Annotated in this window: 202 protein-coding genes, 1 tRNA gene and 2 pseudogenes (2 of these 205 running past the window's edge); 120 read left to right on the forward strand and 85 right to left on the reverse strand. The window is 55.8% G+C overall.

All coding sequences use genetic code 11. The annotated features are described in order from the left end of the window. A protein-coding gene (locus IPM21_14080; protein ID MBK9165007.1) for a trypsin-like peptidase domain-containing protein crosses the window boundary here: on the reverse strand, positions 1–1,018 show its 5' portion. It extends 635 nt beyond the left edge of the window; only the first 1,018 of its 1,653 coding nucleotides appear in the window; it begins with the start codon at positions 1,016–1,018; its stop codon lies off the left edge, out of view. Between the two features lie 94 nt (positions 1,019–1,112). On the opposite strand from IPM21_14080, the gene IPM21_14085 reads away from it, so the two are divergent. From IPM21_14085 to gcvPB, 7 genes are all read left to right on the forward strand, one after another. After that, a complete protein-coding gene (locus tag IPM21_14085) occupies positions 1,113–1,511 on the forward strand; it encodes a (2Fe-2S) ferredoxin domain-containing protein (protein MBK9165008.1) in 399 nt (132 codons plus the stop codon). Positions 1,512–1,576: 65 nt separating this feature from the next. Then, a complete protein-coding gene (gene gcvT / locus IPM21_14090; protein MBK9165009.1) occupies positions 1,577–2,686 on the forward strand; it encodes a glycine cleavage system aminomethyltransferase GcvT in 1,110 nt (369 codons plus the stop codon). 41 nt (positions 2,687–2,727) lie between these two features. Continuing rightward, positions 2,728–3,117: a glycine cleavage system protein GcvH gene (gcvH, locus tag IPM21_14095; protein MBK9165010.1), complete on the forward strand. Its 390-nt coding sequence runs from the start codon at positions 2,728–2,730 to the stop codon at positions 3,115–3,117. A gap of 225 nt (positions 3,118–3,342) precedes the next feature. Further along, positions 3,343–4,680 carry an aminomethyl-transferring glycine dehydrogenase subunit GcvPA gene (gene gcvPA / locus IPM21_14100; GenBank protein ID MBK9165011.1) on the forward strand — a complete coding sequence of 446 codons (1,338 nt, stop codon included), beginning with the start codon at positions 3,343–3,345 and terminating at the stop codon, positions 4,678–4,680. 52 nt (positions 4,681–4,732) lie between these two features. Beyond that, on the forward strand, positions 4,733–4,924 hold the full coding sequence (locus IPM21_14105) for a hypothetical protein (GenBank protein MBK9165012.1): 192 nt from the start codon (positions 4,733–4,735) through the stop codon (positions 4,922–4,924). A gap of 740 nt (positions 4,925–5,664) precedes the next feature. Next, the gene (locus IPM21_14110) at positions 5,665–6,975 is read left to right on the forward strand and encodes an aminotransferase class V-fold PLP-dependent enzyme (protein MBK9165013.1); all 1,311 of its coding nucleotides are present in this window, start codon (positions 5,665–5,667) and stop codon (positions 6,973–6,975) included. 67 nt (positions 6,976–7,042) lie between these two features. Next, the gene (gene gcvPB, locus IPM21_14115; GenBank protein ID MBK9165014.1) at positions 7,043–8,566 is read left to right on the forward strand and encodes an aminomethyl-transferring glycine dehydrogenase subunit GcvPB; all 1,524 of its coding nucleotides are present in this window, start codon (positions 7,043–7,045) and stop codon (positions 8,564–8,566) included. Positions 8,567–8,657: 91 nt separating this feature from the next. Here gcvPB and IPM21_14120 read toward each other — a convergent pair whose 3' ends face one another. Both IPM21_14120 and IPM21_14125 read right to left on the reverse strand, forming a co-directional pair. Beyond that, positions 8,658–9,557: an energy transducer TonB gene (locus tag IPM21_14120; GenBank protein MBK9165015.1), complete on the reverse strand. Its 900-nt coding sequence runs from the start codon at positions 9,555–9,557 to the stop codon at positions 8,658–8,660. A 55-nt stretch (positions 9,558–9,612) separates the two neighbouring features. Then, a complete protein-coding gene (locus IPM21_14125; protein MBK9165016.1) occupies positions 9,613–10,314 on the reverse strand; it encodes an energy transducer TonB in 702 nt (233 codons plus the stop codon). 151 nt (positions 10,315–10,465) lie between these two features. On the opposite strand from IPM21_14125, the gene IPM21_14130 reads away from it, so the two are divergent. The 11 genes and pseudogenes from IPM21_14130 to IPM21_14180 all read left to right on the forward strand — a co-directional run bounded on the left by IPM21_14130 (position 10,466) and on the right by IPM21_14180 (position 19,408). Then, the gene (locus tag IPM21_14130; GenBank protein MBK9165017.1) at positions 10,466–10,900 is read left to right on the forward strand and encodes a hypothetical protein; all 435 of its coding nucleotides are present in this window, start codon (positions 10,466–10,468) and stop codon (positions 10,898–10,900) included. Between the two features lie 10 nt (positions 10,901–10,910). Continuing rightward, positions 10,911–11,459 carry an SRPBCC family protein gene (locus tag IPM21_14135; GenBank protein ID MBK9165018.1) on the forward strand — a complete coding sequence of 183 codons (549 nt, stop codon included), beginning with the start codon at positions 10,911–10,913 and terminating at the stop codon, positions 11,457–11,459. A 142-nt stretch (positions 11,460–11,601) separates the two neighbouring features. Next, a complete protein-coding gene (locus IPM21_14140) occupies positions 11,602–12,072 on the forward strand; it encodes a hypothetical protein (protein ID MBK9165019.1) in 471 nt (156 codons plus the stop codon). Positions 12,073–12,169: 97 nt separating this feature from the next. Continuing rightward, positions 12,170–13,750 carry a Re/Si-specific NAD(P)(+) transhydrogenase subunit alpha gene (locus IPM21_14145; protein ID MBK9165020.1) on the forward strand — a complete coding sequence of 527 codons (1,581 nt, stop codon included), beginning with the start codon at positions 12,170–12,172 and terminating at the stop codon, positions 13,748–13,750. Positions 13,751–13,754: 4 nt separating this feature from the next. Next, the gene (locus IPM21_14150) at positions 13,755–14,444 is read left to right on the forward strand and encodes a hypothetical protein (protein ID MBK9165021.1); all 690 of its coding nucleotides are present in this window, start codon (positions 13,755–13,757) and stop codon (positions 14,442–14,444) included. Positions 14,445–14,524: 80 nt separating this feature from the next. Next, positions 14,525–14,755: pseudogene (locus IPM21_14155) on the forward strand (DUF433 domain-containing protein). A 12-nt stretch (positions 14,756–14,767) separates the two neighbouring features. Beyond that, on the forward strand, positions 14,768–14,998 hold the full coding sequence (locus IPM21_14160) for a DUF433 domain-containing protein (protein ID MBK9165022.1): 231 nt from the start codon (positions 14,768–14,770) through the stop codon (positions 14,996–14,998). An 86-nt stretch (positions 14,999–15,084) separates the two neighbouring features. Further along, positions 15,085–15,621: a transposase gene (locus IPM21_14165; protein ID MBK9165023.1), complete on the forward strand. Its 537-nt coding sequence runs from the start codon at positions 15,085–15,087 to the stop codon at positions 15,619–15,621. A gap of 48 nt (positions 15,622–15,669) precedes the next feature. Then, positions 15,670–17,073 carry an NAD(P)(+) transhydrogenase (Re/Si-specific) subunit beta gene (locus IPM21_14170; GenBank protein ID MBK9165024.1) on the forward strand — a complete coding sequence of 468 codons (1,404 nt, stop codon included), beginning with the start codon at positions 15,670–15,672 and terminating at the stop codon, positions 17,071–17,073. A gap of 155 nt (positions 17,074–17,228) precedes the next feature. Beyond that, on the forward strand, positions 17,229–17,720 hold the full coding sequence (locus IPM21_14175; GenBank protein ID MBK9165025.1) for a hypothetical protein: 492 nt from the start codon (positions 17,229–17,231) through the stop codon (positions 17,718–17,720). Between the two features lie 170 nt (positions 17,721–17,890). After that, positions 17,891–19,408 carry a beta-lactamase family protein gene (locus tag IPM21_14180; GenBank protein MBK9165026.1) on the forward strand — a complete coding sequence of 506 codons (1,518 nt, stop codon included), beginning with the start codon at positions 17,891–17,893 and terminating at the stop codon, positions 19,406–19,408. Between the two features lie 7 nt (positions 19,409–19,415). Here the strand turns inward: IPM21_14180 and IPM21_14185 are convergent, their stop codons facing one another. Genes IPM21_14185 through IPM21_14195 form a run of 3 tightly spaced genes read right to left on the reverse strand, consistent with a single transcriptional unit; the run spans position 19,416 to position 21,909 of the window. Further along, on the reverse strand, positions 19,416–19,958 hold the full coding sequence (locus IPM21_14185; protein ID MBK9165027.1) for a hypothetical protein: 543 nt from the start codon (positions 19,956–19,958) through the stop codon (positions 19,416–19,418). Positions 19,959–19,960: 2 nt separating this feature from the next. Continuing rightward, entirely contained in the window at positions 19,961–20,542 is a 582-nt protein-coding gene (locus tag IPM21_14190; protein ID MBK9165028.1) for a hypothetical protein, read from the reverse strand. Positions 20,543–20,550: 8 nt separating this feature from the next. Then, complete coding sequence (locus IPM21_14195) at positions 20,551–21,909, reverse strand: tetratricopeptide repeat protein (protein ID MBK9165029.1); 1,359 nt, start codon at positions 21,907–21,909, stop codon at positions 20,551–20,553. A gap of 253 nt (positions 21,910–22,162) precedes the next feature. Between IPM21_14195 and larE the strand changes: the two genes are divergently transcribed. From larE to argH, 12 genes are all read left to right on the forward strand, one after another. Then, entirely contained in the window at positions 22,163–23,002 is an 840-nt protein-coding gene (gene larE / locus IPM21_14200; GenBank protein ID MBK9165030.1) for an ATP-dependent sacrificial sulfur transferase LarE, read from the forward strand. Positions 23,003–23,056: 54 nt separating this feature from the next. Beyond that, entirely contained in the window at positions 23,057–24,346 is a 1,290-nt protein-coding gene (locus tag IPM21_14205) for a Glu/Leu/Phe/Val dehydrogenase (protein MBK9165031.1), read from the forward strand. A gap of 271 nt (positions 24,347–24,617) precedes the next feature. Beyond that, positions 24,618–27,089 (forward strand): hypothetical protein, encoded by a 2,472-nt coding sequence (locus IPM21_14210; protein ID MBK9165032.1) that lies wholly within the window; start codon positions 24,618–24,620, stop codon positions 27,087–27,089. Positions 27,090–27,413: 324 nt separating this feature from the next. Next, entirely contained in the window at positions 27,414–29,567 is a 2,154-nt protein-coding gene (locus tag IPM21_14215; protein ID MBK9165033.1) for a hypothetical protein, read from the forward strand. A 100-nt stretch (positions 29,568–29,667) separates the two neighbouring features. Beyond that, positions 29,668–31,350, forward strand: coding sequence for a bacillithiol biosynthesis cysteine-adding enzyme BshC (gene bshC / locus IPM21_14220; GenBank protein ID MBK9165034.1), 1,683 nt, complete (start codon positions 29,668–29,670; stop codon positions 31,348–31,350). Positions 31,351–31,355: 5 nt separating this feature from the next. Then, the gene (mutL, locus tag IPM21_14225; GenBank protein MBK9165035.1) at positions 31,356–33,323 is read left to right on the forward strand and encodes a DNA mismatch repair endonuclease MutL; all 1,968 of its coding nucleotides are present in this window, start codon (positions 31,356–31,358) and stop codon (positions 33,321–33,323) included. Positions 33,324–33,532: 209 nt separating this feature from the next. Next, on the forward strand, positions 33,533–34,732 hold the full coding sequence (locus IPM21_14230; protein ID MBK9165036.1) for an ROK family transcriptional regulator: 1,200 nt from the start codon (positions 33,533–33,535) through the stop codon (positions 34,730–34,732). Positions 34,733–34,900: 168 nt separating this feature from the next. Then, positions 34,901–37,849 carry a TonB-dependent receptor gene (locus IPM21_14235; GenBank protein MBK9165037.1) on the forward strand — a complete coding sequence of 983 codons (2,949 nt, stop codon included), beginning with the start codon at positions 34,901–34,903 and terminating at the stop codon, positions 37,847–37,849. Positions 37,850–37,916: 67 nt separating this feature from the next. Continuing rightward, entirely contained in the window at positions 37,917–38,066 is a 150-nt protein-coding gene (locus IPM21_14240; GenBank protein MBK9165038.1) for a hypothetical protein, read from the forward strand. Between the two features lie 17 nt (positions 38,067–38,083). Beyond that, positions 38,084–39,775, forward strand: coding sequence for a sodium/solute symporter (locus tag IPM21_14245; GenBank protein MBK9165039.1), 1,692 nt, complete (start codon positions 38,084–38,086; stop codon positions 39,773–39,775). A 16-nt stretch (positions 39,776–39,791) separates the two neighbouring features. Beyond that, positions 39,792–42,458: a PIG-L family deacetylase gene (locus tag IPM21_14250; protein MBK9165040.1), complete on the forward strand. Its 2,667-nt coding sequence runs from the start codon at positions 39,792–39,794 to the stop codon at positions 42,456–42,458. A gap of 10 nt (positions 42,459–42,468) precedes the next feature. After that, positions 42,469–43,938: an argininosuccinate lyase gene (gene argH / locus IPM21_14255; protein MBK9165041.1), complete on the forward strand. Its 1,470-nt coding sequence runs from the start codon at positions 42,469–42,471 to the stop codon at positions 43,936–43,938. Positions 43,939–43,973: 35 nt separating this feature from the next. Here the strand turns inward: argH and IPM21_14260 are convergent, their stop codons facing one another. The 4 genes from IPM21_14260 to zwf form a co-directional block, all read right to left on the reverse strand. Continuing rightward, positions 43,974–44,480 carry a biotin/lipoyl-binding protein gene (locus IPM21_14260; protein MBK9165042.1) on the reverse strand — a complete coding sequence of 169 codons (507 nt, stop codon included), beginning with the start codon at positions 44,478–44,480 and terminating at the stop codon, positions 43,974–43,976. Between the two features lie 53 nt (positions 44,481–44,533). After that, positions 44,534–45,193, reverse strand: coding sequence for a peroxiredoxin (locus IPM21_14265; protein ID MBK9165043.1), 660 nt, complete (start codon positions 45,191–45,193; stop codon positions 44,534–44,536). Positions 45,194–45,258: 65 nt separating this feature from the next. After that, complete coding sequence (locus IPM21_14270; GenBank protein MBK9165044.1) at positions 45,259–46,578, reverse strand: HlyC/CorC family transporter; 1,320 nt, start codon at positions 46,576–46,578, stop codon at positions 45,259–45,261. Between the two features lie 42 nt (positions 46,579–46,620). Beyond that, entirely contained in the window at positions 46,621–48,147 is a 1,527-nt protein-coding gene (gene zwf / locus IPM21_14275) for a glucose-6-phosphate dehydrogenase (GenBank protein ID MBK9165045.1), read from the reverse strand. Positions 48,148–48,270: 123 nt separating this feature from the next. Here zwf and IPM21_14280 point away from each other — a divergent pair, with 123 nt between their 5' ends. Together IPM21_14280 and IPM21_14285 are read left to right on the forward strand one after the other, a co-directional pair. Continuing rightward, positions 48,271–50,307: a cation:proton antiporter gene (locus IPM21_14280; protein ID MBK9165046.1), complete on the forward strand. Its 2,037-nt coding sequence runs from the start codon at positions 48,271–48,273 to the stop codon at positions 50,305–50,307. A 90-nt stretch (positions 50,308–50,397) separates the two neighbouring features. After that, positions 50,398–51,120, forward strand: coding sequence for a hypothetical protein (locus IPM21_14285; GenBank protein ID MBK9165047.1), 723 nt, complete (start codon positions 50,398–50,400; stop codon positions 51,118–51,120). On the opposite strand, the gene uvrC is transcribed toward IPM21_14285, so the two are convergent. The 5 genes from uvrC to IPM21_14310 are packed head-to-tail and all read right to left on the reverse strand — an operon-like array spanning position 51,117 to position 56,775. Next, positions 51,117–52,967 carry an excinuclease ABC subunit UvrC gene (gene uvrC / locus IPM21_14290; GenBank protein MBK9165048.1) on the reverse strand — a complete coding sequence of 617 codons (1,851 nt, stop codon included), beginning with the start codon at positions 52,965–52,967 and terminating at the stop codon, positions 51,117–51,119. The two genes, IPM21_14285 and uvrC, sit on opposite strands and share 4 nt — an antisense overlap. Before the next feature lie 43 nt (positions 52,968–53,010). Further along, positions 53,011–54,447 carry a glycosyltransferase family 2 protein gene (locus tag IPM21_14295; protein ID MBK9165049.1) on the reverse strand — a complete coding sequence of 479 codons (1,437 nt, stop codon included), beginning with the start codon at positions 54,445–54,447 and terminating at the stop codon, positions 53,011–53,013. After that, the gene (locus tag IPM21_14300; GenBank protein MBK9165050.1) at positions 54,411–55,568 is read right to left on the reverse strand and encodes a HEAT repeat domain-containing protein; all 1,158 of its coding nucleotides are present in this window, start codon (positions 55,566–55,568) and stop codon (positions 54,411–54,413) included. The genes IPM21_14295 and IPM21_14300 overlap by 37 nt, the downstream gene beginning before the upstream one ends. Then, positions 55,546–56,361 (reverse strand): YaiO family outer membrane beta-barrel protein, encoded by an 816-nt coding sequence (yaiO, locus tag IPM21_14305; protein ID MBK9165051.1) that lies wholly within the window; start codon positions 56,359–56,361, stop codon positions 55,546–55,548. The genes IPM21_14300 and yaiO overlap by 23 nt, the downstream gene beginning before the upstream one ends. Positions 56,362–56,376: 15 nt before the next feature. After that, entirely contained in the window at positions 56,377–56,775 is a 399-nt protein-coding gene (locus IPM21_14310) for a response regulator (GenBank protein MBK9165052.1), read from the reverse strand. Positions 56,776–56,925: 150 nt separating this feature from the next. Here IPM21_14310 and IPM21_14315 point away from each other — a divergent pair, with 150 nt between their 5' ends. Further along, positions 56,926–57,861: a threonylcarbamoyl-AMP synthase gene (locus IPM21_14315; protein ID MBK9165053.1), complete on the forward strand. Its 936-nt coding sequence runs from the start codon at positions 56,926–56,928 to the stop codon at positions 57,859–57,861. 4 nt (positions 57,862–57,865) lie between these two features. On the opposite strand, the gene IPM21_14320 is transcribed toward IPM21_14315, so the two are convergent. Further along, the gene (locus IPM21_14320; protein ID MBK9165054.1) at positions 57,866–59,404 is read right to left on the reverse strand and encodes a glycosyltransferase family 39 protein; all 1,539 of its coding nucleotides are present in this window, start codon (positions 59,402–59,404) and stop codon (positions 57,866–57,868) included. A 66-nt stretch (positions 59,405–59,470) separates the two neighbouring features. Between IPM21_14320 and IPM21_14325 the strand changes: the two genes are divergently transcribed. After that, complete coding sequence (locus IPM21_14325) at positions 59,471–60,457, forward strand: Gfo/Idh/MocA family oxidoreductase (protein MBK9165055.1); 987 nt, start codon at positions 59,471–59,473, stop codon at positions 60,455–60,457. A gap of 47 nt (positions 60,458–60,504) precedes the next feature. Here the strand turns inward: IPM21_14325 and IPM21_14330 are convergent, their stop codons facing one another. Beyond that, positions 60,505–60,939 carry a hypothetical protein gene (locus IPM21_14330; protein MBK9165056.1) on the reverse strand — a complete coding sequence of 145 codons (435 nt, stop codon included), beginning with the start codon at positions 60,937–60,939 and terminating at the stop codon, positions 60,505–60,507. A 96-nt stretch (positions 60,940–61,035) separates the two neighbouring features. On the opposite strand from IPM21_14330, the gene IPM21_14335 reads away from it, so the two are divergent. Then, complete coding sequence (locus IPM21_14335; GenBank protein ID MBK9165057.1) at positions 61,036–62,193, forward strand: serine hydrolase; 1,158 nt, start codon at positions 61,036–61,038, stop codon at positions 62,191–62,193. 73 nt (positions 62,194–62,266) lie between these two features. Next, positions 62,267–63,514, forward strand: coding sequence for a VWA domain-containing protein (locus IPM21_14340; protein ID MBK9165058.1), 1,248 nt, complete (start codon positions 62,267–62,269; stop codon positions 63,512–63,514). 69 nt (positions 63,515–63,583) lie between these two features. Here IPM21_14340 and IPM21_14345 read toward each other — a convergent pair whose 3' ends face one another. Continuing rightward, a complete protein-coding gene (locus IPM21_14345) occupies positions 63,584–64,879 on the reverse strand; it encodes a glucose-1-phosphate adenylyltransferase (protein ID MBK9165059.1) in 1,296 nt (431 codons plus the stop codon). Positions 64,880–65,029: 150 nt separating this feature from the next. On the opposite strand from IPM21_14345, the gene IPM21_14350 reads away from it, so the two are divergent. After that, positions 65,030–65,833, forward strand: coding sequence for a transglycosylase domain-containing protein (locus IPM21_14350; protein MBK9165060.1), 804 nt, complete (start codon positions 65,030–65,032; stop codon positions 65,831–65,833). 195 nt (positions 65,834–66,028) lie between these two features. Here IPM21_14350 and IPM21_14355 read toward each other — a convergent pair whose 3' ends face one another. From IPM21_14355 to IPM21_14380, 6 genes are all read right to left on the reverse strand, one after another. Further along, complete coding sequence (locus tag IPM21_14355; GenBank protein ID MBK9165061.1) at positions 66,029–68,182, reverse strand: S46 family peptidase; 2,154 nt, start codon at positions 68,180–68,182, stop codon at positions 66,029–66,031. Positions 68,183–68,306: 124 nt separating this feature from the next. Beyond that, the gene (locus IPM21_14360) at positions 68,307–68,984 is read right to left on the reverse strand and encodes a M23 family metallopeptidase (GenBank protein ID MBK9165062.1); all 678 of its coding nucleotides are present in this window, start codon (positions 68,982–68,984) and stop codon (positions 68,307–68,309) included. 394 nt (positions 68,985–69,378) lie between these two features. Continuing rightward, positions 69,379–69,579 (reverse strand): hypothetical protein, encoded by a 201-nt coding sequence (locus IPM21_14365; GenBank protein ID MBK9165063.1) that lies wholly within the window; start codon positions 69,577–69,579, stop codon positions 69,379–69,381. A 94-nt stretch (positions 69,580–69,673) separates the two neighbouring features. Continuing rightward, entirely contained in the window at positions 69,674–70,441 is a 768-nt protein-coding gene (locus IPM21_14370; protein ID MBK9165064.1) for a B-box zinc finger protein, read from the reverse strand. Then, a complete protein-coding gene (locus IPM21_14375) occupies positions 70,438–71,154 on the reverse strand; it encodes a hypothetical protein (protein MBK9165065.1) in 717 nt (238 codons plus the stop codon). Before IPM21_14375 ends, IPM21_14370 begins: the two co-directional genes overlap by 4 nt. 78 nt (positions 71,155–71,232) lie before the next feature. Beyond that, entirely contained in the window at positions 71,233–71,799 is a 567-nt protein-coding gene (locus IPM21_14380; protein MBK9165066.1) for a sigma-70 family RNA polymerase sigma factor, read from the reverse strand. 251 nt (positions 71,800–72,050) lie between these two features. On the opposite strand from IPM21_14380, the gene IPM21_14385 reads away from it, so the two are divergent. From IPM21_14385 to IPM21_14405, 5 genes are all read left to right on the forward strand, one after another. Then, complete coding sequence (locus IPM21_14385; protein MBK9165067.1) at positions 72,051–73,136, forward strand: flippase-like domain-containing protein; 1,086 nt, start codon at positions 72,051–72,053, stop codon at positions 73,134–73,136. Positions 73,137–73,142: 6 nt separating this feature from the next. Further along, complete coding sequence (gene nrdR, locus IPM21_14390; protein MBK9165068.1) at positions 73,143–73,643, forward strand: transcriptional repressor NrdR; 501 nt, start codon at positions 73,143–73,145, stop codon at positions 73,641–73,643. Positions 73,644–73,749: 106 nt separating this feature from the next. Next, positions 73,750–76,164: an endopeptidase La gene (gene lon / locus IPM21_14395; GenBank protein ID MBK9165069.1), complete on the forward strand. Its 2,415-nt coding sequence runs from the start codon at positions 73,750–73,752 to the stop codon at positions 76,162–76,164. Positions 76,165–76,344: 180 nt separating this feature from the next. Then, positions 76,345–78,108: a transglycosylase SLT domain-containing protein gene (locus tag IPM21_14400; GenBank protein MBK9165070.1), complete on the forward strand. Its 1,764-nt coding sequence runs from the start codon at positions 76,345–76,347 to the stop codon at positions 78,106–78,108. Positions 78,109–78,167: 59 nt separating this feature from the next. Then, positions 78,168–79,094 (forward strand): GntR family transcriptional regulator, encoded by a 927-nt coding sequence (locus IPM21_14405; protein ID MBK9165071.1) that lies wholly within the window; start codon positions 78,168–78,170, stop codon positions 79,092–79,094. Here the strand turns inward: IPM21_14405 and IPM21_14410 are convergent. Next, positions 79,056–79,778 carry a class I SAM-dependent methyltransferase gene (locus IPM21_14410; protein ID MBK9165072.1) on the reverse strand — a complete coding sequence of 241 codons (723 nt, stop codon included), beginning with the start codon at positions 79,776–79,778 and terminating at the stop codon, positions 79,056–79,058. The two genes, IPM21_14405 and IPM21_14410, sit on opposite strands and share 39 nt — an antisense overlap. 157 nt (positions 79,779–79,935) lie before the next feature. On the opposite strand from IPM21_14410, the gene IPM21_14415 reads away from it, so the two are divergent. The 7 genes from IPM21_14415 (at position 79,936) to trxA (ending at position 85,455) form a co-directional block, all read left to right on the forward strand. After that, complete coding sequence (locus IPM21_14415) at positions 79,936–80,340, forward strand: Rrf2 family transcriptional regulator (GenBank protein MBK9165073.1); 405 nt, start codon at positions 79,936–79,938, stop codon at positions 80,338–80,340. 248 nt (positions 80,341–80,588) lie between these two features. Beyond that, the gene (locus tag IPM21_14420; protein ID MBK9165074.1) at positions 80,589–81,236 is read left to right on the forward strand and encodes a thioredoxin family protein; all 648 of its coding nucleotides are present in this window, start codon (positions 80,589–80,591) and stop codon (positions 81,234–81,236) included. A gap of 46 nt (positions 81,237–81,282) precedes the next feature. Next, on the forward strand, positions 81,283–81,942 hold the full coding sequence (locus IPM21_14425) for a YceI family protein (protein ID MBK9165075.1): 660 nt from the start codon (positions 81,283–81,285) through the stop codon (positions 81,940–81,942). Positions 81,943–82,052: 110 nt separating this feature from the next. Further along, positions 82,053–83,072, forward strand: coding sequence for an NAD(P)-dependent alcohol dehydrogenase (locus IPM21_14430; protein ID MBK9165076.1), 1,020 nt, complete (start codon positions 82,053–82,055; stop codon positions 83,070–83,072). Between the two features lie 26 nt (positions 83,073–83,098). Continuing rightward, entirely contained in the window at positions 83,099–84,175 is a 1,077-nt protein-coding gene (locus IPM21_14435) for an alkene reductase (GenBank protein MBK9165077.1), read from the forward strand. 5 nt (positions 84,176–84,180) lie between these two features. Next, the gene (locus tag IPM21_14440; protein MBK9165078.1) at positions 84,181–85,020 is read left to right on the forward strand and encodes an SDR family NAD(P)-dependent oxidoreductase; all 840 of its coding nucleotides are present in this window, start codon (positions 84,181–84,183) and stop codon (positions 85,018–85,020) included. Between the two features lie 108 nt (positions 85,021–85,128). Further along, entirely contained in the window at positions 85,129–85,455 is a 327-nt protein-coding gene (trxA, locus tag IPM21_14445) for a thioredoxin (GenBank protein ID MBK9165079.1), read from the forward strand. Between the two features lie 111 nt (positions 85,456–85,566). On the opposite strand, the gene IPM21_14450 is transcribed toward trxA, so the two are convergent. Beyond that, positions 85,567–87,228 carry a VCBS repeat-containing protein gene (locus tag IPM21_14450; GenBank protein MBK9165080.1) on the reverse strand — a complete coding sequence of 554 codons (1,662 nt, stop codon included), beginning with the start codon at positions 87,226–87,228 and terminating at the stop codon, positions 85,567–85,569. Positions 87,229–87,488: 260 nt separating this feature from the next. Between IPM21_14450 and IPM21_14455 the strand changes: the two genes are divergently transcribed. The 9 genes from IPM21_14455 to IPM21_14495 all read left to right on the forward strand — a co-directional run bounded on the left by IPM21_14455 (position 87,489) and on the right by IPM21_14495 (position 97,065). Continuing rightward, complete coding sequence (locus IPM21_14455) at positions 87,489–88,598, forward strand: VWA domain-containing protein (protein MBK9165081.1); 1,110 nt, start codon at positions 87,489–87,491, stop codon at positions 88,596–88,598. A 3-nt stretch (positions 88,599–88,601) separates the two neighbouring features. Continuing rightward, positions 88,602–89,777, forward strand: a complete 1,176-nt coding sequence (locus tag IPM21_14460; GenBank protein MBK9165082.1) for a phosphopentomutase — start codon at positions 88,602–88,604, stop codon at positions 89,775–89,777. A 9-nt stretch (positions 89,778–89,786) separates the two neighbouring features. After that, the gene (locus tag IPM21_14465; GenBank protein MBK9165083.1) at positions 89,787–90,035 is read left to right on the forward strand and encodes a YgiT-type zinc finger protein; all 249 of its coding nucleotides are present in this window, start codon (positions 89,787–89,789) and stop codon (positions 90,033–90,035) included. Between the two features lie 18 nt (positions 90,036–90,053). Then, positions 90,054–90,791, forward strand: a complete 738-nt coding sequence (locus tag IPM21_14470) for a hypothetical protein (protein ID MBK9165084.1) — start codon at positions 90,054–90,056, stop codon at positions 90,789–90,791. Between the two features lie 263 nt (positions 90,792–91,054). Further along, a complete protein-coding gene (locus tag IPM21_14475) occupies positions 91,055–92,731 on the forward strand; it encodes a DUF885 family protein (protein ID MBK9165085.1) in 1,677 nt (558 codons plus the stop codon). Beyond that, positions 92,715–93,374: a DUF305 domain-containing protein gene (locus IPM21_14480; protein MBK9165086.1), complete on the forward strand. Its 660-nt coding sequence runs from the start codon at positions 92,715–92,717 to the stop codon at positions 93,372–93,374. The genes IPM21_14475 and IPM21_14480 overlap by 17 nt, the downstream gene beginning before the upstream one ends. Before the next feature lie 153 nt (positions 93,375–93,527). Beyond that, the gene (locus tag IPM21_14485) at positions 93,528–93,737 is read left to right on the forward strand and encodes a hypothetical protein (protein MBK9165087.1); all 210 of its coding nucleotides are present in this window, start codon (positions 93,528–93,530) and stop codon (positions 93,735–93,737) included. A 161-nt stretch (positions 93,738–93,898) separates the two neighbouring features. Then, positions 93,899–94,954: a tRNA (adenosine(37)-N6)-threonylcarbamoyltransferase complex transferase subunit TsaD gene (gene tsaD, locus IPM21_14490; protein ID MBK9165088.1), complete on the forward strand. Its 1,056-nt coding sequence runs from the start codon at positions 93,899–93,901 to the stop codon at positions 94,952–94,954. A gap of 122 nt (positions 94,955–95,076) precedes the next feature. Continuing rightward, entirely contained in the window at positions 95,077–97,065 is a 1,989-nt protein-coding gene (locus IPM21_14495; GenBank protein ID MBK9165089.1) for a PQQ-dependent sugar dehydrogenase, read from the forward strand. Positions 97,066–97,081: 16 nt separating this feature from the next. Here IPM21_14495 and IPM21_14500 read toward each other — a convergent pair whose 3' ends face one another. After that, positions 97,082–97,810: a ComF family protein gene (locus IPM21_14500; GenBank protein ID MBK9165090.1), complete on the reverse strand. Its 729-nt coding sequence runs from the start codon at positions 97,808–97,810 to the stop codon at positions 97,082–97,084. Between the two features lie 3 nt (positions 97,811–97,813). Then, a complete protein-coding gene (locus IPM21_14505) occupies positions 97,814–100,561 on the reverse strand; it encodes an alpha/beta fold hydrolase (protein ID MBK9165091.1) in 2,748 nt (915 codons plus the stop codon). On the opposite strand from IPM21_14505, the gene IPM21_14510 reads away from it, so the two are divergent. Further along, complete coding sequence (locus IPM21_14510) at positions 100,562–101,062, forward strand: hypothetical protein (GenBank protein MBK9165092.1); 501 nt, start codon at positions 100,562–100,564, stop codon at positions 101,060–101,062. A 41-nt stretch (positions 101,063–101,103) separates the two neighbouring features. Here the strand turns inward: IPM21_14510 and IPM21_14515 are convergent, their stop codons facing one another. After that, a complete protein-coding gene (locus IPM21_14515) occupies positions 101,104–101,940 on the reverse strand; it encodes a 5'-nucleotidase, lipoprotein e(P4) family (GenBank protein ID MBK9165093.1) in 837 nt (278 codons plus the stop codon). Between the two features lie 27 nt (positions 101,941–101,967). Here IPM21_14515 and IPM21_14520 point away from each other — a divergent pair, with 27 nt between their 5' ends. Then, entirely contained in the window at positions 101,968–102,126 is a 159-nt protein-coding gene (locus IPM21_14520; GenBank protein ID MBK9165094.1) for a hypothetical protein, read from the forward strand. On the opposite strand, the gene IPM21_14525 is transcribed toward IPM21_14520, so the two are convergent. The 7 genes from IPM21_14525 to IPM21_14555 form a co-directional block, all read right to left on the reverse strand. After that, complete coding sequence (locus tag IPM21_14525) at positions 102,127–103,569, reverse strand: MATE family efflux transporter (protein ID MBK9165095.1); 1,443 nt, start codon at positions 103,567–103,569, stop codon at positions 102,127–102,129. A gap of 62 nt (positions 103,570–103,631) precedes the next feature. Further along, positions 103,632–103,994, reverse strand: coding sequence for a DUF1428 domain-containing protein (locus IPM21_14530; protein ID MBK9165096.1), 363 nt, complete (start codon positions 103,992–103,994; stop codon positions 103,632–103,634). A gap of 4 nt (positions 103,995–103,998) precedes the next feature. Then, the gene (locus tag IPM21_14535) at positions 103,999–104,358 is read right to left on the reverse strand and encodes a DoxX family protein (GenBank protein MBK9165097.1); all 360 of its coding nucleotides are present in this window, start codon (positions 104,356–104,358) and stop codon (positions 103,999–104,001) included. A gap of 65 nt (positions 104,359–104,423) precedes the next feature. Further along, the gene (locus IPM21_14540; GenBank protein MBK9165098.1) at positions 104,424–104,699 is read right to left on the reverse strand and encodes an SRPBCC domain-containing protein; all 276 of its coding nucleotides are present in this window, start codon (positions 104,697–104,699) and stop codon (positions 104,424–104,426) included. A 25-nt stretch (positions 104,700–104,724) separates the two neighbouring features. Further along, the gene (gene typA, locus IPM21_14545; GenBank protein MBK9165099.1) at positions 104,725–106,539 is read right to left on the reverse strand and encodes a translational GTPase TypA; all 1,815 of its coding nucleotides are present in this window, start codon (positions 106,537–106,539) and stop codon (positions 104,725–104,727) included. Between the two features lie 119 nt (positions 106,540–106,658). Further along, entirely contained in the window at positions 106,659–107,210 is a 552-nt protein-coding gene (locus IPM21_14550; protein ID MBK9165100.1) for a BON domain-containing protein, read from the reverse strand. A gap of 123 nt (positions 107,211–107,333) precedes the next feature. Continuing rightward, positions 107,334–107,789, reverse strand: coding sequence for a tRNA (cytidine(34)-2'-O)-methyltransferase (locus IPM21_14555; protein ID MBK9165101.1), 456 nt, complete (start codon positions 107,787–107,789; stop codon positions 107,334–107,336). Positions 107,790–107,946: 157 nt separating this feature from the next. Here IPM21_14555 and IPM21_14560 point away from each other — a divergent pair, with 157 nt between their 5' ends. The 3 genes from IPM21_14560 to IPM21_14570 all read left to right on the forward strand — a co-directional run bounded on the left by IPM21_14560 (position 107,947) and on the right by IPM21_14570 (position 110,508). Next, positions 107,947–108,786, forward strand: a complete 840-nt coding sequence (locus IPM21_14560; GenBank protein MBK9165102.1) for a hypothetical protein — start codon at positions 107,947–107,949, stop codon at positions 108,784–108,786. Between the two features lie 280 nt (positions 108,787–109,066). Then, positions 109,067–109,705, forward strand: a complete 639-nt coding sequence (locus tag IPM21_14565) for a sigma-70 family RNA polymerase sigma factor (GenBank protein MBK9165103.1) — start codon at positions 109,067–109,069, stop codon at positions 109,703–109,705. Then, positions 109,702–110,508, forward strand: coding sequence for a hypothetical protein (locus IPM21_14570; protein MBK9165104.1), 807 nt, complete (start codon positions 109,702–109,704; stop codon positions 110,506–110,508). Before IPM21_14565 ends, IPM21_14570 begins: the two co-directional genes overlap by 4 nt. Here IPM21_14570 and IPM21_14575 read toward each other — a convergent pair. From IPM21_14575 to IPM21_14585, 3 genes are read right to left on the reverse strand one after another with little or no spacing between them, the layout of a single operon-like run. Continuing rightward, complete coding sequence (locus IPM21_14575; GenBank protein ID MBK9165105.1) at positions 110,505–111,977, reverse strand: hypothetical protein; 1,473 nt, start codon at positions 111,975–111,977, stop codon at positions 110,505–110,507. The genes IPM21_14570 and IPM21_14575 overlap by 4 nt on opposite strands. Beyond that, positions 111,974–112,726 carry a hypothetical protein gene (locus tag IPM21_14580; protein ID MBK9165106.1) on the reverse strand — a complete coding sequence of 251 codons (753 nt, stop codon included), beginning with the start codon at positions 112,724–112,726 and terminating at the stop codon, positions 111,974–111,976. The genes IPM21_14575 and IPM21_14580 overlap by 4 nt, the downstream gene beginning before the upstream one ends. Before the next feature lie 7 nt (positions 112,727–112,733). Continuing rightward, positions 112,734–113,261, reverse strand: a complete 528-nt coding sequence (locus tag IPM21_14585; protein MBK9165107.1) for a hypothetical protein — start codon at positions 113,259–113,261, stop codon at positions 112,734–112,736. A 42-nt stretch (positions 113,262–113,303) separates the two neighbouring features. On the opposite strand from IPM21_14585, the gene IPM21_14590 reads away from it, so the two are divergent. The 3 genes from IPM21_14590 to IPM21_14600 are packed head-to-tail and all read left to right on the forward strand — an operon-like array spanning position 113,304 to position 117,000. Continuing rightward, positions 113,304–115,004, forward strand: a complete 1,701-nt coding sequence (locus IPM21_14590; GenBank protein MBK9165108.1) for an amidohydrolase — start codon at positions 113,304–113,306, stop codon at positions 115,002–115,004. Further along, complete coding sequence (locus IPM21_14595) at positions 115,001–116,467, forward strand: amidohydrolase (GenBank protein ID MBK9165109.1); 1,467 nt, start codon at positions 115,001–115,003, stop codon at positions 116,465–116,467. The genes IPM21_14590 and IPM21_14595 overlap by 4 nt, the downstream gene beginning before the upstream one ends. Then, the gene (locus IPM21_14600) at positions 116,467–117,000 is read left to right on the forward strand and encodes a DUF4920 domain-containing protein (GenBank protein MBK9165110.1); all 534 of its coding nucleotides are present in this window, start codon (positions 116,467–116,469) and stop codon (positions 116,998–117,000) included. Before IPM21_14595 ends, IPM21_14600 begins: the two co-directional genes overlap by 1 nt. Before the next feature lie 73 nt (positions 117,001–117,073). Here the strand turns inward: IPM21_14600 and IPM21_14605 are convergent, their stop codons facing one another. Beyond that, positions 117,074–119,962, reverse strand: coding sequence for a TonB-dependent receptor (locus IPM21_14605; protein ID MBK9165111.1), 2,889 nt, complete (start codon positions 119,960–119,962; stop codon positions 117,074–117,076). A gap of 283 nt (positions 119,963–120,245) precedes the next feature. Between IPM21_14605 and IPM21_14610 the strand changes: the two genes are divergently transcribed. The 4 genes from IPM21_14610 to IPM21_14625 all read left to right on the forward strand — a co-directional run bounded on the left by IPM21_14610 (position 120,246) and on the right by IPM21_14625 (position 122,880). Beyond that, the gene (locus IPM21_14610; GenBank protein ID MBK9165112.1) at positions 120,246–120,470 is read left to right on the forward strand and encodes a hypothetical protein; all 225 of its coding nucleotides are present in this window, start codon (positions 120,246–120,248) and stop codon (positions 120,468–120,470) included. Positions 120,471–120,490: 20 nt separating this feature from the next. Next, entirely contained in the window at positions 120,491–121,138 is a 648-nt protein-coding gene (locus IPM21_14615; protein ID MBK9165113.1) for a hypothetical protein, read from the forward strand. Between the two features lie 133 nt (positions 121,139–121,271). After that, on the forward strand, positions 121,272–122,348 hold the full coding sequence (dusB, locus tag IPM21_14620) for a tRNA dihydrouridine synthase DusB (GenBank protein ID MBK9165114.1): 1,077 nt from the start codon (positions 121,272–121,274) through the stop codon (positions 122,346–122,348). 73 nt (positions 122,349–122,421) lie between these two features. After that, positions 122,422–122,880, forward strand: a complete 459-nt coding sequence (locus IPM21_14625) for a hypothetical protein (GenBank protein MBK9165115.1) — start codon at positions 122,422–122,424, stop codon at positions 122,878–122,880. Here the strand turns inward: IPM21_14625 and IPM21_14630 are convergent. From IPM21_14630 to IPM21_14645, 4 genes are all read right to left on the reverse strand, one after another. Then, a complete protein-coding gene (locus IPM21_14630) occupies positions 122,872–123,147 on the reverse strand; it encodes an RNA-binding S4 domain-containing protein (GenBank protein ID MBK9165116.1) in 276 nt (91 codons plus the stop codon). The two genes, IPM21_14625 and IPM21_14630, sit on opposite strands and share 9 nt — an antisense overlap. Positions 123,148–123,206: 59 nt before the next feature. Continuing rightward, complete coding sequence (locus IPM21_14635) at positions 123,207–124,262, reverse strand: peptidylprolyl isomerase (protein MBK9165117.1); 1,056 nt, start codon at positions 124,260–124,262, stop codon at positions 123,207–123,209. A gap of 166 nt (positions 124,263–124,428) precedes the next feature. Then, entirely contained in the window at positions 124,429–127,917 is a 3,489-nt protein-coding gene (mfd, locus tag IPM21_14640) for a transcription-repair coupling factor (protein ID MBK9165118.1), read from the reverse strand. 114 nt (positions 127,918–128,031) lie between these two features. Next, on the reverse strand, positions 128,032–128,931 hold the full coding sequence (locus IPM21_14645) for a mechanosensitive ion channel (GenBank protein MBK9165119.1): 900 nt from the start codon (positions 128,929–128,931) through the stop codon (positions 128,032–128,034). A gap of 127 nt (positions 128,932–129,058) precedes the next feature. On the opposite strand from IPM21_14645, the gene IPM21_14650 reads away from it, so the two are divergent. Further along, positions 129,059–130,744: a lysine--tRNA ligase gene (locus tag IPM21_14650; protein MBK9165120.1), complete on the forward strand. Its 1,686-nt coding sequence runs from the start codon at positions 129,059–129,061 to the stop codon at positions 130,742–130,744. A gap of 94 nt (positions 130,745–130,838) precedes the next feature. Here IPM21_14650 and IPM21_14655 read toward each other — a convergent pair whose 3' ends face one another. Further along, positions 130,839–131,906 (reverse strand): class I SAM-dependent methyltransferase, encoded by a 1,068-nt coding sequence (locus IPM21_14655; GenBank protein ID MBK9165121.1) that lies wholly within the window; start codon positions 131,904–131,906, stop codon positions 130,839–130,841. A gap of 57 nt (positions 131,907–131,963) precedes the next feature. Here IPM21_14655 and IPM21_14660 point away from each other — a divergent pair, with 57 nt between their 5' ends. The 5 genes from IPM21_14660 (at position 131,964) to IPM21_14680 (ending at position 138,899) form a co-directional block, all read left to right on the forward strand. After that, on the forward strand, positions 131,964–132,803 hold the full coding sequence (locus IPM21_14660; protein MBK9165122.1) for a DMT family transporter: 840 nt from the start codon (positions 131,964–131,966) through the stop codon (positions 132,801–132,803). Between the two features lie 112 nt (positions 132,804–132,915). Next, positions 132,916–133,563, forward strand: coding sequence for a hypothetical protein (locus IPM21_14665; protein MBK9165123.1), 648 nt, complete (start codon positions 132,916–132,918; stop codon positions 133,561–133,563). Next, the gene (locus IPM21_14670; protein ID MBK9165124.1) at positions 133,556–134,884 is read left to right on the forward strand and encodes a hypothetical protein; all 1,329 of its coding nucleotides are present in this window, start codon (positions 133,556–133,558) and stop codon (positions 134,882–134,884) included. The genes IPM21_14665 and IPM21_14670 overlap by 8 nt, the downstream gene beginning before the upstream one ends. Before the next feature lie 184 nt (positions 134,885–135,068). Further along, positions 135,069–138,293 (forward strand): error-prone DNA polymerase, encoded by a 3,225-nt coding sequence (locus IPM21_14675; GenBank protein ID MBK9165125.1) that lies wholly within the window; start codon positions 135,069–135,071, stop codon positions 138,291–138,293. A 42-nt stretch (positions 138,294–138,335) separates the two neighbouring features. Then, complete coding sequence (locus IPM21_14680; protein ID MBK9165126.1) at positions 138,336–138,899, forward strand: SOS response-associated peptidase; 564 nt, start codon at positions 138,336–138,338, stop codon at positions 138,897–138,899. 24 nt (positions 138,900–138,923) lie between these two features. Here IPM21_14680 and IPM21_14685 read toward each other — a convergent pair whose 3' ends face one another. The 7 genes from IPM21_14685 to IPM21_14715 all read right to left on the reverse strand — a co-directional run bounded on the left by IPM21_14685 (position 138,924) and on the right by IPM21_14715 (position 146,749). After that, positions 138,924–139,562, reverse strand: coding sequence for a class I SAM-dependent methyltransferase (locus tag IPM21_14685; protein ID MBK9165127.1), 639 nt, complete (start codon positions 139,560–139,562; stop codon positions 138,924–138,926). After that, a complete protein-coding gene (locus IPM21_14690) occupies positions 139,559–140,791 on the reverse strand; it encodes a BtaA family protein (GenBank protein ID MBK9165128.1) in 1,233 nt (410 codons plus the stop codon). Before IPM21_14690 ends, IPM21_14685 begins: the two co-directional genes overlap by 4 nt. Positions 140,792–140,861: 70 nt before the next feature. Next, the gene (locus IPM21_14695) at positions 140,862–141,959 is read right to left on the reverse strand and encodes an ABC transporter permease (protein ID MBK9165129.1); all 1,098 of its coding nucleotides are present in this window, start codon (positions 141,957–141,959) and stop codon (positions 140,862–140,864) included. Between the two features lie 36 nt (positions 141,960–141,995). Continuing rightward, positions 141,996–143,357 carry a glycosyltransferase gene (locus tag IPM21_14700; GenBank protein MBK9165130.1) on the reverse strand — a complete coding sequence of 454 codons (1,362 nt, stop codon included), beginning with the start codon at positions 143,355–143,357 and terminating at the stop codon, positions 141,996–141,998. Beyond that, complete coding sequence (locus IPM21_14705) at positions 143,354–144,172, reverse strand: hypothetical protein (GenBank protein ID MBK9165131.1); 819 nt, start codon at positions 144,170–144,172, stop codon at positions 143,354–143,356. The genes IPM21_14700 and IPM21_14705 overlap by 4 nt, the downstream gene beginning before the upstream one ends. Before the next feature lie 34 nt (positions 144,173–144,206). Then, on the reverse strand, positions 144,207–145,421 hold the full coding sequence (locus IPM21_14710) for a glycosyltransferase (GenBank protein ID MBK9165132.1): 1,215 nt from the start codon (positions 145,419–145,421) through the stop codon (positions 144,207–144,209). 101 nt (positions 145,422–145,522) lie between these two features. Next, positions 145,523–146,749 carry a hypothetical protein gene (locus IPM21_14715; protein ID MBK9165133.1) on the reverse strand — a complete coding sequence of 409 codons (1,227 nt, stop codon included), beginning with the start codon at positions 146,747–146,749 and terminating at the stop codon, positions 145,523–145,525. A gap of 329 nt (positions 146,750–147,078) precedes the next feature. On the opposite strand from IPM21_14715, the gene IPM21_14720 reads away from it, so the two are divergent. The 4 genes from IPM21_14720 (at position 147,079) to IPM21_14735 (ending at position 154,245) form a co-directional block, all read left to right on the forward strand. Then, positions 147,079–148,935 (forward strand): DUF4097 family beta strand repeat protein, encoded by a 1,857-nt coding sequence (locus IPM21_14720; GenBank protein ID MBK9165134.1) that lies wholly within the window; start codon positions 147,079–147,081, stop codon positions 148,933–148,935. A 147-nt stretch (positions 148,936–149,082) separates the two neighbouring features. Beyond that, positions 149,083–151,632, forward strand: a complete 2,550-nt coding sequence (locus IPM21_14725; GenBank protein MBK9165135.1) for a carbohydrate binding family 9 domain-containing protein — start codon at positions 149,083–149,085, stop codon at positions 151,630–151,632. 82 nt (positions 151,633–151,714) lie between these two features. Beyond that, complete coding sequence (locus IPM21_14730; protein MBK9165136.1) at positions 151,715–152,827, forward strand: hypothetical protein; 1,113 nt, start codon at positions 151,715–151,717, stop codon at positions 152,825–152,827. A 278-nt stretch (positions 152,828–153,105) separates the two neighbouring features. Continuing rightward, positions 153,106–154,245: a citrate synthase gene (locus IPM21_14735; GenBank protein ID MBK9165137.1), complete on the forward strand. Its 1,140-nt coding sequence runs from the start codon at positions 153,106–153,108 to the stop codon at positions 154,243–154,245. A 144-nt stretch (positions 154,246–154,389) separates the two neighbouring features. On the opposite strand, the gene IPM21_14740 is transcribed toward IPM21_14735, so the two are convergent. The 7 genes from IPM21_14740 to rplU all read right to left on the reverse strand — a co-directional run bounded on the left by IPM21_14740 (position 154,390) and on the right by rplU (position 158,805). After that, a complete protein-coding gene (locus tag IPM21_14740; protein ID MBK9165138.1) occupies positions 154,390–154,746 on the reverse strand; it encodes a TraR/DksA family transcriptional regulator in 357 nt (118 codons plus the stop codon). After that, positions 154,743–155,198, reverse strand: a complete 456-nt coding sequence (locus tag IPM21_14745) for a 23S rRNA (pseudouridine(1915)-N(3))-methyltransferase RlmH (GenBank protein ID MBK9165139.1) — start codon at positions 155,196–155,198, stop codon at positions 154,743–154,745. Before IPM21_14745 ends, IPM21_14740 begins: the two co-directional genes overlap by 4 nt. A 41-nt stretch (positions 155,199–155,239) precedes the next feature. Next, positions 155,240–155,668 (reverse strand): ribosome silencing factor, encoded by a 429-nt coding sequence (gene rsfS, locus IPM21_14750; protein ID MBK9165140.1) that lies wholly within the window; start codon positions 155,666–155,668, stop codon positions 155,240–155,242. Next, positions 155,668–156,321 carry a nicotinate (nicotinamide) nucleotide adenylyltransferase gene (gene nadD, locus IPM21_14755; protein ID MBK9165141.1) on the reverse strand — a complete coding sequence of 218 codons (654 nt, stop codon included), beginning with the start codon at positions 156,319–156,321 and terminating at the stop codon, positions 155,668–155,670. Before nadD ends, rsfS begins: the two co-directional genes overlap by 1 nt. Next, positions 156,318–157,355 (reverse strand): GTPase ObgE, encoded by a 1,038-nt coding sequence (obgE, locus tag IPM21_14760; protein ID MBK9165142.1) that lies wholly within the window; start codon positions 157,353–157,355, stop codon positions 156,318–156,320. Before obgE ends, nadD begins: the two co-directional genes overlap by 4 nt. 838 nt (positions 157,356–158,193) lie before the next feature. Beyond that, on the reverse strand, positions 158,194–158,481 hold the full coding sequence (gene rpmA / locus IPM21_14765; GenBank protein ID MBK9165143.1) for a 50S ribosomal protein L27: 288 nt from the start codon (positions 158,479–158,481) through the stop codon (positions 158,194–158,196). Between the two features lie 33 nt (positions 158,482–158,514). Beyond that, positions 158,515–158,805 (reverse strand): 50S ribosomal protein L21, encoded by a 291-nt coding sequence (rplU, locus tag IPM21_14770; GenBank protein MBK9165144.1) that lies wholly within the window; start codon positions 158,803–158,805, stop codon positions 158,515–158,517. Positions 158,806–158,985: 180 nt separating this feature from the next. On the opposite strand from rplU, the gene IPM21_14775 reads away from it, so the two are divergent. Continuing rightward, the gene (locus IPM21_14775) at positions 158,986–159,441 is read left to right on the forward strand and encodes a hypothetical protein (protein MBK9165145.1); all 456 of its coding nucleotides are present in this window, start codon (positions 158,986–158,988) and stop codon (positions 159,439–159,441) included. Between the two features lie 6 nt (positions 159,442–159,447). Here IPM21_14775 and hpt read toward each other — a convergent pair whose 3' ends face one another. Then, positions 159,448–160,023: a hypoxanthine phosphoribosyltransferase gene (gene hpt, locus IPM21_14780; GenBank protein ID MBK9165146.1), complete on the reverse strand. Its 576-nt coding sequence runs from the start codon at positions 160,021–160,023 to the stop codon at positions 159,448–159,450. Between the two features lie 123 nt (positions 160,024–160,146). Here hpt and rpiB point away from each other — a divergent pair, with 123 nt between their 5' ends. Then, positions 160,147–160,893, forward strand: a complete 747-nt coding sequence (gene rpiB, locus IPM21_14785) for a ribose 5-phosphate isomerase B (GenBank protein ID MBK9165147.1) — start codon at positions 160,147–160,149, stop codon at positions 160,891–160,893. A 12-nt stretch (positions 160,894–160,905) separates the two neighbouring features. Beyond that, entirely contained in the window at positions 160,906–161,766 is an 861-nt protein-coding gene (deoC, locus tag IPM21_14790) for a deoxyribose-phosphate aldolase (GenBank protein MBK9165148.1), read from the forward strand. A 149-nt stretch (positions 161,767–161,915) separates the two neighbouring features. On the opposite strand, the gene IPM21_14795 is transcribed toward deoC, so the two are convergent. After that, a complete protein-coding gene (locus tag IPM21_14795) occupies positions 161,916–162,980 on the reverse strand; it encodes a TonB family protein (protein MBK9165149.1) in 1,065 nt (354 codons plus the stop codon). Between the two features lie 120 nt (positions 162,981–163,100). Continuing rightward, positions 163,101–165,008 carry a protein kinase gene (locus IPM21_14800; GenBank protein MBK9165150.1) on the reverse strand — a complete coding sequence of 636 codons (1,908 nt, stop codon included), beginning with the start codon at positions 165,006–165,008 and terminating at the stop codon, positions 163,101–163,103. Positions 165,009–165,230: 222 nt separating this feature from the next. Here IPM21_14800 and msrP point away from each other — a divergent pair, with 222 nt between their 5' ends. Both msrP and IPM21_14810 read left to right on the forward strand, forming a co-directional pair. Continuing rightward, positions 165,231–166,187: a protein-methionine-sulfoxide reductase catalytic subunit MsrP gene (gene msrP / locus IPM21_14805; GenBank protein ID MBK9165151.1), complete on the forward strand. Its 957-nt coding sequence runs from the start codon at positions 165,231–165,233 to the stop codon at positions 166,185–166,187. After that, positions 166,187–166,810 (forward strand): sulfoxide reductase heme-binding subunit YedZ, encoded by a 624-nt coding sequence (locus IPM21_14810; GenBank protein MBK9165152.1) that lies wholly within the window; start codon positions 166,187–166,189, stop codon positions 166,808–166,810. The genes msrP and IPM21_14810 overlap by 1 nt, the downstream gene beginning before the upstream one ends. Here the strand turns inward: IPM21_14810 and IPM21_14815 are convergent. Beyond that, positions 166,777–167,451 (reverse strand): ATP-binding protein, encoded by a 675-nt coding sequence (locus tag IPM21_14815; protein MBK9165153.1) that lies wholly within the window; start codon positions 167,449–167,451, stop codon positions 166,777–166,779. The genes IPM21_14810 and IPM21_14815 overlap by 34 nt on opposite strands. A 98-nt stretch (positions 167,452–167,549) precedes the next feature. Here IPM21_14815 and IPM21_14820 point away from each other — a divergent pair, with 98 nt between their 5' ends. Further along, positions 167,550–168,083: a hypothetical protein gene (locus IPM21_14820; GenBank protein ID MBK9165154.1), complete on the forward strand. Its 534-nt coding sequence runs from the start codon at positions 167,550–167,552 to the stop codon at positions 168,081–168,083. Between the two features lie 51 nt (positions 168,084–168,134). Here the strand turns inward: IPM21_14820 and IPM21_14825 are convergent, their stop codons facing one another. From IPM21_14825 to IPM21_14835, 3 genes are all read right to left on the reverse strand, one after another. Then, positions 168,135–169,223 (reverse strand): S41 family peptidase, encoded by a 1,089-nt coding sequence (locus IPM21_14825; protein MBK9165155.1) that lies wholly within the window; start codon positions 169,221–169,223, stop codon positions 168,135–168,137. A gap of 18 nt (positions 169,224–169,241) precedes the next feature. Beyond that, a complete protein-coding gene (locus IPM21_14830) occupies positions 169,242–169,850 on the reverse strand; it encodes a TetR/AcrR family transcriptional regulator (GenBank protein ID MBK9165156.1) in 609 nt (202 codons plus the stop codon). Positions 169,851–169,946: 96 nt separating this feature from the next. Continuing rightward, on the reverse strand, positions 169,947–171,077 hold the full coding sequence (locus IPM21_14835) for a replication-associated recombination protein A (protein ID MBK9165157.1): 1,131 nt from the start codon (positions 171,075–171,077) through the stop codon (positions 169,947–169,949). A gap of 103 nt (positions 171,078–171,180) precedes the next feature. On the opposite strand from IPM21_14835, the gene IPM21_14840 reads away from it, so the two are divergent. Further along, positions 171,181–172,311, forward strand: a complete 1,131-nt coding sequence (locus IPM21_14840) for a site-2 protease family protein (GenBank protein MBK9165158.1) — start codon at positions 171,181–171,183, stop codon at positions 172,309–172,311. A gap of 11 nt (positions 172,312–172,322) precedes the next feature. On the opposite strand, the gene IPM21_14845 is transcribed toward IPM21_14840, so the two are convergent. Then, positions 172,323–172,553 carry a hypothetical protein gene (locus IPM21_14845; protein MBK9165159.1) on the reverse strand — a complete coding sequence of 77 codons (231 nt, stop codon included), beginning with the start codon at positions 172,551–172,553 and terminating at the stop codon, positions 172,323–172,325. A 356-nt stretch (positions 172,554–172,909) separates the two neighbouring features. Between IPM21_14845 and IPM21_14850 the strand changes: the two genes are divergently transcribed. Next, a complete protein-coding gene (locus tag IPM21_14850; protein MBK9165160.1) occupies positions 172,910–173,440 on the forward strand; it encodes a hypothetical protein in 531 nt (176 codons plus the stop codon). A gap of 136 nt (positions 173,441–173,576) precedes the next feature. On the opposite strand, the gene IPM21_14855 is transcribed toward IPM21_14850, so the two are convergent. Together IPM21_14855 and IPM21_14860 are read right to left on the reverse strand one after the other, a co-directional pair. Continuing rightward, on the reverse strand, positions 173,577–173,765 hold the full coding sequence (locus IPM21_14855; GenBank protein ID MBK9165161.1) for a hypothetical protein: 189 nt from the start codon (positions 173,763–173,765) through the stop codon (positions 173,577–173,579). A 155-nt stretch (positions 173,766–173,920) separates the two neighbouring features. Then, positions 173,921–173,996 (reverse strand) — tRNA-Phe (locus tag IPM21_14860). A 71-nt stretch (positions 173,997–174,067) separates the two neighbouring features. On the opposite strand from IPM21_14860, the gene IPM21_14865 reads away from it, so the two are divergent. Next, entirely contained in the window at positions 174,068–174,547 is a 480-nt protein-coding gene (locus IPM21_14865; protein ID MBK9165162.1) for a hypothetical protein, read from the forward strand. A gap of 25 nt (positions 174,548–174,572) precedes the next feature. On the opposite strand, the gene recA is transcribed toward IPM21_14865, so the two are convergent. Then, a complete protein-coding gene (gene recA, locus IPM21_14870; protein MBK9165163.1) occupies positions 174,573–175,592 on the reverse strand; it encodes a recombinase RecA in 1,020 nt (339 codons plus the stop codon). 255 nt (positions 175,593–175,847) lie between these two features. On the opposite strand from recA, the gene IPM21_14875 reads away from it, so the two are divergent. The 4 genes from IPM21_14875 (at position 175,848) to IPM21_14890 (ending at position 181,291) form a co-directional block, all read left to right on the forward strand. Then, complete coding sequence (locus IPM21_14875; GenBank protein ID MBK9165164.1) at positions 175,848–178,022, forward strand: serine/threonine protein kinase; 2,175 nt, start codon at positions 175,848–175,850, stop codon at positions 178,020–178,022. A gap of 2 nt (positions 178,023–178,024) precedes the next feature. After that, the gene (locus IPM21_14880; GenBank protein MBK9165165.1) at positions 178,025–179,689 is read left to right on the forward strand and encodes a VWA domain-containing protein; all 1,665 of its coding nucleotides are present in this window, start codon (positions 178,025–178,027) and stop codon (positions 179,687–179,689) included. Positions 179,690–180,270: 581 nt separating this feature from the next. Continuing rightward, positions 180,271–180,735 carry a hypothetical protein gene (locus IPM21_14885; protein MBK9165166.1) on the forward strand — a complete coding sequence of 155 codons (465 nt, stop codon included), beginning with the start codon at positions 180,271–180,273 and terminating at the stop codon, positions 180,733–180,735. A gap of 43 nt (positions 180,736–180,778) precedes the next feature. After that, the gene (locus tag IPM21_14890) at positions 180,779–181,291 is read left to right on the forward strand and encodes a hypothetical protein (protein MBK9165167.1); all 513 of its coding nucleotides are present in this window, start codon (positions 180,779–180,781) and stop codon (positions 181,289–181,291) included. Positions 181,292–181,743: 452 nt separating this feature from the next. Here IPM21_14890 and IPM21_14895 read toward each other — a convergent pair whose 3' ends face one another. Continuing rightward, positions 181,744–181,914, reverse strand: a complete 171-nt coding sequence (locus tag IPM21_14895) for a hypothetical protein (protein MBK9165168.1) — start codon at positions 181,912–181,914, stop codon at positions 181,744–181,746. 141 nt (positions 181,915–182,055) lie between these two features. On the opposite strand from IPM21_14895, the gene IPM21_14900 reads away from it, so the two are divergent. Then, the gene (locus IPM21_14900; GenBank protein MBK9165169.1) at positions 182,056–183,087 is read left to right on the forward strand and encodes a (2Fe-2S)-binding protein; all 1,032 of its coding nucleotides are present in this window, start codon (positions 182,056–182,058) and stop codon (positions 183,085–183,087) included. Positions 183,088–183,091: 4 nt separating this feature from the next. Here the strand turns inward: IPM21_14900 and IPM21_14905 are convergent, their stop codons facing one another. Together IPM21_14905 and IPM21_14910 are read right to left on the reverse strand one after the other, a co-directional pair. After that, a complete protein-coding gene (locus tag IPM21_14905; protein ID MBK9165170.1) occupies positions 183,092–183,322 on the reverse strand; it encodes a UBP-type zinc finger domain-containing protein in 231 nt (76 codons plus the stop codon). Positions 183,323–183,475: 153 nt separating this feature from the next. Continuing rightward, positions 183,476–185,494: pseudogene (locus tag IPM21_14910) on the reverse strand (cation:proton antiporter). 118 nt (positions 185,495–185,612) lie between these two features. Here IPM21_14910 and IPM21_14915 point away from each other — a divergent pair. Together IPM21_14915 and IPM21_14920 are read left to right on the forward strand one after the other, a co-directional pair. Further along, a complete protein-coding gene (locus IPM21_14915; protein ID MBK9165171.1) occupies positions 185,613–186,500 on the forward strand; it encodes an EamA family transporter in 888 nt (295 codons plus the stop codon). Between the two features lie 173 nt (positions 186,501–186,673). Further along, on the forward strand, positions 186,674–188,566 hold the full coding sequence (locus tag IPM21_14920; GenBank protein MBK9165172.1) for a phosphoenolpyruvate carboxykinase (GTP): 1,893 nt from the start codon (positions 186,674–186,676) through the stop codon (positions 188,564–188,566). Positions 188,567–188,718: 152 nt separating this feature from the next. Here the strand turns inward: IPM21_14920 and IPM21_14925 are convergent, their stop codons facing one another. Both IPM21_14925 and IPM21_14930 read right to left on the reverse strand, forming a co-directional pair. Continuing rightward, positions 188,719–189,438 carry a hypothetical protein gene (locus IPM21_14925; protein MBK9165173.1) on the reverse strand — a complete coding sequence of 240 codons (720 nt, stop codon included), beginning with the start codon at positions 189,436–189,438 and terminating at the stop codon, positions 188,719–188,721. Between the two features lie 1,267 nt (positions 189,439–190,705). Next, complete coding sequence (locus IPM21_14930; protein ID MBK9165174.1) at positions 190,706–192,400, reverse strand: hypothetical protein; 1,695 nt, start codon at positions 192,398–192,400, stop codon at positions 190,706–190,708. A gap of 415 nt (positions 192,401–192,815) precedes the next feature. Between IPM21_14930 and IPM21_14935 the strand changes: the two genes are divergently transcribed. From IPM21_14935 to IPM21_14945, 3 genes are all read left to right on the forward strand, one after another. Continuing rightward, positions 192,816–193,523: a Bax inhibitor-1/YccA family protein gene (locus IPM21_14935; GenBank protein MBK9165175.1), complete on the forward strand. Its 708-nt coding sequence runs from the start codon at positions 192,816–192,818 to the stop codon at positions 193,521–193,523. Positions 193,524–193,619: 96 nt separating this feature from the next. Then, positions 193,620–193,823: a redoxin domain-containing protein gene (locus IPM21_14940; GenBank protein MBK9165176.1), complete on the forward strand. Its 204-nt coding sequence runs from the start codon at positions 193,620–193,622 to the stop codon at positions 193,821–193,823. 9 nt (positions 193,824–193,832) lie between these two features. Further along, positions 193,833–194,168 (forward strand): peroxiredoxin family protein, encoded by a 336-nt coding sequence (locus IPM21_14945; protein ID MBK9165177.1) that lies wholly within the window; start codon positions 193,833–193,835, stop codon positions 194,166–194,168. 41 nt (positions 194,169–194,209) lie between these two features. On the opposite strand, the gene xseB is transcribed toward IPM21_14945, so the two are convergent. The 6 genes from xseB to IPM21_14975 all read right to left on the reverse strand — a co-directional run bounded on the left by xseB (position 194,210) and on the right by IPM21_14975 (position 199,022). Then, on the reverse strand, positions 194,210–194,434 hold the full coding sequence (xseB, locus tag IPM21_14950) for an exodeoxyribonuclease VII small subunit (GenBank protein MBK9165178.1): 225 nt from the start codon (positions 194,432–194,434) through the stop codon (positions 194,210–194,212). Between the two features lie 6 nt (positions 194,435–194,440). Next, a complete protein-coding gene (gene xseA, locus IPM21_14955) occupies positions 194,441–195,829 on the reverse strand; it encodes an exodeoxyribonuclease VII large subunit (protein MBK9165179.1) in 1,389 nt (462 codons plus the stop codon). A 99-nt stretch (positions 195,830–195,928) separates the two neighbouring features. Beyond that, positions 195,929–196,135 carry a hypothetical protein gene (locus IPM21_14960; GenBank protein MBK9165180.1) on the reverse strand — a complete coding sequence of 69 codons (207 nt, stop codon included), beginning with the start codon at positions 196,133–196,135 and terminating at the stop codon, positions 195,929–195,931. A 269-nt stretch (positions 196,136–196,404) separates the two neighbouring features. Next, entirely contained in the window at positions 196,405–196,806 is a 402-nt protein-coding gene (gene atpC, locus IPM21_14965) for an ATP synthase F1 subunit epsilon (protein MBK9165181.1), read from the reverse strand. Between the two features lie 102 nt (positions 196,807–196,908). Further along, positions 196,909–198,420 (reverse strand): F0F1 ATP synthase subunit beta, encoded by a 1,512-nt coding sequence (atpD, locus tag IPM21_14970; protein ID MBK9165182.1) that lies wholly within the window; start codon positions 198,418–198,420, stop codon positions 196,909–196,911. 140 nt (positions 198,421–198,560) lie between these two features. Then, positions 198,561–199,022: a hypothetical protein gene (locus tag IPM21_14975; protein ID MBK9165183.1), complete on the reverse strand. Its 462-nt coding sequence runs from the start codon at positions 199,020–199,022 to the stop codon at positions 198,561–198,563. Positions 199,023–199,214: 192 nt separating this feature from the next. Between IPM21_14975 and IPM21_14980 the strand changes: the two genes are divergently transcribed. From IPM21_14980 to IPM21_15020, 9 genes are all read left to right on the forward strand, one after another. Further along, entirely contained in the window at positions 199,215–200,174 is a 960-nt protein-coding gene (locus IPM21_14980) for a PhoH family protein (GenBank protein MBK9165184.1), read from the forward strand. Positions 200,175–200,203: 29 nt separating this feature from the next. Continuing rightward, positions 200,204–200,653, forward strand: a complete 450-nt coding sequence (locus IPM21_14985) for a hypothetical protein (GenBank protein MBK9165185.1) — start codon at positions 200,204–200,206, stop codon at positions 200,651–200,653. Positions 200,654–200,757: 104 nt separating this feature from the next. Continuing rightward, positions 200,758–201,012 (forward strand): AbrB/MazE/SpoVT family DNA-binding domain-containing protein, encoded by a 255-nt coding sequence (locus IPM21_14990; GenBank protein MBK9165186.1) that lies wholly within the window; start codon positions 200,758–200,760, stop codon positions 201,010–201,012. A 40-nt stretch (positions 201,013–201,052) separates the two neighbouring features. Then, the gene (locus tag IPM21_14995) at positions 201,053–201,436 is read left to right on the forward strand and encodes a type II toxin-antitoxin system VapC family toxin (protein ID MBK9165187.1); all 384 of its coding nucleotides are present in this window, start codon (positions 201,053–201,055) and stop codon (positions 201,434–201,436) included. Between the two features lie 62 nt (positions 201,437–201,498). Further along, positions 201,499–201,738, forward strand: coding sequence for a hypothetical protein (locus IPM21_15000; GenBank protein ID MBK9165188.1), 240 nt, complete (start codon positions 201,499–201,501; stop codon positions 201,736–201,738). A gap of 1 nt (position 201,739) precedes the next feature. Beyond that, positions 201,740–202,315, forward strand: a complete 576-nt coding sequence (locus tag IPM21_15005) for a YcxB family protein (GenBank protein ID MBK9165189.1) — start codon at positions 201,740–201,742, stop codon at positions 202,313–202,315. Continuing rightward, positions 202,312–202,788 (forward strand): rRNA maturation RNase YbeY, encoded by a 477-nt coding sequence (ybeY, locus tag IPM21_15010; protein ID MBK9165190.1) that lies wholly within the window; start codon positions 202,312–202,314, stop codon positions 202,786–202,788. The genes IPM21_15005 and ybeY overlap by 4 nt, the downstream gene beginning before the upstream one ends. Positions 202,789–202,941: 153 nt before the next feature. Beyond that, the gene (locus tag IPM21_15015) at positions 202,942–203,937 is read left to right on the forward strand and encodes a carboxypeptidase regulatory-like domain-containing protein (GenBank protein ID MBK9165191.1); all 996 of its coding nucleotides are present in this window, start codon (positions 202,942–202,944) and stop codon (positions 203,935–203,937) included. Positions 203,938–204,154: 217 nt separating this feature from the next. Next, positions 204,155–204,766 (forward strand): hypothetical protein, encoded by a 612-nt coding sequence (locus tag IPM21_15020; protein ID MBK9165192.1) that lies wholly within the window; start codon positions 204,155–204,157, stop codon positions 204,764–204,766. A 132-nt stretch (positions 204,767–204,898) separates the two neighbouring features. Here IPM21_15020 and IPM21_15025 read toward each other — a convergent pair whose 3' ends face one another. Together IPM21_15025 and IPM21_15030 are read right to left on the reverse strand one after the other, a co-directional pair. Continuing rightward, complete coding sequence (locus IPM21_15025; protein ID MBK9165193.1) at positions 204,899–205,324, reverse strand: YtxH domain-containing protein; 426 nt, start codon at positions 205,322–205,324, stop codon at positions 204,899–204,901. A gap of 98 nt (positions 205,325–205,422) precedes the next feature. Next, the gene (locus IPM21_15030) at positions 205,423–205,566 is read right to left on the reverse strand and encodes a lmo0937 family membrane protein (protein ID MBK9165194.1); all 144 of its coding nucleotides are present in this window, start codon (positions 205,564–205,566) and stop codon (positions 205,423–205,425) included. Between the two features lie 241 nt (positions 205,567–205,807). On the opposite strand from IPM21_15030, the gene ndk reads away from it, so the two are divergent. From ndk to IPM21_15055, 5 genes are all read left to right on the forward strand, one after another. Continuing rightward, a complete protein-coding gene (gene ndk / locus IPM21_15035) occupies positions 205,808–206,224 on the forward strand; it encodes a nucleoside-diphosphate kinase (GenBank protein MBK9165195.1) in 417 nt (138 codons plus the stop codon). 117 nt (positions 206,225–206,341) lie between these two features. Continuing rightward, on the forward strand, positions 206,342–207,334 hold the full coding sequence (locus IPM21_15040; GenBank protein ID MBK9165196.1) for a DUF4190 domain-containing protein: 993 nt from the start codon (positions 206,342–206,344) through the stop codon (positions 207,332–207,334). A 31-nt stretch (positions 207,335–207,365) separates the two neighbouring features. Continuing rightward, positions 207,366–207,887 carry an NADH-quinone oxidoreductase subunit I gene (locus tag IPM21_15045; protein MBK9165197.1) on the forward strand — a complete coding sequence of 174 codons (522 nt, stop codon included), beginning with the start codon at positions 207,366–207,368 and terminating at the stop codon, positions 207,885–207,887. Between the two features lie 81 nt (positions 207,888–207,968). Next, positions 207,969–208,592 carry an ImmA/IrrE family metallo-endopeptidase gene (locus tag IPM21_15050; GenBank protein MBK9165198.1) on the forward strand — a complete coding sequence of 208 codons (624 nt, stop codon included), beginning with the start codon at positions 207,969–207,971 and terminating at the stop codon, positions 208,590–208,592. Beyond that, positions 208,593–209,882 (forward strand): SpoIIE family protein phosphatase, encoded by a 1,290-nt coding sequence (locus tag IPM21_15055; GenBank protein ID MBK9165199.1) that lies wholly within the window; start codon positions 208,593–208,595, stop codon positions 209,880–209,882. 76 nt (positions 209,883–209,958) lie between these two features. Here the strand turns inward: IPM21_15055 and IPM21_15060 are convergent, their stop codons facing one another. Then, positions 209,959–210,216, reverse strand: a complete 258-nt coding sequence (locus IPM21_15060) for a hypothetical protein (protein MBK9165200.1) — start codon at positions 210,214–210,216, stop codon at positions 209,959–209,961. Between the two features lie 241 nt (positions 210,217–210,457). Here IPM21_15060 and IPM21_15065 point away from each other — a divergent pair, with 241 nt between their 5' ends. After that, positions 210,458–211,597 carry a FecR domain-containing protein gene (locus IPM21_15065; protein ID MBK9165201.1) on the forward strand — a complete coding sequence of 380 codons (1,140 nt, stop codon included), beginning with the start codon at positions 210,458–210,460 and terminating at the stop codon, positions 211,595–211,597. 53 nt (positions 211,598–211,650) lie between these two features. Here the strand turns inward: IPM21_15065 and IPM21_15070 are convergent, their stop codons facing one another. After that, positions 211,651–212,475, reverse strand: a complete 825-nt coding sequence (locus IPM21_15070) for a CPBP family intramembrane metalloprotease (protein MBK9165202.1) — start codon at positions 212,473–212,475, stop codon at positions 211,651–211,653. An 88-nt stretch (positions 212,476–212,563) separates the two neighbouring features. Here IPM21_15070 and kdsB point away from each other — a divergent pair, with 88 nt between their 5' ends. The 6 genes from kdsB to IPM21_15100 form a co-directional block, all read left to right on the forward strand. Further along, positions 212,564–213,382 (forward strand): 3-deoxy-manno-octulosonate cytidylyltransferase, encoded by an 819-nt coding sequence (gene kdsB, locus IPM21_15075; protein MBK9165203.1) that lies wholly within the window; start codon positions 212,564–212,566, stop codon positions 213,380–213,382. Then, positions 213,382–213,648, forward strand: a complete 267-nt coding sequence (locus tag IPM21_15080) for a hypothetical protein (protein MBK9165204.1) — start codon at positions 213,382–213,384, stop codon at positions 213,646–213,648. Before kdsB ends, IPM21_15080 begins: the two co-directional genes overlap by 1 nt. A gap of 60 nt (positions 213,649–213,708) precedes the next feature. Continuing rightward, positions 213,709–215,409 carry a CTP synthase gene (locus tag IPM21_15085; protein ID MBK9165205.1) on the forward strand — a complete coding sequence of 567 codons (1,701 nt, stop codon included), beginning with the start codon at positions 213,709–213,711 and terminating at the stop codon, positions 215,407–215,409. 75 nt (positions 215,410–215,484) lie between these two features. Further along, a complete protein-coding gene (gene kdsA / locus IPM21_15090; protein ID MBK9165206.1) occupies positions 215,485–216,306 on the forward strand; it encodes a 3-deoxy-8-phosphooctulonate synthase in 822 nt (273 codons plus the stop codon). Then, entirely contained in the window at positions 216,299–218,557 is a 2,259-nt protein-coding gene (locus tag IPM21_15095; protein ID MBK9165207.1) for a hypothetical protein, read from the forward strand. Before kdsA ends, IPM21_15095 begins: the two co-directional genes overlap by 8 nt. Before the next feature lie 9 nt (positions 218,558–218,566). Then, positions 218,567–218,628 carry the start of an HAD hydrolase family protein gene (locus IPM21_15100; GenBank protein MBK9165208.1) on the forward strand. It continues 442 nt past the right edge of the window, so the window shows 62 of its 504 coding nt (coding positions 1–62); the start codon lies at positions 218,567–218,569; the stop codon falls past the right edge of the window.

A 218,628-nucleotide genomic window follows, 5' to 3' on the forward strand; every position in this document is an offset into this window, starting at 1 on the left:
CGCGCCCGTTGGAACTCGCCATCATCGATTTAACTACATCGTCCTCGGTCCAGGGCTGGAGTACGTGGCGGTTGGTGACGATGAAGCCGCCGCCGACGTGGAAACCGGTCCCGATAAAATCGTATTCGACCGGGCTGCCGTTGCCGACCGTCGTAAGCCCGGTGGCCGGAGCGGCCGCCATCGGCGTGTCATCCTCTGACGGAGCCTCGTAGGGCATCGGCTGGAAAGACTGCTGGTCCGGGTATCGGAGGACGCGGCCGGTCGCTCGATCGACGAGCTGATAAACCCCGACGATCAAACAGACCGAGTTGCCGTATTCGACCTTGACGTTCTGGGCCAGCGACTGCGTCCGGATCATTTCCTTATTGGTCTGTTCCAGCGTGCCGATCTGGTCGCTCGTCTGCCCGAGCTGCTTTTCGAGTTTAACGATGAGTTCCTGCTGTTTCTCGGATTGCTCGCGATTTGCCCTTAGCTCCGCACTGACCGAATAAACCAAATAAAGTATGCCCGTCAGAAATCCGGCCGAGATAATGAGCACGACCGCCTTGGTCGTCCAGCTAATCTCGCGCATCAGCTCGCGGCTGAACTCGCGGAGGAAGGCTTTCGCATCGTCGCGTTCCGGCGAGGCCGCCGCGTCGAGCGCCGCTTCGGCGATGAACGGCGCGACCTGAGCGTCGATCCGCTTGGTTGTGATCAGCGAGGGCTTTTCGACCAGCGAGTAGAAGCCGAATGTGATGTCGGTCTCGCCGACCTTTAGGACGTCGCCGTCGGTCAATGCAATGAACCGGCGGACGGGCTTTGCGTTTACTGTGAGCCCGAGGGCAGAGTCGAAATCAATAACGCGGTACACACCTTCGGCGTTCTCCAGCCGCAGCCAAACGCCCGATGTCTCGAGCTGCTTGGTGTGGATCTGAAGGTCACAGGTTTCATCGGAGCCGATGCTCAGCCGTTCTTCGGAAAAGAACTCGGTGCGCTTCTCCGCTCCGACCGAGATGTGAATGATAATGCCTGATGCCATTTCCGGGTGAGGGCGCGTTTCCCCAAGCAAAGTTTAGCACAAATGCCAGACGTTTCGATGCATTCCGGGGGGCAAACGTGGCACAATATCGGTAATGGCCAAGCCGAAGAAGATCAAAGACCGGGAAAGGCTCGTAAAGCTTGCCCCGGTGACCGAAGCACCGGTGCGAAGGCACGTTTTCGTTTGCAACGGTAAGAGCTGTATGGCGGTCGGTGCGGCGGAGGTCAAGACGGAATTTGAGCGGATCTTGGCCGAAAAAGAGATACGATTTGGCAAAACATCAAAGGGACGGAACCCCGAAGGACCGGTGGTTTTGACGGATTGCGGCTCGGTCGGCTTTTGTTCGGTCGGGCCGGCGGTGCTTGTTTACCCGGAGGGCGTTTGGTACGCACAGGTGCAGGCCGAGGACGTCCGCGAGATAGTCGAACACCATTTGGAAAAGGGCGAGGTGGTCGATAGGCTGGCTTTGATAAAGGAATTCGGTACGAATTAACGCTCGGCGAACGCAACCGGTTTGCGGAGTTCACTATTGTCGATTACGATTAGTTTTTCGCATATATGTCAACAGAATTAAAGAAGACGCCGCTTAATGGCGTGCACCGCGAACTCGGCGGCAAGATGGTCGATTTCGGCGGCTGGGACATGCCGGTCCAGTACAAGGCCGGTGTGATCGAGGAGCACATGGCGACGCGGACGCGGGCAGGGCTTTTCGACGTCTCGCACATGGGCGAGATCTGGGTCGAAGGGCCGGATGCGATCGCCTTTGTCGACCGGCTGACGACCAACGACGTCACCAAACTTGCCGACGGCCAGGCCCATTACTCGGCCCTTACGAATCACGACGGCGGCGTTGTTGACGACCTTCTTGTTTACCGCTTCGGGCCGAAACGGCTCTTGCTGGTCGTGAACGCGGCGACGACCGACAAAGATTGGCACTGGATCCGCTCACACCACTCGGAACACGACGATCTGGCGCTGCGGAACGCTTCGGACGATTACTGCCAGATCGCGATCCAAGGGCCGCGGGCGGTTGCCATCCTGCAGAGGTTGACCGAGACCGAGCTTGAGCCGATCAAGTATTACTGGTTCACGGAAGGCAAGGTTGACGGCGTGGATGCGATCATTTCGCGGACCGGTTATACGGGCGAGGACGGGTTTGAGGTCTATGCGGCACCGGATAAAGCTGTTCAGCTTTGGCAGGCGATGATGCATGCCGGAGCCGACGAAGGAATTCTTCCATGCGGGCTCGCAGCCCGAAACACTCTCCGGCTTGAATCAGCAATGTCGCTTTATGGGCACGAACTCGGCGATGACATCGCGCCGCTCGAAGTGGGACTCGGTTGGATAACCAAGCTCGGGAAGGACTCGGACTTCATTGGAAAGGACAAACTCGCGGCGATGAAGGAGGCCGGCCTCAAGCGGAAGCTCGCCGGATTTGAAATGACCGAGCCGGGAATCGCCCGCGACGGCTTCGATGTTTACATCAATGGTGAAAAGGCCGGGGTCGTTACATCGGGCTCGCCGGCACCGTTCCTAAAGAAGAACATCGGGTTGGCGTTTTTGCCGCCGGAATTCGCGGAAATCGGGCAGGAGATCAAGATAGATATTCGCGGTAAGCAGGTCGCGGCAAAGGTTGTCCCAACTCCTTTCTACAAACGCGCAAAGTAGCTCTTGTTTTACAGATTAGCAGGTTTACACATACGAAACTTATGTCAAACATTCCAGAAAATCTAAAATACAGCAAAGACCACGAGTGGGTCTCGATCGACGGCGATGTTGCCACTATTGGCATCACAGATTATGCACAGTCATCGCTTGGCGACGTTGTTTATGTCGACTTTCCGCGTGCGGGTGATAAATTCGCGACGCACGAGGCGTTCGGCTCTGTCGAATCGGTCAAGGCCGTATCGGAGATCTTTACGCCGGTGGCGGGCGAGGTGACCGAGGTCAACGAGGGCCTGAATGACTCTCCGGAATCGGTCAACAATGACCCCTACGGCGAAGGCTGGATGGTCAAGGTGAAGATGGACAATTCGGGCGAAGCCGATGCGCTGATGACCTCGGCGGAGTATGAAGATTATTTGTCGAGTCAGGGTTAGAGGAAGAGTCTAGGAAGTCTAGGAAGTCTAGGAAGTCTAGGAAGTCTAGGAAGTCTAGGAGATCTGGGAAGTCTTGGAAGTCTGGGGAGCCAGATACAATGACGAAAGTCGCGATTGCGAGAAGTGAGAAGTTTTAAGTCAACTGAGTACGGACAGACCAATTAAACTGACCCGACTTCCAAGACTGTCGAGACTTCCTAGACTGTCCAGACTGTCAACTTATTTATGCGTTATATACCAAATTCACCCGAGGAGCGGCAGGAGATGCTCTCGATGCTCGGGCTCGGAAGTGCGAGTGAGCTTTTCCGCACGATCCCGCAGGACGTTCAGCTTGGCCGTGAGCTGAAGATCACCGATCCGCTCGCCGAGCCGGAAGTGATCGCCGCAATGGAGGAAATGGCTGCCCGCAACACGGCGGCGACCAAGCCTTCGTTTCTCGGGGCAGGCGTTTATTCGCACTATTCGCCGACGATAGTCGATCACCTGATACAGCGGTCGGAGTTCTTCACTTCCTACACGCCGTATCAGCCGGAGATCTCGCAGGGCACGCTGCAGTACATCTTCGAGTTCCAGACGCTGGTCTGCCAACTCACCGGAATGGAAGTGGCGAACGCCTCGATGTACGACGGTTCAACGGCGATGGCCGAGGCATACCTGATGGCACAGCGGGTGACGCGTCGGGACAAGATCGTGGTCGCGAAGTCAGTACACCCGGAATATCGCGATGTGGCCGTGACCTACGCTCAGCATGGCGATACCGAGATAATTGAGATCGGCTACGACGAAGCGACGGGTCGTGTTTCGGGGCTCGAAGCTCTCGACGACAAGACGGCGGCTCTCGTTGTTCAATCGCCGAATTTCTTTGGCTGTGTTGAGGACGTGAAATCGCTGGCCGATGCCGCACATGCGGTCGGGGCGTTACTGATCGTGACGGTGACCGAGGCGATCTCGTTCGGGCTGCTGAAAACGCCGGGCGAATGCGGGGCCGATATCGTCGTCGGCGAAGGTCAATCATTTGGGATTCCGATGAGCTTTGGCGGGCCGCACCTTGGGCTTTTTGCGACGCGGGAAAAATACGTCCGCAGTATGCCGGGCAGGCTCTGCGGCGTTGCCTATGACAAGGACGGCAATCGCGGTTTTGTGCTGACGCTTTCGACCCGCGAGCAGCATATCCGCCGCGAGAAGGCGACCTCGAACATCTGCACGAACCAGGGGCTGATCGCTCTCGCGGCGACCATCTATATGGAAGCAATGGGCAAAAAGGGCCTGCAAGAAGTCGCCGAACATAACGCACAAAAGGCCACATATGCCAAGAAACAGATAGCGGCGATCGACGGGTTTTCGATACCGTTCTCGGCTCCGACGTTCAATGAATTTCTGGTCCGCGGGCCGCGTCCGGCGACGGAGATCCTCGAGAAAGTACGGACGGAAAGCGGCGTTATCGGCGGGCTTGCTGTTTCGAAATATTTCGAAGGTCACGAGAACGACTTCATCGTCGCTGTGACCGAAACGGCGAAGAAGGAGCATATCGACAAGCTTGTTGCCGGGCTCGCGGCGGCGTGATGGGTTTATGATCTTCGGGCCTTTCGAGATCGCAATTTGTCTCGGAGCAGTGATGACATTCGCCCTGGCCGTGGGCTTAAGCCTGGCAACTCGTGATGTGCTCGACTGGTACCGAAGCCGCGGGCCGCGGTGCCCGAAGTGCCTCGCCGCCATTAACGCGGAGGCTTACATTTGCTGGTCATGCAAGGCGGAACTTGAAAGTGCGAAGTCGCTGAGAAACGAGCTTCAGGGAACAAAAGACTAAAGGACTCGTCGAGCTTCTGGAAATGTTGTCGTTAATGCGAATTAGGCCGGAGCGGTTTGCGAACCGAGAATGAGTTAGTTGCAAGCGGATGAAAGGCTGCTTCCGAGACAGTCGAGCCTCTCCGCGAGAAAGGCATCATCGGCGGACTCGCGTAATCGATGTTTTTCGACGGTACCGAGAACAAATTTCTCGTTTCCGTTACCGAAACCAGTTGTTGGGGACAGATCGACCATTTAGTCGATTTGGCGGTGTAAGATGTTCAGACCATTTGTATTAGTCGTAACTTTGGTCGCAACTTCGGGTTGGCTGTCGGCTCAGGTGCCGCAATACAAAGACTTTGCATCTTACAAGACGTACGAAGGACGGAATGCGAAGCCGATAATTACAAAACGCGACAGATCGTTTAGGACCAGAATACGATGGGCTTCCGAAGGTAAACGAGATTTTGCGGGGGAGTACATTTTTGCTCAGTTCGGCTGCGGAATGGCGTGCAGAGCCACGTTTGTGATCAATGCTAGGACAGGACGTGTTTCCTGGTTGCCCTTCACCATCTGTTGTTGGGAACCGATTGATGCTGATCCGGTAGCATATCGCCTTAACAGTCGTTTGGTTGCTTTTCGAGGCTTGCGGAACGAAGGAAACGACGAATTTAGTGGCGATAATCCAGATGACGTACATTTTTACGAACTTAGAAATGGTGAATTTCGATTTGTGAAAACCATTCGAGGCAACAACTCGCAATGAACGACATCGACCGCCGAAAATTTCTTTCTTCCGTTGGCAAGGGCCTTGGGCTGATGGCGATGTCGTCGTCGGTGGTCGGTTCGCTCTTTGAGAATGTAAATGCGGCGGCGAAGGCGGTCGAGCATCTTTCGCCCGCGGAGGCTGCAGCCGATGAGGATTTCTGGGCGGCGATCCAGCAGTCGTTCTCGGTAACGCGGGGCATTATCAACCTGAACAACGGCGGCGTCAGCCCGAGCCCGCGGATCGTGACGGAGGCCTTTGTCCGCTACACCTGGCAGCAGGAGGACGCGACGGCCTACACGATGTGGCAACTGCTTGAGCCGCAGTCCGAGACGGTGCGAACGGGCCTGGCCGAGATGTTCGGCTGCGACCGCGAGGAGATCGCGATAACGCGAAACGCATCGGAGTCGCTCGAAATCCTGCTGATGGGGCTCGACCTCAAGGCCGGCGACGAGATACTGACGACGACGCAGGATTACCCGCGGATGCTTACGACGCTTCGCCAGCGGGAACTCCGCGAAGGGCTGAAGCTGAAGCTCATCAAGGTGCCGGTCGCTCCGGCGAGTGCGGATGAGATCGCCAAGGCCTACGAACAGGCAATGACGCCGCGGACGAAGCTGGTCCTGATCTCGCATATGATCAACCTGACGGGGCAGATCACGCCGGTTCGTAAGGTTTGCGAGATGGCGAGGGCACGCGGGGTCGAGACGATCGTCGATGGAGCGCATTCATTTGCCCAGTTCGACTTCAAGCGGGACGACCTCGGCTGCGATTATTTCGGGACGTCGCTCCACAAATGGCTTTATGCCCCGAAGGGCACGGGAATGCTCTACATTCGCAAGGAGAAGATCCCGAAGGTCTGGGCCCTGATGGCGAGCGAGGACAAGAACCGGGCGGACATCCGCAAGTTTGAGGAGATCGGGACGCACTCGGCCGCGATGCGGCTGGCGATCGGGGAAGCGATCTTGTTTCACCACGCGATCGGTGCGAGGCGAAAAGAAGAGCGGCTGCGTTATTTGTCACGCTATTGGATAAGCCGGCTTGGAGATCTGCGGAATGTCGGGTTCAATACGTCGTTCGACGCGTCCCAGTCCTGTGCGATCGGGAATTTCAAGATCGAAGGCGTTGACCCGCGGGAACTCGGCAGCTATTTGATGGCGAAGCACAAGATATTTACGACGCCGATCGTGCACGAGGAATTTACCGGCATAAGGATAACGCCGAACGTTTATACGACGCTTTGGGAACTCGACCGCTTTTGCAGCGTGGTAGAGGACGTAGCCAAGAAGGGGCTGCCAAAGGCTTGAGAAATTTTCTTCGAATGACAATTAGTAATTACTAATTATTGATTGCTAATTAGGTTAGGGAAACAGAATGAGCATTACAAAAGTTACACAGCATCCGACACAGAACGAGGGGTTGATCTTTGAGCGTTCGCAGACGGGCCGCGTCGGCTATCGCCTGCCGAAGCTTGATGTTGAGGCCGCAAATATGGATGAGATCATCCCGGCGGAGCTTCGCCGCGGCGACGGGCTGGCCGATGTTCCGGAGGTCTCAGAGGTAGATGTCATCCGGCACTTCACGCGGATCTCGACCTGGAATTACTCGATCGACCTCGGGATGTATCCCCTCGGCTCGTGCACGATGAAGTACAACTCGCGGCTCAATGAAAAGGTCGCAAGGATCGGCGGATACACAAACTTGCATCCGCTTGCACCGGAAGAGGAATCGCAGGGAGCTCTCGAGCTGATGTATCGGCTGCAGGAAGATCTTGCGGAGATCACGGGCCTGCCGGGCGTTTCGCTCCAGCCCGCGGCCGGTGCCCAAGGCGAGATGACCGGCGTGATGCTCATTCGCGCATTTCTTGACAAGCGGGACGGCGAGGCCTCAAAGGATCGGCGTGTGATGCTCATTCCGGAATCGGCCCACGGGACGAATCCGGCCTCGGCCGCACTCGCTGGATTTACGGTCAAGGCGATCAGGGCGAATGAGAACGGGCTGACGGACATGGACCACCTTCGTGAGCTCTGCGATCAGGGCGGCGTCGCGGGACTGATGCTGACGAACCCGAACACGGTCGGCATCTTTGAAACGAACATCAAGGAGATCTGCGAGACGATCCATAACGCCGGCGGGCTTGTTTACATGGACGGCGCGAACATGAATGCGCTGGTCGGTGTGGCAAGGCCGGGCGACATGGGCGTTGACGTCATTCACCTAAATCTGCACAAAACTTTCTCGACGCCCCACGGCGGCGGCGGACCGGGCTGCGGCCCGTGCTGCTGTACGGCAGAGCTGGCTGAGTTTCTGCCAGTTCCGCGAGTCGAGAAGACCGGCGAGAGGTATCACCTGAACTATGAACTGCCGAATTCGATCGGCCGGGTCAAGGCATTCTTTGGCAATTTCGGCATGATGATCCGAGCCTTGAGCTACATTTACACCCACGGTGCCGAGGGCTTGCGCGAAGCGACCGAGACTGCGGTGCTGAACGCCCGATACGTTGCCCATGAGCTGAAGGACACCTACCACATGCCGTTCGAAGCGGATTGCATGCACGAGGCGGTCTTCTCGCATAAGCACCAGACAACGGCCGGCGTCCACACTCTGGACATCGCCAAGCGGCTCATCGATTACGGCTTTCATCCGCCGACGATCTATTTCCCGTTGGTGGTCGAAGGGGCTATGCTGATCGAGCCGACCGAATCGGTTGGCCGTGCCGATCTCGACGCTTTCGTCGCCGCGATGAAGGACATCGACGCCGAAACACGCGAGAACGCACAACTCGTTATCGACGCCCCGCATTCGACCCGGATCGGCCGGCTCGACGAAGCAACCGCCGCCCGCAAACCGGTCCTCCGCTGGCGGCCGGATATGGAAAGTTTGGGCAAATCGGCGTAAGATCGGGACCCATGTTGTGACGAGAAAAGCGAGGAATGGCTGTTGATAGCCTTTCCTCGCTTTCTTTTTTTGTAGAGTTCGCTCGTACGAATTACGGTGCGACGTAGTTGTAGGTGATGACACCTTGGACCTTTACCGGTTTTCCTTGTAATCGTGTCTGATTAAACCTCGCCTCGCATGCGGCCATCCGGGAGGCTTGTCGGAGCAGCGGATGTCCCGAGACGCCCTGAGCAGAGAAAATTGTGCCGTCCTCATCTACGAGTATTTGAATCGTGACCGCACCACTGGCCCGAACGGCTCGGGCGGCCGCCGGATATGGCGGTTTGGGCAGCGAAACTGCCTTTCCGTTCAAAACACCACCACTGATCGGTCGGGAAGGAAAGTTGGAACGTGGAGACGTCGCGTTATCGTCGGGATCAGCTTGAACCGAGGCTCCGCTACCGACCGTGTTGACACGGCCAACGTAATCCGGCTGCGGATTCTTTCCGGCTTGCTGGTCTTGCTCCATTGCTTCTTTTGTTCCTCCGACATTCTTCCCGGTCGCTATCATATAATTCCCGGTATATTCGTTAGCGTCGGACTCCTTTACATCTGGTGAAGCAACCAGAAAATAGATCTGGCCGGATGATGGCGCGGGAAGTCCGCTCAAGGTCGCCGGATTGAAGCGAACGGTCCGGGCCGCGGACTCGGCAGCCATTCGAAGTTCGAGGATGCTTGTCCGCGTAGTTGACGGGCAAACATTTCCCGGGCCGCTTACGGAATTAACGCGAACCACATTTCCTGCCTCGTCGATATCGACCGAGACAGAGAGTCGGCCGGCAATGATCGACTGAACTCCGGAGATTGTCTCGAACGCAGCAGAGTAGTCCGCGATGCTTGCCGGTTCCTTGCCAGGTTCCGGTCTTGCATCGAAGCCGACCACCTGCCCGAAAGCTGACGGGCAGAATGCGAGGGCGATAAGTAAATACATTCCGGGAAAAATACTTTTCATCTTTATTACTCCTGTCGTTTGCGAAACGTCTATGCTGAAAACCAGCTCTTACCATCTAGGGACGCGGGCCAGCGAATACATAGGTGATCGACCCATAAACTTTGATCGCGCTTCCTTGAAGCGTCGTCGGGCGGAATTTGGCCTTGCATGCCGCGTCCCTTGCTGGGCCGTGAAGCGAGGGATGCCCGCTATATGCACCTGCACGTTCAACAGTTCCGTCCTCGTGGATGAGCACAGCCACATTTACCGCCCCGGAGACCGTAATTCCTCTCGGATAATCGGGTTTTGGAAGCGAGAGTGCTTTTCCGTTCACGAAACCTCCGCGAATGAAACTTGGACGGCCGTTGGCCGCGGCTTCTAGTGCCTCACGCTGTCGCACTGCATCGTTGAATGCCCGGCCTGTAGCGATCGTTACGAGGATGTCTGATGAGACCGCTTGGCCGTTCCTTGTAGCAGGTTCGAATTTCAGGCCAAGAGCATAATCTTTCGCGGCTTTCCGCACTGCCTCGAGCTCTTTCTTTGGGTTGGACTTGCACGGCCATTCGGGGCCGGCGACGACCTCAGCGGACTCGGGCTTTCCCTGTTTATCTACCTTGAGTGAGATGACCATCCGGCCCTCGATGCCGGCGGCCGCGGCCGCTTCCGGAAGTTCGAACGACGGGTCGCCGATCAATTTGGGATCTGTTCGCGTTTGGGCCGATGAGGTGAGAAAGCTCCCGAGTAGCAACAGAGCGAGAAAGCAGGCTTGGGTCTTCATGGTTCGGTACTCCTGGAAGAACATATTGGGAATGTCTGCAAGACGATTTCGGGCATTATACGCGAGAGTTCGATCGATTGCCAGAGCTTTTTTCGGGCGACGGGCGATCCGCCACAAACTTTCGTGAAGCCTTCCGAGGTTTTGAGAATTGATGAACTTGAAATATATTGGCGGGCAAAAGGGAAACGAGCAGATGATGAAACGAATGAATTTTTTTACCGCAATTGTTGGGCTTTTAGCTCTTGGGGCGGTTTCGGTGTTGGCGGTTGACGGCATTACGAAGCGGATCAGCTTTGCCCGCGGGAAGAGTTCGGCGACGGTCCGCGGAGCCGTCATTCGCGGCGATGCCGATACGTGGATAGTCCGGGCAAAGGCCGAGCAGATGATGACGGTAAGCATTCGCTCGGTCGAAGACAATGCCGTCTTTACGGTGCAGGGGCCGGCCGGCGAGTACCTTCAGGATGCGGGCGAAGAGGACGAGGCGCGCGGCGTTACGAACTCGCTGCCCTATGATGGCGACTACCGGATAAGGGTCAGCGGAACCCGCGGAAACGCGACCTATCGGCTGACGGTCTCGATAAAATAGAGGTGAGAAAATGTTGAAAAAGATCGCCATCGCGATTGCATTGATCATTATCGTTGTCTTCACGATTGCCGCGGCCGCCGTCTTCCTTACCGGGACCGAGGTTAGCGCGGAGCGCGAGGTCGTTATCAATAAACCACGCGACGAGGTCTTTGCGTATTTGAAACAGGTAAAGAACCAGAATGAATGGGGTACGTGGTATAGACGCGACCCGGGAATGAAGCAGGAAACGACCGGGACCGACGGCACGGCCGGCTTCATTTCGCGATGGGAAAGCACGAACCCTGAGGTCGGCTCTGGTGAGCAGGAAATTAAACGTATCGTCGAGGGCGAGAGGATCGATACCGAACTGCGGTTCAAAGCTCCGTTCGAATCAAAGGCGGACGCCTATCTGATAACCGAACCGGTTGGGGCGGCACAGACCCGCGTCCGCTGGGGCTTTCGCACGGAGATGCCGCGGCCGATGAACCTGATGCTGCTCGTTATGGACCTCGAACAGGCGATCGGCAAGGACTATGAAGAAGGGCTCGCCAATCTCAAGCAGATCCTCGAGCGGCCTTGATCCGGGCGAAAATGAAAACTTTTTGTCTCATTTCGACTTCGGGTATATACTGTGAGCGAAGTCCTGCATCACCGACCAAAACCAGCTTTTTGAAATTCCGTCGCACCTGCGTTTTACGCGACCGCCTGATAAGGAGGAGATCATGAGATATCGAGCATTGATTTTTTCATTCCTTTTGTCCGCCAGCGTTGTTTGCTTTGGCGGGGTAGTTCCTGTATCGGCCGGGATCATTGCGAACTTTGAAGCCAGGCAAGATCCGGTCTATACAGCATATCGCGGTGTAAAGATCGGTATGTCCACGGCGGAGGCGCGAGGTGTGCTTGGCGATCCGAAGGAGAAGTTTGACACCGAAGACATTTTCCAGCCGGCCGATGGTGAAGAGGCCCGTGTTCTTTACGATGAGGGCGGCAAGGTTCATGCGATCTCCGTAATGTACACCGGCGACATTTCGAAGGCACCCGCGCCGAAAGTGGTAGTCGGCGAGAACGTTCCGGCCCGCGAAGATGGCGGGATGTTCAAGCGGGTCGAGTACGAAAAGCTGGGCTTCTGGATCTCGTATGCGAAGGTCGCGGGCGACAACCCGATGATAATCATAACGATGCAGGCGATCTGAAAATTGCTTTCATCCAGAGGGTTAGAATAAAGTACGCCAAACTGAAACGCCTGCCAATTTGCCTGAGGGGCGTTTCCCACTATACTTACGTCAACATATGCCAACGATCGGAATCCCTAAAGAGATCCATCCGGGCGAACGCCGTGTCGCCGCAACCCCTCAGACGATACTCAAGCTCAAGAAACTCGGTTTCGACGTAAGCGTCGAATCCGGTGCGGGCTCGACCATCAATGCATCAGACGCCGAGTATCGGGAAGCCGGTGCCGCGATCGCCGCGGACGCAAAGGAGCTTTGGTCATCGTCGGACGTCGTGATCAAGGTCCGGCCGCCGGAGGATGGCGAGGCGGAAATGATCCGCGAAGGTGGATGGCTTGTCGGCTTTATGTGGCCGGGGCAGAACCGCGAGATCATCGACCGGCTGGCAAAAAGGAAGGCAACCGTTTTTGCGATGGACAGCGTCCCGCGGATCACACGTGCGCAAAAGATGGACACGCTTTCCGCAATGGCAAACATTGCCGGATATCGGGCGATAATCGAGGCGGCTCAGCATTTTCCGCGATTTTTTACAGGACAGATAACTGCCGCCGGCAAGATCGATCCGGCAAAGGTGCTGGTGATCGGTGCGGGAGTCGCGGGGCTTTCGGCGATCGGTGCTGCTAAAGGCCTGGGCGCGATCGTCCGCGCGTTTGACCCGCGTTCGGCGACGAAAGATCAGGTTGCCTCGATGGGCGCCGAGTTCCTTGAACTCGACGTAAAAGAAGAGGGCGAAGGCAAGGGCGGCTACGCCAAGCAGATGTCGGACGACTTTCTCAAAGCCGAGATGGCTTTGTTCGCCCAGCAGGCGATGCAGGTCGATATCATCGTTACGACCGCTTTGATACCGGGCAAGCCGGCACCGAAATTGATAACGCAGGGGATGGTCGAATCAATGAAACCGGGCTCGGTCATCGTTGACCTCGCGGCCGAGCAGGGCGGCAATTGTGTTCTGACGGAGCCGGGCAAAGTGGTGCATCACAAGGGCGTGTCGATCATCGGTTACACTGACCTGCCTTCGCGGATGGCCTCGATGTCGTCGCAGCTTTACGGTGCTTGTGTTACGGCACTTCTCGACGACCTTCGGAAAGCGCCGGAGGGCGAGAAGGCGGAAGACGAAGCGACGCGGCTTTATGTGAATCTGGACGACGAGATCGTCCGCGGTGCGATCGTGCTTCACGAGGGCAAGATGCTTTGGCCGGCACCAGTAAAAGAACTACCGCCACCACCCGAACCCGGCGGAAGCGCAAAGGAACACGTTGCGGTCGCCAAGGCAGTTTCGTCCGGACACGGAGCCGACGATGGAGCCGGCATCAGCCCTTGGCTTCTGCTCGTCGTCGCGGTCATTTTGCTCGGGTTGGGCTTCGTCGTGCCGGCCGGCAAGCTCTCGCATTTCACGGTCTTTATGCTTGCGGTGTTTGTCGGGTTCCAGGTCGTCTGGAATGTGAAGCCCGCTCTGCACACGCCGCTGATGAGCGTCACCAACGCGATCAGCGGCATCATCCTCGTCGGCGGAATGCTCCAGCTTTCAGGCGAGATGAACGTAACCACCATCCTCGGCGCCATCGCTGTCCTCATCGCCACGATCAACATCGCCGGCGGATTTTTGGTAACGAACAGAATGCTGGCGATGTTTAGGAAGTAGGCCGATGGGGAGTTATGACATTCCGGACGAACTATCGGTGAAAGCGCTTTCCGGGGCGTTTAAAAAGTTCTATTACAATTGGTTCGTGAATTCATTTGGATTGACGAGAGGCGAGGTCGATTTGGAGTTCCTAGCTGATCTGACAACTCAGGAGCGAGAATTGGCGATTGGTTTGTTACGACGAAATTTAGGACTCGGCCACTCGCACCTCGTCGAAGGCATCGGCCTGTTGGATGACAAGGAATCAATACCCACACTTCGAACTATGCTTGCCGAGACCACTGACGCAAGTCGCAGACTTACCATAGCGGGCTCACTTTGGAAGCTTTGCAAAGACGAATCCTTTCCGAAAGAAATTGAGCGGATGGTTAAGAAAGGCAATAGGTTCGTTAAGGAAGCTCACTTAGAGCAAATATTATGGCTTGGAGATACGCGATCGATTCGATATCTGATCGATTTAGTCGCCGAAGGCGATACCTTTGCCGGTTCTCTCGCATTGTCCCGACTGAACGAAATCGAGGACAATAAGCGATACCTTCTCGGCAGGGACGAGTTTCCACATCAGCCTGATTATTACCTGCGTCTCCGTGATGATGATTACTTTCTTACTACGATGTTAAATAAGATGATCAATTATTCACCGGCGACAGCGATTATGACCACCGTAAGTGGCATCGTGATCACAGAAATTTGATCCGACCATCAATAATTTGGTTTCCTCACGGCGGACCTCCTTTGGGTAAATTCGCCCCGTGGTAGAATCGGGATGGACTTATGAACGACATAGACCAAAATTTAGTCGAGGTCGATCCGGAGAAGCGTGGCGGAACGCCGGTTTTTCGTGGGACGCGTGTTCCGATCCAGAATCTTTTTGATTCGTTGGAGACGGGTGAATCGGTCGAGTAATTCCTAGCGCAGTACCCAACGGTCAGCCGCGAACAGGTTGTCGCCGTTCTTGAAGAATCAATGGAGAGGCTGCTCGTGGGATATGAAATTGCTGCTTGATGAGAGTGTGAAATGGACTACCGAGATTACATAACGATCGAGCCGAATAAACGTGGAGGAAAGCCTTGCATTCGCGGCCTGCGGATCACGGTCTATGAGGTTTTGGAATACCTCGCATCGGATATGTCCGAAGAAGAGATCTTGGCTGACTTTCCGGATCTCACAAAGGAAGACCTTAAAGCGGCAATTGCATTTGCTGCGGACCGCGAAAGGCGTTTGATGGAAGTACCGCTTGCGGCATAACTTATTACAGCCGCTAGCTCTAGAATTTCAAATGCGGAAGCCCGCGCGTTAGCAAGGGCTTAACTCGCAAGATCGAATATAGGAATATGCTTGACGATCACGGATTCGAGGTTTACGAGGAAAATCCATTCCCGATCGCATACCTCCTGACGTTCCGAACCTATGGCAGTTGGCTGCATGGGGATGCACGGACATCAGTGAGACGAAATGGAAACAATCGCTACGGGGGGCCGACGGTGAAACCGAGTGTTCCGTTGCTTGAGCGGATGCAGGAAGGTGGAAAGCAGACTCCGGTCGTGCTCAATGATCGGCAGCGACGGTGTGTTGAGGAAGCCTTCAAAGAAGTTTGTGAATTTAGAGAATACGGTCTTTTGGCGCTGAACGTGAGAACAAATCATGCACATATCGTGAGTTCGGGAGCCGTGAAGCCGGAGAAGATCGTGAACGACCTAAAAGCGTATGCCACGCGCCGGTTGAGGGCAGAGCGGCTCTGCGGTACCGATGAAACGGTCTGGTCCCGTGGCGCGAGTACCCGTTATCTATGGAAGCCCAGACACGTCGAAGGTGCGATCGACTATGTAAAGTACTGCCAGGAGGACATTCCTTTAGAGTTTCGAGATTAGCCTAACTTGGATGTTAAGCCCTTGCTTACGCGCGGGCTTCTGCATTGTATGCAACAATCTTTGATCACGATCGCATACATCGCCGCGAGTGCGTTGTTCATTTTGAGCCTTGGTGGTTTGTCTAAGCAGGAGACGGCCCGGCGGGGGAATTGGTATGGCATCATCGGCATGCTGATCGCGCTTGGGGCGACGGCGGCGGCGATGGACCCGAGCGGCTGGCCGATCCTCGGCGGCGTGCTGATCGTCGGTGCGCTGATCGGCGCTACGGTGGCGTCGCGTGTGCAGATGACCTCGATGCCCGAGCTTGTTGCGATACTCCATAGCTTCGTGGGGCTTGCGGCGGTGCTGGTTGGGTTCGGAACATATCTCGATAAGTTTGCAGCGGGGAAAACGGTCGAAGACGCCGGCATTTTGCTCGTCGAGATCTTCATCGGCGTATGCATTGGTTCGATCACGTTCACGGGTTCGGTCATCGCGTTTCTCAAGCTGCGAGGCTCGATCGGCGGTAAGCCGTTCATGCTGCCCGGGCGGCATTTCATCAACCTCGCGATGCTGATCGGGACGATCGTGCTCGGCGTGATGTTTGCGATGGCACCGGGCGTAAGCGGGAACCCGTATCTGATCGGGGCTGCGGTGCTGACTGGCATACTCGGCGTTCACTTCATAATGGCGATCGGCGGTGCGGATATGCCGGTGGTCGTCTCGATGCTAAACAGCTATTCGGGTTGGGCGGCATCGGCAGCGGGCTTCATGCTCTCGAACGACCTGCTCATCATCACCGGTGCACTCGTCGGCTCGAGCGGCGCGATCCTCAGCTATATAATGTGCCGCGGAATGAACCGCTCGTTCATCAGCGTGATGCTCGGCGGCTTTGGTACCGAAGGCGGAACGGTCGCGTCGACAGCGAGTGGCGAGCCGGCGGGCGAAGTGCGCTCGGTCGATGCGGAAACGGCCGCTGAAATGCTTCGGCAGTCGAAAAAGGTCATCATTGTTCCCGGTTACGGGCTTGCCGTCGCACAGGCGCAGCACTCGCTCGCCGAGGTCGTTAAGATCCTGAAGGAAGGCGGGACCGAGGTGAAGTTCGCCATCCATCCGGTCGCCGGACGCCTGCCCGGCCATATGAACGTCTTGCTCGCCGAGGCCAACATTCCCTACGACATAGTCTTTGAGATGGAAGAGGTCAACGACGAATTTCCCGGTACGGATGTTTCGTGGGTAATTGGAGCGAACGACATCGTCAACCCCTCGGCGCTCGATGACCCTGGTTCGCCCATCGCCGGCATGCCCGTTCTCCACGTCTGGGAAGCCCGCGACACTATCGTCATGAAACGCGGCATGGCCTCGGGCTACGCCGGTGTCGACAACCCGCTTTTCTACAAAGACAACACCCAAATGCTCTTCGGCGACGCGAAGAAGGTCGTCGATGAGATATTGACCGCGATGCGGGCTTAGTCGGAACCGCCTGCGTAAGCGGGCGGCCAGTCTGACCACCAACGAACTGGCCCGCCGCTTACGCAGCGGGTTCTGACCACGACACCCAAATGGTCTTCGGCGACGCGAAGAAGGTGGTCGATGAGATACTGGCGGCGATCAGGAACTAAGTTTAGATGATCAAGGTCGTATTAGTTTTGAAGTTGGCTCTGCTGGTTTTCTCGGTGTCGACGAATGCTCAGCAAATTTCTGACGACGACAGGCGCGGTTTCGACAATCTGGCTCCGATCTTAATTGATGTTGACGGTGACGGGGTACCGGACCGGATCCAGCCACGAACATACCAGACCTATCACAACCCACACGGGAAACGCCTCCTAAATAAGTATGTTAAGAATTGGATCACATTTGATCTAAAGGCCTCTACCGGAAAGTCGTTTAAGTCGTTTTTCACCTACAACTACGGAATTGCAGGGCAGGGCGGGAGCTATTGGGTCTATTCTTTGGTCCCCGCGGGTGACGTGAATAAAGATGGTCGGACTGATCTGATGTTTTATTCAGGGGATGACACGAGCGCCGAGACGGTGATTCTGCTCAATAAGGGCACTAAGTTTCCGGTTCATTCGCGGAAGATCACGGATAGTGACGACTGGCTCAGTGACTTGTAGCGTTTACCCGACCGTCGCCAGAGAGTTTCCATGGGAAAAGGATTTTCCCGAAGTCGCTCGCTGGTTCTGCCAGATGCTGACCGATCCGCCAAAAGAGTATTAGCCGTTCGCGTGATACCGACCCAGACGTTTTTCGGGAACTCTTTGTTGACCACATTCGTAATCGGGTCATGCCAGGATTGACTTTTCGGTTCTTCGCTTCAGCAGTAGCCGTTGTATCGTTGCTTCTCTCACAGCAGGCGATATCCCAAGACGCGCCCCAGAAAGTTTCAATTGAACTCAAGTCAATTCGCTCTGAACTTATTTCTCGAACTGACTCACGGGAGCTACCCTCGGTTTCCGTTGGAGTTGTTCGTAACGGCGTAGACGTTTGGAGAGAATCGTTTGGATTCGCGAGTATTGAACAGAATATTACTGCCACCCCGGATACTGTATATGCCGTCGGCTCACTGTCGAAATCGATGACAGGAACTGCAGTGTTCAAGCTCGTAGAAGAAGGCAAGATCGATCTCCGAAGCCCGATCGCGAAGTACCTGCGCTCCATACGATTGCGAACCTTTGTCCAACCAAAGAATGACTACAAAGTACTTCACCTTCTAAATATGGCCGCGGGTGTGCCGCATTATTGGCGGTACTGCTATGTCGATTCCGGAGAGCTTGACCGCTGCGCCAAAGCGAATTTGAAGGCAGCGTCCTTCTCGGCTTTCGAACCCGGAAGCTATCACCTTTATTCAAATCTTTCTTTCGGATTGGCTGCCCAGATGATTGCTGACGTTTCCGGAAAGCCTTTTTCGAGGTTCATTCGGGAATCGATCTTCAGACCCAGTGGAATGAACCGGACGTTTACACATCGCGATGAGATCCCGAAGGCCGTGGTGATAGCCAGGCCATATAAGCGAGACGGTAAACCAGCGCCAGATTTTCAGTTTGAGCCCGCCGGCGGCGGAGGATTCTACTCTTCCGTAAATGACCTTCTAAGGTATGGACTTATTCATCTAGGCGAATCGGGCAGCGGTGATCCCGTATTGCAACGCCGAACACTCGACATGAACCATACGGTAAACCGCGGACTTCCTCATCGCTATTATGCAAATGGTTGGGGCGTTCTTCCGCTCGGTGAATTTGGCATATCCTTGCTTTCTAATGGAGCGATCGAAGGTGCCGCAGCGACTCTGCTTGTCTTGCCGAAAGAAAAGGTCGTCGTGGTGGTTCTGGTCAACAAGACGGTTGGCAACGATGTTACAGATGATCTTGCTTTCCGGATCGCCGGGGCGATATTGCCGGGCTACAAGGAACGACTAGACGGCCTTTTTGCGGAGCTCGGTCCGGAATTCGCGGATAAAGAGTTCCTCGGAATGTCGACTCTGGAAGGTGACTGGAAAGGCAGTGTCCACTTCGGAAAGAAGAGATTACCGGTCGACTTCCGAATTCGAGGAAGCGAAATTTTCATTAAGTTTGACCGCGCCGAATTCGTCAAGGTTGAGAAACTGAGGATCACAAACTCGACGATCTCCGGAACAGTTACAGCACCGCTACTCGGGAAGTCTGAACACGGGATGGCGATCGCCGACCTGATAATACGGCTCGAACGCGACAGGTTGACGGGTTTTGTTAGTTTTGAAACTCTCAAACCAAGGCCGGAATTGCTGCTGGCGTACTATCTTTCTGCGAAACGTGCGGAGAGGTGAGAAACGGTCATTTCTTTGGTTTGGGGATGGTTTTGGCGGCGGCGTTTATTTGGTCGCAGAGTTCGATGGAGTTGAGGAGGATGCCGCGTTCGCGTTCTTCGGTGTTTCCGTCGAGCAGCTTTTTGAAGATGGCGGCGTAGCGCTGACCGGCGGCGTCGAGCATGTGGACGGCTTTCGGGAAATACTTGCCGCCCATCTTGTTTTGTTCAAGCGCCCGGTCGTCGCGTTCGGCGATCGCTTCGATGTCGTCGACGGCTTTCTCAAGGAGACGCCGAATATCTGTCAGCAATTCCGCCCGAGAGCCCGTTGGTAGCGGCCCCCACTTTGGATCCTCTTTACCTGCGTTCTTCCAGCCGCCGTGGTCAATCCCGAGAGCCGTCAGCCGGCGGTCGATCATCTTCGTCAGAACGTCGATGCGAAGATCTATGTCCTGCGAGTCGCGGACGATCTCGATCTCCTCTTCGGTCATATAGTCGCGCTGTGCCGTGGCGGTGCCGGCGACCAAGGCAAGGAAGAGAAAGCAGAGCGGGTAAAAACGAGATCGTTTCATAACTAAGTGTTGCTGCGAAGCACGGTCTCACCGAAGAGCGGTGTGAGTGCCCGCGAACGGGCGTCGCGGATCTGGCGAAGAAGCGTCCGGACGTAAAACTCGTGCGTCAGCGGAAGCTCGCGGCGGATCAGTTCAAGCCGCGGCGAGAAGCGGCGTAGCCCCATTTCAAGCCGCTTAAAGTTATTGAGCGTCCGGCCCCGATTGGTGTCTGCCAATTTAAGAAAGGCAAGCGTGTCTTCCATGATCGCCGAGAAGGCGCCGAGATGGGCAAACATCTCGTTAAGGTCATCGCGTGTGTTCGCTGTCTCGGCAAGGCCGACGCGGGCGGTCATCAAATCCAACGCGAGTTCGGTCCGCTTCCTTACGCCCTGCTCCCTGTCGAGCTTGTCACGCTCAGCCTTTGACATCAGCATCAGCGGCGGTGGCGCAAGTTCATACTCCGGCGGATCGTCCTGTCCGAAGACATCTGCGGCGGCAAGCGAGCCAAAGATGACGCCGATACACAAAAACACGGCATGCCTTGCTGCCGAGCGGACTCGGTTTTTCGTAAAGGCGATCGGCGGTGTTTTTGTTGAATAGCTCATCGTTATTCTTAGTTCGTCTTCTTTCCCCTTCCCGTCTTTATTTGTCGATCAAGTGCCGGCAGCCGCAGATTGATGCGGTCGATCTCGTCTTTGAATTCGGCGGCATTTGCTCGCCGCAGGAACTGTTGATAATTCGCCATCGCGTCCAAATATTCCCCGAGGTTGTCGTGGGCGACGCCAAGGAAATAATAAGCCGCGGTCAGCTCCGGCTGTTTATCCAAAAGCCAACGGAACTCGGCCTTCGCTTCCGGGTAACGGCGAAGCTGAAATAGTGCGGTCGCGAGATTTGCCCTGATCGTCGCGTTCTCCGGCTCGGCTGTTGCCAACTTTTGCAAGAGCTCGGCAGCGGCGGCGAAGTTTTTTCCCTGGACAAGGGCCGCGGCAAAGCCGACCGCGTGGCCAATGTTTTTGGGCTCGGCATTATATGCTGCCTGGCAAAATTCGAGAGCCTTCGGCGGATCGCTTCGCCGATAGAGCGTACATAGCCTTCCGAGGATCGCCGGATCGTTCGGCTTAGCCGCGAGCTCTTTCTCAAGTTCGGCCGGATCGGCCGCGGCGGATGCACGAAGGCGTTCGAGCAGATTCGTGGCTTCGGCGTTCTTAGCGGAGACTGTCATTAATAATGACTCCGCACCGGCGATATCATCGCGAAGCAGAAGGGCACGGGCCCGCAAAAGTTTTACGGCATCGGCATCACCGCCTGCGGCTTCGAGTCGGCGAGTAAAATCGTCGGCGCGCGTCGGATCATTTTCGCCAAGAGCGATCGCGGCCGCTTCGCCAAGTGCTGAAACACTTTTGGGTTCGATGGCAAGGGCTCGTTCGACACTTGTCCGTGCCGAGGGAATATCGCCGAGCCGGTTCTCGATCGCCGCCCGCGCCGCCCAAGTAGAGGCTGGCGGATTTGCTTTACCGGTCGTCAAATTTGTTAAAGATAAAAGCAGTTCACGAAGCGAGGACTGATCTGCATTTGTCCGGAGCCGGAGTTCAGCCATCGCCGAATACGCGGGGTAGTTTTGCTCATCAAGTTTTATCGCCTTTGTCAGCAAAGGCTCGGCCTCGGCAAACTCGCCGTTTTGTACGAGAAGGGACCCGAGAGTGGCGAGGGCAAGCGACCAATCTTCGCGGAGTTCGACCGCTCGCCGAAATGCCGCTTCGGCCTCGGGAATTTGCTTTAGGGAAAGGTGGGCGTTTCCTTTCTGGAGCTCGGCTTCCGGGAATTCCGGGATCAGCAATAGGGCCTTCGAGTAAAGCTCGATGGCCCCGCGAAGATCGCCTTTTTCGTGAAGATCCTGGCCTTCCTCAAACAGGCCGATGGCATCTGCTGTCGGGTCTTCGTCTTCCTGAGCAACTGCGGGAAAAGCGAACAAACAAACATAAAAAATAAGCAGAGCGAAGCCGACGGAACGGACCGTTTTGAAAGCCGGCGGGATTTTCGAGAGTTGTAACACGGTATTGAACTTGGAGCCTTGATTCTATCACGCAGGCCCGATAAAAGTTAAATTTTTCGCCTTTTGCCGCACGTTCACTATTTCGACATCACTCGGTTGCTAAGCACATTTTGCTACGTTAAGATTTTGGCTTTGTATCAATGGAGATACAAAGCGTTTAGCGTAGAGATCAATGGACACCGAACGAAAGATCGCCCGCGGCATACTGCCGGCCAAAGCCGGAAAAGAGCAGGAATTAAGATCTTTGATGCGTAGTTTCGGTTCGGTGTTGGTCGCGTACTCTGGCGGCGTTGATAGTTCATATCTGGCCTGGGTCGCGAATGATGAGTTGGGCGATTCGGCGGTCGCGGTAACGGGAATCTCGCCGAGCGTTTCAGCTCACCAGCGTGAGCAGGCGGAAGGCTTTGCCCTTCGGCACGGATTGCGTTGGCGAACGGTTGAGACGCACGAGATCGAAAGCGAGCGGTACTTGGCGAATGCCGGTGACCGGTGCTTTTTTTGTAAGGACGAACTCTACGGCGTTTTAGCCGAGGTCGCGAAAGACGCAACGGCCGTTGTTCTCGACGGGACGAACGCCGATGACCTTGGCGACCACAGGCCCGGGCGAAGGGCGGCGGAGTTGAAGAACGTCCGCAGCCCGCTTGCGGACCTCGGGTTCAGTAAAGCGGAGATCAGGGAACTGAGCCGGCTGCATGGGCTTGAGACCGCCGAACTTCCGGCGAGCCCGTGCCTAGCTTCGCGGATCGCACCTGGGACGCCGGTCTCGATCGGTAGGCTCTCGGCGGTCGAGCGCGGCGAAGAGATCATTCGCCAGCACGGATTCCGCGAGTTTCGGCTTCGTGTACATGGCGACCTGGCGCGTATTGAGGTCGCGAAAGATGAGTTTGAGCGACTGCTGGTTCCCGCGGTGCTCGAGCGATTGGCGGGTGAGATGAGGCCGCTTGGATTCATGTACATTACACTTGACCTTGAAGGATACCGATCGGGCTCGATGAACCCCGTAGAGAAGTAGGACATTATAAATAGCGGCTAGCAGCCGCAGAATATTGTGGAGAATCGATCAAAAATGGCAAACCCCATGGCCGATGAAATGCGGCGGTTTAAGGGCAGCGACGAAAAGAACCCGTTCGAGGCGATGAGCGAACGGTTTGACAGGGCTGCACAGCTTCTTGGCCTCGACCCGGACCTTTACGCGGTGATGCGCGTTCCGAGCCGAGAGATAAAGGTATATATCCCGGTCAAAATGGACACCGGGCATATACAGGTATTTGAGGGCTTTCGCGTTCAGCACAACTTTGCCCGCGGGCCGGCAAAAGGCGGTATCCGCTACGCCCCGGACGTTTCGCTTGATGAGGTAAAGGCCCTGGCGGCATGGATGACGTGGAAATGCGCGGTCGTCAATGTCCCATTCGGCGGCGGCAAGGGCGGCATTATTTGTAACCCGCAGCAAATGTCGCTCAGCGAACTTGAGCGGCTAACTCGCCGTTACACTGCGGAATTGATCAACTTTATCGGCCCGGACAAGGACGTGCCTGCTCCGGATATGAACACCAACGAGCAGACGATGGCGTGGATAATGGACACGTACTCGATGCACGCCGGCAATACCGTCACTGCGGTCGTTACCGGCAAGCCGGTTGCTCTCGGCGGTTCGCTCGGCCGGCGGGAGGCGACGGGCCGGGGAGTTCTGATCAGCGTAAATGAGGCGATCAAGCGATTTGCACTGACGCCGGAGAATACCTCTGTGGTCGTGCAGGGAGCCGGAAACGTCGGCGGCATCGGAGCAGAGCTGATGTACAAACAGGGTTATAAGGTTACGGCCATCTCGGACGTCTTCAATGGAATATATAACCCGAAGGGGCTTAACATCCCGCACGTATTGGAGTATCTGCAAAAGAATAAGTCGCTCGAAGGCTATCCGGACTGCGACGTGGTCTCGAACAAGGACCTACTTGAGCTTGAGTGCGACGTCCTGGCCCCGTGTGCGACCGAGAACCAGATCACCTCCGAGAATGCCGACCGCATAAAGTGCAAGATACTTGCCGAAGGTGCGAACGGGCCGACCACACCGCGTGCCGATAAGATATTGCACGACAAGGGGATATTTGTAATTCCGGACATACTGGCCAATGCCGGGGGCGTCACAGTTTCGTATTTTGAGTGGGTTCAGGACCGCATGGGTTACTTCTGGTCAGAGGAGCAGGTGAACCAGCGGCTTGAGGAAAAAATGGTCGCGAGTTTTAATGAACTTGCTCATTATGCCGACAAGCATGAGGTCGATACACGGACCGCCGCTTATATGCTCGCGATCGACCGTGTGGCGTATCACACAAGAATGCGAGGTATCTACGCATAGCCGAAAGCTTTTAATTTGTTAAAAACACTTGATTTTCGGTTTGAGTTGTACTATCGTCTAAGTGAAGTAAGTCTGGCGATTAGTGTATTTACAGCGGTCTAGTTGCCGGTCATGCTAAGAGTTCAGTTTTGAAGGCCTTTGTACTTTTCGGGGAAAACCGTTGCAAAACGGAGTTTCCGGAGACACAGGCCACGTTTGCTGCTCTAAAGGAGTGCAGCACTGTTTTTAATTGATAGCAATTGAAATTGATCCATTTTTTCGGCGGAGGAATATGATGAAACTCGGTTATAGAGTGGTCTTCTTGACGCTGGCTCTGTTTACTTTCGTGGTCGCGGGCATAGCCCAGACGACTACTACTGACAACAGCAAGCGTTCGGAGAAAGATCCCAGAAATACAGCTCCGACCGTTGGCACGGGCGGCCCCATGGGCGGCGGCACGGGCCTTTTTACGGTCTTGGACGGTCAAACCCTAAGGAAAGGGGAATTCACCTTCAGCGCTGCTTACAGCAATTTTGACCGGGATCCCGGCAATGCTGACTTCACTGAAGTCCCTGTCAGTTTCCAGGTAGGTGTGACCAACTACTTTGAACTTTATTTTAACACTGACGCTTTTCGCGGAGTGAAGGTCAACTCGCCGAGAAACCTCTCGAGTTTCTATCTTCCGAACTCACGGATCGGCGGAATTAGTCCGGCGGCGATTGTCCTTGCCCCTCAGGGGCCGGCAGCGGGACCGTTCTCTAATCGAGCGGTCTATCGCCCGGCGGGAACGGCACCTTATGCCCTGTTCCCGTACATTGGCAGCGCAGGCACCTTTGGACTCCAGCCGCCGTTCTATTCGGGGCCGCTCTTTGGTTTCCCGGCATTAACGAACGCTCAGCTTGGCCCGCCACGTGCCAGCAGCGGCGGTGCTGACCTATTCCCGGGCGTTGGCTCGGTCTATGGCAGCATCCTACCGGGAGTTGTGCTTCAGACGATAGCACTTCAAGGTCCGACGGGAGCTCCGGCAGGTTCGGCACCGACCGTCTTTACGACGGCACCGTCCTACCTACCTGATGCACCGTTCATCAACCGTACGTGGGGAACGTCATCGTTCAGCACCTATACGGTTGGCGGTAAATGGCGTTGGACCAACGTGAATAATCCGATCGGATTTGGTATCAACGCGGGCTATCGCTGGAACGCTGATTCGGCGGGTGACGTCGGCGGCTTTAACCAGATGCAGCGTGGAGCTGGCCCGGGAGCCAAACTTACACGCGGTGACGTCATCATCGGTATGTTCGCAGATGCACGGCTTGCCAAGTGGGTCAACTTCTCGGCCAACGTCGGGTACCACTGGAACGCCGATGTTAAGGGCGAATTTCCGGGCGGCGAATTTACGATGCTCGATCGTCCTGATGAACTCCTGACGGCTGTTGGTGTTGACTTTCCGGTCAATAAGTACTTCCAGCCGATCCTCGAGTTCCGTGCTCTTCGATATGTTGGCGGACGCACTCCGAACGCATTCGAACATCATCCGATGGACTTCATCGCCGGATTCCGCGTCTTCCCGACACGTTGGTTCGGAATGGGCTTCGCTTATCGGTACAACGTCAATCAGCAGGATGACGGCATCTTTGATGACGAAACGTTCACCAATAGCGTGTTCGTTCCGTGTACGGCTGTTACGCAGGTACCGACCGACGGCGTTGGAAACGGCCCGATCTGCGTTCCGCAGACGATCAACCGATCGTTTACGGGTGTACCGCCGGGCTTCCAGCTTTCGCAGGATCCGCATGGATTTATCGTCCAGACGTTCATTGGCCGCCGCAACTCGCGGTTGGGCGATATCGTCAATCAGCCGGCAAATGTGACGGCGATCGAAGTTAGCGACAGCACGATCACGCTTCCTTGCGAAGCAGGTCGTCCGGCCGAAGGCCTGAGCTGCAACGACAACACAACGATCAACATCACCACGACGGCGGTCGATCCTGAGAATGACCCGCTGGTTTACAACTACACAGTTAGCGGCGGCCGTATCGTCGGCTCCGGCGCTAATGTGCAGTGGGACCTCAGCGGTGTTGCTCCGGGAACCTACACGATAACGGCCGGTGTTGACGATGGCTGTGGATTCTGCGGACAGACGCAGACCCGCACGGTCACCGTTGAGCCTTGCCCGAACTGCATCACCTGCGAATGCCCGACCTTGTCCGTCAGCGGACCGGCCGGTGTCATTAAGCCGGGTGAAGTGATGACCTTTACCGCAAACGTAAGCGGCGGCCCGGATGTTACCTACAACTGGAACATCAACGGCGGCGGCACCATCGAAAGCGGTCAGGGAACCCCGAGCATCCGCGTTCGTACATCGACGGCAGATGCGGGCAGAACCATCACGGCTCGTGTAACGCTTGGCGGACTCGATCCGACATGCAACTGCCCGGCAGATGCTTCGGACAGCGGTATCGTTGATACGCAGCCTGAACCGGTCCTCGTGGATGAGTTCGGCAAACTGCAGAACGATGATGTTAGAGCACGTCTCGACGCCTACTTCATCGAAATGCAGAATAACCCGACCAACCAGGGCTATATCATCAACTACGGAACCGATCGTGAGATCGCGGCTCGTGAACGGTTGATCAACAACCACATCACGTTCCGTCGGTTCGATCGCAGCAGGATCACGATGGTTCGCGGCGGAGACCTCGGTGCAGGAATAAGCACCAAGCTCTATCGCGTACCGCCTGGTGCTGACAACCCGAATCCGTAATTGGAAAAAGCTTCACCTGCCCTCGCGGCAGATGAACATCAAAGCGGGGCCTCAAATTGAGGCCCCGCTTTTTCTTTCTTTCCTCCGCTTTTTGGCGAGTTCGATCACGGGGCCATCGTGGATAAGGCCGCCGGCTGCGAAGTGCGAAACTTAAAGTGTTGCTTTAGCAACGGGAATTTCCTAGTATGTAAAGAGTATCTCTGATGGTAGGGCGAAAAGGCGGGCATGCGACAGGTTGCTACGAACTAATTGGCCGGCTCTTTCATCTTAACCATCGACCGCACTCACCCTTTATAGTTTTTGAACACATATCGAGAATCAATGATGAGAAAATCGAAAGGAATTATCGGCTCTGTTCTGCATTTTTCGGTATTGGCCTCGCTCCTACTCAGCCAGATCGCTCTCGGCTCGGGCGGCGATGTCTATACCGACAAGAAGGGAATGACCGCCTGGACCGTCATCGGTCCCGATGGCGGCGACGTTCGTTCGTTGGCGATCGACCCCAACAACAAGGACCGGATATATATAAGTACGCTTGACGGGCAGATCCACACCTCGGCCGACGCGGGACGCACGTGGCGTCTTTTGGTAAATCTAGAGCAGCCGCAGTTGACCATCGATGACCTCTTCGTTGACCGCCGCGATTCGAATGTGATCTACGCCTCGGGCCATCGCCACAAGGGTGCCGGCGGATTCTTTAAATCGAAAGATGGCGGCAAGACCTGGCGAGAGGCAAAGGAGCTCAAGGACGAGGCGATCCATGCAATGACCCAGGCCGAGAGCGACCCGAACTATATTTTTGTCGGTTCCACGAACGGCGTTTTTGTCTCGAGCGATTCGGGTGATAGCTGGGAGAAGATCTCTTCGGAGTCGATGCCGATCAATGTTAATTCGCTTGCCATCGACCCTCGCAGCACCGGAACCATTTACGCCGGCACGTGGTGGCGAGCATATAAATCGACCGACAACGGCAAGAACTGGCGGCTGATCAAGGACGGAATGATCGACGACTCGGACGTTTTTGCCATTAACATTAACGAACGAAATCGCGACCACATCGTCGCCTCAGCCTGCAGCGGCATTTACGAATCGCTCAATGGCGGCGAAAAATGGCGAAAGATCCAGGGCATTCCCTCGACCTCGCGGCGGACCCGCGACATTCTTCAGCATCCTTCGCGGCAGGGAACGGTTTACGCCGGAACCACCGAGGGTTTCTGGATGTCGGTCGATGGCGGCAAGACCTGGCGAATGACGACCGCACGGAACCTTGAGGTCAATTCGATCGCCGTTCACCCGGATGCACCGGACCGCGTTTTTATCGGGACGAACAGCAACGGCGTGATGATCTCGAACGATGGCGGCCGAACGTTTGAGCAAACGAACCAGAGTTTTACCAGCCGCTTTGCCTATACCGTCACGCCGGATGTCGGCGTGCCCGGCCGGCTTTATGCGACGACCCACAATACGTCAACCAGCGGCGGCAATCTGTTTTACAGCAAGGATGGCGGACAAACGTGGAATGCGGCACGCGGGCCCGGCCTCGACCAGGTCGCAGCGTTTGCCGTTATGCAGGATCGTGTAGACCCGACGCGTCTTTTGCTTGGTACGAATCGCGGTATTTTCCGTTCGCTCGACCGGGGCGAATCGTGGACGCTAATAACGCCGCCCAAGAAGGCTCCAGTACGGTCGACACGCCGGATGACCGCCGCACAACGCAGGGCGGCCGCGGCCGCAGCAGCGAAGGCGGCTGCCGAACAGAAGGTGATACCTGCCCTTGAAGATAGCGTTCGCGTGCTGATACCGACCGAAGACGATAAGAACGGCATCATCGCCGGAACGGACAAGGGGCTATACCGAACCTACGACATCACCAAGGGTTGGGAAAAGCTCGAGCTTGGCGAGGGCGTCAATGCCAATATCTTCGCTGTCCACGCTTCGCCGCTTGTTCCCGGAACCATTTGGGTAGGAACGGCAACCTCGGGTGTGCTGGTCACCCGCGATGATGGCAAGACCTGGGAAAAGGTCGATGCGACGCCGGCCGGCATTCCGGTCGTCTCGCTTGCTTCGGATCCGAAACGGCCGAATTTCATATACGCCGGCACGACCCAAACGTTCTACCTCAGCCGCGATGGCGGCCGTTCGTGGATACGTCGCGGCGGCAACCTTCCGCTCGGTAAGTACACAGCGATCCTGATCAACCCCGACAACACCGACGAGATATTTCTCGGCAGTGCACATGAGATCGGCGGTGGGCTTTATTACTCGAACGACGCGGGCCAGCAGTGGACGCGGATCGATTCGAAGGATATGGTCGTCCCCAGCCGTCGCGTTTGGGCAATGGCTTTCGACCCGGCCGACCCGAACCGGATCTATGCCGCATCGCACTCTTCGGGCATTTACCGGATAGACCGTCTGCAAGACACTGCGGCGGAAAAAAGCGGCAGCAAGACGGCAACGGCTGCAGGCACGAATCAGTGATCGACCGTTTTAGCTAATGAAGGCGAGGCGTTCCAATGGGACGCCTCCTTTTGTTTTCGCTTGCGGAAACTTATAATTTTCGAAAGGAGAAATTATTTTCGTGCAGCAAGAATCCGCCTGTCCCGAGCCGAGTAGATCTCCGTTTTCCGCAACGCTCGACATTCCCTTCGCCGATATACCCGGACAATCAAAACTCTTCATCGATTACCAAGCCGACCCGGCCTCGTTGAAGAGGTTCTATCCCGGAGTCGTCGGCTCACACAAAGAGGTCATCGAGCGAATACCGGACGTGCTTTCGCGCTACTCGGCGGACCGCGGCGAGCTCTGCGATGCACTCGAAGAAATGAACCGCAAGTTCGGTGCGTCCGAGCGGACGCTCCAGAACATTGCGATGCTTCGTGAGAGCGACTCGGTCGCAGTCGTTTCCGGGCAGCAAGCCGGGCTTCTGACCGGCCCGCTTTACACCATCTATAAGGCCCTCTCTGCCGTGAAGACCGCTGATGACCTTCGCCGGCAGGGCGTAAAGGCGGTTCCTGTCTTTTGGGCTGCGACCGAGGACCATGATTTCGACGAGGTCTCGCGGACGTTCGTGCTCGACCGAGAGAACCGGCTGACCGAAGTGAAGAACGAGCCGAAGCGATGCCACGACGACCTGCCGGTCGGTTATGTGAAGCTCGACGACAGTATTCGGCGAACTCTTGCCGGGCTTTTTGACGCGCTCCCGATGACGGAGCATACCGACGAGCTTCGCGGCCTGCTCGATGATATCTGGATACCGCAGACCTACTACGGCGATGCTTTTGCAAGGCTTCTCAATGCCTTTATCGGCAAGTATGGCCTGATCATTCTCTGCCCTCTCGATTCGCGGCTAAAGACGCTTGCTTCACCGATCTATGTAAATGCGATCCGGCATTCGGACGAGATCGTTCGGGCACTTCAGGCGAGGAGCGAGGAGCTGACGGCTGAAGGATACGCGGCCCAGGTGTTTGTAGGCGACGATTATTTTCCGCTTTTCTGGCAGGCACGCGACGGCACCCGCAATGCGCTCAAGAAGAGCGAGAACGGGACCTTTCACACGAAAGACGGTGCACGCGAATTTACGCTCGATGAACTTGCCGAAACGGCCGAACGCGACCCTTCGCGATTTAGCCCGAGCGTCGTTTTGCGTTCGGTAGTTCAGGACCATCTGCTTCCAACGGTCTGCTATTTCGGCGGTGCCGCTGAGATCGCCTATTTTGCACAGAGCAGCGAGGTCTATCGGATACTCGATCGGCCGCCGACGCCGATACTCCACCGGCAGAGCTTCAGCCTCATCGACCGCCGATTCGGACGGACGATGGAAAAATTCGGGATCGGCTTCGAGCATCTCTTTTCCGGTCTGAACGCGTTGATCCCTGAACTTGTTGACCGGCACTTGAACACCGGAACCTCGGCACTGATCGCTGATGTTGAAGAGAGGATCAACATCGAGCTAAATCGGCTTGATCAAAAGTTTGTCGAGATCGACCCGACGCTCTCCGAAAATCTTGCGACCCGGCGGCGAAAGATGATCTATCACATCTCGGCGCTCAGGGATAAGTTTCGGGCGGCCCAATTCAATAAGGATCAGGAGATCCGGCGGCGGGTCGAATCGCTTTTTTCTTCGACGATGCCGCACGGCCATCTTCAGGAACGGAGCCTTAACGTTTTGCATTTTGTGAACCGTTACGGGCCTGAGTTCATTGACTGGCTCTACGACGGCATCGACCTCGACAACAAAGATCACCGCGTACTTTATCTTTAGCCCGGATGAACAAGATCCGCATACTGCCCGATAACCTTGCCAACCAGATCGCCGCCGGCGAGGTGGTGGAGCGGCCGGCGTCCGTCATTAAGGAGCTGCTTGAAAACGCGCTTGATGCGGGATCCGGCCGGATCACGATCGATGTCGAGCTCGGCGGTCGGCGGCTGATGCGGATCGCCGACGATGGGCATGGAATGGGCCGAGACGACGCCGTGCTCGCATTTGAAAGGCACGCGACGTCGAAGATCCGCGACCTAGATGACCTCGGTCGCATCGGGACGCTCGGCTTTCGCGGCGAGGCACTTGCATCTATCGCGTCGGTCGCCCGGATCGAGCTTGTGACCAAGGTCGAAGAGGATTCAGCGGCGACACGGGTTGAGATCGAAGGCGGCAGGTTGACCGATGTCAGCGACGCTCCGCGGGCGACCGGGACGACCGTTTCGGTCCGCGACCTTTTCTTCAATACGCCGGCAAGGCGAAAGTTTATGCGGTCCGAGGCGACCGAGAACTACCATCTGACTTCCATCATTCAGCATTACGCCCTCGCCTATCCGCACATTGCATTCGCACTGAACAACAACGGGCGGTCTGTCATCAATGTTTCGCCGGCAAAGGACCTTCGCGAGCGGGCGTTTCAGCTATTTGGCGGCGGCCTGCTTGAGAGCCTTTTGCCGGTAAGCGGCGGCCGAGAGTTTGTTGCGACTCTATCGGGATTTGTCTCCGCTCCGCGAGAGCGCAGAACGAATCGCGACTCGCAGTTTTATTTCGTCAATCGGAGGTTTGTCCGCGATAAGGCGATCGCCGAGGGGATTCGAGAGGGCTATCGGTCGGTTCTGCCGCACGGCTATTATCCGGTCGCGTTTCTTTTCCTTGATATTCCGGTCGAAGAGGTCGACGTAAATGTTCACCCGGCCAAAACGGAGGTTCGCTTTCGCCGCCGTGATGCTGTGAAGGACGTCATTGCCGAAGCCGTTCGCGAGTCGCTCGCGAAGGCGGGAATTGATTCCGCCGGGGTTGGAGATCGCGAGAGCACGCAAGCGTGGGAAGCGAGGTACGACGATGCGGTAGCTGCTCCGTCTTTTGTCGAGACAACGGGCGAAGAAGAAAGGGAACCGAGTGTTGCAGCGATCACCGAGCAGCTCCCGGCGAGGTCGGAACAAACGGCCGGCGACATCGCAGAATCGCCGGGTTTGTTTTCTCCCAATGATGTTAGTTCGTTTGACTCGATGGACTTTGAGCTTGAGGCCGAAGCTCGAGCGATGGAAATGCCAGGGGCGTCGGTTGTTTCTGTCGACGAGAGTATCGCTCAGAGCGAAGCGAGTGTTTACCCAGTTCTGCCGCCTGTCGATTCGGCGGCGAAGATAGCGAAGACGGCCGAGGTTGCCGAGATACCGTCGCGTTCGATCCGCCCGGTCGGCCAGCTCCATGAGAGCTTTATCATAGCGGTGGATGAAGAGGGGCTTTTGCTGATAGATCAACACGTCGCCCATGAGCGGATCCTCTTTGACCGCTTTCGACGGGCCGAGTACGGCAAGCCGCTCGAGTCGCAGAACCTGCTTATTCCGGAGACGCTTGATCTGACGCCGGCGGAGGCTGAGGTTTTCGAGTCCGTCGCTGAGACCCTTTCGGCTCTTGGTTTTGACGTAATGCGGCTTTCCGGCCGAACGATCGCGATCAAGGCCGTGCCCGCCGATCTTCCGCCGGCCGAGGGAAGAATGCTGCTCAAGGAACTCCTCGCCAGCTTTGAGGGACGCGGGCGTTCCGGGGCCGAAAGTTCTATCCGCGACGACATCGCTGCGAGCCTCGCCTGCAAGGCCGCGATCAAGATAAACATGCCGCTTACTCAAGAAAAGATGGCCTGGCTGATCGATCGTCTGCTTGTCACTTCCTCGCCTACGACCTGCCCGCACGGGCGTCCCGTGATCCTTCGACTGACGATGAGAGACATCGAACGCGGCTTTCACAGAACTTAACTCCGAAAGCAAGAAATTGCATCGGAAGTTAAGTTTGCTAGCATATATTTGCCAGTTTCGCTTCTATTTATTTCCAAAAGGTTAATTTTCGGTTTGCAAATTTGCATAATTCGAGTATATTGTTGGGTTTGTTGAGTCTCCCGACAAAGTCACATAGCCGTTCGTTATCGAGCTAAGCATAGAGCATTCCGGCGTAGCTAGAAGAAGCGATGAAGCGAATAAATCTACAAAGAGCGAGTTCCCAGATAGCGCGGCCGACGACTATCCGCGACATCAATAAACGCATTGTCTTGAATTACGTTCGCGACCGGGCTCCGATCTCGCGGGCCGAGATCGCGAGAGAGACAAAGCTTCATCGCTCGACCGTTTCCGTTATCGTCGATGAGCTGCTCGAGACCGGCCTGATCGTCGGTATCGGCGTCGGCGTTTCGACCGGCGGACGCAAACCGGAACTTTTTGAGCTTAAGAAGGGCGACCCGACGGCGATCGCCATCGACGTTACGCCGCGGACGACGACCTTTGCAGTTGCAGACCTCGCAGGAACACTGCTCGCAAAGGAAACATTTTCAACTTCGCCCGACGTTGACTTCATGACCGACCAGATCATCCGGCGGACCAAGACGATGATCGAGGAAACGGGAGCCCAAGGGGTCGAGATCGGGATGAGCGTTCCGGGCCTGGTCGATCAGGAGAACGGCAAGATCTTTCACATTCCGTATTTTGATTGGCGAGATTGGGACATCTGCACGCGGCTTGCCGACGCGACCGGATCAACGGTTACGGTTGAGAACGACGCAAACGCGACCGCTCTAGCTGAACTTTGGTTCGGCGACGAACGTATTAAGAAATCTGACACTTTCGTTATGGTCCTGGTCGGTGAGGGAATCGGCACCGGCATAATTTTTGACGGCCAGGTCTATCGCGGCGAGAAAGGTGCGGGCGGCGAGTTTGGCCACATGATCGCGGGCGATAACGCTCCGGTGGAGTGTTCTTGCGGCAGCCGCGAGTGCTGGGAGGCCTATGCTTCTGAAAAAGCATTTATCGCTAGGTACAAAGATCGATTGAGAAACGGTGACCTGAAACAAAACGAGATGAATGTCGCCGATCTGGTCCAACTCGCCGTCGATGGTGAAAAGCACGCGGTCGAGGCATTGAAAGAAACGGCCCATTACCTCGGCAACGGGATCTCGAATCTGATCGTGGGCCTCAGCCCGCAGGTCGTCGTTGTCAGCGGAAAGATAACTAAGGCGTGGGATGTGTTTGCTGATCAATTGTACAGGGTTTCGGAAAGGAGCGTCCTCGCCGGACTTCCGCCGACGGAACTGATTCCGTCTTCGCTCGGCGATGCGCCGACGTTGCTCGGGGCGATCGGGCTGGTTTTGGCAAGGAAATTTGGTTCGGTCAACTAGGCCGAACAACGATTCTTGACAAGGTTATCGTATCTGTATTACATCTTTGTTGGTAACTCCGACAAACTATTGGTTTTTCGCTCACACGTCTCCCGAACGGTTAGCGGCCGGAAACGGTTTCAAAAACACGGATTTCTGGAAATTTCGTAGCAAAGGAGAGAGAGAAATATGCGTCAAGCTTGGTTTTTTAAAAGATCGGTGGTCGCGATGGCCTTAGTTGCTGTTGTGTCCGTCTTTGGTGTATTTAACGCAAATGGCCAGTCCCAGGCTATTAATGGTCAGATCGAGGGCGTTGTGACGGACCCGAACGGTGCATCTGTTCCGAGTGCGACCGTTACGGCCCGCAACCTCGGGACCGGTGCGGAAAGAACGGTTACGACCGAGTCGAACGGCAGCTATCGCCTTCCGCTTTTGCCCTTGGGTGTCTATCGGGTAACGATCGAAGGCTCGGGTTTTCGGCGGCTTGTCCGCGAGGGCATTACGCTGACGACCGGCTCGACGGCAACGGTCAATGCACAGCTCGAGGCCGGCGGCCTTGAGGAGACCGTGACGATCACATCTGACGCCCCGATCGCCGATCCGGGCAAGATCGACGTTGGACGCGTAATGAACAATCGCGAGGTCCAGGGCCTGCCGCTCATTTCCAGAAATCCTTACAACTATGCGTTGTTGCAAGCGAACGTAACGGGCCGTACGAATAACGAGTTTGGCGTTCCGCGTATCAACGCAAATGGCTACGCCCGGCGGACCAATTATCAGCTTGACGGTAACAACAATACGCAAGCCGACCGTGCCGGCATCCGTCTAATGCCTATCTCTGACACATTTGTCAGCGAAGTTCAGTTGGTTACGAACGGTTTCTCTGCTGAATTTGGCAACACGCCCGGCCTTATCATGAACGCGGTTACGCCGTCGGGTACCAACAGTATTCACGGGTCGGCGACCTATCGTTTTAGGCGGACCTCGATGTCGTCGCGATCATTTGGCCTTTCGCCTTCCGATACAAAGCCGGAAACAAAGGTCGACAATTTCACGGGAGCCGTTGGCGGCCCGATAATAAAAGATCGTTGGCACTTTTACGGCGGCTACGAGTGGGTCGAGCGCGACCTCGCCAGCCAAAGAACTTTGACGATTTCGGAAGCTAACAAGGCGGCCTTGATAGCGGTTGGATTTCCGGCAGATATCTTTCCAAGCGCTATCCCAGCGTCGCAGAAGGTGAATTTCTTTATCTTTCGCACGGACGCACAGTTGAACGATTCAAACCGGCTATCGGTCAGGTACAATTATTTCAAGAACCTCTCGCCGAACAACATTGGCGGCGATCTCAACACTCTTCAGCGAAGCATTGATTTTAACGATAAGTCATACTCACTCGGGACGCAGCTTGCGTCGATCGTGAACAGTGAAATTATCAATGAGTTTCGCTTCCAGTATGCAAAACGCGATTCCCGTAACGTAGCTAACGCGTTTTCGGCTACGGGGATCAGTATCGCTATTTCAGGGGTCGCCAACCTTGGTGCACCTGAGAATGATGACACTATCGCCCCGCTTCAGGTGACCACGCAGGTTCAGAACAACCTCACATGGACCCGCGGCGATCATGTAATGAAGTTCGGCGGTGGATTCAACCGGATCGAAGACGAGCGACGGTCAAATCAATTCGCACGCTACACGTTTGCGAACTTGCCGAACTTCTTGTCGGCACAAACCGGCATTTTGCAGACCGGTGCAAATTGTCCGAACGGCGTGCTCCGATGCTATACGACGTTTATTGAGGCATTTGGTGAGCCGGGAATCACGTACGAATCTACGTTCTATAACTTCTTTGCTCAGGACGATTGGAAGATAACGCCCAGACTCAAACTCAATTACGGGCTTCGCTACGACCTCTACAATATTCCTGAAGCGAACGCCAGTTCACCGTTCTCCGCCTCGCAGAAATTCAAGGTTGATAAGAACAATTTTGCACCGAGGTTGGGAGTCGTATACGCTCTCCGCGAGGGCAACCGTCCTACCGTAATTAGGGCGAGTGCCGGAATTTACTACGACACGGTCTATCTGGATTTTTACCAGCGAGCACTCCTTAACAACGGGTCGCCGTCGTTTTTCAACTTCTCATTCGCTCCGACTGCCGCTGGAGCACCTGACTATCCGAACACGCTAGGTTCACTGCCTCCGGGGGCTGCGCTTCCGGTCCAGAGTATTGAAACGCTTGCTCCGGACTTTGAGAACATGTACGCGATACATATGAACGCGCAGGTCGAACAGGGCCTGACCGACGATATTTCGGTGACGGCGGGATTCATCCGTTCGGTTGGACGGCATATACCGGTGTACCGAAACATTAACCGCATAAACCCGGTTGGTACGCTTGCGGACGGAAGGCCGATCTTCAGCAATACGGTCAGCGCTGCGACACGCCTTGATCCGCGGTTCAACAACATCCTGATGGCAGAGTCGGTCGGAAATTCGTCCTACAATGCGTTGACCTTGCAGTTGAACAAGCGGTTCTCGAAAGGATATCAGTTCAGCGTGAACTATACGCTATCGAAGTCGGAGGATGATGCTCCGGAGCAGAACCTTGTTGCGGCAACATCCACGGTCCGCCAGGACCCGACCGATGCACGCCGTGATTTTGGGCCGTCGTTGGCAGACCAGCGGCATACATTCGTGATGAGCTTCGTGGGCCGGCCGCAGTTCAACTTTGAGAACAAGGCACTCCGCTATATTGTCAACAATAACCAGTTCGGCATTATCGCGACGGCAAATAGCGGTGAACGCTATGACGTGGTAGCAACTACCGATATCAACCGTGATGGATTCACCGGCTCGGACAATCCGGTCGGAGTCAGCCGCAACGCGTTTACGACGCCCGCCCAGTATAATGTGGACTTTAAGTATTCGCGGTATATCAACTTTACTGAACGGTTCAAGATGGAGATCTTTGCCGAGATCTCCAACCTGTTCAACGTGAACAGCATCTTTCAGCTAAACAACCGAACAGTAGCGACGGATGCTACGGGAGTTCCGACCGCGGCTCTTCCGACCATTGACAATCGCCCGACATCGTCCTTGGACTCAAGGCAAGGGCAGATCGGCTTCAAGTTCATCTTCTAGTTTGGCTTTCGCTTTCCGGAATGCATCCAACGCGGGTGCATTCCGGGAACATCAGACAAAACTACCGATGAAAGAGCAGGAGAAAGCAGCACCAGTCGCACCGCCCCGGGAAGAACTACCGGACGATTGGTGGTACAAGGTTTACGTCGCTGTTATGGTGACGACCGTTTTTGTGATCGTGCTTCTTTGGCTTTTCAGTAGGTATTTCGCCGCCTGAGACTTTGAAGATCAATAATGAGGTTTCTTGACTGGCTGGTGGTCGTCGCGTATTTGGCTTACGTCATTTGGGACGGCATCCGGCTCTCTAAAAACACAGGCGATGTCGAGGGGTTCTTCCTCGCCAACCGGAGCCTGCCGTGGTGGGCGGTCGGGCTTTCTGTAATGGCGACGCAGATGTCCGCCATTACGCTCGTCGGCACAACGGGACAGGCTTATTCGGACGGCATGCGATTCCTGCAGTTCTACTACGGGATGCCGCTGGCGATGATCATCCTCTGTGTGACCGTCGTCCCGTTCTTTTACCGGGCAAGAGTCTTTACAGCTTACGAGTATCTTGAGAAACGGTTTGACTCCAAGACCCGTTCACTAACAAGTTTTTGCTTTCTTCTATCCCGCGGGCTTTCGGTCGGGGTCATCATCGCCGCACCTTCGGTGGTGCTTTCGATAGTCTTGGGTTGGAGCGAAGTGGCTACGATCTTTTTGATCGGAATGTCCACCACGTTCTATACGATGCTCGGCGGCGTTCAGGCCGTCACATGGACGGACGTCAAGCAGATGGTTCTCATCTTCTTTGGCCTTTTCGTCTGTATATTTGTCATCGTTGGACAGTTTCCGGGCTCGGTCTCGGTCACGGACGGGCTCCACATCGCCGGTGCTCTGGGCAAACTTGAGACCGTCGATTTCAGCTTTGACCTAACCGAAAAATACACATTCTGGTCGGGCACCATTGCCGCACTTTTCCTTTTTCTTTCATATTTCGGCTGCGACCAGAGCCAGGTTCAGCGATTCCTAACGGCAAAATCGGTCGGCGAGGGCAGAACATCGCTGCTAATGAGCGCGTTCTTGAAGATCCCGATGCAGTTCATGATCCTGCTGATCGGCATCTTCGTCTTTGTCTTCTATCAGTTCGTCGCTCCGCCGATGATCTTTAACGCGGTCGAGAGCCGGAAGATCGAGCAGACGGCACAGTTTGCCCCGCTGCAAGAGCGGTACAATTCGGTTCACGCGGCACGCTCCGAGGCAGCTCTTGCCTACGCGGAAAATAAGGACGACGCGACGAAGCAGCGTTATCAGGAAGCACACAAAGAATTTGCCAACGTCCGAAACGAAGCTGCCGAGCTGGTCAAGTCGACGACCGGGAACAGCAAATTCAACGACGTGAATTACGTTTTTCCGTCGTTTGTCGTCACCTATATGCCGATGGGCATCCTCGGGCTGATCATCGCCGCGATCTTTGCTGCCGCGATGTCTTCGATCTCATCTGAGCTGAACGCGCTCGCGACCGCATCTACTATCGATTTCTACCGCCGTCACTTCAATCCGAATGCTACGACCAAGCACTTCGTTCGCTTTGGCCGGTTTGCGACATTCGTTTGGGGCGTTTTTGCCTGCATTGTCGCCACATACGCGACAAATCTCGGTTCACTCATCGAGGTCGTAAACAAATTCGGCTCGTTCTTTTACGGATCGTTGCTTGGCGTTTTCGTTCTGGCGATCGGCGTCAGGCGGGCGAGGGCACGCGGCGCTTTCTTTGGGTTGATCTTGGGCGTTGCATCGGTTTGGATCGCGAGCCTTTACACCAATATCGAGTTTCTTTGGTTCAATGTCGTCGGCTGCGTCGTTACGGTCGTTATGGGCTACCTCATCAGCCTGACCGTACCGAACGAGCCCACGGCCAGTGCAGAAGACGCTGTCCCCACGGCGTAAAGTCAACGGAGAAATAATGAAAAGAGCATTTCGTTCGGTCGCATTTGTACTAACTGCGGCGCTGGTCCTGACCGCCATTCCGCTCGGGCTGCCGCAAACCGCTTCGGCCCAGGTTCGGCCGATCTACGACATGGGCGCCTCGGGGCTCGGCCAGATACTTCGCCGTCTGCAAAACGCAAAGAGCGCGATGCACACCGGCGCTCATCCGGACGACGAAGACTCGGGCCTGATGGCCTATCTCGCAAGGCGTGAAGCTGCTCGTGGGACCTATCTTTCGCTCAACCGCGGCGAAGGCGGACAGAATGTCATCGGGGAGGAACTGTTCGAGGGCCTTGGCGTGATCCGTACGGAAGAATTGCTTCAGGCCCGCAGGCTCGACGGCGGCGACCAGCACTTTACGCGGGTGATGGACTATGGCTTTTCGAAGACCATCGAAGAGGCTCGACGCAATTGGAATGAGCAGCAGGTCCTTGCGGACATGGTACGGGCGATCCGCATCTATAAGCCGCTTGTCGTGATCTCGCGGTTTTCGGGAACGCCGGCCGACGGCCATGGCCATCACCAACTTGCCGGGCATCTAACGCCGCTGGCCTTTCGTGCCGCTGGCGACCCGAGGCAGTTTCCCGAGCACATGCGCGAGGGCATTGAGCCCTGGCAGCCGCTGAAACTTTATCAGGGTCAGGGTTTCAGGCCGGATGCCGCAAATCCGCCAACGCTTGTGCTCAACACCGGGCTCTACGATTCGCTGATCGGCCGCAGTTACTTCGAGATCGCGATGGAGGGCCGGAGCCAGCACAAGTCGCAGGAGATGGGCGTGCTCGAGCTTCGCGGACGGCAAAGCTCGGGGATGACACTTCTCGAATCAAAGGCTGCAAAGGTCGAGAACGAGACGAGTGTTTTTGACGGCATCGATACCTCAATTACGGGCATAGCCGCACTTACGAACAATAGCGAGGCTACCTTCAAGCAAAAACTCGCCGAGCTTCAGGCGACCGCTGCCGAAGCTCTCCGCGAGTACGACGCTATGGCCCCGGAAAAGATCGTCCCGATCCTCGCACGCGGCTACAAGCAGGCATACGATGCCGAATGGTCAACGCGACAGCCGGATTCGAAGTTTTTTGTGCGTCATAAGAAAGAAGAGTTTGCCGAGGCACTGCGGATGGCCGCGGGTGTCGTTGTGGATGCACTTGCCGATACCGAGATGCTCAATCCCGGAGCTTCAACGAACGTTGGCGTTCGTGTTTTTGCTAATGACGGCAGTCCGGTGAAGGTTGTGAAAACATCGGTCGCCGTGCCTGCGGGCTGGGCTGCGGCGAGCATTGCTGAGCCCGAGCAGCCGCCCGCGACCGGATTCAGGCCGCGAAATGAAAATGCGATGGGCTCATCGTTCTTCAAGCTGACGGCCGCGGCCGATGCTCGACCGACCCAGCCATACTGGCTTGAAAAGCCTCGGGACAAGTTCACGTTCGATTGGTCAACGGCGGGCATCTGGCAGAATATGCCGTTTGCCGAGCCACTCGCTACCGCCGAGGCCGTGCTTGAGATCGGCGGGCAGGAGATAACCGTCCGCCGCGAGGTTGAGTACCGCTTTGCAGACGATATTCGCGGCGAGCTCCGGCGTCCCTTGACGATCGTACCGGCCGCGACCATCGGGCTTGATTCAGATCTGCTGATCGTTTCCAAAAGACCGCAAGCGACCAAGCATCGGATCGTGACTACGGTAACGAACAACACGCCCGGGGAGCTTTCGGGCAACGCATCTCTTGACCTTCCGGCCGGTTGGGCAAAGGCGCCGAGTTCGATCCCGTTCACGCTTCCGAGGTTTGGCGATAAGACGGCGTTCACATTCGAAGTGACCGTGCCGGCAAATACGGCGGTTGGTTCCTACAAGGTCGGAGCTATCGCCGAAGTGGGCGGCAAGCGTTTTAATGAGTCGATGCAGACCATTGCCTATCCGCACATGCAGACGCACCGGATGTTCAGGGCTGCGAACGTGACCGCACATGTGCTCGACCTCGAGATCGCTCAGGTCAAGATCGGTTACATAATGGGCAGCGGCGACAAAGTGCCGGAGGCGATCCGCCGGCTCGGGCTTGACGTGGCCATGCTCGGCGAAAAGGACCTTTCGACCGGCGACCTTTCTGCCTACGACGTAATCATGGTCGGCGTTCGAGCTTCGCAGGTCCGTCCGGACCTCGTCGCAAATAACGGCCGGCTTCTCGAATTTGCCAGGAACGGCGGCACTCTGGTTGTTCAATACCAGCAGCAGGAGTACATCCAGAATAATATGCAGCCGTTCCCGGCAAGTATGACCGGCGTCACGCGCGGAAACCAGCGGATAGGCAACGTCCGCACTACGGACGAGAACGCCAAGGTCAATGTGCTCGTGCCGGGGCATCCGCTCTTTAACTTCCCAAACAAGATCGGCGAGAGCGACTGGGCAAATTGGATTCAGGAGCGAAACCTTTACTCCTTCTCGACATGGGACGCGGCTTACACGCCGCTGCTTGAATCGACGGATGAAGGCGATGACCCGAACAAGGGCGCAATGCTTTACGCTCCGCTCGGCAAGGGCCATTATCTTTACACTTCGTATTCGTGGTTCCGGCAGTTGCCGGCCGGCACCCCGGGTGCTTACCGAATTTTCGCAAACATCTTGAGCCTGCCGAAGGCGCCGAAATAGAGCTTGTTAAATGGAAGAAAAATTTCCGGCCCGCGGGTACAAAGACAATGTACTCGCGGACTGTTTTGAAGACGCAAAACGCTACTTTCTTGATGCCTATCATCAGGTAGATCTAGCCCATGCCGTAATGCTCGGCGAGCAAGAGATCATATCGGCGGAGGAGCTAAGGACTATCCTCAAGGCACTTCGCCGGCTTGATTTTGATGCGATCAAGGCACGCGAATATGATGGCACATTTGAGGACGTCTTTTACCTAATTCAGCAGGAGATCGCGAAGCAATGCGATGCCGAGACGGCAGGTAAGCTGCACACGGCACGTAGCCGTAACGACATTGACGTCACCATTTACAGGCTGCAGCTTCGTGAGCTTTGCCTTACGCTGATCACTTCTGCCGTCGAGCTGCGGCGTGTTTTCCACCAGCTCGCGGCCGAGCATCACGAGACCGTAATGCCGGCCTATACGCACACGCAACCGGCTCAGCCGACGACCCTTGCACATTTCATTTTAGCGATGTCGGAGAACCTCGGGCGAGACATTCGCAGACTCCGGGCGGCATTTGAAAATATGAACCGCTCGCCGCTCGGCTCGGGTGCGATAACGACGAGCGGTTTCCCGATCGACCGTCATCGCGTGGCGGAGCTTCTCGGGTTTTCAGAGCCGACCGTTAACAGCTACGGCTCGATCGCGTCGGTCGATTATTTTACCGAAACGCTCGGCGCGGTCGCTGCCATGCTCGTCAACATCGGCAAGTTTGCGCAGGAATTCATGCAGATGGCGATGGTCGAGTTCAATGCGATCCGGTTGCCGGATGGCTATGTGCAGGGCTCATCGATAATGCCGCAGAAACGAAACCCCGTCGCGCTCGAACATATTCGGGCGATCGGCAGCAAGGCTCTCGGGCAAACGCTCGGCGTTTTTACGGCGGTCCACAACACGCCGTTTGGTGACATCAACGACGTCGAGGACGACCTGCAGCCGCTGATATACAGCGCGATGCGCGACGCGAACCGAGCTGTCTCGCTTTTTGGACACACACTTGGATCAGCGAAGTTTGATACGGAAAATCTCCGCCGACGCGCGGGCGAGAACTTCATCGCGGTCACCGAGCTTGCGGATACGATCGTCCGGCGGGAAAATTTGCCCTTCAGTATTGCGCATAGCATCGTCGGCAAAAGCGTTCGGCTTGCTATCGATGCGGGCAGTAATGTGACGCACGAGATAATTCAGGAAGCGGCGATGGAAGTTTTGGGACACGAACTCGAGCTTTCGCCCGAAGCGCTTGCGGCGGCTGTCAGCCCGGAGAACTTTGTGGCGGTCCGGACGATCTATGGCGGGCCGGCACCGTCGGAGACCCAGCGTGCCCTTCGGGCCGAGCGGGATACGGCCGACAAAGACTCGGAGTGGCTCGCATTGACCCGAGCTCACCTGGACAATGCAAATATGGTCCTTCAGCGGACCGTTGACGAAAGGATCTCGTAACGAGGACGCAGGCTCGTTCGTGAGATCGATTTAAGCTATTCGATCGTGGCGAGAACATCGCCGGCGGAGACCGTCGCACCTTCAACGGCGTTGAGGGTCTTCACGACGCCCGCGATCGGCGACTTGAGTTCATTCTGCATCTTCATCGCCTCGACCACGACGATCCCATCGCCTTTCTCAACCTCATCGCCCTCGGCGGCAAGAACCCGGACGACCTTGCCCGGCATTGCGGTCTTTATCTCGGCAAATCCATCAGCCTGAGCGTCGCTCCTGCCCGAGCCGCGTAGCCGCTTCGGATCAGCGATGGTTACGCTGTGTTCGCGGCCCTTGAGCGAGATCGTGAAGGTAGAGCGAGCGGCCGGATCACGGATCGCAGACGCCTCGAAGATGCGGCCTTCGTCCTTGAAAAGAAATACACCCGGTTCAGGCTCGGAGACCTCAAGGTCGTATTCGCGCCCATCGATGACCGCAGAGACGCGGTCGCCTTGGCGGCGAAATTCGATCGGCATCGTGCCTGACTCCGTTTCTGCGGTTAGCTTCATAAAAGGGAAGGCGGCCGCGAGACCGCCTTTTTCAAACGTAAGTTGAACGACCGTTAGGCAGACGTGCCTTCGCCCTTCACCTTATTCGGCTGCGGCGTGATACGAAGGTAGGGTTTCAGTTCCTTCCAGCCTGCCGGGAATTTCGTCTTTGCATCTTCATTCGAGACTGCCGGAACGATGATGCAGTCGTCGCCGTCCTTCCAATTGACGGGCGTCGCGACGCTGTAGCCGGCCGTAAGTTGGAACGAATCGATGACGCGAAGCAGCTCATCAAAGTTTCGGCCGGTGCTCGCCGGGTAGGTCAGCGTCAGCTTCACCTTTTTATCCGGGCCGACGACGAAGACGGAGCGGACTGTGAAGGTGTCGCTCGCGTTCGGGTGGATCATGTCGTAGAGATCAGAAACTTTCCTGTCGCTATCGGCGATCATCGGGAAGTTGACGGCAGTTCCCTGCGTTTCCTCAATGTCCTTTTCCCAATCGATGTGCGAATCAAGCGGATCGACGCTGAGGCCGATGACCTTGACGTTGCGCTTATCGAACTCGGGTTTCAACTTTGCCGCCATGCCGAGTTCGGTCGTGCAGACGGGCGTGTAATCTTTTGGGTGCGAGAAGAGAACGCCCCAGCTATCGCCGAGCCATTCGTGAAAATTGATCTCGCCCTGTGTTGTTTGAGCCGTAAAATTTGGTGCTTCGTCTCCGAGACGTATGCTCATATCGGGTACCTCCACTGGAATTTTCGAGCAGTATATCACACTGCCGAAGTGCGTTGCTCGTTGGGTTATTCGGTCGCGGCGGCTTCGGCATTCTCATCGCCGCCGTCGGGCTTTAGCCGGAGAAGCTGAATGCGTTTGCCGTCGCTGCGGAGAACCTCTACATGCAGGCCGCGAACGACGAGCTGCTCGCCTTTTTTTGGCACGTAGCCCGCTTCTGTTACGACAAGCCCGGCGATAGTGTTGTATTCCTCATCTTCGAGGTCTAGGCCGAGCAGCCGCTCGATCTTGTCGATCTCGGTCGAGCCAACGACGTCCCAGTAGCCGTCCTCGCCCTCGATGATCTCAATGATCTCCTCTTCCTCAATGTCTTCATCCTCGATCTCACCAACTATCTCCTCGATGAGGTCCTCGACCGTTACGACGCCCGCCACGCCGCCGTATTCATCAATGACAACGGCGATCTGGACGTGATTTTGCTGCATCGCCTTGAGAAGGTCTGAAGCCGGTTTCGTTTCCGGCACGAAGAACGCCGGCCGGAGCATGTCCTTGATGGGGAGCATTTCGTTCCCATTTGCCCAGGCCTGGAGAAGGTCGCGGACGTAAAGCACACCCTCAATGTTCTCGATGCTTCCGCTGTAAACAAGAATGCGGGAATACTTGTGCTCGATTATCAGGTCGCGGGCATCGCGGACGGTGGCCTCGATCGAGATAGCGACGATCTCGGTTCGCGGCGTCATAACGTCGCCGGCGACCGTGTCGCTGAAGCCGACCATCGATTCAATAAGCTCGCGGTCGCGTTCCTCGATTATGCCCTCGGCTTCGCCGACCTCGATAAGTGCCTGAAGGTCGTCTGCGGCGTCGTCTTCCGCCTCTTCGATGCTTTCGGGCGTCGAGGTTGCATCCAAGCGGACGGCCTCGTTTCCGGTGCCGAGAAATCGCGAGAACGGTGCGATCGTCCAGCTCCATGCCGTATAAAGCGGCCGGACCGCCGGGAGCAAAGCCATTAACCGCTTTTCAGGATCGGAACGGACGATCATTTTCGGGATCAGTTGCCGAAAAAGGATCGTCGCAGTAAGTGCGATGGCGAGCGAATAGAGAGCAACCTCCTGCGGCGTCGAAAGCCATTCGATCGCAGAGACTGTCACGAGTACAGCGAAGGTGATAAGCAGAATATGGATCGTCAGCGAAAGGGCAAAGCGAAACCCGGAGCGGTCGATGAGTATCTGCCTTAGAAAAACGGCACGCGCAGGCGAATCGGAATCTTCAACATCGCTCGCAAGCCGACGGAGTGAAATGTCCGAAAGTTGGGAAAATGCCATGTCCACCGTCGCCAGAAACGCCAGCAAAATAAGGATCAAGGCACTAAGTGCTATCTCTGCTTCCATATAATGGATATTGGGAATAGTAAGCTCTAGCTTGGTAAGAAATCAAACGCCATCCGTGCGATGCTCGGTATTCTTCCATTTGTGGCCGCTCTTCGCAAGCAGATCATCGGCTTCCTTTGGCCCCCAACTGCCTGAGCCATAGTTGGGAAAGTTGCGAGGTGGGACGGCGGCCCAAACGTCCAGGATCGGCGAAACGATCGCCCAACTCGCCTCGACCATATCGGCCCGCTGAAAGAGCGTTGCGTCACCGATCATGCAATCGAAAAGCAGCCGCTCATACCCGGTCGAGATCTGCTCGCCGAAGTGGTCCACGTAGTTGAAGTCCATATCAACGGCTCCCATCTTTACGATCGGACCGGGGATCTTTGCACCGAAGTGGAGCGTGATGCCTTCGTCGGGCTGAATGTGTATCTCGATGCGATTGGTCGTCAACCGCTCGACGGGCGTATCGCGAAAAAGCATGAATGGTGCCTTTTTGAACTGCACGACGATGCTCGAGTGCCGTGTCGCCAGCCGTTTGCCGGTGCGGATATAGAAAGGCACGTCGGCCCAACGCCAGTTATCGATCGAGAGCTTTAAGGCTGCAAACGTTTCGGTTGCCGACTCGGGCGAGACGCTTTCCTCGCTCCGATAGGCCGGCACACGCTTTCCGTCGATCTCGCCTTCACCGTATTGCCCGCGGACGGCACAGCTCAGCGCTTCCTCGGGCGTGAAGCACTTGATCGCCTGCAGGATCTTTGCCTGCTCGTCGCGGACGGAATCGGCGTCGAAGGAGACGGGCGGCTCCATTCCGGTCAGCGTCACAAGCTGAAATATGTGGTTCGGGATCATATCCCGCAGGGCTCCGGCTTTTTCATAGTAGCCGCCGCGGCCCTCGACGCCGAGCTTTTCCGCAACGGTTATCTGGATGTTATCGACGTAATTGCGGTTCCAGATCGGCTCGAAAATGCTGTTGCCGAAGCGAAAAACGAGCAGGTTCTGCACCGTTTCTTTTCCGAGATAATGGTCGATGCGATATATCTGCCGTTCATCGAGCATCTTCAGAAGTTCGGCGTTCAGGGCCTTTGCTGACTCCAGATCATGGCCGAAGGGCTTCTCAAAGATGAACCGCCGCCAGTTGCCGTTCGTCTCTTTTCCAAGACCATTATCGACGATCTTGCGGGCAACGCTGGCAAAAAGGCCGGGTGGGATGGCCATGTAATAGAAGAAATTTTCCGGGATCTTGTGCTCCGAGCAAACCTTCGCCGCGAGGTCCTTTATGTCGCTGAAAAGCTGTTTGTCGTCATCGAAATCGCCGCCGGTGTAGTAGGTTCGGGCTTCGAACCATTTGAGCAGCTCGTCATCAGCACCGTTCGGGGCGAACTCCCGGAGGTCTTCGAGTATTTGCCCGCGGAAGTCTTCGCTCGTCAGTTCCTGTCGTCCGATGCCGATGATGGCAAAGCTATCCGGGATGTGGCCATCTTTTGCGAGGTTGTAGATCGCAGGGAATAACTTGCGTTTCGTCAGGTCGCCGGTCGAGCCGAAGATCATCATCACGCACGGCTCGGCTTGTCGTTTATCTGGCTGCATCATCGTTATTTAACCACACTTGCGGCAGAGTTAGTCCTGGCACTGCCGGTGCGAACAAGATTTTACAACGTAACGTAACAGATGTGACCGAATCGCAATTCTCCTGTAATATTTGAGCAATCTATGCACACGCCCGAGCTTTTCAAGGACTTTCTGGTCATCATTCTCGCCTCGCTTCCGGTGGCATATCTTTGTCTAAGGTTAAAATTGCCGTTGCTTGTCGGGTTGATGCTTACGGGTATCGCGATCGGCCCATATGGGCTTGGGTTCATTAGCGATCTGGAGGGTATTGAGATCCTTGCCGAGATCGGCGTGATGCTCCTGCTCTTTTCTATCGGCCTCGAATTCTCGATAAGAAAGCTCCGTGAGATGAAGACGCTTGTGCTGGTCGGCGGCGGGCTTCAGGTCGGGATAACTGTTGTAGTTACTGCGTTTATAGCGTCGTCCTTTGGGCGGGAGGTGACGCAGGCGATCTTTTTTGGCTTTCTGATCGCGCTTTCGAGCACGGCGATCGTGCTAAAGAGTTATGTTGACCGACAGGAGGTCGATTCTCCGCATGGGCGTGCCGCCATCGGTATTTTGCTCTTTCAGGACATCTGCGTGGTCCTGATGCTGCTGCTCATTCCGATCCTCGGCGGCAAGGACGTCGTCTCGCTTACGGCGATACTCTTGAAACTCGGCACCTCACTCGGCTCGCTGATAGTTATCGTGCTGCTGGCGTGGCTGCTAATACCGCCGTTTTTGAAACAGGTCGTCCGAATGCGGAGCACCGAGGTCTTCCTGCTTACGATCGTTCTGCTTTGTCTCGGGCTTTCCTGGATCACGTTTCAATTCGGGCTTTCGCTCGCGCTCGGCGCGTTCATCGCCGGCGTCGTGCTCGCCGATACTGACTTCAGCCAGCAAGCGACAACGGAAATACTACCTTTTCGCGATGTCTTCAACAGCCTGTTTTTCGTTTCGATGGGAATGCTGCTCTCGCTGGGTGCGTTTGTTGAGAACATCGGAAGCGTGGCGTTGCTTGTAGCGGGACTCGTGGTCGGCAAGGCTTTGATCATCTGGGGCATCGTGAAACTGCTCGGCAATCCGCAGCGGGTCGCCGTTACCGCCGCGGTCGGATTGGCTCAGGTCGGGGAGTTCTCATTCGTTTTGGCAAAATCGGGGCGAGCGCAGGGCCTGATGCCAGATACTGATTACCAGATCTTTCTCGCCGCTTCGATCATTACGATGATCGCCACGCCATTTATGATCTCTTACGCGCCGCAGATCGGGAGTTTTGTTCAGGGCATCTTAAAGGACGGCCGCGTTGGCGGGATCGAGAACGCCGAGGATGACGAGGCCCACGTTACTTCAAGCGGCGGCCTTAAGGACCACGTCATCATTATCGGCTATGGGCTAAATGGCCGAAACCTCGCACGCGTGCTGCGTTCGGTTGGCGTGCATTACACGGTGCTCGAACTTAATGCGGAGGCGGTAAAAGCCGCCAAAGAGCTTGGCGAAAAGATAAATTTTGGCGATGCGACGCGTGCCGAGGTTCTTAAGCATGCGGAGATCGAACATGCCTCAGCGATGGTACTCGCGATGTCTGACCCGCATGCAGCTCGGCGTTCGGTCAAGCTGGCGCGGCGGCTTAATGAGAGTATCTATATAATCGTGCGGACGCGCTACGTTTCGGAGATCTCGGAGCTTTACGGGCTCGGTGCCAACGAGGTCATACCGGAAGAATTCGAAACAAGCATTGAGATCTTTTCGCGGGTGCTGCACCGCTACGGCTTTGCAAGGAATGTGATCGAGAATCAGATCGAGCGGATCCGGCGGCAGGGGTATGAGATGCTGAGAAGCAAGAATATGCCTCCCGAGCGGTCAGATGCAGTGAGCGTGGCGCTCGATGCCGCATCGACGGAGAGCATTCGTGTGGACGAGCGATCGCCGACACTTGGGAAAACGCTTGGGGAGCTCGACCTTCGCGGCAAGACCGGAGCAACGATCATCGCCGTTCAGCACGACGGCGAGACGAAGATAAGCCCCGGAGCCGATTACGAACTCTGCCGAAATGATGCGGTCGTACTCCTCGGCACACGTGAAGATCTCGACAAGGCGGTGCAGCTTATTAATCCGCAGGAGAACCCGGCCGAGCAGACGATCGGTGGATTTAACGCTTGAAAATCTTTTCTTGATATGTTTTCGACTTGAGCTTACGTACGGCTTCGATGCAAAATCGGCCAGGCCGCACGTCATCTAAAGGGACATTTTATGAAATTTATTCTTCTAATTTTATTGCTGGTGCCGTTCACCTATGGGCAAACGCGGACGTTTGAGTGGACGGATGAGCTTTGCACGTTCAAGGGGACTTACGATTCGCGGAAGTATTCCGAGGCAAAGCTTCGAAACACCGCGAGGCTGCTGACGCCCGGCGACCTTTCGTTGAGTTCGGTCGGTGCGACCGTTTGGAACTTTAGCGAGATCGCCGAACTCGACACGGCCAAGCTTGATGGAGAATACAACGCGGTCAAGTCCGAGCTTGAGAACCTTGATATCGTGGACACGCCGTATTGGCAGGGAGCACGGGCGGCACGCCTGAAGGAGATCGAACAGGTCTATCGCCTGGCACGGCTGACGATGCGGGCTTACTCGCAGCCTGAGGTGCTGCGCGAACACGACCGGGCCGAAGCGTGCAAGACCAAATTTGCCGAGCCGATCATTGCTGGCGGCGATAAGCTTTTGGCAGCTTGGCGGGTGGTCAATCTTGATTCGCAGTCAAAGAACTCGGATCCGGCACGGCTCCAGCGGCGGTTCGACGAGGAAATGCGATCGCCGAAGAGGCTTGAGTTCGCGTTGGTCGAGACGATGTCGTTCGGCTGGTGGAATTGTGCAAATGCGGAGATCGAATACGACGAGCGGTCATCGAACGGCGACTATTTCAAGGAGTTTCGCAAGCTGTTTACGCGGGTGACCGAAGAATGTGATGAGCCCTAGTCGCTTGGCGGGGTTTTAACGAGGCTGCGCTGCCGGTCAAAGTGTTCGACGACCGAGTTCGCAGCCTTTTCTCCTAGAAAGGGCCGAAGTTCCTCGAGCGAGGCTTTGGCGATACGTTCGATCGAGCCGAAGTTTTTCAGCAGCCGCATCTTGCGCTTTTCGCCAATACCGGGTATCTCCGAAAGCTCCGAGGTGAAGTCGCGTTTTTCACGCCGCTTGCGGTGAAATTCGACCGCCGTTTTGTGAGTTTCCTCGCGTATCTGAAGTATCAGCCGGAAAGCAAGCGAGTTGCGGTCAAACGGTATCGGCCGGTCCTCGCGGCCATGAACCAGAAGGTGCGAGATCTCGTTGTGCCGTTTCGGCGGCTTGACCAGCCCAACGAGCATTATCTGCTCAAGGTCGAGTTCGCGCATCGCGGCCGCGGCAGCACCAAGCTGGCCTTTGCCGCCGTCGATAAAGACGAGTTCGGGCAGCCGCCCGCCTTCTTCCATCATCCGCCGATACCGCCGAAGCACAGCCTCGTTCATCGACGCCACGTCATTGCTTCCTTCAACCGTCTTGATGATGAACCGGCGATAAAGCGAGCGGGCGGGCTTGCCGTTCTCGAATACCGCAATGCCGGCGACGTTCTCGGCTCCCGAAATGTTCGAGATATCGAATGATTCGATCCGCTCGGGAAAGTAAGAAAGCTCGAGCACTTCCTGTAGTTCACCGAGGACCTTTTCAGAATCTGGTTTGAGAACGCGGAAACGTTGCTCGAAGGCGATCTGCGCGTTCTTTTCGACAAGCGTGATCAGGTCTTTCTTGCGGCCGCGTTTGGGGTCGAGGATCTTTACGCGGCGGCCGCGGCGTTCGATCAGAAGCTGCTCCAGCGGCCCGCGGTCCTCGAAATCCTGCGGAACGTGGATCTCAAGCGGGACGAAATCGGTCGAATAATATTGCAGCAAAACATCGCCGAGAAACTCAGACGCACTGAAGGAGTCATCCTCGGGCAGGTCTTCCCAAAAGAACTCGCGGCGGCCGACTATGCGGCCTTCGCGCATCGTGAAGAGCTGAAGTGCAAGCCGTTGATTCTCGCGATAAAAGCCGAAGATGTCGATGTCCGTGTCGGCCGTGATCGCCATCTTTTGCTGATCGGCGAGTTGTAGGACGGTGCGGTGCAGGTCGCGAAACTTCGCCGCAAGTTCGTATTTATCTTCCTCGGCAAACCGCCACATCCTCTCCTCAAGCTGCTCGGCGAGTTCCTTGTTCTTGCCCTCGAGCAGCAGCTTCACGTCACGTGCCGCCTCCTCGTATTCCTTCTGCGTGCAAAGCCCCTTTACGCAGGGCCCGAGGCACCGCTTTAGATGATATTCAAGACAGGGACGCGGCAGGCGGCCATCGATCTCGATATCACAGGTGCGGAGCTGAAACGTCCGGTTGATGAGGTTAAGTGTCTTTCTCGCAAGGGTTACGGGCAGAAACGGTCCGTAGTAACTGCCGCCATCCTTGACCACGCGGCGGGTCAGCACAACCTTCGGGAACGGTTCATTCGTCAGCTTCAGATGCGGATACTGCTTGTCATCCTTAAGCATCACGTTGAACCGCGGCTTGTGTTTTTTGATCAGGTTCGATTCAAGAACGAGAGCCTCAACCTCGCTATCGACGACGATGACCTCAAAGTCGGCGATCTGCCGGACGAGCTGCTGCGTTTTCCAATCGAGGTTTCGGCTTGCCTGAAAATATGAGCGAATGCGGTTGCGAAGGTTCTTTGCCTTGCCGACGTAGAGGATCTTCCCGGCCGAGCTTTTGTGGATATAGATCCCGGCGGCGGTGGGCAGGTTTTTTAGTTTCTCGTCGAGCGTCACTCAAGAATCTTACCGCAGTCGCTAAAGAGTCGGGAAGCAAGGCCTAACCGGCGGGCTCATTCTCGGGGTCGGTCCAGCCGCCGCTTCTGGTCATAACACCCCAACTTGACTCGGTCCGCAGAAGCCATTTGATCGTCCCTTCAAGCCGCCATATCGAATTCAACTGCCGGTAGCCGAAGTTTTCAACAACAGCCCCGAGAACGAGCATCAGGAGGTCGCGGGTACGCGGATAAGTGCGGAACGTTAACTCTTCAATGAGGATGCCGCCGACCGAGAGCAAGAAACCGGTTCCGAATGAAAGCATTGTGAATGCAAGCACCGTTTCGGGAGTTGAAAGGCCAATTGCGAGGGTCAAGATGAAAAAGACCAGACCGATCACCTCGATGATCGGGCTGATGCCCTCAAGAAAAAGGAGAAATGGGAACGCAAGCCAGCCAACGCCGCGGCTTCTCGGATGAAAGAGAAGCTTGCGGTTCTCCCATAGGCAGTCGAAAAGGCCGCGTTGCCAGCGGACCCGCTGTTTTCGAAGCACCCCGTAGGTCTCGGGAACTTCCGTCCAGCATACGGGGTCGGCAACGAAATCGATGCGGTACGGTATCCGGTTTAGGCGAAAGTGCCGGTGCATTCTCAGAACGAGATCCATATCCTCACCGAGCGAGGTGTGGCTGTAACCGCCGACGCTGATGACCGCTTCTTTGTTGAAGAGGCCGAACGCTCCTGAGATGAGCGGAAGCGAATCGATGTGATTCCAACCGACTCGGCTTGTCAGGAATGCACGCGAATACTCGAGCACCTGAAACAATGCGAGCCAGTTTTTCGGCAGCCCGATTCGAGTAAGAGTGCCGCCTAAAACACCGCATCCGTTAAGAATCCGCACGTTGCCGCCAACCCCGATCGTATCCGGATTGAGTAGGAACGGTTGGACCATCAGCATCAAGCAATCGCGATTGAGTATCGTATCGGCATCGAGCGGCATGAAAAGGCCATAACGGGCGCCATTGATGCCGGCGTTCGAAGCATCAGCTTTGCAGCCGCCGTTCTCTTTATCGATGACGCGCAGCGACGGGTATTTTCGCGATTGATGAACACCACGGACCGGCTTGTGTTCGATCCGTTGGCGAAATGCCGTTGGGATCTCGACTAGATCAAATTCCTTCGTCAGCACGTCGAGAGTCCGGTCGGTCGAGCCATCATTCACGACGATGATCTCGAACTCGTGGTAGTCAAGCTGAAGCAGCGCATAAACAGTCGGGATGATAACGACCTCTTCATTGAATGCGGTAACGACCAGCGAAACCGGCGGCTCAAAACCGCTCTGTGGACGCGGAAGCTTGTAGATGGACTGACGGCCGACAAATCGCGGGAGGACCGCGAGCGCAATAAGAGTCAACAGCAGGTAAGTGCCATTAAGCAGGATAAAATATGTCAGGAAGAACCACTCGGTTATCTTGACAAAGTTTGTGGCTTCGGCTTGAAGCATATGAGGGAACGCTCTGCGGCAACCTGCCGTAGCATATCGCGAGCGAAATTACTCGGCAGCCTGTTAACAATCGGCTCGATTCCATTCTCGGCAAATTCGGGTAGGTCGAGGATAGTTCCGGCGGCACGATAGCGGACCCACCATTCCTGATCATCGAGGGCTTCAAGTAAGAGCGGGAGATCGTCGGGTTCGTGAAAGCGACTGAGAGTTGAAATAGCCTGTAGCCGCACTTCCCAGCGGTGGTCGCGGATCATCTCGCGAACCCGCGGCCGGAGAGCGGGCTCGAAATCCGGGAGTAACCGCAGGCAGGCAATAAGCACCTCCTTATGGTCAGTTTCGGTGAAGATGCGGGTAATGACATCTGCGCTGTCGAAGATATGGGCAAAGCTAAGGTACGAGATAAGACGCGACATCTGCCTTTCCTCGAGCCCTCGATCATACGCGTCGGATACAAGCCGGCAAAGCGGCTCGGAGAGTATGTCCGGATCGATCCGCTGGAGGATCTCGGCGACGAAGACGGGCGACCAATCCGTGCGTTCCTCGATCTTTACAAGTGTTTCCGAAAGTGCCCGTTCGACGTCGATCCTTACCAAAGCCCGCCAAGACCAATACGAGACGATCGGGTCGCGGTCGTCGATCAGAGGAGCCACCGCCTCGTAGCCTTCGCGGTCACCGAGATTTCCGAGCGTGTTGATCGCCAGCAGTTTACGGTCGATCATGAGGCTGCCGAGCATCGAATGTGCAATGTCCGGGATACCGATCTGTCTCGCAAAGCGATTAAGGCCGGCTGTTGCCTCACCGTCAAGCGATTCGTGGAGATAGTTCCATGTCTCCAATACGGCAAGCGGATCTTTGAGTTTTGCGAGCTCGGGATAGAGGGCGCTTTCGGCCGCCTGATCGCCGAGTCCAGCCTCTGTTGAAAGGGAAATATTTTCGGTCGCTTGGAAAAGCAGCGGTTCAAGCGATCCGGCGATCGTTGTCCGCTTCTTAGAAAGCGATCTAGCTCGTCGCCTGAGAAAGACAAGCAGCAGAGTGCATCCGACACCGACTGCCCCGAATGCATATCCGGTCCAAAGAGCTATCTCGGCCGGAACTGGGCTAGAAGCGAAATCGTGTTCCAACGTTAATTCCTCCACGATTGAACAGGTCGCCCTGCTGGTGGAACCAACCGTCAACGGCGATACCGATCCGTTCGTTGAGCCAGAACCGGCCTGAAAGGGAGAGGCTTTGCGTTTGAGTTCTGAGGATGCCGACAGTCGGGCCGAGGTTCTCGTGCTCGCGGCCAAAGGAATAGGCACCGCCGACGGTGTTGCCGCGTTCGCCAAAGTAGCGATTGTACTGAAGCCGATGTGACGGGGCCGTGCCGGCGTTGGTAAGGTGCGTCGTGTAAAGCGTGTAGGCGAGACGGTTCGCCCCCCAGTATTTTTCGACAAGTCCGTACCCGGTCGTTGCCTTGACCCCGCGATAAGCCGTGTATCGAACGCCGCCGTGAAGAACCGTTCCACCGCCGATGTCTTTTTCTATCTCGCCCATGAAGGAGTATTTCCCGACGAACTGATTCGTTGAGGAGTACATTCCCTCGGCGGTTATGGCCCATTTGTTCGGAAGACGCTGGTAAATGCCGCCAATGATCTCGGAATCGCGGACGCCGGTCCGGTCACTCATTCGATAGGTGCCCCAAATGATCTGTCTGCGGCCCTTTCGGCGTTCGAAGGTAAAGGTAGCCGTGCGCCATTCACCTTTGCCCTTTGAGAGCTTCTCCTGAGTAAAACTGGTCGCAACCTCGTAGCTGACGGGCTGTGGGTCGCGCTGCTCAACGGGCGCAGGGGCTTGCTCCGTGTCCGGCACTTCATCTTGCGCGGACACCGGAAAGGTGATGATCAAAGCGAGAAGGATCAGGAGGAGCGGTTTCATTTTACTGCTGTGTGATCAAGATAGGAGTCGGTTCATCCGCATCATTAGTTCGTTCGGACGAAATGGTTTCGTTACGTAGTCGTTTGCACCCGCCTCGAATGCTTTTACAATAGTGGATTCGCTCGATTTTGAGGTGACCATTATTACCGGGACCTTTTTCCAGGCCTTTCGCGAGCGGATGTTGGTGAGGACCTCGAAGCCATCAGCAAACGGCATCATAATGTCGAGGAAGACCATTTTCGGAAGGACTTCGTCGGCCGAGATGCGATCGATCGCGATGCGGCCATTGGGGAGGATCTCGACCTCGTAGCCGCGTTGAGCAAGCCAATGGTTGAGCAGCCGAGCTATTGTCGGATCGTCCTCAACGACAAGAATTAGGTTCCTTCCCTTTTTCGATGCGTGTTTTGCGGGCATAAAAGGTCAGACCGGGACGACACTGGACCGAAAGTGCAATCCGGAAAAATCGATTAGGGAGGTGTGTGGGGAAGTGAGAAGAACGCCCGAAGGCAAATTTAATTCTGGCATATTCGAGTAAGGAAAGTAAACAGGAAAGTTTTGTCTGCCATTTCAACAGTAAGGACCACGGATCCGAAGGAAGCGGCCCGTTTGCTTATACGCGGCGGTGTGGTCGCGTTTCCGACCGAGACTGTTTACGGGCTCGGGGCGGCGATATTTGATGGAGCGGCGATCCAGCGGGTCTTTGAGGCCAAGGGGCGGCCCGGCGACAATCCGCTGATCGCGCACATTGGTGACGTCGGGCAGATCGACTTGCTGGCTAATGAGTTGAGTACGAGTGCCGAGCGATTGATAGAGGCATTTTTCCCTGGGCCGCTGACGATCGTCGTGAAAAAGACCGAATCGGTTCCGGCGATCGCGACCGCCGGACTTGCGACGATCGGCATCCGAATGCCGAACAGCGAGCTTGCCCACGAGTTTCTGAAAGAATGCAAAACTCCGGTCGTTGCTCCCTCGGCAAACATCTCCGGCCGGCCTAGTCCGACGACGTGGCAGGCGGTGCTTGACGACCTTGACGGCAGGATCGACTGCATCCTGCAGGGCGAGCCGACCGACATCGGGCTTGAATCAACGGTCGTCGATTGTTCGGTCGAGCCGCCTGTGCTGCTGCGACGCGGTGCAGTTTCGATCGACGAACTGAGAGCCGTTGTTCCTCTGATACGCGAACTCACATCTGGCGAGGCCGGTGCGGAAAAAAGTCCGGGGTTGAGGCACAAGCATTACTCGCCGCGAGCTAGAGTGGCGATCGGAAGCGAACTACCCGTGGGATTTGCCGGTCGGGCAGCATTCATCGGCATAAGGAAGCCTGAAGACGTATTCGCTGAAACTCGAGTTGTGAACTCGGCTGAAGAATATGCAGCAGCCCTGTTCGAGTTTTTTCGCGAATGCGACCGTCGCGGCATCGACCTAATAGTCTGCGAAGCGGTTCCCGAAACGGGCCTTGGGGCGGCACTGATGGACCGCATCCGCCGGGCAGCAGAGTAGCGGTCTAACGCAGCCGAGCAATGGCTAGCGCATAATCGCCGGCCGTTTCGAGGACTTCACAAACAGCGTCGGGGTCCTTGTTGAGATGTTGAATGTGTTCCTGCTGAAGGACCAGCAACACCGGCTCGCCACCATTTTCGCGGAGCAGCGGCGGGATGTCAGCCGGGCCATTCAGCCTTCGCTGGCGGCCTTCCGCTGTGCGTAAAAGCCGGCCGCTGAAGTAGAACTCTGCATTATGATTTATCGTTAAGAACCCCGCGATGGGCTTTTCGGCAAAGCCGCGGCTATCGGCGGCGGCGGCCAGTTTCTTGACCGAGTCGTTCTCAGCAAAGCTCGGTAGCGCGAATTGGATTATTCCGATGACGACGACCAGCATTGCAACGGCGACAAACCTGATCGCTACTTCGCGGTTGGCCGAACGGGCCGCGAACTGCCGTGCGAAAACACCCGCAAGAATGATCGCCGCCGGCACGGACGGTAGAATGTATCCCGGGAGCTTCGACCCGGAAAATGAAAAGAAAACCAGCGGCACGGACATCCATGCAAACGCGAAAATGACGAGCGGTTTTAGAGGTTCGCTTTCGTCGCTCGCTTCGGCGTCGTGTCGGCCGGATGTGAAATTCGAAATTATCTGCTTTGTTGCCCGCCAAACGCCGCCAAAGAAAAAGGGAAGCCACGGCAGCGTCATCAGCGGCAGCACCCAAAAGAAAAAGTGAAACGGCTGCGGGTGTTGATACTTGTTTGAGGTGTAACGCTGAAAATGGTGCTGGATGAAGAACTCATCGATGAATTCCCATCCGTGGCGGAGATACATCGGAAGATACCAAAGCGACGCCGCGGCGATGGCAACAGGGACGCCCCAAAACACGCTCAGCAGAACCCGCTTTGAAGGAAACGTCCGGCTCAAAACGTGATAGAACGCAACGATCGCGAACGGGAAAACAAAGCCGACGAGTCCTTTGGCGATGACGGCAATGCCCATGAAGAGGTAGAAAATGGCTAGGCCGGCGTATGCCTTTCGGGTTTCATCCACCCCGGAGCGATCGGCGACAAAATATCCGACGAGTGATGCGGTCAGCGGAAAGGTGAGGATAATATCAAAGCTCGCTCCGCGGGCGAAGACCAGTATCCCGAGGGTCGAAACGGTCATCATCGCAAGCCACTCGGCAAGGTATATGCCTGTAGTTTCGCCACTGGTTTCGTTTCGCCGAACAGCATTTCCCGCAAAGTAAAGACATACGGCCGTGCCGAGCCCGAAGAGTGCGGAGCCAAAGCGTGCGGCGAATTCATTTACGCCAAAGATGTTATAGGAGGCGATCTGCAGCCAATAGAGAAGGGCCGGCTTCTCGAACCAATGAAAGCCGCCGAGCGTCGGGGTGACCCAGTCGCTGCGGAGAAACATCTCGCGGGCGACCTGCGAATATCGCGGCTCGTCCGGCCCGAGCAGCGGTACGGTGAGCCCAAAGAAAAAGACGAACACGGCGAGCAGGAAAAAGCCTGCACGAAACAACGGCGAACGCGAAAAACTAACGAGTGATCCCATCTTTGTCATTTACGGCCAATTGGCTGAAAATGAAAGTATCACCGAAGTTAGTGCGGCATTCAAATAATGGAAATTGCAAAAAAGCTCAGAGCGGCGGCGATCGGCGTCGGCTCTCTCGGCCGGCATCACGCCCGGAACTATTCCGAACTAGGCAAAGAAGGTCGGCTTGAATACGTCGGGGCCTGCGATGTTGACGCCGCAACGGCGGAAAAGATGTCGGCAGAACACGGCGGCTCCGCGTTGACCGACTGGCGCGAACTGCTCGATAGGGTCGATCTTGTCTCGATAGCAACGCCGACCGAGACGCATTGCGAGATCGCCTGCGCGTTCCTCGAAAACGGGGTTCACGTGCTGGTCGAAAAGCCGATCGCCACCTCGCTTGCCGAAGCAGACAGGATGATCGCGGCGGCCGAGGGCTCGGGGGCAAAGTTGATGGTCGGGCAGCTTGAGCGGTTCAATCCGGCGATGGTCTCACTGCGGCCGCACGTGACGAAACCGCTTTATTTTGAGATACACCGGGTCTCACCATTTCCCAATAGATCACTCGACGTGGACGTTGTGCTTGATGTGATGATCCACGATCTCGACGCGGTGCAATGGCTGGTCGGCGAAGATGTAAAGGTCAGCGAGATCAGGGCGGTTGGCATCCCGGTCATTTCAGATAAAGTTGACGCGGCGAATGCGAGAATTGAATTTGAGAACGGTGCCGTCGCAAATATTACAGCCTCGCGCATCGGCACCGAAACGATCCGCAAGACGCGCTTCTACCAGACGAACGCCTACGTTGTGCTCGACTATGCGACGAAGTTCGCGTCGCTAACGTCGCTCAACCCGGAGGCTTCGCACCCGCTGCTCGGGATATCGATAAACCGCCTTGAGATCAATGATGTGGAGCCGCTCAGAGCCGAGATAACCGCATTTCTCGACTCGATAGAGAATGACACCGCAACGCCCGTGACCGGCGAGGACGGCCGTCGGGCATTGGCTCTTGCCGTCGGGGTGCTCGAAAAGATCGAACAGCACGTCAGCCGACTAAATGTAAGAAAAAGCTAATAGCTGTTAGCTGACAGCTATTAGCTTTTCTTAAGAATGACGGCAGCCTATGCCGATGCTTCGCTGGCCTGGCCGCGCATTGAGTTGAGCCAATCCTGCATTTTCTTGAGACGATCGGCACCGCCATCGGAACCCATGATGACACTTTCGAGATTCTTGAAGGCATCGGGCGAGTCCCACATTTCGCGGAGCTGCGGCAGAAGCGGTTCGATCTTTGCAAAAACGAGGAGGTGCTCGCCGTTCGTGTCATTGAACATTTCGCGGTCGATCGCACCGTGTGAGACGAGGGCCGCGGCCATGTCCCAGTAAGAGGTGACCATGCGAAGATAGGCGCCGACCTCGGGGTCCATCATCGTCGCCGAATAGTGTTCGGCACTTTCGGGGTGAAACGTGAACATCCAATCGCGGGCTTTCCGCATAACGGGTTCGCGACGGAGATCGTAGAGTTTAAGTATTAGTTCGGCAGATTCAGATTTGCTCATAAGATTCGTACTCCTTATTTTTTGTTGGGGTAGGAAGTGTAAATCGGACGGCGAACGGTGTCAATTCCTGCACCTGCGAGTTAGGATAAATGTAAGATGAACCAGCGGATTTCGGCGTATCTGGCAGAGCGAATCGCGGCAAACGACTTTCCGTCGGCGGTCTATCTGGTCGCGGAAAAGGGTGAGATCGTCTTTCATGATGCACTCGGAAATGCTGTCGTCGAACCTGAAATTATTCCCGCGAGGCTCGATACGATCTATGACCTTGCGAGTTTGACGAAGCCGTTGGTTACAGGCCTTCTCGCTGCACGCCTTGTCGAACGCGATCTGATCAGCTTAGATGACGACGTAGGCCCCATTCTCACGAACGGGACACATGCGGTGGCGAGCCAGGCCACGTTGGGCGATCTCGTAACTCATAGATCTGGTTATCCAGCCTGGATGCCCTTTTTTCTGTTACCCGGAGCTCCGCCATTCGACCCAGAAGATTACGGCAGTTCGAGTGCCAATATTGACCGAATTTGCGAGTATGTTCGAGAAACCATTCTTCGTTTTGAAGCTAGAGGACATGCTCCTGTCGTTTATAGCGACCTTAACTTTATTCTCATTGGCTTCATCCTCGAACTGTTCAGCGACCTTCCCTTAGCCACACAACAACTCGAAATTACCGACCGCCTGCGTCTTCAACGAACGCGTTTCCGTGGACCTGGTACACCTAATCGCGAGACCGCGGCTAGCGAGTTCGGCAATCAATATGAGCGCCAGACTTGCATCGAAAAGTTTCCCGAACTCGGTGTTTCTGAGTCTGCTTTCCGGAATTATCAGATCTGGGGTGAGGTTCATGATGGGAATGCCTACTTTATGGGCGGGGTTGCGGGGCATGCGGGGCTTTTTTCGACGGCTGAGGAAGTCTTTGAGATCGCATTGCAGTTTCTGCCCGAACATACAAAGCTTTTGAAACCGGAAACCTGCGAACTTTTCCGCACTAATTTTACACCGGGGATGAATGAGGACCGTTCGTTCGCCTTTCAGCTCGCCTCGACCAAAGATTCCACCGCCGGAACTCGAATGTCGCGGGAAAGCTTTGGCCACAATGGGTTTACGGGCACAAGCCTGTGGATCGACCCGGTCATGGATCGGATATTCGTGCTTTTGACCAACCGGACGCATGCCCATCCGCTACCATTCGTCAATATAAACTCGGTCCGGCGGCGATTTCACGACCTCGCGATCGAAGAGCTAGAGAAAAACTAAGCAACTTAACCGAGGGTTAATAAATCATAGTGCGCGCTTTCCCCTGCTTTGTTTTCGGGATCGGAGTTTAGCTATGAAGCGATTTGCCCTTTTGCTCGTCATTTTTGCTTTTGCCGGCCTTGCCGTCATTGCACAGTCCAGCCGCACTCGACCCCGCGTTGTTCCGACGCCGACGCCCGCTCCGACGCCTATCGTCGTAGACGGGTACGAGGATGACGTTGACGATGAACCGGTCGTGAGCGATCCTGCGCGTCGCCGGCCGACGCTTCAGGGCGACCAAAGGGTCGGGAATCCCAATGCATCGCCGACTCCGCCCGATGGTGACGACGAGGTCATCCGCGTTGAAACAAATCTTGTCACGTTGCCGGTTTCGGTCTTTGACCGCAGCGGGCGGTTCGTTGGCGGGCTTGAGCAGCGGGACTTTCAGATATTTGAGAACGGAAAGAGGCAGGAGATCGGCTTTTTCCAATCGGTCGAGCAGCCGTTTACGGTCATTCTGATGATCGATGTAAGCCCCTCGACGGCATTCCAGATCGGCGATATACAGAATGCCGCGATCACATTTACCGAACAGCTTCGGCAAAACGACCGTGTGATGGTGGTTGCATTTGACCAGCGGGCAAGGGTGCTGACGCGGCCGACCAACAACCGGGCTGAGATCGCGAGGGCGATCCGGCAGGCCGAGGTCGGCAATGGGACTAGTATTTATTCGGCAGTTGACCAGATGCTCAACCGAGAGTTCAAGATGATCGAAGGCCGTAAGGCGATCGTTGTATTTTCAGATGGCGTCGATACGACGTCAGGCCGGCGAAGCACGTTTGAGAGCACGCTACGTGACGCTGAGGAAACCGACGTTCTGATCTATTCTATCCGCTACAATACGCAGAGAGACTACGGGCGCAACGGCGGCGGAGGCGTTTATAACCCTCAGCCTAGGCGACGCGGAGGCGGAGGTTGGGGCGACATCCTCGGAGCAATAATAACCGGCGGCAGCGTCAATATTGGCGGCGGTGGAAACACAGGTGCGGCCGGGACAAGCCCCGAAGAATACGCCCGAGGTCGGCAATATCTCGAAACGCTTTCGCGTAACAGCGGCGGGCGTAGCTTTGAGGCTGATTCGCTTCGCGATCTTGACTCGGCCTATTCCGGAATTGCCGAAGAGCTTCGGCGGCAATATTCGGTCGGGTTTTATCCCGACACGGCCGGCCAGGCCGGCGAGCGGCGGCAGTTGAGAGTACGGGTGATGAGGCCGAATCTCGTCGTTCGGGCACGGAACAGCTACATCGTTGGAAGCGGCGACCGTTCGTACGCAGGGAATTAGCAGCCTTCCATAAAATGAAAAAGCCCGGAGAGCCTTTGCGGCCGTCTTCGGGCTTTTGCTTTCTTGATCTTAGATCACGGTGCCATCGGGGATAACGGCATTTTTGGGCACTATGATTATGCCGTCGCGGATATAGAATGTCTGGTCCGGTGAGTCGTAGTGGTTATGTCCCGCTTCGTTCATCAGCCTGACACCTTTTCCGATCCTGACGTTCTTATCGATTATCGCACGACGTATCTGCGTGTCGCGGCCAATGCCGATATTCGGAGTGCCGGAATCGATATTCTCGCGTAATTCGGGGATCGACTCAAAAAAGTCCGAACCCATTATGATCGAGCTCTCGACCCGGACACCGCTATCGATCCGGCTGCGAAGCCCGATTATCGAGTTTCGTGCGTAAACGCCGTTGAGGATACAGCCTTCGCTGACCAACGAATTACCGATGTCGGAGTCTTGTATCTTCGAGGGCGGCAAATAGCGGCTGCGAGTGTAGATCGGTGCCGCGGCATTGAAGAAATTGAACTTCGGAAGCGGTGAGGCGAGATCGAGGTTGGCATCGTAAAAGGCCTTGATCGTACCGATGTCTTCCCAGTATTCGTTGAACACATGGGCCTGGACGTTATGGTCACTTATCGCTGCCGGAATGATCTCTCCACCAAAGTCATCAGCATCCGGGTAGCGGCTAAGAAGTGCAACGAGCTTTTCAAAGTCGAAAAGGTAAATTCCCATCGAGGCGAGGTAGGGTTTGCGTTCAGCATCGCCCGTATCGAGGCCGAAAGCAGTCGTATCGACCCGCATTTCTTCGAGAGCGTCGCCTTTCGGTTTTTCGCGAAACTGGATGATCCGCCCGTCGGTGTCGGTTTTGAGCAGGCCGAACCCTTGGGCGTCTTCGGGGTTGGCGGGAATCACGGAGATGGTCAGGTCGGCATTGGTCTCCGTATGGCGTTCCAGAAATTCTCTGTAATTCATCCGGTAAAGATGATCGCCGGAAAGTATCAGCAGCGTCTTCACCCGCCAATCGCGAAGGTGGGGAAGTATCTGCCGGACAGCATCTGCCGTACCCTGAAACCAACCGGGGCTGTCGAGCCGCTGCTCCGCGGCGAGGATCTCTACGAAACCGGTCGAGAAACTTGAGAAACGGTACGTCTGCGAAATATGGCGGTTTAGTGAGGCGGAGTTGTACTGAGTCACGACGAAGATCTGCGTCACGCCCGAATTGATGCAGTTCGAGACCGGGACGTCAATTAGCCGGTACTTGCCGCCAAGCGGGACGGCCGGTTTTGACCGTTCGCGTGTTAGCGGAAAGAGCCTTGAGCCCGCTCCGCCGCCGAGGATGACCGCGAGGACCTGATTTTCGAGTGACATAAAAATTCTAAACTGGCTAACTGGCTGTGAACAAGAATATCCGCAAATATCGCTCGGCATCAAGAGCTATTTTCCGATTCGGCGAACGAGTCCTGCAAGACGGGCGAAACTTGACAACCGGCCGGTATTCGACGACAACTAACCCTAATTATGTGGTATTGGACGAAAGTCATCTTCTTGGTACTGCTAGGGTCACTGGGGCTCTGGCTTGGATACGAGCTGATCACATTTCCGAGCATCTCTTCGTTGAAGACCGAGAATCCGGTCACGTCGTCGCTGATCGAGTATCGCATCTCTGAGGCAAAGGCCGACGGCAAGGAGCCGAAAAAGTACATGATCTGGATGCCGATCGAGCAGATCTCGCCGAACCTGCAGCGGGCCGTTCTGGCTGGCGAGGATTCGCGGTTCTTTGAGCATAACGGGTTCGATTGGGAAGCGATCCAAAAGGCCTGGGACGAGGCTGTGAAAGAGGGCGAAAAAGAGGCACGCGAGGAATGCGAGGCTCAGGCGAAGGCCGCAAACACGCCGAAAAAGGACTGTGCCCCGAGCGAGGACGACTGGATTCTGCCGATGCCGAGCTTTAAGCGCGGAGCCTCGACCGTAACGCAGCAACTTTCGAAAAATCTCTACCTCTCGGAAGAGCGGAGTTTTTTCCGCAAGGGACGCGAGGCCGTTTACACGTATTTTCTTGAGCGTGAACTTTCGAAAAAGCGAATATTGGAAATCTATCTGAACGTCATCGAATGGGGCGACGGTGTTTACGGGGCCGAAGCCGCGGCCCGGACATATTTTAAGAAATCGGCATCGAGCCTTTCACGCGAAGAGGCGGCATTTCTCGCCGCGATGGTCCCGAGCCCGTTAAATATTTTCAACCCGGAGAAGAACCGAAAACGCGTAGTCCGTCGGCAGCGGGTTTTGCTGCGGCACATGAATTCGATGAAGCTCAACTATTAGGACACCTGGTAGCGGACGACAGCGGGGGGGAGAGTTGAGGCAAAGGGGGCGGGCGCCGCGGGTACGGCGGGCCGACGGTGGTAAAACGAACAAAGCGTAAGGCCACGCAAGCCGCCCGATTAGGCTTTCGTAAGTCAAAAAGAAGCTGCCCGCGATCAAGCGGGCAGCTTCTTTTTTGACCGTTGATCTGCGGTATTATTTCCCACCGACGAGTTTCATCTCGTTAAGGATCCAGCCGGCACCGCCGAATTTTTCCGTAACAAAAAGCACGAATCGGATATCGACCGAGATCGTCCGGTTCATGTTCGGGTCGTAGTAGAAGTCGTTGCCGAGTCCTTCGTAATTGCCGTCAAAAACAAGCCCGACCTGTTCACCATTGGCGTTTAGCACAGGGCTTCCCGAGTTGCCGCCAATGATGTCGTTGGTAGAAAGGAAGTTGACGACGACACTATCGCCGGAGCCAAAACGGCCGAAGTCCTTGGCAGCCTGCAGCCGCTTGAGGCCCTCGGGCATATCGAACGGATTGATGCCCGTGTCCTTCTCGAGCATTCCCTTCATCGTCGTGAACGGCGTGCGATACTCCGCCTCACGCGGCGAGAATCCCTTTACATAGCCATAGCTGAAGCGGAGGGTCGAGTTCGCGTCCGGGTAAGGCGTAGTGCTTTTCATTTCGGCCATTCCTTGCTGATAGAGAAGGCGGAGCCGGTCGATGCTCGCACCAAATTCTGCCGCACGGGCGGCTCCTTCCTCGCGTGCCGTGATGAGTGCCCGAGCGAATGCGACAACGTCGTCGCGTTCGGGACGGTAGTCCATTGTCTGCGGCCCGTAAAGTGCAGCGATTGTTTCGGGGGTCCAGTAGCCATTGGCGATGTTATCAGCGAACTTGGCTTCAGCGTCGCTGCGAGCCTTCCCTGAAACCTTGCCGAAGAGGTTCTCGGCACCATCGAACTTCTGGCCTTCGGGAAGCTCCGCAAAGGCATTGAGGAAATACTTCAGCATCTCGCGTTCGTAGATCGCTTCGCGGCCTTCAAGTGCTTTCTTGATCTCGTCGAGCTTTGCACGCCGTTCGGTTTCGTTCAGCACCTTGCCTTCGCTAACGGCCTGGAAGATCGCACGGAAGACGGGCATGGTCGCATCCGGGATCCGCCGTACCAGAACGTCGCGTTTAGCTATGGCGTTCGACTTTGCGGAAACTGCGGCGAGCTCCTGAAGCACCGTGCCGTATCTCTGCTGACGCTGCGGATTCGCCGCGACCCAGCGAGCGAATGCCTCTTCCTCGGCCTTTCTTTTTTCCACGACCTGCGAACGGCGAAGCCGCCACATTCCGCCGTAGTAGACCTTGCGAGCGTTATCAAAATTAGCGACATCTGACTGAAGATCGATCCGCTTTTTCTCGTCGGTCTCGCCGACCATTCTGAGAGCATCGGCACGTGCCTGCAACCACGTCCAGAGGAACGGAAAATTCACGTCGCGGGCGTATTCGACCGACTGCGACTCGCGATACCGCGTGGTGCCGCCCGGGTAACCGAGGACGAAAACAAAGTCGTTGTCTTTGAGGCCGCCGATGTTGATCGTCAAAAACCGTTTCGGCTTCATCGGGACGTTGTTCGGCGAATATTCGGCCGAGGAGCCGTCCGGAGCGGTATATGCACGAATGAATGTGAAATCACCGGTGTGTCGTGTCCATTCAAAGTTATCAGGGTCGCCGCCAAAAACGCCGATGTTACGCGGCGGGGCATAGACGATGCGGACGTCCTTGATCTGCTTGGTCTGATAGAGATAAAAGAAGTAGCCGTTATTGAGCATCTGAATGCGAATAACGGAACCGGCCGAAACTTTTGCTTGCTCGGCAACTTGCAGATTTTCGGCGTTGGTCCGGAGGGCCGCGGTTAGGGCGTCGCCCGAGAGTGAATCCGTGCCCTGGCGGACCTTTGCGGTCACGTCTTCGATGCGTTCGGTGACGAAGATCGAATAGCCTTTGGCCGGTATCTCTTCGCCGCGGTTGTTTGCCTTGAAACCGTTCTCGACCAGGTCGTTCTCAGGCGTCGAGGCCGAAACCAGGCCATCGAAAGCACAGTGATGGTTGGTGAGGATAAGGCCGTCGGGCGAGACGAACTCGGCCGTACAGCCGATGCTCAAACGAACCACTGCCTCGGTCAATCCGCCGCCGGCAGGGTTGTAAATATCCTCGGCCTTGATCTTGAGGCCGAGCTTTTTGAGCGGTAGCGACGAGATCTTGTCCGGCTTGAACATGCCTTCATCGAATGTGGTGAAGGCGAATGAAACACTACTCAAAGAGAGTGAAAGAACGATCAGCAATGTTGCTGAAAATGTGAACTTCTTGATCATATTCTGTAACCCCGAATGTGGACTTAAATCGCTTGCAGGGAAAGTATATCCGCTTTCGCAATTGGATGCGAACCACGAAAAAAAGCCGGGAGAGCCCGGCTTTTGAGATGCTTTTTGGCGGAAACTAGTTTTTCACTATTTCGATCGGTTCTGTCGGAAGAAAGCGACGTGGATTGATCGGGCGGTCGTTAAGCCTCAACTCGTAGTGTAGGTGCGGGCCGGTCGATCGGCCGGTCGAACCGACAAAGCCGATAAGCTGGCCGCGTGCGATCTCGTCACCGACGGCGACCTCGATCTTCGCCAGGTGGCCGTAACGAGTTGTAATGCCGTTGCCGTGATCTATCTCGATCATGTTGCCATAGCCGCCCTGCCAGCCGGATTTGGTCACAACGCCCTTGCCCGGAGCGACGACCGTATCGCCGCGTTCTCCGTCGATGTCCATGCCTGCGTGAAATTCGTAGCTCCGGCCGCCGAACGGATTGCGGCGGAAACCAAATTCGTTATTGATCTTTCCTGAGTGGGCCCAGATGTTTGGAATGGTCGCCGGGTCGGCGGTTGTTTCGATAACGCGAATCTGACTTTCGATCTCGGCATCCTCGCTCGAAAGCTCTGAGAGCGACGGGCCGCCAGCATTTTGTGCCATCTGGCTCGATGCTGCCGGGCGAGTGTAATCGAATATCTTCGGATTGGTGACGGCGCCGGTTGCGAGCTGGTTTGGGGCCTGAGCGAGGCCGTTATCTATGATTGCAGTATCGTATGAAGAAATAATGCCGTATGCTCCGACGCCCAATGCGGACACCATAAAAACGAAAGCGAGACCAAGGACCCCGTTTTGAACGAGGGATCTTTGGATCTCGACGCGGCGAATTACTACTCTTGACCTAAACCTGTATGAAAAAAGAAAGGTGAAAACCCTGCCGTTTTTCTGCATTATGCTTTAAAGCTCCTTTTGTTGTTCTTAAGGCCGGAAATTATTTTCCCGACATTCGGAATCACGCAGGATCAGCCGCAAGCGACTAACGCGAGACCGGGGCACTTAAATTAGGGTAAAACTTTTCGAGAGGCCTTAGCAGGCAGTGCAAAAAGGTGCTCTCAATGAAGTGCAATGTCCAAATATAGAAGATTCCTAACCCTGAGGCAAGTGCCCAAGGCTAGGAAACGGACTCTTAAAGCCTACTATAGATTCGGCGAATCTGCTAACTATTATTTCGTCTACTGTCGCTGATTCCCTTTATGATCAGAAATCCGACGCCAACGATGACGGCAATGAATGCCAAGATGATCAGAAGCTTAACGGCTCCCGTAAGAAATCCAATGAACGCGATAACCTGCTTGAGCAATGTGATCACCAAGGCGATGATCACCAAAATGCTTCCCCACTTTCCTGCTGCTTTCATCCAAACCGGCATATTGTTACCTCTTTATTTACTACAAGCCCGATAGCTTGATCACTATCATAAACCATCGGGACCTTTGGAATACAATCAAAAACTATCTACCATCTCGCCAGCCCGATCGGCCGCGGGGAGATTCTTCCGGATAGCGACGTCCGCTTTCGGAGTCAAAGCCTCGGCCGCTCCTGGCCGTCATGAAAAGCGGAGCTGGCTTTGCGGTGTCAAAATCTGACCACTTATCCTCATCATTCTTCTCCGGAAAAACATAACCGCGAAGGATGTATATCCCGAGCCCGATCAGCATTGCCGGAACGACACCGCGCATGATGCAGCGGAAGTCGAAAACATTTTGAAGCAGGATCGCGCTACCCAAAATGGTTAGACTAACGCCCCATAGCTTTGGGTTGCCGGAGAAACGTTTGACGAGTACGTCCTCGGCGACATTCGGCGTAATGCCCGAGCGGATCATCTGAGCGGTCCGCCAAGCGTCGAGAGCCGCAAATGCCCACATTCCGAAGAAGGCGAGTACGAAAAGCGGAGTTCCGCCGGTCAGTACGGCCATCTGAAACAACCCGACGAAGACTCCGAAATAAACAAGTGCCTTTACGGTCTGGCCGTTATAAGCGGCACCGAGGCCGGGCAAAATGAACGAAAGTAAAAGTGCAAAAAACGGGATCGTCTTTCGCTTGACGAAAGGTGCGTATTCCGAGCGGTTATTGTGCCGGAGCCTATCCACCCCCTCGACAATGCAATCCTGGCAATACGGAAAGCCCTTGATGCGATGATCGCAGGAAGGGCAGAGCGGCTTGCCGCAGGCGTTGCACTGCACATTCGCAGGGTTCTGTGAATGGTAGCCACAGATCATCGGCTTTCACCTCCGCCTCGATTGGCCGGGTTAAGGGCTTCGGAACTCTGCCGGTAACTTTGCTCGGCGATCTGCAGGCTCTTGTTATAAACATCCGTAAGCGTTCCGTCTGCCGAGACGCCCTGGCTTATGAAAAGAAACGCGAAAGCGAGCATCATAGCAACCGGAGCGAGCTGCGGTATTGGCAAAGGTATTCGGATCCCTGAGATCGCGTCCCAAATTCGCGAGGTGAGCGACGGGCCTTTTACTTTTACTTGTGCGGCTTCCGAAGTTGCCGCAAAGATCCTTTGGTGAAGTCCGGCTGGAACCGGAAGTTCATCTAGTTTGAATTCGACGACCGTCGCAAGCGAGCGAACGACCATTCCGGGAAGATCCGTGCAATCATCGCAAAGCGCTGCGTGCCGCTCCCAGCGATGGAACACGCCTGCCGGAAGAAAACCGTCGAGATAATCGGTCAGGTGATCTTCGAATTCGTTGCAGACCATGTTCGCCTCGGGCAACGTGCGTTCGAGGATCTTTGCTTCAAGCGGTGTAAGAGCCGGTAAGGCCTCGCTGAGCGAGTGGCAGGCCGCGATCGAATCTTTGACGTCGTTGAGGAGAGAGTGGCAGAGCGGGCACTGTAGTGCATGGGCGGCCGCCGACATGTAAGTCGCCGAGTTCAGCTGCTTTTCGACAAAATCAGATAGATTTTCCTCGAAGGTGCTGCAGTTCATTGCCGCTTTCTGCTCCATAACCATAACCCCTTGTAAATTGAACGGTAAAAAGGACTTAATTTTGCCAAAGCAATTGCCTTAAACCGTCACGACCCTCATTCTCCTAAGTATCTTCGCTAATTCTATTCGTCCCCGATTGATCCTTGACTTCACTGTTCCTTCGGGAATTTGAAGAACATCAACTATCTCCTGATAAGTGAGTTCCTCGATATCGCGCAATATCACGCATGTCTTAAGGTCCGGCGGCAGTTTGTTTATTCCGTCCTGAACCTGAGCCGCCAATTCACGCCGTTCCAACTCGCGATGAGCGGAGCCGCCGACGGCCCGAAGATGATAATGGTGGTCATCGACCGCCTCTGCCATCGAATTTTGCGGGTTACGCTGCCGATGGCGGTAATCATCGATTATCAAATTGCGGGCAAGCCGCATCAGCCAATTGGCCAGGTCGCCCTGCTTCGCGTCGTATTGATCGAGCGTTCGATAAATACGAATAAACACTTCCTGCGTCAGGTCTTCGGCAGCCTCCGGATTTGAGGTAAAGCGATAGGCGAGGTTAAAGATCCGCCGCGAGAAGTGCGTTACGATCTCTTCCCATGCCGAACTGTCGCCTGAGCTCGCTCTACGGGCGAGTTCGGGACCGTTCATTTCGACAGTCGCTTTAAGTGCTCCCAAGGCTATTTGCTCCTCTCCTGACGTTGCTCTAAAAAAGCAACAAGGCCTAAAGCCGGGCCGTGTCAATGTGGGATTACGACCGCGGCGGCGGTAATGTTCCCAAAATCGTCAAATTGTTTAGGGTTCGCGAGGTTCGCAATTACGAGGATATTACTGTATTTTTATCGTTTCGTCATTGCGGCGGAGCGGCCCCGTTGATGCGGGGCTTTATAATGAATTCGGCTTTGAACTATTTTCGACGCAACCTTAATTTCTTCATTCTGCTCGCGGTCGCGGTGCTGATCCTTTGGTATTTCGGAAAGGACCTCGACTGGCAGCAGGTGCAGACCGCATTTCGGGCGGCCGATCCGCTTTTACTTGGCATCTCGGTGCTCATTATCTGTCTCGGTTATTTTCTGCGAGCGGTAAGATGGCAGGTGCTTCTCGCCCCGATAACGGAAACTAACCTCAAGGAGCTTTTTGCTACAACGACGGTCGGCTTTGCGGCGATCTTTCTTGTCGGGCGGGCGGGCGAGATCGTCCGGCCGATGTGGCTTCCGATGCGCGACAAACGCGTCAGGCCATCGGCTGCGTTGGTGACCTTGGGGCTTGAGCGGATATTCGATCTAGCTGCTTTGGCAATTCTTTTCGCGGCAAACTTGGTCTGGTTCACCCCGCCTGCCGGCAGGGAAGAGCAGTTCGCGAACGTCGCTCTGGCGGGCTATCTAATGCTTGCCGCCGTTGTGGTCGGTTTCGCATTGCTCTTCGTGTACCAGCACGTCGCCGAATGGGCTATAGAGGTGGTGGGCGACCTTACCGACCGAAAGTTCATTCCGGCCCGCCTTCGCAAGATAATTCTCAGCCTGATGCGGCAGCTTGCCGCGGCACTTGCGATCTTGAAGAATTGGCGACAGGCGGCATTGGCGTCGTTTTGGACGCTCTCGCTCTGGTTCGCGATCGCCTTGCCGACGTGGTTCGTCCTGCTCGCCTTCGATCTTCCGGTGACGTTCAGCGATTCGCTTTTCATAATGGGCTTTGCTGTCGTGAGCTCGGTCGTCCCGACGCCCGGCGGTGCTGCCGGGGCATTTCATACTGCAACTGCTGCGAGCCTGCTTTTCCTAAAACCCGACATTCGAAACGAAGATGCTGCGGCGATGTCGATCGCGATGCACCTTGTTTATTTTGCTCCCGCACTGCTCTTCGGGATATATTACTTTGTCCACGGGGACATCAGCCTTGAGCGGTTTCGCGGCCTTCTCTCAAGCGAGCACGCCGTTGAGGAGATCGAATCAGAAGCGCCGAACTCGGCGGAAACAGATCGACAGGAGTAGTGAAAAATGCGATGTCCCTATTGCGGCTATCTTAAAGACAAGGTCGTAGATTCGCGTGAAGCGAAGGATGGCGACCTCATTCGCCGGCGGCGCGAGTGCCTCGAGTGCAACCGCCGGTTCACGTCCTACGAGCGGATCGATGAAATCCCGTTCATGGTCGTCAAAAAGGATGGGAAACGAGCGCCGTTTGACCGAAATAAGGTAATGGCCGGACTTCTCCGCGCCTGCGAAAAGCGGCCGGTCTCGACCCTTCAGCTCGAGGGTATCGTAAACGAGGCCGAGCGAAGGGTTCAGGACGCAGCCGAACGCGAGCTCGCGACCAACGAGATCGGCAAGCTGATAATGCGAAGGCTCAAGGAGCTAGACAAGGTCGCCTATGTCCGTTTTGCATCCGTTTATCTCGAATTTGAGGATGTAACCGCTTTTATGACCGAGCTAAAGAACTTGGTCCAGTCGCGGGAGATGACCACGGCGGTTGCGGCGGTGAAAAAGAAAAAGAAGAAGTAGGGCAGAGTGTTATGTCCTACGTGTAGCAAAACAAGCGGCTTTCGGCAGCGACCGGGGGCCGTTTCGTCGTTGCCCTTTCATCGGCCACGGCGTAACATTGAGGTTTATGGTTGAGATCGAAGAATTCCCTATTTCCATCGGCGAAAATGAAGTTATCGAGCCGATGATGCAGATCCCTTCGGAGCTGCCCGTGCTTCCGCTGCGCGACATTGTTATCTATCCGTTCATGATAGTTCCGCTATTTGTCTCGCGGGACAAATCGATAGTTGCGGTTGAAGAGGCACTCAAGGAAAACCGGATGATCGTCCTCGTTTCACAGCGGGATGTGAACAAAGAAGACCCGGACCAGAACGACCTTTTTACGACCGGTACAGTCGCCATAATAATGCGAATGCTGAAGCTGCCGGATGGCCGCATTCGTATTTTGATACAGGGACTTTCGCGGACACTGATCGATTCGATCGATTCCTCGGGCACCTATGTTTCGGCAAAGATCACGCCGATTTCCGAGCCACTAGCCCCGGAGAATTCGCTTGAGGTCGAGGCTCTTGTCCGCAATGTCCGCGGCTCAATGGAACGTGCGGCGAGCCTCGGCAAGAACATCTCGCCGGAGGTACTCGCGATCATCGCTAATCTCGAAGACGCTGGAAGGCTTTCGGATCTCTGTTCATCAAATCTGGAGCTCAAGGTAGAGGACGCCCAGAGCGTTCTGGACATCTTCGACCCGGTCGAGCGGCTCCGTCGTGTCAACGATCTGCTAGGCAAAGAGATAGACGTCTTGACCGTTCAGCAGGAGATAAACACGCAGGCTCGAGCCGATATCGACCGCTCGCAACGAGAGTTTTTCCTCCGGCAGCAGCTTAAGGCGATCCAGGGCGAACTCGGCGAGGGCAACGAGCTTTTCGAGGAGATCGAGCAATATCGCGAGAAGATACTTAAGGTCGACATGCCCGAGCAGGCTCAGGAAGAGGCGCTTAGACAGCTTAAAAAGCTTGAGCGGATGCATCCGGACACAGCCGAAACGGCCACGCTTCGCAACTGGCTGGACATAATGACCGATCTGCCCTGGTCGGTGCAGTCGAAAGATAATCTCAATCTCAAAAAGGCCGAGAAGATACTCGACGAAGATCACTTCGGGCTCGAACGCGTCAAGGAACGGATCATCGAAGCATTGGCCGTACGTAAGCTGATGGAGAAGCCGAAGGGTTCGATCCTTTGCCTTGTCGGGCCTCCGGGAGTAGGGAAAACTTCGCTCGGCCGCTCGGTAGCGAGGGCTCTCGACCGCAAGTTCGTGAGGCTTTCGCTTGGCGGCCTGCATGACGAGGCTGAGATCCGGGGCCATCGGCGGACGTACGTCGGGGCGATGCCGGGGCGGATCATTCAGGCGCTTCAACAGGCCGGAACCAGCAACCCGTTGATAATGCTCGACGAGATCGATAAGGTCGGTGCAGATTTTCGCGGCGACCCATCGAGCGCACTTCTCGAGGTGCTCGACCCGGAGCAGAACTTTGCCTTTCGCGACAACTATTTGGGCGTTACCTTCGACCTTTCGAATGTGATGTTCATGACCACGGCGAATGTGCTCGATACGATACAGCCGGCACTACGCGACCGTATGGAGACGATCCGGCTTTCGGGCTACACGCTCGAGGAAAAGATCGAGATCGCCCGTCGGCACCTGATACCAAAACAGATCGAGGAGAACGGGCTCGAAACCAAGGACCTCTCGATCGACAAGCGGGCCCTGGCAAAGATAATCGGCGAATATACGCAGGAGGCCGGGCTTCGCCAGCTTGAGCGCGAGATCGGGAAGATCTGCCGCAAGGTCGCGAGGTCAAAGGCCGAGAGCGAGCGGCGGTTCAAGCCTGGAAAGCTGACGGTCGACAATCTTTCGACATATTTGCGGGTGCCGAAGATCTTTGTTGAAACTGCCCTTAAACGCGACCATATCGGCATCGTGACGGGCCTTGCGTGGACGGCTGTTGGCGGCGATATCCTTTTTATCGAGGCCTTGAAGACAAAGGGCAAGGGCAAGCTGATGATGACCGGCCAGATCGGCGAGGTTATGCAGGAATCGGCCCAGGCTGCATTCTCTTTCGCGAAGGCAAGAGCTTCGGAGCTCGGCATCGACGCTAGCGAGTTCGAGAATTACGACATCCACATCCATCTGCCGGAAGGTGCGATACCAAAGGACGGGCCGAGCGCCGGCATCACGATGGCGACCGCAATGGTATCGGTACTTGCTCAGCGGCCGGTACGGAAAGACGTCGCGATGACGGGCGAGATCACGCTTCGCGGCAACGTTTTGCCGATCGGCGGAGTCAAAGAAAAACTGCTCGCGGCCCGGCGTGCGAAGATCAAGACCGTGATCTTGCCGGAACCGAACCGGCGTGACCTGATAGAGATGCCCGAAGAGGTAATGCGCGATCTGAAGTTCATCTTCGTTGAGAATGTGATGGACGTTTTCGTGAACGCCCTCAGGGCACCGCGTGTCGTTAGGCAGAAAAAAGCCGCCGAATAGCTTTCGCAGGCGTTCGTCGGTGTTTAACACATCGTTGACCCGAAACGGGAAATTGTGTTAGATTTCAACCTGAGGACAAGTGTGTCTTTTAAGCCGCAAGGTTGAGGAACTTTTTCGCCCTGCTTGCGTTTTAATATACAGTCGGCGGTCTTTGCCGGGTTTTACGAACGAGAATTATTGATGCATTCATTTATTTCACGATCTCTACTTTTGGTTTTTCTTGTTGGAACTTTGGTAGGTGCGGAGGCAACTGCGCAGACCCGCGAGGTCCAGAACGCCAAGGAAGCGGTCAACAAGATACTCGACGAATCAGGCAAACACTTCCGCGAAGGGCTTACCGCACTCAAAGCCAACCGCCGCCAGGATTCAGGCCAGAACTTTGATAAGGCCGTCGAGGTTTTCCTTTCATCAGCAATAAATATTCAGACCGACGGCCGGCTGCAGACATGCTATAGCCAGATACTTGAAACGGTTTATCGAATCGAGTTTCCGACCGCCGCAAGGCAGCCGCAGATCCGCAGCCTCGCCGTTAGCTGCGGTTGGCAGTGGAACGATGTCGATCTCGGGCTGGCAGACGAAGTGACCGCATTGGTCGCCCAAGTTAAGAACACAGATGCTTCGGCACAGCAGTCAGAAATGCCGAGCGGCGATCTTGTCGGATTCAGCTCGCAGGAGTTCGAACCCTCGCCGCTTGACGACCTTTCAAAGCTTGAGCTGCTTCCGGAAGAGCTTGTCATCGAAGGAAGCCCGGAAGCCTCGCAGCAGTATCAATATATTCAGTACGCCGTTTCGAATCGGTCGCTTGGATTTTCGTTCCAAGTGCATCCGATGATCCAGCAGTACATCAATTATTATCGCGGCCGCGGCCGGCGAACGATGGAAGTCGGGCTTTACCGTTCCGGAATGTTCATGTCGATGGCCCGCCGCATCTTCCGCGAAGAGGGAATTCCTGAAAATGTCGCGTGGCTTGGCCAGGTTGAAAGTGCCTGGAAGCCGAGCGCGATGTCGCACATGGCCGCCTCAGGACTCTGGCAATTCATTCCCGGAACCGGTAGTCGTTTTGGGCTCCGCCGGACGGCTTATGTTGATGAGCGAAACAGTTTTGAAGAAGCGACGCGTGCCTCCGCCCGTTACCTGAAGTTCCTTTTCAACCGCTACAACAATTGGGAGCTTGCAATGGCGGGCTACAACTGCGGCGAAGGCAACGTTGACCGTGCGATCCGCCGTGCCGGCTCGGCTAACTTTTGGGCTGCGTATCCTTTCCTTCCGAAGGAAACGCGAAACTACGTTCCGAATATTCTGGCGACGATACTGATCGCGAACAATCCGGCTCAGTACGGTTTTGGGCACGTTCGCCCGGCTCCGCCGCTGAGGTATGACCGCATTCGCGTTCCGCCCTCGACCAATCTTGGGCTGATCGCTCAAGCCTCTGATACAACGGTGCAGTATCTTCGCTACCTGAACCCGCACCTGCGTTCGAATTCAACGCCGCCGGAGCCTTACATCGTTAATGTACCGCCGGGCAAGGCAAATGAGGTCGTGGCAGTTTTCCGGCGACTTCCGGCAACGAAGATCAATAACACTTCGCTGGCAAATTCGGTCCGCGGCGAGACGTGGGAATCCATCTCGAATCGTACGGGAATCAGCGTTGCCGAGCTAATGTCGGCAAATCCCGGAATGCGTGTTCCCTCGGGCAAGGTGCTCGTGCCGGTGAATGCAAACAATGCCGGCCGCGTGCAGGCGACGAGCTATTCGCGCCCGACCTCGCAGCCGCAAACAGCCGCGTCGAGCCAGTTCAAGGTCGTCAAGGCTCAAGCCGGTGATACCGTCACGAAGCTTGCGCAACGTGTTGGTGTGGACGCAGTCGAGATCGCAAAGATCAACGGGCTGTTGCCAAACTCAGTACTCGGTGCCGGCCGCGAGATAAAGATCCCGGCCAAATAAACGTTTGACCTCCTCCGAAATTGATCGCGCCGGGTTATTATTAGCCCGGCTTTTTTTCTGTGAAGATCTGGATCACGAAAAACTCAGAGGTGACCGTCCACGAGCAGATCGTGACGCAGGTTCGTGTTGGGATAACCTCCGGCGATCTTAAACCTGGCGACCGGATCCCGAGCGCCCGCGAGATCGCCCGGCGTTTTGGGATTCATGCGAACACCGTGACCGCGGCCTACCGCGAACTGGCGGCCTCGGGCGATATCGATCTTCGCCGCGGGAGCGGGACGTTTGTTGCAGACGCGGGCCGCGAACGACCCGACGGGCAGGCCTCGCTCGATGCGATGGTAGCCGAGCTCGGGGCGATGCTCGTCCGCTCGGGCCACAACCGTCGCGATGTCGCCGCCGCCTTTTCGCGATGGGCCGAGTCTTCGGGCGGAGCGATCTATCTGCTCGAGCCCAACGATGGGCTGTTTCGTTTGCTTGCTTTCGAGATCGCGAACGCACTCGGTTGCAGCGTCGAGCGGTGCGGTACCGATGAGGTTGCGTCTCTCCTTGCCGCCGGCAAGTTCGTCGCGGCTCTGCCCGATGAGCTTGCAAAGCTCAACGGAGACATTGCGAGCGAGAAACGCGTCCAGGTGCTTCGTGCGAACTCGATCCCGCAGGCGCTTTCCGGACATCCGAAGCCTTCCAGCGAGGAGTTGATCGGCGTCGTCTCGGAATGGGACGACTTTGCAGCCTTTGCCCGAGTCTATCTCGCGGCGGCCGGAATCGACACAGAAACGCTGGTCGTCCGTTCGTCGGCGGACGCCGAGTGGAAACGGGATATCGGCCTATGCTCGATAGTGATCTGTGATTCTGTTGCGGGAACCTTGCTCGGCGATGACGAGCGGAAGCGAGTTTTCACGCTCATCTCCGCGCAAACGCTTGAGGAGTTGCGTGGTTTCCTAAAGGACCTAGGTTCGGACAATCAGCCCCTGCCCGGTCGGGAGTGAGGCGATGGCAAAGCCGAGTTCCTTCGCGAGGGCGTCCATTGCTTCCTTCTGCGGCCGGTAACCGAAATAGGCGTAGTCATCCAGAAGAACTATCCCGGCCTTTGCAATCCGCGGCCAGAGAGTTTGCAGGGCAGCGACCTCGGGAGCCGCGTGGTTCATATCGATGTGGAGATACGCGATCGTTTCCGAATCGATTTGGACAAGCGTATCCGGGACCGAGCCTTTGATCAGTTTAACGTTCTTCCATTCAGCAAAATTCTTTTCCACCGACGCAAAGTCCGTAACGTAAAACTCTTCCTTGATGTGCTTGGCGTTTCTTTCACGTTCAATTGCTTCCGAGGCTTGGTCGGCGTCAATCCCTTCAAATGTATCAAGAAGATAAAAGGTCTTGCCGAGCGAATCCCAGTTAAGATATTTCATTATTGCCGAGCTCAAAAAGCCGCGGTTGACGCCGCATTCGACAAAATCACCATCCAGGCTCGCCGCGGTCCGGGCGGCCCAGAGCCCAATGTGAACACGCCAATGCCAGCCGTAATCTCCCGCGGCCGCCACGCCTCTTTGATAGGCATTTCGAAAGCCGTCGTCCTCCAGAAAACTATGGTCGTGGATCGTGGCAAGGCCATCGGACTCGTAAATCTCCGCGTCCGCGGGAAGGCGAAAGAGCCCCAAGCCCCGGTCATGCATTAGCCGTTTGATATAGCCTTTTACGCCCATAAATTCACTTTTTGCATTTCGACGCGGCCTTTGAGCAACGCAATATCCTCGCACTTCACAGGCCTCTTGACAAATTCCGATATTGTAACTAATATCGTTACAGATGGCGGCTAATAGCCAATTTTCTATGGCAGTACATGTTCTCTCGATGCTTGCGGCGTCGCGGGATGAGAACGTGAAGTCGGACTGCATCGCCGGGAGCGTGAATACGAATCCGGTCGTGATACGAAGGCTATTAGGTCAGCTTGCCCAGGCCGGTTTGGTCGTTTCCCAATCGGGTTCGAATGGCGGCACCCGCCTGGCCAAATGCCCGAACGAGATAAATCTTGCGGACGTCTATTCGGCCGTTTCGTGTGGCGAGGTCTTTGCACTTCACGCAAGGGAACCAAACAAGGATTGCCCGGTCGGGCGAAACATCGAAGCCGTGCTTTGCCATGTTCAAAAGCGGATCGATAGGACGATCGCCGAAACGCTTTCGTCCTACACGCTGGCAAATATATTCGACATGGTCGAAAAGGGAGCGGCAGCATAAAAATTTTTGCACATATCTGTATCAGTAATAGTTACAGTAGTGTTAATTCTTTAACGAGTAAGGGGCAGTATTTTTCATGTTTTGGTGTTCTTTACAATGCGTATTTGAGAGGGTGATGACGGCTCCGGCCGTTCTGAACCTCTCGTCGGAGGTCGCGAAGGTCTTTCCGATCTTTCTCAAAGCGGCCGAACTGCTGAACCGGTTCGTTCAATGAGCCGGGGAAGTACCTGCACCTATGAGGTGTCTAAATGTCATTTAGGTTTACTGAAATAATTGAAAAAGAATATCTGGACCGGTCGATGAGCTTTGCCGAATATGACGCGCTTGTCGATACGCTGGTAGCGGAGAACCGCACGACGGGCCCGAACCAATTGCAGGCGCTCGTCGATTTTACGCGGCTTAATCAGGTTCGAATGCGACGGCTTATGAAGACCGTTTCGCCTGAGGGCGCTTCGGCCGATAAGTTGAGGTCGATAAGCGGACGACAGGTTTGGCTCGTCATAACCGAAGGCTGGTGCGGCGACGGGGCACAGAATGTTCCGGCGTTAGAGATGCTGGCCGGTGAGTCCTCGAACGTTGAAACGCGGTATATTTTACGGGATGAGAATCCGGAGCTTATCGATCGCTTCCTGACCCGCGGCTCGCAATCGATCCCGAAGGTCATTGTTCTTGACCGCGAGACCCGAGTGGTTCTCGGCAGTTGGGGGCCGCGTCCGGCGGCGGCACAAGAGCTTTTCGACCGACTTAAGTCCGAAGGCGTTGACAAACCGATCATTCTGGAAGAGTTACAGCGTTGGTACAACGCGGATAAGGGACGTTCGGTCCAGACTGAAATGGCTGATGTCGCGTGCAAATGCGAGGAATTGGCCGAGCAGAAACTGGCAGTGTTCGCCTGATCAAAATTTTACTTTCGAATAAAAACACTTGATGAGAGATATCTGAATGAAGATCTTTGCTGTACTTGTAATTGCGCTCGCGTTATTCACGGCGGCGTGTGAGGACCCGGCGGCCAACAAGCCGCGGGCGACGACCTCGGAACCGACGAACGCTACGTCGTCAAACACGGCCGTAACCGCGGCGACACCTGCAACAAAGGGCGAGGCACTTGCCTTGAACCCGGAGAATTCCAACGTCGAGTTCGTCGGTTCGAAAGTGACCGGCAAGCACGATGGCGGCTTTGAAAAATTCACGGGAACCATCGATCTGGTCAACGGCAAGCCCGAAGAGAGCTCGGTCAGCGTTGATATCGATATGGCCTCGGTCGTGACGGACGCGGCCGGACTGACGGATCACCTCAAGACCGGTGATTTTTTTGAGGTCGAGAAGTTCCCGAAATCGACATTTGCTTCGACCAAGATCGTTGCCGACACGGCCAAGGGTGCGAATGCCTACACGGTCACCGGCGATCTTGAAATGCGCGGCGTTATGAAGTCGATCACATTTCCCGCGACGATCACCGTCTCTGACGCGGACGTTGCGGTCAATGCCGAGTTTGCGATCAACCGAAAGGATTTTGGCGTTAATTATGCCGGCATGGCTAATGACCTGATCCGCGACGATGTTGTCCTGCGGCTTGATCTGAAGAGCCCGCGGAAAAAGTAAGTAACTTTTTTAGCTTGCTGCGGCGTCCGTGCCCCGAAGGTCGTGTTCTGTCTTCTGTCTTCGGACCGGGAAGGCCGGACGCCGCGGCTGGAATTTTCTGAACGTGCGAAATGAAAGCTTGGGTCATTAACAATTTCGGGATCGACGAGTTAAGCCTCGAGGACCGGCGAGTTCCGGCGATCGGCGAGAGCGAGGTGCTCGTCAAGTTTCACGCAGCGTCGATAAATTTCCGCGACTTGATGGTAGTTGACGGGACGTACAACCCGAAGATGAAATTGCCGGCGGTTCCGTTCTCGGATGGAGCGGGCGAGGTGGTCGAGGTTGGGAGCAGCGTTACGAAATGGAAGCCCGGCGATCGGGTGATGCCGATCTTTGCTCAGCATTGGTTCGACGGCGACCCGGACGCAGAGATACGAAAGACGTCGCTCGGTGCAGGGAGCGATTGGGACGGAACGCTCCGCGAATTCGGTGCGTTTGACGAGAGCGGCCTTGTCGCAATGCCTTCGCATTTGAGTTATCAAGAAGCGGCGACGCTTCCTTGTGCGGCATTGACGGCCTGGCATTCGCTTGTCGCGTCCGGCGATGTTAAACCGGGCGAGACGGTCGTCACGCTCGGGACCGGCGGCGTTTCGGTGTTCGCACTTCAATTTGCAAAGGCGGCCGGAGCGCGAGTGATCGCGACATCGAGCAGCGAGGAAAAGCTCGAGCGGCTCCGCGAACTCGGAGCGGATGAGACGATAAATTATCGCGAGCGTGAGGATTGGGACAAGGCGATCCTCGAAATGACCGGCGGCCGCGGGGCCGACCACGTTATCGAGGTCGGGGGTTCGGGCACGCTTCCGCGTTCAATAAACGCGACACGGTTTGGCGGCCACATCGCAATGATCGGTGCACTGACCGGTGCGGCTTCGTTCAACCCGACGTCGGTCTTTATGAAGGCCGTTCGCGTGCAGGGAATTTATGTGGGACATCGGCGGATGTTCGAGGAGATGGCGAGAGCGATCGAGGTTAACCAGCTTCGGCCGGTCGTCGATTCGACATTCGATTTTGGTGAAGTGAAAGCAGCTCTTCATCACATGAAGGACGGGAAACACTTTGGAAAGGTCGCGGTCGACTTCGACCGAAATTAGGATCATTAACGAGCATGGGAGGGATTATGAATACACTTTTCGATAAATTACAGATCGGCAATATTGAACTTAGCAACAGGATCGTTTACGCACCGATGACGCGTAGCCGGGCGGATGACGAAGGCGTTCAGCCGGAATTCGTGGCCGAGTATTACGGCCAGCGGGCGACTGCCGGACTGCTGATAACCGAGGCGACGAATGTTTCGGCGATGGCGAAAGGCTATGTCCGCACACCGGGGATGTACACCGAGGAGCAGATCGAATCGTGGCGAACGGTCACGGACCGCGTTCACGCCGAGGGCGGAAAGATCTTTATGCAGATCTTTCATACGGGCAGGATCGCGCTTCCGGATTTTCTGCCGGCGGGAACAGAGCCGGTCGCACCTTCGGCGGTCGCTGCCGAGGGACAGAACTACACTGACGCGGGGATGAAGGAATTCGTCGTTCCGCGTGAGCTTGAGATTGAAGAGGTGAAGGCGATCGTTGGCGAATTTGCGACGGCCGCGGGCAATGCGATCAAGGCCGGATTCGACGGCGTTGAGATCCACGGAGCGAATGGGTATCTGATCCAACAGTTCCTTTCGACCAACGTGAACCTTCGCACGGATGAATACGGCGGCTCCATCGAGAATCGTTCGAGATTTCTGCTTGAGATCGTCGATGCGGTCGCGGCTGAGATCGGATGGGAGCGAACGGGCCTTCGGCTTTCGCCGGGCGGCGAGTTCAACGACATCAAAGAAGACTATGCAGAAGAGCTTTACGACTACGTAATCGATGAATTGAACAAACGAAAGCTCGCCTATCTGCACATCGGCACGTTCGATCAGAATCGAGATTGGCATCCGGTTATTCGGCCGAAGTACGATGGAATATATTTAGCTGGCGTCGGGTTTGATAAGGAACGCGGCGAGAAAACGCTGGCCGAGGGCGGTGCGGACGCGATAGTCTACGGCAAGCTGTTCCTCGCGAACCCTGATCTGCCCGAGCGATTCCGCCGCAACGCTCCGCTCAACGAGTGGGACGACAGTACATTTTACACGCCGGGCGAAAAGGGCTACACAGATTACCCGACGCTTGAGCAGGCCGCGGCCGCGGGTGAATAGATAACATGGAAGATAAGAAAGTTTGGTTCATAACCGGTTGTTCGACAGGCCTCGGGCGGGACCTCGCGGAGGTCCTGCTCGAGCAAGGCTATCGCGTTGTTGCGACTGCGCGGAAGCTTGATTCGATAAAGGATCTCGCCGAGCGATTTCCGGAGCTCGCCCGGATCGCCGCACTCGACGTCACCAATCGCGATCAGATCGCGGCGGCTGTTGAAAAGGCGATCGAGGAGTTCGGTCGGATCGACGTGCTGGTCAACAACGCCGGCTACGGCTTGCTCGGTGCGATCGAGGAACCGAGCGTAGAGCAGATCCGAGCGCAGTTTGATACGAATGTTTTCGGAGCGGTCGACGTGATGCGGGCAGTACTGCCGCAGATGCGAGAGCAGAAGAGCGGCCATGTATTAAATATGTCGTCGGTTGCGGGGTTCATCGCGTCCGGTTCGGCCGGGTATTATGCAGCGACGAAGTTTGCCCTAGAGGCACTTTCGGAGGCTCTTGCTCAGGAGGCGGGCGATCACGGCATAAGGGTCACGATAGTCGAGCCCGGCCCGTTTCGAACCGATTTCGGCGGCCGTTCACTTTCGGGGCCGGAAGGGCAGATGCCGGATGTTTATCCCGGAACGCAGCGGTTCCTAGATTATTTTGCAGAGGTTGATAGAAAGCAGGCCGGCGACCCAAGAAAGGCCGCTCAGGTCATGATCGACGTTGTCGAATCGGACCAGCCGCCGCTTCGGCTGCCGCTCGGGGAGATGTGCATTACGCGGATCGAGGCCGAGCTTGAAAAGGTTCGAGCGGATATTGCTCCTTGGCGGGCGGCGGGGCTCGACACGGCATTTGAAGAATAATGGATTGACAACTGTAACAAGAATAGTTACAATACGAAGTATTGTTGTTCGGTTCGTTTGCGAGAGCCGGAAACGTTGGCTATAATTCGAGTTTTTGGAGAAAAGATAATGGGAAATTTTGCACACGCAGTTTCAGATACAGAGTTTGAGACAAATGTTTTGGGAGCGGACAAACCGGTCCTCGTGGATTTTTGGGCAGAGTGGTGCGGGCCGTGCCGGATGATCGCTCCTTCGGTCGAGGCGGTCGCCGAGCAGCTTTCAGGCAAGGCCGGCGTTTACAAGATGAACGTTGACGAGAACCCCGAGGTGCCGCAGCGTTTCGGTATCCGCGGTATCCCGACGCTGATCGTCTTTAAGGGCGGGCAGGAGCAGGAGCGAATCGTCGGAGCCGTCTCGCAGGAACAGATATCAAAGGTCTTGGAAAAGTACGTTTGACGCCCGATAACGTAAGAAAAGAATGAGCCGCTCGGTCGGCTCATTTTTGCGCATAAAAATGCCCGAGCCGATCGTCGTCGGCCCGGGCATCATTTTTGTTAGACGAAATGCCTAGAAGACAAACGTATTCGCGACCGGGTAGTCGCCGTTCTGTCCCCATTGTGCTGTTGCAGCACCGCTCGTTGAACCGAGGTACCAGAATGCCGATTGGCCCGCCGTCACGCTTGGCCGCCAAACGCCGGGATCGGTTTTCCCGTCGCCGTCGTAATCGCCGGGAACCGCGAAGTCGGATGCAGAGGCACCGAATGTTGTGCCGACAGTTGCTCCGTCAGAACTTCGGCGATGCCACCATTGGAGGGTTCCCGCAACGCCTCGAACAATGGCGAGGTCAGTTTTTCCATCACCGTCATAATCGCCCGCAACGATCGGGTCGCTCGGTGTGCCAAATATCTCGCTCTTGATGCCGTCGGTCGATTGCAAGAACCAGAAGAGGCCGTTTCCGCCGCCCGCACTTCGCTGGACAACGAAGTCATTCTTGCCGTCGCCGTCATAATCGCCGGGAGCGACAAAATCACCATTCACTCCCCAGGGAACAAACGTGATAGCTCCACCCGGATTGTTTAGCGATCCGCGATAGAACCAGGTGCTCTGCTGGAGCGATGCCGGGCCGGGCCGATAAACCGCAACGTCCGCTTTGCCGTCACCGTCATAGTCGCCGACGACGCGCGGGTTGTCGCCGGTCTGGCCAAAGTCTTCGATGCGAACGGTGTTGTTCGAACTCTGTAGGATGTAGAAGAACGCATTGCCGCTCGGCTGGCCGGTACTTACCCCGCGCCAGACGGCTATGTCGGTCTTGTTGTCGCCGTCAAAATCTGCCGGAACGAAAGCATCGGTCGCGATGCCCCATTCCGCGGTCTGAACGGCCGCGGTCCCGTTCCAATTTATGAACCAGGTGACCTGCCCGCCGGTTCCACCGCCAGTGTTTCGGACAAGGGCAAAGTCGGTCTTGCCGTCGCCGTTGAAGTCAACGACGTTCTGGGCAGGAGCAGCGGGCCCGCTGGTCGTGACCGATGCCCATGTGGTGCCGATGCGGATGCCGTCAACAGAACCCGCTGGATGCGACGAAGCGGAACCCTGACGAATTGCGTACGATCCCGGAGCGATATCAGTCGAAGCATCCGTTGCCGTGATGGTCGGCGAAGCCGGCTCACCGCCCGGGAGCGCCGGGTTTATGTACATAACGACCGTATCGTTATCCACCCCGTCGACGACCGTGTATTTCACCACTACCAAATATGTAGTGTTCAGGGCGTATGTATTACCGGTCCAGACGATCGTGTCCGATCCGGTCGCCGCTTTCGAGAGGCCAAATGCAACACCGTTTGAAGCGTCCCTTCGAGCAAAGACACGGCCTCTGAACGTTGTGCTGATCGGATCCGGGCTGAGGTGAAAGAAGTAACCGCCGCCGAGCGTCTCCGGTGCGGCTGAAAAGTTGACCAAGAACGCAGCATAAACGGAGCCCGTTGACTGCACGGCAAAGACCTTGTGAGCGTCCTCACCCGAGGTCGTAAATCCGACCGCATTTCCGATACCGGAGCTCGGATAATTGGTGTAGGTCAATCCCGGCGAAACGACCGTGAGCGGATTGGTACCCGCTCCGCTATGGGCCGTCCAGCCATTGTCGGTGAGCAATTGTCCGGCGGTCTGAGGGAAGTCTTCAACCGCAAGCGGCGTCTGCCCTTGGGCAGCAACGGCCGCAAAAATCGCGAACATACCGAAAAGTCCGCGGACTAAAATTGATATCTGATTTTTCATATTTTTCGTACCCCGAAACAGAGTTCACACCGCCCGCATAGCTGAAGCGGACTTACCCGGACCTCTGTCCGAAAAGGTAAAGGAATTCAAACTGTCTAGAACTTCTCTAATTTCCTACTATTCTACGAATAAATCAATGGCCGAAAGGCAGCACGGTAAAATAAAATTAACGTGCCTACGGGTCGATTTGGTAAACTGTTGATTCGCGGTACATCTTAATGTTTCTTCGCAGCCTCAATTTGCTGGTTTTTCCGGTCGCCGTTGTCTTGGCGGCAGGGGTATCTTTGCAAGGACAGAACAGGCCGCCGGCAGAGAAGGACGAAGAGCGGATCGTTGTCCGCACAGACCTGATCGAGGTTCCTGTGGTCGTGACCGACGCTACCGGAAAGCTTGTGAGTGGGCTTAAGGCCGGAGACTTTAAGGCATTTGAGGACGGTGCCGAGCAGGAGATCGCGGAGTTTCGGACCACGACCGAGCCGTTTGATGTTGCATTGTTGCTCGATACTTCCGGTTCGACGCGGTCGGAGCTCAATCTGATCCGGCGGGCGGCCTCGCGGTTCATCGCTTCGCTTCGGGGAGGCGACCGGGTTGGATTGATCGCCTTTCGAACAGACACGATCGACGGCCGCTCAAAGGCGAGTATCGACGTTTTGACGAGCATCACCGGCGATCGGCGAGAGCTTAATCAGGCCTTGGACAGCGTAGCGACGAGCAACGGAACTCCCTATTATGATGCGCTAGTGACGACTGCGGAGCGGATGTTGAAAAGCAGTGATGGGAATCGGCGGCGAGTGCTGGTCGTGCTCGGCGACGGGGTTGATTCAACGAGCGAAAGCGATTTTGCGGAGGCGGAAGAGGGACTGCTTCCGCTCGGCGTATCGGTCTATTTTATTCGTGTCGATACGCGGCCGTTCCTCGAGGAAAATCTTCTCGGCAACTGCCAGTTTGCGATGCGATTTTCGGTCGCTCAGCTTAGGCGATATTTTTCTTCGCTCGGGTCGCGAGCCGAGCGGACAACGGATTTCTGCAAGCTCGGTGATTTTGAGCGGTTGGCGGTTAGTAAGCGGCTATATGAGCTCGCGGACGAGGAGATGGCGTCGCTCGCGAAGGCTACGGGCGGGCGGGTTTTTCCGGTCGCGGATCTCGCGGAGGCAGGAGCGGCGTTTGCATCCATCGCCGAGGACATTGGAACGACGTATTCTCTCGGATATTACTCAACAAACGAGAAGCGGGACGGCAAATTTCGGCGGATACGGGTAGAATTGAAGGATAAGGCAGGGAAGTTTGGTGTGCGTGCCCGCGAGGGCTACACAGCCCCATTGAATTAACGTATGGAACGATTCGAACGTATTTGTTTGATTGTGCTTGATTCGGCCGGGATCGGCGAGATGCCGGATGCGGCCGCCTGGGGCGATGCGGGAGCGGACACGCTCGGGAATATCTTCAAACAACGGCAAGTGAACGTGCCGAATCTTCAGAGCCTCGGGCTTGGGAATATTCGTCCGCTCGAAGGGCTGCCGCCCGTCGAGAAGCCGATCGGTTCATTCGGCAAGTGCACGCTCGCTTCGAACGGTAAAGATACGACCACGGGCCACTGGGAGATGGCCGGGATCATTCTTGAAAAGGCGTTTCCAACTTTTCCGGAGGGCTTTCCGCCGCGGGTGATCGACCGGTTCGTGGAGGAGACGGGCGTGCCGGGCGTGCTCGGCAATGTGCCGGCGAGCGGAACGGAGATAATCAAAGAGCTGGGCGAAGTGCACGTCCGGACGGGCAAACCGATCGTTTACACCTCGGCAGATTCGGTCTTTCAGATCGCGGCGCATGAAGAGGTCGTTCCGGTCGAGCGGCTTTATGAGATGTGCGAGACGGCGAGGCGTATCCTTGACGGCGAGGACCGCGTCGGGCGAGTGATCGCGAGGCCATTTGTCGGCGAGACGGCTGATTCATTCAAGCGGACCGAGAACCGGCACGACTACGCCGTTCCGCCGCCCGAGCAGAACCTGCTTCCGCTGCTGAAAAATGCCGGTTTGGACGTTGTTTGCATCGGGAAGATAGCCTCGATCTATGACTCGATGGGCGTTACCGAAGACCTCGTCGCGAAGAACAACGACCAAACCATTGATCAGACGATAAACGCCATAGACGCTGATACAAAAGGGCTTATTTTTAGCAATCTGGTCGATTTCGATATGCTTTTCGGCCACCGGCGTGACCCTGAGGGATATGCGGCGGCGCTTGAGCACTTTGACGCGCGGCTTCCGGAGATCCTCGCCGCGATGGGCGAAAGCGATCTGCTCATTATCACCGCCGACCATGGCAACGACCCGACCTTTCCCGGCAGCGATCACACCCGCGAATACGTCCCGCTGCTGGTTTACGGCAAAAAGGCCGCCACGGGCGTCGACCTCGGCACCCGCGGTTCGCTCGCCGACATCGGCCAAACGATTGCCGCCAACTTCGGCATAAAAATACCCGCCGGCGAGAGTTTTTTGAAAGAGATCGGTTGAGAAAATATTTTGAAGACTGCGAAAGGAGAAACAACTTGTGACAATTGCGGGAACACAGAAGCGAGGGTGATACACGTTGGGCGTAGCTATGGGTCCGGTGCGGGTCTTTTGGTTATCGAGAAGATCCCGGTAGTATCTTGTCCGCATTGCGGAGCGTGCTACCTGTCCGCCGCTACTCTTAGAGAGATCGAAAACATAAAACGGAAGCGAACCGATATCGCCACCGAACGACCCGTGCCTGTCGCTGGTTTTTCATAGTGCCCTCTCAATAACTATATGAATATTTTGGGAAACCACATTCTCGCTGTAGCAATTACCCTGGCCGCGATGGTGGTACTTGCTCTACAGGTTGACGCGCAGGAAAAAAATTACGATCTTCGAATTGAAGGCTTAACGGGTAAAGTAAAAAGCATCGAAGAATTCGAGGCCACTATCAAGATCAGCAACGGAGTTGCTAAAGAAAGCTCGCGGTCGCTTAGCCGAGTGGTCAGATTCGATAAGACGGGCCGTAAGACTTACGAATGGTCGCAAATCAGCGGAATGGACGCGATTGAACGATTCTACTCTTACGACGAGAACAAAAGGTCGACTCGAACATTGCGTGCCGGACCGCGTAGTGTTGAAACGCATTCTTACAGTATTTTCAGTTTTGATATAGCAAACAATACTCTCGTCGAAAGAGTTTTCCCGGGAAGAGAAGAAGAACGAAGAAAACAGACTCAGGGTTATTCGTTTAGATTTGATACGAACGGGTGTTTGGCGGAAGAGATAATGCTTACCGCCGATAATAAGCCACTCCTAAAGAAAGTGTATATTTACGAAAATGACTGTTTGCCTAGCGAGTTGCGTATAGGGCATGCCAGCGGAGTCGGCCGCATACAGGTCCTCAAATACGCTTACGAAATGGATGATAACGGCAACTGGAAGAAGCAGACAATAGAAAATACACTCGCAAACACCGAGGCGACGAAAAAACGTGAGGTCATTTACCGGAAACTGAAATACTATCGGTAGAGTAAAAAATATAACGCGCTAACTTTTCTTAAAAAACCGACACCCACGAGCATGGAAAATTGAACTAGGTTCGGGCTCGACAAGGCTTTGGGCATCGGTTGGTCGGAACTTTTTACTCGTGCGTGACCTCCCATCTCAACGTCGGCAGGCGGTATTGAAAAATTAGCTAACAGCTATTAGCTTATAGCTGTTAGCTTTTTCATTAAGACACCACACGGCAGAAAATTATGAAAAGATACCTGGCGATCGTATTCGTCTTTGCGATGGCGGTTGGGGCCTTAGGGCAGGTTTCGGAGGCACCTTCGCGGCTGCGGCAGGTGATCGAGAATTACGAGCAGGACCGCGGGGCTTATGCGCGTTGGCATACGGCGGAGACCTCGGCGACGAGGCGGGAGCGGTTTCGGCGGCTTTATTCGGACCGGCTGGCCGAACTCGGGCGGCTTGATTTTGCCCGGCTTGAGCATCACGAGCAGGTCGATCTGATACTTTTCCAGAACCATCTGCGGCGGGAGTTAGCCGAACTTGACCGGAACGCGGCATTGCTCGAAGAGATGATGATGATCGTGCAGTTCGCACCGGTCATCAGCGACCTCGAGGATCAGCGGCGGCGGCTTGAAACCATCGACCCCGAGCAGACGGCTGCCAAGCTCGACGCCCTGGCGGCGAATATCACCGAGACGCAGCGGGCATTTGAGAACGGCACGTACCAGAAGCCGAAGCGGACGGTCGCGTATCGAGCCGTACGAACGATTGCCTCGCTCCGTTCGACGCTCCGCAATTGGTACAACTTTCACAATGCCTATGACCCCAAGTTCACTTGGTGGAATAAGAAGCCATACGAGGCTGTCGAGGCGGCACTTCAGCGATATTCGGAATACGTTTCCGGGAAACTGGTCGGCATCGCAGCCGACGACCGGACGACGATCATCGGCGACCCGATCGGACGCGAGGCTCTTATCCGCGAGCTGCAGTTCGAGTTGATCCCATATACGCCAGAGGAGCTCGTCGAACTTGCGGAGAAGGAGTTCGAGTGGTGCGTGGCGGAGCTCAAGAAGGCCTCTCGCGAGATGGGCCACGGCGACGATTACATGAAGGCCATCGAGGCCGTAAAGCAGAAATACGTCGAGCCCGGAAAGCAGCCGGCGTTGATCCGCGATTTTGCACTTGAGGCGATAGATTACGTCAAGAAGAACGACCTGCTGACCGTGCCGCGTGAGGCCGAGGAGACGTGGCGGATGGAGATGATGTCGCCCGAGCGGCAGCTCGTCGCCCCATTTTTTCTCGGCGGCGAGACGATCCTGGTCGCCTACCCGACCGACTCGATGACGCACGAGCAGAAGATGATGTCGCTCCGCGGAAATAACCCGCATTTTGCCCGGGCGGTGACGCATCACGAGCTGATCCCCGGCCACCATATGCAGCAGTTCATGAACCGGCGGTACAGGCCGTATCGGGGTACTTTCAGGACGCCGTTTTGGGGCGAAGGCTGGGCCCTTTACTGGGAATTCTTGCTTTGGGACCGCGGATTTACCAAAACGCCGGAGGACAAGATCGGGGCACTATTCTGGCGGTCGCACCGGGCGGCGAGGATAATCTTCTCGCTCAATTTTCATCTCGGCCGATGGACGCCGGAGCAATGCGTTGATCTGCTTGTTAACCGGGTCGGGCACGAGCGGGAGAATGCTCTGGCCGAGGTTCGGCGGTCTTTCTCGGGCGACTACGGCCCGCTTTATCAGATGGCGTATATGGTCGGCGGCCTGCAGTTTTATCAGATGCACAAGGATCTCGTCGGCTCGGGAAAGATGACCGACCGACAGTTTCACGATGCAATTCTGAAAGAGGGTTCGATACCGGTCGAGATGGTCCGGGCGACGCTGACAAAACAGCCGCTCGAGCGGGAATTTGTGACCAAGTGGAGATTTTATGATCTTAAGGAATAGAGCATTTCTCGCCGTAGTTGTCGCGTCGTTGCTGGTATTCGGATGCTCGACGCATTCGGAGAACGACGGGCATGATCATTCAGGCCACGACCACGGAGACCAAGGTCACGCGGCAAACACCGACCATGCCGGTATGGACCATTCGACGATGGCAAGTTCGCCGGGAGCGGCCGATGCTCCGCGGGATCTTCAGTTCATCGACACGATGATCGTCCATCACCAAGGCGCTCTCGATATGGCAAAGCTCGCGGAGGTCCGTGCTTCGCGCGATGAACTCAAGAAATTCGGCGCCGCGATCATCGCCGATCAAGACCGCGAGATCACACAAATGAAGCGTTGGCGGGGCGAATGGTACAAAGATGCAAAGCCGGCGATCAATATGGATTTTCCCGGGATGAAGGACGGAATGGCCCAGATGGATATGAAGCGGCTTGGTGAGCTAAACGGGGCCGAATTTGACCGCGAGTTCATTCGCCAGATGATCGTCCATCATTCAGGAGCGGTAGTGATGTCGCGATCGCTGCTCGATAAGGCGGCCGAGATCAAGCTCAAGCCCGAGCTGAAAAAGCTTGCCGAAGCAATCGTCACGGCACAGAACGGTGAGATCGAACAGATGAACAAATGGCTTTCTGAATGGAAATGATGCAGAAGCTTTTCGCGAAATAACGCCGTATCAGATCAACACACCTGACAAGGCCCGGCAATCGCCGGGCTTTTTTCGTGACTCTCTAACGTGCTGCAAATACAAATGTTAGGGGTCTCTGGCACAGCCATTGCGATGTTAAGGGGCGGGATTATGTCATACGAAACGATCAATGTTAACGGCGAGGAACGGGTAGTAAGAGAAGACGTTGCGAAGAAGCACCGCGGGATCAACTGGATGATATTGAGCCTCGGAGGCATCATTTTGATCGCGGGCCTTATACTGCTCTCGGGTATTTTCAGCGTGGCGACGGACCCGAACCCGGAACCGTCCCCGGCGATCAGCAATAGGGTCACACAGTAATTCACACTTTTACATTTCACTTGCCGACGGCACCGCCGGCGTTTCGTGAAATGCTTGCCGCTCGAAATGCGGCGTTGGGCGTCCGCGATTTGGACGCCCGTCTTTGCAGTCTGGCTCGTCAGGAAATAGAACACCCATCTGCCATCTGGTAATCTAGTCAAGTGCTGATACTTGGCATCGAAAGCTCTTGCGATGAGACGGCCGCCGCCGTGGTGCGCGATGGCCGCGAGATGCTGTCTTCGGTCATCTCGTCTCAGATCGAACTCCACCGGCCCTACGGCGGAGTTGTGCCGGAGCTCGCCTCGCGTGAACATCTTGCGAAGATCGGCCCGATCGTCGATGCCGCACTCGAGAAGGCCCGGGTTTCACTTGAGGCGATCGACGCGATCGCGGTGACGCAAGGACCGGGGCTCGTCGGGGCTTTGTTGGTCGGCGTTTCGTATGCAAAGTCGCTTGCCTACGGGCTCGGTATCCCGATCGTTGGCGTAAATCATATAGAGGGCCACGTTTATTCGGTCGCGTTCGAGAATCCGGAGGTCGAGTATCCGGCGATGGCACTGATCGTCTCGGGCGGCCACACAAATCTTTTTTTCATTCCGGAAGAGGGCAAGTACAAGGTCGTTTCGCGAACCCGCGATGACGCCGCCGGCGAAGCGTTTGACAAGGTCGCGAAGATGATCGGGCTCGGCTATCCGGGCGGGCCGGTGATCGAAAAGCTTGCACGGGGCGGTGATCCGAAGCGCTTCCGGTTCGTAAAAGCAAAGATCTCCGACGGGACGCCCGATTTCAGCTTTTCGGGCTTAAAGACCGCCGTCTCGAGGCACCTCGAGGAAACACCGCTCGGGAAGGATCAGGACAAGGCGGATCTTGCGGCGAGTTTTCAGGGTGCTGTCGTAAACGCGCTGATCTCGACGATGGAAAAGCAGGCCGCCGAATATCGGCCGCGGACGCTTATCGTTGCCGGCGGTGTTGCGTGCAATCTTGCCCTTCGCGAAGCGGCTGAAAAGGCAGCGGCGAGGCTGGGGATTCCGGTATATTTTCCATCGAAGCATCTTTCGACGGACAACGCGGCGATGATCGCGGCGGCCGGTTATTTCCACCTTAGGTCGGGCCGGAAGGCCGGGCTTGAAATGACCGCGGACGTTACCTTGCGGCTGCAAAACATTGGCCTGCCGGCAAACGGAGCCAAGGCCGGCCGAAAGCGATTTAGAACTTAACTATTGTTTCTTTGGGAAACCGCCGTATAATCTTTGGTAGCCCCCATTTCCTAAGAATCGCCGGACCTCGATCTGCCGGCAGGGTGTCCACGCGGCTCCGGAGCCTGCTTTGAAATAAATCTATGAAATCACTTCGATCCTTGATCGCACTCTTTTCGTTGTTCGTCGTTTTTGCCGCAGGCTCGCTCGGCCAGAACAATCCGCCGCCGTTCCGCTATCAGATCCCGTGGGCGACCGGGTTCAGCTCGCCGCTGCTCTTGACCCATGCCGGCGACGGCACCCGCCGCACGTTTGTGATCGAGCGTGGAGGGATCATCAAGGTGGCTCCTAAGGGATCGACGACCTACTCCATTTTCATGAACATAACGACCCGAGTGCTCTCGGGCGGTGAACGCGGGCTTCTGGGCCTGGCGTTCCATCCGGATTTTGAGAACAACGGCTATTTCTTCGTCAACTACACGCGACAGACGGACGGTGCGACCGTTGTCTCGCGGTTCAAGGCGACAAACAACAACACACTCGGCGACCCGAACAGCGAGAGGCCGATGCTTACGATCCCGCAGCCGTTTTCGAACCATAACGGCGGGATGATCGCTTTCCGCGAGGACGCCCCGGGGCAATACAACCTCTATATCGGCATGGGCGACGGCGGCTCGGCAAACGACCCGGGCAACCGTTCGCAGAACATCAACGAGCTTCTTGGCAAGTATCTTCGCATCACGCCGAACGTCACGGACGAGAATCCGAATCCGGCTTACACGGTGCCGCCGGATAACCCGTACGTCGGAATTCCGGGGGCAGATGAGATATATGCGGTCGGCGTCCGGAACCCATGGCGTTGGTCTTTCGACCGCGGCGGCAGCAGAGCACTTTGGGCCGGTGACGTCGGGCAGAACAACATCGAAGAGGTCTCGATAATCGGGCTTGGGGGCAACTACGGCTGGAGGGTTTATGAAGGCAACAACTGCACCGGGCTCGATGCAAGCCTTTGCGTTCCGGCAAATTTCGATCCGCCGCTCTTCCAATACACGCACACGGGCGGGCGTTGCTCGATCACGGGCGGATACGTTTATCGCGGCGTGCAGAATGCTCTTTTGAAGGGCGAGTATATTTTTGCCGATTACTGCACGGGCGAGATCTTTTTCTGGACGCTCAGCAATCAGCAGATCATGGTGCTCGACACGAGCCGCAATATCGCCTCATTTGGCGAGGACGAGGACGGGGAACTCTACGTTATTGGGCTAGGTGGAACGATCGATCGGATCTTGCCGAACAAGACCTCGGCAGATTTTGATGGCGACCTTCGGACGGATGTCGGGGTCTTTCGTCCGGACTCGGGCCTTTGGTATCGGCTAAGCAGCCGCACCGGGAACGTCTCTATCGATCAATTTGGCCAGGCAGAGGACATTCCGGTCGCAAAGGATTACGACGGTGACCTTCTTTCGGACCTCGCGGTTTTTCGGCCGATCGATGGAACTTGGTACGTGCTCCGGAGCACGGATAACACCTTCTTTGGGGCACAGTTCGGTGCCGATGGCGACACACCGCTTGCAGGCGATTTTGATGCCGACGGGCTCGCGGATTTCACCGTTTACCGGCCTTCGAACAACGCTTGGTACACATATCGAACAAGCGACCAGGGCGTCTCAATCACGCAATTCGGGGTCGCGGGCGACGTGCCGGTCCCGGGAGATTACGACGGCGATAACCGCTACGACATCGCGGTTTGGCGGCCCTCGAATGGCGTTTGGTATCGGCTTAACAGCACGAACGGCGGGTTCGTTGCCTTGCCCTTCGGTCAAGACGGCGACGTTCCGGCGAGAGGCGATTTCGACGGCGACCTGCGGAACGACCTCGCGGTATTCCGTCCCTCGAACGGCGTTTGGTACATCCTCCGCAGTTCGAACGGCTCGGTGCAGATACTGCAATGGGGTGTTGGCGGCGACAAGCCGGTCGTAGGCGACTACGATGGAGACTTCACGGACGACATCGCGGTCTATCGTCCGTCGAACGGCGTTTGGTATATCAGGCGTTCGACGAACAGTACGTTGCAGGCGGTGACCTTCGGGCTCGAGAACGATATACCGGTACCGTCAGTCGACGCTCCATAGTGTCATCTAAATTGGGTTACGCGGCGCGTGCGAGGGTGAAGACATCGACCCTGGCCGCGCCGCTTTTAATTAGGGCCTTTGCACAATAAGACGCGGTCGAACCCGAGGTGAGGATGTCGTCGATCAGGATGATGCTCTTGCCCACGATCAGCTTTGGCCGAACGACCTTGAAGGCGTTGCGGACCGAGAGGTCGCGGGCCTTGCGGTCCATTCCGGCTCGATGGTGCGGCGTATCGACGACCCGCTGAAGGCTTGCCTCATCAACCGCGATGCCGCTTGAGCGGCCGAGGAAGTCGGCAATGAAGGCGGCCTGATTATAACCGCGTTCAACAAAACGCTTTCGCGAAAGCGGGACCGGAACGAGAAGGTCGGCGCCTTCGCGGAAGCTATCGGCAAAGGCGATGCAGGCCGCATTTTGCATCCGGGAAGAGAGGTAGGGATTGGTCTTGAGGTTTATCACTTCCGCGGCGGCCGGGCCGCGATAGGGGCCGGCCGAACGGGCGATGCCGTACGCGTGGTCGTCGCATTTTCGGCAAAAGGTCTCGAACATCGATTCGGGCTCGCCGAGGAACAAGCCGCATTTCGAACACGCCGTTTCGCGGCCGGTGAAAAAACGGTAACCGCTCCAGCACGCTTCACAGGCGACGCCATCTGCCCGCCGCTCGACCTGATTGCCGCAGCAACGGCACTCGCGCGGAAATGCGACGGCGAGGAGCGAATCGGCGATCGTGGCGGCAAAACTCATCAGCTATTTCGCGGCAAGATGCTTCTCAAAAAAGGCGAGGATCCGCTCGTATTCATCAGCCCAGCTTTCGGGCCGGACGAAGCCGTGGTTTTCCGAAGGATAAAGCATCGCCTCAAAATACTGCGTTTTCCCAAGCCTGATGAGCTGCTCGATCATCTGCACCGAGTCCTGCACATGAACGTTGTCGTCGGCCATTCCGTGAAGTATCAGGAACGGCCGCTCAAGCTTGTCGGCATAGGCGATCGGCGAACTGCGTCTATAGGCCTCGGGGTTTTTGTCGGGAAAGCCGAGCCGCTGGGCGGTGTAAAAAGGATTCGCGGCGTAGTAATTCTTCCAGTCAAAGACCGAGCGAAGTGCGGCCGCCGCGGCGATCCGCTCCGGTGCCCGCAGGACGAGCATCCCGGCCATAAAGCCGCCGTAGCTGCCGCCATAAACACCGATGCGGCGTTGATCGACGCCATAGTTTTTGACCATGTGGTCGATGGAGTCGATATGGTCGTCAAAGTCCTTGCCGCCGAGAAAATCATGGACGTCGGTCCGCCATTCGCGGCCATAGCCCGCCGAGCCGCGGAAGTCGATATCGAGCACGACATAGCCCTTCTTAGCCAGCATGTCGTTGAACATAAACTCGCGGTAATAGTTGTTCCAGCCGTTGATCACGTTCTGCAAATAACCAGCACCGTGAACAAATATCACCATCGGATATTTCTTCTTCGAATCATGGCCGGGCGGTAGGTAGATCTTCGCCGGGATCTTTTTGCCGTCGCGTGAAGGGATCTCGATGAATTTGGGCTCAGTCCAATTACGTTTAAGGAATGCGTCAGGTGTTGTTTTGGAGAGCAGGGAACTAACCTCCGGACACGCGTACCGTGATTGACTGTTTTGGGGACAATTGTCGAAATAGGCAATTAACTCTTCAGGACGATTCCACTGAGAGCCGCTAAAAACTAACGTCGGGGAATCATTCTCCGAAAGCTGCGGTCCAGTGATCATTCCTTTTTGAACCGACGAGTAGAACTTCGTGCGATTCTTTGTCGTTGTGTTTATCTGCCCGAAGTCGCGTGTCGCTGTTCCCGATTCGGTAGATAAATAAAGAAGTCGTTCTCCGGACTTCCACTTTGCCCATTCGACCTGCCAGTTTCCTTTTGTGAGTTGCTCGGTCTTTACGGACGGGGTTGGAACGCTCCCGGTCAAATTCTGCTCTTTCTCGGTCGAAGACACCCTCCCTACAGGTCGGGTTTCCGCCTGGGTATCTGACGGCAATTCGAGGGTTGCGAGATATAGATGGTTAAAGCCGTCGCGTTCGGAGGCGAAGAAAAGCTGGGCGGGGTTTTTGGGATTCGGTTCGAAGATCGCCGATTTCGGAGCCTGCCATTTGTCGTCGGTCTCTTCGGTGACGAGAATGATCTTTTCGTCCTTCGATCCGACGTTGTAAATGTAGAAAAGCTGGCGGCGCTTGGTGTCTTTATCAAGCCGATCGACGATCAGCGAACGGTTGTCCGCCGCCCAAACCATCCGCCGAAAACTGGAGACGCCCTCGGGCTTCGGGAGCTCTATCTCGTGCGGCGCGTCGCGGCTGCCGTCGGTCGGCATGAACATCAATTTCTGCTCGGTCCAACCGCGTCGCGGCCCGCCGCCGGTGACATATTCAGGCAAGAAATTTGGGACAACAAGCTGCCGCTGCTTAGAGCCATCCGAAACGACGTACGCCGCCATCTTGCCGTCCTTGCTGGCCGCGATGTTTCCAACCGAGATGAACTGCTGCGCGTTGGCCTCACGGGTCACCTGTGTAAGCGTCGCATCCGCAAGATGAAGCACGAACGCGTTGCCGCCCTGCGAATAAAGAACGCGGTCATTGTCCAAAAACCGAGCCCCGAACTCAGGGGACTGTGTTTTCGTGATGCGCTTAAACGTGGCTCTACGAGAGTTTTGTTCGTAATCTACACGAGCTACATTGATCCGATTTTCGGTACCTGTGATCTCGTCCAAGGCTTTCATAAACGCTTCACTCGATCGTAAAGCGGGATGTACGTCGTAAAGTTGTCGGACACGTTCTATAAGCTCATCGATCTCGCGATTAATGCGAATGATCTCATCGCGTTCGGCGGAAGAAGACACGGGCGAAGATTCTATCGAAGCCCGGAGCCTATCATTCGATTCCACTAAATTGCTGAAAAGATCCGCTTCGTCAACCCCGACCCTCTTTGAAGCCTCGATAATATTCGGGATGAGTAGAGAGCGCCTCAGCATAGTCGCTAAATACATCTTCCACGTGCTCTCATCAGACGAAGAATCAGGTGTTTCAGTTCCTGGGAAAAGCGAAAGAAGGTAAATATCGCCGCCGTAGGTGAAGATGAGTCTTGACGAATCCGGCGACCATTCGAAATTGCCGAGCTGATTTTCGCGGTCGCGAACGAACTGGTCGCGGATGACCACGCCATAGCCGAGCGGATCGGGCTTTTCGGCCGGCCGCTGCGGAGCCGGAAGCTGGTCGGGGCTGAGAATCTTTTCCGGTGTCCCGCCCGCGGTCGAAACAATGTACAGATCACGCCGCGGTTTGCCCTCGGCGTTCCAAAGGAAAACCACCTTCGTCCCGTCCGGCGAAAGCTTCTCGCCCTCGACCCGCTGCCCCGCGATCGACGGCTCAGCCATGATCTGCCGAACCGTCAGGTTCTGAGCATTCGCCGAGCTAAAGAACACGAACGCAAGAAGGAGTAAAATGGTCCGTACGGTACCGGATCGGAGTTGCATATGTTACCTGAAATAAAACGTCCTAAAGAACACGACGAACTCTTAAAACGACTCAACGAGGAGTTTGAGAAAAAGCATAAGCGATCGATCGAACTACTCTCAAATATAAAGAGCGAACGAGAACGAATCAGCAGGCTACTGAATCGCTTCAAGTTCCAAGAACCCGACCTGATCTATCGCTTCTATCACCAAAGTTTTAAAGTCTTCATTATGGTGCCATTGATCGAACAAGCTGACAAATTGTTCGGCGACATCGCCCCTGAAGGGGCCGAAATCAACTCGTGGTACGGGCTGATCGCAAAAGGCGGAATCGGAAAGGCATTTGACAAACAAACGACAAACGAGAATTGGCTTTCCGAGGTGCCACAGATACTTCTCGCCTTTTGGAATGCGAAGTACTTTCTCGAACAAATGACAGTCGCCGCAGACGAACTGAACGAAGCCCCGATGACCCTCCCAAGCGGATGGGCAGCCGTCCTTTATCTTTACGGACTTCGTTAGGCTAACGAACTGGCCGCCCGGTTACACAGGCGGTTCCGATCTCAGGGCATTTCCAGAGCTCTCGCACGAATTTCTGCTTTCTGCGCTTCGGTCAGGCGGCCGTATTCATAGATGGCGTTTTCCCAAGTGCCGTACATCGCATTCGGGAGAACGATCCAGCGTTTGCCCCATTCATCGCGATAGCGGTTGGTCTCAAAAAAGCGGGCCGCGACCGATTTGCGTTCAAATACGTCAGAAAAGTCGTCAAGGTTATCGCCGATCAGCAAAACGATCCGATACTTTGCCCCGACGAGTTCCCGCCGCGGTGTCTTGGTCGAGATGTTGTTGCCCTGTGCGTCCTTTTGGCGGAGCATTACATTCTCCGGTCCTACGTCGCGAAAGCCGGCTGCGATCAGATTATCGATGGTCGCCTGTTTCTGCACCTCGTCGCGGTTCGAGACGTAGAAGATCTTGACGCCGTTCGAGACGGCATAGTTGAGGAATTCGACCGAACCGGCGATCGGCTTTGCCTTCCGCATCTCGCCCCAGGCGTACCAGTCTTCCATGTTGAACGGCCGTCCGGTCTTGATCGCCCGTGCCTGCGACGGTGAATTATCGAGCACGGTCTCGTCGACATCGACGATGATCGCCCGCGGCATTTCGCGTTGCTCTTTTGGGAGCAGTTTCGCGTTTTTCGGGTCGAGGTCGACATCAAGCCTGAGGCGGGCAATGTTGAAGGCTTGATGCGCGAGGGCTCGGTATTCGGCGGCTTTCTGTTGATAGAGCACCGCCGCAACCTGATAATCGAGGTTCTCAGGAGCTTTCGCCGTGTTTTGGGAATAGGCTCCAATTGCAAGTACAAGGAGCAGTACGGTGCTGAAATATGCTTTGATTCTCATGGCTTTTCGGTGATTATAGAAGTCATTATGCCCGAGAACGACCCGCAGAAAAAACGACCTGATAAAGCGGAGGCGGAAAATGACGAGGCAAGCAAGCGCAGTTATTACTACGACGACGCCCACGGGTATGAGGAATATGATCCGGACAAGGAGCCGGACGATGATGAACTCGAAGACGAGGAATGATCAGGCTTCGGTGCGGTCGATCGAGACCTGAATGCTCTGCCAGCGGCCTTGCCTGAATTTGTAGAAGCTGAGTGCAAAGCGGACGATGTGGCCCGCGAGTATGGCCAGCCAAATGTGCAACGGTTCGAGTCCCCAGGCGTACTGAATGAAGAAGCAGATACCAAGCGGGATAATGACCTGCGAAACGACCGAGATATATAGCGGGCTTTTGGTGTCGCCGGTGCCTTGCAGCCCGCCGGTGTAGGTCAATGCGGCCGAGATAAATAGGCCCGAGATGCTGAGCACCTGCAAAAGCTGCGTGCCGATCTCGATAACGGCCGGCTCCTTCATTCCGAAAAACCCGAGAAGCTGCGCGGGAAAAAAGAAAAAGAAAAGCCCGATAAATGCCGAACCGGCGACGCCGAACTTTGCGGCTGTGTGGACGGCCTTTGAGGCACGCTCCGGATTTCCCGCCCCGAGGTTTTGCCCGGCGACCGCTGCGGCCGCTCCCATTAGCCCGACCGAGGTCCATGTTATCAGCGAGAAAAGTTGCGTATAGCCGACGGCAAATGCGGCCTGTGCCGCAGCACTCTGCGCCAGCGACCCGATGAAGGCGAGCATAAAAACTCCGCCGACGTTCATCGCGATGCCCTGAATCCCGGTCGGAAGGCCAAAGCGAAAGATCTGGCGGATGATGGCCCAATCGGGCTTGTAGCCAAGCCCTTTCGGGAACGAAACGACCCAGCCGCCGGCGATCAGCCGATAAAGCGCATAAATCGCCACCAGCCCGGTAGCGATGCTCGTACCCATCGCCGCACCAGCGGTTCCGAATGACGGTATCGGGCCAAGCCCGGGGATGAGAATCAGGTTAAGGACCAGGTTGAGCACCGTCATCACAACGCCGAGGATCATCGGCGTGCGGGCGTCGCCGGCCGAGCGCAGTGCTCCGCTCAGCATAAAAAAGATGAGCAGCCCAAGGCTGAAAACGAATGTTATCCGAAGATAGGGAAGAGCCTCGGCCTTGACGCCGGCTTCGGCATTTACGAGGTCGAGCAAATATGGCGAAGCGAAATATCCGACCGGTGCCATGACGCCGAATGAGATGATGATCGCCGTAAGGAATGCCTGATAGACCGTACGATCTACCTTTAGCTCTTCGCCGGCCCCGGCGAAGCGGGCGACGAGTATGCTCATCCCCGTAAAGAGCGACGAGATGAAAACGATAACCACCAAAAAGATCTGCCAGCTGACGCCGATGGCTGCGTTTGCCTTAAACCCGACGACGTTGCCGACCACGATGTGATCGACAATGCCCTGCAATCCGGCGATTACATTCGTCAGCATCGTCGGCCAGGCGATCTTCCAAACCGCAGGCCCAAGCGGCCCCTCGATAATTGAGCGGTCGTATCGCGGCTTTGGCTTTTCCGGAACTAAATCGTCGATGTCGTTAATTGTTTCAGGCATCAAAAACCGGGCGAAAACTGCCCGGTCTCCCAGTATAACTATTCAGACGCAGAAAGTCCGTTCTAGAGGTCAACTATCACCTTGAAGCCGCTGTAGACCATCCGCTTGTAATCGAAAGGCGGGTCCTTCGGCGAGACCTTTGCAAGCTCCGGGTCAGCAAAAATTGCTTTCATCGTCTTGTTTCGATGGGCTTCCGATTTGAATTCGACCGCAGCATAGACGATCGTCTCCCCGGGCTTAAGCTTCAAAGCTTTCCCGAAAGGGAATGTGCCGTATTCTTCGTTTAGATCGGAGACGACGTATTCGCGGTAGCGGAGTGCACCGTGCTTCACGAAGATCTTGCCGGCACTACGGGCGAGCTTTTTGTACTCGTCGAGCTTTTTCTCCGCGATCGGCAGCAGATAGACATCGCAATATCTCGACATACGATCACTCCTTTGTTGCCCAACGGCCGCGAGCGACGACCAGCAAAAGCACCAATATGACGAAAGGGAAGATCGCCATCGCAATGCCGCCATAAGCTGAAACGACAACGGCACCGGCCATGACGACCGCAAGCAGAGCGGCCGCGATCGGCGTTAACTTCGGCATTATTCCCAAGGCCCAGGGAAGCACTAATCCCAGCCCGCCGAGCACCTCGGCAGCACCGATGAAGAGCACGAACCAGTGCGGGAGTTCCACGGTCATGTTCGCCCGCATTTCTTCATAAGGCATTAGGAACTTCGAACCGCCGGCAAAAAGGAACATCAGCCCGAGCAGAACTTGCAGGATCCAAAGAACGACATTCATAGAAGGTATCTCCTTCGCGGCGATCGAGGGCCGCGAATGTTTCACAACAAAACGTGACGGAAATCTTATTCGAGCCCGAGCTTTTCCGCAAGGCGTTCGAGGCTGTCCTGCCAGCCCGGGATGAATCCTTCATCGCGAGCCGCAACTCGATCGGCCTCGGAAGCGAGCAGGGGGTGGATGGTCAGTTCGGTTTGGCTGCCGTTCGCTGCAAAAGTAACGGTGACCGTCGCGTTCGGAGGTATTCCGGCACCGCATCCGGCGGGTTCTGCTCTAATGGCTGGTAAACGCCGAGCGACCTCAGATTCTCGCAGAGTTCGCCGAAGCTCGGCTTTCGATCGAATTCAGATCGATGGCCGAAAACGAAGCCTACGACTTCTTCGGCCTTTCGTTGGCTTTTAGCACGCGCTTGCGAAGTCGAATGGCCTTTGGTGTGACCTCGATAAGTTCGTCATCGGCGATGAATTCGAGAGCACGTTCAAGCGACATTTCTCGCACTGGCACGAGCCGCATTGCTTCATCGGCGGAGGTTGTACGCATGTTTGAGAGCTTTTTCTCTTTGATCGCGTTGACGTCCAGATCGACCGCACGGGCGTTCTCGCCGACGATCATTCCCTCGTAAACCTTTACGCTGGGTTTGATAAAGAGCGTGCCGCGTTCCTGCAGATTGTAGAGCGAATAGGTCGTCGATTCGCCCATCCGGTCGGCGACAAGCGAACCGGTCGAGCGCGAACGCATTTCGCCCTGCCATTTATCAAAGCGTAGGAAGATCGTATTGAGCAGGCCGGTGCCCTTTGTTTCGGTTAGGAACTCACCGCGGAAACCGATGAGCCCGCGTGAAGGGATCTCATATTCCAGCCGGACGCGGCCGGAGCCGTTGTTCACCATCTTCGTCATCTGGCCTTTGCGGCGGCCGAGTGCTTCGGTCACAACTCCGATAAATTCTTCGGGCACGTCGATGACCACTTGCTCAAAGGGTTCCAACGTTTCTCCGGTCTTCTCGTCTTGTTTGGTGATGACCTCGGGCTTCGAAACCTGCAGCTCATAGCCTTCGCGACGCATCATCTCAATGAGTATCGCAAGCTGAAGCTCACCGCGGCCGGAGACTTTGAACTGTTCCGCCGCTTCTGTTTGCGTTACGCGAAGAGCGACGTTTCCGAGTAATTCTTTCTCAAGCCGATCTTTGATCTGTCGCGATGTGACGAACTTGCCGTCGATGCCGGAGAATGGTGAAGTATTGACACCGAAGATCATCGAGATCGTCGGCTCATCGACGGCGATTATCGGCAGCGGTCTCGGGTTGTCGACCGTCGTTATCGTCTCGCCGATGTTGATGTCGTCAAATCCGGCAAGAGCGACGATCTCGCCGACTCCGGCCGAGTCAACGCTCGTACGTTCGAGCCCCTCGAATACAAACAGTTCCTTGACGCGTGTCTTTTGGGTCGAGCCATCGATCTTTGCGACGATCACTTCCTGGTTTTTTGCTATCTCGCCGGAAAACATGCGGCCGATGGCGAGGCGGCCAACGAAGGGGTTGTAATCGATGTTGGCGACCAGCAGTTGGAGGCTGTCGTCCCGGACGGCCTTCGGAGCCGGAATGGTCTCAACGATCTGTTCGAATAGCGGCTTGAGCGATTTCGATTCGTCGGTCGGTTCCTTTTTGGCAATGCCGTCGCGGGCGATGGCGTAGAGTATGGGGAATTCGATCTGTTCGTCGCTTGCTCCGAGATCGATGAACAGGTCGTAGATCTCATTAACGACCTCTTCATGACGGGCGTCTTGCCGGTCCATCTTGTTGACCACCGCGATCGCCGGGAGCTTTAACTCAAGAGCCTTTCTGAGAACAAAGCGGGTTTGCGGCAGGCAGCCTTCGGCGGCGTCAACCAGCAGGACGATGCCATCAACCATTTTCAATACGCGCTCGACCTCGCCGCCGAAGTCGGCGTGGCCGGGCGTATCGACGATGTTTATCTTGTAGTCGCCATATTGGACCGAAGTGTTCTTCGCCATGATGGTGATGCCGCGCTCGCGCTCAAGGTCCATCGAATCCATTACGCGCTCGACGACCTCCTGATTGTCGCGATAGGTTCCCGATTGCTGCAGCATCGCGTCGACCAATGTAGTTTTCCCGTGGTCAACGTGAGCGATAATGGCGATATTACGTATCTTTTCTGGTGCGATCATTGTTGTGTCCCCATGCCTCAAGGCAAACGCAAATAATGACGGATTGGGAGCGAAAAGGCAACACAAAAAGGCCGGCGGGTCCGAAAACCCACCGGCCTTATTGGAGGAACACGGGCCGACTACCCAGCCCGCTTGCTGTCAACCTTCAAATTATTCGTTACGCTGAAAACACCGGGAACCGTTCTTGCCGCAATATTGGCAAGGTTCAGGTCGCCCTCGTTCGAGACGTAACCTTCAAGCGTTACATGCCCGCGATCGACCACGAGCCGCATCGACGGGTTGACCGTCCAGAGATACCGCGACAGTGAAGCGGTTCTCGCGAGCGAGTTGTAAAGATCGCGTCGGATCCGGTCGTCAAATCCGCCGACATTGAGTATCTCAATGTTGTTCTGAACAGTCACCACGTCCGAGATCCGCTTGATCGCATTTTCTGCCTCGCGGCGATTGGTTGCGTTCCGGACCTTGCCGTCGAGAATTACCGTATCGCCATCAATGCGAAACGAAATGAAGTCGAAAACTTCGTAGTAAGGAAGACGAAGGATCTTGCTTTGAACCTCCTTCTCAAGGACGCGGTTCGAAACCTCGCCTGTTATCGTCTGAGCATTGACGCTGATCGCGGCAGAGCCGGCGACAAAAACTAGCATTAGTGCATATCTACTTAAGAACTTCATAATCTATAGCCTCCCAAACTGGGTCGCGCCGCCCAATTGTGTCGAACGATCGACACCAATATTAAGACGCAATTGCGAAGCAAAAAGATGCATCGAAATCGGAGAGTTGGGGCGGTTTTCAGTTCAAGATTGGCGGAGTTGTCGGAGTGCTTCAAACAATACAATTCCCACCGCGGTCGCGAGATTTAGGCTGCGAACCTCGGGGTTCGACATTGGGATGGTGAGGCAGGTCTCGGGGTTGTCCCGGAGCAAATGCTGGGGCAGTCCGCGGGTCTCCGGGCCGAAGACGAGGCAATCGTTTTCGGCGAAATCCCATTCGGTATACGAGCGATCTGTCTTGGTCGTTAGATAGACAAATCTGGAAGCGGGAAGCGAGCCGTAAAGATCATCGAGGACGATGTGCCGGGTCAGCTGAACGTGGTCCCAATAATCGAGCCCGGCCCGCTTCAAGGTCCGGTCGTCCATTCGGAAGCCCGTCACGCCTACGATATGCAGCGGCGTTCCGGTGGCGGCGCAAAGCCTTGCGATATTGCCGGTGTTTGGCGGTATCTCGGGTTCAAAAAGGGCGACTTGTGGCATGTTGCTTTATTTTGCGAGTATGGGGTTTTGTAAGTCAATTCTAAGCAGTAAGCATCCCGAGAGGCTCGGATTTCATCAAGGAATGGTACGCCCGAAATGTGCCCATGCCTAGATTTTCGGCGGCATATGTTACAATCCGCTTTTGTTTTTGTCTCAAATGAAGCTTAAGAGAACCTCAGGAAGAAGTCATTTTTTCGGTTTTGTGCTTGTTTTGCTCGGCTTCGCGGTAATTGCGGAGCCGGTAATCGGGCAGGACGCCATACCCACGCCTTCGCCAAGCCCGGTCGCTACGCCGGCCCCATCAAGAGGCGGCACGCAGGAACTGAACGCCGAGCAAGTGGCCGAATCGGCGATCATCATTTACGGCCTTGGCAGCGGCAGGCTCGTGCTTGACCAGATACGGCGGACGACCTTTGAACGCGGCAAGCTGCGAACGCGAAACCAAGCCGGGACGATGGATAGTACCAACTATCAGCGATGGGTCATTCGCGGCGAAAACTCCGCCAAAGACAAGGTCCGATGGGAACAGGAGCTTCCGGCGGCGCGCTACTCGCTAATGCACGTTGATGATCGCATCTTCGGCGTCTTTAATGACTCGGTCTTTACGCCGCAGGACGAGGCAGTTCGGTCGTTCGAGCAGTCGATGTTCCGCGGCCTCGACGCCTTGCTCCGTTACAAAGAGAACGAATCGAAGCTAGAACTGATCGGCCGCGAAAAACAGCTTGGGGTCGAGTATTTCGTTGTTGAAGTAACCGACAAAAAAGACCGCAAGACGAAGTTCTATGTCAGCGTTCGTACCTTCCGCGTGATGATGCTCGAATACGAAGATCTCGGAGTTAATTACAAGCGAAAGTTCTACGATTACCGCTACGCCCAAGGCACGCTTGTTCCCTATCGGACGGTCCTTTGGGCCGACGACCTTGAGATACAAGAAGCATCTGTCGGGACCATCACATTTGGCCAAAAGGTCGACGAAGGAATGTTCCTCGTCGGCTGATCCGGAAAAAATCTTAAACTTTTCACTCCTGTGAGTGTGTAATCGGGCGACTTTCGCCGAACACCATACAGGAGTGAATTGTTTTTGACGATACGTGAGTGCAAAGACCGATACGTTTTTCAGGGTCTTTTGTCTCTTCTCTCGAGCGGCCACCATAAATACCGCGTGGCCGTAACCCCATCAAGCAACAAATTGCAACTTTTCTTACGCTCCGGCGTGTGACCTAACGCAGGACGGCTTTTGTCCGGGATAGGGCGAATGGTGTACAAACGATGACAGTATGGCATCGGTCGATCGTGAAGAGGACAAAGCTGGGCACGGCGGGAAAACCGCCGGTGCCGTGTCCGATCATGAGCTTGCGGCGGCGGCCGCAGCCGGCGACGAAGCGGCCTTTGGCGAGTTGATGGACCGTTATCGAAACCAGATAACGAACTTTCTGTATAGATTTTTGAATGACTATGAAGAAGCGGTCGATCTTGCCCAGGAGACCTTTGTAAGGGTTTACTTTGCCATCGATCGCTACCATGCCGGGTATGCGTTCTCGACGTATATTTACCGCATCGCGAGCAATCTGGCGATCTCGGAACTGAGGCGACGCAAGCGGCGCAGACTGTTTTCGCTGACCGGGCTTTTTTCGGACGATCCCGGTGACATGGCCGAGTATCAGCCTGCGGACGGGCGAAAACTGCAGGATGCGAGTTTTGACGATGATGAACGCTCGGCGGTGATCGGAAAGGCGATCGCAACGCTGCCGGAGAAGTATCGTGTGCCGATAATTCTCAGGGACATCGAGGAACTCAGCTACGACGAGATCTCAAACATACTTGAGATCGAACTGGGCACGACGAAGTCACGGATAAACCGGGCCCGCGGGCTGCTTAGAGAGAAGCTGGATAAAGAAATTTTGGGGTTGAAATGACCGACGAACTGGAAAAATTGAGCGATGACGACCGGCAGATCGCCGCGATGCTAAATGCAATGCCGCGAGCGGCCGCTCCAGCCGACTTTGACCACAAAGTTCGCAGCAGGATCGCCGAACGCCGTCAATCGGCGGGCTCCGGATGGCGGATCCTTGTGCCGGCATTCGCGGCGGTCTTTCTTGTCGCCCTTGGTGCGGTGCTTTACCTCGGTGTGTTGAGCTCGGCAGATGTCGCGGACGTACCGCCGATCGCTCAAGCCCCGACCCCGGCACCAATGCCGCAGAGTGCACCTGAATCAGCGGTGCAGCTACCGGAAACGACTGAAGTAGCCGCGGCGGTAAATGACAACAGGGCCGCTCCCAATGATCGCGTTGCGGAGCGAGTAGCTCCACCGCAGAGAAGGCCCGTGCGGCGCGTGCAAACAGATGAGCAGATCGAGGGCGGCGGCTCGATCGATCGAGCGGGCAGCCCGGTCAATGTGACTCCGGATCGGCCGGTGAATGCGAATGTTGCGGTGCCTGAAATGCGTCCGCCGGGGTTCGAGGGCGGCGGCCAGGTCGATTCGAGCGAGGTGCTTTCGTTGATGGGTCTGCGGGGCGATTTTCAGACGGACGGATTCCTCGTCAGCTCAGCCGAAGGTTCAGGTGCGGCTGCCAAGGCCGGCGTTCGGGCGGGCGATGTCGTGGAATCGCTGGACGGCAAAAGAATCGAGCCCGAAACGCGGTTCGCTTCGGGCTCGGCGATAAAGACTATCAGCGTTCGGCGTAGCGGCGAGCGGCTTACGCTCACCATAAACCGCTAGTTTTCAGTGCCGACGCGTGCGTCCTTCACCTCGGTCTGGAACTTTTGATAATCGTAAGACCGCACGACCTGGTTCACATTCACACCGCGGACGAGCAGCACACGCACCGAGAGATTGATGTCCGCGACCGAGGGCAGCCAGATCTCGTTATTGACCCGTTCTTGCTCTAGCGTGAACGACGCTCCTTTTCGCAACTTTGCGAGCAAACCGCCGCCGATCTTAAAGCTATCGGCAAGAAACGCTTCCAGCCTTGCGACCTGTTTGTCCTTTTCATCTATCCACATCACGCCGGCCGTTTTCCCAAAAAACTTGAGCATGCTCTTGGCGTTCTTGTAGTCAAAATTCGGGTTCGGCTCGAAGTCGAAAACGATCACATCACGGCCGCGAAACCGTTCGCGACGCGGATTTACTAGCCGCGAAGCTCTGAGCACCTCGGCGATCGAAACACGCTGGCCATTCTCCGTAGGCGGGCCCGAGTTTGACCGACGCTCTTGCTTGGCGATCTCTTTTTCGATCTCCTCGACGCGTTTCCCGACCTCGCGGTCTTCGTCGCGTTGATCTTTCTCAGAAAGCGGTTTGCCGTTCTTCTCGATCAGCCGCCGGATGCGATTGCCCTTATAGAACGAAAGTTGATACGTCTCCGAACCGACCTCGCGGAGAATGCCGTCCTTGCCGAGTTCGCGTCGGATGCTTTTCTGTACGTAGGAATACGTATCGAGAAGGTTCTCGACCTTATCCTCGTTCGCCTGGAGCTCGGCGAGAAGCGCGGGGATCTCAGGTAGCGGTTCGCCCGAGACCTGCGGAAAATCGAACTCAGCCTTCGCGATCTGTCGGTTGACGGCCGCGTCATCAACGGCGAGTTCGAACGTCTCGTCGTTGATCTGCATCTTGATCGAGCGGGGCAGCATAACGCCGCCCGTCTTCTCATGGCCCGCGTATTCAAACGTCCGGCGTGAGTCGCCGATCGAATAATCTTCGCGGACCCGCAAGCCGGTCGCCGGATCAAATGCGATCTTGACGCCCGAGCCTTTCGCGGTCGAAATGCTCACGATCGAAGGGCCTTCGGAGACGATCTTCGAGCGTTGCTGTTTCGCATTGAGCCAAAGGTTCGCGCGGTAGTTTGCTTCCGTTTGAAAATCGATGCTCTCGTCGCCGGTCAGCGTCCGAAGCCCTTCGCGTGAGTCCCGCGACCAGCCGGAGCGGCCGTTGTAGCCCCATTCGTATTCAAAGCCATTTAGGTCGTACGAGAGGTTATAGAGGTTCGGCTTGGCGGCCTGCATAACAAATCGGCCTGTGGCCCCGTCCTGCACGCGGCGGATCGTTCCCGAAAGCTGCCAAGACGTCAATCTCTTCAGCTCTTTCGAACCACCGAGTGCTTTTTCGGCATTTTTGAGCGTCCGCGAGGGCGACTGGGCATCAACTGCTGTGAATGCAAAGAAGATTATAAAAATGAATGCAAAATACTTCATCGGTCTCTATTTGTGGCTGGAGGCGTTAGAAATAACCCCAGCAGAAAAATAAGTACGGCAAAGAACTGAATGTAACCGGTACCGGCTGAAAATCGAGGCAGATCGAGCAGCCAAGTTGCCGCCTCCTGTGCCGGGTTCTCAATAATCGACCGCAACCAACTTCGCCCGCCCGGTGCGGTCAGATTCGCAAGCACCATATACTTCGTCACAAACGCGAGGCCGAACATCGCACCGAGGCTCTTCAAAAGCCGTTTCGGGTCGAACTCGGCAAAAAGATTGTTCCAAAGAACCCACAGAAAGCAGAAGCTGACGATCCAGAAGGGAAGCCCTTGCTCGGGGATCAGCGAATTGAAGATCTGCGTCGCGGCGGCGAAAAGCGAAACGAGCACCAGCCCGTTTGCGGCGGTCTGCGTCCCGGTCATTTCCTCGGTGAACCAGCCATCGAGCCTGAGCATTCCGGCCCGAGAGAACAGCAGCAAAAGAATCGCCGCGAATATAAGGCAGATGAGTGCAGGCCGGACAAAGATGAACGAGCCGTCCACGCCGCTCAGCCGCAGGCCGCCGAGCAAGGCGACCGTCAGGAAGATCAGCGGGAGATAGATGTATGTCCGCATCGATCTGCGGCTCGCGATCTGCCTGACCGACTCGTCTTCCCGAACCGCCGGCAATTGATCGGCGACAGGCACCTCGAGCGTGTCTTCATCCGGCGAAATTTCCGCCTCGATCTCACTTTCTTTGAGCTTTGCCATTCGTGATCTACTTACGTTCGCGAAATACTTTGAACGGGTTAAAGTCGTCGGCTGTGACCTTAAGGCCTTCCTCAAGCTCCGTCCTTAGCTCGACCGGAGTCTTGAGCAAAAGGCCCGGATCATCAGTGCGGAAATTCGGGTCGATCGTCCGAACGCGTTCCGCCTCTTCAAGGCCACGCTGAAATAGCGCGTCGTCGTTCGAGATGCGGCCCCAGCCCTGCCGATAAAAACTGTACGCGATATAAAACTGCGTCCGGGCGTCGCGTTTTTCGGGGTCGGCGCGTTCAAAGGCGTCGCGGGCCGCGGGGAACCGGTCCTCGCGAAAGGCCGTCAGGCCCTCATTGAACTTCGCGGCATCGACTTCATACGTACCAATGACGACCGTTCCCTTGGTCGCAATATTCTCGACCGCGGACCGGGCTTTGGTCGTAAATTCCTCAAGCGAACGCGGCTCGGCGGCGTACAGGAACGCCACTAGCCCGCCATAGCCAAGCGTCAGCACGATACCGAGAATGTGGATATACTTTTCTTTCACTGATATACTCGTCAACACACTCAGATTACACTCATCGACAATATGTTGCACAGAACCGTTTTCCCGTTTTCACGAAGAGCACTCGTGCTGCTTGTCATTGCCGCGTTGAATTTTGCCGTCTTTGCCAAAGGTGCGGCCGCGAGCCGCGGCTTCAAGGCCGACATGGTCGTGCTCAACGCCAATATCCACACGATGGACCCGAAACAGCCGCGGGCACGAGCCTTGGCCATCTCTGAAGGCAAGATCATCGCGATCGGGAGCGAGGCCGAGGTTCGGGAACTGATCGGCCCGAACACGCGGCAGATGGACGCCGGCGGGCGGCTGATCATTCCGGGTTTTAACGATGCACACGTGCATTTTCTTGAAACCGGGCAGCAGCTTTCCTCGGTCGATCTTCGCGACGCCAAAACGCCGCAGGAATTCACCGAGCGGATCAAGAACTTTGCCGCAAAGCTGCCAAAGGGCCGTTGGATACTCGGCGGAAAATGGGACCACGAGAACTGGACGCCCAACAACCTGCCGACCGCGGCAATGATCGACGCCGTAACGCCCGATAATCCGGTATTTATTGACCGGCTTGACGGCCACATGGCACTGGCGAACAGCCTTGCGATGCGGCTCGCCGGTGTTAACAAAGATACGAAGGACGTTGAGGGCGGCGAGATCGTCCGCGACGCGAACGGCAATCCGACAGGCGTTCTGAAAGACGCCGCAATGTCTTATGTAAACAAGGTCATTCCGTCGCCGAGTTGGGAAGAGCGGCTCGAGGCCGCACAGGCAGCGACCGAGCACGCCGCGTCGCTCGGCGTTACAAGCGTGACCGATGTTTCGGCGGGGACGGACGTCGGTGTTTATCAAGAACTTCTCCGCCGCGGCACGCTGAAGACCCGCATCTACGGCTGTTCGCCGGTCTCGGATTACCGCCGTTGGGAGCGGACCGGTGTTCGTTTTGCATTCGGCGACCCGTGGCTTCGCGTTGGGTGTTTGAAGGGTTATTCGGACGGCAGCCTCGGCTCGACGACCGCTTGGTTTTTCCAAAAATATCTCGACGCACCAACGTCTTTCGGCCTCGCCAGCGATGAGATGGCGACGATGGCGGAGACGGTTCAGAAGGCCGATGCCGCCGGGCTTCAGATCAACATCCACGCTATCGGAGACCGGGCGAATGCCGAGGTGCTCGACATCTTTGCGAAGACCGAACAGACGAACGGCGTCCGCGACCGGCGGTTCCGTATCGAGCACGCTCAACATCTTCGGCTCGATGATATCAAGCGATTCGGTGGGCAAAAGGTGGTCGCCTCGATGCAGCCATTTCACATAATCGACGACGGCCGATGGGCGTGGAAGCGGCTCGACGAGCAGCGATTGAAGGGCACTTACGCTTTTCGCACGATACTCGACACCGGCGGCGTGCTGGCCTTCGGGTCAGATTCGCCGGTCGCTCCGCTTAATCCGATCTGGGGCGTTTATGGAGCGGTGACGCGCCGTACGCTTGACGATAAGAACCCGAATGGCTGGATTCCCGAGCAAAAGATCTCGGTCGAGGAGACCATCCGGGCATTCACCTGGGGCTCAGCATACGGCGAGTTTCAGGAACACATCAAGGGAACGCTGACGGTCGGTAAGCTCGCCGATTTTGTCGTTCTCTCCGAGGACATTTTCACCATCGACCCGGTCAAGATCTGGAACGTGAAGGTCGTGAAGACGGTCGTTAACGGCAAGTTGGTTTACGAAGCAAAGTGAGGCTTTTCGCCGCGATCCTGATCTCTCTCTTTATCGGCTGCCCTACCGCTGCTCAAGGCGGGGCGGCCGATCTAGTTATCCTCAACTCCGACGTGCGGACAATGGACCTCAAGCGGCCGCGAGCGACGGCGATCGTTGTTACGGGCAGCCGGATCGTTTTCGTCGGTGATGATTCCGATGCCCGCAAATATATCGGAAAAGGAACGCGTATTATCGATGCGGGAGGAAAGCTCGTCGTTCCGGGGTTCAATGATTCCCACGTCCATTTCATGGCGATCGGCAATAAGTTTTCTTCGCTTGATGCCAAGGGAATAGCCGGCTCCGAAGAGTTCTACGAACGCCTCACATACTATTTACAATTCCTCCCAAAAGGCCGTTGGATACTCGGAAGTGGTGCGAGCAAAGAGATGGTCGCAGAGATCAATGCCGCGGAGATCGAACGCATCGCGCCCGACAATCCGCTTTTCATTTACGCTGCTGACCCGTCGGAGGCGATCGCGAATTCGTCCGCGAGAAAGCTTGCCGGGCTCGCCGAGGCAAAGAACGTTGTTACCGTTCGCGAGATCGATCTGGCACGCATTGCGAGAAAGGTTCCGGCGGACCATATCCGCCGCTGGGCCGAGATAGCCGAAACAGCATCAAACTACGCTGCGAGCTACGGCATCACAAGCGTTCAGGATACTCATTCCGATGACCAAAGCGATGTTTACCGTCAGCTTGCGGCTGCCGGAAGGCTCAAGACTCGCGTCTATGACTGCTCGTCGCTCTTAGATTGGTTCGCAAAGCAAACTCCGCCGCCGCAAAACACGGCCGGCGAGATGGTTCGCACCGGCTGCCTGAAGGGCTTTCACGACGGCGAAGACAACTGGACGCCCCGCCTTCGTCAGCAGATTCTCGCGGCCGACAAGGCCAGATGGCAGGTCGCCGTCCACGCCATCGGTTCGAAGCCGAACTCGATCGTACTTGATATATTTGAGCTCGCGGCGAAAGAGAACGGGAAGCGTGACCGGCGGTTTCGTATCGAGCATGCCGAAGGAATTCTCGCAAGAGATTATGCCCGGCTGGGACGGCTTGGCGTCGTCGTTTCGATCCAGCCGCATCTCTTTGGCCGCGGTGGTTATTCTTCGAACTATTACCGCGATTTGGTTAAGAACGGTGCGATCGCGGCGCTCGGTTCTGATGCCCCTATGACAGCCTTCGATCCACTCTTAGGGCTTAATACGCGCGACGCAGGTAATGGATTCTCTTTTCTGGATTCAATTCAAGGTTACACGGTCGGATCTGCCTACGCGGAATTTGCCGAAGCTGAAAAGGGAAAACTTCTGTCCGGCATGTTGGCGGATATCGTGATTTTGTCGCAAAATATATTTGCATCAAGTGACCTGCGAATTAGCGGTGCAGAAGTGGAAGTGACCATCGTGAACGGCAAAGTCGTTTACGAGAAAAATAATACGGAGAAATGATGAAACGAATAATTGGAACGATGATGGCAGTTGCGGTCTTTGCGATCGCAGGCGTGGCTCAGGAGATGAACAGCAAAGGCGAGCCGGTTGCTACAAATGAACAGAACAAACCGGTCGAGCTGAAAAAGGGCGAAACGATCACTCGCGGTCAGGCCATGGCGAAAGGCGTGGCGAAGGCGAAGGTCGAGAAGGTATTTGCCGACCCTTCTAAATATGCCGATAAGACCGTCCAGGTCGACGGCGTTATCGTCCGCTCGTGCAAGAAGGAAGGCTGCTGGATGGAAATGGCCGACAAGGATGGCGGCAAGTCCGTTCGCGTCACCTTCGGCGACCACGCATTTTTCATCCCGCTCAATGCGGCCGGAATGAAGGTCAAGGCCCAGGGCGTTTTCAAGACCAAAACTCTCAGCAAGGAACAGGTCGATCACCTGATCAACGACGACGGCGCGGTCTTCGAGAAGCGGAATGCCGATGGGACCGTCACAGAGGTCTCATTTGATGCCACCGGAGTTGTTCTAACGCAAGCAAAATAAGACCGCTTAAGGAAAAAGTAAAAGGCTCGGACCACTTTTGGGCCGAGCCTTTTTTTGATTCCGTTCTATTTAGTTAGAACTTGAACCGAGCACCGAGCTGGACCTGCCGCGGTTCGCCGAAGCCGGCCGTGACAGTTCCGTCAAAGTTGAACGTCAGCGGCCGCGGGAGGCTCCGCTGGTTGCGGTTGTTGAAAAGATTGAAGGCTTCGAATATGCCTTCAAGCTCGAAACGTTCACCAAACTTGAATGCCTTCGACGCGCGGATATCGAACGTAAAGAATTCGTTCTCGAGTCTGAGAGTGTTCCGCTTGATTATGTTCGGGAACGTTCCGCGGTCAACGACCGATGTCGGCTGCGCGGAGCGATACTGAACGATCGGTGAGAGGTTGATCTCATACGGCAGCAGGAACGTAGCGAAGGCATTGAACCTGTGCCGCTGGTCGCGGTCGGACCAATTATATTCCGGCCCAAGGTCACGCGGGTCCGCATAGCGGAACGTGAACGGGTCGCGTTCGTTATCGTCGTCAGACTTATCGAACGAAAGAAGGTAGTTCGCCTGGAACTGCCATCTGTTCGAGAACCGCTTGTTGAATGTAAAGGTCACACCCTGATAAAGGGATTTTGCCGAACTTTCAGTCGAGCGTATCTCGCCGACGCCGGAGCCGTCGGGCCGTTCGAAGATTGCGACGCCGCTATACAAACGTGGGTCGTTGCGATTGACGAACCGCGTCAGCCGGGTCGATTTTGCGAGGTTATATGCAACAAGGATCGAAGTGTTCGCATAGACCTCGCGCTCGATACTGGCACTGTATTGCACCGTCCGCGGGTTCTTGAAATTGCGCTCAAAGACCGCGACACCAGGGTTGAAAGGAGTGAACCCCGCGGTTGGGACGATCCCTGGATATACCGGACAGCCATTTAGGCCGCCGGTCGGGGCCGATGCTCCGCCTGTGCACAGGAAGTTCGCGAAGAAGATGTTTCCTGCTATCGCACCGTCCGTGTTTCGCGGCCCTGCAACAACCAATCCCGGAACGCGCGCATAGTAGATTCCCGCACCGAGCCGGATCGCCGTCTTTCCATCATCTCCAGGCGACCAGGCGAGAGCGACTCTCGGGGCAAAGCCATCGGTAAAGTCCGGGATCGAGCCATCGGATGGGAAGCGAGGGTCGTTGACGAACTGCCCGAAGCGGGTGTCGGACACATTGTTTATCGGATCCGGCTGGAACTGAGCCTCCCAGCGGAACCCAAGATTGAGCGTCAGGTTTCGCCTTAACTGCCAATTGTCCTGGACGTAAAGGCCTGGCTCGATGTTCGTGTATGCCTGCGTTCCTGCCTCCTCGACCGTTCGGTTGCCAATCGGGGCAAACTGCAGATAAAGCTGAAGAGCTGCCGGGCTGATACCGTCTATATAGTCCACAAATCCGTCGATCGCATCCTCGATCGTCGGAGCCGCAAAGATGTAACGGCCGCGTGCAAATCCGATAAAGGTCTGCGAGACACGAGTTCGGTTCAGGTCAAAGCCGAACTTGACAGCGTGGTTTCCGCGGACGACCGTGACGTTGTCCGTGAACTGGAGCCGAACGTCGTCCGAAGGGACCGGAAGGAAGAACGGTCGCCCAAAGCGGTATGAGATCGAACCGTCGAACGTGCCGATGGTCGTGTCCGGCAGGTCCGGCCCATCGTAGAATCGCGGCCGCTCTTCCTTTGCCCACTGAAAGCGGAACTCGTTGAGCAGCGTCGGGCTGATGGTCGTCACGAGCTGTGCGATGAACGAATTCGAGTTGTTCGTCTCGCGTCCGTTTGCCGAAGTTCCCCAGGTCGGCACGTCGAAGGTGCCGTTGACTTGCTCGGCCCGGCTGTAGTTGTGGCGAAGGGTCAGCAAATTCTTGCTATTTACGTTGATATCAACCTTGCCAAGAAGAACGTCTGCGTCATTCGAGCGATTGATGATGCCCTGTTCGCCCGGTGAATTGAACCGCGTTGCAAATATGTCGACCAGCACCGGGTCGATGAAATTCGGCTTGCTGCTCTCGCCATCGTTTCGTTCGTAAGCGAAAAAGAAGAACGCCTTATCGCGCTTGATCGGGCCGCCTATATTGCCGCCGAACTGGTAGTTCGTGAAATCCTCGACCGGCAGCCCGGCATCTACAGCGTCCGGATTCTGGCTCGAGAGATTCTGGTTGCGGAAGAAGAGGAACGCCGCACCGGAAAATTCATTAGTACCTGACTTTGTTACAACGTTGATGAATCCGCCCGAACTTCTTCCGAATTCGGCCGAGGCTCCGACCGGAACAACTTGAAATTCCTTGACCGATTCAAGGCTGATCGTGAACGCCGGCCGCTGGCCGCCACGCTGCTCGCCAAAGAAGGGGTTGTTTGCGTCCGAGCCGTCGATCGAGACGTTATTCTGTATGCCTTTCTGGCCATTGATCGTGATCTCGTCGCCGTCCGGGCCCTGAACTATAGAAACGCCCGGCGTCAGCAAAGCGAACCGCGAGAAATCGCGACGGTTGATCGGAAGGTTCTCGACCGAGCGCTGATTTAGCTGGGTCGAAAGCTCGGTTCGGGCGATCTCGACGCTATCGGACTCGGCCGACACGTCCACAGTTTCCTCGGTCTGTCCGACCTTGAGCTCGACGCGAAGGTTCAAAGTCTGGCCGATATTTACATCGACATTCTCAAGTATGAACCGGCCGAAACCGCTTGCACTGGTCGTGACCTGGTAGCGTCCGAGAGGGAGGAGCGGAGCGGTGAAAAATCCGTCCGAGTTCGAACTGACCGACCTTTCGAATCCGGTCGCGGAATTCCTAAAGGTTATAGCGGCGCCCGGGACCGCGGCACCGTTGGGGTCAACGACGGTCCCCTGTATCGTTCCCGTCGTGGCTTGTGATTGTGAAAAGGCCGTAGTGGTGAGGCAGGCCGCGAGAAAAATAATCGAAAGGGTTCGTTTGAATGTGATCATTTGTTGTCCTCGCGAAGCGGCCGGGTTGCAGGAAAGCCGCCCGGTCGGATCGATCGTATTGATATCTTCGCCAGCATTCTTTGGGGCCGGCGGCCGTTAACAAGTTTGTAAACTGAGCGATTATATGCCTCTAAGGTTGAGGAAACAATCGGCGCGATGTTAAATTTCTAGTGTATTCGAACGTCTGAAATATTCCGCCGAAAACATCGGCTTAATCGAATGTCCTGACGGCCTCGCAGTTCAAGTAAAGCCGTTCGAACTCTATATCTGGAGGAAACTCGATATGTTCGCGAAAGTTGTCATCGTCCTCGGTGTGCTTGGTGTCTTGCTTGGGTTCGGCGTTGCAGTGGTCTCGGCACTGCTGCCCGAGTTTACGAGTGGACGCGTGAATTGGGAGGAGGCGGCGCTCGGGATCATCCCGGGGGTTCTGGTCCTCGTCGTCTCGTTCTTTATCCTGGTGATAGGCATCGTAATGCTGATCATCGGGAAAAAGAAGAAACAACAGTAAACAAGATCAAGGAGGAAAAAGTGAGTTTAGTTAGACCTGTTTTTAGTGTTTTGGCGATTCTATTCGCGTTTGCCTTGTTTTCGGCCGAGGCAAATGCCCAACCCACCGATGCGCAGATAAAGCGGGATGTTTCTGGGCCGAAAACGATCTCTGTAACGCTCGGCGGACCGGGCAAAAGAGAATGGAGTTCGGGATTCAAAAAGTACGTTTGGTCGCGCGGTTTTACGGCTAAAGTTAAGACTGACGACCCGAAAGTGAACGTAATTGTCAGAGGCTCGGCTTCATATGACATCGTCGGTGGGCGTTATACATTTTGGCGGACGTTCATTTCGTCCAATGAGTTCGAGGGCATTCCAAACCCGACCGCTGCGGATGTTGACGCATTGATCGAAAAGTTTGGGCTTTCGAAGTTCATGGGCAGTGCCCGGTACAACAGCGTTATCGGAAAGGTCGAATCCATTGGGCTTTCCGAGGAGCCGAATTTCGTTTGGCATAATCCAAATTCCGTGTCGTTCAACGTTGTAGCTGTATATCGCGAACGCATTAACGACATTGGCGGAAGCGAGAGGATCTCTCAGGTATTTGAGATCCGACTTTACAGGAACAGCGTCGATGCCGATTGGCATAATATGATATCGAGTGCCCGAACTCGAACGGTGCTTCGATGACTTTCTAAGTTGCTTCCATAAGAATGCCGGCCGCAAGTTCGGGCCGGCTTTTTCTTTTCCGGTAAAATGAAAGGTGAAAAGCCGGGCCAGATTCGATATATTAGAGGTTTAGGCCGCAACGCCCTTATTTCCGATGAAGCCTTTTTACGTCAGAGACATCGCGATTGACCCGCCGCTTATCCTTTCACCGATGGCGGGTGTGACGGACTACGTATTCCGACGGCTCATCAAGCGTCGCGGCGGCGTTGGGCTGGTTGTCTCGGAGTTCATCTCGGTCGAGGGGCTGACCCGCGGAAATCCGAAATCGAAGCGGCAGATGAGGTTTGATGAGGAAGAGCGGCCCTATGCTGTTCAGATCTTCGGCGGCCGGGCCGAACGGATGGCGATGGGAGCGGAGATGGCCGAAGAGGTCGGGGCGGACATTTTGGACGTAAACTGCGGCTGCCCGGCTCCAAAGGTCGTGAAGAATGGCGGCGGCTCCGGCCTGCTTCGTGAACCGGATCGGCTTGAGGAGATACTCAAAGCGATCAAAGGTGCGATCTCGATTCCACTGACCTTGAAGCTGCGAACCGGCTATACCGATTCGACGATTAACGTTGTGGATATCGCGAAAATGGCCGAGCAGTGCGGCGTTGAGCATATCCAGGTACATGGCCGCACCCGCGAGCAGGGCTATAAAGGCCTCGCGAACTGGGACCTGATACGCCAGGTCAAAGAAGCGGTCTCGATACCGGTCTCGGGCAATGGCGACATTACGTCCATTGAATACGGGATGGAGAAGTGGCGAGAATCTGGCGTCAACGGCATCCTGATCGGCCGCGGTGCGATGCAGAACCCGTGGATCTTTCGGCAATTTGCAGATGTGCTAGCGGGCCGAGAGGCATATCAGCCGGACCTCGCCGAGAAGAAGGCCGTTTTGCTGGAGTTCTTTGAAATGTGCCTCGGTGAAATGCCGGAGATAGTCGCTCTCGGTAAAATGAAGCAGCTTGCCGGGCAATTCACAAAAGGCCTGCCGGGCGGAGCAGCCTTTCGGCAGACGCTTTACCATTCCCATTCAGAGCAGGAGATACTCGATAATATCTCCACTTACTTTGAAAGCATCGAAGAAAGAAGCCTTTTTGGCGATTCTTACGTCAAAGACAGTGATATTGAGATCACATCCTGTGAGGCCTTTTCAAGCGAACCACGCTCGGAGGCCGTTACTGTGTAGCACTTTCCCGCTTGCTCAGGCCTCGAAACGAATTCGTTCAACGTGACTAAACTATTTGAGAGGTTTGCTATTGATGAGGCTCGTGATCTTGGTATTTCTTCTGGCGGCGTTCGGCTTTTTGCTGACGCCGCCTTCGTTTGCTCAGCGGCCATCGCGGACGCCCGCTGTGGCGGTTGCGGAAGCCGATGTTTCAGGGACACCGGCATTCGCTGAAGTTCTCTTGAGAAAGGTCGAGCTTGAGGCCGAACTCGAAGGCCTGATACTTGAATATACCGATGAATTTCCGCGTGTCGTCAATCTGCGGCATGAGGTCGGTTTGCTCAACGCGGAAATAGAAAAACTCCGCAGAACACCTGCGGACCAAACCGGGAAGCTAACTCTTGCCCTGGGGAGGTTGCTCGTCAAGCGATCTGAATTTTCGACCGATCTGTGGGTCCTGCTTAAGTCCTACAAGGAAGAACATCCGGATGTGAAACGAGCGCAGCGAAAGGTCGAAATATATTCAAACGCGATTGCGTCGATACTAAAGTAGGTCGCGTTCGAACGGCTCCTCAGATATCGTCCGATAAAGCCCGGTCGCATCCGTTTTCGAGACCTGCTTGGTCGTCGGGACCGCAGTGATCTCGACCTCCACAATCGTACCGGCCCGGATAAGCTTTATCCGGTCGCCGGTGTGAACGTCCTTCCCCGGCTTTCCGGGTGAATCGTTCACCAAGATCTTTCCGGCCTCGCAGAGCTCTCGGACCAATGGCCGGCGGATCACCAATCGGCTGGCTTTTAGATATAGATCGAGCCGCATATCAAAAAAAGACGGCGCCCATTTCGGACGCCGTGATCGAAATAAGATCGAACTAGTTACTAGTTGTCCGAACGTGTTGTGGTCCGCTCTTCGGCATAAAGTATCGGAGCAACTTCGGGCCGGTACTGATCGTTGATCTTAATGTATGCGTCCTCGCGAAGCTTGGCGTAAAATTTCTTGTTGGCCTCGGGAAGCTTTTCTTGAAGGATCGCCATGCGCACCGCATTCTCATCGAAACGGCTTTCATTGCTGGCCGCTGAACGGGCATCGACCCGGAGGATCACAACGCCGATCTGATCGATCTCGATCGGGTCTGTATATTCGCCGACCTTTTTGCCCTCGATCGCTTTCGCAAACTTCGCGTCAAGGTCCGCTAACCGGTATTCCTCAAGCTTTCCGCCGCTCGCCGCAGCATTTGGCCGGTCAGAGGTCTCGCCGACCGTCTTAAGGAAATCCGCACCGCCGCGAAGCTGCTGAACTATATCGGTCGCCCTTTGACGAACTGCACCTTCCGAGCGGCCGGCAAACCCAAGAAAGATCTCGCTGAGCGTAACGGTTTCCGGCTTGGTGAACCGCTCTTTATTCTTGTTGAAATACTCCTGCAGTTCGCGCGGCGTCGTTTCCCAGTAGACCTTGCGTTGAACATCCTGTTGGATCACCAGTTCACGGGTCACCTGCCGCCGCCACAGTTCGCGGATGTCGTCCGGATTGACTCCGTTGCGCCGCATTTCGGCGTACAGTGCGTCAAGCGTTTTCAGCTTGTTCTGCTCCATGATCTGAAGAAAACGCTGGTTCACCGATTGCTCCACCTCACGGTCAATATTCAGTTCCTTGCCGCGTTGGAGAATAAGCTCCTCATTTATCAGCCCGGCGATGAGTTCGCCCTTTTTTCCAGCGAGTTCCTGTTCGGCCACCTCACGCGTTTTGCCCTGTTCGACGCCCGCATCTACCAGTGACTTTATCTCCTGCTTAACCCTCGAGAGAGTGATTACGCCTTCATTGACCTGGGCAATGACCTCATCGACCACGCGTTCCTCGGTCTCCTGAGCGAGAGCCGTGCCGGCGGCCGCGAACACCATAAATGCTGCAACAAATGCGGAAAGATATCGATTCATTATTGTTTTCATTGTTCGAACCTGGACTTTTTTGGCTGCTGTCGAGTTTTGATGCCGCAACCGCCCTTCGGGTTTGTCGCCGTGAAAGACTCGATATCAGAAAAAGCCCGCCATAGCTCAAAATAATACCATTTTCCCGCGAGTTTTTCCGCCGCCGGGCAAGCCTTTAACCGCGTATCGACTCAAGGACGTGGCGAACGACCGAAACCGGCTCGAGCCCATTGAGCGGAAAACGCAGGATCCCGGAAGGCGAAAAGCTTACATCCTCGCCGTTTTCGACCATCGACATAAGTGCATCGGGGTTCACCTTTGCATTCTGGCTGAGCTTAACTGCTGCCCCTTCGGCAACGCGGTCGATCGAAACTACACGCATCGATTCGGCCAAACGCCTAAGCGAAGTGAACGCGAGCAGCGACTCGACCGGGTCCGGCAGGCGGCCGTAACGGTCCTCGATCTCATTTCTGATCTGCGAAATATCCTCGCCAGAGGCGGCGGCCGATATCCGCTTATAAGTACGAAGCCGCTGCGACGTTTCAGAAATATATTCGTGCGGGATGGCGAGATCGATGCCGAGATTGATGTTGACGGGCGTCTCGTCTTCGACCTCCTCGCCGCGGAGTTCGGCGACGGTCCGCTCGAGCATACGCGTATAAAGATCGAAACCGAGTGCGTCGAGATGGCCTGACTGCTGCCCGCCGAGCAAGTTTCCTGCACCGCGCAGCTCAAGGTCGAGAGCTGCGATGCGAAAGCCCGCACCGAGGTCGGAGAACTCTCGGATCGCGGCAAGCCGCCGGCGTGCGATCGGCGTCAGTTCAAGCTCGCTAGGTATCAGAAGGTAAGCATAAGCACGCCGGTCCGATCGCCCGACTCGGCCGCGGAGCTGATAGAGCTGCGAGAGCCCGTAATTGTCCGCCCGGTTCATCAAAATGGTGTTCGCCCGCGGGATGTCGATGCCGTTTTCGATAATGGTCGTCGCGACAAGCACGTCGTATTTAAAATCTACGAAATCGAGCATCACCTGCTCCATCTGCTTCTCGTTCATCTTTCCGTGGCCAATGGCGATACGGGCCGCGGGGACGATCTTCTGGATCAGGGCACCGATCGAATCGATCGTCTCGACGCGGTTGTGGATGAAAAAGACCTGGCCTTTGCGTGCCATCTCGAGCTCGATCGCCGAACGGATGACGCTCTCGCCAAACTGCACGACCTGCGTATTGATCGCGAGCCGGTCACGCGGCGGCGTTTCGATGATGGACATGTCGCGGATGCCCATCAGAGACATATTCAGCGTCCGCGGGATCGGCGTTGCGGATAAGGTCAGGACATCAACCTTCTTGCGGAGCTGCTTGAGCTTTTCCTTGTGGCCGACGCCGAACCGCTGTTCCTCATCGACGACGACGAGCCCGAGCTTCGGGAGCTTGACGTCGTTTGAAAGAATCCGATGCGTGCCGATCAAAACATCGACCTCGCCCTTTTCAGCCTCGGCGACGACGTCAGCTTGCTCCGCCTTCGACCGAAACCGCGAGAGCAATTCGGTCTTGACCGGAAACGCCGCAAACCGCTTGGTGAATGACTCAAAATGCTGATAAGCAAGGATGGTCGTCGGTGCGAGGATCGCGACCTGTTTGCCGTCCATCACGGCCTTGAATGCCGCACGCATGGCCACCTCGGTCTTGCCGTATCCAACATCGCCGACTATCAGCCGGTCCATCGGCCGCGGCGATTGCATATCTTCTTTGACGTCCGCGATCGCCTTCGCCTGGTCCGGCGTCAGCTCGTATGGAAAGGCATCCTCAAATTCATGCTGCCACGGAGCATCGGGCGAAAATGCGTAGCCCGTGACGAGCTTGCGTTCGGCATATAGCTTGAGAAGCTCATCGGCCATGTCGCGCATCGCCCGCTTTGCCTTGGCCTTTGTCTTTTGCCAGCCGATCCCACCGAGCTTGTCGAGCGTCGGCGAGACCGATTCGCCGGAGGCATACCGCGAGACCAGATCGAGCCGTTCGACCGGAACAAAAAGCTTCGTATCTTCAGCGTAAACGAGCAGCATGAACTCGCGTTCGCCCGCCGGTGAGGTAATGGTCTGCAGCCCTTCGAACCGGCCGATGCCATGGTCGATGTGAACAACGTAGTCGCCTTGTTTGAGATCGCGAAAATCCGAAATGAACGCGCCGACGCGACGCTTGCCGCCCGTACCGCTCGAGCGAACCGAAGGCTGCGGGCGGATGGTGTTGCCAAAGATCTCAGCCTCGGTGATCAGGTCGATGCCTTCTTCCGCAACCGAAAACCCGCCGGTAAGGCTGCCGATGCGGACCGTTCCCGCGGGAGCGTCAATGCTGTATTCGCGAAGGATCTCCTCGATCCTCTCGGCCATGCCGTGTGTCGCCGCCACCATTGATGCCGAGCGACGCTGCTTTAGCTCTTCAACGAATGCCTTGATATCGCCATTGAATTGGCGGGCCGGCGGAGCGTGGAGAGCCGCCTCGGCTTTGACAGCCGCTGGAGGAAAAAGAAAAAGCGGGGCCGCGGCATCACTTGATTGAGGCAGCGAATGGTTCTCGTCGGTTGCGGCGGCAGCGAGCCCGAGTGCCCGCATCTCAAGCCGCGGACTGCGTCCGACAAGCTCGCGGAGATGTTCGGGATCAAAGAAAAGCTCGTCCGGACGAAGCCCGATCTGGCCGGAAGCGGCCGACTCGGCAAAATGCCGGGCGGTGTTTGCGTAGAGCTCTTCGATCGCAGCTTCGGCAAAGACGGGTTCATCGATGAGCAGAATGTGTTTATCGAGGTGGTCGAGAATGCTCGAGCGGAGCGGGCGGATCAGGGGAAAAAGAAATTCCCAGCCTGAGAACGTCTCGCCGTGCTCGGCAAATGCGAGCCGGTCGCTAAGGCCGCGGGCAAGCTCAGGCGAAGTGAAACGCTCCTCGGCCTCGGCGGCCCAGAGCCGCATGTCGTCCGGCTCGGCGGCGAGTTCACGCATCGGGGCGAGATCTACGGCGTTGAGTTTTCCGGTCGAGAGCTGAGTCGCGGGGTCGAAGCTCCGGATCGAATCGACCTCATCGCCGAAGAAATCGAGGCGAACGGGAAGATCGCGGTCCGGCGGCCAAATATCGATAATGCCGCCGCGAATGGAATATTGCCCGACCGACGTCACCGGATCTTCGCGAACGTATCCAGCAGCGACGAGCCTGTGCGTCAATTTTTCCGGCGGATATTCGCTCCCGAGTTGGAGCTTGCATCCGGACTCGGCGACCTCGGCCGGCGAGACGATACGTGCGGCTAAAGCGGTCGCGGATGTGACGAGAATGTCGGGTGTTTCAGACGCAAGCCGCCAGAGCGTTTCTGCCCGCAGCCGTTCGGTGTCCGGATGCGGCGAGGCACCGGAATATGGGTCGGTCTCAAAGGCCGGGAAGACCACGATGCTATCGTTGGTTCCGCCAAATTGGTCCGCAAAGAAGGCGAGATTTGCATTCCACGTCTCGAGGTCGCGCGTCTCGGGCGTAACTATCACCACCGGACGCCCGATGGCCTTTCGCAATTGGGCGGCGAAATAAGCCTTTGCCGGGATCGACGTCAGCCCCGAGAGGCAAACGGCATTTGTGCCGCCGCGGATCGCGTCAACAAGGCCTTCAAAAGTTTCCCGATCTTTCTTACTCATTCCAGAAACGCGCGCACTCCTGACCGGAAAAGGGAACTCGCTCCCCCTGTGTCCGGTCACAATTTAATACGCTGTCTGATCAGGCACCTTAAACCATTCGGTTTTTCAGGCGACCTACGATCCTTCTGCGGCGTGAGCTTTTTCTTTCACTTCAACGCCACCACGGATATTGACCTCCCGTTGCGGGAAGGGCACTTCAACACCGTGTTCGCGGAACTTCTTGATTATCGCAAAATTAAGGTTGCTAAGGAAAAGGCCGGGGCGATGGAGCCGTGCACTGCTCCATGCGCGAAGCTCGAAGTTGAGCGAGTTGTCGCCGAATTCAAGAAGCCTGACCGAGGGCGGCGGGCTGGCCATCACGTCCTCATTCTCATTCGCAGCCTCGACCAACAGCCGCTCGACCAGCTCAAGGTCCGAGTCGTATGCAACACCAACCGGAACCTTGAACCGAATGGAGCCGCCCTCGAGGCTCCAGTTGATAACGTTCTCAGAGATAAATTTGCTATTCGGGACGATGATCGCGATGTTGTCGTTCGTCCGGATGGTCGTGCTGCGGGCTCCGATGTGCGTGACCTCGCCGTGGACGTCATCGACCTCGATGCGGTCGCCGACCTTGATCGGCCGCTCGAAAAGGATGATCAGTCCGCTGATGAAATTATTTGCAACATTCTGCAGGCCAAAACCGACACCGATACCAATGGCACCCGCGAGCACGTTAAGCGTCGTCAGGTCGATACCGATCGTTTGCAGGAGCACCAGGAAACCGATGACGAAGGCGATGTAGCGGACAATGGTCCCGATGGCCTCGCGGGCACCCATATCGAGCCGCGTCCGCGTAAGCACGCGGTCGATCAACACGCTGCGGAGCTTTGAGGAAAGATAGATAAGAAGCAGCGTGAACGCGAGTATATAAACAATGCTGAGCGGCGTGATCTGAGAATTGCCGATAGCAAACAGGTTGTAGTTCAGGAACCGGGAGATCGGATCAAGCTTATCGGCAAGTACTTGCTGCATCTATTTAACAGTTTAGACCAGCGGGCCGATGACGCCAAATTTCGAGCTTTCCGCCTGCCGCGGATGGTTTTCGTTTGTTATTGATCGGCGGTGGTTTATATTAAGGGTTTACGCAAGTTTGAAAGCAATGAACATAACCTCATTTGACGAAATAATTGAACAGAACGACCAGACTGCGGCACGACGCGAGCACCTTGAGAAACTTAGGGAGCTGGTCGGCAACCCTTACCCAAATAAGTTTGCCCGGAGCCGGCTGTCCGGCGACGAGGACACGATAAAACGCCTTCTCGCGCATCCGCCGATCGCGGAGATAAACGCAGAAATGCACGCGGTCGTCGCCTCGCTTGGCGAGGGAGAACGGCCGCCGGCTGAAAAAAAGGATGCTCTAAATGAGCGGTTAAAGGCGCTTGGCAATGTTCGCATCGCGGGCAGGATGGCCGTCCCGCCGCGGGTGATGGGCAAGGCCGCGTTCGTGCATCTTTCGGACGGCATCTCGCGGCTGCAGGTTTACCTTCGCAAGCAGGACGCCGTCGCCATCAGCAACGCGACCGGCGAAGCGATCCAGGAAGAAGGCAAGGCGTGGGCGGTTTTCGGCTACCTTGATCACGGCGATTTCATCGGCGTCGAAGGCTATCTTTTTATTACCAACACCGGCGAGCTTTCGGTGCATGTAGAGAAGCTCCAATTCCTCGCCAAGGCAATGCTCCCGATGCCGGACAAGATGCACGGCATTGCCGACCCCGAGATCCGCCAGCGGCAGCGATACGCCGACCTGATCGCTTCAAGTTTGCAGGTTAAGTCGGAACCGCCTGCGTCAGCGGGCGGCCAGGAACTTACCACCAGAGAAGTTTTTGAAAGAAGAGCCAAGCTCATCTCCTCGATCCGCCGATACCTCGAAGACCATGGCTATATCGAGGTCGAAACGCCGATGCTGACGCCAAAGGCGACCGGGGCCGCGGCAAAGCCTTTCGTAACGCATCACAACGCGCTCGACATCGACCTTTATGCCCGCATCGCACCAGAGCTCTATCTAAAGCGGCTCGTCGTCGGCGGCTTTGAAAAGGTTTACGAACTCAACCGCAACTTCCGCAACGAAGGCATCTCGTACAAGCACAATCCCGAATTCACGATGCTCGAATTCTACTGTGCTTACATGGACGTCAACGGCATGATGGACTTCTGCGAGGAACTGCTGCGGGAGTCTGTGAAAAAGGCGACCGGCGGGTTGGTGATCGAATACGAAGGAAAGACGATCGACTTCAGCAACTTCCGGCGGCTCTCGATGGCAGAGGCCGTGTCAGAACCCGGAGCGGAAGCGACTGGGCTCTCAGATGCGGCCTTGCTCGAACAATTCGAGAACGATGTTGAACACACGCTCACTCAGCCGACGTTCATTATCGATTTTCCGAAATCCATTTCACCGCTTTCAAAAGCTTCGCCGGAGAACCCGCAGATCGCGGAGCGGTTCGAGCTGTTTATCAACGGGATGGAGGTCGCAAACGGCTTTTCGGAGCTGAACGATCCGCAGGAGCAATACGACCGCTTTGCCGACCAGATGAAGGCCCGCGAAAGCGGTGACGAAGAGGCGATGGTGCTCGACGAAGATTACATCCGTGCACTCTCCTACGGAATGCCGCCCGCCGCGGGCATCGGCATCGGCATCGACCGCCTTTCCATGCTCCTCACCAACAAACACTCCATCCGCGACGTCATCATCTTCCCCCACATGCGCCCGGAGCGAAGATCAGCCACAGAGGACACAGAGAGCACAGAGAGCACAGAGAGCACAGAGAGCACAGAGAGCACAGAGTAAGATCGTTGGACGATGACGATCGGGAATAACATTCCAAATCATTCATTCTCACGTATCTTGCTCCGTGATCTCTGTGGGCTCTGTGGCAAACCGCCTACTTCGTCACGACGTAATACGTGTTCATTGCGTCGTGTTCGAGGTGGTTGATCTGGACGTTTGTGAAACCGGCGTCCTTCATCATTTTCTCCGCCAGTTCCTCGCCCCACATCGCTCCGAGCCCGTCGCCGCCTTGTGCGAGCGAGACGGTCATGCAGTGCATACACGAAATTGTGTAAAGCCACGGAGCGACAGGCAGCTCGAGGTTCTTCTCGAGATGCGAAGAACCGGTGATGTCCTGCACCAGATAAACTCCGTCGGGCCTCAAGGCCTGATTGATGCTCCGGAGCATTCCCGCCGGGTCGGCCTGGTCGTGGATCGCGTCGAACGACGTGATCAGGTCGTACGCCTCGGTCTCGCCGATGTTTGCCGCGTCGCGGACCTCGAACCGGACGTTCGTGAGTCCCTTGGCCTTCGCATCTGCGTTTGCCCGGGCGATGCCTTCCTCCGAAAAGTCGTAACCGGCAAAACGGCTGTTCGGGTACTTCTCGGCGAGGACCGTCATCGCTCGGCCGGAGCCGCAGCCGACGTCGAGCACGTCGATGCCGGCCTCGAGCTTCTCCTTCAACCCCGGAACTAGCGGAATAATGTGCGGTTCAAGTGCCGCGACGACCGTCTGAGCACTCTCGGCCGCCATCGCTTCATGGAACCGCGGATATTCCGAATAGGGCACGCCGCCGCCATTGCGGAAGCTTTCGATCAACTTGTCCTCAACACCGGCAAGGATCGGGACAAACTCCATCGAAGCCGCGAAGTTATAGACGCCGCCGCTCGTCAGGAATGCGGCGTGCTCGGCCGGAAGCTGATAGGTCTTCGTTTCGGGCGAATAGGTGACGATCTTGCCCGTCACCATCGTGCCGAGCCATTCGCGAACGTAGCGTTCGTTGAGCCCGGCGGCATCGGCGATCTGCTGTGAGGTCGATGCTGGCAATCCCGCCATCGCTTCAAAAAGCCCGACGCGGTTGCCGATGCTCAAGCCCAGTGCGATGGCCGCTTTGTTCAATGTATCGATAAGGCCCTCGGAAAATGCTTCCGCTTTCTGCTGGTTAAAATTGCTGTCTAACATAAATACTCCTGTAAGATAGAGCGGTCGCGGCGGGAAATGCCCACCGCTGATCGCCGGATGAAAGTTTTCGTACTGACAACCTTTGCTCTCACCGCCTTTGCGTTCAATTCCATTCTTTGCCGAATGGCGCTCGGCTCGGGCGAGGCCGATGCGGCCGGATTCACGGCGGTCCGTCTGCTTTCCGGAGCTTTGGTTCTTGCCGCGATCCTGCTGCTGCCTGGTAAGACGCGAAATCCGGCGAAAAACGGCAACTGGCCCTCGGCTTTTTTTCTCTTCGCCTATGCCATCGCGTTTTCATTCGCCTATTTTGGGCTGACCGCGGCGACCGGTGCGCTGATCCTTTTCGGCTGCGTGCAGATAACGATGATCGCAGCGGCCGTTTTTCGTGGCGAGCGGCCGGCCTTGGGCGAGTGGTTCGGCGTTCTGGTGGCGTTCTCGGGGCTGGTGTATCTGATGCTGCCGGGTCTTTCGACTCCGCCTTTGGCGAGTGCATTGCTGATGGCGGCGGCGGGCGTTGCCTGGGGCTTTTATACGCTTCGCGGAAAGGGAAGCACCGACCCGCTGGCCGATACGGCCGGAAACTTCATCCGCTCGGTGCCGATGATCGCTCTTGCGGCCTTGCCTTTCGCTCTTCAGATCGGGCTTACGTTGCGGGGATTTATGCTGGCAGTGCTTTCCGGAGCCGTCGCCTCGGGCATCGGTTATTGGGCGTGGTATGCCGCACTTCGCGACCTTACGGCGACGCGGGCTTCGGTGCTTCAGCTCTCGGTGCCGGCGATCGCCGCTCTTGGCGGCTTCCTCTTTCTCTCAGAATCTGCCGATCTCCGGCTGCTCGCAGCGGGCTCGCTGATCCTTGGCGGCATCGGCCTGACCATCTTTTTCAAACCAAAGGCCTGATCTCGGGCGTTTTTCTCACTACAAAGAATTATTTTGACTACTGTTTCATCTATGAGATATAATCGCACATACGCAAACACCGTCGGGCGGGAAGTGCCGTTGCGGGACCATTATGGCTCTCTTGAGTGTAGTCAAAAAGTTATCACACCTACACGAAGAGCAGAAGGCCGGGCGTGAGCATATCGAGGCCGCGGGCCTTCGGCTTCTCCGCGGCGGCATTGTGGAATTCACCGGTGAGCACACGGCCGGAAAGACGAGCCTGACACTCAACATCCTCTCGCGGCTGACGCAGGAAGGCGAGGTCTGTGCCGTTATCGACCTCAACGACTCGCTTGACCCGCAATCGGCGGCGGCCAACGGCGTCGTGCTTGAAAATCTGCTCTGGGTGCGGTGCGGCGGCAATGTTGAGAACGCACTGACGGCCGCGGACTACGTCCTGCAGGCGAAGGGCTTCGGGATGGTCTGGCTCGACCTCGGCGGCATTCCGCACAAGGAACTGGACCTTTTGCCGAAGACCTATTGGTACCGCTTTCGGGCAAAGATCCGCGATGGCCGGACGATGCTGGTCGTTACCGGCAACCGGACGCTGGTGAGTTCGGCGGCGGATCAAGCGTTCTTTTTCGATACTTACCGGGCGGTCTGGCGCGGTACGGGCCGGTTCAAATTGCTCGGTGAACTGCAGGTGAACCTGAACACGCGAAGGCCTTTCGTCGTCCGGCCGGAGTTCAGGCAGATCAAGGCGGAGTATGGGGATGAGTAAGCTTTACGCATGCATTATTGGAATGCGGAATGTGGAATGCGGAGTGCAGAATGAGGCCGGAAATGAGTCTTCGCCACTCGTCACTCATCACTCTTCACTTGTCACTGAGTCTTCGTCGCTTGTTGCTCTGGCGGAGCAATTTGCTTATCGCATCGAGGTGGTCGAGGGTGGCATCCTGTTTGACGTCAGCGGGCTTGAGAACCGCATCGGGCCGCCGGGACGCGTCGCACAGAGCATTGCTCATGAGATGGAGACGCACGGCATCACGGGCTCGCTTGCCCTGGCCGCAAATGCTGCTACCGCAGAGCTTTACGCTCGGACGCGGGCCGGCGTTACGGTGATCGGCGAGGGCGATGAGATGCCGCTGCCGCTCGCCTCGATCGGGCTTGATGAAGATACGCTCGGCATTTTTCACGCCCTCGGGATGGAGACGACCGCCGACCTGAAGGGCGTTCCCGAGGATGAACTGATCGCCCGCTATGGGCGCGAGTTTCGCCGGACGCTCGACCTGGTCGATCAACGGGGCGTGCATATCCTGACACCGAATCTGAAGGAGAACCGCGTCGCCTGGGACTACAATCTCGATTTTCCGGTCGAGGACCTCGGACAGCTCATCTTCATCCTCGGCCACGGCCTCGGCAAGGTGCTGGCGGAGGCGGGCAACGTCGGGCTCAGCTCGGAGCAGATCGACATCGTGTTCGGGCTTGATGACAAGACCACGGCCGAATACAGCATCAAGCTTTCGTTCCCGACGCTCGACAAGGCATTTTGGCTAAAGCTCGCGAATCTCAGGCTCGGCAATGATCCGCCGGCAGCGGCCATCGTTTCGATGCGGGTGACCTGCCACTTTGCCCGGCCGCGGGCGATCGAACGCGGGCTCTTTGCGGCGACGCGGCCCGAGCCCGAGAGCCTCTTGCTGACGGCGGACAAGATTCGCAAACTGGTCGGCAAGGAGAACGTCGGCGTCCCGATGCTGGTCGATCAGCGGCTGCCCGAGGCGTTCGCTCTCGACGCCGACAAGCTGCCGCAGGGAAAGGAGATGGAGCCCGAGAAAGAGCAGCGGCCGGTGCTTGCGCTGACGCATTTTCACCCGCCGCTCGAGGCCGAGATAAAGACCGCCGAGGGTCGGCTTATCTATCTCCGCACGCGTTATTTTGACGGCCACGTGGCCGAATACGGCGGTGCCTGGCTCGGCTCGTCGCAATGGTGGACGCACGGCTTCTGGCAGCAGATGGAGTGGGACGTAGAGCTTGACGATAGGCGAATCTACCGCCTCGCCCGGACGCAGGAAGGCTGGTTCGTGACGGGGGGATACGATTAATGGTGAATGATGAATGGTGAGTGGTGAATGGTGAATGATGAATGATGAATGTGGAGCACTGAGCAGTAAGCAGAGTATTTCTCCGTGCTCATTTCTCAATTACCATCTCTCATTTTTCAATTCTCATTTCTGGCCACTATTCACCATTCACCATTCACCATTCACTATTTACCATTCTCTTGAGATGTTTTTCGAGCTTCACACACGTTCGGCGTTTAGTTTTCTGGCATCGGGGTCGATGCCGGAGCCGCTTGCCGAGAGGGCGGCCGGGCTCAATATTCCCGGCGTTGCACTGCTTGACCGCGATACGGTCTCGGGCGCCGTGCGGTTCCATTTTGAGGCACGCGAGGCGGGCATCAAGCCGATGATCGGTGCGGAGATAACGATGGACGACGGCAGCTTTCTGCCGCTCTTGCCGATCGACCTTGCCGGTTACCGAAACCTCTGCCGGCTGATCACGACCATCAAGCTGCGTGCCCCGAAGGGCGAGCACTTCGCCACCCGACGCGACATCGAGGAACACTCGAGCGGGCTAATCTGCCTGACCGGCGGCGAGGATGGCTTCATGCACCGGAGCGTTCGCCGCGGCGAGGGGCTCCGCGACCTTGCCTGGCTCAATTATGTTTTTGAGAAGCGGCTTTACGTCGAGCTGCAGCGGCATTATCTCCGCAGCGAGGAGGACGTAAATCAGCAGCTCATCGGGCTTGCCCATAAGCTCCATTTGCCGATGTTTGCCAGCAATGGAGCGTATTACGCCGAGAAATCGGACCGCGAGCTTTTCGATGTTTTCACCTGCATCCGCAACCACACGAACATCTACGAGGCCGGCAAGCTGCTCTCGCAAAATGCCGAGCGGCATCTGAAATCCGAAGCGCAGGTGTTGCGGCTCTTTGAAGAATTTCCCGAGGCCGTCGCCCGGACCGAGGAGATCGCCAACCGCATCTCGTTCTCGATGGACGACGTCGGCTACAAGTTTCCTGATTTTCCCGTTCCGCGGGGCGAGACGATGGATTCACTGCTCAGAAAGCTCACCGAAAAAGGTGCGATAAACCGCTACGGCGAGCTGACACCGAAGGTGCGGGCAAAGCTTGACCGCGAGCTGAACCTGATCGCCAAGCTCAAGCTTGCCGGCTATTTCCTGCTCGTTTGGGACATCTCAAATTTCTGCTATTCGCGGCGGATTCTTTCGCAGGGACGCGGCTCGGCGGCCAACTCGGTCGTTTGCTACGCGCTCGGGATAACGGCGGTCGATCCGATCGAGGGCGAGCTTTTGTTCGAGCGATTTCTCTCGGAGGAACGCGGCGAGTATCCGGACATCGACATCGACCTGCCCTCGGGCGACGACCGCGAGACCGTTATCCAGCACGTTTACGAAAAGTATGGCCGACGCGGTGCGGCGATGACGGCCAACGTTATCACCTACCGGAGCCGTTCGGCGGTCAGGGAGGTCGGGAAGACGTTCGGCTTTCCCGAGGAGATGCTCGGCCCGCTTTCAAAGTCGATCTCGCATTACGGCGTAGAGGATTTCGGCGACATGATCGTCCGTTTTGAGGAGAACGGCTTTGACCTTCGCAATGACCTGCGGACCCGGAAGTTCGTCGAGCTTTACACGCGGATACTCGATTTTCCGCGGCACCTCGGCCAGCACTCGGGCGGGATGGTGATGCTCCCCGAGGGACTCGACAGCGTCGTCCCGATCGAGCCGGCCTCGATGGAAGGCCGTTCGATAATCCAATGGGACAAGGATGACTGCGAGCGGCTCGGGATAGTAAAGGTCGATCTGCTTGGGCTCGGGATGATGGCCGTGCTCCGCGATACGCTTAAGCTCGTTGAGGAGCACCGCGGCGAAAAGGTTGACCTCGCCAAGATACCGAAGGACGACAAGCTTGTCTTTGAAACGCTGCAAAAGGGCGACACCATCGGGATGTTTCAGGTCGAGAGCCGTGCCCAGATCAACTTTCTGCCGCGGTCAAAGCCGCAGTGTTTTTACGACGTCGTCGTGCAGGTGGCGATCATCCGCCCCGGGCCGATCGTCGGCAAGATGCTGAGCCATTACATCCGCCGGCGGCAGGGCCTCGAAGAGATAGACCACATTCATCCGTGGCTTGAATCGACGCTCAAGCGGACGCTCGGCGTGCCGCTTTTTCAGGAGCAGCTCTTGAGGATGTCGATGATCATGGCCGGCTTTACCGGCGGGCAGGCCGAGGAACTGCGGCGGGCGATGGGCTTTAAGCGGGCCGATAAGCGGCTTGCCAAGATCGAGAAGAACCTTCGCAACGGCATGACACGCAACGGCATCGAGCCCGAGCTGCAGGACCGCATCGTCCAGAACATAACGGCCTTTGCCAACTACGGCTTTCCCGAATCACACGCCGCGAGCTTTGCCTTGCTCGCCTATGCCTCGGCATATCTGAAGGTCTATTACCTGGCCGAATACACGACGGCGATGCTCAATAATTTCCCGCTTGGGTTCTATTCGCCGGCAACTCTGATCAAGGACGCCCAGCGGCACGGGCTCCACTTCCGGCACGTTGATGTGAACCGCTCGGACCACTTTTTTACCATCGAGGACGGCGAGGTCCGAATGGGCCTGAAATACGTAAAAGGCCTAAGAAAAGAGGTTGCCGAAGCAATAGTCCAAGGCAGAAACCCGACCTGTAGGGAGGGTGTTGAGAATACGGAATTCCAGGGCAGAAACCCGACCTGTAGGGAGGGTGTTGAGAATGCGGAATTCTCCGAAGAAGACGATTCATCATTCATCATTCATCATTCATCATTTACTTCCGTGGATGACCTTGTCCGCCGCGTTCCGCTGATCAATAAGAAAGAGATCCGTGCACTCTCGCTTGCCGGTGCGTTGAATTTTGAGAAGAGCGTCCACCGCCGCGAGGCCTTGTGGCGATCGGAGCTTGCGATCCGGCCGGACGTCTTTAGCGGACAGCGGACAGCGGATAACGAACACGTTTCTGAAGATGCGGCAGCGGCTGGCTTTATCCGCCCGATGACCGAATGGCAGGCGATGGAATCGGACCTGCGGTCGATGGCGGTGACCATCGGCAGGCACCCGATGGCATTTCTCCGCGAGGGGCTCAAAAAGCGGGGCGTGCTTTCGGCGATCGAAACGCACACGCTGCAGAAAAAGGATGTGGTCACGGTCGCCGGAACGGTCATCGTCCGCCAGCGGCCGAGCACGGCGAACAGCGTCGTATTTATAACGATGGAGGATGAGACCGGGCACTCGAACTTCATCGTGATGCCGGACATCTTCGAACGCTTCCGCCGCGTTATCACACATAATTCGTTCCTGCTCATCAAAGGCATTGCCGAAGAGGGCGGAATGATAAAGGCCTTGTATTTTGAGCCGATAGGTGGTGTTATGGCAGAAATAGGATCACACGATTTTCACTGACGTATGTGCGGAAGATATAAATTGAGCGCCCGGCATGAGGATGTGCAGAAACACTTTGACCTGATCGACGGCCGGTTCGTTCACGAGCCGCAGCAGGAGATATTTCCCGGGACGGAGATCCTTGCCATCAACCGCGAGCACCGAGCTAATCGCATCTTCTGGACCATCGAGGACCGCGACTACAAGGGCGTGATGCGGAAGGTGATCAACGCCAAGAGCGAGACCGTCCATTTCGTGCCGATGTTTCGCGAGGCTTTCAAAACCGGCCGCGTACTCATTCCCGCGACCGGCTTTTTCGAGTGGCAAGAAATCCCCGACAAGCGGAAAGAGAAGTACGAGTTCGAGTTTGACGAGCCGCTCTTCGCCTTTGCCGGCATCTCCCGCGAATGTGAGATCAAGGGCGAGGCTCGCGAGTGCGGCGTTATACTCACGACCGAGGCGAACGACGTCGTCCGACCGATCCACGCCAAGAACCGCATGCCCGTTATCCTACACAAATACGACTACGAAAAATGGCTCGACCCCGAAACACCCTCCTCCGAACTTAAGAAAATAATGCAGCCGCTCCCGAATGAAGAGATCCGAGCAAAACCAGCCGAGGAATAATCGTCCCTTTGGAAAGTGGGCGATCTATTTGGGTGAGACCCGTGCCAGAAATGAATAGCGGCGGTAGAGCGGATCGATCTTCACATCATACCGCCCACGCAGTTCCTCAAGAAACGGCATTAGGCCGTCCCAATGCGTGACGTGAAACTTTGAAAGCCACCATTTAAGCAAACGAGCAAAGAACCCGGGCAAGTCGCGTTGGTCGTAAAAATCGACGATGAAAAGCGAGCCATTCGGGGTGAGGTTTTTCATCGCATTTTCGAGCGATTCGCGCCAAGGCGGGATCATTGAAATGGAGTAAGAGAAGAAGATCTTGTCGAAGGGCCTCGCGAGTTCGAATGTCGAATCGAAGCGGAAGTCATCGGCGAGGGCGGTTCTGAGAGTGATGTTCTTCACGCCCGCTGCATCGGCTTTCGCTTGGGCGGTTTCGAGCATCGCGGAGGATGCATCGAGGCCGTAGAAGTGAGCCTTCGGATGGCGTTTTGCGAGGATGATCAGATTTCGGGCCGTGCCGCAGCCGGCCTCTAGGACGTGTTCGCCGGGTTTGACGTCCATTTCATCAAGCAGGCGATCGCGGCCGGGCAAGTAAAATTTACGCGTCGCATCATAGAAGTACCGCTGCAGCCGATACATCCGGTCCATGCTTTCAAACGCGTCGGTCATTTAAGTTCGTAGAGATGAAAGCCGCCGTAGATCGAGGCCCGGTCCTGCTTGAAAAGCTCAGCGGAAAGCTCGCGGTGATACTCGAACCGGCCAAGCAGTTCCGGCGGCAATGCTTCCTCAAGCGGCGACGCTGCACCGGCAGTCCTGAAAATGATCCGAGCACCGGGCTCGGCCCGCTCAGCGATCGCGGTCCAGAGCTCGGTCATCTGCTCGGCGTTCATCCAGTCTTGAGCATCGAGGAAAACGAAACGATTGTAAGTCCCACTCGCGTTCTTTCGTATCTCAACCGTTGCCGCGATAACCTTGGGAGAAAGACGGCCGATATTGGCTCGCAGCGTTTCGAAATTCTCTTCCTTGAGATACTCCGGCAGGGCTTTCCGGTTTTCAGTATCATACCGCCGACCGAATGCCTGCCAGGCAAAATAGTTTTCGTCGATCGGGAAGCCGCAGGCGAGGCGATGTGCCCGTTCGCGATAAATGTCGATGATACTGCCGCCCTCAACCTGGTCTTTCTTCAACTCTTCATACTGCTGCGGCGGAATCCCAAGCCCGAAGAGCGTGACCGGCAGACGGCCGATCAGCTTGATCAGCGAGCTTTCAAAAAATGGCCCGATCTTCTCTTCAAAAAGGCGTTCCTGTTCCTCGATGCTCGTGGCCGCCAGAACAGCTTTCGGGTCGCAACCCAGTCGCCGGCTCAGCCAATGAAAGAAGCGGAGAAAGTACCCGTTCCGCGAGTGTTCATAAAGCCCGGCGTTTCTGAAAAAACTTATCCGGTCGCCGAAAGCAAGGCTACCGAGAAGCGTGTTCGATTCCCAAAAGATTCGAGCCTCTCTGCTCAGGTGCGGTGCAATGTATTTGAGATAATCCGAACCGGTCCGGGGCCCTTTCCCGCGGCCGAAAAAGGCGAAAAATGATTCCTGGCCGGGCAGATAGCGGGCCGCGACGGCCTTCAATTCGAGCAGGTAAATGTGATGGCGGTTGAGGTCAACGGCCGTAACGCTCTGCGGGCCTTCGAGAAGATAATTGAGAGCATTGCAGCCACCCGATGAAATGGTCAGTATTCGTGAATCCTCATCGATCGCAAGGGCTTCGATATCAACCCGCGGATCTTCCCAGATCTGGTTGTAAACAAAGGCATCGAACCATGCAGCGAAAAGCCGTTGGAGAATTCCCTGGGTCGAAATGCTGCTTTCGTTTCGGACGGCCTCGAGTACGAGCTGTTGTGCCATGTTAACGATTTTGCACGATGGCGTTTCGGGTTCAAGAAGGCGTGAACGAAATTTAACAGAGAATTACGGGCTACTCGTTGACCATCACCTCGACCGGGTCGATCGTCGAGGCCTTCCAGGCAGGGTAAAGTGCCCCAACCAGGCTTCCGCCGATCGCAATCCCGACGGCCGTCATGACCCAGCCAACGCTAAACTCAAAGACGAGCTCGAATGCATAAGCGATAACAAGCGACGCCGCGAATGCCGTAATAAGTCCGACGACGACGCCAAGCACACCGACCGCAAACGCTTCGCCCTCGATCGCCGAGACGATGAAGCCTTTCGAAGCTCCGAGTGATTTCAGAATGCCGATTTCCTTCCGCCGCTCGGTGATGGTTGTATAAAGCGAAAGCAGAACGAAGATCGTCGAAACGAACGCGCCGAGCCCGACCATCACGCGAAGAAAGGTGTTCAGGGCCGGGATGCGTTCACGGGCATCAATAATGATATCGGTAGTTAAGTTAACTTTGTTGCCGGGAAGTTCAGAGTTGATCCTTGCCGCGACCGCATTCGCATCCTCGCCGTCTTTGACCTTGACGAGAATGTAGGTGCATTTGTCCTTTGCCTCAAGCAGCTCCTGCAACGTCGCGAGCGGCATCTTTATACGCGAACCCGATGGCGGAGCGAAAACGCCCGAAATAGTAAACTCGCGGCCGAGAAGTTCCATCTTATCCCCGACCTTCAAGCCCTCCTCGCGAAGCTGTCGTTCATCGAGTATGACCTTGTTCATCCCCGTCGGAGCACGTCCCTCAACGACCTGCATTTCGTTCATCCGGGCGAAAGGTTCCCAATCCAATCCGTCGAGCTGCAGAATGCCCCAGCGGCCTTTTGCACTCGGCGAAATGTATCGAATGACGGGGATCGTTGATTCCACGCCCTCGATCTCAAGTAGTCGGTCGGCATAGGCCGTCGGGACCGGAGCATTCGAGCTGTCGTAGGTCATCGCACCGGCTCGGGTGAAAACGATCTCGGCTTTCCAGTTTGCGGCCCGCTTCGCCATATCGTTCGACATCCCATTGGCGAGGCCGGTAAAGAGTACGACGAGCACAACTCCGAGAGCGACGCCGATGATACTTATCAGCGTTCGGAACGGACGGACACGTAAATTTGCGAGGACAAGCTCAAGCATTTGCGAAACTTTAGTCTAACAATAACCCGCGGCGAATCAACGGGAGCTCTTCGGATTGCGGAGAAGCTCTACATGATCGAAGCTCGCCGAGGCATCTCTATCCGTATAGAGCTCGCGGCGGGAATGAAAATCCTCATAGATCCGATCGTATGTATCGAACAATCGCTGGGTCGCGGCCTCGCGAGTATTTGCCCGGGCCGTCTCAACTGCTTTTTCAGAACGCAGTTGGGCGGCAGCAGGATCGGCGGCGATCGACCTTACGGCGTCCGCGAACGCCTTGCCATCGGGCGGCATCAGCCATGCGTTCTCGTCCGTCGCGTAGGAGAGAATTCCGCCCGCTCGCGGTGCGACTGTCGGCACGCCGGACGCCATCGCCTCAAGCGGAGCAATGCCGAAAGGCTCTTTCGGATTTGGGTGCACGAAGGCATCGGCGTTCGCGTAAAGGCCGGCCAGAGTTTCTTTGTCGAGATGCCCGAGCAGCACGATCTTGCCCTTGCCGAATTTCTCGCCTTCCTTTCGGAGCCATTCCTCTTGCGGCCCGGCACCTGCGACGATGAGCCGATGGTCGCGTTCGGTGTCTGCAGTTAGCTCACGCATCATCTCGACCAGAAGCCCGATATTTTTTTCCGGCGAGAGCCGGCCGGCATAAAGCGAAACAACCGCATTCGCCGGAACCCCGGCAAGCTCGATCATTCTGGCGCGAGCTTCGTCGCTCTTTCGCTCGGGCGTGAACTGCACTGAATTAACGCCACGCGGGCAGACAAAAACGCGGTCCGCAAGTTCGACCCGTGGAGCCTTTAGCATTCGCCAAGTCCGCTGCAATAGCCCGCCTGGCTTTTCGACCGAGCGGTGAAATTCCTCTGCCGTGTACACAGAGTTCGCTATGTGAAAGTCGAAACTCGGGAGCGTGTATTTACCGATGACCTGCCGAGCGAACCACTCTCCGGCACGCCCGCCGATCAAGAACGAACCGACGTTGTCATCCATCCGCTCACATGAAAAATGGACAAGGATCGGCCGGCCGATCTTCTTGAACATATTGGTTCGGATCATCGCACCGATCATGCTGAGCGTGTACTTGTCCGTGACCTCAATAAGATCCGGCCGTTCGTTCAGCATGATCTCGCGGATCGGCGAGCCGATCCTCATATACTGCCACGGCATCATTATCCGATACCGCTTATCAAAAAGCGGTGAGAAGCGGGCGGGAACGTAATAGATCCGGGCATACTCATTCACCTCTTCGACCGCTTCTTTTTCGCCTGGAACAATAAGAACGGCTTCGCGCTCAAGAACACCGGCCGCGGCCAGCAAATTATTGTAAGAGGTACTGATACCACCCGAATTCTTGTGGTAATAGTTGGTGATGTGAAGTGTCTTGAATCGAGGTGAACTCACTGATGCTCTTTTCGTTTTAACCGCTGTGCTTGAAAGACCAAGGACGAAACAATTACGGCGATTATCAGCAGGATCATTCCGTCAACGCCCCAATACTTTGCAAGGAAGACCTCTTGACCGTTACTATGCGTCCACGAAGGCTTGTTCGTCACTGCCCAGATCAGAAGCTGCGAAAAAATGCCAAATCCGGCGACGACCAGAACCGCGGCGAGATACGCTCCGCGACGGAGCATGTACGATACTTCATTAGGAATGAACGCAAGGAAATGAAAGATTACCAGCGGCAGACGCGAAATGTCGCTGACGAGCGATTTGCTCTCAGCCTCGCCGACGATCATCACGCCCCGCCTCATAGCGAAAAGCGTGAACAGGGCGGAAATGATCGAAACGCAGATCGAACGAAGGATCGCCCCGGATGTTTGGGCTTGAGTTGCAGTAAGGTAGCCGAAGCCCGACTGCAGCACGAACTCGAACAAATGGCTGATGGTTGGTACCAACACCATTATCGTCAGAAGAGCCTTCCATGCCGGTTCGACCTTGCGAAATGCCTGGATCAGCGCACCGCTAATGCCGGCAAAGAAAAACCGAAATACAAATTGGACCAATGCTGCGAGAAGGGCGAGCCGTAAAGCCTCCTTTCCGATCAGGTAGGTTCCAAAAAAGATCGGTGCCCGCAGAATGCCGCTGAAGATCGCTCCCTTGTAATTCCAATAACGGATGAAGAGCGAGGGGTCGTTCCAGAGCACTCTGACCGCCTCGCCGATGGTATGCGAGACCGGTATCTGCGGAACTTCTTCAAGCGATATTTCTTTCATTGCTGGCAGCAGGCTTTACTCTCCGCGCGATCGGCTAAGCTGCCTCCGCAGAGATGTTGTCGAGCGAACGCTTTTTCTCGTCTTCCAAACGCATCGTCTCGTGGTATGCATCGTAAACTGACTCAAATATCGCGTCCCATGACCTGTGTTCAGCGGACGCTCGGGCCTGCAGCCGCATCTGCTCGAGCTTCTGCGGGTCATCCATCAGTTCGATGACGTGGTCACGAAATTCGTCGAGGTTCGCCGCGATGAAGCCGCTTTCGCCATGCGTTACGAGGAATTTCGGCCCCCCCTTGTCCGTAACGATCGGGACGACCCCCGAAGCCGCTGCCTCTTGAGCTACGTTGCCGAAAGCATCCGTTTCAGAGGCAAAAATGAAGACGTCCATGTTCGCGTAAGCCTCCGCTAATTGCTCACCCGAGAGAAATCCCGTGAATTCCCCATTCTTCAAATTACGCTGAAGGTATTCGCGCTCGTTGCCTTCGCCTACGATCAAAAACTTGAAATTACTCTTACCCTTCTCGTTCAACTCTTTCTCAAGATCGACGAACATCCGGACGTTCTTTTCGGCCCGAAGCCTGCCGACAAACCCTAGCCTGAAGACTCCATCATGGACGGTGCGTTTCGCCGGGGAAAAGAAGCTCGAATCGACCCCGCGGCCCATGTAGAGAGCTTTGCGGTGCGTTCCACGTCCGAGAAGATCGATCAGCTCCTTATTCGGAGCAAGCACCACCTTCGGCATCTTGTAGTAAAGAACCGTGCCGTCAAGTATCTTTCTCTCCGCAAAACCCGAAAGTGAATTGGTGAGCCCTTGTGGTAGGAAACGCATCATCCGCCGCAGCCGTTGGGCTGCAAATTCATGAACGTTCGTATGCCACGAACCGAGCAACGGCAATTGAAGCTTCCACGCTAGGTAAGCCCCGACGATGCTGACATCGTTAAGCCCGGTAATGTGCATTACGTCCGGCTGAAATTCCATCAGCGCCTTTAGAACCTTGTTCGTATGGCGTTGAAAAAGCGGGTCGTAGGCCAGTTCTTCGTCGAGCGAAAAGGAGACCGGCGAGCGCTTAAGGCTCATGAAACGGACGCTGCCTTCATCCCACGTTTTCGTCTTTTTTCCCGCATGGATGACCAACATCGGGAAGCCGTTCTTTTTCGCGTAGTCGGTCAAACGGCGACAGGTCATCGCCGCACCATTGACCTCAAGGTACGAATCCGGAAAAAAGGCTACTCTTGGTACTCTATCCACAAAAAGCTAAAAACTGTCCCCTATAAAATGGACAGGCGGCCGTTTATCGCCCGCCTGCGTGATAATTTCGTCAATGATGTTCGCGTACCGCCGCCCAAGGGTCAAGCAGTTCCTTCGCTTGATAGTTCGGCCGTAACTTCGCGTGTCTGCGGTACCTGGAACCGAGCAGTTTCAACGCTCTTCGGCACTCGGTCTTTCTTCTTTCTAGCCACGCGAAATATCGGCATCAACCTCGGGCTGCCAAGCACGCCGAGCGTCCATATCGCCCAGCGAAGCCAAGTCGGGCCGCCGCGCTTCCAATGTACAGACAACTGACGAAGTCCTTCGCCATCGCCAATGTCAAAATGGACGCGATCAAACCAACGCTTTCGGCCATCCGGAAACTCTTCGTAATGCTTGAGGATCTCTGAGAACGATCGAAGTTGCCGCGAATGGAGCGGATACTCGTATTCTGGCATCAGCACGACCTCGCTTCGCTTCTGTACCCTGATCTCGTCGGCAAATTCTTCAAAGGTGTCGGCGTTCGTCAGATTCACAACCGTGTTCGGCTGGCAGCCGTGTCGGTCGCCGCCGGTAGCAAGCGGAATCCCTAGCGATTCAGCAAGTTCAATTACTGCTTTGTTCTCTGACCAATTTCGGAACCCGTTGATCTCAAGTGCATGGACCCAGCGGCCGTGGATGCGGATGAAGTCCTTCAACAATTGCTCATGCCGCTCCTGGCCGACGAGTTCGATGTCCCAAAGCGGATGGTTGAGAATAACAAGCACACCCGGAAGTTCGTTGAGCATCGCAAAGAGCTCGGCAAGCCGCTCGTCAGACTGCACTTCCTTGTTGAACGTAAAATCGAGCAGGTCCTTTGTAATATCGATCGCCCGATCTTTCGGGAGGTTATGGACTCCGACGTGGAAAAACCCATACGAGAAGGGAACCGTCCACTCGAGCGATATCGGGGCAGTTTCGCCTTCAGCTTTTTCGTTGATCCTCAGATTCGCATCGATCGAGTCGTGATCTGTGATCGACACCATCGATTCGAGCCCGCAAGCGTGGATCTGATCTTTCTCGATCCGGTAAACGTCATGGGCGGTCAGCGGCGGGCTCCAATAGGCGGTCGAAAAATCGATCCCCTTTCCCTGGTTCTTCTCGTAATTGTCGCGTTCTTTCCGCCAGAAATGAGCGATGATCGGCAGCTTTTCGGCGTAATGCGGGATAAAGTCGAGCATCTCTTTCGAGTGCTCTGTATGACAATGCAACGAGACGCCTTTCTTGGCGGTCTTGCTCAAGTCCTTTTGCTCACGCAGGATGTGCAATCTCGTTGTTTTTAGTTTCATACAATTTTCCTCGATCCCGGGCTGACCAAACTCTATAAACTACCAAATAAGTGCTAATAAGTAAATTCACATTCAGCCCGCAGTAAGCCAAGCTTAAGAGATGCTTCCGATAGGGGCGCAGATGCAAATTAGTTCGGGGCCGAAGGCTGGTCTTGGCCAGCTTGTTTCAGGCTCCGGACAACGATTGGCGACCCGAATGAATCGTTTTCAAAGAACCATGTAATAAGCACGCGAATATTTAGAAATTGCTGTCACAATTGGCCGGTCGTCGGTGTTTTGTTATCTGAGTAAGGAATTAGGCCTACACTGGTCAAAACAGGAAAGCTTTTATGAATTGGATATATTCGATATTTATCGCGTGTTTGCTGTTCGGTGCGGAAGAACCGGCAGCCAATCGTACTGAACAACCGGCACCGACGGAAGTAACAATCCCGGCGGTTCGTCAGGATGTAACCGAAAGATTTGAGCAAAATTACCCGCTTCAGCCCAATGGCCGCGTGAGCCTTTCAAATATCAATGGCGATATCGTGATCGAGCCCTGGGACCGCAGCGAGGTCCGCGTCGTCGCGACGAAGACCGCCGATTCTGCCGAAACGCTTGCAGAGATCGAAATATCGGTCGATGCCGAACCTGCCGCCGTCCGCATAAAGACGGAAATGAAGGGCTGGGGATACGGCAATCGAAACGAACGCAACCGATATCGCAGATCACGGGTAGATTATCGGATAAGCGTTCCCCGAACCGCACGGCTTGATTCGATCGAGAACGTAAACGGTTCGGTCAGTGTCTCCGGCCTTGCGGGTTCGACCAAGATCGCCGCTGTCAACGGCAACGTGAATGCCAGCGGACTCTCCGGAGTTTCGGACCTCTCAACGGTGAACGGCCAGGTGATCGCTGATTTCACGACCGTCGCTCGCGGTTCACGCATCTCTCTCAGCACGGTCAACGGCTCGGTCGCAGTGACCTTGCCTTCCGACGTTGATGCAACGATAAGGGCAGATTCGCTCAATGGGCCGATCTCAAACGAATTCGGCCTGCCGGTCCGAAAGGGCCAGTACATCGGGCGTGACCTTCATGGAAGACTAGGTTCGGGCGATGCGCAGATAAGGCTCAACAGCGTCAATGGTGAACTGGCGATTAAGCGAAAGAGCGATGGCCGAAAGCAATCCCCGGCAACGAACTTGCTTCGCGGAACAGAGGGCGACGAGGACACCGATGTCTCTGTGAATGTCGAAGCGGCTCGAGTTAACGCCGAGGTTGCGAGGGCCATGAGCCGGTCGAATGCCGAAATTCAGCGTTCTATGAAGGAGGCAGAGGCCGCTATAGCAAAAGCTCAGCCGGAGTTCGACCGGCTACGTGCGCGGGTCGAGATCGATACTGAGCGGCTAAGGGCTCTCGCCACCGAGCAGACGGCTCGGGAAGCACTTATCTTTGCACGCGAGTTTGGTGCCGGTTTCCCGGTCGGGGCTCCGCGTATTGCTGAAAGCTCGAAGTCGATCCCGGTCGATGCAGAGCCGCAGATCATTCTCAATACGAAAGGCTGTTCGGTCGTCGTCCGTGCTTGGGATAAACAGGAAGTTCGTTACACCGTTAGCGAGGTTGCCGGCCGGCGGGTCGGAGACCCCGTAACCGTCACCGACTCAGAAACAGGAAACCAGGTAAAGCTTGAGGTCGTCAATGATGCCCCGGCGGGCCGGTTCTTTGGTTCCTCATTTACGGCACGCGTAGAGGTTTGGGTTCCCAAGCGTTCGAGCCTTAGCATTACAGCCGATGGTGACGTCCGAATCTCAGGCATCACAGGCAAAGTCGAAATAAACTCCGACGGAGCCTCGTCCGACGTCCGTGACGTCTCCGGCGACCTAAAGCTTGCGATAGGCGACGGCAGGGCGCGTGTGATCGGTTTTGACGGCGGGCTCGTGGCGAGCTCGGACAACGGCGAATTGTATCTGGAAGGGACCTTTTCTTCGATCAACGCCGAAACCTCGGGCGGCCGGACCGTCCTCTCATTACCCGCCTCAGCAAACGCAACCGTTTTTTCTAACATCGCCCCCGAGGTCGACTCGCTCCGCCTTGAAAATATCGGCGAGGACCGTTTCCGTATCGGCAACGGAGCCGCTGAGTATCGATTCCGTTCCGAGGGCGGTGCCTTGGTAATTCGCTCCGCTGAGTTGCTTTCGGTCAAGTAAATTGTGCGGCCCCGGTCATTCACACGGGGCCGCCTTTTTTTGAAACCTTCTGACCGGAAATGCGTTTTAGTCAGGAGTCGTTTGCGGCTGCTTTGTCCGCATTACGGATTACTATTCGTCTTACTTACAAATAAATAGGAGAAAAGGATGAACGCCATCATCATAATATTTGCGATCCTTCTCATCTCGATCTCCGCTTACGCCCAACCGACGACCGACGTCGCGTCAGCCGAAAAGTCATCATCCTCTAATACTAGCGAGGTGACGAAGGTTCCGGTGGGCAAGAGCGGAAAGGTCGATGTGCCCGCTGAAAAACTCAGGCCGATCAATATTCCCATCACCGATAGTGAGGTCACTATAGATGGCAGGCTCGATGAGCCCGCATGGCAGACGGCCGCAGTCTTTAAGGACTTCTATCAAACGAGCCCGGGCGACAACACGGCTCCCTCGCGGCCGACCGAAGCTTACGTTTTTTACGATGAGAAGCACTTGTACATCGGTTTCAAGTGCTGGGACGAGCGCGACAAGATCCGGGCGACGATCGCAAAGCGAGACAACGTCTTCGGCGAAGATAACGTCCGCGTTTGGCTTGACACGTTTAACGATCAAAGGCGTGCCTACGTGCTTGGCTTTAACCCGCTCGGAATTCAGCAGGACGGCATTTACACCGAAGGCCAGGGGGCCGATTTCAGCGTGGATATCGTCATGGAATCAAAGGGTGTGATCGAAGATTGGGGCTGGGCAGTTGAGGTGAAAATACCTTTCAAGTCGCTCCGTTACCAAGCCGGCGAGGGGAAGCTTTGGGGCTTTAATGTCGCCAGAAACATCGACCGCTTTAATGACGAATTCACCCAATGGCTTCCGGACGACCGCGACATCTCCGGCTTTCTGATCAAGCATGGCAAGATAACCGGCCTCAATAGCATCAAATATGAACGGACGCTTGAGGTAGTCCCGAGCGTTACCGTCTCACAGACCGGCCGAAGGACGCGGACGATCCCGCGGTACCAATTGACGCCCGGTGCCATCGACCCCGGCCGCTTTGTAAACGAAGCGATCAAACCGGAGTTTGGCGTAACGCTGAAGTACAGCATTTCGCCAAACATAACGCTCGACGCGGCGATCAACCCTGACTTTGCCGAGATCGAAGCAGATGCTCCGGTCGTTACTGCTAACCAAAGATTTCCGATCTTTTTTCAGGAGAAGAGGCCGTTCTTTCTTGAGGGCCAGGAGATATTCAGCTCGCCGCTTCGTGTTTTTTATTCGCGGACGATCATCGATCCGGACGCGGCCGTAAAGCTGACCGGAAAGATCGGCAAGACCTCGTTCGGCTTTCTTGCCGCTTCCGATAAGGCTCCCGGAAATTACGATGAGGACGACCGTAACGATCCCTCGGTCCGTCCGCGAATCGATGAGTTTCTGGACAAGAACGCACTCTTCGGTGTGCTTCGCCTAAAACGCGATTTTGGAAAGGAAAACAACATCGGCCTTTTCGCCACATACCGGAGCTTTCCTGAGCAGAAAAATGTCACGGCGGGCTTTGACGGGCGGATCAAAGTTAATTCGCAAACTACGGCCAGCTTTCAAGTTGTTGGCACCCACTCCAAGCGATGCTTCTTTGAGACGGCGTTCGATGCAACCTCCGACCCAACACAGGCACAAAGAAACCGCGAGATCTGCGGTGGCGGGACGTTCGGCGGCGTGACGCAACTCGGCAGCCCGTACAACCAATATCGGTCCGGTAACGGTATCGGATATTACGCAAACCTTGACCATTCGACCGACCGCCGCGGTTGGTTCCTGGAGGTCGGCGGCCAGAGCAAGGACTACCGGACCGACGCCGGTTTCACTCGAAGAACGAACACGAATTTCGCCTTTGCCTTCAATCGGTTCAGTACGAAGTCAGACGCTAATGCGTCGATCATCCGTGCCTCATGGGCCCAGTTCAGCGGCATCGATTACGACTGGAGTGGCAGATTGCAGCGGTTCCGGGCCGGAACGAACGTGAACCTATCGCTTCAGAAGAACACTTATTTGAATTTCGAATCTGCGATCGTTTACGACAAGATCTACGAAGAAGAGTTCGGGCTCAAGCGTCTCCCGACCCGGCCGCAGGGAACTTTTCTCGGCGATCCGACCCGTGCCACCTGGCAGCAGATCGTATCCGGAAATATCAACCAAACACCGCACAAAAGGTTCAACTACGGAATGTTCGTGGGCTTTATCAACAATGCGTTCGACTTTGACCTCGGATCCGGCGGACAGATAGATCCCGGGCCCGGCCAACAGTTTGATGCCGAGGTCTGGGGCGAGGTCAAGCCAACGGACCCTCTCCGCATCTCGCTTTCGTACCGCAAGAGCCGGCTTGTCCGCAATGATAATCGGCGGCGGGCGTTCGACGCAGACATCGTGAGCCTCCGTTCGACGTATCAGTTCACGCGATTCCTGTTTGCACGGATGCGGCTGGACTATAACTCGACGCGGAGCCACTATGCCGGCCAGGCCCTTTTCGGCTGGAACCCGAATCCCGGCACCGCCTTTTACATCGGTTACAACGATGACTTCAATTACAGCGGCATAAGCCCATTTACGGGACAGTTTGAGCCCGGCTTTAAGCGAAACGGCCGAACCTTCTTTATCCGCATGAGTGGCTGCCGCCTTTTTTATTTTTTTCCACAGGGCGAAAACTTCTTGTAATTATTTAACTCATGATGTATAAACATATGAAGATAGGACGTTTCCCGCTCTTAATTCACCATAGCAGCTCTTGGAGGAGACAATGAGAAGTACCCGAAGTTTCTTGGCATTCACCGCCGCTTTTGCCCTTACCGTCTTGGCCATCCCGATGTTCCTCGCCGCTCCGGCTTATGGACAGGACAGCCGCGTCGCTCTACAGCGCGGATACAGGACCGGATATTCTGACGGCTACATGGCCGGTTACCGCGATTCGATCGATAACAACTCGCGGAACATCGCCCGCCACAAAGAATACACGCAGGCGGACCGGGCTTACAGTAAAGATTATGGCCAGCTTGACGATTATCGCGATGGATATCGGCAGGGCTTCGAAGGCGGTTACGCGACCGGTTTTGAGAAACGGCCGTTCGAATCGGCTATTCCGCAGGGCCTCGCGAAACGCGGCCTGAACACTGTGCCGCCGGCCGAAGAACTGGTCTCGGCAACGCCGGTAGAATCCCCGGTTTCCGAGCCGACCGTTGTTCAGCCTCCTGTTGAAACGACGCCCGAACCAGAGGTCGCAGACACCGCACCGAGCTATACTCCGGCCGTTGACCAAACACAGCAGCCCGAGCAGCCGATTCGCAAGGCATCATTCACCGCGGCGACGAATGACATCATTTTGATCCCGAGAGATACGGAACTCATCGTTGAGATACAGGAAGACCTCAACACCGAGCAGAATCGCGTCGGCGACAAATTTACCGCTCGCGTTGTGTCTCCGGTCGAGATCGAAGGGGCCATTATTGAGGGCCGGATCGAAAAGATCACAAAGCCGGGTCGGATCAAGCGGCGCTCGCAGATGCAGCTCACATTCGACCGGATCGTCCTGACCGAGGAACGATGGAGCAACTATTCCGCTACGTTGGCCGAGGTGATACCGATCAAGGGCGACAACGTTCTGACCGTCAGCGACGAGGGAACTGCAGTAGGCAAGCGGGCTCTCAAAGAAGACGGCATAAAGGTCGGAGCAGCTACGGGCGCAGGGCTTGGAATCGGTGCGATCACCGCCGGGCCGGTCGGTGCCGCGGTCGGTGCAGGGATCGGTGCGGCATTCGGCGTCGGAGCTGTTGTGGTCGAACGCGGAAAGCATATCCGCCTTATCAAGAACCAGCAACTGAAGATCCGGACCGCATACGACACGCGGATCAGATAACTATGCATTCAGGGGTAACAGCCGGTGAAAACAAAAGACGGGCCTGAACAGACGCTCTCCTCCAGTGGCATGTTCGGGCCCGTCTTCTTTTTACTCGTTTGGTTCATGGAGTCCCGAAGCGGAATCCGTAACTGTCACGCCATCGAATGGCTTAATTAGTGGCCTTATGAAGCACGTGCGAATTATCTCCCGGCGAAAACCACTGCTTTACTAAGGTATTCACCTTCGCTAAACTAGAGAGTTGGTAACATTTACAAAAGCGGGATTGAAAAATAGTAATGAGTACAGGAACAGAAACAACAGCCGCTGCAGCCGGATTACGGGGCGTAGTTGCGGCCCAGAGTTCCATCGGCGATGTCGATGGTGTAAACGGAATTCTAATTTATCAGGGATATGACATCCACGATCTGGCTGAGCATTCTACGTTTGAAGAGGTGATCTTTCTCCTTTGGAATGGCCGCCTTCCGAAGCAGGACGAATTGGCTGATCTGACGGCTCAGTTCCGCGCGAACTACGCGGTACCGCCCGAGGTCATTGGAGCGATGAAAACATTCCCTAAGGATGCTGATCCTATGGACGTGCTCCGCACAGCGGTCTCGTCGCTTGATTTTTACGACAAGGCGGGCCATGCCACCGATCGTGAAAATGCGACCAAGGCGGCCATCAAGCTAACGGCACAGATGGGAACCATCGCCGCCGCCTGGGACCGAATTCGTAACGGCAAGGAAGTCGTGGCTCCGGATGAGAACCTCAGCATCGCAGAGAATTTTCTCTATATGCTTCGCGGCGAACGGGCAGAAGCTGACGAGGCTCGGATGTTCGATATCGCGCTTATCCTCCACGCTGACCACGAGCTCAACGCCTCGACCTTTACGACCCGTGTCGTCTCGGGCACTTTGGCGGGAATGTATGGAGCCGTTACAGCGGGCATCGCCGCTCTTGCCGGCCCGCTGCACGGCGGAGCAAACACGAATGTGATGAAGATGCTGATCGAGATCGGCGACCTCGATAGGGTTGACGCGTTCGTCGAGAAAGCTCTTGAAGAGAAGCGGAAGATCATGGGCATTGGCCACGCCGTTTACAAGACGGAAGACCCGCGTGCGACCTGGCTACGGAAGTTTTCGAAGACGATGGCTGACAAGGCTGGCGAGACGAAATGGTTCGAGATGTCGCAGCGGATCGAAAGCCTTATGCTCGAGAAAAAGGGAATGTATCCGAACGTCGATTTCTATTCGGCTTCGACCTATTTCCTGATGGGCATCCCGCTTGATCTCTTTACTCCGATCTTTGCGGTCAGCCGCATTTCTGGGTGGACGGGCCACATTCTTGAGCAGTATGCGAACAACAAGCTGATCAGGCCGCGTGCCGAGTACATCGGCGAACGCGGACTCAAGTATGTGCCGATAGCTGAAAGATAGAAAAAACTCAGTTGAAGTGAAAAAGCCCCGGCGACGTTCGGGGCTTTTTGCTTAGATATGTTGTGCTGGAACTGATCGCTGCTTGCGGCAGGTATGAACCTGCCACAACAGGACAGGCCTATCTGATCGACTCGCCAGAACGAACTATTCGTCGTCGTCGATCATTCCTTGCTCGACCAGTTGCTGGCACTCGATGCAATAGCGGGCCCAGGGGATCGCCGCCAGCCGCTTAGGGTTGATCGCTTTCTCGCAGTTGAGGCAGACGCCGTACTCGTCATCGTCGATCCGGCGAAGGGCCTCATCGATCAGCGTCAATTGCTTGCTCTCGTTTTCAGAGACAGCGAGCTGAACATTCTTGGAATAATTGCGAACGGCAAGATCGACCGGATCGGGAGTTTCCGAGGCGTCAATTGACAGATCATTACCTTTGAGTTTTTCGATCAGCAGTAAACGCTCGTCTTCGAGTTTCTGCTTGATCTGTTTGAGGTTCAATTTGCTCATTTTTGGTAGGGGTAGCCCCTTATAATCGTAAATGCTCGATATAACTGCTCCAACAAAAACACACGAACCATTTCGTGCGTAAAAGTTAGAAACGATAAGGATAGCCTAATGTCTGCCCTTTCGGCAACCTCAGAAGAGAGGCCTTCGGCCCCGCCGATGACAAAAACCACATCCCGCTTGGACGAATTCATCCATTTTTCGATCTCAGCGGCAAGCTCGTGCGACGTCAAATGCTTTCCGCCGGCCTCCATGGCGACAACGAAACTTGCAGGATTTATTGCCTGCAAGATGGCTTCGCCTTCGTCCTGTGAGCGTGTCCCGCCGGGCCGCCCTTCGCGAACCTCGGTTATGTCGGTCCGTACAAATCGCGAGAGCCGCGAAAGGTACTCGTTTTGCAGGTTAAGGAGATTCGGTTCTTTGGTCTTTCCGACCCATAGAAATCTGAATTTCATCTGATGGAACCGATACGTTGGGGATTGCGGCGATGGTTGCGCTAGATACCTTCCGGGATCTCGACCTTTCGTGCGTCAAGCCACAGCCGTTCGAGGTCGTAAAACTCCCGAGCGTTCTTTTCGAAGACGTGAACGATAAAATCGCCAAAGTCCATTAGTACCCAATCGGCAGTATTGTAGCCCTCGATCCGGTTCGAACGGAGGCCCAGCTTTTCTTTAAGCTGTTCGCGAACGTCGTCGGCAACGGCCTGGACCTGCCGCTGATTGGCACCGCTGGCGATAACGAAAAACTCCGTGAAGCTCGTGATCTCGCGAAGGTCGAGTGCGACGATATCCGTTGCTTTTTTGTCTGCAGCACATTGGATTGCAAGCCGAACACCCTCATCAACGTCCTCGAACGGCGTCTTTGTCGCTGCGATCTCGATCCGGGCAGTCTCGCGTTGGAGCGATTTTTCCTGAGTTTCTTCCATTATCTATAAAGTTCGTATTTTTCGATGTATTTTGCAACTTCGGCCGGAATTTCGTCCTGTCGATCGAGTTCGCCGTCGCTGAGGTCCTCGCGAAGATCGGTAGCGGAAATGTCTTGATTTACGGCATCCGTTATGAATATCCGAGGTTCATCCGCTGCGAAGTCGGCCGGGAGAGCATTCCCGCTCGTGCGGAGATCGACAATTCTTGATTGAACTTTCGGCGTAACATGATCGGACGACAGCTCAAACCCGGGCCGGCTGACGACAATATGATTCACCGCAAGCAAAACACTTTCCCAATCCTTCCACGTCCGAATGTCCGTCCACGAATCGGCACCCATTACGAAGAAAAGCTCCGAGTCCGCGTGCAACGCCTTCAGCTCGGCAAGTGTATCTATCGTATAACGCCGCTCGCGTTTATCGAGTTCGAGCGTTGAGACCATGAGCATCGGCTCGTTTGCGGTCGCGATCGAGAGCATCGCATACCGGTGATAGCCCGACGTCGGCCGTCGTTCCGGCTTATGCGGGGCGTGGAAAGCCGGCAGAAAATGAAGCCGATCCAGGCCGAATGCCGGAACGAGCGCCTTTGCCACCGCGATGTGGCCGCAATGGACCGGGTCAAATGTTCCGCCAAAATATGCGACGCGCTTCATGAATGTTCGGCGAGAGAAATTGTGAGATCTTCCTGCTTCAGCTCATCGAGCCTGACGGCAACCATTGCGACCAACTCCTTGATGTTACGGTTGGTTACGGAAGAAATATCGATGAACTGAAGTCCATCATCCGCGGCCTGCTTTCGGAGCGATTCGAGCCTTTCCGGGTCGTCGAGTGCATCGATCTTGGTGGCGACAATAATTTGCGGACGAGCGGCGATCTCGGGGCTGTAGTTCGCGAGCTCATTGTTGATAATTCGGTAGTCCTCGACCGGATCGCGTCCGGAGAGCGACGAAACATCGACGAGATGCAGGATGAGCTTGGTCCGCTCAACGTGCCGCAGGAAGCGATCGCCCAGGCCCGCACCTTCCGACGCTCCCTCGATCAAGCCCGGTATATCGGCTACGACGAACGTCCGAAAATCGCCGAGATCGACGACGCCGAGATTCGGCTCAAGCGTTGTGAAAGGATAATCTGCGATCTTCGGCTTGGCGGCGGAGATGACGCTGATCAGCGTGGATTTGCCGGCATTGGGGAAGCCGACCAGCCCGACGTCGGCGATGAGCTTGAGCTCAAGCTGGAGTTCGCGTTCCTCGCCGGGGCGGCCGGTGTAGTGGTATTTGGGGGCTTGCCGGGTCGGGGTCGCGAAGTGCGAATTGCCCCATCCGCCCTTGCCGCCCTTTGCGGCCAGATACTTTTGGCCCGGTTCTGTGAAGTCAAAACGTAGCTCGCCGGTTTCCGCGTCAAACACCTGTGTGCCGACAGGAACACGGACAACGACCGACTCGCCATCGCGGCCGTGCCTTCGCGAACCCTCGCCGTGCCGGCCGCGTTCGGCCTTGTGTTCGGGGTTGTACCGGAGATGCAGTAGAGTATTCAGCCCCTCGTCGGATTCTAGCCAGACATCGCCGCCAACGCCGCCATCGCCGCCCGAAGGCCCGCCTCGCGGCACGAATTTTTCACGGCGAAAAGCGGTCACGCCGTTGCCGCCGTCACCCGCCTTGATCTTGATCTTTGCCCTATCTATGAACACGTGACCTAATTCTAGTGGTTTGAAGTGAAACGGCAAAGTGGCGGGACAAAACAAAAACGCCACTTCAAACAAGTTGAAGCGGCGTTTTCGTCAACCTCACCTAGCACCGAAGTGCTCTGAAAGGGTTGGTAGATGACCATGTACACGATCGATCTACCGATTTTGTATCCCGAAGACGTTCGACGGGGAACTTCTCTCCGGTCAGCATCCGAACTGCCGAAGCTGTTCGCTGCACTCTAAGTGCCAGATGCCTTTAGGTTTTTGTTGTGGTGGCTTTCCTCCACCGCCGGTTACGAACCCGGCAACGAGGCCCGGGAACAAGTCCCAGGGCGGCTTTGCACCCGACAGGCGGTTCCTTTCCCGCGGGCGTCGTCCGTTTTTATCCGAACGACTCGCAGAAACTTTCGTTCCTGCCTGCAAGCCTTTCGGCTTCGGTTCGAGGCGTCAGAGCAATGGATGTTCCGCCGATCCGTGCTCTCGTTCAGGAAGCGTCACCGCTTTCGTATCACTTCCTCGTACCGGTCAAAAGCCCATGAGCGTTTTGACTATGTATGCATCTTACACCCGAAAATTGGCAAGTCAAGTAGAAAGCACTTTAGGTTTTGGCCGTTTTGATGAGTTGCGGAGAAGGCGTCTTGTGGAAAAATCGCGGGGCCGATTGTGGAAAATTCTGTGGAAAAGTTTGCAATATAATTAAAACGCCACTTTCATCGTGCGGGTGATCTGAAGCTCGGCCCTCGAGCCTGTGGAAAAGAAATTTTCATGCATCGAAAAAAAAATAAAATGGCCCGCATTTTCTCAAAAGCGGGCCATCAAAAAAACTTAAAATCTGTGAGATTTAGGCAGCAACCTTCGGAGCGAGCTCAGCCGCGCCTTCCATATAGACGCTGATGAACTTGCCCTTGCGGCCCTTGTCCTCAAACTTTACAAAGCCTTCGATGAGCGAAAAAAGCGTGTCGTCCTTTCCGCGGCCGACGTTTTTGCCGGGCTTCCATTTGGTGCCACGCTGGCGGGCAATGATGTTACCGCCGAGCACGTGTTCGCCGCCAAACTTCTTAAGGCCAAGCCGCTGCGCGTTCGAATCGCGGCCGTTACGTGATGAACCTACACCTTTCTTATGTGCCATAACTAATTCCTCGTGTTGCCGTCCGGCTGAGCATTAAAGCTTTTCGATCTTGATCTCGGTATAACCCTGCCTGTGGCCTTGCTTACGCTTGTACTGCTTGCGACGCTTTTTCTTAAAAACGATGATCTTCTCGCCGCGGCCGTGGCTGACGACGGTCGCTTCGATGCTGCCTTCGCCGATCTTAACGTCCGAACCCGCTCCCGAGACCAAAGCGGGAATCGACACCGTGCTTCCGGCCTCAGCGTCTATCGTCGGCACGCGAAGAACTTGGCCTGCCTCGACCGAAAACTGCTTGCCGCCTGTTTTAACTATTGCAAAGCTCATCTTTATTTCACCGCTAATTGCTGAAGTGAATTCCGGCAGTCGCCGAAAAACTCAAATAATATCGAAACTGAGGCAATAAGTCAATCCAAACCGGCCCTGATCGAGGGCTAAAGATTTTCTCGCTCCGGTAGCGTGAATCTGTGATATATTCGCCCCAAAAAACAAAGGAGGAACTTAAAAATGGAACAGGCAATGGGTGAAATCGTTCAACAGCCCCAGACTGCCGAAGCGAAGGTCGCGGCAATGGAACGCGGAGCCAGTTGGTTTTTCTGGATCTCGGCCCTTTCGGTCATCAACTCGCTTTCGGTAACTTTCGGCGGGCTGTCCGATATGCTCTTCGGCCTCGGCGGAACGCGGGTCGTGGACGAAACCTTCCGGCAGAGCACACTCGCCGGAGTCAACTCGGCCGGACTCTCGTTCAACTTGGCGATCGCCGGCCTTTTCGCTCTTCTCGGCTTCTACGCAAGGAAGGGAAGCGACATTGCATTTGTTCTAGGGATATTCCTCTACGCGATCGATGCGATGATCCTTATCGGTTTCCGCGATGTCTTCGCCTTCGGCTTCCATCTCGTCGCGTTGTTCTATATGTTCAACGGGTTGCTTGCGAGCCGACGCAGGCTGGATCCTTCGGTCTAGCTTGTTTCAGATGACGGACGGGTCGATAACGACGCCGATGAACGGCAGATTGCGATATCGGCCCGCCGCGTCCAGTCCATAACCGACGACGAACTCGTTCGGTATCGTAAAGCCGATATAGTCGATCTTGAGCTCTTTCTTGACCCGCGGTTCCGGTTTATCGAGAAACGTGGCGAGCCGGATCGAGTTCGCTCCTCGCGAGCCCAGGATCTCAAGCAGCCGTGTTAGCGTCAGGCCGGTATCGACAATATCTTCGACCACCAGAACGTCTTTCCCACGGATCGGATTGCTCAGGTCTTTTGTGATCTCGACATCGCCCGACGACACCGTCCCGTCCTTATAGCTCGAAACGGACATAAAATCGATCGAGAGCGGCAGGTCGATGGCCCGCATCAGGTCTGCCATAAAGACGCACGAGCCCTTTAGCACGCCGACAAGTATTAATTCCTTTCCGGCATAATCGGCCGAGATCTGCTCGCCGAGCTCGGTTATTTTCGCCGCGATCTCGTCGGCCGAGAACATCACGCGAAGGTTCGGGTTCGAAAACTCTGTGGCTGCGGGCTTCGCACTTTCATTCGACATAATCTTGAGTGGTTGAACGGATAGGATTTTAGCAATACTATTCAAAGGTCGGGCCGGATTCAAGTTGTCGGCCCATGCACCAGTATGAACCGAAGTTCCGTCAGCCGCGAAGAGATAAAGCAAATGGTCCGCCGAGTGCTTGATGCATCCGGAACCGCCGGTGTGCAGACGGAGGTGTCTTACACTGCGGAGCCTGAGCATGTTCTGGTCAATTCGCTTAAGCCGCGGCAGGAGCGCTCTTTCGAAAGAGATGAATCCTCAAAATCTCTTTTGACCGAGGACGATATTCGCGGGCTTGTTGAAGGCGACCGTCTGCGGGTTTCGCCCGGGACGAAGTTTACGCCGTTGGCCGCCGACCTTATCCGCGAACGAGGGATCGAACTCGTAACCAAAGAGCCGAGAACAGCGAAGATTCTGGTTCGTTCCGTCGCGCTCGGAGCGGACCACGGCGGCTTTGAGTATAAGGAAAAAATAAAGGAGCATCTCTCCGGTCTTGGGCTCGCGATCCGCGATTTTGGTACGAACTCGAAAGAGGCCGTTGATTATCCCGACCACGCCGGAGCAGTTGCTGAGGCTGTAAGTCGCGGCCGGGCCGAGGTCGGCATCATCGTCGATGGAGCCGGGATCGGGAGTGCGATGACGGCGAATAAATTTCCCGGCGTGCGTGCGGCGGCGTGTTATTCGCCCGCTCTCGCAGCCAATTCACGCGAGCACAACGGGGCGAACGTGCTTACGCTCGGCAGCGGGCAGAACACGCTTGAGCAGGTGCTTTCGATCGTCGATACTTTTCTCTCGACGGAGCTAAGCGAGGAGCGGCACAAGCGGCGGGTGGCGAAGATCGCAGATATCGACCGGCAGTACCGGCGGTAAGTTCGAACAAAAATGTCTCAGGAAGCAAATTACGAAAGGCTGATCGAGCAGATCACTGACCTCGTCATCGCCAAGCTTGATGTCGGCCACGAAGCGGGCAGTTTTTGCCGTGCCGATGTTGCGCGCATCGTTGATGCCGGAGCCTCGCGGATCGGCATCGTGCTCGGCGAAACCGCGACCGCCCACGACTGGGCGAGCCTGATCGACCACACCCTGCTCAAGCCCGAGGCGAGCGATGCGGATATTCGCCGGCTCTGCGAGGAAGCGGCAAAGTATGGCTTTGCGTCCGTGTGTGTCAATCCGGCCTGGGTTAAGACGTCTGCCGAGATCCTCAGGGGTACGGCCATTCCGGTTTGCACCGTGATCGGCTTTCCGCTCGGGGCGACGCTGCCGGATGTGAAGGCTTTCGAGGCTCGCCGTGTGATCTTCAATGGTGCTCGCGAGGTCGATATGGTCATCAACATCGGCGCGCTCAAATCGGGCGACGACTGCGCGGTCGAGGACGACATCCGGGCCGTCGCATCGGCCGCTCATGAGAATGGCGTGCTCTGCAAGGTGATCATCGAGACGGCCCTGCTCACGGACGAAGAGAAGGTCCGAGCCTGCCTTGCGGCAAAAAATGCGGGTGCGGATTTCGTAAAGACCTCGACCGGATTTGCTAAAGGCGGAGCGACGGTTGACGACGTTGCCCTGATGAGGCGAACGGTCGGTTCCGGACTCGGCGTAAAAGCCTCCGGCGGCGTTAAAGGGATAGAGGACGCTAAGGCGATGGTCGCCGCCGGTGCAACGCGGATCGGTGCGAGCGTCGGCGTAAAGATCGCCCAGGAAGCCGACGGCGTGAAAAGCTCGACCCTGACAACCTCAGCGTATTAGCACGGCACTGTTCGTCGCCGCCGCAGTTTTCTCTGTACCCTCCGCGGAAAAACTCAGCGTCCTCCGCGTTAGAACTTGTCTAAACGTGAAGGACGCTGAGCTTACGCAGAGATCGCTGAAAGCAAGATCCGCAACCGATGGGCTAGCGATTACTCGCTGCCTTTTAGGCTGAAGTTGTAGTTGATCGAGCCCTTTGCCTTTATCGGCGTTCCATCAAACTCGAACGGGCGAAACCTCGATTTCCTCGCGGCGTCTTCGGCCGAGTCTCTCAGCATCTGGTGGCCGGAAACGGCCTTTGCCGATATCACCTCGCCATTCTCATCGATCTCGACCTCTACGACAACACGGCCTTCGATGTTCGAACGCCTCGCGATCTGCGAATAAATAGGCATGGACATCCTGATCGAGTTCGCGTTTGAAAGCACGCCGACATTGATAAACTCAGGCCGTTGCACTGGCTCTTCGACCGGTGGTTGCGCTTGCTCGGGCTGCGGCTTTGCTTCGGCTACAGGTTCGGCCTTCTTCGGTTCTTCGGCGGCTTCTACAGGCTGTGCGGCCTGCTTTGGCTCTTCAGGCTTATTCGAGGCGAGGGCGGCGACGGACCGTGCCAGTCCGGCACGTGCGGCAGAGTTTTCCGGGTCAAGCTCGAGAGCCTTTGAAAAATCGAGAATTGCCTTCGGAAGGTCGCCGAGCCTTTCGAACGCACTCGCCCGGTTGAAGTAGGCAGATGAGTCGCTCGGGCTCAATTCGATAACGCGATTGAAATCAGAGACCGAGCGGTCAAAGTTTTTGAGATTGAAATGCGTCCGGCCGCGGCCGATGAAGATCGTCGGGTCGTCCGTTTTCATTTCGGCAGCCTTGTCGAAGTCGGCGAGGGCAACAACGTATTCGCCCTTTGCCGAGTTCTCGATCGCTCGTCGCTGATAAAAGGTGTAGTCGGGCGGCGTCGGAGTCGGCACCGGTTTCGGCTTGAGCTGCTCTTCGCTTTTTGCCCGAATTGCTTCGATCAATTCGGGGCTCGCACCGGTCGCCTTAAGCTCGGTGGCGATCTGTTCGGTGTAAACGAACGTGATGCCCCTCTCGGCGACCGCAGCGGCGAGAATGCGGTTCCGGTCCTCGAGCGGGACCTTCTGCGACCGCAGTCCGATCATGAGATCTGCGAGGCTAAGCTGCGGCGTTTGGGCAAGCCCTTCGGTCGCTGAAACAGCGATCATGACAAGAATGGCCGCAGCAACGAGAGTTCTGCGTAACTTATTGAAGTGCGGTATTTTCTGGGCGTTCATATGCTTATGGTTTTGAGCCGCGGCCGGGAGGAATTGCCGGCCGGGAAGGTGCTATTCGGAATCGTTGATCAGGTCGTCAACAGTAACGGCCTTTTTCTTTTCGGGCGTAGGTTTGGGAGCTTCAGCGGTCTTCGGCTTTTCCCTTTCTTTGGCTGCCGCCGCCTGCTGTTTTCGGCGGGCCTCTTCTTGTGTGGCTACCGTTTGCGTTTCGGTCTCGCTTGGAGCGGCTTCGTTTAGAGTCTCAGGAGCTTGTTCTGCCACAACTGGTGCCGCGGGCTGCGAATCGGGCTGCGATTGGGCCGGCTGCGAAACTGTTGCCGCAGGTGAAACCGCGGGAGCGGTCGGGGCCTGGCCACCGGAGAGCAGAAGGAACCAGACCGCCGCTACCGCAATTGCAACAAAGGCACCGCCGCCGGCAATGATCGGAAGCATAGAGCGGGAAGCCGGCGGCTCTGAAAATGCAAAATCGGGTTCATCTTCGGTTGAAGAGAACTTGAACGGCGCCTCAAACGAGGCCGCGTCCGGTTCGCTCGTCTCTAGTGAAGGAATGTCCGTATAGGTGAAATCAGTCTCGAGCGGTGTTGCTGTCGATTCGACAACAGGCACCGGCTCCGCTTGCTGCGGAGCTTTGGTCTTCACCGAGGCGGCTACTACGTCCGCAACACGTGGCTGGGCGACCTGGCTTTGCGGTTTAGGCTCTGCGATCAAAGCGCCAAGCTCGATCTGCGGGGCTGCGACCGCGGGCTTGAACGGTGCGACCGGGATCTCGAGTAACTCGCTCGTTTGTGCGACGCCAATGGGCGCGACGACCGGTTCGCTCGGGAGCGATGCTGCGGCGACTTCGACCGCCGGTGTAATGCCCTTGTCCTCTTCAAATATCTTCCGAAGCCGATCGAGCCGCGTTGCTGCCGGCATCGCAACGTCTTCCGTAGTTGCCGCGGGAACCGGGGCGGACGTGGTCGGCTTTCCGCGAAGTTTGGAAAGCAGCTCCGCGGCCTCGCGCTCATCCATCGCCTCTTCCTTAAGGCGTTCGGCCGATTGCTTGAGAGCGGCTTGCAGAGCGTTCCGCATTTCGCCTGCAGAAGCAAATCTTCCACCGCGGGCTATCTGCATCGCTCGTGAAACGACATCAACCACCTCCGGCGGAACCATCGGTGCAAAGTCAGTGACCGGACGAAGCGGGTCGTCGTTGCCTTCGATCAGTTCGATCGTCCGCTCGAGTGCGTCGACAGGTTTCTTTCCTGTGATCAGATGGTAAAGTGTTGCTCCGGTCGAATAAATGTCGCTTCTCGGGTCGAGCGGCATTCCCATATCGAACTCGAACTTTTCGCCAAAATGGTTGACTATCACATTCTGCGAAGCCGAGTCGAGGTTGTCCCAGATCTGCTCAAGCGGCGAGTAGGCGATCTCGCCATCGAAGAGATTCGGCTGAACATTGGTCGTGATGTTTAGTCCGTTTTCGCCGGCGACGGTAAAAGCAAGTAGCTTGATCCTTCCTTCGGAAGTTAGAACAAGATGCTGCGGCCGAACGCGTTGGTGAATGACGCTGGGTCGAAAGTTATGAAGATAATCGAGCCCGGCAAGGATCTGGTCTGCCCAGTCGGTGACCTGGTTTAACTCAAAGCTGATGCCGCCGGCATCAAGCGCAAGGCTGAGCGGGTCGCCATCAACCGCTTCGAGCACCAGGAAATGGCGGCCGCTTTCGGAGAAGTGGTCGTTCACATGGATCAGCGACTCGTGGCGAATGCCTTTCAACACAGTGCCGCTATTTACAAACGTCATCCGTAGCCGCTCGGCATCGGCCGAAGCCGCATTGCCGGGCATACGAACCTCGCGGACCACTACCTTTGCATCGCGGGTCGTGTCGTAGGCATCCGAGATCAGGAACGGATCCTCCGTTCTGTTCGACGCGGAGAGGTGATATCTTCCGTTATTGAGAAACTGTTCAGTAGCGGGCATAAGTAAAAAGGCGAGAAAAAGCGGGGTTTAGCCCGTAGGCTCTAAAGAGTATAGCATAAGTCGTTCAAAATGGAAGAACAATGTTGAACATGGTTGTTTAATCGGACTGTTCGAGTTCCGAACGGCATTCGGGGAATTAGTTTGGCAATAATGGGAATATCTTTGCTTGAGCACGAATCGGGTTTTGCGTCCGAATAGAAAGGAGAATCGAAGACAATAATAATGACAGCCCCCGACCGAACAGAGATCACTCCCGAACCGCTTTACCTGAACCGCAGGAATTTCATCCGCGCGGGGGTTTTTGCCGGATCGGCAGCTGTGACCGGGCTGATCTACAATGCGTATCGTCCGGATACGATCACTCCCGGGCCCGAAGCATCCGGAGCAGAATTTGGCGAATTGGCAAGAAAGCCGGAGTTTCAGTCCAGCGAAACACCGAATTCATTCGAGGACATCACCAACTACAATAATTTTTACGAATTTTCGACCAGCAAGACGGCCGTTGCCCGCGAAGCTCAGGTGCTCAAGACCGACCCCTGGAGCGTAGAGGTCGGCGGAATGATCGAAAACCCGCGTAGCTTTTCGCTACAGGAGATCTTGCAGTTCCCGCAAGAGGAACGTATTTATCGCTTTCGCTGTGTCGAGGCCTGGTCGATGGTGATACCGTGGGTCGGGTTCCCGTTAGCGGCATTGCTCGAACATGTGCGGCCGACGTCGGAGGCGAAATATGTCGCGTTCGAAACTGCCTACGATCGCTCGGTAATGCAGTCTTCATTTTCGGCGGGGATCGATCTTCCTTATGTAGAAGGCCTGCGGCTCGATGAAGCTCTTCATCCGCTGACGCTTTTAGCGACCGGGCTTTACGGCAGGCCGATGCCGAAGCAGAACGGAGCTCCCGTCCGCCTCGTCGTGCCGTGGAAATATGGGTTCAAGAGCATCAAATCGATCGTCCGCATTACTTTGACAGAAAAAGAACCGCCGACGACCTGGAACATCGCCGCCCCGCGTGAGTACGGCTTCTATTCGAACGTAAATCCGATCGTCGACCACCCTCGCTGGTCGCAGGGACGTGAACGCCGCATCGGCGAATTGACCATGCGCGAGACTCTGATGTTCAACGGCTACGAGAAAGAGGTCGCCGAACTTTATCGCGGAATGGACCTAGAGAAATTCTATTGATGGACAACGCCCGCTTCCTAAAATTCGTACTCGGCCTCAATGCTTTGCTTCCTTTGGGCCTGCTGTTGTTTGACGCGGCCAATGGGTCGCTCGGCGCAAATCCGGTCGAATATTTCCTGCGGGCGACGGGTGTGATGACGCTCGTTATGCTCCTCGTGACGCTCACGGTCACGCCGCTCCGAAAGCTATTTGGCTGGAATATTCTGATCAAAAGCCGGCGGATGCTCGGCCTGCTTGCGTTCCTTTACTGTTCGATTCATTTGATCACTTACAGCTTCTTCGATAAATCGGGCGACATCCCGGCGATCATCGGCGATGTCATTCAGCGCCCATTTATTGCGGTCGGAATGGCGGCATTTCTGATCTTGGTCTTGCTGGCTCTTACCTCAACAAACGCTGCGATCAAGAAGCTCGGCGGCAAGACATGGCAGCGTCTTCACCGGCTAAGCTATCTGGTTGCAATACTTGGGGTCGTTCACTTTTGGATGATCGTGAAGTCAGATCTATTTTATCCGGCACTATTCGCGGTCGGCCTCGCAGCCCTTTTCGCTATCCGCATCTACTACAGCCGAGCGGCAAAGAAACCAGTTCAAAGGCCCGGCCTTGCCGTCCGGCCCGATTGAAGCGTCCGGCGAAAGTCCTCACCTGCAACCTCGATCGGCCGACACATCTCGAAAAGCCGCGACCGCAGCCGAACGCCGATACGGTCTTCGAGAGTCTCTTCGCGTTCATTTGCCGTGCGGTCCGGGTAGTTGGTCGTGAAGATGGTCACACGGGCGTCGTTGTAGCGGGAGTTGATAATGTAGGCCATCGTGTCGCGGACCCAATCGGTCGGCTTTGAGGCACCGAGTTCATCGAGAACAAGAACTTCAGCATTGAGCACCGGAGCGAGGACGGCCAGTTCCGAGGTCTGCGTCCGCGGGTTATAGGAATCCTGAATTTCTTTCAAAAGCGAACTGAACTCATAAAAAAGACACGAAAAACCGCGTTCGGTCAGCCCCTTGAGGATCGAAACCGCGAGGTGAGTTTTTCCGACACCGACCGGGCCCGAGATCAGCAGCCCCTTCTCGGTTGCCGGATAGTCGTTCGTGAAGTTGGTCGCGAAGAGAAGCGCGAGTTTCTGCGATTCGTTCTGGGCCTCGTAGTTGCTGAAATGGCATCGAGCGTATCGCCGCGGAACCCGGACCTTCTCGAAAGGGTCGGTGTGCCGGCCGGTCCGCTGGCATATGCACGGACGGGCGCCCTTGCCCTTTACGATCTCCATGCCCGTGCCAAAACAGACCTCGCAGACCTCGCCTGGGAGCTGCTCATTCTCAACCTTCGATGTTCGCTTTTTCTCGGAAACTGCCATTGTGAAAGACGATGATAACAGATGATCGTGCCGAGCGCTCACGTCGGCGAATATGCTATATTCTCATTTGCCGCGGAATGGCATTTATGGGCGTTTTCAACAGCATTCTCATCAAACTCGGGCTTGCCGATCTTGAAGCAGATCGCACGCCGATAAGCGTCTTTCTTCTCGACGACGACAAGCGACGCCATACCTGGTTCCAGAAGCGTTTTTCGGGCGACGAACTGGCGATAGCGGAAACGGTCGAAGAGGCGAAGACGTTGCTCGAAAAGGGTTCTTTTGACGCGATCTTTCTCGATCACGACCTGCTGCCGCATCATTACGAATCGAACGACCACAACGACTACGCGAGCACCGGCTATGCGATCGCCGAGTGGCTCGATGAGCATCGAGAGCTGCACCGGGCGGCGACCATCGTCGTCCACACCCGCAACGCCGACGCCGCCATCCCGATGGTCCAGAAGCTCCGCGAGTCAGGCCGCAACGTCGAATATTGCGCCTTCCCGATGCTCGACCTCAAGATCCGTTCCTATTGGAAGCGCTAAAAAAGGCAGGCCCGTCCGCCGAGCCTGCCTGTCATCCAGTCGATCGAACGTTTACCGTTTCGGCTCGTCCTTCTTTACTTCGGCGATCAGCGCACCAAACGCCGCTTTCAATGGCGGGTCTTCTGCCTTCGCGGCGAGATTCTCGAGAGCCGCGACGTAAGCGGTCTTGAAGGCTTCCTCCTTCGTTACTCTCACGTCCGGTTCAACTCCCGTTCCTTCCCAATTCGTCTTCGTTATCGGGCTGATCGCACGCCCGGTCGAAATGAAGGCACCAAAATGATCACCGAGCCGGAACATACTTCCGGGATGGGCACCGCCGCCGGTTGTCTCGCCGACGATGGTCGCCCGCTTTAGATTCTTGAGATTGTAGGAAAATTCCTCGGCCGCGGAGAAGGTCCGCTTGGCGGTGAGAATGTAAACAGGTTTATCAAGATACTTCTTTTTTGCCGCCTCAGGCTTCGTCCAAAATTCTTCGGTGCGGTCTTCGGTTCGCCAGTAGAGACTATTGAGGTGAACCGGTTTCTCGCCAAAAAGATATGAGGAAATGAGTGCCACCATCTCGGGCGAGCCGCCGCCGTTGTCGCGGAGGTCAAAGATGAGAGCGTCAGTATTCGTGACGAAATTCATCGCCGCCTCGACCGTTTCTTTGCCGATCTCCGGGCCGGTGAAACCGTTGAGTTTAATGTAGCCGACGTTGCCGCGGAGCCGTTCGACGGTTTCAAAACCGGCGTTATTACTTAAGATATTTTTCCGGTACTGCATTCTTTCGGCCTCGGTCGGCTCGGCCTGCGGCTGGCGAACGGGAATCGGATTCGACGAAAAACGCACTCGCAAATGCCGGTCGTTCGTCGCCGCCTGAAGGTCCGCGGTCAAGGCTTCTGCGAATGCCTTGCCGCTTGTGATCGCGTCATATTTGCCGTCCGCTCGGTTCTTTTCGAGTATGCCCGCGGTCTTTTCGGCAACCTCCGGGAAGACATAGTTCGCCTTGAGGTCCTCTCTAAGTTCCGCGATGACGGCGTTCCGCGTGGCCGCATCTATCTGCATATCGGCGGCCGCGGCCGGGCCTTGGCCAAAGCAGGCAGCTACGACCACCAAAACGATGAACAGCACCACCTTTATCATTAACGAAGAAAAATACATATTACTGCCTCCGTAAAACTAACTTTCGTTCCTAGTAACTAGACCATATATAAGTAGCCGGGCGGTCTGCTCCGCACGGCCGCGGATCTCTTCGAGCTTGCCGAGCTCCTTTGCGCTTAAGCTGAACGGCAGCAGCGAGTTCGTCGCAGTTAGCATCGCCATTGCCGTCGCGGTCGCGTCCACGTCGCGCATCGTGCCGTTCGCGATGCCTTCGCTGATCACCTTTGCGAGTATCCTCGCTTCCGTTTCGAAGTGGGCCTTTCGGCGTTCGAGCAAGGCCGGGCGGATGCTGGCGAGCAGCTCATTGATGCTCTCCGTATAATGCTGAACGCTCTTGAACCGGAAGACGACGCGTTCGACCAGCATCTCGGCAAGCCGCTCGTCGGGTGCCGAATCCCTTGCCGCGATCACGCGAAGCCTTGCCGTCAGGCGATCGACGATGCGGTCGATGTGTGAAAGGGCGATGTCTTGTTTGCTTGAAAAGTGAAGATAGACCGAGCCCTTGCCAATGCCGGTCTCGCGGGCCAGGTCGTCTATCGTCATTTTCTTGTAGCCATACCGGGCCAAAAGGCGATCGGTCGCATCAAGAATGTCGCTTTTTACGTCTCGTTTGTTTCCGGTATCCATAAGATCGTCTCGTGACGAATGACCAATATTGTCCAATGGTCATAATATTCTCTTATCGCGGGGTTGTAAAGCAAAGTTCCGAAGTTTTTCGCGAAGCTAGTCGTTGAAGTATTTCTTTCCTTTTAGCTTTGCGGGCAGGAGGCTGTCTTTTTCCTCCTCGTTTTCCTTGCCGTAGCCGAGTTCTTTCATCAGCTTGGTGGGGGCATTGCGGAGCTTCATCGGGACGGGCAGATTGCCGAAGCGTTTGACGTCGGCGACTGCTTCGGCGATCGCGTCGTTCGCCGAGCGGTCCTTTGCCGCCCGGGCAAGGTAGGCGGCGCCGTGGGCAAGGTTGAGCGTGCATTCGGGATAGCCGATCGTTTCGACCGAACGGAAAACGGCGTTCGCGACGACCAGAGCCGTCGGCTGCGCCAGCCCGATATCTTCCGAAGCGAAGATAACCATCCGGCGGGCGATGAACTTCGGGTCTTCGCCGCTCTCGATCATTCGGGCGAGGTAATAGATGGCCGCGTCCGGGTCGCTCGCCCGCATCGACTTGATGAACGCGCTGATGACGTTGTAATGTTCCTCGCCTTTCTTGTCGTAGCGGAGAAATCGGTTCTGCAGCGTCTCTTTAAGATTTTCGATCGACAGCTCGCCGTAAAGTTCGGCGGCGTTCTCGATCATCGTCAGGGCCTGGCGGGCGTCGCCGTTCGCCAGCTCGGCAAGCCACTCTTTCGCTTCGTCACCAAGCTCGTATCCCGAGCGGCCGATGATGGCGAACATCTCGTCCCGAGTGAATTCCTTTAGCGTGAAGACCCGCAGCCTCGATAGCAGTGCCGGTATCACCTCAAAGCTCGGGTTCTCGGTCGTCGCCCCGATCAGGACAAGCCCGCCCGATTCGACGAACGGAAGCAGAAAGTCCTGTTGGGCTTTATTAAAGCGGTGGATCTCATCGAGAAAAAGCACCTTGGGCCGGCCCATTGTAGGCAAGGCGATCAGCTTTCTAATGTCTTCCTTCCCTGCGGAAACGGCGGAAAGCTCAAAGAACTCGGCCTCGATGGCATTTGCATAGATGCGGGCGAGCGTGGTCTTTCCCGTTCCGGGCGGCCCCCAGAGAATGAACGAGAAAATGCTCTTTTGCTCGATGGCGAGCCGCAGCGGTTTGCCCTCGCCAACAAGGTGCTCCTGCCCGACAAAGTCTTCAAGTCGGGTCGGGCGGATTCGGCTTGCTAGCGGTTCGGTCATCGGTATGAAAGAATCTAACACACAAGTTTTAGCGGCGGCGACCGGAACCGCGGATCGCACCCCTTCGACGATCATAGAGCAAGAAAGGAAGGACGGCTGACCAATGAGAACGCATATCAAACTGGGAAAGATTCTGGGCATCGAGATCGGCATACACTACAGTTGGCTGATCATCGCTGTCCTTATAACGCTGTCGCTCGGTGGCTATTTTGGACAGTCGCATCCGGAATGGGGCAACGGCGTCATCTGGGCAATGGCGGTCGGTTCGGCCATGATGTTTTTTGCAGCGATCGTCATCCACGAGATGTCACACGCACTCGTCGCTCGGGCGTACGACATTCCCGTCCGGTCGATAACGCTCTTCGCCCTCGGCGGAGTGGCCCAGATGGAAAAGGATGCCGAGAGCGCAAAGATGGAGTTTTGGATCGGCATCGTCGGCCCGATCACGAGTGCCGTTATCGGGGCCATATGCCTCGGGGCGGCGTTGCTTATGGGCTGGACGTTCGGGGCCGATACATCGACACCCTTAATGGCAGTTCTCGTTTGGCTTGGTTACATCAACATTGCTCTCGCAGTATTTAACATGGTCCCCGGATTCCCGATGGACGGCGGCCGCGTGATGCGGGCCGCGATCTGGGCATTCGTCAAAGACCGCGAGCGGGCGACCAAAGCGGCATCGCTGATCGGCCAGACGATCGCATTCGGCTTTATCATTTTTGGCATCATCGCGTTCTTCCGCGGCTCGGGTATTGGCGGACTCTGGATCGCCTTCATCGGATGGTTTCTGTTGACCTCGGCTCGGGCAAGCTATGCACAATCGGAGATGACGCAAGCTTTCGCCGGGCTGAAGGTCCGCGACCTGATGACGAGCGAATGCGCCCGCGTCGATCCCCGGACGAATCTTCAATCGCTCGTTGATGACAACATCTTGAAGGCCGGAGGCCGCTGCTTTTTGGTTGAGGAGAATGGCGAATTGCTTGGGCTCGTGACACCGGCCGATGTTCGCTCGGTCGAGCGGACGATGTGGCCGATGAAGACGGTTGACGATGTGATGCGGCCCTTCGAAAAGCTACAAACCGCCACGCCGGAGGCAACGATAGTCGAGGCTCTTGAGGCGATGGGCCGGGCAGACGTCAATCAGCTACCCGTGCTTGAGGGCGGCCGGCTCGTCGGGCTCATCTCACGCGACCGGATACTAAATTACCTCGTCGCCCGAAAGGAACTCGATATGTGATCGCAACCGGTTCACATCCGCTCGGCTTCAAGATTTGCGGCAACGCATTCGCCGCAAAGAAAGCCTTCCGAAACTCCTTGCTCGGCCTTTCGCCTGAATGTGTCGTGCGTGTCCGGGTCAACAAATACCGTCCGAGCGCATTGCTCGCAAAGCATCTCGTGCGGCATTTCGGCGGTCTTTACGCTCGATTCGGTCTTGATCTCCTCGAACCTGTCTGCATCAAACTGTGCTCGTGTCGTCATTTCGTTACCTCAATTTCTCGGCCGCATTTGCAGGGTAGGGAAGCGGCCGGCCGGATCGTACTTGGGGTCACCTATAGAATACCCCGAAACCCCGCCCAAACACAGCGAAGCGATCACAGCCATTACAAGGCAAACTCGGCTTCTCTCGTATAAGGAGTTGCTCACGAAGCAAAGGCAGGCTTGAATGTGGGATTGTCTTCGACGTTTCGCAAACAGATAGTCAAGGACGCCGAACTAATAGAAACTGGTCGCATAAAGGGTGCCCATTGGCATTTTTTTCAGGGGGCTCAACAGGAAGTCCTGGATTTCTTGACTCAAAATGGTATTAAATACACCGTTCACTGAGAGGAACAAGCATGAAGTTTGGCGTTTTCGAAGCAATGGCGAAAGAAGAGGCTCAGGAGTACCTTGAGGAGTTTCTAGCTTTTGGTAAAGGCAGCGCAATTGAAATTCTAGAACAGAATCTTCATTTTTCGGATGACGTCAATTTCACTGTCGAATCTTTGCCGAACATTCTGAAGGCGTTAATTCCGACTTTACGAACCATTCCTAAAGAGGCTGATCCGAATGTACCGGAATTCATCCGAAAAACTGAGGATTATAAGAAGGGACTGTTTGACTTCGATGATACTTCGAAATTGGTTGTCTTGGCTGCTGGTTATTATTTGGGAGAGACGTTTGTTCGAAGCTTCCCGCTTCTAAAGTGGACTACAGGCAATATAGAGTTATTGGAAGGAAATATGCCTGTCGTTGCTCCTTTCAAGAATAGTATAGAGATGTCACCGATCATGGTTATTGAGAATCTTTTTGCGGGAGTAGTTTCGGGAATTCGGCAAATCACTGCAGTGGATCGAGCAATAGTGATGTGGGTAAACCTTACTCCTTAGACCACATATTCGTCTTTGTCTTAAACGCGAGATTTGCAAAGAGCCCAGCAAAACAAGAGCCCCTTCATCGGTTGCACTCAGTCGAATGAGGCAAACGCGTCAAGAAAGTTACTGATACCGAAACCACCGTTTTCGTCTATTCGGCCGGGAAGCTCGCCGCCGAGTATTCGACCGCACCGCCGGAACAGAACCCTACAACCAAATGGACGGTCACGGACCAGTTAGGCTCACCGAGGGTTTTGGTCGATAGCCTCGGGCAAGTCGTCTCCCGCCGTGACTTCATGCCGTTTGGCGAGGAGATCGCGCCCGACGGAGTCCACCGCATCCCCGACCTCAAATACAACTTCGGCGACAACATCCGCCAGAAATTCACCGGCTACCAAAAGGACGAAGAAATCAAACTCGACTTCGCCGTTGCACAAGTGTTGCGCAAAATGGAAAAGGGCTGCCGATCTGGCAGCCCTAAGTTGTTGAAAATATTGGTGGCCAGGGACGGAATCGAACCGCCGACACGCGGATTTTCAGTCCGCTGCTCTACCAACTGAGCTACCTGGCCGGAATCGCGTCTTCAGACGGCGAAACCCTTAATATACGGATTCGCTTGTTTTCTGTCAAACGAATCGGGCAATGTCGTTTTCCGAATTGCGAGCGATCGGCATTCGCGGAAATCAGGTGAAATATGGGAAAATGCCGGATATGAATTTGCGTCTTTTATCTCTTATCGCACTATTGTCAATTGCGGCTGCCTGCGGCGGCGGCGCCACGGGTAATTCCAATCAGGCCGCGGCGAATAACGCCAACATCCCGGCGGGAATGCAGCCGATGCCGATCCAGCCTTCGGGCGAATCGACGCCCGGCATTCCGCCTCCGGGCCAAGCGAACGTCGTGGCAAACGGTGCGACGCCAACACCCGGAATCGACCCTGCAAATGTGAACCGCCCGATGAAGCCCGGAGCGACGCCGACGCCTGGCATTCCGGATCAGGAAACGCTGCGACGACAAATGAACCAGCGAAACACGAACGTCAACGCTCCGCCGCCGGCCGGTGCAAATACCTCATCCTCAATGCCGGACCGCAAACAACCGCGTCCGGTCGGTCAGGAATAACTATTCAAGCGGCGGCGCCTAGCGTTTATGCGGGCGCCGCTTCCGCCGCTTCGGTAACAACAAATCCAAGTGCCTTCTTAACCTCGGCCTCGATCCGGTCGCGGGTGTCGGTGTTTTCCTTGAGCATGTTCTTGACGTTCTCGCGGCCCTGGCCGAGCCTTTCTCCCTTATAAGAAAACCACGCTCCGGTCTTATCGACCACGTTATTTGCCACGGCCAGATCGATCAGGTCGCCCTCGCGTGAAATGCCTTCGCCATACATGATGTCAAATTCCGTCTCGCGGAAGGGCGGTGCGCATTTGTTCTTTACGACCTTCACGCGGGTGCGGTTGCCGACCACCTTGTCGCCGTCCTTGATCGCGCCGATACGGCGAATGTCGAGCCGGACGCTGGCGTAAAACTTCAATGCCTTGCCGCCGGTCGTCGTCTCCGGCGAGCCGAAAAATACGCCGATCTTTTCGCGAAGCTGATTGATGAAGATGAACGTCGTCCGCGAATTGGCGACGATCGCCGTGATCTTTCTGAGCGCCTGCGACATCAGCCGAGCCTGAAGGCCGGGAAGCGAATCGCCCATCTCGCCATCGAGCTCGGCCCGCGGGACGAGTGCCGCGACCGAATCGACCACGATGACGTCAATGCTGTTTGAGCGGATAAGCGTTTCGGCGATCTCAAGCGCCTGCTCGCCCGAGTCCGGCTGCGAGATCAGAAGGTCGTCGATGTTCACACCGAGCTTGCCGGCATATTCCGGATCCATCGCGTGTTCGGCATCGATGTAAGCGGCAATTCCGCCGGCCTTTTGGGCAGACGCCACGACCTGCAATGCCAGCGTCGTCTTACCCGAACTTTCAGGGCCGTAGATCTCAATGATGCGTCCTCGCGGCACGCCGCCGACGCCGATCGCGGCGTCGAGGCTGAGGCAATTTGTTGAGATCGCCCCGGCTTCCTCGTGCGGGCGTTCTCCGAGCCGCATTATCGAGCCCTTTCCGAATTTCTTTTCGATCTGCAGAAGGGCAGATTCAATGGCCTTGCTTTTATCGATGCTCATTTATTTTTGGTTCTCCAGAAGATGGGATTTCCGATACTTTACTTATACTCGAAGGAATTTCCAAATCTCCCAGAGCGTATCACGGATGAAACACATACGCAACGCTGGAAAGTCGTTCTCGCAGCGTTTAAACGGCAGGTATTTTCGGTTCCCGAACGTAGCGTGCATTTGAGCAGCACTCGCTTTGTCCTATAATGATGCTCATCGTATAACGCGGCAGGTTTTGCGGGTCACTTCCTGCCAACGACCGAAACCATGAACTTTTCCAGCCCGATCGGCCAAACGCTCGACGGCAAATACAACATCGAACGCGAACTGGGCCGCGGCGGGATGGGAACCGTCTATCTTGCGACCCATCTCGGCACCGAACGCCCGGTCGCGGTCAAGATAATCGCGCCGCAATTCATGCAGCGGCCAGAGTTCGTGGAGCGCTTTCGCCGCGAGGCCCGAGCGGCCGGCCGGCTGCGTCACCCGAACGTCGTCGATGTCACCGACTTCGGCTTTGCGGAAACGGACAGCGGCCGCGTCGCGTATCTGGTGATGGAGTACCTCGATGGTTGCACGCTCGGTGAGATACTCGATGAAGAAAAGAATCTGCCCGTCAGTTGGACGCTCGATATTCTCGAGCAGGTTTGTTCGGCCGTCCACGAGGCACATCAGCAGGGCATAATCCACCGCGACCTCAAGCCCGACAATATTTGGCTCGAGCCGAACCAACGTGGCGGCTACACGGTCAAAGTTCTCGATTTTGGCATCGCCAAGCTTGATTCGGCCGGGCTTATCGATCATTCCGCAGAGCCGCCGCGGCCGGGCGGTGCGGCGACAATGGCCGCCGGCTCGGCAAGCACATTCGCCGGCGACGAAGGCTCGACCGCCATCCACGACAGCATTTCGCCGACGCAGATCGTCGAAGCTCAGACATTGATTCAGGCCGCAGACGGACCAAAGATCGACAGGGCGTCCCGCCAAACGGTGAACATCGCCGCGGAACAAGATCAGGATGGCGTCGGGACAAAAATTCTCGAAAATGGCGACGGCGGGCCGACCGCCGAAACGACGCCGCAAAAGTCGACCGCGGAACTCACTCGCGTCGGTGCCGTGCTCGGAACGCCGCTCTTTATGTCGCCGGAGCAGTGCCGCGGGCAAAGGCTCGACGCACGCTCGGATGTTTACAGCATCGGCGTCATTGCGTATCAGATGCTCTCGGGCGAGCCGCCGTTCAAGGGCGATTTCACCGAAGTAATGGCATCGCACCGCGATACGCCGCCGCCGCCGCTTAAGGTCCGCAAGGTCCGCCGCAAGCTTCGCCGGGTGATAATGTCCGCGCTCGAAAAAGACCCCGAGCTACGGCCGAATTCAGCAGCGTCATTTGCGACCATTCTCCGTTCGCGGAGTGAGGGAATCGGCGGACTTATCCGGCGGGCCGTGATCATCTATTCAGAACACCTCGGCAAGTTCCTCGCTCTCTCGACGCTCTTCTACATTCCGATGATGCTCTTGACGTTCGCCATCGTCACGGTGACCGTCCTCAAGGCGACCGACCAAATGGCCGAGACACCCGCGAACATCACGAGCGGAGTGCTTCAGGTCGCACTTTTTGTCGTTACGGTTTTCACGGCCTACCTCATTATCGGAACGAATACCTGGATCGTCAGTCATTCCATCGCCGTTCCGCTTAGGCCGATCAGGGTCCGCTCCGCGCTTCGCGAGGTCAATAAGCGCCGCGGCCGACTGCTTGGCACAGGAATGCTTTCGACGATGCTCCAGCTGGCCATCGGAGCTATTACGTGCGGCGTAGGTTTTCTTGTCACGAGCGTTTTGTGGGCGTTGGTCGGTCCGGTCGTGATGATGGAAAACCTTCGCGGATGGACGGCGATCAAGCGTTCGAGCCAGCTGGTCAGGCGTTCGCTTGGCACGACCGTCGCCGCTATTTTCATCATGTTTCTCGTCCCGGCGATCGTTGCGGGTTCGCTCTCGTTCGTTATCAACATAACCGCCGTCGCGGTCGAAAAATCTGCCAGCAACGTGGTCGTAAACGAGACCACCGATGGCTCGGACACCCAGGTCGTCGGCGATGCGAAGATCGACCCCGCGACCGGCGAGCGCGATGGCCAGGTGACGATCAAGACCGGAAATCAGCCGGCGATCCGCTTCGTCAACATGGACCGCGACACCCGCAAGCGGATCACCAACGCGCTTCTCGAGAGCCTTCTTCAGATCTTGCTCATCCCCATTCAACTCGTGATGACGTCGTTTACGGCCATCATCGCTGCTTTGCTTTTCATCAAAACCCGACAAGCGGGCGGCGAGCCGATCTCAGATCTCCTCACGCAATTTGAAGATACCGACGGGCCGAAAAAGAAGTGGCAGGAGCGGGTCCGACAGCGACTGCTTCAATCGGGCCGCATCTCCGGAAGCAGCAAGTCTTAGCGATGTCGAAGTTTTTCTCATGCTTGATATTGCCCGTGCTCGCGGCGGCAGTTTTGATCGCCACGGCGAGCGGGCAGGGAAGTGTGCGGGAGTTCCCACTCGCGGCGGGTCAAACGCTTTCGGTTGCGAATCCGCGTGGGCGGGTCGAGGCACGGACCGATGCGTCGCTTACCGTTTCGGGCCGGCTTGAGCTTACGTCCGAAGCCGGTATTTCCGACGGAGTCGCGCAGATCGCGGCCAATTCGATCACCATCCCCGCAACCGTCCGCGACCGCATCGACATCGTGCTCGTGCTTCCCGAGCGCACCTCGCTCCGCATCACGACCACCGACGGCGAGATCCTTGCCGAAGGCAATTTTCTCAAGCTCGAGGCACGCACCGAGACCGGCACCATCGCCGTTGACCTCCCCGAAGATCAGCTTGAATATTCGCTGCTCTGGACCGAATCGCGGCCGCGTTATGTTGCCGATTTCAAGCTCGAGCCGATGCGCGAACGCTCGCGTGGCCGCTTCGTGATTAAAGGTAAACACGCCGCTCCTGAAGGTTCCGCCGACCGCTCGGCGACGCTTTCGGCCCAGACGGCCCGCGGCATTATCGTGCTCAATGTGCCGCCAAACGAGGTCCCGGCCGACCTCCGCGAGCGAACGCTGACCGACGCCGCAAAGGGAATGATCCGCAGCGGCGACAGCATTCTGATGGAAGCGATCAGGCGAGCCGCCCCGAAGTATTACGGCGATTACGCCCGATCGCTTCCGCCCTTTCGTCGCGAGCCCGGCCTTCGCGACGGCACTTCCGCTGTTAGCTTTTCGGGCCCCGGGCTTCGGCGTGCGACCGTCGCTGTGACCGACGCGAACGACCGTGCGATCGCCGACATTCGCCCCGAGGAGTTTGAGATAACCGAGGCCGGCCGGCCGCTTGAGCCGATCTCCGTCGCGAGGGTCGAGTCGCCGGTCAATCTGATCTTGCTTCTGGATGTTTCGGGCAGCGTCGAGGGCTACGTCAATTTCATCCGCCGCACGGCGAGGGCATTTATCGCGACGGTCGATCCGCGCGACCGCGTGGCGATCGTCATCTTTGCCGACGACGTAAAAACGCTTGTCACATTTACGAACGACAAGGCAAAGCTCTCCGAAAGCCTTGATACATTCGACGCCGGGGGAGCGACCGCCTTTTACGACGCCGTCGGCTACACCATCGCCGAGACGCTCCGCCCCATCCGCGGCGAGCGGACGGCGATCGTGATCCTGACCGATGGCGACGACAATCGCTCTTTTCTGCCCTTTGATCCGCTCGTCTCGGCCATCGGCGAAAGCGGCGCGCTCATCTATCCGCTCTACATTCCCTCGGCGCTTGTCGCCGCCGCTGAGTCCGCTCCAGACCGCCGTGCAGATCCGCTCCGGGCACGCTACTTTGGGCTTTCAAAGCGGGCCGAGGGCGAAGGCGAGCGGCTCGCCAAGGCCTCGGGCGGCGTCTATTACCCCATCTCTCAGGTCGCCGAGATCGACCGCGCATACGAGGACATCGCCAGCCAACTCCGCGCCGCCTATGACATCACATACCGCTCCGAACTCTCCGAGCCCGACCCCAACCGCCCCTCGCCCCGCCTCCGCATCCGCGTAACCCGCCCCAACGCCCAAGTCCGCATCGACCGGGTAACCGTGCCCTAAGTTGCGAAAGTTGCGAAGTTGCGAAGTTTCGGAGTTGCAGAGTTTCGGAGTTTCGGAGTTGCGAAGTTGCGGAGTTGCAGAGTTGCGGAGGTTGAAATTCCAAATTCCAGACTCCAGATTCCGCATTCATCATTCCGAATTCCGCATTCAACTTGTCCCGGCTTTAGCCGGCCGTTCAGAGTGCGGGCTTTAGTCCGTCGTTTGGAGTTCCACCTTTAGGTGGCCTACCCGAGTCGTCGAAGACGACGCCATTGATGTAGCCCACATCGCAAGATGTGGGTCACAGCCACAACCAACCGAGAACCGTCGAAGACGGTGGCATTTGCACACAGACATCTGGATTCTGGAATTCCCATTCCTCATGACACCCCTGCTAAAATTCCCAATAAGCCAACCGCCGCCGGTCCCGGAGCATCTTTGAAGGTTAGAATTGTCCAACATCGCCACGACGCAGCCGTTCGCCGGTCAAAGGACGACCCGTCGTTCAACGATATGGCAACCAGAGTGATCACGGAAGGCTAGAATGATCAATATGAAAGACGGGACCCCAATTGGCTCATAATAAGCTAGGAAAAATGGAAATGAATAAACGATTGACGGTGCTCTTTCTGGTCACGTTCTTTTCGGTCGCTTGTTCGGCTCAGCATCCTCCGAGCAATGACGACGACATCATCCGAATGGGACCCAATGAAAGAGCCGATCTTGTCTTGTTCTTCAAGAAGGGCACGGACTGGAAGGAGATTCTCGAATTTAATCGTTCCGTGATCGGAATTCCGAATGAAACCGGCAGCGGATTCCAGTCCCTCCCTGGAATGATGAGTGTAATAAAGATCCAGATCTACGGATTTGAGGGAGAGGCGATCAATTTCAAGCCGAATGCCACAGATGAAGAGAAAACCTTCCTAAAGAAAAGGGTGGAGGAATCACCACTGGTTTACAAGGTGTATGAAAACGTCATTCCAGAGGCGATAAATGACCTTCACGAGAATAGCGACAATAAGCCGCAATATCGCAGGCCTGAGCCCGCTTCCGCCCAGGACCAATAGTCGGATCTGAAATAATCTATGTTGGAGAAGCAAGACTAAGACAATGAAAAAGATGCCTCAATTGATAGTGATGACCGTTGTTTGCTTTATTGTCTTTTACTTTCCTGTCTCTACTGCGGGGCAGGAAATAAAGGATTGCAAGTCTAAAATGAAGCACTTGATTCGCCAAAGTCCAAACATTGTCGTCGCAGAAGTGACCAAAGTTTATGAGGCGCCGGGAAGTTGGAGTTCAAGCTCCATTTTCAGCTACCAGAGGGTACTTTATAAAGCCGGAAAATCTATAAAAGGAGCAAGGGTACCTGAGACCCTACTCGTGCATCACGCCGTCATTGAAAATTCACCATTGGTTGACCGAACAGGAGGGCGGTTGTCTCCTAGTCTGTTTGTTGCGGGATCCCGTTTCATACTCTTTCTCATTCCAAATGAACATCTCGAGAATCCCAACAAACCAAAGATGAAAAATTATCTTGTAACTGACTCCGATTGTGGTGTTGTAAAATACAGCGACGAAGTTATGGATGCGATTAACGAACTGATCTCTTCAGGTAATTTATAAACCCACCGCAAAGAAATGACAGACGAAATAAAGGACAATCTCTAACTCTGCAACCCGCCCCTTCCATATCATCCATATCTCCCGTTTCTCACGGATCACCATAGCTTTCCGGTTCAGGACTAAGGAAAATGGTTAACAGTAATGGCGGGGATCTTACATCATCTCCGCGATGAGGGAATCTATCAACGCGGAGAACTCAGGGATCGCTGAGGCTCTTTGGTTGTGATCGGTTGTTTTAGTTCATTAGCTGTTAGCCATTAGCTCTAAGCCGTTAGCCGGCAATCAAGTTGCAATGACCCTTCATCAGTAGCCAGTAGCCAGTAGTCAGTAGTCAATAGCCAGAAGCCAGAAGCCAGAAGTGAGAAGTCAGAAGTCAGAAGTCAGAAGCCAGAAGTCAGAAGCCAGAAGCCAGAAGCCAGAAGTCAGAAGTCAGAAGTCAGAATCCAGAATGCTCATGCAAATTCCCGAGACGAAAAACCAAAGACCAAAGACCAAAGTCCAAAGACCAAAGACCCAAGCCCGACCCGCGTGTCCCAGATGTTCCAGATGTTCCAAATGTCCCAAGCGTCCCAGATGTTCGCGGCGTTTCCGCGAACGCGCGATGCCCACAAAAAACAGAACACGCCCAATCCGGAATCTGGAATCTGGAATCTGGTATCCGGAATCTGGAATCTGGAATCTGGAATCTGAAATGTCCCCCAAGTTGTTGCCGGGCGGGAAATTTGCTTAAATGCTCGTTTGCGAGAAATAAGGAATTAGCGACTATGAGCAACGTATTTATTGATTCTCTGGCGGTGCATACTGAGGCCGAGTGGCTGGCGGCGGTGGCGTCGCTTGCGGCAGACATTCACGCGGTTGACCGCGACGCGACCGAGATCTGGTTTCGGTTCTATCCGCTCGATCTGGTGCGGTATCTGGAAGCGGCCGAGGACGCCGAGGAAGCGAAGAAAGGCATCGCGATGCAGGGCAATTTTGGCCTCGAGGACAAGATCGACACCTCGCACCGGTTTCTTTACGGGCACCGCTTCTGGCCGCAGGTAAGGGCGGCGGTCGCGGCGCGTGCCGAGGGTGATGCAGCGGGAGCAATCGCCGATGAGATCCGCGGCATCGCCAAGCAGGTCGCCGCCGATGCAAAGTCGAAAGAGAGCCTGACGCTCGGCATCGCCGCCGTTGGGTTGATGACACTTGTGCAGGTTGGGCCTGAGGCTTTCAAGGCGGCGTCCGGAGTTGCGGCCAAGCCCTCGGGGCTGATGGCGAAGTCGCCGGACGCGATAGTCGACTCGCGTGCGAAAGATGATTCGCAGGGCCTGCTCGGCTTCCTCAAAACCATCGATAAGGAATTCTCGGTCGTCCGCGATGAATACACCGGCGGGCGGTTCAAGGTGATCAACGACGAAGAGATCGCCTCGGCCTCGCAGAAAGACCACTCGCAGGATTGGCAGTCGGTGGACGAACGCTGCTGGGACGGCCCGGTGCCGATCGAATGCACAGCGGCATCGTGCGGAACCTGTTGGGTCGGCGTGCTCGGCGGTGCCGAAAAGCTCAGCGAGCCCTCGGTCCGCGAGCGAAAAGCAATGCGGGTCTTCGGCTATGACCAGCCCGAGGGCGAACGGCCGTTCATCCGCCTTGCATGCCAGGCAAAAGCAGCCGGCAACGTGACCATTGTCGTCCCGCCGTGGAATGCGGTCTTTGGCAAAAAGGTGCGGCACAACGTCGAGGACTCCGAGCTCGAACCCGTGACCACCTCGGCAAAACGGCTCCGCGACACGATCAACTCAGCCGTCTCGGGCGACTAGGTTGCTAGACGTACTCTTCGTCCGCGTAGCACCAACCCCAGCTCTCGCCCGGCTCGAGCGAGGCGATCAGCGGGTGGCCGGCCGAATGAAAATGGGCCGAGGCATGCTTGTTCTTTGAGGTATCGCAACATCCCGTGTGGCCGCAGGTAAGGCAAATGCGAAGATGCACCCACGTTTCTCCCATCGCGATGCACTCCTCGCAGCCGGCCGCACTCGGGAAGACAGGCCGGATCATCTCAACGTGCTCGCAGACCGAAGCATCGACGTTTGAGAGGTATGAAAACGGAGTTTCGGTGTCGATGCGTCGGGGCGAAACGGGGAGCGAAGCAAACCCGACCGGCAAGCTCTGAACTCCCGTCCCGGCCGATGCAGCAAGAGTATTCTCCGCTCTGAACGTCGCGGCATTCCGGGCAAAAGCCTCGGTCGAACCTTCGAGCAGCAGTTCGTCGCCCGCGAGCAGAATGAAGTCCGGTCCGAGCTTTTCAAAGGTCTCCGAAGCACGGGTCGCCTTTCGGACGATCAGCCCGCTCTCGCCCGAGAGTTCTGCATCCGTGATCGAAAGTCCTGCGATCGCCGAACCTTCCCGGACGGTAACCGTTCGCGAATCAAAGCAGCCCTCGCCGGTCTCACAGGCAAATTCGGAGTCCTGCATTCGGACCGTTTCTGCCATCAGGGCAGCGTAGCCGTCACGGCGTGCGAGGTCTTCTAACCGGTCGATCTCTTCCGCCGCGACGCGGTACTCACGGAGCACCTCTCCAAAGAGTTGAACGATCGATTCGAACTCCTCGGAAATCACCTCGTCCGCACCGGCGGCGATCAAGTGCTCGGCATCGGCAGAATATCGCGTGCGAACGACGATGCGGAGAGTCGGATTCAGTTGGCGGGTGACGGAGACGATCTTATGTGCTGTCGCGGGGTTATCATCGGCAATAACGACGATCTTCGCCCGTTCGATCCCGACGTGCCGGAGCAGAAATGGCCGCGAGGCATCACCGCGAATAACGGGAAGCCCTTCGGATTCAGCCTCGTTGGCACCGGTCGGGCTCAGCGTGGTGATCACGTATGGGATGCCCGAACCCGCCACGACGCGAACAAGCGAACGGGCCGCCGGTCCATAGCCCGCGACGATGAGGTGATCTTCCAGATCGATCGGGTGCTCAGCCTGTTCGTCTTCGGTCTCCGGAGAGTCCGGCACCCTATCGAGATTTGCCGAGAACCGGGCCGATGCCTTGCCTCCGAGGCTCATCAGCAGCGGCGTCGCCACCATAAGGCCGACAGTTGCGGCGATGAAGGTCTGCGAACCCGTTTCGGCCGCTCCGGCGGGGAACAGCCCGGCTTCGCGGCCTGCCCGCTCCAGAACGAACGAGAACTCGCCGATCTGAGCTAGCGTAAGTGCAGACGCGGCGGCGATCGGACCCGAATAGCCGAGTGCCTTAACGCTGATCCAGGTCGTCGCAACTTTGATGATCAAAACAGCAACGATCACACCAACCACCAACGGAAGGTTCGCAAGGAGAAACGAAAGGTCAAGCAGCATCCCGACCGAGATGAAAAAGGTAGCGGAGAAAAGTATCTGGAGCGGAAGCGTTTCGCTCAAAGCATGTTGGGAGAATCGACTCTCGCTTACCATCAGCCCGGCGAGAAATGCACCGAGCGAGAGGCTCACGCCCGCGAGGCTTGTGAGATACGCAGTGCCGAAACAGATAGCGATAACGGTAAGGAGAAATAGCTCCGGCGAGCAGGTCAAGGCGACGGACTCGAGGATTTTCGGCATTATCCGGCGGGCAACGACTAGCACAAGCAGGATGATGCCGATAGCGGTCCCAAGTGCGGTCGCGATCTGCCCAACCCCGCCATCGCTTCCGCCTGCGAGCACCGGTACAAGAAGCACCATGACGACGATGGCGAGATCCTGGAAGATCAGGAGGCCGAGAGCTACCTGGCCGGGTTCCGAATTTGTTTCGCCCTTGTCGGCGAGCAGCTTGAGCACGATCGCGGTCGAGCTTAGAGCAACAAGCATTCCCGTAAAGATCGCAGCAGGCACGCTAACCCCAAAGGTATACAGGATCCCGGCAACTACCGCGATGGTCGCACCGACCTGCAGGGTGCCTCCGCCGAATATGAGTTTTTGGATGCGAGCTAGTTTTTCGAGGCTGAACTCGATACCGATAGTAAAGAGTAAGAGAATGACGCCGATCTCTGCAGTTGCATCAACAAGCTCGCGGTCTTTCACAAGCCCCAGAGCATATGGGCCGATGAAGACTCCCGCGACCAGGAACCCGACGATCGGTACAAGTCGGAGACGGAAACAAATGTATGCGATCAGAGCGCCCGCGACGATCAATGCAACGGTCTCTGTCAGGAATTGCGGGACGGCTCCCGCGGCGAGAACAGGTTCGATGTACATAGTATCCCTGCGGCCCGAAAGGCCGGATCAATAAATGCGAGGGTTTCCCCCCTTTGCTCTTGTCAACGAATTAAGTAAAAATCCCATTTTACCGAGCGAAGTGCAAGAAAGGTGTTAAATGCCCGGATCAAAGACCGAACAGTTCAATCCCGTTTTGCTGGTTGTGATCGCGGTTCTGCTGTGGAGCACCGGCGGCCTTTTCATAAAGCTGACGACGCTCGATGCGTTTTCGGTCAATATGGGCCGGTCGCTATTTGCGGCGGTCGTCGTCGCGGCGTTCACCTATAGAAAGGGCCTCAAGCTTGACCGCTACACGCTCTTCGCGTCGTTCCTTTACGCGGCGACGCTTACGTCATTCGTTTACGCTACCAAGAACACGACCGCGGCGAATGCGATCTTCCTGCAGTACACGGCCCCGATCTACGTTCTCGTTCTCGCACCGTTCTTGATCCGCGAGAGCTTCCACGTTCGCGACCTGGTTACAGTGCTGCTCTGCATCGCGGGAATGTCGCTCTTCTTTCTTGATAATGCAACTTCGGCGACGGCTCCGGACCCATTCTCCGGTAATATCGCGGGCCTCATTTCGGGCGTCTGTTTCGGGCTTTACTTCATCTTTCTGCGGCACCCGAAGTCCGTACAAAGAAACCCGGCGGTCTCGGTATTTTACGGCAACCTGATCATCGTTTTGGTGATGCTCCCGCTCATCGCCCAATCGCCACCGGCAGCGATCACCACCAACGACCTTCTCGCCATCGCGTTTCTCGGGATCTTCCAGATCGGCATCGCGTATATTCTTTTCACAAAGGGAGTTGCGGCGGGTGTTCGGCCTCTTGATGCGAGCATCATTGGCTTTATCGAGCCACTGATAAATCCGATCTGGGTGCTGCTTTTTGTTGGCGAGATACCGACCATCTGGGCCGTGATCGGCGGAGCGGTCATCATCACAGCCGTTGCCGTTCATACCATCCGCCAATACACCCGAAAAGCCGTCTCGGCCGAGGCTTGATGCTGCCCGGAGTGCGAAACCCCGAAACCGCTCCAAAGTGTTGCCCGAAAGTTAACTTTTGACCTTATCTTGTGATAATCTTTCGAAATACTTCCAAAAGCGGCCGGTTATTGACCGTTTAGATTTTAGACCTGAAGATTTAACAACGAATTAAGATCAAGAGAGCTAAATTTATGGCTAATTACACGATTCCCGAGAATATCAAGAATGAAGAACTCCGCCGTTGGGTTACCGACATGGCGGAGCTTTGCGAACCCGATGCGGTCTATCTCTGCGATGGCTCGCAGGAAGAATACGACCGGCTATGCGATGAAATGGTCGCGGCCGGGACATTCATCCGGCTCAACCAGGAGAAGCGGCCGAACAGTTTTCTGGCACGCTCGCACCCTTCGGACGTCGCCCGCGTTGAGGACCGCACCTACATCTGCTCGCTTTCGAAAGGCGATGCCGGCCCGACCAATAACTGGATGGCCCCGAAGGAAATGAAGGCGATCCTTACGCCGAAGTTCCGCGGTTCGATGCGTGGCCGGACGATGTACGTCATCCCGTTCTGCATGGGCCCGATCGGTTCGCCGATCTCGCAGTTTGGCGTCCAGGTGACCGATTCGCCCTATGTCGTCGTCAATATGAAGATCATGACGCGAATGGGCACCAAGGCTCTTGAAGCTCTGGGAGATGGCGAATTTGTGCATTGTCTCCACTCGGTCGGTATGCCGCTCGCGGAAGGCCAGCAGGATGTGCCGTGGCCGTGCTCGCCCGATCCAAAGGACAAATACATTGTCCATTTCCCGGAAGAGCGTTCGATCATCTCATACGGCTCGGGATACGGCGGAAACGCCCTTCTCGGCAAGAAGTGCCTCGCTCTTCGCATCGCCTCGACGCTTGGCCGCGAGCAAGGATGGCTTGCTGAGCATATGCTGATCGTCGGCGTAAAATCGCCGGACGGCCGCAAGGATTACGTTTGTGCGGCGTTCCCGTCTGCCTGCGGAAAGACCAATTTCGCGATGCTCATTCCGCCGAAGGAATTCCGCGAAGAAGGTTGGGAAGTGACGACCGTTGGCGACGACATCGCCTGGATCAAGCCCGATGAACACGGCAAGCTTCATGCAATCAACCCCGAAGCCGGATTCTTCGGTGTCGCTCCGGGAACGAGCTATGACTCGAACCCGAACGCGATGGAGTCGATCAAGGAAAACACGATCTTTACTAATGTAGCCTTGACTGACGACGGCGACATCTGGTGGGAAGGCATGGACGGCGACGCTCCGGCACACGCCATCGATTGGCAGGGCAATGACTGGACGCCTGCGAGCGAAAAGCCCGCCGCTCACCCGAACGCACGTTTCACAGCACCGATAACACAGTGCCCGGTGGTTGACGAGCACTTTGACAACCCCAAGGGCGTGCCGGTCTCGGCATTCATCTTCGGTGGCCGCCGCAATACGGTCGTGCCGCTCATTCAGCAGTCGTTCAATTGGGCATTCGGCGTTTACATGGCTGCTACGATGGGCTCGGAGATGACAGCAGCCGCCTTTGGAAACATCGGTGAGGTCCGCCGCGATCCTTTTGCCATGCTGCCCTTCGCTGGTTATCACATGGGCGAATACTTCTCGCACTGGCTTGACCTCGGCCGCAAGATCCCGGAGCCGCCGCGTATCTTCTCGGTCAATTGGTTCCGCAAGGACGAGAACGGCAAGTTCCTTTGGCCTGGATTTGGCGAGAACTTCCGCGTCCTGAAGTGGATCGTCGAGCGTTCGCACGGCAAGTCGAAGGGCACCGAGACACCGCTCGGCTGGATGCCGCGTTACCAGGACATGGACTGGCGTGGGCTTGATTTCACTCGCGACCAATGGAACACGGTTATGAAGCTCGACCGCGATATGTGGATCAAGGAAATATCGACCCACGACGACCTCTTCTTCAAGCTCTACGACCGCCTCCCGAAGGAGATGACCTTCATCCGCGAATTGCTCGTCTCGAACCTCTGGCGTTCGCCGGAGCTCGGGCTTGCAACCCCGCGTCCGGAGGAAGAGCTTCCGACCAAGGCAGTGGCCAAGGGCGAATAGCCGCCGGTTACAAACAAACGAAAGACGCGAGGTGCAGCAACGCCTCGCGTTTTTCTTTCCCGCCCTCCACCTCCGCCGCCAAAGGCGCCAGCCGGCTGCTGACTAACAGTTATGGTGCTGGAAAGTGTTAAAGGGCTTGAAGTGTTTTTGTTCTACCGCCGCTTTGCCGGGATAAACCAGTATTCGGTCTCCCACAACCAATACTCTTTCCGATGTACGTAGTAAAAGCTGATCCGGTCGGCCGGGAGTTTTGTGTAGCGTTCAAATGTTTCCCGGACGTCCTTGGCCGTCTGAAGCCGGGAGCTTACTGTTGGCCCGACGATTACCACCCTCGCCATCGACCCGGGATTGTCCAGAATAAGCTTTGCAAAAAGATCAAGTGAGAACGTAGGGCAAATGGTTTCTGAATGTTCTCCACCATACCTGAATGGTTTGGTCAGGTCCGGTTCCGGAAGGGCAATGGGCTTAAACGCGGGAGCGTCTGCCCCAAGAGGCACCCGCCAAAATTGGTTTTCCGAACCCATCTCGTTGCCGACAAGCACAATGGAGATCCGTTCGCGATCAAATCGCCTCGTGAAGATACTCGCCTCAACCATCCTCTGAAATGCTCTCGGATTTCGATTCGCTTCAGAGATCAGGACATAACCTCTGTCACCGGGGTTATTCTGCAGCTCCACAATAAAGGCGTCCAGACGAGCCAAAAGGTCACCGCACTGCACATCCCCAAACTCATCGAACAAAACTGCCTTAGGCGTTTCCTGCCCGAGCGTCGACCCGAATAGCGATACGGCAATGATCAAAACGAAAGCAAAACGCCGCACCAGATCAGCACGCGGTTTGAGGACGTCAATAAAATACTGACCAGAAAACACAGCCCGATTATACCATTCAACTCTGATCGAACAGGAAAATGTGTCTGCACCTGTTCGGATCGGTGCTGAGGCCGTGACTCCAAAACCGCTACACGAACTTCCTCCTTTTTGATCGGATTTCAAAGCAGCCAAAAGCTCTCGCCGGGTTCTGACCCAAATGATGAATGATGAATTTGGAGTCTGGAATCCGAATGCGGAAGCCCGCACGTAAGTAAGGGCGGTTCATCCGACTTGAATTTCACCCGTCCGTCAATCACACAGGCGGAAACCCGACCCGTAGGGAGGGTGTCTGTTAAAAGGAGAAAGGAGAAAGGAGAAAGGAGAAAGGAGAAAGGAGAAAGGAGAAAGGAGAAAGGAAAAGGGATAGAGTAGAACAGAATACCGTTTTCTTGTTTTCTGCTTTCGTGGTTCGAAGAACGATTTGATGGGCCGATGCCACCGTCTTCGACGACTTCGGTGGGCTGCATCGGATGTAAAGCTTTTGCTGACGCGCGGGCTTCCGCATTTGGTCACGCCTAAACGCGTAACTCTTACGGCCGGCTAAGGCCGGGACTCAAAACGACGGGCTGAAGCCGGGACTCGAAACCTTCTACCACCCCGTCCGCCGAAGCGGCGTCCACCCCTCCTAATCAAGGAGGGGAGCTTTCGGAATCCGGAATCTGGAATTACAAACTTCGCAACTTTCGAAACTTCGCAACTCGGTAACTCTGCAACTCTGCAACTTTCGCAACTTCGCAACTATCCAGAACTTCCATATCATCCATATCTTCCATATCTCACGCATCGCCGTTCACTTTGGGTTTAGGGCCTAGGAGAATGGACAGCGGAGGAAAGTGAGCGGTGAGCAGAGGCCGAATATTTGTAGCGATCAGCTCTAAGCCATTAGCCGTTAGCTGTTAGCCGGAGACCCAAGACCGAAGACGAAAGTCCATTTTTAACCAATTTACAATGGTTCAATTAACAATTGACAGTTCGGAAAGTTGCCAAAGCTCGAAAACCACGTTCCGAGCGGCTAATGCCCAAAAACCGAAGGCCGTTTCACGCGTTTCAAGTGTTTCAGGCGATTCACTTCTTTCATCCGTTTCAAATGTTTCAGAAACATATGCCTCTTTTTAGAAATGAAACACCTCGCGATCGGGACCCCGAACTCCGGGTGCAGTGGCACAAGCCCGCTAGGCGGACATGTGCGGCGACACAGCACGAAAAAAGGCCCCGCGGAGCGTGTCCGCGAGGCCCTCTGTATGCTTTTTATGCTTTTTGTTACCTCCTATTTGGTATTTCCGACCGTGTCGATCGGTGCACCGGTGCGGTTCGGCCCGACGTTGGTCAGGTAGATGCCGCCCCAGCTAAACTCTTCGTTGCCCATTGTTGCCGTTATCGCCAGCATATTGCCGCGGAAAGCTTCGCGTTCGAGGCCAAATCCGGTGATGGGCAGCGTTCCGCGATAGTATTCGGGGATGCCCGGGTCGATCAAAGCTCCGTCCATTCCGGTCTCGATGATCATCCGGAGCGGGTCGCCAACCATCGGGTTTACCATATAGAGGCCGTCCGTCGGGTTGATGTATTCCTTATTACCGGTCAGCTCCGAAATGCGGCCCTTGAAGACCACCCATCCGTTGTCGCCGGCGACGAATGCGGTCGAACGCCATCGCGGCGGTTCGGCATCCGGTTCATCGGGAGCGGGAACGTGGCCCGAGTAGGTCCAGTAAACGAAGTCCTTGATGTAGCCGGTGTTGTCGGCGGCAAGGTAACCCATTTGGGTCCAAAGGTCGTAAACGAAGATGCCCTGATTGACGGGCACGGTGCCGTATTGATACCAGCTGTTTGTGTTCGGATCGAACATGCTCTTCGGGTCATTTCCGTTGCAGTAGTTGCGGATGTCGGCGTTGCCATCGACCGGGCAATTGAGGCGGATGGTGTTCCATTCGTCGCCCCAGGCAGCCCAGAAGTAAACGAAGCGGCCGTCAAATCCAAGAGCTTCGCCGATGCGTGTCAGAGGCGGCATCTTGGTCCCGTTGACCGGTTGCCCGATCTCAACTATGGGAACCAGATCTGCGTTCGCCTTGATGTAGGCATAGTAGATTCCGCCGGCGTGCGGGTCGGCCTCATTATCAAGCCCGAGGAAGACAACCTTATCGCCGAAGGCCGAAGGCGGGGATGTGGACTCAAAGACCGCCGGTGCGAATGCCGAAGGCGGCATTCCGGGGATCTCGGTATCCGAGCTCGCGATCATTTCGACACTGGCGAAACCGCCAGCCTGCGAACTGGCGAGCCTGCGGAAGAAGATGCCGGTCTTTCCGATGCCATCAACGGTGTAGTTGGCCTTAAAGACGATGTCACCGTCGTCAGTTATCGAAGGAGCTCCCGGGAATACGTCAAACATCAATTGCTTGAAGCCGGGAACGCCGTAGAACTCGAAATCGGGGATGCCACCGAGCTTCGAAGCTCCAGTAACGAGCTGGTCGGTGCCAAATTTTACGTAAATGCCGTTCGTTCCGGCTCGGGTTTCGCTTCCATCCGGAAGGATGTAGCGATAAACCGGCTGGTGCAGGCCGAGAGTTGCCATCAGAATCGTGTTCGGGGCGATCCGCGGAAATGCCGAGAATTCGCGGAACTTGCTGTTCAAATTGTTCGGGTAAGGAACCTCTGTTTGAAGGTCGGCGATCGTAACGATCGGCGAGTTCAGCGAGGTCCGGTAATAGATGCCGGTCGCACGCTGTCCGCCGGTGCTGCGTGCCCTGAAAACGACAGTGCCGTCAAAGTTTACCGACGGCTGGCCATAGCTGCTGAATTTCGTGTTGCCCGTTCCCGGGATCGTGTAGCCATTGTTAGCTACGGTCTGCCATTGGAAGAACCGTGTGCCCGGTTCGTCGGCTTCAATGGCCGGTGCGGGCAGTTCGGCTACCTTAAATGTCTTTTGTCCTCTTTCTTGTCCAAGGGAGAATCCAAATATCAACGTCATCGCCAATATCGTGCGGCCGAGGAAACAAGTGATAGATGTTAGTGTATGTGGCCTCATGGGTCCACCTCCTCGATCTGGCCAATCATAAAGCGGTCGGTCGATCATGCTTAAGCTAAAAATGTTTACAGATTGCCTGAAAACGATCTTGAGTAAACTTTCAAATATCGCTGGTGGCCAAATAGGCCATCCTGCCAATAATTAACGCACTTTGTATGCCGTTCGGCCTTTACGTGAAATGCCTGTATATAAGGGCTTTGGTGCCATATGCGGCGATTGAAATTGGAGAGTTCGGGGAAATCTACGCACCTGTGTGCGAGGAAATCAGCGGTTCAATTTTGACTCGGGTTAGGGTACAATCTCAGCAAGCGGAAATAGGCAAACAATTTCGAGAATTGGGAATCTAAAAATACGAAATATGAACGACTACACCACTACATTTGGTCAATCGGCGGCGGAGGCCCTACCGGCCCACCGTGCACAGTTTATCCGCAAGACGTATATGCTGCTTGCGGCGGCAATTTTGGCGTTCGTCGTGGTCGAAACGGCGTTGTTTATGACGGGAGCGGCCTACGCAATCGTTTCTGTAATGTTCATGGGCGGGAGCATGGGCTGGTTGGTCGTGCTCGGATTGTTCATGGCGGTCTCTTATCTGGCTAACCGTTGGGCGATGTCAGATACGTCAACGGCGATGCAATATTTCGGGCTCGGGATATTCATTATCGCTGAGGCAGTGATCTTTGTCCCGATGATCTTTATCGCGGCGACATACTCTGATGCTTCGGTCATTCCGAAGGCGGGCATCGTAACGCTCGGGCTTTTCCTAGGCATTACGGCGACGGTCTTCTTGACGCGGGCTGATTTCTCGTGGCTCGGTCCGATCGTGGCCATCGGCGGCTTTGCGGCATTGGGCTTTATCGTAGCGAGTGCGATTTTCGGCTTCTCGCTCGGAAGCGTCTTTGCCTTTGTGATGGTAGCTTTTGCAGGAACGGCGATCCTCTACAATACGTCGCAGGTCCTGCATCAATACAACACGAACCAGCACGTAGCTGCGGCCCTTACTCTCTTTGCCGGGATTGCACTGCTTTTCTGGTACATTCTGAGCATTTTCAGCTCACGCGACTAGGATCGCCGAGCGATTAGTCAAAATATCCCGCTGTGCTATCTTAGGTGCAGCGGGATATTTATTTTCGGAGGATACGAAATGAAGATCAGGGTAATTCTGATCGCGGCATTGCTTCTTTTGTCCACCGTAGCGGCAAGTTCGCAGACTCCGGCAGCCCCGACGACCCATCTAAAGGTCGGCGACACGGCACCGGACTTCGAACTGACCGACACGACCGGCAGCAAGATAAAGCTAAGCGATCTGAAGGGGAAAAAGAACGTCGTGCTGGCATTTTACGTGCTGGCATTTACAGGTGGCTGAACGGCCCAAATGAAAGCGTATCAGTCTGATATCGCAAAATTTGAAGCCGCAGATACACAAGTGTTTGGTATTTCGATGGACAGCTTTGCCTCGAACCGCGAATTTGCCAAACAGAACTCTCTAACCTTTCCGTTGCTCAGCGATTGGAAGCGGGAAACGACCAAAGCCTACGGGCTCTACAACGAAACCTCAGGGTACGGGAACCGCGGGACATTCGTCGTAGATAAGGACGGGAAGATAAAGCACATTGAGATCGGCCGAACGGCCATCGACCCGACCGGTGCCTTTCAGGCATGCGACCTGATCGAGCAGCGAAAAGCGGCACGGGAAGCTCAGAAGCCCTAGCGAAATGAAGGAGAAGGCCTCGCTAACGGTGGGGCCTTTTCTTATTCTTCCTCGTCGATATCTTCGAGCTTCAGGTCGCCGTTCGATTCTTTCATCAGCACTTCGATCCGGCGTTCGGCACGGACGAGCCGCTCCTTGCACTCACGCGAGAGCTTCACACCTTTCTCAAATAGCTCAAGGCTCTCCTCAAGCGGCAGGTCGCCGTCCTCAAGTTTGCGGACAATTGCTTCTAGTTGATCCAACGATTCTTCAAACGTCTTTGCCATAAGTGATCATTCAGTTGCGGCCGTGATGGTCGCTTCAAGATTTCCTTTTTCGAGCCTGATGCGGACCGAATCGCCCGGCTGAGTTTCGGCGGCATCACGGATGATGTGGCCATCGGGACGCTCGGTGATCGAATATCCGCGATGGAGAACCCGCAGCGGCGAAAGGGCGTCGAGCTGTGCCATCGTCTTTTCGAGCTTCTGCGTTCCCTTAAGTGGAGTCGTCGCAGCGGCGGTCGCTGCACGGTGTTCAAGCAGGCCAAGCCTTCGCTTGTTTTCGCCAAGCTTCGCTCCGAGGGCGACCGGCGAGAGCCGCCCGGCTACCCCACGAAGGGCATCAAGCCTTTGCCGAAGCATTCGGCTGAGAACATCCTCGCTCTGCATTAACAGCTCATCGGCACGATAACGATGTTCGCGGATTCGGGCAGGGAACTCGGCGAAGACCGGTGCCATCGCTAGCGACTGAAGGTCGGCACGAGCGGTCAGAAGTGCCGTACCGAGGGCTCGCCGGAGCTGCCCGAAGCTGTTATCAAGAACTTGAATGACCTCGCTTTCGGCACGAGCCACGATCTCAGCCGCTGCAGAAGGCGTCGGGGCACGAAGATCGGCTGCGAGGTCAGCGATGGTGAAATCGACCTCATGACCAACGGCCGAAATGACCGGGATCGCCGACCCGCGAATCGCTCGGGCGACGACCTCTTCATTAAATGCCCAAAGGTCCTCGGCAGAGCCGCCTCCGCGACCAACGATCAGTACGTCGATGCGATTACCTTCTTCGCAACTGCGGTTGAATTCGTTCGCCGTCGCAATGCCCGCAGCGATCTGTTCGGCGGCAAATTCGCCTTGAACAAGCGTCGGGACAACGACGACGTTTACCGATCGTGCACGTCTTTTGAGCACGGTCAGGATGTCATGAAGTGCGGCACCGGTTCGCGAGGTAACGATGCCGACCTTCCTGGGAAATGGAGGAAGCGGCCGCTTGAGCGATTCATCAAAGAGGCCCTCGCGGGAAAGCTTCATCTTGATCTGTTCAAAGGCTACCGCCAACGCTCCCTCGCCGACCGGTTCGAGCGATTCGACGACTATCTGCAGTTCACCGCGGGGTTCATAGACCGCAAGACGGCCGCGGATCCGGACAAGAAGCCCATCGGAGGGCTTGAAACGAATGCGGAAGTTCTGTCCTTTGAAACACGCTGCCTTTATCAGCGAGTCGCCGTCGGTGAGTGAAAAATACCAATGGCCAGATGCGGCTGCGTGGAAGTTGGTGATCTCGCCCTCGACCCAGACCGTAGCAAAGCTCCGCTCGAGCACGGCCTTGATCTCTGAGTTCAACTCAGAGACGCTTGCGGGCCGGCGTTCTTCTTCCTCAAAAAGGGCTGCGAGTAGCGGATTATCCATGCAAGGTCGGAGTTTACCACAGCCCAAAGGCACAGAAAATCCAGCCGTTGAACCGTTGCGGTCCAGCCGACCTTTAAACCGGTATGACGCGTCTAGTGGTTATTCTTTATAGCCGACGATGCTTCCTTCGTAGGGCTTCGGCCGGTTCGACTCGTACTCTACAAGAAAATCCCGCACGGCATCTTCGGTGCCGACGAACACCTGCTTCGCTCCCTTATAGACCCGAACGGCGTTTGGGTGGCCGGATATAGGAACTCGCTCAACGGTGAGGCCCAACTTCTCTATGACTTCATCGATCTTTTCCATAACCATTCTTTCGTCGAAAATAGTCTGCCGGATGTGTGTTAATTAAGAGTTAAGAATCGTGCGGAGCGAACTACAAAAAGCGGAAAGGGCACCGAATACGTCTCCCACACCGTACAAGGCACCCTTCCCTGTTTTCGGACTCCGGCCGGGAGGCTTTCGTCCGAAACTGAACTTAAGTTTTAATGCTAACAGGAATCTGCAGGAATCCCAATTATGTTATACGTCATTTCCGTCGTCAAGTTTCTGCCTGCATAATTTCTCGAAGAAGATCACACGGACCGCGATACATCAATACGGGCGGAAGCAAGGTCTGCCCGCTCTCGCAGTTCCTCGGTCTCATCTGCCGGGAGCTGAGAAGCCGCTGCGAGTTCCTTGTCGATCTCGGCCTTATCGGCTCTCGCCTTTTCGGCATTGATCTCATGGGCCTTTTCTGCAACATCGGTCAGAACCGACACCCGGTTGTTGCTCACCTCGACAAATCCGGTGCCGACGGCAAGCTTTTCCGCATTGCCTTTTGTAGTAACGGTGACCACGCCCGGCTTCAGTGCAGAAATAAGCGGTGCGTGCTGCGGCATTATGCCAGCCTCGCCGGAAAGCGTCGGGACAGTGACCGAATCAACCTCGGCGTCGATCACCTTTCTCTCAGGGGTAACTATTTCAAGTTTAAGCATCTGGATTTCTCACGTGAAAAAGTGTGAAGGTGAAAAGGTGGAATAGCTACCGCAAAATCGGCCGACCTTTTCACCCTTTCACTTTTCTACTTTTCGACTTTCCTAAGCTCCTGCGGCCATCTTCTTGGCCTTTTCGCGAGCCTGTTCGATGGTGCCGACCATGTAGAATGCCTGTTCTGGCATATCGTCGCACTTGCCGTCCAGAATTTCGCGGAAGCCCTTGATGGTGTCTTCGACCTTGACATACTCGCCCTTGAGACCGGTGAACTGCTCGCCGACCGTGAACGGCTGCGAGAAGAACCGCTGGATCTTACGAGCCCGAGCAACGGTCTGCTTGTCGTCTTCCGAAAGCTCATCAAGGCCAAGGATCGCGATGATGTCCTGCAGGTCTTTGTACCGCTGCAGGATCTTCTTAACTTCCTGTGCAGTATTGTAGTGAAGATCGCCGACGATCTGCGGATCGAGGATTCGCGAGTTCGACGATAGCGGGTCAACTGCCGGGTAAATGCCAAGCTCAACGATCTGACGCGAAAGAGCCGTAACTGCGTCAAGGTGAGCAAACGTCGTTGCCGGTGCCGGGTCGGTGTAGTCATCGGCGGGCACATAAACGGCCTGGATCGACGTGATAGCACCGGTCTTGGTCGAGGTGATGCGTTCCTGCATTTCGCCCATTTCGGTTGCGAGGTTCGGCTGGTAGCCCACCGCCGAAGGCATACGGCCGAGAAGTGCGGACACTTCGGAACCGGCCTGTGTGAAGCGGAAAATGTTATCGACGAAGAAAAGCACGTCGTTGCCCTGGTCGCGGAAGTATTCGGCGACCGTCAGCCCGGAAAGAGCGACGCGGAGGCGGGCTCCTGGAGGCTCGGTCATCTGGCCGTAAACGAGCGACACTTTCGAACCCTTGATGGCTTCCATATCGACCTTTTCCAGGTCGAACGAGCCGGTTTCTTCAAAGTTGTGCGTAAAGGCGTCACCATAGGTGATGACCTTTGATTCGACCATTTCGCGGAGCAGGTCGTTGCCCTCACGGGTTCGTTCACCGACACCGGCAAAAACCGAAAATCCTTCGCGGCCCTTGGCGACGTTGTTGATCAGCTCCATGATGAGAACCGTCTTACCGACGCCGGCGCCGCCGAAAAGGCCGATCTTACCGCCGCGGAGAAAGGGCTGAACGAGGTCGATGACCTTAATGCCCGTTTCGAACATCTCAAGCTGGGTCGCCTGCTCGTCGAAGGACGGAGCGTGGCGATGTATCGGGTAACGAGTGTCGGACACGACCGGGCCGAGTTCATCGACCGGGTCGCCGATCACGTTCATTACGCGGCCAAGGGTCGCATTTCCGACCGGGACCGTGATCGGCCCGCCAAGGTCCTCAACGTTCATTCCGCGGATCATGCCGTCGGTCGGAAGCATCGAGACCGCACGGACGCGGCCTTCGCCGAGGTGCTGCTGAACCTCAGCGACAACATCGATCTTCGAATCGACCTCGAAGCCGGTTGACGTGATCCTAAGTGCCTGGTGGATCGGCGGAAGATAATCTTCGAATTCAACGTCCACGACCGGCCCGATCACCTGTACGACCCGACCGATCTTAACGTCCGTATTATTAGCCATTTTTGATAGATTGCTCCTCTATTTAGATAGAAAATCGACTGATTTACAAAGTAGCAAGGTTACCACAGCGGACGAGCAACAATCAAAACGGCACGACTCAATATCCGGTCGCCGAGTCATGTCAGTTTTTGCAGTTCCGGTTACTGTCCCAAATAAGAGTTGCCGACGGTGTTGCTGCCCGTCAGCGGCACTTGTAAATCGAGCGGATATTTGCCGGCACCATCGGGTGTAACCCCTTCCATTATGAATTTTACATAGCCGTTACTGTTCGCTCCGATGCGACCGATGTGAAGGTGTGCTCCGGTTGTAGTCGTATGATTACCGTGCCAGATGAATTCGTAGATATGGCCCTTTACAAATACCTGGCTCGCACCAAGATTTCGAAGGTTCTGGTAGATGTTGCCGAAGTCGAGCCCATCTATCTTGAAATCGGCGGCCTTCCCGCTCAGGTGCAGGCTTGTCGGGCTGCCCCCTTCCGGAACCGTGCTGCGATCGCCGGAGGTTACGTGCAGTGTCGCACCAAAATAGGCGGCCATGTTGTTAAGTACATCCTTGACCACCGAATCCGTTATCGTTCTTCCGTTAAGATCTACTGTTGACATAAAGAAACGATTCCTCCCATCAAGCTTTGTGAAAGGTATAGCAATCTAATGACGCTGCGAACGGCTCGATAGCCGAGAAAATCTAGGCAAAAATTCAAAAAACGGAGCAGTTATGCCGACAAAGCTTTGATTCTTTGAAATCGGGCGGTAGGATAGCAATCTGCAGCCTAATTAAGTTTTTGAAGGTTTGATTTGAGAAAGCTACAACTACCTCCGCAGGGTCTGAACGTTCTTTTCGGCGTTCAGGACCAAAACATCAAATATCTTGAGTCCTTGCTCGATGTCAGCATCGGCGCCCGCGGCAATGAACTGCTGATAGACGGCGACCCGAAGGACATCGCGACAATCGAGCGCATTCTCGCCGAGTTTGGCGAGCTCTTTTCGGAAGGGCAGACCTTTACCGACAAGGAGCTGAAAGACGCTTTCAAGCAGATCGCCGAGGACCGGGCCTACAGCCTTCGCGATTACATTGAGAAGGGCCGCTTTAACCCCTCGGGCAAAAAGAGCGTCGCGCCAAAAACGGCGAACCAGCGGAAATATCTTGAGGCGATCGCGGGCAACGACCTCGTTTTTGGCATCGGCGTGGCCGGCACGGGCAAGAGTTTTCTGGCCGTGGCGATGGCGGTGGACGCGCTGATGAAAAAGCAGGTCAGCCGCATAATCCTGACGCGGCCGGCGGTCGAGGCCGGCGAACGGCTCGGCTTTCTGCCCGGCGATCTCCAGGACAAGGTCGACCCATATCTTCGGCCGCTTTACGACGCGCTTTTTGACCTCGTCGATGCCGAGAAGGTGACCAAAATGCTCGAAAAGCGCATCATCGAGGTCGCTCCGCTCGCCTTTATGCGCGGCCGGACGCTCGCCGACGCCTTCATCATTCTCGACGAAGCCCAGAACACGACCAGCGAGCAGATGAAGATGTTCCTGACCCGCATCGGCTTCGGCTCAAAGACGGTCGTCACCGGCGACAAGACCCAGATCGACCTGCCCCGCGGCCAAAAGAGCGGGCTCCGCGAAGCCGAAGACGTGCTCGACGGCCTCGAGGGCATCGAGTTCATCTACTTCACCGACAAGGACGTCGTCCGCCACAAACTGGTCCAAATGATCGTGAAGGCGTACGAAGCTCATTCAGACAGAGGGGAGGAAAGGGTCTGAATCAAGTGCAACGTTATGTCAGTTTCGGAATGACCGCACTCCTAGCTACAGCGGTTGGTGGTTTCCTGTTTTATTCGCATTCAAAAACGTTTTGGAGCAAGGACTTGGAAACGCCCTTCTCAAGTTCGGCATATGCAATTATATGTATTGTTCTGACCGTTCTTGTTTTTGGAATCGCTTTCATTTGCTCGAAGCGTGTTGTAAGGGTGTTCGGCATTCCATCATGGGTCACTTTTGTTGCAACTGCAGCGTTAGGAACACCAGGACTCAATCTCATAACTGGATATCTGTTTGCTCGACTGAACCGCGTGAACAACGTTTACGGCTTTCCCCTCAACAGTCCACGTGATTTGTTTGCTGATCAGGTGCTTTTATTTATCGCCGGCGGAGTATTTGGGTTCGGGATTCTGTTAATAAGCTTGTTATCTTCGTGGATCATCGGTAAATCTTTTTTGGGAACCCAAACCCCGAAGTCATGAACGACGTCGACCAGTCTCTAGTTCGCAACTTTATCCAACGGCTAACGCTGATTTTTTTCGAAGTAAGGACAGTTCGTGGTAAGGTAAGGAATAGAGGTAAGGTCATGAATGTCGAAGCAAAAATAACCAGCAAAGGACAGATCACGATCCCGCTTGAAGTGCGCAAAAAGTTAGGCTTGCGGCCGGGCGACAAGATCGTGTTTGAAGAAAAGGGCGATGAAAATGGTGTTACGGTTCGCCCCGCAAAAAAGGAAAGCCCCTTCGCAAAGTATCGCGGTATCGAACGAAGCGGCGGCGGAAGAAGTTTGGACGAGATCGTCGCGGAGATCCGAGCGATGCGAGATGGGGTTGACGAATAGGGATGTCGACTGCACTTGATACGAACGTCATCGTCGCTTTGTGGACGGGGACAGAGGCCGGCTCGAACATGCCGAAAAGGCGCTTCAGGATGCGGCGGATCGCGGTGGCCTCGTAGTTTGCGGAGCAGTGTTCGCAGAACTGCTTGCCGCACCGGGTCGGTCTGAGGACTTCATCCGCCAGTTTTGTCTCGAGACCGGCATCGAAATCGACTGGCATTTCAGCGAGGCCATTTGGGTTTCGGCGGGGAGAGCGTTTCAAGGTTACGCGAATCGCCGTAAACGGCAAAAAAGTGGCCTGCCGCGTAGGATTCTTGCCGATTTTTTGATCGGTGCCCACGCAACTGAGAAAGGTCACGAACTTCTGACCCTTGATGCAAAGCTTTTTAATTCTGCGTTTCCCGGAATTCAAATTGTTAAATTGTGACGAAATCCGGTCATGTGAGATCGGCGAAGGGCTTTCGGTCCGGGTTCTGGCGAGGTAAGAAGATGAAGCACCGAAATCTGAGCAACGAGGAGTGGACGCTAATGGCGATCGATTCGCTTTTCGAGCGTGGCGTTCGCGGCGACTGGGAAGAATTTGTCGCGGCCCTTCGCAAAGACCCGCAGCTCGCCCGCGACACCCTGAAGATGTGCGAGCACCACGCGAACTTCGAATCCGCCAACCTCGCCCGCGTCCTCATCCGCCACATCTACCGCAGCGACGCGGATCTGGGTTTGGAATTGTGAAATGGTCGAACAGTTAACAAAGGAAGCGTTCAGCCCACCCGCCGACGCTCGGCATTCGGTCGAGTTCTACCCGAAGGTCGATGATCACGTTTACGTTAGCCTGCGGATAAATACTGCCGTGAAACCGAGGGCAGCTACGAACTATGCCTTCCAAGCATTCTTGTTCATCAATGCGATCGCCTTTCCAGCATTTCTTCTTTTTTCGGGGCATGTTGTTGCCGCAGCCATTGTCTTTGCCATCAACTTCGTCGCGTTTACCTTTATCCTTCCGCGAGCTAACACCGATCACCATCGGGATTATTATCAACAACTCTTCGGCGACCGGGAGAAGTTTCCGGCGCGGGTTGAAATATCGGCCGAAGGCGTGGCCTACACTTCCGAGGGCGGCACGAGCTTCTGGCCGTGGCGTAAGATCCGATCGATAGAGGAAACGAACGAAGCTATCTACTTTTTCATCGACGGCAATGGTTTCGGCGTGCAGAAAAGCGGCTTTGCTTATCGCGAGGAGGAGCGGGCGTTTTATGAATTTGCGTTGGAGCAGGTGCGGGCTCATCGCCGGAGGACGTTGCCCGAATGATCGTCAATCTCCAGCGGAAGGTTAAGCTTGAGGCTCGCGGGTATGTGCCGTTTTTGGCGGAGGCGTTGGCGGCCATTGATGAGGCGGCGGGCGGCGAGGCTGCGGTTGCATTTGTCTCAGACCGGCGGATGCGCGAGCTTAACAAGTTCTTTCGCGGCAAAGATGCGACCACCGACGTTCTTTCCTTCCCCCACGAACCCGACGAATTCGAAGTTTTGAGTCCCGGCTTTAGCCGGCCCGAGGGCGACGTTCGGCCGCCTAAAGGCGGTACTCCAAACTTCCTCGGCGATATCGTCATCTCCGCCGAGCAGGCCGCCCGACAGGCCGCCGCCGCCCGCCTCCCGCTCGAGCTTGAGATAAAACAGCTCATTCTCCATGGCCTTCTCCACCTCTGCGGCTACGACCACGAAACCGACACCGGCCAGATGAACACCCGCGAACTCGCCCTCCGCAATAAACTCGCCATCGAATAACGCGAGTTCCAGCCGACGACCGATCGCTCCAAGAGAAACGAGGTGAACTGTCTGAGAAGGAGCTCTTTCTCCGCGGTTGACCTTTTTACAAATTTTCGTAATATATTCAAAAATTCGTTCCCGCTTCGCGAAATCCCAAACTCGGAGAACCTGATGTCTAGCAATTTAACGTATCTTTTCGTCCTATTCGCCCTAACTGCAAGTTCTGCGTCCGCGGCTGACCCTGTGTGCCATTCGTTCACTGCCGGAAATCTTACGTGGACTGAGAATTTTGATGGACTTGGAAATATGGAGCCGGGCACAAGCTCGATTGTGCCAATCGGGTTTGGTTTCATCGAAACAGGCACAAATGCGGACGGGAACTATACGATCAATCGCGGGAGCCTTGCGACAGGCAACACGTATAGCTATGGACGGTTGACACCGGAGCCGTCGTTCATTGATCGTGCGTTCGGAGGTCTTCGAAGCGGTTCAAATGTGCCACTAATCGGCGGCTGCTTTGTAAACGACACGAATTCTGCGGTCGCGTCTGTCAACATCACTTTTGATGGCGAACAATGGCGGCTTGGCACGACCAACCGTGGAATTTCCGATCGAATCGATTTTCAGTACAGCCTCAATGCGACCGCGCTGACAAACGGTACGTGGACCGACGTCGATGCACTCGATTTCTCGAGTCCGAACACTCTGAGTGCGGCGGGCGAGAAGAATGGCAACGACGTCACAAACCGAATTGCAGGGATTAACGCGTCGATTCCAACGTTGTCAATCCCTGTCGGTGGGACGTTTTACTTTCGTTGGGTCGATCTTGACATAACGGGCAACGACGATGGACTCGCGATTGACAACTTTTCAATGACAGTAGCCAACGCGGTTCCGAGTTCTTCGAATCTTTCGATCTCGGGGCGGGTGGTTGCGGCGGATGGACGCGGGATCGGCGGGGCGTTTGTGCGGCTGGCGGGCGGCGGCGAGAGCGGCGAGCGTTGGGCGGTGACCAATCCTTTTGGGTATTACAGGTTTGCGGGGCTCGCGGCGGGCGGAACGTATTTTGTCACCGCCGGAGCCAAACGCCACACCTTCGCCGCCCCAACCCGCACCGTCACGCTCGATGAGGACATCGCCGGCCTCGATTTTGTCAGTGAGCAGTGAAGCGAGAAGTCAGAAGTCAGTAGTCAGAAGTTGGAAGCGGTAAAATTTAAGCTTTCAGCTATTAGCTATTAGCTATTAGCTGTGAGCAGGGCGTGGGAAGCGGGGAGCGGTGCGAGTTCTGTGGATTCGAATGACGATGGGCGTCGATCGAAAATGCTTGAACTGGCTTTCGTGAATGAGGTAAGCTCGGAGAAAAGTTTCGCGAGTTGTTTGCCATATGCATCGCCTTGTAATTTCTCTGACGTTAATTTTTCTGAGTGCTGCAGCCGTAAGCGGTCAACCTTCTGGCTGGAAATCGTATTTCTGGGAGGAGATCTCGCTTGTCGCTAGCTTTCCCGGTGAACCCGAGAAAATCGAGGAATCGGTTAACAGCTTTCTGGGCACCGGAACCATTCGACGTTGGACTTACGCCGAACCGGGGGTGAAATACGAGGTCTCGGTGATCGATCTGCCGGATCTGGTGTTTGAGTTTAATAACAAAAATTTGAATGCAGCGTACGACGCTGCCTGTCTTGAGCTAGGCGGCAGCACAACGGCTTGCACTGGAACCCCCAAAATTAATGTGGATTCCTTCGGCGAAGACGGACGGCAAAGCGGATTCAAGAAAGGGCCGGTCACCGTTGGTTTTATCGTTTTCTTGGCACAGAAGCGTTTCTATATGGCAACCGTCACGAACGACAGTATTCTGGACGGGAAAATCCATCGGTCGCGAAAGGAGTTCCTTGATCGTTTTCTTTTTGCCCATCGAGTTGACAATGAGAAGACGCTAAAGTGGGGACTGCCTGCGAACGAATCGCAGAAGCGGACAGTAGTGAGCAGTGAGCCGTAAGCCGTTAGCTGTAACCCCCGTTTATAAATGGCAACTGAGAACTGAGAGCTGAGAACTGGCAACTGAAAAAATGCCGGCTGCTTTGTGGCGGCCGGCATTTTTATTGTTAGGAGTGTGAGTACGCGAACTTTGCTACACGGCCTTTGCGGCCTTCGATACGCTTTGCGCGACGTTGGCCGATTCGTTCTGCATCCGATCGATGCCGTCGGCAACCGTTTCCTTCACGGTCGAGGCTGCGTCCGAAACGACGTCGCTGCGGTTCGAAAGTTTCGAGGACGCGTAGTCGATCGCCGAGTCAGCTTTTTCCGATACCATATGGATCACATTTGCTGACTTCTCCTTGATCACCTTCGCTCCTTCGAGCGTTGAGTCGTAGCCCTTGCGGGTCACATCCGCGATGTCACCCCGGAATTCGCTGCCGGATTTCGGTGCGAAGAGAAGTGCAAGTGCCGCTCCGATGCCGCCGCCGATCAATAGATAACCAACCGTTTTGCCTATCGAGCCCTTGGCGTCCGAGCTCGGCACATACCCATGATCAAATTTGTCAATGTTATTCATTATTTCCTCAAAGTGTTAGCGATATTTCAGCCGCTGAAATAAAAAGACGCAGCGAATTCGAATGGTCGATCGTCATCCGAATTCGCTGCGTATGTAAACTATGCTCCGCGTCGCTGGATAAGTTGCACCACTACCATGACCACCGCAACGACGAGAAGTAAGTGAACGATGTTGCCGAGGGCGCCGAAACCAAATCCCAAAGCCCAAAGCACTAAAAGTATTATTACTATTGTCCAAAGCATTTCTGTATTCTCCTTTACCTGAATCGTGCAAGGATCAAGAGCGTCCGCGCTTGTCGCGTACTTCCTGGCCCGGTGCACTGCAATCGATGTACCTATTTAATCAGTTATTTGCGTCGGTGTATGTGCGTTTACACACAATGAGCTATGTTATGGCGATGAGAACGTGCGGTCGAAGTTCAGTTATTGTATCCTCTGAAGTTTGCAGTTGATACCAAACTTTAACTAGAGGAAACCGATAATAATGAGCAATTTAACATTTGGAATAATCAAGCCGGACGCCGTCCGGGCCGGCAATCAGGGCAAGATCGTTGATCGCATTTTGGCGGCAGGTTTTAAGATCCGCGGAATGAAGCTGATCCACCAGACGCGGAAACAGGCCGAGGGCTTTTACGCCGTCCACGCCGGCAAGGGCTTTTTCGACGAGCTTTGTGACTTTATGTCAAGCGGGCCGTGCGTCGTGCTGGCACTCGAAAAAGAGAACGCCGTGCCGGCATGGCGTGAGCTGATGGGCGCGACCAATCCGGCCGAGGCCGCCGAGGGAACGCTACGCAAGGAATTCGCTTCGTCGATCGGTGAGAACGCCGTCCACGGCTCGGATTCCGACGAGAATGCCGCAATCGAGATCGCTTATTTCTTCAGCAAGCTCGAACTCGTCTAAACTTTAAGGAAAAAACCCTTTCGGCCGGGCCTTTCACGGCTCGGCCGGTTACGCTTTTTCGAGTTTTCTGCTATCCTAACGGCAATTTTTGTTTAGTTCGGCCATGAATAAAAGCTTATGAAACAACACCCCTCGCCAAAGCCGCCAGATTGTCCGACAGAGTTTGCTGAAAACTTGAATTTTTGCCAAACGTGCGGAGCAACGCTGATCGATGCGCCGGCCGCCGAGGAACCGCTTGACCCGTTCAAAACGATGATCGGGAACCCTGCGGATTTCGCAGCGGCCATCCCGAAGACGGATCCGCCGCCGGCGTCGCCTCCACCGACCCCGGAGAAGCCCGAGGACGTGCTCGACCTTCCGGAACCTGACGATTCGCGTGCAACACAAGTGGTCTCGGAAGCAGAAATGCGGGCCGAACTTGCTGGGCTCGATATCGGGCAGGCAACGGTCGTCGATATCCCGCCGGCTGTAAACAATGAACCGCCTCCGCCGGCCTTTATCGAACCGGAAAAGCCGGCCGCACCGGGGCACGACCTCGGCGGCGATCCGTTTATGCATACCACGCCGCCGATCCCTTCACCGAAGGGGCAGCCGCTGAATATGCCAAAGCCGGAAGTGGAGATAAAGCCCGAGCCGACACCTGAACCGGCAATGCCGAACTTCGGTTCGCCCTTTGCTGAACCGCCAGCCTTGGCAGATCCATTTGAACAGGCCGCCTCGCCGTCCTCAGCGGCAGATCCGGCACCTATCTCAACCTTTGAACAACAGGAGACCTCAATGCAAGATCAACAGTTCGGACAAGGCCCTGCAGGGGCAAATATGGGCGGAGCGGTCGGCGGTCAGCAGAGCAAGACGCTCGCGGTCGTTTCGCTCGTTCTCGGAATTCTGGGTATGACGATCTGCTGCGGCTCGCTTCTGCCGAGCCTTGCGGCAGTGATCACAGGATTTATGGCCCGCGGCAAGGCGAACAACGATCCGATGAACTACGGCGGAGGCGGACTAGCACTTGGTGGCCTCATTACGGGTGTCTTTGGGCTGCTGCTCAGCATTGGATATCTCATCTTCGTGTTCTTCCTCGGTGGAATGGAGTTGATAATGAGGGGCATGTAAGCCTCTATTTCAAGGGGGAACTGGTTTTCAAATGTCTATCATTTCAGACGTAATTCAATCAACGACCGCCGTGCTCAAGGGAATGCGGCGGACCCTTTCGGAGATCCCAAGGGAAAAATGGACCGTGCAGTATCCAGACGAGCCGGTGACGGTTCAGCCGCGTTATCGCGGACAGCATCTGCTGCACGTGGACGAGAACGGCAAAGAAAAGTGCGTTGCGTGCTATCTTTGCGCGGCGGCTTGCCCTTCGGACTGCATTTACATCGTGGCCGAAGACGACGCGAGGCCATATGCCGACCGCGTCGGCCGCGATGAACGGTACGCGAAGGTCTATAACATCGATTATGGCCGTTGCATTTTCTGCGGCTACTGTGTTGAGGCTTGCCCGAAGGATGCCATCACACACGGCTATAATTTTGAGATCTCTGTCTTTAACCGGGCCGACCTTCTTAAAACAAAGGACGATCTGCTGATCACAAAGCAGAAGCAGTCAATGAACTACCGCGTGGCGCTCTCGGGCGAGGACGTTGACTCCGAGTTCAAGGAAGTTTAGGGCTGATGACGGCTTCACGCCCGGAATTGAATGGGCCGGGGGCCAGTCCCGGCCCGTCTCGCATTTTAGAGCATAGGAAAAATGCCACGCTCGCAGCTTAGAGATGATCCGCCGACAATAAAGGGCAGGCACCATGAAACAAGGGCCCGCGGGCTTCGGCAATTTGCCGGGCTTACTAAGGACGACCAACCGCTCGATCCTTTTGAACTGGCTCGATATGCGAATCTCTTGGTGGCGCCGTTTGAAGCTGTAGAGGGTTTAACTGCGGAGACGCGCGAACACCTGCTCGGGCGAGGAAGTGAAATGTGGTCCGGCGGAGCCGCTTCGATCGCTCTGCCGAATGGGCAAAAGCTGATCATCCTCAACCCGAAGCACAGCACGCTCCGGCAACGGGCGACGCTAATGGAAGAGATCAGCCACGTATTTCTCGGCCATAAGCCAAGCCGTCTGGCCATCGAGCAAAAGGGATCGGACGGCAAAATGCGAGCTCGCGATTATAACGCCGCCATCGAAGAAGAGGCGTACAGCACTGGGGCAGCCGCGCTCGTCCCATATGCCGGGCTGAAAAGATGTGTCGAGCAAGGGAAGACGTCGGCGGAGATCGCAAGGCATTTTGGCGTAAGCCGGCCGTTGGTCGAATACCGGATCAAGGTCTCCCGGCTTTGGGATAGCTATAAGGAAAATATTTTCCGAATCTCCAAATAGATGGATCAAGAAACCGAAAAGCTTACTTCCAAGATCGCGGACCTTACGCTTGTCGATAAGCTCCGGATGCTGCTCGACATCACGACCAAGATCAGCCGCTCGGCTGACCTTGAGGAGGTGCTCAACCTCGTGATGGACACGCTGTCATCGCTGCTGGAGTATGACGCGGCGGGGATCTATATAATTGAGCACACCGATAAGGACGACAACCCATATATCTTCAAATCTAAGGTCGTAAGAGGTTACGAGATCAGCTTTGAGCTAATTGAACCGAAGCTCAGGTTGGGCGAGGGGTTCATTGGCCACGTAGCACAAACCGGAACGCCTATAATCTCGCCCGATGTGACCAAAGACCCGCGGTACTTCGCCGCCCGCAAGCCGACACGTTCAGAGATGGTGGCCCCGATCATTTCGAACGATCGCGTTATAGGAGCATTTGACCTTGAAAGCGACGAACTCGACGCCTACAACGAAGATGATCTTTCGGTGCTTCAGCTTCTTGCCTCGCAGGTCGCGATCATCATTGAAAAGGCGAAGTTGCTCGAGCAGGCGATCGAGAAAAAGCGGATAGAAGCTCAGCTTGAGATCGCCCGTCAGGTCCAGCTTGAGCTTCTTCCCGACAATGACCCCGTTTTTGGAAATTTTGACATCTCGGCGTACGTTTTCCCGACCGAAGAGGTCTCGGGCGATTATTACGACTGGGTCAAGATCTTTGATTATCAGCTCGGGATCGTAGTCGCGGACGCGGTGGGGAAGGGAATACCGGCGGCGCTTCTGATGTCGTTTTTGCGGGCTTCGCTAAGGGCCGGTGTCCAGGTCGGCTACGCTCCGCACATCGCAATGACAAAGGTCAACACGCTCCTTTGGGACTCGACCGAGGAACACCAGTTCATCACCGCGATCTACGGTATTCTCGATGGCACGAACCGGACGTTCGTGTACTCGAACGCGGGACATAACCCGCCGATGCTGATCAACCCGAATGGTGAATATCGCTTTGTAGAATACGGGGATATGCCGCTCGGTATGTTCAACGATGCTAGGTATCACCAGCACTTCATACGGGTAGAGAAGGACCATGTGTTGGTCATTTACACCGACGGGTTAACCGAAGCGGCTAATGCCGATGGTGAGGAGTTCGGCAATGTCCGATTCGCCGAAAGTGTACTGGAGTGCATTCACTTACCGGCTAAGAAGATGATCGATCACGTCCGCAAGAGCGTCGCGGAGTTCACCGAGCGTAAGTTTCTGGATGATGACGGAACGCTTTTCATAATTAAATCGATATAAAAAAAGAACCCGGAAGGGTTCGAATGCTCGAAATTGGTCTTCCGGGTTCTTCAGTTGTTGGAACTTGTTGTTGCCGCTAATGGGCGAGGACCGAAGTATGTATCGAATCGCCGCCGGGGACAACGGGGGACGTGTAGTCACCATAGTTAAGCTTGCCGCGTTTCCCAGAAAGCTCGTAAATATCGAACCCAAATGCGTCGAGCACCTCGGTCAGATCGTTTACCCTCTCAAGAAAGATCGCCGGGCGGTAGCCGAGTTCCTCGCGGATCTCAAGCAGGCGCTCGACTACTTCAAGCGGTGCGAAACATAGGGTTGGGTCTTTAACAGTCGCCATTTGTTTGTCCGTGACGACGATTGCCGTCCAGTTTAAGATTACGAAGAGGGCCGAAAGGTTGTTCGAGAAAAAGCGTCGGCAACGCGCGAGTCGCGAAAATCCATCTTATAGACGCCGGGAAGATGACGTTTTTGCCAAAATAAATGTCGGAGTGAGAATTTTTTGTCCAAAGGCGAAAAAAGTTGTATTCTACTCAGTAGAAACTTTCCCAGCAAAATACATTATGAATAGGTCGAACACTATGAAATACCTCAGTCTTTTGGTAGTTGCTTTCGTGGCGATGACCTCCGTGGCTACCGCTCAGAGGGTTAACAACCCCACTTCGGTCAGCGATCGCTACATCATTTCGGCAAAGGCCGGCGGGGTAAATCTGGTCGAGGGGCAGGTCGAGGTCCTTAGACGAGATGGCCGCAAGCACATCCTCGTCAAGGGCGATTCTATTGAGGTCGGCGACGAAGTGCTTACAGGTGCGACGGGACGTGCCGAGATCCTTCTAAATCCGGGCTCTTATGCCCGAATCGGTGCAGACTCGTCATTTTCTTTTAAGACCACTTCGCTCGATGACCTTCAACTGGTCGTAGATCGCGGATCGGTGGTATTCGAAGTATTTGCCAGCAACGACTTTAAGGTCGTTGTCGAAACTCCGGAGACGAAGTTCCTGCTTGCCGACTCAGGCGTTTACCGTGTGAATTCTGAATCCGATAACAGTACCATCGCCGTTCTTCGCGGCCGTGCGGAAATCATCGGAACCGTAGACGGCAAGGTAAAGAAGGGCCGTGAGGCATCGATCGACGATGGCCAGGTCGCAGTTTCAAAATTCAAGAAGAGCGAACGTGACGAATTAGACGAGTGGAGCAAGGATCGTGCAAAACTACTTGCGAGGGCTAATTCGCGACTCGACCGCAGAGCTCTTTATGATCCGCTAATGAGTTCATTCGGTTCGGGCATCTGGTCGGTACACCGTTCACTCGGCGTTTGGGCGTATAATTCAGCGATTGGTGGCTATTGCTTCGTTCCGTTCGGCTACGGTTGGGGCTCACCCTACGGTTACTGGTTCGGCACTGATATTTGGGGTTTTGGCGTTCCGCGGTGCGTTTACTACGGAAGCTGCTCGGGCTACCCGACCGGCGGACAATCGGGCGGAACTCCGACAACGAATCAGCCAACAACTCCGACGACTACGACACCACAGCGAAGAGCTCCGGTGCCGCCTTTCCAGCGAATGCAGCGGCAGGAAGGTCGTATTCCGGTCGAAACAACGATCGATCGCGGTCCGGTTTTCCGGCCTTCAACGCCGGTCGTGGTCTCGTCGCCGGGTGAACGCCGTGGTCCCGTGGCTCCTCCGCTTGGGGGTGGTTCATCAAAAGGCCGCGATAATTGATCAGCTCAGCTTGAAAAGGAAAATGGCGAGTCACTGCGGCTCGCCTTTTTCATTTATGGCGTGGGTGTCTCGACATATCGCCGAATGAGCGGCTCTGCCAGAAGAAGGGCGATCTGAGTCCCATTGATCAGCGTGTGAAGAATGAAAGCGGGTAGAAGGCTTCCTGTTGCCGCCCTGAGGGCCGTGAGCATAAAGCTGAGGAGCGTCAAAAGTGCGATCTTGACCGGGTTCTCATAATACTGCGGCACATGAACAAGGGTGAAAAGAATGGTCGTTAGTGTGACCGCGAGCGGCATTCCCATTCGCTTGAGAAAGCCCGGGTACATGACGCCGCGGTAAACAACCTCCTCAACAAGCGGGGCACTAAACACCGCCAGAAAGCCCACGATGTATAGTGCCGTCGTCGAGCTCTTGATAATCCGATCCAGGTCATCCTCACCCGGCGGGAAAAAGTTTACTAGCGTAATCGCGGCGATGAAAAAGATCGTCATCATCACGAAGTAGTGCCAGAACCGAACGCCGCCCGAGGTCCAACCGATCGAGCTCCAAAAGGGCTTATGAAAAAAGGCTGTGATGAGAAGCACGCATAGCGCGAGTGTAAGCAGATGTGCTGGCAACGTCGCCGAGACCTGGACAACGATCGCGGTCGGGTCCGTCCGGGCAAACTCGACAAAGACCGCATTGTTAGCAAATTCGAGGCCCGAGAAAGCCACGTATCCGCCGATAGCGATCGTCTGGGTTACAATAAGAAGAGCGATGCTGCCGATCCAGATACCGAGCGCCGTAAGCACGCCCCAGTGAGGACGGTCGGGCGATGGTATCTCAGCGGCGACCGCGTCCGAATCGTTAAATGCTTCGGGTTGAGGGGGATTTTCCACATCCGAAGTTTAGCGAACGAAATGGCCGGCTCCAAATTGCGCGAACGCCCCTTGAATTTGTGGACTTTACAATATAGTCTAAAAGCCCGTGGAGTCACACGGGGAAAACCCCAGCCAAAATATTGTTGCGATCATACCGGCCAGGTATGCGTCTGCCCGTTTGCCGGGCAAGATGCTGCTTCCGATCGCCGGGAAACCGCTTATTCTCCACACCGTGGATCGCGCACGCGAAGCCGCGACCATCGGCCGCGTAATCGTAGCTACCGACGACGCCCGGATCTTTGAAGTGGTGAGGAACGCGGATGTCGAGGCTGTAATGACCTCGCCCGACCACGCCTCGGGCAGCGACCGAATTGCCGAAGTGGCCGAGAGTTTACCTGCTGGTTCGATAGTGGTCAACGTTCAAGGAGATGAACCGATGATCCCGGCGGCGACAATAGATGCTGCCGTTCGAGCTCTTATTGCGGATGAAGGTGCACAGATGGCGACGACATTCGAACCGATCGACACCGCGGAAGAGGTTCTTGACCCGAATGTCGTGAAGATCGTAACCAGCCCAGACGGTCGGGCGATATATTTTTCGCGTTCACCGATACCGTTACCACGGGAAGCGGTGCAAAAACACGGTTCGCTCGAGTCCGCATTGACCGCTGAGCCTTCGCTTGTCGGTCGGTTCAATAAGCATACCGGCCTTTATATTTACAGGCGAGAGTATTTGCTCGAATTTACGCGGCTTGCACGAACGCCGATCGAAGAGACGGAAATGCTCGAGCAGATGCGGGCCCTTGAAAACGGAGCGGTGATAGTTGCGGTCGAGGCCGCGGGCCGATCGATCGGCGTTGATACCGCCGCGGATCTTGAGCGAGTGCGGCAAATGCTCGGGGAAAAGGTAATGGGGACAGTTTGATGGGCGATTGGATTGGACTTGGGTTTATTCTGCTTGTGATCGCGGCCGCGTATCTAGGCCTTCGAACGCTTGCGAAACCTGCGACGCGGACCGAAGATGAATTCGAGCGGCGGGCAGCCGAAAGCACATCGGGAGTTGGAGCTTCGGTAAATGCGTTACAGGAGATCCTCGATCCCGGCTCGGCAAAGGCAAAACAGGTGGCTGTTGAAATGAAAGAAGGCCGATACCTGAAGAAAAAGCAGGACGGGAAGGCTGAAGATGAATAGGGCTGTTTGACCGTTGTGATTGATGCATGTGGAGACGCCGTCGATCAAGTCGAGAAAAATATGACAAAGTACATTTTTGTGACGGGTGGAGTGGTCTCGAGCCTCGGAAAGGGTTTGGCGGCGAGTTCGCTCGGCTACCTTCTTGAGGCACGCGGGATGAAGGTCCAGATGATGAAGCTGGATCCGTATATCAACGTCGATCCCGGAACGATGTCGCCCTTTCAGCACGGCGAGGTCTTCGTCACAGACGACGGCGCCGAAACCGATCTCGACCTCGGCCACTACGAGAGGTTTACCAACGCAAAGCTCACCCAGGCGAATAATTGGACGAGCGGCCGGATTTACCTTTCCGTTATCGAAAAGGAACGGCGGGGCGATTACCTCGGGAAAACCATACAGGTAATTCCGCATATTACCGACGAGATCAAGGCGGCGGTAAGGGCCGTAACCGAAAAGGACAAGCCCGACGTGCTTATCGTTGAGATCGGCGGAACGGTCGGCGACATCGAGTCGTTGCCTTTCATGGAAGCGATCCGGCAGATGGGGAATGAGGAAGGCCGCGGCAATGCGATCTTTATCCACGTAACGCTCGTGCCGTTCATCGCAGCGGCCGGTGAGCTCAAGACCAAACCGACGCAGCACAGCGTCCGCGAACTTCGCGAGATCGGCATTGCTCCGGATATCTTGCTTTGCCGCTCGGATCGGCCGCTTCCGCTCGATCTTCGCCGCAAAGTCGCTCTTTTCTGCAATGTCCAGGAAAACGCCGTCATCTCCGCACTCGATGTTCCGACCATTTACGAGGTGCCGCTCGCTTTCCACGAGCAGGGCCTCGACGATCTGGTCGTTGCCAACCTCAATCTCGGCGAACGATTCCCGAATGCTGACCTGAAGCGGTGGCGTGAACTCGTTTCGACCATCAAGGAGCCGAGCGGCGGAGCGGTCAAGATCGCGATCGTGGGCAAATACGTTGAGCTTGAGGATTCATATAAATCGCTTCGCGAGGCCCTTACGCATGCGGGTGTGGCGAACGACCTGCGGGTAAATGTCAGTTGGATCGAGTCGGAAAACCTTGTAAAGGAAAACTACGAGAACGACCTTCACGATTACGACGCGATACTCGTTCCCGGAGGCTTTGGTAAACGCGGAATCGCGGGAATGCTCAGGGCAATTCGATATGCGAGGCGGTCAGGGACTCCATATTTCGGCATCTGCCTCGGTATGCAGACGGCCTGCATCGAGTTTGCTCGCGAGGTCTGCGGGCTACGCGATGCGGATTCGACCGAGTTCAACGAACAGACGCCGTTTCCCGTGATTTTCAAGCTCCGCGACCTGGTCGGCGTTGACGAAATGGGCGGCACAATGCGGCTCGGGGCGTGGGATTGCGAGCTGAAAGAAGGTTCGATCGCGAAGAAAATTTACGGCGGGCCAGATCTTATCAGCGAAAGACATCGGCACCGATTCGAGTTCAATCCGGAGTATCGCGACGCACTCGAACATGAGGGACTGGTCGTCAGCGGAGTCTCACCGGACGGAAAGTTCGTTGAGATGATCGAGCTTCCCCGTGAGACGCATCCCTATTTCGTCGCCTGCCAATTTCACCCGGAGTACAAATCAAAACCGCTGGCCCCGCATCCGCTTTTCGTCGCCTTCGTAAAGGCCGCTTGGGAAAACAGGCTCAAGAGCGAAAATCTCGAGCATGACGTTACGAGCGAAAGGCAAGTTGAATTGCCGGAACGTGCGGACGTGACCGCAGACGAGTAGATTTGAGGGAGTATTATTGGCTTCGGTATTTGGCTGTTCGGTTTCCCCTTGCTTTCTCTGGTATTTTCTTAGGTAATGACAGTCAGTTCATTTGAGATCGAAAATGTGCCATTTGGCAACGGCGAGCTAACGTTCATTCTTGGGCCGTGTGTTGTTGAGTCTTACGAGCATGCCTCGATGATGGCGCGGTCGATCAAGGAGATCTGCGAGCGGGTCGGGGTCGGATTTGTCTATAAATCGTCATTTGACAAGGCAAATCGGAGTTCTATCGAGAGCTTTCGAGGGGATGGTATGGACGCGGGGCTCGATGTCCTTCGGCGTATTAAGGAAGAGTTCGGCGTCCCGGTCATCACAGACATCCACGAACCCTGGCAGGCGGAGCCGGTTGCCGAGGTCGCGGACATCCTTCAAATTCCCGCATTTCTTTGCCGGCAGACGGATCTGCTTGTTGCCGCGGCAAAGACGGGAAAGGCTGTTAATGTGAAGAAAGGGCAGTTTCTTGCCCCGTGGGACGCAAAAAACATCGTCGAAAAACTACAAGCTGCCGGCTGCGAAAAGATATTGCTGACCGAACGTGGGGCGAGCTTTGGATACAACAATCTCGTCGTCGACCTGCGCTCTTTTCCGATAATGCGGTCCTTTGGCGTGCCTGTCGTCTTTGACGTCACCCATTCGCTGCAGCTTCCGGGCGGGCTTGGCAAAGCAACCGACGGGCAAGGCCAATACATCGAACACTTTGCACGAGCCGGTGTTGCCTGCGGCGTTGATGCCGTTTTTATGGAGGTGCACAACGACCCCTCAAAGGCTCCAAGCGACGGCCCGAATCAATTGCCGCTCGCTCGGCTCGAACCGCTCCTAACGACTCTTAGAAAGATTCACGAACTTATAAATGCTTGATCGACGAAATCTAATCTCAACTTCCGCATTGATCTTTCTGTTCGCATTTACTGCGATTGGCCAGGCAGATAACAGGATCGCCGCGACGTGGCAGGTGGTCTCGTATGATATTTCCGCCTCGTTGCCCGCGGGAGAAAGCGACCGCAATTTGACGGCAAAGGCGACTATCCGCCTTCGGAACGTTAGCGACCGGCCCGCGACGAGCCTTACCTTTCGCATAAATCAGAACGCCGAGATCGCGTCGGCGAGCGTCAACGGCGCGGTGATCGAGGCGGCAAAGAGTCAAGAACGGCTCGGCGGTGCAACGCTCCAACGGGTCGCACTTCGCGTTCCGGCCGTAGCGGCTGGCGGTGAGCTGACGGCGGTCATTGACTACAAAATTCCGGTTCCGGACAACACCGGCGTCAATTCGATCTCTCCGGTCGCCTCGCATTTTCTGCCGCTGTCATTCTGGTACCCGACGCCGAATAGCTGGTTTTTTGCCCGCGGTGCCGACTATGCTCCGTTCAAGGTCCGGCTGACCACACCCGCAGGCCTTACGGCGATCTCAGCGGGAACCGAATCGAACGGAGCGTACGACAACAAATTGAACGGGCAGCCATTCGTCGTCGCGGGAAGCTGGGACCGAGTGGATAGCTCGGGAATAGCGGTCCATATACCAAAAGGCTCCGGCGAGATTGCGAAAGCACGAGCCGCTGAACTTGCCACATTACTTAGCGAAGCGAAGGCATACACCGAAAAAATACTTGGTCCGGCTCCGAATGTTCCATTGCGGATCGTTGCGATTCGGCGCGGCGGCGGATTTTCGACCGGCGGAACGGTGCTGATCGACGAAGCCGTTTTCCGCAGACAGAAGATCGACTCGCTGACCGCAATGAACATCGCCGAGGCCGCTGCTAGGCTTTGGCTCGGCGGAGCGAATCGCCTTACCGACGATGGGTCGGGCGTCATTCGCGAAGGGCTTGCACGTTACCTCGCCACAAAGTTCATGGCGACAAAATACGGAGCCGAGGTCGCCGAGGTCGAAGTGCTTCGCCAGCGGATCGCGTACGCCTCGATCGCCCGGCGAGACGCGCCGCTTAACACCGTGACACCGCTCGATGAATATTATTTCGCTGCCGTTGCGAACAAGGGGGCGATGTTCTGGCGGGTGATGGAGCGGAAACTCGGCACTGCGGAATTCAATAGCAAGCTTCGTGCATCGCTCGCGAAAGACATCACGACCCTCGCCGATGTTCGGCGTGAATTTGAGGGCCAGAAAGAGGTCGTCGATTATATGCTCGACCAAGTGACAGACATGAACCTCCAGGCCGGACTTCCCCAGGCGGCCGGCGGCGAGTGGAGGGTGGCTCTCCGCAATACAGGCCCGATCGATGTTACGGTCGATGTCGCAGCTCGGCTCGAAAATGGCGAAACCCTGTCCGCTCCCGTGACAATAAAAGCAAAGAGCTTCGGCGAGATGAACTTTCGTACGCCGTCGCGGATAGTTCGGGTCGAGATAGACCCTGAGAAGCTTTACCCGCAGAACGAGTATTCGGACGACATCGCTCCGCGGGAGTTTACCGATAGCGACCTCCTGCTTGCCGTAAAGCACGAATTCGACCGGCAGGAATTTGCCGCGGCAGAAAAGAACGCCCGCCAGGTGCTCGCTGAGTTTCCGAGGTTCGATGAAGTGCGGGTCCTGCTCGGCCGTTCCTTGCTTGCACAGAACAAGATCTCAGAAGCCGACCGCGAGTTTCGGGCCGTGCTCGCGGAGCCGCTCCCTACCTCTCGGTCTATCGGCTGGGCGAATGTCGGTGTGGCGGACGTTGCCCTCCGCACCAATCGAAATACGGATGCGGTGAAGCACGCGACCGACGCGATAATGGCCGACGCGGAATACGGGGCCGGGCTTGCCGCACGCGGTGTCCGGAATCGAATCAACCAAAGCTCGGCTGTCGAAGGATCGATAAAGGAGTTTTTTGTCGAGTTTGACCGAGCGGCGATCTCTAACAGAAAATCCGACGTTGATGCCCTGGCAGTTCCCGGCGAGGTCAATCGCTTCGTCAGCGGCATTTCGGGTCAGGCGACAGTCTGGACGACGACGGTTCTGCACGCTGATATGTTTGACGCGAACACTGCGATCGTCGAGACGAACCTGAGCGTGCGTTTGCTCACCCGCGAACCGGAGACGGGAACGGCAGTTTTTAGGCTTCTGCGCACAGCAACCGGTTGGAAGCTAGCGGGCGTTGAGATCTTTGAGGTCCGCTAATCGATCGACATGCACGACGAAACTTTGCTTGAGAAGGCACGCAACATTCGATTGCTCCTGATGGATTGCGA

It is taken from the genome of Acidobacteriota bacterium (assembly GCA_016716435.1).
Classification (GTDB): domain Bacteria; phylum Acidobacteriota; class Blastocatellia; order Pyrinomonadales; family Pyrinomonadaceae; genus OLB17.

Bases quoted from the DNA above. Each gene is read 5' to 3' on its own strand.
- IPM21_14435 (MBK9165077.1), top strand. From the start codon at position 83,099: ATGAATACACTTTTCGATAAATTACAGATCGGCAATATTGAACTTAGC.
- IPM21_14085 (MBK9165008.1), top strand. From the start codon at position 1,113: ATGGCCAAGCCGAAGAAGATCAAAGACCGGGAAAGGCTCGTAAAGCTT.
- hpt (MBK9165146.1), bottom strand. From the start codon at position 160,023: ATGTCGAATGAAAGTGCGAAGCCCGCAGCCACAGAGTTTTCGAACCCG.
- IPM21_14160 (MBK9165022.1), top strand. From the start codon at position 14,768: ATGGACTACCGAGATTACATAACGATCGAGCCGAATAAACGTGGAGGA.
- IPM21_14975 (MBK9165183.1), bottom strand. From the start codon at position 199,022: ATGTCAACAGTAGATCTTAACGGAAGAACGATAACGGATTCGGTGGTC.
- IPM21_14800 (MBK9165150.1), bottom strand. From the start codon at position 165,008: ATGCCCGCTACTGAACAGTTTCTCAATAACGGAAGATATCACCTCTCC.
- argH (MBK9165041.1), top strand. From the start codon at position 42,469: ATGGAAGAAAAATTTCCGGCCCGCGGGTACAAAGACAATGTACTCGCG.
- IPM21_15050 (MBK9165198.1), top strand. From the start codon at position 207,969: ATGCCACGCTCGCAGCTTAGAGATGATCCGCCGACAATAAAGGGCAGG.
- IPM21_14525 (MBK9165095.1), bottom strand. From the start codon at position 103,569: ATGCCTGAAACAATTAACGACATCGACGATTTAGTTCCGGAAAAGCCA.
- IPM21_15055 (MBK9165199.1), top strand. From the start codon at position 208,593: ATGGATCAAGAAACCGAAAAGCTTACTTCCAAGATCGCGGACCTTACG.
- IPM21_14425 (MBK9165075.1), top strand. From the start codon at position 81,283: ATGAAGATCTTTGCTGTACTTGTAATTGCGCTCGCGTTATTCACGGCG.
- IPM21_14625 (MBK9165115.1), top strand. From the start codon at position 122,422: ATGAGGCTCGTGATCTTGGTATTTCTTCTGGCGGCGTTCGGCTTTTTG.
- IPM21_14295 (MBK9165049.1), bottom strand. From the start codon at position 54,447: ATGCTTCAAGCCGAAGCCACAAACTTTGTCAAGATAACCGAGTGGTTC.
- zwf (MBK9165045.1), bottom strand. From the start codon at position 48,147: ATGCAGCCAGATAAACGACAAGCCGAGCCGTGCGTGATGATGATCTTC.
- IPM21_14645 (MBK9165119.1), bottom strand. From the start codon at position 128,931: ATGCAGCAAGTACTTGCCGATAAGCTTGATCCGATCTCCCGGTTCCTG.
- IPM21_14610 (MBK9165112.1), top strand. From the start codon at position 120,246: ATGTTCGCGAAAGTTGTCATCGTCCTCGGTGTGCTTGGTGTCTTGCTT.
- IPM21_14715 (MBK9165133.1), bottom strand. From the start codon at position 146,749: ATGAAACTAAAAACAACGAGATTGCACATCCTGCGTGAGCAAAAGGAC.
- IPM21_15065 (MBK9165201.1), top strand. From the start codon at position 210,458: ATGAAATACCTCAGTCTTTTGGTAGTTGCTTTCGTGGCGATGACCTCC.
- IPM21_14815 (MBK9165153.1), bottom strand. From the start codon at position 167,451: ATGGAGATCGTAAAGGGCAAGGGCGCCCGTCCGTGCATATGCCAGCGG.
- IPM21_14380 (MBK9165066.1), bottom strand. From the start codon at position 71,799: ATGAACGGTCCCGAACTCGCCCGTAGAGCGAGCTCAGGCGACAGTTCG.
- IPM21_14420 (MBK9165074.1), top strand. From the start codon at position 80,589: ATGTCATTTAGGTTTACTGAAATAATTGAAAAAGAATATCTGGACCGG.
- IPM21_14480 (MBK9165086.1), top strand. From the start codon at position 92,715: ATGATCTTAAGGAATAGAGCATTTCTCGCCGTAGTTGTCGCGTCGTTG.
- IPM21_14135 (MBK9165018.1), top strand. From the start codon at position 10,911: ATGTTGAAAAAGATCGCCATCGCGATTGCATTGATCATTATCGTTGTC.
- IPM21_14730 (MBK9165136.1), top strand. From the start codon at position 151,715: ATGAGAAGTACCCGAAGTTTCTTGGCATTCACCGCCGCTTTTGCCCTT.
- recA (MBK9165163.1), bottom strand. From the start codon at position 175,592: ATGAGCATCGATAAAAGCAAGGCCATTGAATCTGCCCTTCTGCAGATC.
- IPM21_14475 (MBK9165085.1), top strand. From the start codon at position 91,055: ATGGCGGTTGGGGCCTTAGGGCAGGTTTCGGAGGCACCTTCGCGGCTG.
- IPM21_14630 (MBK9165116.1), bottom strand. From the start codon at position 123,147: ATGCGGCTCGATCTATATCTAAAAGCCAGCCGATTGGTGATCCGCCGG.
- IPM21_14685 (MBK9165127.1), bottom strand. From the start codon at position 139,562: ATGACCGACGCGTTTGAAAGCATGGACCGGATGTATCGGCTGCAGCGG.
- IPM21_14355 (MBK9165061.1), bottom strand. From the start codon at position 68,182: ATGATCAAGAAGTTCACATTTTCAGCAACATTGCTGATCGTTCTTTCA.
- IPM21_14600 (MBK9165110.1), top strand. From the start codon at position 116,467: ATGAAACGAATAATTGGAACGATGATGGCAGTTGCGGTCTTTGCGATC.
- IPM21_14880 (MBK9165165.1), top strand. From the start codon at position 178,025: ATGTCGAAGTTTTTCTCATGCTTGATATTGCCCGTGCTCGCGGCGGCA.
- IPM21_14855 (MBK9165161.1), bottom strand. From the start codon at position 173,765: ATGCGGTGGACTCCGTCGGGCGCGATCTCCTCGCCAAACGGCATGAAG.
- IPM21_14665 (MBK9165123.1), top strand. From the start codon at position 132,916: ATGGCTCTCTTGAGTGTAGTCAAAAAGTTATCACACCTACACGAAGAG.
- IPM21_14840 (MBK9165158.1), top strand. From the start codon at position 171,181: ATGAGAACGCATATCAAACTGGGAAAGATTCTGGGCATCGAGATCGGC.
- IPM21_14500 (MBK9165090.1), bottom strand. From the start codon at position 97,810: ATGAGTTTTGCCGCCACGATCGCCGATTCGCTCCTCGCCGTCGCATTT.
- IPM21_14495 (MBK9165089.1), top strand. From the start codon at position 95,077: ATGAAATCACTTCGATCCTTGATCGCACTCTTTTCGTTGTTCGTCGTT.
- IPM21_14130 (MBK9165017.1), top strand. From the start codon at position 10,466: ATGAACTTGAAATATATTGGCGGGCAAAAGGGAAACGAGCAGATGATG.
- IPM21_14985 (MBK9165185.1), top strand. From the start codon at position 200,204: ATGACCGCACTCCTAGCTACAGCGGTTGGTGGTTTCCTGTTTTATTCG.
- trxA (MBK9165079.1), top strand. From the start codon at position 85,129: ATGGGAAATTTTGCACACGCAGTTTCAGATACAGAGTTTGAGACAAAT.
- IPM21_14325 (MBK9165055.1), top strand. From the start codon at position 59,471: ATGGAAATTGCAAAAAAGCTCAGAGCGGCGGCGATCGGCGTCGGCTCT.
- IPM21_14720 (MBK9165134.1), top strand. From the start codon at position 147,079: ATGAATTGGATATATTCGATATTTATCGCGTGTTTGCTGTTCGGTGCG.
- IPM21_14335 (MBK9165057.1), top strand. From the start codon at position 61,036: ATGAACCAGCGGATTTCGGCGTATCTGGCAGAGCGAATCGCGGCAAAC.
- msrP (MBK9165151.1), top strand. From the start codon at position 165,231: ATGACAGCCCCCGACCGAACAGAGATCACTCCCGAACCGCTTTACCTG.
- nrdR (MBK9165068.1), top strand. From the start codon at position 73,143: ATGCGATGTCCCTATTGCGGCTATCTTAAAGACAAGGTCGTAGATTCG.
- IPM21_14660 (MBK9165122.1), top strand. From the start codon at position 131,964: ATGAAAGTTTTCGTACTGACAACCTTTGCTCTCACCGCCTTTGCGTTC.
- IPM21_15000 (MBK9165188.1), top strand. From the start codon at position 201,499: ATGAAGCACCGAAATCTGAGCAACGAGGAGTGGACGCTAATGGCGATC.
- IPM21_14575 (MBK9165105.1), bottom strand. From the start codon at position 111,977: ATGAAGTATTTTGCATTCATTTTTATAATCTTCTTTGCATTCACAGCA.
- IPM21_14690 (MBK9165128.1), bottom strand. From the start codon at position 140,791: ATGGCACAACAGCTCGTACTCGAGGCCGTCCGAAACGAAAGCAGCATT.
- IPM21_14695 (MBK9165129.1), bottom strand. From the start codon at position 141,959: ATGCTTGAGCTTGTCCTCGCAAATTTACGTGTCCGTCCGTTCCGAACG.
- IPM21_14165 (MBK9165023.1), top strand. From the start codon at position 15,085: ATGCTTGACGATCACGGATTCGAGGTTTACGAGGAAAATCCATTCCCG.
- IPM21_14830 (MBK9165156.1), bottom strand. From the start codon at position 169,850: ATGGATACCGGAAACAAACGAGACGTAAAAAGCGACATTCTTGATGCG.
- IPM21_14555 (MBK9165101.1), bottom strand. From the start codon at position 107,789: ATGCCACAAGTCGCCCTTTTTGAACCCGAGATACCGCCAAACACCGGC.
- IPM21_14745 (MBK9165139.1), bottom strand. From the start codon at position 155,198: ATGAAATTCAGATTTCTATGGGTCGGAAAGACCAAAGAACCGAATCTC.
- IPM21_14875 (MBK9165164.1), top strand. From the start codon at position 175,848: ATGAACTTTTCCAGCCCGATCGGCCAAACGCTCGACGGCAAATACAAC.
- IPM21_15080 (MBK9165204.1), top strand. From the start codon at position 213,382: ATGGGCGATTGGATTGGACTTGGGTTTATTCTGCTTGTGATCGCGGCC.
- IPM21_14520 (MBK9165094.1), top strand. From the start codon at position 101,968: ATGCCCGAGAACGACCCGCAGAAAAAACGACCTGATAAAGCGGAGGCG.
- IPM21_14375 (MBK9165065.1), bottom strand. From the start codon at position 71,154: ATGAACTGCAGCACCTTCGAGGAAAATCTATCTGATTTTGTCGAAAAG.
- IPM21_14565 (MBK9165103.1), top strand. From the start codon at position 109,067: ATGGCATCGGTCGATCGTGAAGAGGACAAAGCTGGGCACGGCGGGAAA.
- rplU (MBK9165144.1), bottom strand. From the start codon at position 158,805: ATGAGCTTTGCAATAGTTAAAACAGGCGGCAAGCAGTTTTCGGTCGAG.
- IPM21_14150 (MBK9165021.1), top strand. From the start codon at position 13,755: ATGGGGAGTTATGACATTCCGGACGAACTATCGGTGAAAGCGCTTTCC.
- rpiB (MBK9165147.1), top strand. From the start codon at position 160,147: ATGGTCCGCCGAGTGCTTGATGCATCCGGAACCGCCGGTGTGCAGACG.
- IPM21_14250 (MBK9165040.1), top strand. From the start codon at position 39,792: ATGAAAAGAGCATTTCGTTCGGTCGCATTTGTACTAACTGCGGCGCTG.
- IPM21_14410 (MBK9165072.1), bottom strand. From the start codon at position 79,778: ATGCATGACCGGGGCTTGGGGCTCTTTCGCCTTCCCGCGGACGCGGAG.
- IPM21_14285 (MBK9165047.1), top strand. From the start codon at position 50,398: ATGAAATTTATTCTTCTAATTTTATTGCTGGTGCCGTTCACCTATGGG.
- IPM21_14235 (MBK9165037.1), top strand. From the start codon at position 34,901: ATGCGTCAAGCTTGGTTTTTTAAAAGATCGGTGGTCGCGATGGCCTTA.
- IPM21_14535 (MBK9165097.1), bottom strand. From the start codon at position 104,358: ATGAATGTCGTTCTTTGGATCCTGCAAGTTCTGCTCGGGCTGATGTTC.
- IPM21_14550 (MBK9165100.1), bottom strand. From the start codon at position 107,210: ATGAAGTTCTTAAGTAGATATGCACTAATGCTAGTTTTTGTCGCCGGC.
- gcvT (MBK9165009.1), top strand. From the start codon at position 1,577: ATGTCAACAGAATTAAAGAAGACGCCGCTTAATGGCGTGCACCGCGAA.
- IPM21_14515 (MBK9165093.1), bottom strand. From the start codon at position 101,940: ATGAGAATCAAAGCATATTTCAGCACCGTACTGCTCCTTGTACTTGCA.
- IPM21_15015 (MBK9165191.1), top strand. From the start codon at position 202,942: ATGTCTAGCAATTTAACGTATCTTTTCGTCCTATTCGCCCTAACTGCA.
- IPM21_14795 (MBK9165149.1), bottom strand. From the start codon at position 162,980: ATGATCGCTGTTTCAGCGACCGAAGGGCTTGCCCAAACGCCGCAGCTT.
- ybeY (MBK9165190.1), top strand. From the start codon at position 202,312: ATGATCGTCAATCTCCAGCGGAAGGTTAAGCTTGAGGCTCGCGGGTAT.
- gcvH (MBK9165010.1), top strand. From the start codon at position 2,728: ATGTCAAACATTCCAGAAAATCTAAAATACAGCAAAGACCACGAGTGG.
- IPM21_14360 (MBK9165062.1), bottom strand. From the start codon at position 68,984: ATGGTGTCCGCATTGGGCGTCGGAGCATACGGCATTATTTCTTCATAC.
- IPM21_14570 (MBK9165104.1), top strand. From the start codon at position 109,702: ATGACCGACGAACTGGAAAAATTGAGCGATGACGACCGGCAGATCGCC.
- IPM21_14960 (MBK9165180.1), bottom strand. From the start codon at position 196,135: ATGGAAAAGATCGATGAAGTCATAGAGAAGTTGGGCCTCACCGTTGAG.
- rpmA (MBK9165143.1), bottom strand. From the start codon at position 158,481: ATGGCACATAAGAAAGGTGTAGGTTCATCACGTAACGGCCGCGATTCG.
- IPM21_14450 (MBK9165080.1), bottom strand. From the start codon at position 87,228: ATGTTCGCGATTTTTGCGGCCGTTGCTGCCCAAGGGCAGACGCCGCTT.
- gcvPA (MBK9165011.1), top strand. From the start codon at position 3,343: ATGCGTTATATACCAAATTCACCCGAGGAGCGGCAGGAGATGCTCTCG.
- IPM21_14125 (MBK9165016.1), bottom strand. From the start codon at position 10,314: ATGAAGACCCAAGCCTGCTTTCTCGCTCTGTTGCTACTCGGGAGCTTT.
- IPM21_14180 (MBK9165026.1), top strand. From the start codon at position 17,891: ATGCCAGGATTGACTTTTCGGTTCTTCGCTTCAGCAGTAGCCGTTGTA.
- IPM21_15085 (MBK9165205.1), top strand. From the start codon at position 213,709: ATGACAAAGTACATTTTTGTGACGGGTGGAGTGGTCTCGAGCCTCGGA.
- IPM21_15005 (MBK9165189.1), top strand. From the start codon at position 201,740: ATGGTCGAACAGTTAACAAAGGAAGCGTTCAGCCCACCCGCCGACGCT.
- IPM21_14900 (MBK9165169.1), top strand. From the start codon at position 182,056: ATGAGCAACGTATTTATTGATTCTCTGGCGGTGCATACTGAGGCCGAG.
- IPM21_14705 (MBK9165131.1), bottom strand. From the start codon at position 144,172: ATGAAAGAAATATCGCTTGAAGAAGTTCCGCAGATACCGGTCTCGCAT.
- IPM21_14215 (MBK9165033.1), top strand. From the start codon at position 27,414: ATGAGAAAATCGAAAGGAATTATCGGCTCTGTTCTGCATTTTTCGGTA.
- IPM21_14670 (MBK9165124.1), top strand. From the start codon at position 133,556: ATGAGTAAGCTTTACGCATGCATTATTGGAATGCGGAATGTGGAATGC.
- IPM21_14470 (MBK9165084.1), top strand. From the start codon at position 90,054: ATGAATATTTTGGGAAACCACATTCTCGCTGTAGCAATTACCCTGGCC.
- IPM21_14590 (MBK9165108.1), top strand. From the start codon at position 113,304: ATGTTGCACAGAACCGTTTTCCCGTTTTCACGAAGAGCACTCGTGCTG.
- IPM21_15025 (MBK9165193.1), bottom strand. From the start codon at position 205,324: ATGAATAACATTGACAAATTTGATCATGGGTATGTGCCGAGCTCGGAC.
- IPM21_15040 (MBK9165196.1), top strand. From the start codon at position 206,342: ATGAAACAACACCCCTCGCCAAAGCCGCCAGATTGTCCGACAGAGTTT.
- IPM21_14240 (MBK9165038.1), top strand. From the start codon at position 37,917: ATGAAAGAGCAGGAGAAAGCAGCACCAGTCGCACCGCCCCGGGAAGAA.
- IPM21_14650 (MBK9165120.1), top strand. From the start codon at position 129,059: ATGAACATAACCTCATTTGACGAAATAATTGAACAGAACGACCAGACT.
- IPM21_14140 (MBK9165019.1), top strand. From the start codon at position 11,602: ATGAGATATCGAGCATTGATTTTTTCATTCCTTTTGTCCGCCAGCGTT.
- IPM21_14675 (MBK9165125.1), top strand. From the start codon at position 135,069: ATGTTTTTCGAGCTTCACACACGTTCGGCGTTTAGTTTTCTGGCATCG.
- dusB (MBK9165114.1), top strand. From the start codon at position 121,272: ATGAAGCCTTTTTACGTCAGAGACATCGCGATTGACCCGCCGCTTATC.
- IPM21_15095 (MBK9165207.1), top strand. From the start codon at position 216,299: ATGCTTGATCGACGAAATCTAATCTCAACTTCCGCATTGATCTTTCTG.
- atpC (MBK9165181.1), bottom strand. From the start codon at position 196,806: ATGCTTAAACTTGAAATAGTTACCCCTGAGAGAAAGGTGATCGACGCC.
- IPM21_15020 (MBK9165192.1), top strand. From the start codon at position 204,155: ATGCATCGCCTTGTAATTTCTCTGACGTTAATTTTTCTGAGTGCTGCA.
- IPM21_14885 (MBK9165166.1), top strand. From the start codon at position 180,271: ATGAATAAACGATTGACGGTGCTCTTTCTGGTCACGTTCTTTTCGGTC.
- typA (MBK9165099.1), bottom strand. From the start codon at position 106,539: ATGATCGCACCAGAAAAGATACGTAATATCGCCATTATCGCTCACGTT.
- IPM21_14605 (MBK9165111.1), bottom strand. From the start codon at position 119,962: ATGATCACATTCAAACGAACCCTTTCGATTATTTTTCTCGCGGCCTGC.
- IPM21_14810 (MBK9165152.1), top strand. From the start codon at position 166,187: ATGGACAACGCCCGCTTCCTAAAATTCGTACTCGGCCTCAATGCTTTG.
- IPM21_14345 (MBK9165059.1), bottom strand. From the start codon at position 64,879: ATGTCACTCGAAAATCAGGTCCTCGCGGTCATCCTCGGCGGCGGAGCG.
- IPM21_14260 (MBK9165042.1), bottom strand. From the start codon at position 44,480: ATGAAGCTAACCGCAGAAACGGAGTCAGGCACGATGCCGATCGAATTT.
- IPM21_14945 (MBK9165177.1), top strand. From the start codon at position 193,833: ATGAAAGCGTATCAGTCTGATATCGCAAAATTTGAAGCCGCAGATACA.
- IPM21_14145 (MBK9165020.1), top strand. From the start codon at position 12,170: ATGCCAACGATCGGAATCCCTAAAGAGATCCATCCGGGCGAACGCCGT.
- IPM21_14580 (MBK9165106.1), bottom strand. From the start codon at position 112,726: ATGGCAAAGCTCAAAGAAAGTGAGATCGAGGCGGAAATTTCGCCGGAT.
- mutL (MBK9165035.1), top strand. From the start codon at position 31,356: ATGAACAAGATCCGCATACTGCCCGATAACCTTGCCAACCAGATCGCC.
- kdsA (MBK9165206.1), top strand. From the start codon at position 215,485: ATGACAGTCAGTTCATTTGAGATCGAAAATGTGCCATTTGGCAACGGC.
- IPM21_14845 (MBK9165159.1), bottom strand. From the start codon at position 172,553: ATGACGACACGAGCACAGTTTGATGCAGACAGGTTCGAGGAGATCAAG.
- IPM21_14415 (MBK9165073.1), top strand. From the start codon at position 79,936: ATGGCAGTACATGTTCTCTCGATGCTTGCGGCGTCGCGGGATGAGAAC.
- IPM21_14485 (MBK9165087.1), top strand. From the start codon at position 93,528: ATGTCATACGAAACGATCAATGTTAACGGCGAGGAACGGGTAGTAAGA.
- IPM21_14330 (MBK9165056.1), bottom strand. From the start codon at position 60,939: ATGAGCAAATCTGAATCTGCCGAACTAATACTTAAACTCTACGATCTC.
- IPM21_15045 (MBK9165197.1), top strand. From the start codon at position 207,366: ATGTCTATCATTTCAGACGTAATTCAATCAACGACCGCCGTGCTCAAG.
- IPM21_14530 (MBK9165096.1), bottom strand. From the start codon at position 103,994: ATGTCGAGATATTGCGATGTCTATCTGCTGCCGATCGCGGAGAAAAAG.
- IPM21_14340 (MBK9165058.1), top strand. From the start codon at position 62,267: ATGAAGCGATTTGCCCTTTTGCTCGTCATTTTTGCTTTTGCCGGCCTT.
- gcvPB (MBK9165014.1), top strand. From the start codon at position 7,043: ATGAGCATTACAAAAGTTACACAGCATCCGACACAGAACGAGGGGTTG.
- nadD (MBK9165141.1), bottom strand. From the start codon at position 156,321: ATGAAGCGCGTCGCATATTTTGGCGGAACATTTGACCCGGTCCATTGC.
- IPM21_14320 (MBK9165054.1), bottom strand. From the start codon at position 59,404: ATGGGATCACTCGTTAGTTTTTCGCGTTCGCCGTTGTTTCGTGCAGGC.
- rsfS (MBK9165140.1), bottom strand. From the start codon at position 155,668: ATGGAAGAAACTCAGGAAAAATCGCTCCAACGCGAGACTGCCCGGATC.
- mfd (MBK9165118.1), bottom strand. From the start codon at position 127,917: ATGAGTAAGAAAGATCGGGAAACTTTTGAAGGCCTTGTTGACGCGATC.
- IPM21_14635 (MBK9165117.1), bottom strand. From the start codon at position 124,262: ATGAATCGATATCTTTCCGCATTTGTTGCAGCATTTATGGTGTTCGCG.
- IPM21_14265 (MBK9165043.1), bottom strand. From the start codon at position 45,193: ATGAGCATACGTCTCGGAGACGAAGCACCAAATTTTACGGCTCAAACA.
- IPM21_14505 (MBK9165091.1), bottom strand. From the start codon at position 100,561: ATGCAACTCCGATCCGGTACCGTACGGACCATTTTACTCCTTCTTGCG.
- IPM21_14655 (MBK9165121.1), bottom strand. From the start codon at position 131,906: ATGTTAGACAGCAATTTTAACCAGCAGAAAGCGGAAGCATTTTCCGAG.
- IPM21_14510 (MBK9165092.1), top strand. From the start codon at position 100,562: ATGTTACCTGAAATAAAACGTCCTAAAGAACACGACGAACTCTTAAAA.
- IPM21_14935 (MBK9165175.1), top strand. From the start codon at position 192,816: ATGAACGACTACACCACTACATTTGGTCAATCGGCGGCGGAGGCCCTA.
- IPM21_14455 (MBK9165081.1), top strand. From the start codon at position 87,489: ATGTTTCTTCGCAGCCTCAATTTGCTGGTTTTTCCGGTCGCCGTTGTC.
- IPM21_14185 (MBK9165027.1), bottom strand. From the start codon at position 19,958: ATGAAACGATCTCGTTTTTACCCGCTCTGCTTTCTCTTCCTTGCCTTG.
- IPM21_14310 (MBK9165052.1), bottom strand. From the start codon at position 56,775: ATGCCCGCAAAACACGCATCGAAAAAGGGAAGGAACCTAATTCTTGTC.
- IPM21_14920 (MBK9165172.1), top strand. From the start codon at position 186,674: ATGGCTAATTACACGATTCCCGAGAATATCAAGAATGAAGAACTCCGC.
- IPM21_14280 (MBK9165046.1), top strand. From the start codon at position 48,271: ATGCACACGCCCGAGCTTTTCAAGGACTTTCTGGTCATCATTCTCGCC.
- xseA (MBK9165179.1), bottom strand. From the start codon at position 195,829: ATGGATAATCCGCTACTCGCAGCCCTTTTTGAGGAAGAAGAACGCCGG.
- IPM21_14775 (MBK9165145.1), top strand. From the start codon at position 158,986: ATGGAACAGGCAATGGGTGAAATCGTTCAACAGCCCCAGACTGCCGAA.
- IPM21_14175 (MBK9165025.1), top strand. From the start codon at position 17,229: ATGATCAAGGTCGTATTAGTTTTGAAGTTGGCTCTGCTGGTTTTCTCG.
- IPM21_14740 (MBK9165138.1), bottom strand. From the start codon at position 154,746: ATGAGCAAATTGAACCTCAAACAGATCAAGCAGAAACTCGAAGACGAG.
- IPM21_14735 (MBK9165137.1), top strand. From the start codon at position 153,106: ATGAGTACAGGAACAGAAACAACAGCCGCTGCAGCCGGATTACGGGGC.
- IPM21_14205 (MBK9165031.1), top strand. From the start codon at position 23,057: ATGGCAAACCCCATGGCCGATGAAATGCGGCGGTTTAAGGGCAGCGAC.
- IPM21_14400 (MBK9165070.1), top strand. From the start codon at position 76,345: ATGCATTCATTTATTTCACGATCTCTACTTTTGGTTTTTCTTGTTGGA.
- IPM21_14190 (MBK9165028.1), bottom strand. From the start codon at position 20,542: ATGAGCTATTCAACAAAAACACCGCCGATCGCCTTTACGAAAAACCGA.
- IPM21_14365 (MBK9165063.1), bottom strand. From the start codon at position 69,579: ATGAAAGCAGCAGGAAAGTGGGGAAGCATTTTGGTGATCATCGCCTTG.
- IPM21_14460 (MBK9165082.1), top strand. From the start codon at position 88,602: ATGGAACGATTCGAACGTATTTGTTTGATTGTGCTTGATTCGGCCGGG.
- IPM21_14210 (MBK9165032.1), top strand. From the start codon at position 24,618: ATGATGAAACTCGGTTATAGAGTGGTCTTCTTGACGCTGGCTCTGTTT.
- IPM21_14120 (MBK9165015.1), bottom strand. From the start codon at position 9,557: ATGAAAAGTATTTTTCCCGGAATGTATTTACTTATCGCCCTCGCATTC.
- xseB (MBK9165178.1), bottom strand. From the start codon at position 194,434: ATGGCAAAGACGTTTGAAGAATCGTTGGATCAACTAGAAGCAATTGTC.
- larE (MBK9165030.1), top strand. From the start codon at position 22,163: ATGGACACCGAACGAAAGATCGCCCGCGGCATACTGCCGGCCAAAGCC.
- IPM21_14560 (MBK9165102.1), top strand. From the start codon at position 107,947: ATGAAGCTTAAGAGAACCTCAGGAAGAAGTCATTTTTTCGGTTTTGTG.
- IPM21_14990 (MBK9165186.1), top strand. From the start codon at position 200,758: ATGAATGTCGAAGCAAAAATAACCAGCAAAGGACAGATCACGATCCCG.
- ndk (MBK9165195.1), top strand. From the start codon at position 205,808: ATGAGCAATTTAACATTTGGAATAATCAAGCCGGACGCCGTCCGGGCC.
- IPM21_14370 (MBK9165064.1), bottom strand. From the start codon at position 70,441: ATGATCTGTGGCTACCATTCACAGAACCCTGCGAATGTGCAGTGCAAC.
- deoC (MBK9165148.1), top strand. From the start codon at position 160,906: ATGTCTCAGGAAGCAAATTACGAAAGGCTGATCGAGCAGATCACTGAC.
- IPM21_15030 (MBK9165194.1), bottom strand. From the start codon at position 205,566: ATGCTTTGGACAATAGTAATAATACTTTTAGTGCTTTGGGCTTTGGGA.
- atpD (MBK9165182.1), bottom strand. From the start codon at position 198,420: ATGGCTAATAATACGGACGTTAAGATCGGTCGGGTCGTACAGGTGATC.
- IPM21_14825 (MBK9165155.1), bottom strand. From the start codon at position 169,223: ATGTATTTTTCTTCGTTAATGATAAAGGTGGTGCTGTTCATCGTTTTG.
- IPM21_14890 (MBK9165167.1), top strand. From the start codon at position 180,779: ATGAAAAAGATGCCTCAATTGATAGTGATGACCGTTGTTTGCTTTATT.
- IPM21_14110 (MBK9165013.1), top strand. From the start codon at position 5,665: ATGAACGACATCGACCGCCGAAAATTTCTTTCTTCCGTTGGCAAGGGC.
- IPM21_14905 (MBK9165170.1), bottom strand. From the start codon at position 183,322: ATGATCCGGCCTGTCTTCCCGAGTGCGGCCGGCTGCGAGGAGTGCATC.
- IPM21_14725 (MBK9165135.1), top strand. From the start codon at position 149,083: ATGAACGCCATCATCATAATATTTGCGATCCTTCTCATCTCGATCTCC.
- lon (MBK9165069.1), top strand. From the start codon at position 73,750: ATGGTTGAGATCGAAGAATTCCCTATTTCCATCGGCGAAAATGAAGTT.
- IPM21_14865 (MBK9165162.1), top strand. From the start codon at position 174,068: ATGTCGTTTTCCGAATTGCGAGCGATCGGCATTCGCGGAAATCAGGTG.
- IPM21_14245 (MBK9165039.1), top strand. From the start codon at position 38,084: ATGAGGTTTCTTGACTGGCTGGTGGTCGTCGCGTATTTGGCTTACGTC.
- IPM21_14270 (MBK9165044.1), bottom strand. From the start codon at position 46,578: ATGGAAGCAGAGATAGCACTTAGTGCCTTGATCCTTATTTTGCTGGCG.
- IPM21_14835 (MBK9165157.1), bottom strand. From the start codon at position 171,077: ATGACCGAACCGCTAGCAAGCCGAATCCGCCCGACCCGACTTGAAGAC.
- IPM21_14105 (MBK9165012.1), top strand. From the start codon at position 4,733: ATGACATTCGCCCTGGCCGTGGGCTTAAGCCTGGCAACTCGTGATGTG.
- IPM21_14230 (MBK9165036.1), top strand. From the start codon at position 33,533: ATGAAGCGAATAAATCTACAAAGAGCGAGTTCCCAGATAGCGCGGCCG.
- IPM21_14170 (MBK9165024.1), top strand. From the start codon at position 15,670: ATGCAACAATCTTTGATCACGATCGCATACATCGCCGCGAGTGCGTTG.
- IPM21_14440 (MBK9165078.1), top strand. From the start codon at position 84,181: ATGGAAGATAAGAAAGTTTGGTTCATAACCGGTTGTTCGACAGGCCTC.
- IPM21_14850 (MBK9165160.1), top strand. From the start codon at position 172,910: ATGAAGTTTGGCGTTTTCGAAGCAATGGCGAAAGAAGAGGCTCAGGAG.
- IPM21_14350 (MBK9165060.1), top strand. From the start codon at position 65,030: ATGTGGTATTGGACGAAAGTCATCTTCTTGGTACTGCTAGGGTCACTG.
- IPM21_14820 (MBK9165154.1), top strand. From the start codon at position 167,550: ATGATAACAGATGATCGTGCCGAGCGCTCACGTCGGCGAATATGCTAT.
- IPM21_14930 (MBK9165174.1), bottom strand. From the start codon at position 192,400: ATGACGTTGATATTTGGATTCTCCCTTGGACAAGAAAGAGGACAAAAG.
- IPM21_15060 (MBK9165200.1), bottom strand. From the start codon at position 210,216: ATGGCGACTGTTAAAGACCCAACCCTATGTTTCGCACCGCTTGAAGTA.
- IPM21_14430 (MBK9165076.1), top strand. From the start codon at position 82,053: ATGAAAGCTTGGGTCATTAACAATTTCGGGATCGACGAGTTAAGCCTC.
- yaiO (MBK9165051.1), bottom strand. From the start codon at position 56,361: ATGAAACCGCTCCTCCTGATCCTTCTCGCTTTGATCATCACCTTTCCG.
- IPM21_14915 (MBK9165171.1), top strand. From the start codon at position 185,613: ATGCCCGGATCAAAGACCGAACAGTTCAATCCCGTTTTGCTGGTTGTG.